Annotated in this window: 206 protein-coding genes, 5 tRNA genes and 1 riboswitch (1 of these 212 only partly in view); of the genes, 103 read left to right on the forward strand and 108 right to left on the reverse strand. The window is 71.2% G+C overall.

All coding sequences use genetic code 11. The features are described 5' to 3' along the window. Positions 1 to 618: 618 nt before the first annotated feature. Together ABZ860_RS14005 and mgrA are read left to right on the forward strand one after the other, a co-directional pair. On the forward strand, positions 619 to 2,664 hold the full coding sequence (locus ABZ860_RS14005; RefSeq protein WP_357220287.1) for a S9 family peptidase: 2,046 nt from the start codon (positions 619 to 621) through the stop codon (positions 2,662 to 2,664). Then, positions 2,661 to 3,686 carry an L-glyceraldehyde 3-phosphate reductase gene (gene mgrA, locus ABZ860_RS14010; RefSeq protein WP_357219706.1) on the forward strand — a complete coding sequence of 342 codons (1,026 nt, stop codon included), beginning with the start codon at positions 2,661 to 2,663 and terminating at the stop codon, positions 3,684 to 3,686. The genes ABZ860_RS14005 and mgrA overlap by 4 nt, the downstream gene beginning before the upstream one ends. Positions 3,687 to 3,789: 103 nt before the next feature. On the opposite strand, the gene ABZ860_RS14015 is transcribed toward mgrA, so the two are convergent. After that, entirely contained in the window at positions 3,790 to 6,120 is a 2,331-nt protein-coding gene (locus ABZ860_RS14015; protein WP_357219709.1) for a lysylphosphatidylglycerol synthase transmembrane domain-containing protein, read from the reverse strand. Positions 6,121 to 6,244: 124 nt separating this feature from the next. Between ABZ860_RS14015 and ABZ860_RS14020 the strand changes: the two genes are divergently transcribed. Then, positions 6,245 to 6,682, forward strand: coding sequence for an RpiB/LacA/LacB family sugar-phosphate isomerase (locus ABZ860_RS14020; RefSeq protein ID WP_357219712.1), 438 nt, complete (start codon positions 6,245 to 6,247; stop codon positions 6,680 to 6,682). A gap of 46 nt (positions 6,683 to 6,728) precedes the next feature. Further along, positions 6,729 to 8,780, forward strand: a complete 2,052-nt coding sequence (locus tag ABZ860_RS14025) for a molybdopterin oxidoreductase family protein (RefSeq protein WP_357219715.1) — start codon at positions 6,729 to 6,731, stop codon at positions 8,778 to 8,780. On the opposite strand, the gene ABZ860_RS14030 is transcribed toward ABZ860_RS14025, so the two are convergent. Continuing rightward, on the reverse strand, positions 8,748 to 9,197 hold the full coding sequence (locus ABZ860_RS14030) for a GNAT family N-acetyltransferase (RefSeq protein ID WP_357219718.1): 450 nt from the start codon (positions 9,195 to 9,197) through the stop codon (positions 8,748 to 8,750). The two genes, ABZ860_RS14025 and ABZ860_RS14030, sit on opposite strands and share 33 nt — an antisense overlap. Positions 9,198 to 9,283: 86 nt before the next feature. On the opposite strand from ABZ860_RS14030, the gene ABZ860_RS14035 reads away from it, so the two are divergent. Continuing rightward, entirely contained in the window at positions 9,284 to 9,733 is a 450-nt protein-coding gene (locus tag ABZ860_RS14035) for a hypothetical protein (protein ID WP_357219721.1), read from the forward strand. 2 nt (positions 9,734 to 9,735) lie between these two features. Here the strand turns inward: ABZ860_RS14035 and ABZ860_RS14040 are convergent, their stop codons facing one another. Both ABZ860_RS14040 and ABZ860_RS14045 read right to left on the reverse strand, forming a co-directional pair. Beyond that, positions 9,736 to 10,113 carry a VOC family protein gene (locus ABZ860_RS14040; protein ID WP_357219724.1) on the reverse strand — a complete coding sequence of 126 codons (378 nt, stop codon included), beginning with the start codon at positions 10,111 to 10,113 and terminating at the stop codon, positions 9,736 to 9,738. A gap of 41 nt (positions 10,114 to 10,154) precedes the next feature. After that, complete coding sequence (locus ABZ860_RS14045; protein ID WP_357219727.1) at positions 10,155 to 10,400, reverse strand: hypothetical protein; 246 nt, start codon at positions 10,398 to 10,400, stop codon at positions 10,155 to 10,157. Between the two features lie 5 nt (positions 10,401 to 10,405). Next, positions 10,406 to 10,478, reverse strand: a riboswitch (guanidine-III (ykkC-III) riboswitch). 146 nt (positions 10,479 to 10,624) lie between these two features. Between ABZ860_RS14045 and ABZ860_RS14050 the strand changes: the two genes are divergently transcribed. Further along, the gene (locus tag ABZ860_RS14050; protein WP_357219729.1) at positions 10,625 to 12,448 is read left to right on the forward strand and encodes an acyl-CoA dehydrogenase; all 1,824 of its coding nucleotides are present in this window, start codon (positions 10,625 to 10,627) and stop codon (positions 12,446 to 12,448) included. 132 nt (positions 12,449 to 12,580) lie between these two features. On the opposite strand, the gene ABZ860_RS14055 is transcribed toward ABZ860_RS14050, so the two are convergent. Both ABZ860_RS14055 and ABZ860_RS14060 read right to left on the reverse strand, forming a co-directional pair. Continuing rightward, positions 12,581 to 14,092: a sodium:solute symporter family protein gene (locus ABZ860_RS14055; RefSeq protein ID WP_357219732.1), complete on the reverse strand. Its 1,512-nt coding sequence runs from the start codon at positions 14,090 to 14,092 to the stop codon at positions 12,581 to 12,583. Positions 14,093 to 14,435: 343 nt separating this feature from the next. After that, entirely contained in the window at positions 14,436 to 15,602 is a 1,167-nt protein-coding gene (locus ABZ860_RS14060; protein ID WP_357219735.1) for an MFS transporter, read from the reverse strand. 133 nt (positions 15,603 to 15,735) lie between these two features. Between ABZ860_RS14060 and ABZ860_RS14065 the strand changes: the two genes are divergently transcribed. After that, a complete protein-coding gene (locus ABZ860_RS14065; RefSeq protein ID WP_357219738.1) occupies positions 15,736 to 16,194 on the forward strand; it encodes a MarR family transcriptional regulator in 459 nt (152 codons plus the stop codon). Between the two features lie 2 nt (positions 16,195 to 16,196). Here ABZ860_RS14065 and ABZ860_RS14070 read toward each other — a convergent pair whose 3' ends face one another. Both ABZ860_RS14070 and ABZ860_RS14075 read right to left on the reverse strand, forming a co-directional pair. After that, positions 16,197 to 16,490, reverse strand: a complete 294-nt coding sequence (locus ABZ860_RS14070; protein ID WP_357219741.1) for a Dabb family protein — start codon at positions 16,488 to 16,490, stop codon at positions 16,197 to 16,199. Between the two features lie 55 nt (positions 16,491 to 16,545). Continuing rightward, on the reverse strand, positions 16,546 to 17,280 hold the full coding sequence (locus ABZ860_RS14075; RefSeq protein WP_357219744.1) for a helix-turn-helix domain-containing protein: 735 nt from the start codon (positions 17,278 to 17,280) through the stop codon (positions 16,546 to 16,548). Positions 17,281 to 17,582: 302 nt separating this feature from the next. Between ABZ860_RS14075 and ABZ860_RS14080 the strand changes: the two genes are divergently transcribed. Both ABZ860_RS14080 and ABZ860_RS14085 read left to right on the forward strand, forming a co-directional pair. Beyond that, a complete protein-coding gene (locus ABZ860_RS14080; RefSeq protein ID WP_357219747.1) occupies positions 17,583 to 18,815 on the forward strand; it encodes a serine hydrolase domain-containing protein in 1,233 nt (410 codons plus the stop codon). A gap of 92 nt (positions 18,816 to 18,907) precedes the next feature. Then, a complete protein-coding gene (locus ABZ860_RS14085) occupies positions 18,908 to 19,342 on the forward strand; it encodes a hypothetical protein (protein ID WP_357219751.1) in 435 nt (144 codons plus the stop codon). 97 nt (positions 19,343 to 19,439) lie between these two features. On the opposite strand, the gene ABZ860_RS14090 is transcribed toward ABZ860_RS14085, so the two are convergent. The 7 genes from ABZ860_RS14090 to ABZ860_RS14120 form a co-directional block, all read right to left on the reverse strand. Continuing rightward, positions 19,440 to 20,429 carry a TIGR04500 family putative peptide maturation system protein gene (locus ABZ860_RS14090; RefSeq protein WP_357219754.1) on the reverse strand — a complete coding sequence of 330 codons (990 nt, stop codon included), beginning with the start codon at positions 20,427 to 20,429 and terminating at the stop codon, positions 19,440 to 19,442. Then, on the reverse strand, positions 20,426 to 21,352 hold the full coding sequence (locus ABZ860_RS14095; RefSeq protein WP_357219757.1) for an MvdC/MvdD family ATP grasp protein: 927 nt from the start codon (positions 21,350 to 21,352) through the stop codon (positions 20,426 to 20,428). Before ABZ860_RS14095 ends, ABZ860_RS14090 begins: the two co-directional genes overlap by 4 nt. Before the next feature lie 71 nt (positions 21,353 to 21,423). Then, a complete protein-coding gene (locus ABZ860_RS14100; RefSeq protein ID WP_357219761.1) occupies positions 21,424 to 22,851 on the reverse strand; it encodes a dihydrolipoamide acetyltransferase family protein in 1,428 nt (475 codons plus the stop codon). Between the two features lie 16 nt (positions 22,852 to 22,867). Continuing rightward, positions 22,868 to 23,842 carry an alpha-ketoacid dehydrogenase subunit beta gene (locus tag ABZ860_RS14105; protein ID WP_357219764.1) on the reverse strand — a complete coding sequence of 325 codons (975 nt, stop codon included), beginning with the start codon at positions 23,840 to 23,842 and terminating at the stop codon, positions 22,868 to 22,870. Continuing rightward, the gene (gene pdhA, locus ABZ860_RS14110; protein ID WP_357219766.1) at positions 23,839 to 24,930 is read right to left on the reverse strand and encodes a pyruvate dehydrogenase (acetyl-transferring) E1 component subunit alpha; all 1,092 of its coding nucleotides are present in this window, start codon (positions 24,928 to 24,930) and stop codon (positions 23,839 to 23,841) included. Before pdhA ends, ABZ860_RS14105 begins: the two co-directional genes overlap by 4 nt. Positions 24,931 to 25,139: 209 nt before the next feature. Then, entirely contained in the window at positions 25,140 to 26,753 is a 1,614-nt protein-coding gene (locus tag ABZ860_RS14115) for an amidohydrolase (protein WP_357219768.1), read from the reverse strand. A 19-nt stretch (positions 26,754 to 26,772) separates the two neighbouring features. Then, a complete protein-coding gene (locus tag ABZ860_RS14120) occupies positions 26,773 to 28,086 on the reverse strand; it encodes an MFS transporter (RefSeq protein WP_357219769.1) in 1,314 nt (437 codons plus the stop codon). A gap of 116 nt (positions 28,087 to 28,202) precedes the next feature. Between ABZ860_RS14120 and ABZ860_RS14125 the strand changes: the two genes are divergently transcribed. From ABZ860_RS14125 to purL, 5 genes are all read left to right on the forward strand, one after another. Beyond that, positions 28,203 to 29,840 carry a PucR family transcriptional regulator gene (locus ABZ860_RS14125; protein WP_357219771.1) on the forward strand — a complete coding sequence of 546 codons (1,638 nt, stop codon included), beginning with the start codon at positions 28,203 to 28,205 and terminating at the stop codon, positions 29,838 to 29,840. Positions 29,841 to 29,990: 150 nt separating this feature from the next. Continuing rightward, positions 29,991 to 30,236 carry a phosphoribosylformylglycinamidine synthase subunit PurS gene (gene purS, locus ABZ860_RS14130; protein ID WP_079315170.1) on the forward strand — a complete coding sequence of 82 codons (246 nt, stop codon included), beginning with the start codon at positions 29,991 to 29,993 and terminating at the stop codon, positions 30,234 to 30,236. Positions 30,237 to 30,410: 174 nt separating this feature from the next. Next, a complete protein-coding gene (locus ABZ860_RS14135) occupies positions 30,411 to 30,860 on the forward strand; it encodes an ATP-binding protein (protein WP_079315171.1) in 450 nt (149 codons plus the stop codon). 171 nt (positions 30,861 to 31,031) lie between these two features. Continuing rightward, the gene (gene purQ / locus ABZ860_RS14140) at positions 31,032 to 31,715 is read left to right on the forward strand and encodes a phosphoribosylformylglycinamidine synthase subunit PurQ (RefSeq protein WP_357219773.1); all 684 of its coding nucleotides are present in this window, start codon (positions 31,032 to 31,034) and stop codon (positions 31,713 to 31,715) included. Then, positions 31,712 to 33,967 carry a phosphoribosylformylglycinamidine synthase subunit PurL gene (gene purL / locus ABZ860_RS14145; RefSeq protein ID WP_357219775.1) on the forward strand — a complete coding sequence of 752 codons (2,256 nt, stop codon included), beginning with the start codon at positions 31,712 to 31,714 and terminating at the stop codon, positions 33,965 to 33,967. Before purQ ends, purL begins: the two co-directional genes overlap by 4 nt. A gap of 91 nt (positions 33,968 to 34,058) precedes the next feature. Here the strand turns inward: purL and ABZ860_RS14150 are convergent, their stop codons facing one another. After that, positions 34,059 to 34,976: an alpha/beta fold hydrolase gene (locus ABZ860_RS14150; protein ID WP_357219777.1), complete on the reverse strand. Its 918-nt coding sequence runs from the start codon at positions 34,974 to 34,976 to the stop codon at positions 34,059 to 34,061. Between the two features lie 147 nt (positions 34,977 to 35,123). Between ABZ860_RS14150 and ABZ860_RS14155 the strand changes: the two genes are divergently transcribed. Further along, positions 35,124 to 36,143, forward strand: a complete 1,020-nt coding sequence (locus ABZ860_RS14155; protein ID WP_357219779.1) for an aminotransferase class V-fold PLP-dependent enzyme — start codon at positions 35,124 to 35,126, stop codon at positions 36,141 to 36,143. 96 nt (positions 36,144 to 36,239) lie between these two features. Here ABZ860_RS14155 and ABZ860_RS14160 read toward each other — a convergent pair whose 3' ends face one another. Beyond that, positions 36,240 to 38,348: a M6 family metalloprotease domain-containing protein gene (locus ABZ860_RS14160; RefSeq protein WP_357219781.1), complete on the reverse strand. Its 2,109-nt coding sequence runs from the start codon at positions 38,346 to 38,348 to the stop codon at positions 36,240 to 36,242. Between the two features lie 108 nt (positions 38,349 to 38,456). Here ABZ860_RS14160 and ABZ860_RS14165 point away from each other — a divergent pair, with 108 nt between their 5' ends. Continuing rightward, entirely contained in the window at positions 38,457 to 39,626 is a 1,170-nt protein-coding gene (locus tag ABZ860_RS14165) for a helix-turn-helix domain-containing protein (RefSeq protein ID WP_357219783.1), read from the forward strand. Between the two features lie 57 nt (positions 39,627 to 39,683). Here ABZ860_RS14165 and ABZ860_RS14170 read toward each other — a convergent pair whose 3' ends face one another. From ABZ860_RS14170 to ABZ860_RS14180, 3 genes are all read right to left on the reverse strand, one after another. Continuing rightward, positions 39,684 to 40,340 carry a class I SAM-dependent methyltransferase gene (locus ABZ860_RS14170; protein WP_357219785.1) on the reverse strand — a complete coding sequence of 219 codons (657 nt, stop codon included), beginning with the start codon at positions 40,338 to 40,340 and terminating at the stop codon, positions 39,684 to 39,686. Positions 40,341 to 40,505: 165 nt separating this feature from the next. Beyond that, positions 40,506 to 41,237: a hypothetical protein gene (locus tag ABZ860_RS14175; protein WP_357219787.1), complete on the reverse strand. Its 732-nt coding sequence runs from the start codon at positions 41,235 to 41,237 to the stop codon at positions 40,506 to 40,508. A 238-nt stretch (positions 41,238 to 41,475) separates the two neighbouring features. Beyond that, positions 41,476 to 42,387 carry a hypothetical protein gene (locus ABZ860_RS14180; RefSeq protein ID WP_357219789.1) on the reverse strand — a complete coding sequence of 304 codons (912 nt, stop codon included), beginning with the start codon at positions 42,385 to 42,387 and terminating at the stop codon, positions 41,476 to 41,478. A 234-nt stretch (positions 42,388 to 42,621) separates the two neighbouring features. On the opposite strand from ABZ860_RS14180, the gene ABZ860_RS14185 reads away from it, so the two are divergent. After that, positions 42,622 to 44,073 carry an MFS transporter gene (locus tag ABZ860_RS14185; protein WP_357219791.1) on the forward strand — a complete coding sequence of 484 codons (1,452 nt, stop codon included), beginning with the start codon at positions 42,622 to 42,624 and terminating at the stop codon, positions 44,071 to 44,073. Here ABZ860_RS14185 and ABZ860_RS14190 read toward each other — a convergent pair. After that, positions 43,980 to 44,675 carry a TetR/AcrR family transcriptional regulator C-terminal domain-containing protein gene (locus ABZ860_RS14190; protein WP_357219793.1) on the reverse strand — a complete coding sequence of 232 codons (696 nt, stop codon included), beginning with the start codon at positions 44,673 to 44,675 and terminating at the stop codon, positions 43,980 to 43,982. The genes ABZ860_RS14185 and ABZ860_RS14190 overlap by 94 nt on opposite strands. Positions 44,676 to 44,784: 109 nt before the next feature. On the opposite strand from ABZ860_RS14190, the gene ABZ860_RS14195 reads away from it, so the two are divergent. Then, positions 44,785 to 46,209 (forward strand): MFS transporter, encoded by a 1,425-nt coding sequence (locus tag ABZ860_RS14195; RefSeq protein ID WP_357219795.1) that lies wholly within the window; start codon positions 44,785 to 44,787, stop codon positions 46,207 to 46,209. 14 nt (positions 46,210 to 46,223) lie between these two features. On the opposite strand, the gene ABZ860_RS14200 is transcribed toward ABZ860_RS14195, so the two are convergent. Then, positions 46,224 to 47,174: an AsnC family transcriptional regulator gene (locus ABZ860_RS14200; RefSeq protein ID WP_357219797.1), complete on the reverse strand. Its 951-nt coding sequence runs from the start codon at positions 47,172 to 47,174 to the stop codon at positions 46,224 to 46,226. 81 nt (positions 47,175 to 47,255) lie between these two features. On the opposite strand from ABZ860_RS14200, the gene ABZ860_RS14205 reads away from it, so the two are divergent. Continuing rightward, positions 47,256 to 48,119 carry an NAD(P)H-binding protein gene (locus ABZ860_RS14205; RefSeq protein ID WP_357219799.1) on the forward strand — a complete coding sequence of 288 codons (864 nt, stop codon included), beginning with the start codon at positions 47,256 to 47,258 and terminating at the stop codon, positions 48,117 to 48,119. Then, positions 48,116 to 49,186 carry an FAD-dependent monooxygenase gene (locus ABZ860_RS14210; RefSeq protein ID WP_357219801.1) on the forward strand — a complete coding sequence of 357 codons (1,071 nt, stop codon included), beginning with the start codon at positions 48,116 to 48,118 and terminating at the stop codon, positions 49,184 to 49,186. The genes ABZ860_RS14205 and ABZ860_RS14210 overlap by 4 nt, the downstream gene beginning before the upstream one ends. Positions 49,187 to 49,229: 43 nt before the next feature. Here ABZ860_RS14210 and ABZ860_RS14215 read toward each other — a convergent pair whose 3' ends face one another. Continuing rightward, a complete protein-coding gene (locus ABZ860_RS14215; RefSeq protein WP_357219802.1) occupies positions 49,230 to 50,216 on the reverse strand; it encodes a hypothetical protein in 987 nt (328 codons plus the stop codon). Continuing rightward, positions 50,213 to 50,761, reverse strand: coding sequence for a sigma-70 family RNA polymerase sigma factor (locus ABZ860_RS14220; protein ID WP_357219804.1), 549 nt, complete (start codon positions 50,759 to 50,761; stop codon positions 50,213 to 50,215). The genes ABZ860_RS14215 and ABZ860_RS14220 overlap by 4 nt, the downstream gene beginning before the upstream one ends. Positions 50,762 to 50,882: 121 nt before the next feature. Here ABZ860_RS14220 and ABZ860_RS14225 point away from each other — a divergent pair, with 121 nt between their 5' ends. Continuing rightward, positions 50,883 to 51,323, forward strand: a complete 441-nt coding sequence (locus ABZ860_RS14225) for a sterol carrier family protein (RefSeq protein ID WP_357219806.1) — start codon at positions 50,883 to 50,885, stop codon at positions 51,321 to 51,323. Positions 51,324 to 51,335: 12 nt separating this feature from the next. On the opposite strand, the gene ABZ860_RS14230 is transcribed toward ABZ860_RS14225, so the two are convergent. Then, a complete protein-coding gene (locus ABZ860_RS14230) occupies positions 51,336 to 51,740 on the reverse strand; it encodes a hypothetical protein (RefSeq protein WP_357219808.1) in 405 nt (134 codons plus the stop codon). 182 nt (positions 51,741 to 51,922) lie between these two features. Here ABZ860_RS14230 and purF point away from each other — a divergent pair, with 182 nt between their 5' ends. Both purF and purM read left to right on the forward strand, forming a co-directional pair. Then, the gene (gene purF, locus ABZ860_RS14235; RefSeq protein ID WP_357219810.1) at positions 51,923 to 53,359 is read left to right on the forward strand and encodes an amidophosphoribosyltransferase; all 1,437 of its coding nucleotides are present in this window, start codon (positions 51,923 to 51,925) and stop codon (positions 53,357 to 53,359) included. Then, positions 53,356 to 54,384, forward strand: coding sequence for a phosphoribosylformylglycinamidine cyclo-ligase (gene purM / locus ABZ860_RS14240; RefSeq protein WP_357219812.1), 1,029 nt, complete (start codon positions 53,356 to 53,358; stop codon positions 54,382 to 54,384). The genes purF and purM overlap by 4 nt, the downstream gene beginning before the upstream one ends. A 530-nt stretch (positions 54,385 to 54,914) precedes the next feature. Here purM and ABZ860_RS14245 read toward each other — a convergent pair. Together ABZ860_RS14245 and ABZ860_RS14250 are read right to left on the reverse strand one after the other, a co-directional pair. Then, positions 54,915 to 55,145: a DUF3073 domain-containing protein gene (locus ABZ860_RS14245; protein ID WP_079315184.1), complete on the reverse strand. Its 231-nt coding sequence runs from the start codon at positions 55,143 to 55,145 to the stop codon at positions 54,915 to 54,917. 151 nt (positions 55,146 to 55,296) lie between these two features. Beyond that, positions 55,297 to 56,415 (reverse strand): Glu/Leu/Phe/Val dehydrogenase dimerization domain-containing protein, encoded by a 1,119-nt coding sequence (locus ABZ860_RS14250; protein WP_357219813.1) that lies wholly within the window; start codon positions 56,413 to 56,415, stop codon positions 55,297 to 55,299. 134 nt (positions 56,416 to 56,549) lie between these two features. Here ABZ860_RS14250 and ABZ860_RS14255 point away from each other — a divergent pair, with 134 nt between their 5' ends. Next, entirely contained in the window at positions 56,550 to 57,416 is an 867-nt protein-coding gene (locus tag ABZ860_RS14255) for a hypothetical protein (protein ID WP_357219815.1), read from the forward strand. 399 nt (positions 57,417 to 57,815) lie between these two features. Next, a complete protein-coding gene (gene bldC / locus ABZ860_RS14260) occupies positions 57,816 to 58,019 on the forward strand; it encodes a developmental transcriptional regulator BldC (protein WP_013133571.1) in 204 nt (67 codons plus the stop codon). Between the two features lie 294 nt (positions 58,020 to 58,313). On the opposite strand, the gene ABZ860_RS14265 is transcribed toward bldC, so the two are convergent. Beyond that, entirely contained in the window at positions 58,314 to 59,006 is a 693-nt protein-coding gene (locus tag ABZ860_RS14265) for a TetR/AcrR family transcriptional regulator (RefSeq protein WP_357219817.1), read from the reverse strand. A gap of 222 nt (positions 59,007 to 59,228) precedes the next feature. Between ABZ860_RS14265 and ABZ860_RS14270 the strand changes: the two genes are divergently transcribed. The 4 genes from ABZ860_RS14270 to ABZ860_RS14285 all read left to right on the forward strand — a co-directional run bounded on the left by ABZ860_RS14270 (position 59,229) and on the right by ABZ860_RS14285 (position 63,390). Next, a complete protein-coding gene (locus ABZ860_RS14270; protein ID WP_357219818.1) occupies positions 59,229 to 60,332 on the forward strand; it encodes a LacI family DNA-binding transcriptional regulator in 1,104 nt (367 codons plus the stop codon). A 114-nt stretch (positions 60,333 to 60,446) separates the two neighbouring features. After that, complete coding sequence (locus ABZ860_RS14275) at positions 60,447 to 60,713, forward strand: hypothetical protein (protein ID WP_357219820.1); 267 nt, start codon at positions 60,447 to 60,449, stop codon at positions 60,711 to 60,713. Positions 60,714 to 60,779: 66 nt separating this feature from the next. Further along, a complete protein-coding gene (locus ABZ860_RS14280) occupies positions 60,780 to 61,664 on the forward strand; it encodes an N-acetylmuramoyl-L-alanine amidase (protein WP_357219822.1) in 885 nt (294 codons plus the stop codon). An 85-nt stretch (positions 61,665 to 61,749) separates the two neighbouring features. Continuing rightward, complete coding sequence (locus ABZ860_RS14285) at positions 61,750 to 63,390, forward strand: beta-N-acetylhexosaminidase (protein ID WP_357219824.1); 1,641 nt, start codon at positions 61,750 to 61,752, stop codon at positions 63,388 to 63,390. Positions 63,391 to 63,442: 52 nt separating this feature from the next. Here ABZ860_RS14285 and ABZ860_RS14290 read toward each other — a convergent pair whose 3' ends face one another. Both ABZ860_RS14290 and ABZ860_RS14295 read right to left on the reverse strand, forming a co-directional pair. Further along, positions 63,443 to 64,531: a DUF4037 domain-containing protein gene (locus tag ABZ860_RS14290; protein WP_357219826.1), complete on the reverse strand. Its 1,089-nt coding sequence runs from the start codon at positions 64,529 to 64,531 to the stop codon at positions 63,443 to 63,445. 66 nt (positions 64,532 to 64,597) lie between these two features. After that, on the reverse strand, positions 64,598 to 65,068 hold the full coding sequence (locus ABZ860_RS14295) for a hypothetical protein (RefSeq protein WP_357219828.1): 471 nt from the start codon (positions 65,066 to 65,068) through the stop codon (positions 64,598 to 64,600). 125 nt (positions 65,069 to 65,193) lie between these two features. Here ABZ860_RS14295 and ABZ860_RS14300 point away from each other — a divergent pair, with 125 nt between their 5' ends. Continuing rightward, a complete protein-coding gene (locus ABZ860_RS14300; RefSeq protein ID WP_357219830.1) occupies positions 65,194 to 66,054 on the forward strand; it encodes a hypothetical protein in 861 nt (286 codons plus the stop codon). Here the strand turns inward: ABZ860_RS14300 and ABZ860_RS14305 are convergent. The 8 genes from ABZ860_RS14305 to ABZ860_RS14340 all read right to left on the reverse strand — a co-directional run bounded on the left by ABZ860_RS14305 (position 66,020) and on the right by ABZ860_RS14340 (position 70,348). After that, positions 66,020 to 66,412 (reverse strand): hypothetical protein, encoded by a 393-nt coding sequence (locus tag ABZ860_RS14305; RefSeq protein ID WP_357219832.1) that lies wholly within the window; start codon positions 66,410 to 66,412, stop codon positions 66,020 to 66,022. The two genes, ABZ860_RS14300 and ABZ860_RS14305, sit on opposite strands and share 35 nt — an antisense overlap. Before the next feature lie 72 nt (positions 66,413 to 66,484). Next, the gene (locus ABZ860_RS14310; RefSeq protein ID WP_357219834.1) at positions 66,485 to 66,682 is read right to left on the reverse strand and encodes a cation transporter; all 198 of its coding nucleotides are present in this window, start codon (positions 66,680 to 66,682) and stop codon (positions 66,485 to 66,487) included. A 29-nt stretch (positions 66,683 to 66,711) separates the two neighbouring features. Continuing rightward, positions 66,712 to 67,764, reverse strand: coding sequence for a quinone-dependent dihydroorotate dehydrogenase (locus tag ABZ860_RS14315; RefSeq protein ID WP_357219836.1), 1,053 nt, complete (start codon positions 67,762 to 67,764; stop codon positions 66,712 to 66,714). A gap of 65 nt (positions 67,765 to 67,829) precedes the next feature. Continuing rightward, on the reverse strand, positions 67,830 to 68,195 hold the full coding sequence (locus tag ABZ860_RS14320; protein WP_357219838.1) for an STAS domain-containing protein: 366 nt from the start codon (positions 68,193 to 68,195) through the stop codon (positions 67,830 to 67,832). Further along, on the reverse strand, positions 68,167 to 68,895 hold the full coding sequence (locus ABZ860_RS14325) for a GAF and ANTAR domain-containing protein (RefSeq protein WP_357219840.1): 729 nt from the start codon (positions 68,893 to 68,895) through the stop codon (positions 68,167 to 68,169). The genes ABZ860_RS14320 and ABZ860_RS14325 overlap by 29 nt, the downstream gene beginning before the upstream one ends. 66 nt (positions 68,896 to 68,961) lie before the next feature. Further along, positions 68,962 to 69,435 (reverse strand): GAF domain-containing protein, encoded by a 474-nt coding sequence (locus ABZ860_RS14330; RefSeq protein ID WP_357219842.1) that lies wholly within the window; start codon positions 69,433 to 69,435, stop codon positions 68,962 to 68,964. A gap of 193 nt (positions 69,436 to 69,628) precedes the next feature. After that, positions 69,629 to 69,763: a hypothetical protein gene (locus tag ABZ860_RS14335; protein WP_357219844.1), complete on the reverse strand. Its 135-nt coding sequence runs from the start codon at positions 69,761 to 69,763 to the stop codon at positions 69,629 to 69,631. A 15-nt stretch (positions 69,764 to 69,778) separates the two neighbouring features. Continuing rightward, positions 69,779 to 70,348 carry a hypothetical protein gene (locus ABZ860_RS14340; protein WP_357219846.1) on the reverse strand — a complete coding sequence of 190 codons (570 nt, stop codon included), beginning with the start codon at positions 70,346 to 70,348 and terminating at the stop codon, positions 69,779 to 69,781. 382 nt (positions 70,349 to 70,730) lie between these two features. On the opposite strand from ABZ860_RS14340, the gene ABZ860_RS14345 reads away from it, so the two are divergent. Continuing rightward, positions 70,731 to 71,654 (forward strand): TIGR03620 family F420-dependent LLM class oxidoreductase, encoded by a 924-nt coding sequence (locus ABZ860_RS14345; protein WP_357219848.1) that lies wholly within the window; start codon positions 70,731 to 70,733, stop codon positions 71,652 to 71,654. Positions 71,655 to 71,658: 4 nt separating this feature from the next. Next, positions 71,659 to 71,889 carry a hypothetical protein gene (locus tag ABZ860_RS14350; protein WP_357219850.1) on the forward strand — a complete coding sequence of 77 codons (231 nt, stop codon included), beginning with the start codon at positions 71,659 to 71,661 and terminating at the stop codon, positions 71,887 to 71,889. A 22-nt stretch (positions 71,890 to 71,911) separates the two neighbouring features. On the opposite strand, the gene ABZ860_RS14355 is transcribed toward ABZ860_RS14350, so the two are convergent. Beyond that, positions 71,912 to 72,310 carry an SRPBCC family protein gene (locus ABZ860_RS14355; protein WP_357219852.1) on the reverse strand — a complete coding sequence of 133 codons (399 nt, stop codon included), beginning with the start codon at positions 72,308 to 72,310 and terminating at the stop codon, positions 71,912 to 71,914. Positions 72,311 to 72,377: 67 nt separating this feature from the next. Continuing rightward, positions 72,378 to 74,180, reverse strand: coding sequence for a hypothetical protein (locus ABZ860_RS14360; RefSeq protein WP_357219854.1), 1,803 nt, complete (start codon positions 74,178 to 74,180; stop codon positions 72,378 to 72,380). Between ABZ860_RS14360 and lpdA the strand changes: the two genes are divergently transcribed. From lpdA to ABZ860_RS14375, 3 genes are all read left to right on the forward strand, one after another. Then, a complete protein-coding gene (lpdA, locus tag ABZ860_RS14365; RefSeq protein WP_357219856.1) occupies positions 74,179 to 75,579 on the forward strand; it encodes a dihydrolipoyl dehydrogenase in 1,401 nt (466 codons plus the stop codon). The genes ABZ860_RS14360 and lpdA overlap by 2 nt on opposite strands. Positions 75,580 to 75,697: 118 nt before the next feature. After that, entirely contained in the window at positions 75,698 to 76,879 is a 1,182-nt protein-coding gene (locus ABZ860_RS14370) for an FAD-dependent monooxygenase (RefSeq protein ID WP_357219858.1), read from the forward strand. A 158-nt stretch (positions 76,880 to 77,037) separates the two neighbouring features. After that, positions 77,038 to 77,883, forward strand: coding sequence for an HD domain-containing protein (locus ABZ860_RS14375; RefSeq protein ID WP_357219860.1), 846 nt, complete (start codon positions 77,038 to 77,040; stop codon positions 77,881 to 77,883). An 881-nt stretch (positions 77,884 to 78,764) separates the two neighbouring features. Here the strand turns inward: ABZ860_RS14375 and ABZ860_RS14380 are convergent. After that, positions 78,765 to 80,207 carry a hypothetical protein gene (locus ABZ860_RS14380; RefSeq protein ID WP_357219862.1) on the reverse strand — a complete coding sequence of 481 codons (1,443 nt, stop codon included), beginning with the start codon at positions 80,205 to 80,207 and terminating at the stop codon, positions 78,765 to 78,767. A 463-nt stretch (positions 80,208 to 80,670) separates the two neighbouring features. On the opposite strand from ABZ860_RS14380, the gene ABZ860_RS14385 reads away from it, so the two are divergent. Then, entirely contained in the window at positions 80,671 to 82,752 is a 2,082-nt protein-coding gene (locus tag ABZ860_RS14385; protein WP_357219864.1) for a cellulose binding domain-containing protein, read from the forward strand. A gap of 300 nt (positions 82,753 to 83,052) precedes the next feature. Here the strand turns inward: ABZ860_RS14385 and ABZ860_RS14390 are convergent, their stop codons facing one another. Next, positions 83,053 to 86,664 carry a hydantoinase B/oxoprolinase family protein gene (locus tag ABZ860_RS14390; RefSeq protein ID WP_357219866.1) on the reverse strand — a complete coding sequence of 1,204 codons (3,612 nt, stop codon included), beginning with the start codon at positions 86,662 to 86,664 and terminating at the stop codon, positions 83,053 to 83,055. Positions 86,665 to 86,817: 153 nt separating this feature from the next. On the opposite strand from ABZ860_RS14390, the gene ABZ860_RS14395 reads away from it, so the two are divergent. Next, a complete protein-coding gene (locus ABZ860_RS14395) occupies positions 86,818 to 88,098 on the forward strand; it encodes an MFS transporter (protein WP_357219868.1) in 1,281 nt (426 codons plus the stop codon). Between the two features lie 57 nt (positions 88,099 to 88,155). Here the strand turns inward: ABZ860_RS14395 and ABZ860_RS14400 are convergent, their stop codons facing one another. After that, complete coding sequence (locus ABZ860_RS14400) at positions 88,156 to 88,320, reverse strand: hypothetical protein (RefSeq protein ID WP_183543708.1); 165 nt, start codon at positions 88,318 to 88,320, stop codon at positions 88,156 to 88,158. A gap of 2 nt (positions 88,321 to 88,322) precedes the next feature. Continuing rightward, on the reverse strand, positions 88,323 to 89,555 hold the full coding sequence (locus tag ABZ860_RS14405; RefSeq protein ID WP_357219870.1) for a glycosyltransferase family 2 protein: 1,233 nt from the start codon (positions 89,553 to 89,555) through the stop codon (positions 88,323 to 88,325). Between the two features lie 139 nt (positions 89,556 to 89,694). Here ABZ860_RS14405 and ABZ860_RS14410 point away from each other — a divergent pair, with 139 nt between their 5' ends. Continuing rightward, the gene (locus ABZ860_RS14410) at positions 89,695 to 90,342 is read left to right on the forward strand and encodes a class F sortase (protein WP_357219872.1); all 648 of its coding nucleotides are present in this window, start codon (positions 89,695 to 89,697) and stop codon (positions 90,340 to 90,342) included. Positions 90,343 to 90,438: 96 nt separating this feature from the next. Further along, positions 90,439 to 90,867 (forward strand): SRPBCC family protein, encoded by a 429-nt coding sequence (locus ABZ860_RS14415; RefSeq protein ID WP_357219874.1) that lies wholly within the window; start codon positions 90,439 to 90,441, stop codon positions 90,865 to 90,867. Between the two features lie 53 nt (positions 90,868 to 90,920). Here the strand turns inward: ABZ860_RS14415 and ABZ860_RS14420 are convergent, their stop codons facing one another. The 5 genes from ABZ860_RS14420 to ABZ860_RS14440 all read right to left on the reverse strand — a co-directional run bounded on the left by ABZ860_RS14420 (position 90,921) and on the right by ABZ860_RS14440 (position 99,772). Next, on the reverse strand, positions 90,921 to 92,747 hold the full coding sequence (locus ABZ860_RS14420) for an adenylyl cyclase (protein WP_357219876.1): 1,827 nt from the start codon (positions 92,745 to 92,747) through the stop codon (positions 90,921 to 90,923). A gap of 291 nt (positions 92,748 to 93,038) precedes the next feature. Continuing rightward, positions 93,039 to 93,980 carry a pseudouridine-5'-phosphate glycosidase gene (locus ABZ860_RS14425; RefSeq protein WP_357219878.1) on the reverse strand — a complete coding sequence of 314 codons (942 nt, stop codon included), beginning with the start codon at positions 93,978 to 93,980 and terminating at the stop codon, positions 93,039 to 93,041. A 9-nt stretch (positions 93,981 to 93,989) separates the two neighbouring features. Continuing rightward, positions 93,990 to 98,099 carry an amino acid adenylation domain-containing protein gene (locus tag ABZ860_RS14430; RefSeq protein ID WP_357219880.1) on the reverse strand — a complete coding sequence of 1,370 codons (4,110 nt, stop codon included), beginning with the start codon at positions 98,097 to 98,099 and terminating at the stop codon, positions 93,990 to 93,992. Positions 98,100 to 98,363: 264 nt separating this feature from the next. Next, complete coding sequence (gene upp, locus ABZ860_RS14435; protein ID WP_357219882.1) at positions 98,364 to 99,083, reverse strand: uracil phosphoribosyltransferase; 720 nt, start codon at positions 99,081 to 99,083, stop codon at positions 98,364 to 98,366. After that, positions 99,080 to 99,772 (reverse strand): phosphoribosylanthranilate isomerase, encoded by a 693-nt coding sequence (locus ABZ860_RS14440; RefSeq protein ID WP_357219884.1) that lies wholly within the window; start codon positions 99,770 to 99,772, stop codon positions 99,080 to 99,082. Before ABZ860_RS14440 ends, upp begins: the two co-directional genes overlap by 4 nt. Positions 99,773 to 100,495: 723 nt before the next feature. Here ABZ860_RS14440 and ABZ860_RS14445 point away from each other — a divergent pair. Next, positions 100,496 to 101,686 carry an MFS transporter gene (locus ABZ860_RS14445; RefSeq protein ID WP_357219886.1) on the forward strand — a complete coding sequence of 397 codons (1,191 nt, stop codon included), beginning with the start codon at positions 100,496 to 100,498 and terminating at the stop codon, positions 101,684 to 101,686. On the opposite strand, the gene ABZ860_RS14450 is transcribed toward ABZ860_RS14445, so the two are convergent. After that, positions 101,683 to 102,174, reverse strand: a complete 492-nt coding sequence (locus ABZ860_RS14450) for a MarR family transcriptional regulator (RefSeq protein ID WP_357219888.1) — start codon at positions 102,172 to 102,174, stop codon at positions 101,683 to 101,685. The two genes, ABZ860_RS14445 and ABZ860_RS14450, sit on opposite strands and share 4 nt — an antisense overlap. Before the next feature lie 51 nt (positions 102,175 to 102,225). Between ABZ860_RS14450 and ABZ860_RS14455 the strand changes: the two genes are divergently transcribed. From ABZ860_RS14455 to ABZ860_RS14465, 3 genes are all read left to right on the forward strand, one after another. Then, positions 102,226 to 102,858 (forward strand): NAD(P)H-binding protein, encoded by a 633-nt coding sequence (locus ABZ860_RS14455; RefSeq protein ID WP_357219890.1) that lies wholly within the window; start codon positions 102,226 to 102,228, stop codon positions 102,856 to 102,858. An 81-nt stretch (positions 102,859 to 102,939) separates the two neighbouring features. Further along, on the forward strand, positions 102,940 to 104,409 hold the full coding sequence (locus ABZ860_RS14460) for a tetratricopeptide repeat protein (RefSeq protein ID WP_357219892.1): 1,470 nt from the start codon (positions 102,940 to 102,942) through the stop codon (positions 104,407 to 104,409). Positions 104,410 to 104,480: 71 nt separating this feature from the next. Continuing rightward, a complete protein-coding gene (locus tag ABZ860_RS14465) occupies positions 104,481 to 105,107 on the forward strand; it encodes a methyltransferase domain-containing protein (protein ID WP_357219894.1) in 627 nt (208 codons plus the stop codon). A 26-nt stretch (positions 105,108 to 105,133) separates the two neighbouring features. On the opposite strand, the gene ABZ860_RS14470 is transcribed toward ABZ860_RS14465, so the two are convergent. Further along, positions 105,134 to 106,624, reverse strand: a complete 1,491-nt coding sequence (locus tag ABZ860_RS14470) for a hypothetical protein (RefSeq protein WP_357219896.1) — start codon at positions 106,622 to 106,624, stop codon at positions 105,134 to 105,136. 166 nt (positions 106,625 to 106,790) lie between these two features. Continuing rightward, positions 106,791 to 107,393, reverse strand: coding sequence for a helix-turn-helix domain-containing protein (locus tag ABZ860_RS14475; protein ID WP_357219898.1), 603 nt, complete (start codon positions 107,391 to 107,393; stop codon positions 106,791 to 106,793). Positions 107,394 to 107,502: 109 nt separating this feature from the next. On the opposite strand from ABZ860_RS14475, the gene ABZ860_RS14480 reads away from it, so the two are divergent. After that, a complete protein-coding gene (locus ABZ860_RS14480; protein ID WP_357219900.1) occupies positions 107,503 to 108,459 on the forward strand; it encodes an NADP-dependent oxidoreductase in 957 nt (318 codons plus the stop codon). Positions 108,460 to 108,520: 61 nt separating this feature from the next. On the opposite strand, the gene ABZ860_RS14485 is transcribed toward ABZ860_RS14480, so the two are convergent. Next, a complete protein-coding gene (locus tag ABZ860_RS14485; RefSeq protein WP_357219902.1) occupies positions 108,521 to 109,192 on the reverse strand; it encodes a hypothetical protein in 672 nt (223 codons plus the stop codon). A 174-nt stretch (positions 109,193 to 109,366) separates the two neighbouring features. On the opposite strand from ABZ860_RS14485, the gene ABZ860_RS14490 reads away from it, so the two are divergent. The 3 genes from ABZ860_RS14490 (at position 109,367) to ABZ860_RS14500 (ending at position 113,377) form a co-directional block, all read left to right on the forward strand. Further along, a complete protein-coding gene (locus tag ABZ860_RS14490) occupies positions 109,367 to 110,599 on the forward strand; it encodes a HupE/UreJ family protein (protein ID WP_357219904.1) in 1,233 nt (410 codons plus the stop codon). A gap of 116 nt (positions 110,600 to 110,715) precedes the next feature. Further along, entirely contained in the window at positions 110,716 to 112,245 is a 1,530-nt protein-coding gene (locus ABZ860_RS14495; protein WP_357219906.1) for a metallophosphoesterase family protein, read from the forward strand. A gap of 85 nt (positions 112,246 to 112,330) precedes the next feature. After that, entirely contained in the window at positions 112,331 to 113,377 is a 1,047-nt protein-coding gene (locus tag ABZ860_RS14500) for a DUF916 domain-containing protein (protein ID WP_357219908.1), read from the forward strand. 27 nt (positions 113,378 to 113,404) lie between these two features. On the opposite strand, the gene ABZ860_RS14505 is transcribed toward ABZ860_RS14500, so the two are convergent. After that, complete coding sequence (locus ABZ860_RS14505; protein WP_357219910.1) at positions 113,405 to 115,531, reverse strand: prolyl oligopeptidase family serine peptidase; 2,127 nt, start codon at positions 115,529 to 115,531, stop codon at positions 113,405 to 113,407. Positions 115,532 to 116,072: 541 nt separating this feature from the next. On the opposite strand from ABZ860_RS14505, the gene ABZ860_RS14510 reads away from it, so the two are divergent. Further along, a complete protein-coding gene (locus ABZ860_RS14510; RefSeq protein ID WP_357219912.1) occupies positions 116,073 to 116,981 on the forward strand; it encodes an RNA polymerase sigma-70 factor in 909 nt (302 codons plus the stop codon). 187 nt (positions 116,982 to 117,168) lie between these two features. Here ABZ860_RS14510 and ABZ860_RS14515 read toward each other — a convergent pair whose 3' ends face one another. The 3 genes from ABZ860_RS14515 to ABZ860_RS14525 all read right to left on the reverse strand — a co-directional run bounded on the left by ABZ860_RS14515 (position 117,169) and on the right by ABZ860_RS14525 (position 119,926). Then, positions 117,169 to 117,756, reverse strand: a complete 588-nt coding sequence (locus tag ABZ860_RS14515) for an EF-hand domain-containing protein (RefSeq protein WP_357219914.1) — start codon at positions 117,754 to 117,756, stop codon at positions 117,169 to 117,171. Between the two features lie 34 nt (positions 117,757 to 117,790). Continuing rightward, positions 117,791 to 118,921, reverse strand: a complete 1,131-nt coding sequence (locus ABZ860_RS14520) for a low temperature requirement protein A (RefSeq protein WP_357219916.1) — start codon at positions 118,919 to 118,921, stop codon at positions 117,791 to 117,793. A 180-nt stretch (positions 118,922 to 119,101) separates the two neighbouring features. Continuing rightward, a complete protein-coding gene (locus ABZ860_RS14525) occupies positions 119,102 to 119,926 on the reverse strand; it encodes a hypothetical protein (RefSeq protein ID WP_357219918.1) in 825 nt (274 codons plus the stop codon). Between the two features lie 407 nt (positions 119,927 to 120,333). Between ABZ860_RS14525 and ABZ860_RS14530 the strand changes: the two genes are divergently transcribed. Then, on the forward strand, positions 120,334 to 120,537 hold the full coding sequence (locus ABZ860_RS14530) for a cold-shock protein (protein WP_357219920.1): 204 nt from the start codon (positions 120,334 to 120,336) through the stop codon (positions 120,535 to 120,537). 153 nt (positions 120,538 to 120,690) lie between these two features. Here ABZ860_RS14530 and ABZ860_RS14535 read toward each other — a convergent pair whose 3' ends face one another. The 3 genes from ABZ860_RS14535 to soxR all read right to left on the reverse strand — a co-directional run bounded on the left by ABZ860_RS14535 (position 120,691) and on the right by soxR (position 124,288). Continuing rightward, positions 120,691 to 122,112: an MFS transporter gene (locus ABZ860_RS14535; RefSeq protein ID WP_357219921.1), complete on the reverse strand. Its 1,422-nt coding sequence runs from the start codon at positions 122,110 to 122,112 to the stop codon at positions 120,691 to 120,693. 194 nt (positions 122,113 to 122,306) lie between these two features. After that, complete coding sequence (locus tag ABZ860_RS14540) at positions 122,307 to 123,725, reverse strand: hypothetical protein (protein ID WP_357219922.1); 1,419 nt, start codon at positions 123,723 to 123,725, stop codon at positions 122,307 to 122,309. 80 nt (positions 123,726 to 123,805) lie between these two features. Continuing rightward, positions 123,806 to 124,288, reverse strand: coding sequence for a redox-sensitive transcriptional activator SoxR (gene soxR, locus ABZ860_RS14545; RefSeq protein WP_357219923.1), 483 nt, complete (start codon positions 124,286 to 124,288; stop codon positions 123,806 to 123,808). Between the two features lie 82 nt (positions 124,289 to 124,370). Here soxR and ABZ860_RS14550 point away from each other — a divergent pair, with 82 nt between their 5' ends. Further along, complete coding sequence (locus tag ABZ860_RS14550; protein WP_357219924.1) at positions 124,371 to 125,258, forward strand: NmrA/HSCARG family protein; 888 nt, start codon at positions 124,371 to 124,373, stop codon at positions 125,256 to 125,258. A gap of 27 nt (positions 125,259 to 125,285) precedes the next feature. On the opposite strand, the gene ABZ860_RS14555 is transcribed toward ABZ860_RS14550, so the two are convergent. The 3 genes from ABZ860_RS14555 to ABZ860_RS14565 form a co-directional block, all read right to left on the reverse strand. Further along, positions 125,286 to 125,636 carry a hypothetical protein gene (locus ABZ860_RS14555; RefSeq protein WP_357219925.1) on the reverse strand — a complete coding sequence of 117 codons (351 nt, stop codon included), beginning with the start codon at positions 125,634 to 125,636 and terminating at the stop codon, positions 125,286 to 125,288. 502 nt (positions 125,637 to 126,138) lie between these two features. Continuing rightward, entirely contained in the window at positions 126,139 to 128,085 is a 1,947-nt protein-coding gene (locus ABZ860_RS14560; RefSeq protein ID WP_357219927.1) for a hypothetical protein, read from the reverse strand. 525 nt (positions 128,086 to 128,610) lie between these two features. Beyond that, positions 128,611 to 129,561, reverse strand: a complete 951-nt coding sequence (locus ABZ860_RS14565) for a YafY family protein (protein WP_357219929.1) — start codon at positions 129,559 to 129,561, stop codon at positions 128,611 to 128,613. 557 nt (positions 129,562 to 130,118) lie between these two features. On the opposite strand from ABZ860_RS14565, the gene ABZ860_RS14570 reads away from it, so the two are divergent. After that, entirely contained in the window at positions 130,119 to 130,766 is a 648-nt protein-coding gene (locus ABZ860_RS14570; RefSeq protein ID WP_357219931.1) for a YdeI/OmpD-associated family protein, read from the forward strand. 309 nt (positions 130,767 to 131,075) lie between these two features. Here ABZ860_RS14570 and ABZ860_RS14575 read toward each other — a convergent pair. The 8 genes from ABZ860_RS14575 to ABZ860_RS14610 all read right to left on the reverse strand — a co-directional run bounded on the left by ABZ860_RS14575 (position 131,076) and on the right by ABZ860_RS14610 (position 138,110). Then, positions 131,076 to 131,149: transfer RNA gene (locus ABZ860_RS14575), tRNA-Phe, on the reverse strand. 169 nt (positions 131,150 to 131,318) lie between these two features. Next, positions 131,319 to 134,051, reverse strand: a complete 2,733-nt coding sequence (gene cphA, locus ABZ860_RS14580) for a cyanophycin synthetase (RefSeq protein ID WP_357219933.1) — start codon at positions 134,049 to 134,051, stop codon at positions 131,319 to 131,321. 44 nt (positions 134,052 to 134,095) lie between these two features. After that, positions 134,096 to 134,923, reverse strand: a complete 828-nt coding sequence (locus ABZ860_RS14585) for a cyanophycinase (RefSeq protein ID WP_357219935.1) — start codon at positions 134,921 to 134,923, stop codon at positions 134,096 to 134,098. Positions 134,924 to 135,430: 507 nt separating this feature from the next. Continuing rightward, positions 135,431 to 135,507: transfer RNA gene (locus ABZ860_RS14590), tRNA-Phe, on the reverse strand. Between the two features lie 20 nt (positions 135,508 to 135,527). Then, positions 135,528 to 135,602: transfer RNA gene (locus tag ABZ860_RS14595), tRNA-Asp, on the reverse strand. A gap of 110 nt (positions 135,603 to 135,712) precedes the next feature. Further along, positions 135,713 to 135,785, reverse strand: a tRNA-Glu gene (locus ABZ860_RS14600). After that, a complete protein-coding gene (locus ABZ860_RS14605) occupies positions 135,786 to 137,357 on the reverse strand; it encodes a metallophosphoesterase (RefSeq protein WP_357219937.1) in 1,572 nt (523 codons plus the stop codon). It lies immediately after the preceding tRNA gene. Positions 137,358 to 137,474: 117 nt separating this feature from the next. Continuing rightward, on the reverse strand, positions 137,475 to 138,110 hold the full coding sequence (locus ABZ860_RS14610) for a TetR/AcrR family transcriptional regulator C-terminal domain-containing protein (RefSeq protein ID WP_357219939.1): 636 nt from the start codon (positions 138,108 to 138,110) through the stop codon (positions 137,475 to 137,477). Between the two features lie 68 nt (positions 138,111 to 138,178). On the opposite strand from ABZ860_RS14610, the gene ABZ860_RS14615 reads away from it, so the two are divergent. The 4 genes from ABZ860_RS14615 (at position 138,179) to ABZ860_RS14630 (ending at position 141,796) form a co-directional block, all read left to right on the forward strand. Beyond that, complete coding sequence (locus ABZ860_RS14615) at positions 138,179 to 139,126, forward strand: ATP-binding cassette domain-containing protein (RefSeq protein WP_357219941.1); 948 nt, start codon at positions 138,179 to 138,181, stop codon at positions 139,124 to 139,126. Continuing rightward, entirely contained in the window at positions 139,123 to 139,953 is an 831-nt protein-coding gene (locus ABZ860_RS14620; protein WP_357219943.1) for an ABC transporter permease, read from the forward strand. Before ABZ860_RS14615 ends, ABZ860_RS14620 begins: the two co-directional genes overlap by 4 nt. Before the next feature lie 12 nt (positions 139,954 to 139,965). Continuing rightward, entirely contained in the window at positions 139,966 to 140,307 is a 342-nt protein-coding gene (locus ABZ860_RS14625) for a metallopeptidase family protein (RefSeq protein ID WP_142561009.1), read from the forward strand. Positions 140,308 to 140,503: 196 nt separating this feature from the next. Then, on the forward strand, positions 140,504 to 141,796 hold the full coding sequence (locus ABZ860_RS14630) for an MFS transporter (RefSeq protein WP_357219946.1): 1,293 nt from the start codon (positions 140,504 to 140,506) through the stop codon (positions 141,794 to 141,796). 1 nt (position 141,797) lies between these two features. Here the strand turns inward: ABZ860_RS14630 and ABZ860_RS14635 are convergent, their stop codons facing one another. Next, a complete protein-coding gene (locus ABZ860_RS14635; RefSeq protein WP_357219948.1) occupies positions 141,798 to 142,229 on the reverse strand; it encodes a PspC domain-containing protein in 432 nt (143 codons plus the stop codon). An 85-nt stretch (positions 142,230 to 142,314) separates the two neighbouring features. Here ABZ860_RS14635 and ABZ860_RS14640 point away from each other — a divergent pair, with 85 nt between their 5' ends. Then, positions 142,315 to 143,472 carry an acyl-CoA dehydrogenase family protein gene (locus ABZ860_RS14640; RefSeq protein ID WP_357219949.1) on the forward strand — a complete coding sequence of 386 codons (1,158 nt, stop codon included), beginning with the start codon at positions 142,315 to 142,317 and terminating at the stop codon, positions 143,470 to 143,472. A gap of 127 nt (positions 143,473 to 143,599) precedes the next feature. Further along, positions 143,600 to 143,671: transfer RNA gene (locus tag ABZ860_RS14645), tRNA-Lys, on the forward strand. Positions 143,672 to 144,043: 372 nt separating this feature from the next. Here the strand turns inward: ABZ860_RS14645 and ABZ860_RS14650 are convergent. The 3 genes from ABZ860_RS14650 to ABZ860_RS14660 form a co-directional block, all read right to left on the reverse strand. Then, positions 144,044 to 144,565 carry an AAA family ATPase gene (locus ABZ860_RS14650; RefSeq protein WP_357219950.1) on the reverse strand — a complete coding sequence of 174 codons (522 nt, stop codon included), beginning with the start codon at positions 144,563 to 144,565 and terminating at the stop codon, positions 144,044 to 144,046. A gap of 342 nt (positions 144,566 to 144,907) precedes the next feature. Further along, positions 144,908 to 146,146 carry an MFS transporter gene (locus ABZ860_RS14655; RefSeq protein ID WP_357219952.1) on the reverse strand — a complete coding sequence of 413 codons (1,239 nt, stop codon included), beginning with the start codon at positions 146,144 to 146,146 and terminating at the stop codon, positions 144,908 to 144,910. 1 nt (position 146,147) lies between these two features. Then, positions 146,148 to 146,732, reverse strand: coding sequence for a winged helix-turn-helix domain-containing protein (locus ABZ860_RS14660; protein WP_357219953.1), 585 nt, complete (start codon positions 146,730 to 146,732; stop codon positions 146,148 to 146,150). Positions 146,733 to 147,149: 417 nt separating this feature from the next. Between ABZ860_RS14660 and ABZ860_RS14665 the strand changes: the two genes are divergently transcribed. Both ABZ860_RS14665 and ABZ860_RS14670 read left to right on the forward strand, forming a co-directional pair. Beyond that, the gene (locus ABZ860_RS14665) at positions 147,150 to 147,764 is read left to right on the forward strand and encodes an HAD family phosphatase (RefSeq protein WP_357219954.1); all 615 of its coding nucleotides are present in this window, start codon (positions 147,150 to 147,152) and stop codon (positions 147,762 to 147,764) included. Between the two features lie 1,209 nt (positions 147,765 to 148,973). Further along, complete coding sequence (locus tag ABZ860_RS14670) at positions 148,974 to 149,375, forward strand: helix-turn-helix domain-containing protein (protein WP_357219955.1); 402 nt, start codon at positions 148,974 to 148,976, stop codon at positions 149,373 to 149,375. A gap of 283 nt (positions 149,376 to 149,658) precedes the next feature. Here the strand turns inward: ABZ860_RS14670 and ABZ860_RS14675 are convergent, their stop codons facing one another. Both ABZ860_RS14675 and ABZ860_RS14680 read right to left on the reverse strand, forming a co-directional pair. Continuing rightward, positions 149,659 to 149,865: a cold-shock protein gene (locus ABZ860_RS14675; protein ID WP_357219957.1), complete on the reverse strand. Its 207-nt coding sequence runs from the start codon at positions 149,863 to 149,865 to the stop codon at positions 149,659 to 149,661. A gap of 504 nt (positions 149,866 to 150,369) precedes the next feature. Next, entirely contained in the window at positions 150,370 to 151,083 is a 714-nt protein-coding gene (locus tag ABZ860_RS14680; protein WP_357219958.1) for a LysR family substrate-binding domain-containing protein, read from the reverse strand. 53 nt (positions 151,084 to 151,136) lie between these two features. Here ABZ860_RS14680 and ABZ860_RS14685 point away from each other — a divergent pair, with 53 nt between their 5' ends. Further along, a complete protein-coding gene (locus ABZ860_RS14685) occupies positions 151,137 to 151,502 on the forward strand; it encodes a DUF5997 family protein (RefSeq protein ID WP_357219959.1) in 366 nt (121 codons plus the stop codon). A 188-nt stretch (positions 151,503 to 151,690) separates the two neighbouring features. Here the strand turns inward: ABZ860_RS14685 and ABZ860_RS14690 are convergent, their stop codons facing one another. Further along, positions 151,691 to 152,125: a MerR family transcriptional regulator gene (locus ABZ860_RS14690; RefSeq protein WP_357219960.1), complete on the reverse strand. Its 435-nt coding sequence runs from the start codon at positions 152,123 to 152,125 to the stop codon at positions 151,691 to 151,693. Positions 152,126 to 152,180: 55 nt separating this feature from the next. On the opposite strand from ABZ860_RS14690, the gene ABZ860_RS14695 reads away from it, so the two are divergent. The 4 genes from ABZ860_RS14695 to sigJ all read left to right on the forward strand — a co-directional run bounded on the left by ABZ860_RS14695 (position 152,181) and on the right by sigJ (position 156,021). Next, positions 152,181 to 153,110: an SDR family NAD(P)-dependent oxidoreductase gene (locus ABZ860_RS14695; protein ID WP_357219961.1), complete on the forward strand. Its 930-nt coding sequence runs from the start codon at positions 152,181 to 152,183 to the stop codon at positions 153,108 to 153,110. 695 nt (positions 153,111 to 153,805) lie between these two features. Further along, positions 153,806 to 154,669 (forward strand): NAD(P)H-binding protein, encoded by an 864-nt coding sequence (locus ABZ860_RS14700; protein WP_357219963.1) that lies wholly within the window; start codon positions 153,806 to 153,808, stop codon positions 154,667 to 154,669. Between the two features lie 7 nt (positions 154,670 to 154,676). Then, entirely contained in the window at positions 154,677 to 155,063 is a 387-nt protein-coding gene (locus ABZ860_RS14705; protein ID WP_357219965.1) for a DoxX family protein, read from the forward strand. A 28-nt stretch (positions 155,064 to 155,091) separates the two neighbouring features. Further along, positions 155,092 to 156,021 (forward strand): RNA polymerase sigma factor SigJ, encoded by a 930-nt coding sequence (sigJ, locus tag ABZ860_RS14710; RefSeq protein WP_357219967.1) that lies wholly within the window; start codon positions 155,092 to 155,094, stop codon positions 156,019 to 156,021. A 106-nt stretch (positions 156,022 to 156,127) separates the two neighbouring features. Here the strand turns inward: sigJ and ABZ860_RS14715 are convergent, their stop codons facing one another. From ABZ860_RS14715 to ABZ860_RS14740, 6 genes are all read right to left on the reverse strand, one after another. After that, complete coding sequence (locus ABZ860_RS14715) at positions 156,128 to 159,178, reverse strand: LamG-like jellyroll fold domain-containing protein (protein WP_357219969.1); 3,051 nt, start codon at positions 159,176 to 159,178, stop codon at positions 156,128 to 156,130. Positions 159,179 to 159,347: 169 nt separating this feature from the next. Further along, positions 159,348 to 160,169, reverse strand: coding sequence for a carbohydrate ABC transporter permease (locus ABZ860_RS14720; protein ID WP_357219971.1), 822 nt, complete (start codon positions 160,167 to 160,169; stop codon positions 159,348 to 159,350). After that, positions 160,166 to 161,152 (reverse strand): sugar ABC transporter permease, encoded by a 987-nt coding sequence (locus ABZ860_RS14725; RefSeq protein WP_357219973.1) that lies wholly within the window; start codon positions 161,150 to 161,152, stop codon positions 160,166 to 160,168. The genes ABZ860_RS14720 and ABZ860_RS14725 overlap by 4 nt, the downstream gene beginning before the upstream one ends. A 64-nt stretch (positions 161,153 to 161,216) precedes the next feature. Then, positions 161,217 to 162,500 carry an extracellular solute-binding protein gene (locus ABZ860_RS14730; RefSeq protein WP_357219975.1) on the reverse strand — a complete coding sequence of 428 codons (1,284 nt, stop codon included), beginning with the start codon at positions 162,498 to 162,500 and terminating at the stop codon, positions 161,217 to 161,219. Between the two features lie 93 nt (positions 162,501 to 162,593). Continuing rightward, positions 162,594 to 164,336: a hypothetical protein gene (locus ABZ860_RS14735; protein ID WP_357219977.1), complete on the reverse strand. Its 1,743-nt coding sequence runs from the start codon at positions 164,334 to 164,336 to the stop codon at positions 162,594 to 162,596. A gap of 138 nt (positions 164,337 to 164,474) precedes the next feature. Then, positions 164,475 to 166,457, reverse strand: a complete 1,983-nt coding sequence (locus ABZ860_RS14740) for a beta-L-arabinofuranosidase domain-containing protein (RefSeq protein ID WP_357219979.1) — start codon at positions 166,455 to 166,457, stop codon at positions 164,475 to 164,477. Between the two features lie 290 nt (positions 166,458 to 166,747). Here ABZ860_RS14740 and ABZ860_RS14745 point away from each other — a divergent pair, with 290 nt between their 5' ends. Beyond that, positions 166,748 to 167,764 (forward strand): LacI family DNA-binding transcriptional regulator, encoded by a 1,017-nt coding sequence (locus ABZ860_RS14745; RefSeq protein ID WP_221891121.1) that lies wholly within the window; start codon positions 166,748 to 166,750, stop codon positions 167,762 to 167,764. A 67-nt stretch (positions 167,765 to 167,831) separates the two neighbouring features. Here ABZ860_RS14745 and ABZ860_RS14750 read toward each other — a convergent pair whose 3' ends face one another. Beyond that, on the reverse strand, positions 167,832 to 169,616 hold the full coding sequence (locus tag ABZ860_RS14750; protein WP_357219982.1) for an ABC transporter ATP-binding protein: 1,785 nt from the start codon (positions 169,614 to 169,616) through the stop codon (positions 167,832 to 167,834). Positions 169,617 to 169,844: 228 nt separating this feature from the next. Here ABZ860_RS14750 and ABZ860_RS14755 point away from each other — a divergent pair, with 228 nt between their 5' ends. The 3 genes from ABZ860_RS14755 (at position 169,845) to ABZ860_RS14765 (ending at position 172,400) form a co-directional block, all read left to right on the forward strand. Beyond that, on the forward strand, positions 169,845 to 170,723 hold the full coding sequence (locus ABZ860_RS14755; RefSeq protein WP_357219984.1) for a polysaccharide deacetylase: 879 nt from the start codon (positions 169,845 to 169,847) through the stop codon (positions 170,721 to 170,723). 166 nt (positions 170,724 to 170,889) lie between these two features. Continuing rightward, a complete protein-coding gene (locus ABZ860_RS14760; protein WP_357219986.1) occupies positions 170,890 to 171,744 on the forward strand; it encodes a hypothetical protein in 855 nt (284 codons plus the stop codon). 113 nt (positions 171,745 to 171,857) lie between these two features. Beyond that, positions 171,858 to 172,400, forward strand: a complete 543-nt coding sequence (locus tag ABZ860_RS14765; protein ID WP_357219988.1) for an ATP-binding protein — start codon at positions 171,858 to 171,860, stop codon at positions 172,398 to 172,400. A 17-nt stretch (positions 172,401 to 172,417) separates the two neighbouring features. Here ABZ860_RS14765 and ABZ860_RS14770 read toward each other — a convergent pair whose 3' ends face one another. Continuing rightward, positions 172,418 to 172,885 carry a MarR family transcriptional regulator gene (locus ABZ860_RS14770; RefSeq protein ID WP_357219991.1) on the reverse strand — a complete coding sequence of 156 codons (468 nt, stop codon included), beginning with the start codon at positions 172,883 to 172,885 and terminating at the stop codon, positions 172,418 to 172,420. Positions 172,886 to 172,965: 80 nt separating this feature from the next. On the opposite strand from ABZ860_RS14770, the gene ABZ860_RS14775 reads away from it, so the two are divergent. Next, positions 172,966 to 173,145, forward strand: a complete 180-nt coding sequence (locus tag ABZ860_RS14775) for a hypothetical protein (protein ID WP_357219993.1) — start codon at positions 172,966 to 172,968, stop codon at positions 173,143 to 173,145. Positions 173,146 to 173,256: 111 nt separating this feature from the next. On the opposite strand, the gene ABZ860_RS14780 is transcribed toward ABZ860_RS14775, so the two are convergent. Then, the gene (locus ABZ860_RS14780; protein WP_357219995.1) at positions 173,257 to 174,984 is read right to left on the reverse strand and encodes a cellulose binding domain-containing protein; all 1,728 of its coding nucleotides are present in this window, start codon (positions 174,982 to 174,984) and stop codon (positions 173,257 to 173,259) included. Positions 174,985 to 175,389: 405 nt separating this feature from the next. Beyond that, positions 175,390 to 175,551, reverse strand: a complete 162-nt coding sequence (locus ABZ860_RS14785) for a hypothetical protein (RefSeq protein ID WP_357219997.1) — start codon at positions 175,549 to 175,551, stop codon at positions 175,390 to 175,392. A gap of 465 nt (positions 175,552 to 176,016) precedes the next feature. Here ABZ860_RS14785 and ABZ860_RS14790 point away from each other — a divergent pair, with 465 nt between their 5' ends. Beyond that, the gene (locus ABZ860_RS14790; protein ID WP_357219999.1) at positions 176,017 to 177,837 is read left to right on the forward strand and encodes an RICIN domain-containing protein; all 1,821 of its coding nucleotides are present in this window, start codon (positions 176,017 to 176,019) and stop codon (positions 177,835 to 177,837) included. Positions 177,838 to 177,894: 57 nt separating this feature from the next. On the opposite strand, the gene ABZ860_RS14795 is transcribed toward ABZ860_RS14790, so the two are convergent. The 4 genes from ABZ860_RS14795 to ABZ860_RS14810 form a co-directional block, all read right to left on the reverse strand. Continuing rightward, a complete protein-coding gene (locus ABZ860_RS14795; RefSeq protein WP_357220001.1) occupies positions 177,895 to 178,782 on the reverse strand; it encodes a class I SAM-dependent methyltransferase in 888 nt (295 codons plus the stop codon). Between the two features lie 62 nt (positions 178,783 to 178,844). Next, on the reverse strand, positions 178,845 to 179,816 hold the full coding sequence (locus tag ABZ860_RS14800) for a DUF72 domain-containing protein (RefSeq protein WP_357220003.1): 972 nt from the start codon (positions 179,814 to 179,816) through the stop codon (positions 178,845 to 178,847). Between the two features lie 141 nt (positions 179,817 to 179,957). After that, complete coding sequence (locus tag ABZ860_RS14805) at positions 179,958 to 180,638, reverse strand: response regulator transcription factor (RefSeq protein ID WP_357220005.1); 681 nt, start codon at positions 180,636 to 180,638, stop codon at positions 179,958 to 179,960. Then, a complete protein-coding gene (locus tag ABZ860_RS14810; protein WP_357220007.1) occupies positions 180,635 to 182,668 on the reverse strand; it encodes a sensor histidine kinase in 2,034 nt (677 codons plus the stop codon). The genes ABZ860_RS14805 and ABZ860_RS14810 overlap by 4 nt, the downstream gene beginning before the upstream one ends. A gap of 197 nt (positions 182,669 to 182,865) precedes the next feature. Between ABZ860_RS14810 and ABZ860_RS14815 the strand changes: the two genes are divergently transcribed. From ABZ860_RS14815 to ABZ860_RS14845, 7 genes are all read left to right on the forward strand, one after another. Further along, positions 182,866 to 183,489 (forward strand): hypothetical protein, encoded by a 624-nt coding sequence (locus ABZ860_RS14815; RefSeq protein WP_357220009.1) that lies wholly within the window; start codon positions 182,866 to 182,868, stop codon positions 183,487 to 183,489. Positions 183,490 to 183,563: 74 nt separating this feature from the next. Beyond that, on the forward strand, positions 183,564 to 184,082 hold the full coding sequence (locus ABZ860_RS14820) for a hypothetical protein (RefSeq protein WP_357220011.1): 519 nt from the start codon (positions 183,564 to 183,566) through the stop codon (positions 184,080 to 184,082). Between the two features lie 193 nt (positions 184,083 to 184,275). Further along, positions 184,276 to 185,628 carry an MFS transporter gene (locus ABZ860_RS14825; RefSeq protein ID WP_357220013.1) on the forward strand — a complete coding sequence of 451 codons (1,353 nt, stop codon included), beginning with the start codon at positions 184,276 to 184,278 and terminating at the stop codon, positions 185,626 to 185,628. Next, positions 185,625 to 186,968: a carotenoid oxygenase family protein gene (locus ABZ860_RS14830; RefSeq protein WP_357220015.1), complete on the forward strand. Its 1,344-nt coding sequence runs from the start codon at positions 185,625 to 185,627 to the stop codon at positions 186,966 to 186,968. Before ABZ860_RS14825 ends, ABZ860_RS14830 begins: the two co-directional genes overlap by 4 nt. Before the next feature lie 34 nt (positions 186,969 to 187,002). After that, entirely contained in the window at positions 187,003 to 187,431 is a 429-nt protein-coding gene (locus ABZ860_RS14835; RefSeq protein WP_357220017.1) for an SRPBCC family protein, read from the forward strand. A gap of 65 nt (positions 187,432 to 187,496) precedes the next feature. Continuing rightward, positions 187,497 to 188,177, forward strand: a complete 681-nt coding sequence (locus ABZ860_RS14840) for a TetR/AcrR family transcriptional regulator (protein WP_357220019.1) — start codon at positions 187,497 to 187,499, stop codon at positions 188,175 to 188,177. Between the two features lie 16 nt (positions 188,178 to 188,193). Further along, positions 188,194 to 189,090, forward strand: coding sequence for an aldo/keto reductase (locus tag ABZ860_RS14845; protein ID WP_357220020.1), 897 nt, complete (start codon positions 188,194 to 188,196; stop codon positions 189,088 to 189,090). Between the two features lie 130 nt (positions 189,091 to 189,220). On the opposite strand, the gene ABZ860_RS14850 is transcribed toward ABZ860_RS14845, so the two are convergent. The 3 genes from ABZ860_RS14850 to ABZ860_RS14860 form a co-directional block, all read right to left on the reverse strand. Further along, a complete protein-coding gene (locus tag ABZ860_RS14850; protein ID WP_357220022.1) occupies positions 189,221 to 189,385 on the reverse strand; it encodes a hypothetical protein in 165 nt (54 codons plus the stop codon). Between the two features lie 111 nt (positions 189,386 to 189,496). Next, on the reverse strand, positions 189,497 to 190,096 hold the full coding sequence (locus tag ABZ860_RS14855) for a hypothetical protein (protein WP_357220023.1): 600 nt from the start codon (positions 190,094 to 190,096) through the stop codon (positions 189,497 to 189,499). Between the two features lie 108 nt (positions 190,097 to 190,204). After that, a complete protein-coding gene (locus tag ABZ860_RS14860) occupies positions 190,205 to 191,338 on the reverse strand; it encodes an acyltransferase family protein (protein WP_357220025.1) in 1,134 nt (377 codons plus the stop codon). A gap of 83 nt (positions 191,339 to 191,421) precedes the next feature. Here ABZ860_RS14860 and ABZ860_RS14865 point away from each other — a divergent pair, with 83 nt between their 5' ends. Further along, a complete protein-coding gene (locus tag ABZ860_RS14865; protein ID WP_357220027.1) occupies positions 191,422 to 192,090 on the forward strand; it encodes a class I SAM-dependent methyltransferase in 669 nt (222 codons plus the stop codon). On the opposite strand, the gene ABZ860_RS14870 is transcribed toward ABZ860_RS14865, so the two are convergent. Next, positions 192,075 to 192,998 carry a DUF72 domain-containing protein gene (locus tag ABZ860_RS14870; protein ID WP_357220028.1) on the reverse strand — a complete coding sequence of 308 codons (924 nt, stop codon included), beginning with the start codon at positions 192,996 to 192,998 and terminating at the stop codon, positions 192,075 to 192,077. The two genes, ABZ860_RS14865 and ABZ860_RS14870, sit on opposite strands and share 16 nt — an antisense overlap. A gap of 160 nt (positions 192,999 to 193,158) precedes the next feature. Here ABZ860_RS14870 and ABZ860_RS14875 point away from each other — a divergent pair, with 160 nt between their 5' ends. The 5 genes from ABZ860_RS14875 to ABZ860_RS14895 are packed head-to-tail and all read left to right on the forward strand — an operon-like array spanning position 193,159 to position 196,844. Further along, positions 193,159 to 193,332, forward strand: coding sequence for a hypothetical protein (locus tag ABZ860_RS14875; RefSeq protein ID WP_357220030.1), 174 nt, complete (start codon positions 193,159 to 193,161; stop codon positions 193,330 to 193,332). A gap of 10 nt (positions 193,333 to 193,342) precedes the next feature. Continuing rightward, the gene (locus tag ABZ860_RS14880) at positions 193,343 to 193,780 is read left to right on the forward strand and encodes a S26 family signal peptidase (RefSeq protein ID WP_357220032.1); all 438 of its coding nucleotides are present in this window, start codon (positions 193,343 to 193,345) and stop codon (positions 193,778 to 193,780) included. Between the two features lie 15 nt (positions 193,781 to 193,795). Beyond that, positions 193,796 to 194,326, forward strand: coding sequence for a MauE/DoxX family redox-associated membrane protein (locus ABZ860_RS14885; RefSeq protein WP_357220034.1), 531 nt, complete (start codon positions 193,796 to 193,798; stop codon positions 194,324 to 194,326). An 18-nt stretch (positions 194,327 to 194,344) separates the two neighbouring features. Next, positions 194,345 to 194,890: a hypothetical protein gene (locus tag ABZ860_RS14890; RefSeq protein WP_357220035.1), complete on the forward strand. Its 546-nt coding sequence runs from the start codon at positions 194,345 to 194,347 to the stop codon at positions 194,888 to 194,890. 52 nt (positions 194,891 to 194,942) lie between these two features. Further along, the gene (locus ABZ860_RS14895; protein WP_357220037.1) at positions 194,943 to 196,844 is read left to right on the forward strand and encodes an ABC transporter ATP-binding protein; all 1,902 of its coding nucleotides are present in this window, start codon (positions 194,943 to 194,945) and stop codon (positions 196,842 to 196,844) included. Positions 196,845 to 196,860: 16 nt separating this feature from the next. On the opposite strand, the gene ABZ860_RS14900 is transcribed toward ABZ860_RS14895, so the two are convergent. After that, positions 196,861 to 197,673 (reverse strand): AfsR/SARP family transcriptional regulator, encoded by an 813-nt coding sequence (locus ABZ860_RS14900; RefSeq protein WP_357220039.1) that lies wholly within the window; start codon positions 197,671 to 197,673, stop codon positions 196,861 to 196,863. A 457-nt stretch (positions 197,674 to 198,130) separates the two neighbouring features. Here ABZ860_RS14900 and ABZ860_RS14905 point away from each other — a divergent pair, with 457 nt between their 5' ends. Next, complete coding sequence (locus ABZ860_RS14905) at positions 198,131 to 198,922, forward strand: hypothetical protein (protein ID WP_357220041.1); 792 nt, start codon at positions 198,131 to 198,133, stop codon at positions 198,920 to 198,922. After that, positions 198,909 to 200,099 (forward strand): XRE family transcriptional regulator, encoded by a 1,191-nt coding sequence (locus ABZ860_RS14910; RefSeq protein ID WP_357220043.1) that lies wholly within the window; start codon positions 198,909 to 198,911, stop codon positions 200,097 to 200,099. The genes ABZ860_RS14905 and ABZ860_RS14910 overlap by 14 nt, the downstream gene beginning before the upstream one ends. A gap of 50 nt (positions 200,100 to 200,149) precedes the next feature. Here ABZ860_RS14910 and ABZ860_RS14915 read toward each other — a convergent pair whose 3' ends face one another. From ABZ860_RS14915 to ABZ860_RS14925, 3 genes are all read right to left on the reverse strand, one after another. Further along, positions 200,150 to 201,499: a glycoside hydrolase family 36 protein gene (locus ABZ860_RS14915; RefSeq protein ID WP_357220045.1), complete on the reverse strand. Its 1,350-nt coding sequence runs from the start codon at positions 201,497 to 201,499 to the stop codon at positions 200,150 to 200,152. Between the two features lie 84 nt (positions 201,500 to 201,583). Then, on the reverse strand, positions 201,584 to 201,952 hold the full coding sequence (locus ABZ860_RS14920) for a group 1 truncated hemoglobin (protein WP_357220047.1): 369 nt from the start codon (positions 201,950 to 201,952) through the stop codon (positions 201,584 to 201,586). A 262-nt stretch (positions 201,953 to 202,214) separates the two neighbouring features. Then, the gene (locus ABZ860_RS14925; protein ID WP_357220049.1) at positions 202,215 to 203,270 is read right to left on the reverse strand and encodes an endo-1,4-beta-xylanase; all 1,056 of its coding nucleotides are present in this window, start codon (positions 203,268 to 203,270) and stop codon (positions 202,215 to 202,217) included. Positions 203,271 to 203,779: 509 nt separating this feature from the next. Between ABZ860_RS14925 and ABZ860_RS14930 the strand changes: the two genes are divergently transcribed. Then, positions 203,780 to 204,385: a DUF1963 domain-containing protein gene (locus ABZ860_RS14930; protein ID WP_357220052.1), complete on the forward strand. Its 606-nt coding sequence runs from the start codon at positions 203,780 to 203,782 to the stop codon at positions 204,383 to 204,385. 54 nt (positions 204,386 to 204,439) lie between these two features. Here ABZ860_RS14930 and ABZ860_RS14935 read toward each other — a convergent pair whose 3' ends face one another. Then, positions 204,440 to 205,354 carry a GerMN domain-containing protein gene (locus ABZ860_RS14935; protein ID WP_357220054.1) on the reverse strand — a complete coding sequence of 305 codons (915 nt, stop codon included), beginning with the start codon at positions 205,352 to 205,354 and terminating at the stop codon, positions 204,440 to 204,442. A gap of 478 nt (positions 205,355 to 205,832) precedes the next feature. On the opposite strand from ABZ860_RS14935, the gene ABZ860_RS14940 reads away from it, so the two are divergent. Further along, positions 205,833 to 210,089 (forward strand): discoidin domain-containing protein, encoded by a 4,257-nt coding sequence (locus ABZ860_RS14940; RefSeq protein WP_357220289.1) that lies wholly within the window; start codon positions 205,833 to 205,835, stop codon positions 210,087 to 210,089. Positions 210,090 to 210,143: 54 nt separating this feature from the next. On the opposite strand, the gene ABZ860_RS14945 is transcribed toward ABZ860_RS14940, so the two are convergent. Further along, on the reverse strand, positions 210,144 to 211,271 hold the full coding sequence (locus ABZ860_RS14945) for a cellulose binding domain-containing protein (RefSeq protein WP_357220056.1): 1,128 nt from the start codon (positions 211,269 to 211,271) through the stop codon (positions 210,144 to 210,146). A 191-nt stretch (positions 211,272 to 211,462) separates the two neighbouring features. On the opposite strand from ABZ860_RS14945, the gene ABZ860_RS14950 reads away from it, so the two are divergent. Both ABZ860_RS14950 and ABZ860_RS14955 read left to right on the forward strand, forming a co-directional pair. Next, a complete protein-coding gene (locus ABZ860_RS14950; RefSeq protein WP_357220058.1) occupies positions 211,463 to 211,813 on the forward strand; it encodes a DUF488 family protein in 351 nt (116 codons plus the stop codon). A gap of 83 nt (positions 211,814 to 211,896) precedes the next feature. Then, a complete protein-coding gene (locus ABZ860_RS14955; RefSeq protein WP_357220060.1) occupies positions 211,897 to 212,697 on the forward strand; it encodes a hypothetical protein in 801 nt (266 codons plus the stop codon). Positions 212,698 to 212,760: 63 nt separating this feature from the next. Here the strand turns inward: ABZ860_RS14955 and ABZ860_RS14960 are convergent, their stop codons facing one another. The 6 genes from ABZ860_RS14960 to ABZ860_RS14985 are packed head-to-tail and all read right to left on the reverse strand — an operon-like array spanning position 212,761 to position 215,394. Next, positions 212,761 to 213,336 (reverse strand): alkaline shock response membrane anchor protein AmaP, encoded by a 576-nt coding sequence (locus ABZ860_RS14960; protein ID WP_357220062.1) that lies wholly within the window; start codon positions 213,334 to 213,336, stop codon positions 212,761 to 212,763. Positions 213,337 to 213,353: 17 nt separating this feature from the next. Further along, positions 213,354 to 213,962 carry a DUF6286 domain-containing protein gene (locus ABZ860_RS14965; protein ID WP_357220064.1) on the reverse strand — a complete coding sequence of 203 codons (609 nt, stop codon included), beginning with the start codon at positions 213,960 to 213,962 and terminating at the stop codon, positions 213,354 to 213,356. 22 nt (positions 213,963 to 213,984) lie between these two features. Continuing rightward, a complete protein-coding gene (locus tag ABZ860_RS14970) occupies positions 213,985 to 214,311 on the reverse strand; it encodes an Asp23/Gls24 family envelope stress response protein (protein ID WP_357220066.1) in 327 nt (108 codons plus the stop codon). Next, positions 214,308 to 214,493: a hypothetical protein gene (locus ABZ860_RS14975; RefSeq protein ID WP_357220068.1), complete on the reverse strand. Its 186-nt coding sequence runs from the start codon at positions 214,491 to 214,493 to the stop codon at positions 214,308 to 214,310. The genes ABZ860_RS14970 and ABZ860_RS14975 overlap by 4 nt, the downstream gene beginning before the upstream one ends. Before the next feature lie 2 nt (positions 214,494 to 214,495). Then, a complete protein-coding gene (locus tag ABZ860_RS14980) occupies positions 214,496 to 214,921 on the reverse strand; it encodes a hypothetical protein (RefSeq protein ID WP_357220070.1) in 426 nt (141 codons plus the stop codon). Next, on the reverse strand, positions 214,918 to 215,394 hold the full coding sequence (locus ABZ860_RS14985; RefSeq protein ID WP_357220072.1) for an Asp23/Gls24 family envelope stress response protein: 477 nt from the start codon (positions 215,392 to 215,394) through the stop codon (positions 214,918 to 214,920). The genes ABZ860_RS14980 and ABZ860_RS14985 overlap by 4 nt, the downstream gene beginning before the upstream one ends. A 335-nt stretch (positions 215,395 to 215,729) precedes the next feature. Between ABZ860_RS14985 and ABZ860_RS14990 the strand changes: the two genes are divergently transcribed. From ABZ860_RS14990 to ABZ860_RS15055, 14 genes are all read left to right on the forward strand, one after another. After that, complete coding sequence (locus tag ABZ860_RS14990) at positions 215,730 to 216,287, forward strand: hypothetical protein (protein ID WP_357220074.1); 558 nt, start codon at positions 215,730 to 215,732, stop codon at positions 216,285 to 216,287. A 5-nt stretch (positions 216,288 to 216,292) separates the two neighbouring features. Continuing rightward, the gene (locus tag ABZ860_RS14995) at positions 216,293 to 217,723 is read left to right on the forward strand and encodes an SRPBCC family protein (protein WP_357220075.1); all 1,431 of its coding nucleotides are present in this window, start codon (positions 216,293 to 216,295) and stop codon (positions 217,721 to 217,723) included. 78 nt (positions 217,724 to 217,801) lie between these two features. Then, positions 217,802 to 218,215 (forward strand): gas vesicle protein GvpJ, encoded by a 414-nt coding sequence (gvpJ, locus tag ABZ860_RS15000; RefSeq protein ID WP_357220077.1) that lies wholly within the window; start codon positions 217,802 to 217,804, stop codon positions 218,213 to 218,215. Position 218,216: 1 nt separating this feature from the next. Continuing rightward, complete coding sequence (locus ABZ860_RS15005) at positions 218,217 to 219,008, forward strand: GvpL/GvpF family gas vesicle protein (protein ID WP_357220079.1); 792 nt, start codon at positions 218,217 to 218,219, stop codon at positions 219,006 to 219,008. A gap of 19 nt (positions 219,009 to 219,027) precedes the next feature. Next, positions 219,028 to 219,261, forward strand: a complete 234-nt coding sequence (locus ABZ860_RS15010) for a gas vesicle protein GvpG (RefSeq protein ID WP_357220080.1) — start codon at positions 219,028 to 219,030, stop codon at positions 219,259 to 219,261. 7 nt (positions 219,262 to 219,268) lie between these two features. After that, positions 219,269 to 219,703, forward strand: coding sequence for a gas vesicle protein GvpO (gvpO, locus tag ABZ860_RS15015; RefSeq protein ID WP_357220082.1), 435 nt, complete (start codon positions 219,269 to 219,271; stop codon positions 219,701 to 219,703). A gap of 56 nt (positions 219,704 to 219,759) precedes the next feature. Then, complete coding sequence (gene gvpJ / locus ABZ860_RS15020; RefSeq protein ID WP_357220291.1) at positions 219,760 to 220,167, forward strand: gas vesicle protein GvpJ; 408 nt, start codon at positions 219,760 to 219,762, stop codon at positions 220,165 to 220,167. Next, positions 220,160 to 220,987 carry a GvpL/GvpF family gas vesicle protein gene (locus ABZ860_RS15025; protein WP_357220084.1) on the forward strand — a complete coding sequence of 276 codons (828 nt, stop codon included), beginning with the start codon at positions 220,160 to 220,162 and terminating at the stop codon, positions 220,985 to 220,987. Before gvpJ (ABZ860_RS15020) ends, ABZ860_RS15025 begins: the two co-directional genes overlap by 8 nt. Continuing rightward, complete coding sequence (locus tag ABZ860_RS15030) at positions 220,984 to 221,301, forward strand: gas vesicle protein (protein WP_357220086.1); 318 nt, start codon at positions 220,984 to 220,986, stop codon at positions 221,299 to 221,301. Before ABZ860_RS15025 ends, ABZ860_RS15030 begins: the two co-directional genes overlap by 4 nt. After that, positions 221,288 to 221,701 (forward strand): gas vesicle protein K, encoded by a 414-nt coding sequence (locus ABZ860_RS15035; protein ID WP_357220088.1) that lies wholly within the window; start codon positions 221,288 to 221,290, stop codon positions 221,699 to 221,701. Before ABZ860_RS15030 ends, ABZ860_RS15035 begins: the two co-directional genes overlap by 14 nt. 67 nt (positions 221,702 to 221,768) lie before the next feature. Beyond that, the gene (locus ABZ860_RS15040; protein ID WP_357220090.1) at positions 221,769 to 222,005 is read left to right on the forward strand and encodes a hypothetical protein; all 237 of its coding nucleotides are present in this window, start codon (positions 221,769 to 221,771) and stop codon (positions 222,003 to 222,005) included. A gap of 37 nt (positions 222,006 to 222,042) precedes the next feature. Further along, positions 222,043 to 222,780: a class I SAM-dependent methyltransferase gene (locus tag ABZ860_RS15045; RefSeq protein WP_357220092.1), complete on the forward strand. Its 738-nt coding sequence runs from the start codon at positions 222,043 to 222,045 to the stop codon at positions 222,778 to 222,780. Next, the gene (locus ABZ860_RS15050) at positions 222,780 to 223,787 is read left to right on the forward strand and encodes an iron-containing redox enzyme family protein (RefSeq protein ID WP_357220094.1); all 1,008 of its coding nucleotides are present in this window, start codon (positions 222,780 to 222,782) and stop codon (positions 223,785 to 223,787) included. Before ABZ860_RS15045 ends, ABZ860_RS15050 begins: the two co-directional genes overlap by 1 nt. Beyond that, positions 223,784 to 224,613 carry the 5' portion of a glycosyltransferase family 2 protein gene (locus ABZ860_RS15055; RefSeq protein WP_357220096.1) on the forward strand. It continues 208 nt past the right edge of the window, so only the first 830 of its 1,038 coding nucleotides appear in the window; it begins with the start codon at positions 223,784 to 223,786; its stop codon lies off the right edge, out of view. Before ABZ860_RS15050 ends, ABZ860_RS15055 begins: the two co-directional genes overlap by 4 nt.

A 224,613-nucleotide genomic window follows, 5' to 3' on the forward strand; every position in this document is an offset into this window, starting at 1 on the left:
CACCGGTAGACGGGGTCATGCATGATTCATGCACTGGCTTTTAGCACACTGTTGAGTTCTCAAGAAACGGACGCGACCACCATCACCCGAAACCCTCCGAGAAGGTCCCACGCTCCGGGGCGTTTCACCGTTTGTTTTTCTTTTGTCTTGCTGGTCTTAATTCTTCCCGACCGGCTCTTTCGTGTCAAATCCGCCCCACCGGGACTACTTGACCCGAAACCCGCCGACCGACAGGAATTCGACCACCCCGTTTCCGGGGCAACCCCTCTAACTTACCCGAACCCCCAGCCCGGCGCAAAACCACCAACCCAGAAGATCAATAAGCACGAGGAGCCACCGACAACCAGCCCGCACACACAACACAACCACCGAAGTGATCGAAGAGGAGTGCGCCGAACCGCGCCGACACCACAAGATTACCAGGGTCCGGCACCGCCATGACCCGGCTCGTGACAAACGCCTGGAGTCCCGGATGTATTCCGCCCGCCTCGCCCCAGAGGCGTCGGACCGCGACGCGCCGGCCGTGGGCCCCTTGTCCCCGGTCAGAGGTTGTCCACAGGCGGCGGCGAGGCGGCTTGGCGAGACCATGCCGTACATAGACTTTGGCGGGTGAGCGACATGCCGCCTGTAGCGAAGAAGGTTTCCCTGGAGCGCACGCACCACGGTGACACCGTGGTCGACGAGTATGCGTGGCTGCTCAAGAAGGACGACCCCGACACCATCGCGTATCTGGAGGCGGAGAACGCCTACACCCAGGAGATGACCGGCCACCTGCAGGACCTCCAGGAGCACATCTTCAAGGAGATCAAGGGCAGGACGCTGGAGACGGACCTGTCGGTGCCCACCCGCAAGGGCGCCTGGTGGTACTACTCCCGGACCGAAGAGGGCAAGCAGTACGGCATCCAGTGCCGCGTGGCCGCCGACGGCGACAGCCCGCCGCAACTGGAGCCGGGCACGTCGCTTCCGGGCGAGCAGGTGATCCTTGACGGCAACGAGCTCGCCGGGGACAGCCCCTTCTTCTCCATGGGCACGAGTGCGGTCAGCCCCGACGGCACGAAGCTCGCCTACTCGACCGACTTCTCCGGAGACGAGCGTTTCACTCTCCGGTTCAAGGACCTGGAGACGGGCGAACTGCTCCCGGACGAGATTCCGGGAGTCTTCTACGGCGGCGCCTGGTCGGCCGACGGCTCCACGTTCTTCTACACGACCGTGGACGAGGCGTGGCGTCCGTACCGGATTCACCGGCACACGCTCGGCTCGGCCGATGACGTCGTGGTCCACCAGGAGGACGACGAGCGCTTCTGGGTGGGCATCGGCCTGACTCGCAGCCAGCGCTACCTGGTGCTGACCTCGGGCAGCAAGATCACCAGTGAGGTGCGGGTCCTCGACGCGGACAGCCCCGAGGGCGAGTTCGCGGTGGTGCGGCCCCGGCAGACCGGCGTGGAGTACGCGCTGGAGCACGCGGGCGACCGCTTCCTCGTCCTGCACAACGACGGCGCCGTGAACTTCGAGCTCGCCACCGCTCCGATCGACGATCCGGGGAGCTGGACTCCGCTGATCGAGCACAGGGACGACACGCGGCTGCTCGATGTGGACGCGTTCAAGGACTTCGTCAGCGTGCACTTCCGCCGTGACGGCCTCACCGGAGTCCGGATCCTGCCGGGCGACGGCGGCGAGCCCTACGAGATCTCCTTCCCTGAGCCGCTGTACGACGTGGCGCCGACCGGCAACGCGGAGTTCGAGACCAGCCGGCTGCGTCTCAGCTACACGTCCATGGTCACCCCGCCGTCGGTGTACGACTACGACCTGCGCTCGCGCGAGCTGATCCTGCTCAAGCAGAGGGCGGTGCTCGGCGGCTACGACCCGGCCGACTACGAGCAGTTCCGCGAGTGGGCCACCGCCCCGGACGGCACCAGGATCCCGATCTCGATCGTGGTCCGGAAGGACACGAGCCGGCCCGCGCCCACCCTGCTCTACGGCTACGGCAGCTACGAGTCGTCCATCGATCCCTACTTCTCCGTGGCCCGGCTCTCGCTGCTGGACCGAGGGCTCGTGTTCGCGATCGCCCATGTGCGCGGGGGCGGCGAGATGGGCCGCCGGTGGTACGAGGACGGCAAGCTGACCAGGAAGAAGAACAGCTTTACCGACTTCGTGGCGTCCGCCCGGCATCTGAAGGCCGAGGGATGGTCCGACAAGATCATCGCCAGGGGCGGCTCGGCCGGTGGTCTGCTCGTGGGCGCGGTCGCCAACCTGGCGCCGGAGGAGTTCGCGGGGGTCGTCGCCGAGGTCCCGTTCGTGGACGCGCTGAACACGATCCTCGACCCGTCGCTGCCGCTCACGGTGACCGAGTGGGACGAGTGGGGCGACCCGCTGCACGACCCCGAGGTCTACGCGTACATGAAGTCCTACTCGCCCTACGAGAACGTCGACGGCCGGCCATACCCGCCGATCCTGGCGACCACCAGCCTCAACGACACGCGGGTGCTCTACCACGAGCCGGCCAAGTGGATCGCCCGGCTCCGCGCGACCGCGCAGGGCGGCCCGTTCCTGTTGAAGACCGAGATGGGCGCCGGACACGGCGGCCGCAGCGGCCGTTACGACGCCTGGCGTGAGGAGGCGTTCGCGCTCTCCTGGATCCTCGACCGAGTTGGAGTGACCGAGTGAGCTATGTGGCTGCCGAGGGCCGGTATGGGCCCATGCCGTACAACCGGACCGGACGGAGCGGGCTGAGGCTGCCCGCGGTGTCGCTCGGGTTGTGGCACAACTTCGGCGACGACAAGCCGATCGAGACCCAGCGGGCCATCCTCCGCCGGGCCTTCGACCGCGGAGTCACCCACTTCGACCTCGCGAACAACTACGGTCCGCCGTACGGCTCCGCTGAGATCAACTTTGGGCACCTCTACCAGCAGGACTTCGCCAGGTACCGCGACGAGCTGGTGATCTCCACCAAGGCGGGGTACGACATGTGGCCCGGCCCGTACGGCAACTGGGGATCGCGCAAGTATCTGCTCGCGAGCCTCGACCAGTCGCTGAAGCGGATGGGCCTCGACTACGTGGACATCTTCTACAGCCACCGTTTCGATCCGGAGACGCCCCTGGAGGAGACCATGGGGGCGCTCGCCCACGCGGTCCGCTCGGGCAAGGCGCTCTACGCGGGCATTTCGTCCTACTCCCCGGAGCGGACCCGGCAGGCCGCGGCGATCCTGCGGGAGATGGGCACGCCGTTGCTCATCCACCAGCCCTCCTACTCGATGCTCAACCGGTGGATCGAGAACGGGCTGCTCGACGTGCTGGAGGAGGAGGGAGCCGGCTGCATCGCGTTCTCTCCGCTGGCACAGGGCATGCTGACCGACCGCTATCTGAAGGGCATCCCGAAGGACTCGCGGGCGGCCCAGGGCAAGTCGCTCGATCCGTCGCTGCTGACCGAGGAGAGCCTGCGCCATGTCCGGCGGCTCAACGAGATCGCCGGACAGCGCGGGCAGTCGCTGGCACAGATGGCCCTGGCCTGGGCGCTTCGCGACCCGCGGGTGACGTCGGTGCTGATCGGCGCGAGCAGCGTCGAGCAACTCGACGACAGCCTCGACGCGATCAACCGGCTCGACTTCACGCAGGACGAGCTGGACGCGATCGACAAGGACGCGGTCGAGTGCGGGATCAATCTCTGGGCCGCGTCCAGCGCGGAATGAGCGTCCACAAGCCGCGGTGCGCCGGGCGGCAGGCCGGCACCGCGGCTTGTGACCCCACGTTCGTGATCCCTGGTGCCCAGGCACCGCGCCGGCCGCCGGCGGTTCACAGAGCGTTCTGACGCTGGAGGTAGGCGAAGGAGGCCCAGCCGGGTAGGACGGGGAGCCAGAACGTCATCAGCCGGAACAGCAGCACGGCCGAGGTGGCGATGGGGCCGGGCACGCCGGCGACCTGCAGGCCGAGCGACAGGGCGTACTCCACCGCGCCCAGCCCGCCGGGCGTCGGCGCGGCCGAGCCGATGGCGTTGCCGGCCAGGAACACCACGGCGACCGCCGTGAAGCTGGCCTTGCCGCCGAACGCCTGGACGCACGCCTCAAGGCAGATCACGAAGCTGAGGGTGAGCAGCAGGGTCCCGCCCACCGCCTCGAAGATCTTCTTGGGCGACTGCACCACGTCGAGCAGCCGGGGAATCACGCCCGAGAACATCGCCCGCAGGCGGGTGGTCAGCATGCGGCGCAACGGCCGTACGGCGAGCACGATCAGGATGAGCACGGCGATGGCGAGCAGCACGACGAGCAGGCCCCGTGACGGGGTGAGGGACGGTGCGGCCTGCGTTCCGGTGAGGTAGCCGAACAGCAGCAGCAGCATGATGTGCATGGCCAGGCCGATGAGCTGCGAAGCGCCGACGCTGGTCACCGCCGCGGCCGGCGGGACGCCTCGTTTCTGCAGGTAGCGGGTGTTGAGCGCGACGCCGCCGACCGCGGCGGGCGCGACCAGCTTCACGAACGACGCGGCGAGCTGGGCCAGGACCGTGCGGCCGAGCGGCAGCGGCTCGGGCACGAACCCGCGCAGCATGATCGCCGCCGCGACGTAGCTGAGGGCGCCGGCGACCAGTGCGACGCCGCTCCACGCCCAGTTCGCCGTGGTGATCACGCTGATCAGGTTGACCCGGCTCAGCTGGGAGAGCAGGAGGTAGGCGCCGAGCGTGCTGACGATGATCGTCACCAGCGTCCGGGGGCGGAACCGCTCGAGCCGCACCTCCTCGACCTCGACCTGCGGCTTGAGCGCGGTGATCTGCTCACGGATGGCGGGCAGGAGCTTCCTGTCCCGGCGGGCCGCCGTCCGGGTGTCACGGCTCAGTGCGATCCGCTGGAGCAGCGGCATCGCCCCGGCCAGCGTGTTGTCGCCCAGCACCTTCGCCGCAGACCCGACGGAGCGTTCGGCTCCCACCCGGGTGCCGAGGTAGGCGAGGAGCTGGGCGATGTCGAGCCGCAGCAGCAGGTCGCCCGCCGCGATCTCGCCGCTGCGGGCGTCCACGAGGTAGACGTTCCGGTGGGCGTCGACGTGGATGCTCTCGCCGGTGAGGTGGCGGTGCGCCAGGCGGTGCGCGTGCAGCAGCCGGACCTGCTCCCACATCCGCGTCAGCAGCTCGTCGTCGATGTCCTCGTCCTGCAGATCGCTCACGGGCCGGGTGTCCACGTGCTCGTAGGCGAGCAGCGCGGCCTCGGTGCCGACCTCGCTCGTGCCGAGCAGGCGCGGCAGCCGCACCCCGGCGGCCTGCGCGGCGTACGCCATCAGCGCCTCGCGCTCCAGCTCCGCGCGCAGTGAGCGGATGGCCCTGCGGCGGGTCTCGTTGTTGAGCAGGAAGCGCCGCCACAGCCGGTAGAGCACTCCCGCCACCTGCCGGTCGCGGTCGAGCACGGTCACGTCGATCCGCCGGTCGTCGGCGAGGCCGACCAGGTAACGGCGGCTGCCCGAGCTGTCGTCCTCCACCCGCCTGGCGCTGACCGGCGTGAAGCCGAGCTTGCGCAGCGCGGCCAGCACGGCGCTGCCGGGCGGTCTGGTGTTCGCGCTGCCGATGCCGTAGAGCGTGCCGAACCCGACGGCGAGGCCGACGACGTACGTCATGATCACGCCGAGGGCGGTGACCTTGGTGGCGGTGAAGAGCGCGAACACGTCCAGGGCGAGCGCGACCCACATGAGCGCCCGCCAGTGGGGACGCCGGCTCATCCGCACCGCCGTGGCGTACGCGATGGCGGGGGTGAGCACGGTGTTGAGCGGCTCGACGTCCCTGCCGCCGGTGAGCAGCTGCACCAGATCGGCCGGGCCCGCCTTGACCAGCCACTCGTCCAGCGCGTACGACACGAGCAGGGCGAGGATCGCGGCGATCAGCCCCTGGGTGACCCGCATGCCGTCGCGGTGGAAGACCCGCTCGACGGCGAACGCGACCGGGACGATCAGCACGGCGACGCCGCCCAGCAGCCCGGCGGCGGCCGACAGCACCTCGGGGGCGCGGCCGGTGCCCGCCTGGACGTCGGTCTCCAGGCCGTTCAGCGTGCGCTGCAGGGCCAGGGCCATCAGCACGACGGCGGCGAGGGCCAGCAGCGTGAGCAGGAACCGCAGTGCGTCGGAAGGACGGCGGATGCGCTGCGGCAACAGAGGCTCGACGACGAGGACAGCTCCTTGGCCAGGAGTGTCCAGCGTTATGTCCTGCTCCTTTATGCCTCTCACCACCAGCGATTCTGTGCGATCTTCGCACTCGGTGTCCACAATTGACGGCATGCGTATATCCCTGGCCTCGGACAGCCTCGACGGGATCGCGTCGGTGCTCGTCGCCGAGGTGGAACGGCGCGGCCATTCAGTCACACTCTATGGAGCGCTGGCCCCGGGTGACCGGGCCGATTGGGCCTGGTGCTGTTCCGCCGCGGCGAGGGACGTCGCGGAGGGCCGCGCGGACCAGGCCCTGGTCTGTTGCTGGACCGGCACCGGCGCGTCCATAGCGGCAAACAAGGTAGCGGGCGTGCGGGCGGCGCTGTGCACCGACGCCGCCACCGCCGCGGGCGCCCGCACGTGGAACGACGCCAACGTGCTCGCGCTGAGTCTCCGCCTCACCTCCCGGCAGGTTCTGACGGAGATTCTGGACGCCTGGTTCTCCGGGGCGCCCAGCACCGATCCCGAGGACGCCGCGAACATCGCGCACGTCGGCGAAATCCGGTAGAGACCGCCGGGGGAACAGCGGGGTGCGGCACGCTAACGTCGATGGCATGAGCACGTCGCTACCCGTCCTCGGCGCCTGTCCGCTCGACTGTCCCGACACCTGTTCCTGGGTCGTCACCGTGCGCGACGGCGAGGCCGTCGGGCTGCGCGGCAACCGCGACCACCCCTACACGCGCGGGGCCCTGTGCGTGAAGGTCAACCGCTACCTGGAGCAGGTGCGGTCGGCCGACCGCATCCTTTACCCGTTGAAGAGGGTGGGGCCGAAGGGCTCCGGCCGGTTCGAGCGGATCAGCCTGGACCAGGCGCTGTCGGAGATCGCCGCCAAGCTGACGTCGATCGTCGAGGAGCACGGCGGCGAGGCGATCTGGCCCTACCAGGGCACCGGGACGCTCGGCTACGTCCAGGGCGAGTCGGGCCAGGCCGGGCGGCGGTTCTGGAACGCCCTCGGCGCGTCGCGGCACGACCTCAACATCTGCGCGCGGGCCGGCAACGACGGGCTGCGGTACGTCAACGGGACACCCGGCGGCATGGACCCCGAAACATTCGCCCTGTCGCGGCTCATCCTGCTGTGGGGCACCAACACGCTGACCAGCGGCCACCACCTGTGGAAGTTCGTCCAGGACGCCCGCGCCGCCGGGGCCTACGTCGTGGCGATCGACCCCATCCGCACGCGTACGGCCGACCAGGCGGACGAGCACCTGCCGATCCGGCCGGGCACCGACGCCGCGCTCGCTCTCGGCCTGCTGCACGTCGTGCTGGAGGAGGGCGCGGAGGACCGCGCGTACATCGAGGAGCACACGACCGGCTGGGACGAGTTCGAGGCCGAGATCCGCAGGCATCCCCCGGCGCTGGTCGCGGAGATCACCGGACTGCCCGAGGACCGCATCCGCGCCCTCGGCGTACGGCTCGCGCACACCCGGCCGACCGGGATCCGGGCCACGATGGGCATCCAGCGACACGCCGGCGGCGGGGCCGCGATGCGGGTGATCGCCTGCATTCCGGGCGTCACCGGCGACTGGCGCCACCCCGGCGGCGGCGTGGCCTACTCCACCTCGGGATACGCCCCCACGGGCCCCGATCCGCGCGACGACCTGCTCCCCCACCCCGTGCGTACGCTCACGATGACCCGGCTGGCCGACGGGCTGGACGAGTCGGTCAAGTGCCTCTGGGTCTACGCGGCCAACCCGGTCGGCTCCACCTCCGACCAGAACCGGATCAGGGCGGCGCTGGCGCGCGAGGACCTGTTCACGGTGGTCATGGAGCAGTTCCCGACCGACACGGTCGACTACGCCGACTACGTGCTGCCCGCGACCATGCAGATCGAGCACCTGGACGTGCACCACGGCTACGGGCACATGTACATGGTGTGGAACGAGCCCGCGGTCGAGCCGCCGGGCGAGTGCCTGTCCACGACCGAGACCTTCCGGCGGCTCGCCCGGCTGATGGGCCTGACCGAGCCGTCCCTGTACGACAGCGACCTCGAACTGGCCGAGCAGACGCTCGCCCAGGCGGGGATCTCCGTGGAGGAGTGCCGCAAGCAGGGGTGGGCCCGGCTTCCGGTGGCCGACCCGTTCGTGCCGTTCACGGAGGGCTTCCCGACCCCGAGCGGGCGGCTGGAGTTCGCCTCGGAGAAGGCCGAGGCGGCCGGGCTGCCGCGCGTGGCGGGCTACGTGCCCTCGTTCACCGCCCGTACGGCTCCCGCCGACCGGCCGCACCCGCTCGTCATGATCACCCCGGCCGCGCACACGTTCCTGAACACGCAGTTCGCCAACAATCCGGAGCTGCGCAAGCGGTCCAAGGGCCCGCGGGTGCTGGTGAATCCCGCCGACGCCGCGGCGCGTGGGCTCGTGGACGGGCAGGCCGCCCGGGTCTTCAACGGCAACGGCGAGTTCCGGGCGTACGTGGAGGTCAGCGACCGGGTGGCGCAGGGGGTGGTGGCGGCGCCGAAGGGCCACTGGCCGAAGCTGTCGGCCGGCGCCAACCCCAACGCGCTGGTGGACGAGCGGGACGCCGACATGGGCCGGGGCCCGGTCTACCACGACAACTTCGTCGACGTGGCCCCGCTGTCAGGCGAGGAGGAGCTTGAACCCCTCGTGTGAGGCGGCGAAGCCGAGCGAGCCGTAGAAGCGGTGGGCCTCGGTGCGGGCCTTGTCGGAGGTGAGCTGCACCAGCGCGCAGCCGCGCTCCCGGGCCCGCTCGATCGCCCACCGCATCATCTCGCGGCCGATTCCGCGGTTGCGGTGCGGCACGGCGACCCTGACCGCCTCGATCAGCGCGCGCTCGCCGCCCCGCCGCGACAGCCCGGGGATGTAGGTGATCTGCATGGTCCCGACCACCTCGTCGCCCGACTCCACGACGATCAACTCGTTGCGCGGGTCGGCGTCCACCGCCTCGAAGGCGGCGTAGTAGTCCGGCTCCCCGGAAGACGGGCGGGAGGCGGTGATCGGGTCCTCGTTGATCATGGCCACGATGACGGGGACGTCCTCGCGCCGGGCCGTACGGAAGTGCAGATCCATGCCGGGGAGCCTAACCGGGTGGCGTCAGGGGCGGCTCAGGGACTTCCCCGATGCCGACGAAACGCCCGGAAAGGCACGCTGTAGTCATGAACGAACTGACCCGCATGGACGAGATGTCCTTGGCCGGCGCGGCCCTGCGCGGCGCGCCCTGGCGGGCCGCGGCGACGTCCGGTGGGGCGGTCGCGGCCACGAGCTTCCTCCTGGGCGTCATCCTGCCCGGCCCGGCCGACCTGACCTGGGCCCTGTGCGCGGGAATCACCGTGTTCGCCCTCGTCGCGGCGATCGGCGCGATCTCCAAGCCGGACGTCGGCGACCGGGTGACACGGCAGGCCCGTCTGTGGGCGCTGCGCCACCCCTGGCGCTTCTCGCTCTACCCCGGCCTCGGCGCGGCGGCCCTCATGTACCCGGTGCAGCTCGTGATCGACCGCGAGGGCCTCTTCGGCTCGGCCTGGGACGCGCTGTGCGGCGGCGTGCTCGTGCTGCTGATCACCGCCGTCCTCACGTTCTCGATGCGCGGCCGGGCCAAGAGCGTCTGATCTCAGGCCTCTCGCTCCGCCGCGCTCCGGCAGACGCAGAACTCGTTGCCCTCGGGGTCGAGGAGAGTGACCCATCCGGCGCCGTCCGGCGTCCGGTGGTCCTCGTACGGCTTGGCCCCGAGCGCGAGCAGCCGCTCCACCTCCTGGTCGCGGGTCCCGTCCCCGGCGGGCCTCATGTCGAGGTGCAGGCGGTTCTTGACCGTCTTGCCCTCCGGCACCCGGATGAAAAGCAGGTGCGGAGGGCCGTCCGGACGGTCCAGCATGACCTCGTCGTCCTCCGGTTCGGAGTCGACGAGCGGCCAGCCCAGGGCCTCGCTCCACCACTGGGCCAGCTCGTACGGCCGGGCGCAGTCGATCGTCATCGTGTGGATCTCAATCACGCGCCCAGCCAATCGCGACACCGGTAAAGGTGTCAAGCAGGTTACGTCGCCGTGCGCCGCGGCCGCAGGGACCGGACGAGGCCGGCCGCGGACACCAGAGCCCAGACCCCCTCCAGCAGCAGGAATCCCCAGTCGTCGTCCGCGTACGCGAGCCACGCGAGCACCGCGGAGCCGACGAGGTTGAGCACGAGGTAGATCTTCGAGCGGTTGTCGAGGACGTTCATCTGGGAGAGCAGGAACGCGCCGAGAATCAGGACGGCGCCGGCGATCTGCAGAACTTGGTCCATGTCCTTCCGCCCACCGTCTTCGCTGGGCCGGGTACGGCGGGCACCTCGTCCGGGAAGACCGCGGATCACGGCCTTCTCACAACAAGAACATATCGGTTGTGCGTCACCATTCCGTGCGATCTGTGGCACAGACCATGGATATCGCCGGTTACCCGCGGGTAGCATTCGTTTAGAGTTACCGACCAGTACGTTACCCCCGGGTTCGGTTCTAGGAGCGCACACAGATGGGTCACTACAAGAGCAACCTCCGCGACCTGGAGTTCAACCTCTTCGAGGTGTTCGGGCGCAGGGAGATCCTCGGCACGGGCCCGTTCGCCGAGGTGGACGAGGACACCGCGCGAAGCGTGCTGGACGAGGTCAACCGGCTCGCCACCGGTCCCATCGCCGACTCGTTCGAGGACGCCGACCGCCACCCGCCCGTCTTCGACCCCGCCACCCACAGCGTGACCATGCCGGAGAGCTTCAAGCGCTCCTACCAGGCCTGGGTGGACGCCGAGTGGTGGCGCCTGGAGCTGCAGCCGGAGCTCGGCGGCACGACCGCGCCGCGCAGCCTGGTGTGGGCCATGGCCGAGATGGTGCTCGGCGCCAACCCCGCCGTGTGGATGTTCGCCTGCGGCCCGGCCTTCGCCCGCCTGCTGTTCGACCTCGGCACTCCCGAGCAGAAGCGGTTCGCCGAGCTGGCCGTCGAGCGGCGCTGGGGCGCGACCATGGTGCTGACCGAGCCCGACGCCGGCTCCGACGTGGGCGCGGGCCGCACGAAGGCGATCCGGCAGCCCGACGGCACCTGGCACATCGAGGGCGTCAAGCGCTTCATCACCAGCGCGGAGCACGACATGGCCGAGAACATCTTCCACCTCGTGCTGGCCCGGCCCGAGGGCGCCAGGCCCGGCACCAAGGGCCTGTCGATGTTCCTCGTGCCGAAGTACCTGGTCGACCTGGAGACCGGCGAGCTGGGCGAGCGCAACGGCGTGTACGTGACTAACGTCGAGAAGAAGATGGGCCTGAAGGTCTCCACGACCTGCGAGCTCACGCTCGGCGAGAAGCACCCCGCCATCGGTTACCTGGTCGGCGACGTGCACGACGGCATCCGGCAGATGTTCATGGTGATCGAGCACGCCCGCATGATGGTGGGCGCCAAGGCCATCGCCACGCTGTCCACCGGCTACCTCAACGCGCTGGACTTCGCGAAGAACCGCGTCCAGGGCGCCGACCTCACCCGCTCGGGCGACAAGACCGCCCCGCGCGTCGCGATCACCCACCATCCCGACGTACGCCGCGAGCTCATGCTGCAGAAGTCGTACGCCGAGGCGATGCGGGCGCTGGTCATCTACACGGCGACGATCCAGGACCAGATCCAGATCGCGGAGTTCGAGGGCCGCCGCGACGAGGCCGCCGAGGCGCTCAACGACCTGCTGCTCCCGCTCGTCAAGGGCGTCGGCTCCGAGCGGTCGTACGAGCTGCTGGCCCGCTCGCTGCAGACGCTCGGCGGCTCGGGCTTCCTGCAGGACTACCCGATCGAGCAGTACATCCGCGACTCGAAGATCGACTCGCTGTACGAGGGCACGACCGCGATCCAGGGCCAGGACCTGTTCTTCCGCAAGGTCCTGAAGAATCAGGGCGCGGCGCTGGGATCGCTGCTCGGCGAGGTCAAGGCGTTCGCCGCCTCCGAGGCGGGCAACGGACGGCTGAAGGTCGAGCGCGGCCTGCTCGACGAGGCGGCCGACGAGGTCAAGGCCATGGCCGACACGATGGCCGGCTGGGCGATCGCCTCCATGGAGACGCCGCAGGAGGTCTACAAGGTCGGCCTCAACACCACCCGGTTCCTCATGGCGCTGGGCGACCTGGTGCTGGGCTGGCTGCTGCTGCGTCAGGCCGAGATCGCGCTGAACGCCCTGTCCGCCTCGGAGGAGGACAAGGCGTTCTACACGGGCAAGGTCGCGGCGGCCTCGTTCTTCGCGCAGACTGTGCTGCCCCGCCTGGCGGCCGAGCGCCGCGTGCTCGCCGCCACCGGCCAGGACCTCATGGACCTGCCGGAAGAGTCCTTCTGATCTGGTTCCGACTCGGTACGGCCGCCGCCCACGCGCTGGTGCGGCGGCCGTGTCACGTTCCGGGGCCGCACCGCTCCCCGGGCCGGTCAGGTGAACGCGGGAAGCGGTGCGGCGGTCAGGGGGCACGCGCACTCAGGCGGACGCGGGAAGCGGCCGGGCCGCGCCGTCCTCGTCGGTGTTGACGGTCTGGAGCAGTTCCTCGCGCTCGGGGGTGTTCTCCGGGCGGATGAAGCCGATGATCGTGAAGAGCACCAGCGAGGTGGCCACCGGCGCGGCCGTCGCCACGGCGGTCGAGACGTCGCTCATGCCGTAGTTGGTGAGCCAGAAGACGAACAAACCGGCCGCCCACGAGACCAGCGCGGCCGTCGGGCCTGACCTGCGGAACAGCGGCAGCATGCCGAGCAGCAGCGGGATCGAGATCGGGCCCATGAGCCCGGCCACCCACTTGATGACGACCGTGATGATGTCCTTCAGCACCGGGCTGTTGACCTGGGTGGCCACCGCCATGGACAGCGCGATGAACGCCACCGTGGTGACCCGGGCCGCGACCAGGGCGGCCCTGGTGTCCCACGCCCGCGCCGCGCGGGACAGCACCGGGATCACGTCACGGGTGAAGACCGAGGCGATCGCGTTGGCGTCGGAGGAGGCCATCGCCATCGTGTGCGAGAAGAAGCCGGCGATCACTAGGCCGAGCAGTCCGTGCGGGATGAGCTGGGTGGTCAGCAGCGCGTACGAGTCGCTCGCGTCCGGCTTGGTCGCGTGGACCAGCAGCGGCGCGGCCCACATCGGGAAGAACAGCAGCAGCGGCCAGACCGCCCACAGCACCGCCGACAGCCGCGCGCCGCGGGCCGCCTGCGCCGCGGTCGGCGCGGCCATGTAGCGCTGGGCCTGGTTCCACATGCCGCCGTTGTACTCGAACGTCTTGATGAACAGGAACGCGAGCAGGAACGTCACGGTGAACGGGCCGTTCAGCGGCTGCGCGTGCTCGGGCGGCAGCCGATCCCACATGTCGCCCACCGCGCCGATCCCGCCGAGCTTGGCGAGGACGGCGAACAGCATCACGACGCCGGCGAGGAGCTGGATGACGAACTGCCCGAAGTCGGTGAGCGCGTCGGCCCACAGGCCGCCGACCGTGCAGTAGACGGCGGTGACGACGCCGGTGATCAGGATGCCCTGGTTGAGCGACAGGCCGGTGAACGTCGACAGCAGCGTGGCGATCGCGGCCCACTTCGCGCCGACGTCCACGATCTTCAGCAGGCCGCCCGACCAGGCGAGCGCCTGCTGGGTCGGCACGTTGTACCGCTTGGCGAGGAACTCCAGCGGCGAGCTGACCCTGAGCTTCGACCGGATCCGGTTCAGCCTCGGGGCGAACAGCACCGAGCCGATCGCGATGCCGATCGCGATCGGGAAGGCCCAGGTGACGTACGAGGTGGCGCCGTAGAGGTAGGCGATGCCGGCGTACCCGGTGAACATGACGGCGCTGTAGCCGGACATGTGGTGCGATATGCCGGCCAGCCACCAGGGCATCTTGCCCCCGGCGGTGAAGAAGTCACTGATGTTGCCGATGCGCCGGTGCGAGTAGACGCCTATCGCCACCATGACGACGAAATAGGCGCCCAGAACGTACCAGTCCAATGGGTTCACGCGCGTCGTACCTCCGGGTGAACGGCGGCACCCGGACCGACAACCGCCTGGCCTCGTTACGATGCGCCCGCCCCCCGCCCGCCGTCAATGGCGGCTGCGCAGGTCACGGGCGTACGGGAGAGCGGATCGAGCCCGTGACGCAGGTCACAGCATGTTCATGTTTCTGAACCGGCTTCGCGTATCTGAATCGTTATCAGGAACGGCCTTGATCTCGCACACGGTGGGGGGTGAAAGTGTGCGGCGAAGTGAGATTCCAGCACGCGGCACACGACGGACCCGTCACCGCCTGGCACCGGTGATCGTCCGGCACGGCACGCAGAGGCTCGGAGCGGGAGAGGGAAGGTCAGACGGTCGCGACCACCGCGGCGGAGCGGCGCTCGAGGGCGCTGGACAGGACGGCGAGCACGAGCGCGGAGGCGGTGAGCAGGGCGCCCACCCAGTTGGGCGCGGTGTAGCCCAGGCCCGCCGCGATGACGAGGCCGCCGAGCCAGGAGCTCAGGGCGTTGCCGAGGTTGAAGGCGCCGATGTTGACCGCCGAGGCCAGCGTCGGCGCGCCGTGGGCCAGGTCGAGCACGCGCTTCTGCAGCGGCGGCACGGTGGCGAAGCCGAGCGCCCCGATCAGGGCGACGGTCACCGCGGCGAGGATCTTGTTGTGCGCGGTCAGCGTGAAGGCGGCGAGGACGACCGCGAGGGCGCCCAGCGAGACGTACAGCATCGGCATCAGCGCACGGTCGGCGAACCGCCCGCCGACGAGGTTGCCGGCGACCATGCCGAGGCCGAAGAGGACCAGCAGCCAGGTGACCGCCCCTTCGGGGTAGCCCGCGACCTGGACCATCATCGGCGCGATGTAGGTGATGGCCGCGAAGACGCCGCCGAACCCGAGCACGGTCATGCCCATCGCCAGCAACACTTGGACGTCGCGGAGTGCGGCCACTTCGTGACGCAGGCGTACGCCCTCCGGCCGCGGCATCTCGGGCACGAGCACGGCGATGCCGATCAGGCCGACGGCGCCGAGCCCGGCGACGATGGCGAAGGTGATGCGCCAGCCGGCGACCTGGCCGACCAGCGTGCCCAGGGGGACGCCGACGACGTTGGCCACGGTCAGGCCGGTGAACATCAGCGCGATCGCCCCGGCCCTCCGGTGCGGGGCGACCAGTTCGGCCGCGACCACGGAACCGATGCCGAAGAACGCGCCGTGCGCCAGCGAGGCGATCACCCGGCCGGCCAGCATCGCCCCGAAGCCCGGCGCGAGGGCCGAGAGCAGGTTGCCGGCGATGAACAGCCCCATCAGCAGCATCAGCACGCGCTTGCGGGACATGGTCGTCCCCAGCACGGTCATCGGCGGGGCTCCGACGACCACGCCCAGGGCGTAGCCCGTGACGAGCAGGCCGACGGTCGGGATGGAGACGCCGAGGTCGGAGGCCACCTGCGGGAGCAACCCCGTGATCACGAACTCGGTGGTCCCGATCCCGAAGGCCCCGATGGCGAGGGCTACGAGTGCGAGAGGCATGAACGTCCCCCAACGATTGCATGAGCGGTTAGCACGCGCACACAATAGTTGCATGCGCGCGATACTTGCAAGCGCGGGCTATTGCAGAGGTGGAGTATCCTCGTCTTGTCACACGCGTACGGAGGGAGAGCCGATGACGGCCGCCGATCCCGCCCTCACCGCACTCGCACAGGGCTGGTGCGCGCTCTCCCTGTTGCACGAGAAGATCGAGGCGCACATCGAACGCGCCCTGCAGAGCAAGCACGGCCTGAGCGTGCGGGAGTACTCCCTGCTGGAGATGCTCAGCCGGCAGCACGACGGCCCCGGCGGCCATCTGCAGATGAAGCAGGTCGCCGACGCCGTGGTGCTCAGCCAGAGCGCGACGACGCGCCTGGTGACCCGGCTCGAGGAGCGGGGACTGCTCACCCGCTACCTGTGCCCCACCGACCGCCGCGGGATCTACACCGACGTCAGCCCCGCGGGCCTGGCGCTGCTCGCCGAGGCCCGGCCCACGAACGACGCCGCCCTGCGGGAAGCACTCGACCAGGCGGCCCGCAATCCCAGGCTCGCCCCTCTGGTCGAAGCGGTCGAATCACTGCATGCGCAGGGGTGAACCTAGAGGACGTACTGCACGGCCGCGCGGGCGGCGAGGATCGGCGTGATGCACTCGTCGATCACCGCCCGGTGGGCCGGGTGGTCGCGATAGACGACGTAGTCCTCGGGGGAGTCGAAGTCGGCGACCACGCCGAAGGAGAAGTTGCCCTGGTTGACGCCCGCGTCCGCGCCGATCTGGTAGGAGCGCAACTCGGGGATGACGTCCGGCAGCCCGCCCAGCCGCCTGGCCACCTCGGCCCGCTGCTCCTCGGTGGCGTCCTCGGTCCACTTCAGCAGCACGACGTGGCGGAACATGCACTCCCCCTGGGATGAGACGCACGCGGCCGGGCGGCCGCGCTCTGCACGGCGCTCATCCTCTCATCATCGTTGACGGAGGCGCAGACGCGGCCCGGCTCTGCCACTGCTCCACGACCTGCCGGAAGGCCTCGCTCACGAGGGACAGGAGTTCGGCGGAGGACTCGAAGCGGGCGCCCGCCGGGGTCGCGGCCCCGAGAATCTCGGCTCCGCGCCGCGATGCGGCCACCAGGGCCTCGTTCATCCGCAGGGACGCGAGCATGGACCGGAGCCAGATCTCGTCGTCGATGACGTAGCGTTCGCGCCGCGCGCCGGGGACCCGTTCTCGCCTGAGCATTCCCTGCTGTTCGAGGAAGGCCACGGCGTGCGAGATCGAGGCGGGGCTGACGTGAAGCCGCTGGACCAGGTCGGCGGCGGTGAGAGCGCCGGAGTCGGTGACGTACAGGCAGGCCAGCACCCTGGCCTCCATCCGGGGCAGCCCCTGCCCGACGAGCAGGGCGATGAAGGACTCCGTGAAGTCCCGCACCGCTTGGGGGTCACGCCCATGGCCGCCGTCCGGGATCGGCGGCGCCGGAGGCTGCGCCTGCCTGTGCCGGCGCGCACGGTGCCGGGTGGCCTCGTGCGCCCGGTCCGCCCCGTAATCGTCGGGTCCGCCGTTGCGCATGACCTCCCGCATGACGGTCGAGGCGGGCCGTCCCAGGCGCCGGCCGATCTCCGCGTATCCGAGCCCCTCGGCCAGCCCTGCCGCGATCTGCCGACGGTCCTCGTCGGTGAGTCTGCCTCCGGGCATCGGTGCTCGTCTCCTGTCTGCCGGCATGCGCGGTGCTCGGCGCTCGCGTGCTGCACAGTATGCATTCACTCGGATCTCATTGCAATGGACGCCTGATCGCCCATTGCGTTCAGCGTCATTCTCATTGCAAAGCACACCTTTTTATCCCGGCGGAACAGGGGTGATGCGCTTGCAATGTATGTTGACCGATCAATGAACGCAATGTAGTGTCGCAGACGTTCAGCGATTCCCGAACACAACGGGTGCCGGCGGCACCCGTAGCGGGAGTCGCCGTGACGGCAGATTGATCAATAAGGAGATCGATGATGGGAAACGGCGACAGCGGCTTCTCCGCGACCGGGCTGCGCAGGTTGCGCGAGGTGCTGACGCGGTATGTCGAGTCGGGGAGGATCCCCGGGCTCGTCGCCCTGGTCGGCCGCGGCGGTCAGACACACGTCGAGGCGATCGGGACGATGCGGCATGACGGCGGCGCGCCGATGCGCCGGGACACGATCTTCCGGATGGCCTCGACGTCCAAGCCGGTCTCGGTCGCGGCGGCGATGGTCCTGCTGGACGAGTGCAGGCTGCGGCTGGACGACCAGGTGGAGCCGTGGCTGCCGGAGCTGGCCGGCCGCCGGGTGCTGAAGCGGATCGACGGCCCGTTGGACGACACCGTGCCGGCGCGGCGGCCGATCACCGTGCGGGACGTGCTGACCTCCACCTTCGGGCTCGGCATGGACATGACGTCGCTGGGCACGCCGATCATGAACGCGGTCTTCGAGCAGGGGCTCACGCCCAATCTGCCGACGCCGATGCCCGAGCCGGATGAGTGGATGCGCCGCCTCGGCACGCTTCCGCTGATGTACCAGCCCGGAGAGCGCTGGCAGTACCACATCAGCAGCGATCTACTCGGCGTGCTGGTGGCCAGGGTCACGGGCCGGTCGTTCGAGGAGTTCCTGCGCGAGCGCATCTTCGAACCGCTGGGGATGACCGACACCGGTTTCCACGTGTCCCCCGACAAGATCGACCGGCTGCCGACCCTCTACGCCCCCGACCCGCAGACCGGCGAGTTCCTCGTGTGGGACGAGGCCAAGGGAGGACGGTGGAGCGAGCCTCCGGCGTTCCAGGGCGGCGGCGGCGGGCTGACCTCCACCGCCGACGACTACCACGCCTACTTCCGGATGCTGCTCAACGGCGGAGTGCACAAGGAACGGCGGATCCTGTCCAGGCCCGCCGTCGAGCTGATGACCACCAACCGCCTCACGCCCGAGCAGAACGCCGCCCGCAACGCCATGGCGGTCGACAACGTCCACATCTCGCACGGCCAAGGCCAGCACGGCGGCTGGGGCTTCGGGATGGCGGTGCGCACCTACCGCGGCGACTACGCCTCCGTCGGCCAGTTCGGCTGGGACGGCGGAAGCGGCGCCGCGGCCTACGCCGACCCGGCCAAGCAGCTCACCGGACTCCTGCTCACCCAGGTCGGGGCGTCCACCCCCACCTCGATGCAGCTCATCCACGACTTCTGGACCACGCTCTACCAGGCGATCGACGACTGACCCCGAGCCCGTGTCCCGGCAGACCCGCCCCCAGCCCCTGGCGCACCAGGCATCGAGCACGGGGCACCGGCGGGCCCCTTTCCACCACCCGCATGACAGACGTAAAGGACCACACGACCATGTCCATCACCCTCACCGAGCAGGACAAGATCACCCTGCGGACCGCCGCCTACGGCGCCGTCTCGCTGCTGGCCGCCGCCGGCGCCACCGGCTCGCCCCACAAGGTCGCCACCGAGGGCTCCGTCGCCCTGGCCTCCGCGACCGGCCTCGTCGGGCACGTGCTCGCCGAGAAGTCGACGGGCATGAACCTCAACGGCAAGTCCGTGGCGGAACTCGCCGACCACGTGCTGCCGGCCCTGACGGCGTCCATGAGCCTGCTCAGGAAGCAGGCTCCGGCAGAGGCCGACAACTTCCGCGGCACCGTCCTCGTCGCCGTCGAAGCAGCCGCCCGGGCGCAGAAGGGCGAGCCCGGCCCTGCCATGGCCGACATGGCCCGCAAGATCACCGAAGCCCTCGACGCCGCGTGACGGGACGTCCCGGGGTCCTCTCCGGACTCCGGGGACGCCGCGACGACCAGCCCGCCCATGCCCGCCGTCTGGTCGTCGCCCCGCGTTCCGCAGGTCCTCACAACCAGTGCCACTCGATGGAGGCTCGCCTGCGCCGGCCGGCGAGCCACTCGCCGAAGGCGGTCGCGCCCGCCGCGGCCAGCGTCTCCGGGTCGTCCCGTCCCACCCGGCGCTCCAGCACGATCCCGGTCAGAAAGCCGTCGCCGTACGCCACCGGGCCGACCAGCGTGTCGTGCGCGGCGTGGCGCAGGGGCGCGGGCAGGTCCCTGGCCCACCGCTCGCCGACGGTCACCACGGCCTCCCCGCAGCCCACCAGGCCGCCCACGCCGCGCAGCAACTCCCCGTTCACCGGCTGCGAGCCGGTCACCCACAGCGCGCGTACGCGGTCGAAGTCGCAGCGGTGGGCCGCGAGGTGGCCCGGCGCGAGCTCGGCCTCCTTGCGCCGCCGGAAACGCCGCCGCCGCGCGATCCCGGCGATGAACGCCTCGAACTGCTCGCCGGACAGCGACATCTCCGCCAGCCAGGCCAGCGTGGAGGCGCGGTCACGCAGTCCGTGGCCGGCGCGGAACTCCTCGGCGGCGGCCCGGATGTCGGCGTCGTCGAGGGGCTCGCCGTCCTCCAGCGTCTCGTTCATCAGCAGGCACTGCTCGACGATCTCGTCGTGGACGTCGCGGTCGCCGCACGGCCGCCTGGGCAGCAGCATGAGCGCCTCGGCGACGCGCAGGCGCACGCGGTCGACCGTGACCAGATATCCGGCGGCCCAGTGGGCCGAGTGCTCGGCAGGCCAGGGGACGCCGTCGTCGGGCGCGGCGGACAGGGCCACGGTGCCGCCCTCCGGATGTTCGACGAGCAGGTCGTAGTCGACCAGCGGACTGTCCGGACGCAGGCCGACGACGAGCTGGGCCCGCGCCTCCGGGTGGGCGGCCGCCCACGCCGCGGCCAGGCTCCTGGCCTCGGGCACGGCCGTGCGGCGGCGGCGCAGGCCGCGCAGCAGTTCGACGGCTTCGGCGAGGACCGCGGCGAACGCCGTCACCGATACGGCGGTCATGCCGCCAGCCAGGCGGCGATGGCGTCGCTGACCGGCAGCCCGGTGCTCTCCTCCACGGGCGCCCACGCGCCGTTCGGATCGATCTCCAGGAAGACGTGCTCGCCTTCCCCGGTCAGCGCCAGGTGCACGACCGCGTAGCTCAGCCCGAGCGAGGCGGCCAGGGCCGCGCACCGGCGCTCGACCTCCTCCGGCAGGCGGTGCACGGCGAAGTCGCCCGGGCCGTCGCCCGGCCGCTCGCCCACCCGTACGGCGAACACGCGGTCGCCCACGACGACCGCCCGCAAATCCACGGCCCGAGGCAGGCAGGGCTGCAGGATGACCGGCTCGTGCTGCAACCGGTGGCGGGAGGCGAGGTGCCGGCGGCGGACCAGCGTGCTGTGCACCCGGTGGTCCTGCCCGTCGATCCGCAGGTCCTCGGGATCGAGCAGGTTCACCAGCAGCCTGCCTCCGGCGCGCTCGTACGCCGGGACCAGCTCCGCCGGATCGTTCGTGTAGACGGTCTCCGGCACCGCGAAGCCCAGCTCGGCGGCCAGGGCCGTGTGGACGAGACGGTTGCGCGTCCGCCCGGTGACGGGGTGCGGGCACGGCAGCCAGCGGGCCCGCACGATTTCCCACACGCCGTCCAGGTGGAAACGGGACTGCCACTCGACGTGCGCCCGGTGGGTCGGGTCCGACACGTTCGCCGCGGCCACCGACCGGTTGGGGCGCAGGTTCCACACGGCGGTGACCGTGGCGAGATCGACCACCTGGGCGCCGGTGTCCAGCGTCAGCCGGCGCGAACCGCCGGCGAAGACCGCGGTCACCCGTGACCTGGCGGGGAACTCACCGCTGTCCCACCAGGTCACGGGGACGCCCAGGCGCTCGATCTTCGGGAGGACACGGCGCACGGTGGTGTCCTGCCGGTCGCTCAGTATGAGGATCACAAGCGAACGCTAGGAATTCGAGCTTGAGCCTCACTGGTTCGGATCTTGCATCCGACTTGAGCGGTCCCCGCTCAGCTCCAGGCGAGCATGCGGAGCGGGTCCTCCAGCATGGCGCCGACGTCGCGCAGGACGTACGAGCCGAGCTCGCCGTCGACCACGCGGTGGTCGAACGACAGCGCCAGCGTGGTGACCTTGCGGACCGCGAGCTGCCCGTCGACCACCCAGGGCATGTCCCTGATCTGGCCCACGGCGAGGATCGCCACCTCCCCGGGATTGAGGATCGGTGTGCCGGCGTCGACGCCGAAGACGCCCACGTTGGTGATCGTGATCGTGCCGCCGCTCAGCTCGGCGGGCTGGCACTTCCCGGCCCGCGCGCGCTCGGTGAGCTCGCCGAGCGCCCGGGCGAGCTCGGGCAGCGACATCGCGTCGGCGTCCTTGACGTTGGGCACGATCAGCCCGCGATCGGTGGCGGCGGCGATGCCGAGGTTCACGTAGTGCTTGACCACGATCTCCTCGCCGGTCCACGTGGCGTTGACCATCGGGTGCCGTTTCACCGCGGTGATCAGGGCCTTCGCCACGAGAAGCAGCGGGGAGACCTTGACCTCGGCGAACTCGGGCAGCGTGCGCAGCCGCCGTACCGCCTCCATCGTCTCGGTCACGTCGACCTGCAGCCACTCGGTCACGTGCGGGGCCGAGAACGCGCTGGCCACCATCGCCTGGGCGGTCGCCTTCCTGACCCCCTTGACCGGGATGCGCTCCTCCCGCGGCCCGGCCTCCCGTCGTGCGGCGGCCGGAACGGGGGCGGGCGCCGCCACCGCGGCCTCCACGTCCGCCCGGGTGATCGAACCCTGGGGGCCGGTGCCCGTGAGGGTCGTCAGGTCGACGCCGAGGTCCTTGGCGAGCTTGCGGACCGGCGGCTTGGCCAGGACGCGCGCCCGTGCGGGCGCCGAGGAGCCGTTGCCCTGTGTCCCGGCGACACCGGGTGCGATACCGGCTGCCGCACCGATGCCCGGTGCCGCACCGGCCGGAGCGGTCGCGACCGGGGCGGGAGCGGGCGGAACCGGCGCAACCGGCGGAGCGGACGCGGCGGACGGAGCGGACACGGCCGGCTTGCGGGGGCGGCGGCGGGTGGCGCTCGCCTTGACGCCGTACCCGACCAGCACCGGCTGGCGCTCCTCCTTCGCCGGAGCGCCGTTTCGCACATCCGGCACCATGTCGTCCGCCAGCGCCTCCCGGCGCGCGCCGACGCCGTCACCGCCCTCGCCGTCCTCGACCGAGATGATCGGGGCGCCGACGTCCACGGTCTGGCCCTCGGTGACCATCAGGGCGGAGACGGTGCCCTCGTAGGGGCACGGCAGCTCGACGACGGCCTTGGCCGTCTCGATCTCCACGATCGTCTGGTTGATCTTCACCGAGTCGCCCGGGGCGACGTGCCACTTGACGATCTCGGCCTCGGTCAGCCCCTCGCCCACGTCGGGGAGTCTGAACTCACGGAGCATGAGAAGTCCCTCCCCCTCAGTACGCGAACGATCGGTCCACGGCGTCGAGCACGCGGTCCAGGTCGGGCAGGTAGTGGTCCTCCAGCCGTGACGGCGGGTAGGGCGTGGAGAACCCGCCGACCCGCAGCACGGGCGCCTCCAGGCTGTAGAAGCAGCGCTCGGTGATGCGCGCCGCCAGCTCGGCGCCGAAGCCGGTGAACACGGGCGCCTCGTGGGCGACGACGCACCGCCCGGTCCGCGCCACGGACTCGGTCAGGACGTCCACGTCGAGGGGGTTGAGCGAGCGCAGGTCGATGACCTCGACGTCGCGCCCGTCCTCCTCCGCCGCCGCGGCGGCCTCCAGGCAGGTCTTCACCATCGGCCCGTACGCGACCAGCGTGATGTCGCGGCCCTGCCGTACGGTGCGGGCGCGGTCGAGCGGCAGGCCGGGGGCGGCGAGATCGACGTCTGCCTTGTCCCAGTAACGGCGCTTGGGCTCGAAGAAGATGATCGGGTCGTCGCAGCGGACGGCGTCCTGGATCATCGTGTACGCGTCCGCAGGGTTCGAGCAGGCGACCACCCGCAGACCCGCGGTGTGGGTGAAGTACGCCTCGGGCGACTCCGAGTGGTGCTCGACCGCCCCGATGCCCCCGCCGCACGGGATGCGCACGACGACCGGCAGCTTGAGCGTGCCGAGCGACCGCAGCGGCATCTTGGCGAGCTGGGTGATGATCTGGTCGGCGGCCGGGAACACGAACCCGTCGAACTGGATCTCGCAGATCGGCCGGTAGCCGCGCAGGGCCAGGCCGATCGCCGTCCCGATGATGCCCGACTCGGCGAGCGGCGTGTCGATCACGCGGTCCTCGCCGAAGTCCTTCTGCAGGCCGTCGGTGACGCGGAAGACGCCGCCGAGCTTGCCGACGTCCTCTCCCATCACGAGCACCTTGGGGTCGTCCTCCATCGAGCGGCGGAGGCCTTCGTTCAACGCCTTGGCGAGAGTCAGTGTGGTCATCGTTCGAACCCCGCCAGGTAGGTCAGGTACTGCTCGCGTTCCTCGTCGAGGAGTGCGTGGGCGCCGGCGTACACGTGATCAAAGATAGCCCGGGGTGGCGGGTCGGGCAGCGCCAGGCACCGGCTTCGCACGTCCTTGCCGAGCGCGTCGGCCTCGGCGTCGATCTTCTCGAAGAACTCCTGGTCGGCGAGCTGGTTCTTGAACAGGTACGCCTTGACCCGTTCGATGGGGTCCTTCAGCTTCCACGCCTCCAGCTCGTCGGCGAGGCGGTAGCGGGTGGGGTCGTCGGAGGTGGTGTGCGCGCCCATCCGGTAGGTGAACGCCTCGATCAGCGTCGGCCCCTGCCCTTCGCGCGCGTTCTGCAGCGCGCGGCGGGTCACGGCGAGGCAGGCGAACACGTCGTTGCCGTCCACGCGGATCCCGGGGAAGCCGAAGCCGGACGCCCTCTTGTAGAGCGGGATCTTCGACTGCTTCTCCAGCGGCTCGGAGATGGCCCACTGGTTGTTCTGGCAGAAGAACACGACGGGGGCGTTGAACACCGAGGCCCAGATGAAGGACTCGTTCACATCGCCCTGGGAGGTGGCGCCGTCGCCGAAGTAGACGATCGTGGCCGCCTCGGCGCCGTCGCGCTGGATGCCCATGGCGTAGCCGACCGCGTGCAGGGCCTGGGAGCCGATGACGATCGTGTAGAGGTGGAAGTTGTGCTCGGCCGGGTCCCACCCGCCGTTGCTCACGCCGCGGAAGAGGCCGAGCAGCTTGACCGGGTCGACGTCGCGGCACCAGGCCACGCCGTGCTCCCGGTAGGTGGGGAAGGCCATGTCGTCGTCGGTGAGCGCCCGGCCCGAGCCGATCTGGGCCGCCTCCTGCCCCAGCAGGGACGCCCAGATGCCGAGCTCGCCCTGCCGCTGGAGCGCGACGGCCTCCAGGTCGACGCGGCGGACGAGGACCAGGTCACGGTAGAGGGAGCGGACCTCCTCCGCGGTCAGCTCGATGTCGTAGTCGGGATGCTCGATCCGCTCCCCTTCCGGGCTGAGCAGTTGGACGAGCTCCGGGGGTGCGTCTACACCACGAGGGGCGTCGGCTGTCACGTGCCACTCCTGTGCGTCTCGGGCCCCCGCGGGTGGGGTCACCCCCGCAGGAAGGCCGGGTAGTCGGGCGTACGGCCGCTGGGGTGGGCGACCGGGCGCATATGTGGACATCGTGGCAGAAGTCACACCCCTTAGCGCAAGACCCCGCCCGCCCGTCCACACTTCTCCAGATTCCCGGACTGTGAGACGCCACACCCCGGCGCCGCGCCTCAGGATCGGTGGACCACTCGCCCGCCCAGCATCGTCAGCCACGCGTCCACCCTCGCCAGCTCGTCCACGGCGAGGCGGTCGAGGTCGTGGTCGAGGACGACCACGTCGGCCAGCTTGCCCGGTGTCAGCGAGCCGATACGGTCCTCCATCCGCAGCGCGTACGCCGCGTCGGCGGTGTGGGCGCGCAGCGCCTCGTCCAGGGTGACGGCCTGGTCGGCGCCGATGGGGTCGCCCTCCCGGGTGCGCCGCCGTACGGCGTTGGCCACGGTCTCCATCGGCCGCAGCGAGGAGACGAACGAGTCGCTGGACAGCACCGGGCGGAGCCCGGCGTCGATCTCCTCGCGCATCGGCTGGAGCCGGTGGGCACGGCGCTCCCCCAGCCGCCGTACGAAGTCCCTGCCGCTGTCGTGCAGGAAGTTCGGCTGGTTGACCGGGATCACGCCGAGCGCGGCGAAATCGCGCACCTGGCCGGGCGTCGGGTGGCCGCAGTGCTCGATGCGCGGCCGGGCGTCGTCCCCCGACACGGCCACCGCCGCCTTGATCGCGTCGAGCGTGTAGGCCATCGCGAGATCGCCCTGGGTGTGGACGCCGACCTGCCAGCCGGCCTCGGCCGCCCGGCGGACCAGGTCGGTGAGCCGCTCGGGCCGGTGATAGGTGGAGCCGGTGAACCGGCCGCCCTCGCCGTACGGCTCGCTGAACAGGGCGGTGCCGCCGAGCAGCGTGCCGTCGCAGTAGAACTTCATCGCGCCCAGGCGCAGCATGTCGTCGCCGAAGGGACCGGCCAGGCCGAGCGCGGCCAGGTCGTCCAGCATGTGCGACAGGGGCATGCAGACCGTGCGGACCGGCAGCGTGCCCGCGGCGTGCGCGGCCCGGTATACCGACAGCTCCCTGCGGGACACCTGGGGGTCGCACACCGTCGTGAGCCCCGCCGCCAGGTACCTCTCACCGGCGGCGGCGAGCCAGGACAGCAGCTGCTCCGCCGGGAGATCGGTGTGGAAGTTGGGGCCGTGGCAGCCGATGTCCACCGCGGTCGGCAGCAGCAGCTGCATCGCGGAGTCCAGCACCATGCCGGTGAGCCGGCCGCCCTCGTCGCGCAGGAAGGCGCCGCCGACCGGGTCGGGCACGTCCGCGGTGATGCCCCGCCACGCCAGCGCGGCGGAGTTGACCACGGCGTGGTGGCCGGAGACGTGGTAGACGATCACCGGGTGCTCGGTGGTCGCCTCGTCCAGGTCGCGCCGTGAGGGCCGCCCTCCGGGGAACTTCGCATCGTCCATGCCGAACGCCCTGATCCACTGCCCCGGCGGCGTGCGCTCCGCCTCCGCGGCGATCACCGACACCAGGTCGGCGGCGCTCCCCACGGCCGGATAGCGGGCGTCGACGGACACCAGGGACTCGGCCGTGGACAGCAGGTGGTTGTGCGGGTCGACGAACCCCGGCAGCACCGTGCGGCCGCCGGCGTCGATCACCTCGGCGCCCGGCCCGGCCACGGCCGACACGTCCGCCTCCCTGCCGACGGCGAGGACGCGGCCGTCGCGTACGGCCAGGGCCTCCCCTCTGGGCGCACCGGGGTCCATGGTGCGGACCTTGGCGTTGGCGATGACGATCGCGGACAAGACTCCTCCAACTACGGGATCACTGGGAGACGGGGACGCCGGAGACGACGGGGGTGTCGCGGTGGCGCGGCGCGACGGCCAGGCAGACCACGCTGAGCAGGCACATCCCGATCAGCAGCCCGATGGCGGGCGCGGGCCCCCCGCCGCCGGCCTTGACGAGGGCGGTCGCCGCCAGCGGCGAGAGCCCGCCGAAGATCGCCCCGGCCACCTGGTAGGCCAGCGACATGCCCGTGTAGCGGACGTTCGGGGGGAACATCTCCGCGAGCAGCGTGGCCATCGGCCCGTACGTCGCGGACATGGCCAGCCGCATGAGGCCCAGCATCAGGAAGATGAGAACCGTGTCGCGGGTCCCCATGACGGTGAACTGCGGCACGGCCAGCAGGGCCACGACGACCAGCCCCACGATCACCACGCGGCGCCCGCCGACCCTGTCTCCCAGCCACGAGATGGCGAGCGTGGCGACGAGTTCGACGAACGCGGCGAAGCTGAGCCCGTTGAGCACCACCTGCTCGTCGACGCCGACGTCGGCGCCGGTCGCGTACGCGAGCAGGAACGTCGTCGCGATGTAGTAGCCGCCGATGGCCACCGGGAGCGCCCCGATGCCGAGCAGCACGGGCCGCCACGACGTCCGCAGCACGGCCCTGATCGGCAGCTCCGCCGCGGCCGCGGGCGCGCTCTCGCGCCGCTGCCTGACCTGCTCGAAGACCGGCGACTCCTCGACCCGCAGCCGGATGAACATGCCGACGAGCACCAGGACCGCGGAGACGAGGAACGGCACCCGCCAGGCCCACTCGCGCAGGGCGTCGTCGCCGAGCGAGGTCATCAGGCTGAACGCCCCGGTCGCGAGCAGGGCGCCCGCGGAGTTGCCGAGCTGGGCGAACGAGCCGTAGAAGGTCTTCTTCCCCTCCGGGGCGTGCTCGACCGCCATCAGGGCGGCCCCGCCCCACTCGCCGCCCACGGCGAGACCCTGGACGAACCGCAGCAGCACCAGCAACGCGGGCGCCGCCGCTCCGACGGAGGCGTAGGTGGGCAGCAGTCCGACGGCGAAGGTGGCCACCCCCATCATCAGCAGCGTGACGACCAGAGCCGACTTGCGGCCCAGCCGGTCGCCGAAGTGGCCGAACACCACGCCGCCCAGGGGACGCGCGAAGAACCCGACGGCGTACGTCGCGAACGCCGCCATGACGCCGACCAGCGGATCGGTGGACGCCGGGAAGAAGACGTCCCCGAAGACGAGGGCGGCGGCGGTCGCGTAGACGTAGAAGTCGTACCACTCGATCGTGGTGCCGATGAAGGCCGCGAACGCGGCCCGGCGGGGAGTTCGTCGGTCCATGAGGTCCTCCGGTGGGTTGGGGGTTGGAGAGACCGTAAGACCAGGTCAGACGCGAGCACCGTGGGCGATGTGCACTATCGTCTGGGCTTTCTCGGGCGAAGTGCACAGGAGAGGTCATGACGCTCACCGTCGCCGACGTGCTGGCCATGCCGATGCTGGAGATCACCCTGCTCGCGGGCCGCGACGGGCTGGGCAACCACGTCAGATGGGCCCACGTGACCGAGCTGGCCGATCCCGTGCCCTGGCTGCGGGGCGGCGAGCTGGTCATGACGGTCGGGCTCGGGCTGCCCGCGTCCCCGCGCGGCCGCGCCGAGTACGTCGAGCGGCTGAGCCGCGCGGGCTGCGCCGCCCTGGCCTTCGCGCTGGACGAGCACCTGACCGAGATGCCTCCCGAGATCGTCGAGGCCGCGGCCCGGCTCGGGCTGCCCCTGCTGGAGGTCACCGGCAGCACTCCGTTCATCGCCGTGGCGGAGGCCGTGGCCCGCTGGCACGCCGACGAGCGGGTCCGCGGCGAGCGGCGGGCGGCGGCGGCGCAGGAGGCGATGGCCCGCGCCGCGCTGCGGCACGGCTCGCTCGGCATCCTCCGCGCGCTCGCCGAGCACACCGACTGCGAGACCCTCCTGCTCGATGCCCGGGGACGGCCCCGGGTGTCCCATCCCGAGGGAGCCCGGCCGTGGCACGCGGAGGCGGCGGAGGCGGTCGGCCGGCTCACCGGGCCCCGGAGCTCCATGGTGATCGACAAGGGGGACCGGATCCTCCAGGTGCAGAGCCTCGGCTTCACCGGGCCGCCCCGCGGCTGGCTCGCCCTGCGCGGCACGTCGACCGAGTGGCACACCAGGATCCTGGCCAACCAGGCGGCGAGCCTGCTGGCGATCGAACTGGTGGGGCTGCACCGGGCCCGCGCCCGCGCGCACGCCCAGCGGGCCGCCGTGCTGAGCGCCGTCCTCGACGGCGCCGACTTCCACAGTGCCGCCTTCCACAGCGCCGACTTCCGCGGTGCCGCCCTCGGCCGTGCCGCCGCCGATCGTGCCGCGGCCGGCGGCGGCGCGGCGGCACCGCTGTTCACGGCCGGCCGGCTCGCCGAGATCTGCCCCATGCCACCCCCGCCGTACGAGGTGATCGTGGCCGTGGCCCGCGTGGAGGGCGAGGCCCCGGCGCTGGCCGACCCCGCGCTGGACGCGCTGAGCGACGTGATGGGAGACCCGGCCGCCGAGGAGACGGTGTTCGTCTGCCCGCGCGCCGGCGGGCTGCTCCTGGTGGTGCCGCAGACCGATCCCCGGCTCGGTCCCGCCCTCGTCGAGCGGCTGGGCGCGCTCACCGGCCTGGACATCTCCGCGGGAGCGTGCGGCGCGCGGGACATCGGCGAGATCGCGCCGGCCGTGCGGCACGCGACGGCCCTCGCGGGCGGCCCGGGATACACGCACGTCGACGACCTCGAGCCGTGGGCCCTGCTGCGCGACGCCCTGGACCCCGAGGGCGTGGCCCGCTTCGCCGACGTGGTGCTCAGGCCGCTGCGGGAGCACGATCTGCGGCACGGCGGCGCCCTCGTGTCCTCCGTCCGGACCTTCCTCGACTGCGGCGCGAGCGTCGAGGCCGCGGCGAGGCGTCTCGGCGTGCACAGGAACACCATGCGGGCCCGCCTGCAGACGGCCGAGCGCGTCTGCGGGCGCGACCTCGGCAAGGCACGCGACCGTCTGGAGTTGTGGCTCGCCCTGTCCCTGGACGAGTTCGTCCCGCCGGGGCGCGGCAACTGAGCCGGGCGCCCGCGGTGGGCGCGGCCCGGCGCGGCACCCCGGCCCGTCGGGGACGAGCCGGGGAGGCGGCACTAGGCTTGACCCAAACGGACCCCCGAACGGGCGGACCTCCCCGAATCGGCGGGCCCTCATTCGAATTGGAGGAACATCGTGGCGCGCGTCATCGTCGACGTCATGCTCAAGCCGGAGATCCTCGACCCGCAGGGCCAGGCGATCGCCCGGGCGCTGCCGCGACTCGGCTTCTCCGGCGTCTCCGGGGTGCGGCAGGGTAAGCGGTTCGAGCTGGAGCTGGACGGTCCGGCCGACGAGGCCGCGCTTTCGGATGTCCGAAAGATGGCCGAAACCCTGCTGGCGAACACGGTCATCGAGGACTTCTCTATCCGCGTCGAGGAGTGAAGTGGCGCATTTCACACCACCGTTTCCGCCGCTTGTCCACCCCTAATCAGGCATCGGTCCGTCTCGAACCCACCGATACAGTGCGTCCTGAATAACGGGGACGTGATTTTGCGGTTAGCCCTGATTCATCGGGGAAGCCTACCTTGGTGACCTTCGACACCGGGGAGGGGTCCGGTGGATATTGAGTTTTCACTGGCGATGCCACGGGACGCGATCGGCATTCCGATGGTCCGCCGAGTGGTGGGAGACGCGCTGCGGTCGCTCGGGGTGACCGAGGAGTGCGTGTCCGACATACTCCTGGCCACGTCCGAGGCGTGCGCCAACGCGGTGCGGCACGGTGGTCCCGCCAACCGTTACGAGGTCATGGCCACCATCGGCAACGGCCGCTGCGAGTTGCGCGTCGCCGACGAAGGCGAGGGGCTGCACATGATCCCCCGTCAGTATCCGCCGGCGGAGACCGAGAACGGCCGGGGCATTCTGATCATGCGCGCCGTCGTCGACGATCTCTCTTTCGACATCACGCCCGGGCGCGGCACGACCGTGCGCCTGTCCAAGGAACTCGACTGGGACGAGGACGCCATCGCCCACCACCTCACGCTCGACCGTCATCTCGCCGGGGTCTGAGACCCCGGCTCCCCACCGCGCCGGGGCTCGGAGAACCCCGGCGTGACGGGTGATCGGAAGTGGGCCTCCACAGGGGGCCCGATTTGGCGGCTCCGATACCCTGAGGTGTACCGCCACAGACCGCCGTCCGGCCAGATGACGGTGGCGTGCGCCTTGGAGGGAAAAACTGTCATGAGCGCTGCCCGGGTGGGCGTCGTCACCTTCCCCGGAACACTCGACGACCAGGACGCCGCGCGAGCCGTACGGCTGGCCGGAGCGGAGGCGGTGCCCCTGTGGCACGCCGATCACGACCTCAAGGGAGTCGACGCCGTCTTCCTGCCCGGCGGGTTCTCCTACGGCGACTATCTTCGCTGCGGGGCGATCTCCCGGTTCTCCCCCCTCATGACCGAGCTGATTCCGGCCGCCCAGGCCGGGCTGCCCGTGCTCGGCACCTGCAACGGCTTCCAGATCCTCTGCGAGGCGCACCTGCTGCCGGGCGCGCTGACCCGCAACGAAGGGCTCCACTACATCTGCCGCGACCAGCGCATCCGCGTGGAGAGCACGCGTACGGCGTGGACGGCGGACTTCGCGGACGGCCAGGAGATCGTGCTGCCGATCAAGCACGGCGAGGGCCGTTACGTGGCCGACGCGGACACGCTGGCGGCGCTGGAGGGCGAGGGCCGGGTGGTCTTCCGCTACGCCGGGAGCAACCCGAACGGCTCGCTCAACGACATCGCCGGGATCACCAACGAGGCCGGGAACATCGTCGGCCTCATGCCCCACCCCGAGCACGCGGTCGAGGACCTGACCGGCGCACCGAGCGTGGACGGCCGCGGCTTCTTCACCTCCATTCTGAAGAGACTGGTGAACGCATGACCCTGGACTCCGTCACGCGGGCGCAGGAGACGCCGGACGAGCGCCAGCCGTACGCCGAGCTGGGCATGAAGGACGACGAGTACCAGCGCGTACGCGACATCCTCGGGCGCCGGCCGACGAGCTCCGAGCTGGCGATCTACTCGGTCATGTGGAGCGAGCACTGCTCCTACAAGTCGTCGAAGGTGCACCTGCGGCAGTTCGGGACCAAGGCGCCCAAGTCGGAGGCCCTGCTCGTCGGCATGGGCGAGAACGCCGGCGTGGTCGACATCGGCGACGGCTGGGCCGCCACCTTCAAGATCGAGTCGCACAACCACCCGTCGTACGTCGAGCCGCACCAGGGCGCCGCGACCGGCGTCGGCGGCATCGTGCGCGACATCATGTCGATGGGCGCCCGGCCGGTCGCGGTCATGGACTCGCTGCGCTTCGGCGGGGCCGACCAGCCGGACACGCGCCGCGTGCTGCCCGGTGTCGTCGAGGGCATCAGCCACTACGGCAACTGCCTCGGCCTGCCCAACATTGGCGGAGAGGTCGTCTTCGACCCCTGCTACATCGGTAACCCGCTGGTCAACGCCCTGTGCGTCGGCCTGCTGCGCAAGGACCAGATCAAGCTGGCCACCGCGCCCGGCCCCGGCAACAAGGTCGTGCTGTTCGGCGCCAGGACCGGCGCGGACGGCATCGGCGGCGCGTCGGTGCTGGCGTCGGCCACCTTCGAGGACGAGTCGCAGGCCAAGCGGCCCGCCGTGCAGGTCGGCGACCCGTTCATGGAGAAGCTGCTGATCGAGTGCTGCCTGGAGCTCTACCAGGCGGACGTGGTCGTCGGCATCCAGGACCTCGGCGCGGCCGGGGTGTCCTGCGCGACGACCGAGCTGGCCGCCAAGGGCACCGGCGGCATGGAGGTGAACCTCAACCTCGTCCCGCTGCGCGATCCCTCGCTGCGGCCCGAGGAGATCCTTATGAGCGAGTCGCAGGAGCGCATGATGGCGGTCGTCACGCCCGACGACATCCCGGCCTTCATGGCGATCTGCGACAAGTGGGACGTGCCGGCCACCGTGATCGGCGAGGTCACCGACACCGGCAGGCTCGTCATGACGTGGGACGGCGAGGTCATCGTCGACATCCCGCCCGGCACGGCCGCCGACGAGGGCCCGGTATACGAGCGCCCCCTCCACGAGCCCGCCGGGCAGGCGGCGCTCAACGCGGACGGCCCGGAGCGCCTGCCGAGGCCCGAGGACCTGCGGGAGACCCTGCTCACCCTGCTCGGCTCGCCCAACGTCGGGTCCAAGGAGTGGGTGACCTCCCAGTACGACCGGTACGTCCGGGGCAACACGGTCCTGGCCCAGCCCGCCGACTCCGGCATGCTGCGCATCTCCGAGGTCATGCCGGGCGCGCAGGAGACCACGCGGGGCATCGCGCTCGCCACCGACGGCAACGGCCGCTACGCGAAGCTCGATCCGTACACGGGGGCCCAGCTCGCGCTGTCGGAGGCGTACCGCAACGTGGCGGTGACCGGCGCGAAGCCGCTCGCCGTCACCAACTGCCTCAACTTCGGTTCGCCGGAGGACCCCGAGGTCATGTGGCAGTTCTCCGAGGCCGTCCGCGGCCTCGCCGACGCCTGCCGGACCCTGGGTGTGCCGGTGACCGGCGGCAACGTGTCGTTCTACAACCAGACGGGCTCGACGGCGATCAACCCGACGCCGGTGGTCGGCGTGCTCGGGGTGATCGACGACGTGGCGCAGCGCGTCAGGTCCGGCTTCACGGCCCCCGGCCTGCGGGTCCTCCTGCTGGGCGAGACCCGCGAGGAGTTCGGCGGCTCGGAGTGGGCGCACGTCGTCCACGGCCACCTGGGCGGCCTGCCCCCGCAGGCGGATCTGGAGGCCGAGCGCCGCCTGGCTGCGGTGCTGACCGAGGCGGCGGCCCGCGGGCTGCTGGAGGGCTCCCACGACCTGTCCGACGGCGGTCTCGCCGTCGCCCTGGCGGAGTCGTGCCTGGCTCAGGGCGTCGGCTGCACGGTGACCCTGCCGGGCGAGGACGCCTTCGTCGAGTTGTTCAGCGAGTCGGCCGCGCGGGCGCTGGTGTGCGTGCGGCCCGAGGCGTTCGACGCCTTCGCCGACCTGTGCGTCCGCCACGAGGTCCCCTGCTCCGGGCTCGGCCTCACCGGCGGTTCCGCGCTCGCGGTCGAGGGCGTCCTCGACGTCCCGGTCGAGGAGCTTCGCGAGGTCCACGCGTCCGCGCTCCCGCGCTTCTTCGGCTGATTCCGATCGAGGGAAGGCCCTTCCGGACCGATCGTCCGGAAGGGCCTTCCCCTGTGGCCGACGCCTACTTCCGCGGCGTCCGCCGCTCCGCTCACGCGCCGAGCAGGAATCCCGCGGCGGCGCGGTAGAGCGCGTGACGGCCGGACTCCAGATGCATGAGGTGACCTCCCTCACTGATCTTGACGTCCTGCCGCAGCGGCGACGACGTCATCGCGGCGAACAGGCCACGGGCGTCCTCGTCCGTGCACATCGAGTCCCACTCACCCCGGACGATGCAGGTCGGCGCCTCGATCAGACCCGGCTCGTAGGGCAGATCCCCCGACCACGCGGCGAGGATGTCGGCCTGTGGCCCACCGGGGGTACGCACACTCGGCGTGCTGCCCCCGCCGGAGACCGGGTCGGTCGCCAGCCATTCCGACGCCCACTGGTCGAACTGCGGGGTCAGCACGGGCGGGTGCCCGTCCGGGACGTCCCTGACGAAGCGGGAGTGCTGCTCGGCGACGGTCAGAGGAAACCAGCCACCCAGAGTGGCCGGATCCGGCAGGCCGGTCAGATCACGGCGCGCGAGCGGCGCGAACAGGACCAGCCGGTCAACCAGTCCGGGAAAGCGCCCGGCCACGAGGCCGGCGACCATGGTTCCCCATGAATGCGCCAGCAACGACACCCGCCCACCGCCGCGTACGGCCACAACGTGCCGCACCACGCGTTCGAGCTGGCGGGCCGACTCGTGTGCCCTGCCCAGCGGCGGGACCCGGGCCGGGGCGCCGTCCTGGCCCGGATACCGCTCCGAGCGGCCGAAACCGGCGAAGTCGAACGCCCAGACATCCAGGCCCGCTTCGGCGAGATCCGCCCCCCAGGACCGGCCGTCCAGCGGATAGCTCACCGACAACGCGGACGGGAACGTGGCACCGTGAACGTAGAGCACGGCCGGCAGGGACTGCGGCTCGCGGCCACGGTGCGGGTGCTGACGGCTGACGAACAGGTCCGGCTCGCCAGGGGTCGAGAGCATCGAGCTTTCGACGTCACGAGCAGGATACGCAGAGGTCGTCTCGGTCATAAGGCAACACTGCCGCGGAAACACTTCGGTCTGTGCCGAACCGTGATGTCGTAGACGGCGCGGCGCGCCTTGCACGGGACGCGACCTAGGCTTACCAGGATGAATCTTGACGAGGCGGTAGGTCTGTGGGATCCGGAGCCGGGATGGCTGAACACCGCGAGTTACGGCATACCGCCCGCGCCGGCGTTCGAGGCGCTGCAGGGCGCGCTGGATGAGTGGCGTCGCGGGGCCAACGGCTGGGACAAGTGGGACCGGTCCACCGATCGCGCACGCGCCGCCTTCGCGCGTCTGGTCGGCGTCGCGGCCGAGGACGTGGCCGTGGGCGCCTCCGCCTCGCAGGTGCTGGCTCCGGTCGCGGCCTCGCTGCCGCCCGGTTCGCGCGTCGTCGTCCCCGACATCGAGCAGACGTCGAACCTGTTCCCCTGGCTCGCGCACGATCTCGACGTGCGCACGGTGCCGCCCGCGGCCCTGCCCGGAGCGATCGACGAGCGCACGGACGCGGTCGCCTTCAGCCTGGTCCAGTCCGCGACGGGCGAGGTCGCGGCCGCAAACGAGGTCGTCGCGGCGGCGCGGACGCACGGCGCACTCGTCGTCGCCGACGCCACCCAGGCCGTCGGCTGGACACCGGTCGACGCGACGCCCTTCGACGTCCTCGCCGTCTCGGCGTACAAGTGGCTGATGTGCCCGCGCGGCACCGCCTTCTGCTACATGAGCCCGGCCGTGCGCGACCGCATCCGCCCGATCGCCGCCAACTGGTACGCCGGTGACGGCGACGCCTCGTACGGACCGCCCCTGCGGCTGGCGAAGGACGCCCGGCGATTCGACATCGCCGCCCCCTGGTTCTCCTATGTCGCGGCCGCCCCCACGCTGGAGCTGCTCCTGGAGATCGGCATCGGTCCGATCCACGACCACGACCTACGGCTCGCCAACCGGTTCCGGACCGGCCTCGGCATGCCGCCCGGCGACAGCGCCATCGTCAGCGTCACCCGCCCGGGCGCGGCCGAGCGGCTCGCGGCGGCCGGCATCCGCGCATCCGTCCGCAAGGGCGCGGCACGCCTCGCCTTCCACCTCTACACGACGGAAGCCGACGTGGACACCGCCGTCGCGGCACTGATCTGAGGTCTCCACCTCCCCGGAACCGTCCCTCACCCCCGACCGATGCGCGGCGACGCCCAACCCCCCGGCGCAATGGCCGGGAGGGCGGGCGCGGTCACCTCAGAGACCGATGACGTGGCACTTGGCCGACGCGGTCTTGGTGGGGTCGCTCTCCGAGGTGGCGGTGAGCGTGACGGTGGCCAGGCGGCTGCCGCCGTCGGCACGCTGGGCGTGGACGGCGACGTCGTCGTGCTCGCCGAAGCCGACCGCGGTGAGGGCGTTCGGCGTGATCACCGACCAGCCCTTCCCGTCGACCTTCGCCTCCAAGCGGTAGACGTCGCTGCCGAGGTACTTGCTGACGTCCTCGGGGTGCTGTCCCTGCGCGGACGCCGCCTTGCCGGTGTTGAACAGCGGGAACCGGCAGGTCGACACGCCCTTCTGGGCCGCGGGGACCCCGGCGCCCGGAAGCAGCTTCACGCCTCGCTGCTGCGGGCCCGACCCGTCCAGCGAGCGGACGGCGACCGTGTACGACAGCGTGCCGTCGCGGCCGCGGTGCGGGTCGATGACGTAGAACTGCAGGCGGTTGGCCTGGTCCACGTACTCGTACTGGCTGCCGGAGTCGGTGCCGGCGTGGAAGAGGGCGTCGGCGAGCTGCCGGTAGTCGCCGATCGTGATCGGGACCTTGGTGCCGTCGGGCAGCACGTAGTCGGTCATGCCGATGTCCTGCGGGTTGGCGTCGATCACCCACTCGAACGGCGCCCTGTCCTGGTCCTTGGTCTTGGCCAGCAGCACACCGGAGTCGGGGGTGAACGAGTCGGTCCCCATGCGGTCCACGACCTCGACCGTGTAGTTGTCGTAGCCGCCGCCGTCGCACAGCGGGTCGGTCGCGGTGTTGCACGAGCCCGTGGACTTGTCACCGGTGCCGAAGGCGATGTTCACGCCCGTCAGATCGTCCTTGCCCGGCTGGACGGCGCGGGCCGTGACGTCGGCGACGACGAGTCCCGACTGGGCGAGCGCGTCACGCGACAGGCGCAGGACGTTCTGCTCGTCCACCATGTTCAGCTTGATCTTGTTGCGCAGCATGTGCTGGGCGCCCATGGACGCGCCCGCCGTGGGCGGGATCAGCCAGCGGCTGTGCGGCCCGCCCGGCCCGTTGAAGCTGCCGCGGCTGAGCATCTCCCAGATGCCGGTGTACGCCCGGCGCATCGGCGTGCCGTACGGGTTGTTGTAGTTGTCCGCGATGCCCATGATGTGGCTGAACTCGTGGGCGAACGTCCCCATGCCGGAGCTCTCGGTCTGGACCGAGTCGATGCCGAAGCGCGCGTTCGGCCAGAACGTCGAGCCCGCGGCCCACGACGTCCAGTCCACGTAGCGCGTCTTGGACCAGTTGGGCAGGTTCGGGTCCGGCGGGCCGAAGTCGTCGGTGACGTCCTCCTTGGTGGGGAACTTCATCATGCCGAACTCCTGCCAGGTCGACGACTCGTCCTGGCCGGCGCTCAGGTAGAAGACGAAGTCGAACTGGCTCGCCACCTCCTGGCCGACGGCGTTCAGCCAGGCGGTGTTGCCGTCCGTACGCAGGTTCCTGTTGCAGTTGTCCCCCGCCGGGCAGGCGTCCCGCTGATACTCCATGCCGTACTCGTACGACTTGCCCGGCATCGTGTAGGGGCCGAACGCGGTGAGGTCGACGCCGTACCGGCCGCCGGAGTCCTCCATCCAGTACTCGTGCAGGGTGTGGCCCTTGTTGAGCTGGTTGGGGGTGTTGAGGAAGTCCTGGTAGAACTTGGCGACCTGGTCACGGGGGACGTCGTGGGCCTCGGCGCTGGGGTTGCCGAACACGGTCGAGTTCTGCGGCTGGGTGACCACGAACGGCTGGTTGGGGTAGTCGACCAGCACCAGCGCGCCCTTGAAGGTGCGCGCCGAGCCCTTCACGGCGGGGTTGGCCCAGTCGGTGCCGGGGATCTTCTTGTAGTCCGCCCACGTCATGTGGTCGGGATTCTTCCAGTTCTGCGGGTCGATCGGCGCGACGACCCGGGACGGGCGGCCGCGCAGGGCCTGCGCCTCGTCCGGCTGGTCGCGCTGCCAGGGCTGGGTCTGGGGCCAGTGGTCACGCCGCCAGGGGAGATCGGGGTCTCCGCCGGGGGCCGCGGAGGCGGGGGCCGCCGTCAGCGCGAGCGGGACGAGCGCAATCGCCGCCACTATGCCCGGGAACAGCGTTTTTGAGAGTTTCACGAATTATGACGCTATAGAGACTATTGACGCAGATCATCGGTCACTTGTAGGGAAGACCAGCGGGCCCTTCTCCTACAAATGTCGAAGCGTCCAGGTGGAGGCCGAGTGGTGGATCTGCAGCGAATCGTGGACGACCTCGCCCTTCGCCTCGAAAGACCTCTGCTGCTCGAGGACGGCCGCCAGCGCGTCGTCGCCTACAGCGAGCAGGACGGGCCGATGGACGACGTCCGCCGCCACTCGATCCTGCGCCGCCACACCACCCCCGACGTGCGCGACTTCCTGCGCTCCGCGGGCATCCACGAGGCGACCAGGCCGCTGCGCACGCCCGGCGCCCCGGAGCTGGGGCTGCTGCCGCGGGTCTGCGTCCCCGTACGGCACGACGGCCTGCCGCTGGGCTTCCTCTGGTTCATCGACGCGGCCCCGACCATGACCGAGCCGGAGATCGCGGTCGCGGCGGAGGCCGCGCCCACCCTGGCCCTGACCCTGTTCCACGAGAGCCTGGCCTCCGAGCTGGCCTCGCGCCGCGAGCTGGAGGCCGTCACCGGACTGCTGCTCCGCGAGCCCGACGCCGACAGGACCCTGATCGAGGCGGGCGCGTTCCCTCACGGCGTGCCCGTGACCGTGGCGGTCGCCAGGCCCGTCCGCGGCGGGGCCGACGAGACCCTGCCGCTGACGCTGGAGCGCGGGCTGCTGGCCCTGCGGCGGCGTCTGGCCAGGCATCATCCCCTGCATCTGGTGCGCTACGACCACGCCGTACTGCTCACCGCGGGCACCCGCGTCTTCCCCGAGGAGATGCACGCGGCCCTCGGGACGCCGGTCCTGGTCGGGATCGGCTCCCCACGCCCCTCGCTCTCCCTCGCGGCCGAGTCGTACGAGGAGGCGTTGCACGCCGCCGACGTCGCCGCGAAGGTGCCGGAGTTCGGGCGCTCGGCGGAGTGGGGCCGCCTCGGCGTCTACCGCATGCTGTCCGGGGTGCCGCACGGCAACCTCCATCCGGGGCTGGCGCGACTGCTGGACGAGGCCCAGCACCGGCCGCTGCTGGAGACCCTGGAGATCTACCTCGATCTCGCCGGCAACGCCCAGGCCGTCTCCCGCCGGCTGCGCCTGCACCGTACGTCGCTCTACTACCGCCTCCGCCGGGTCGAGGAACTGGCGGAGACCGACCTCAGGGACGGCGAGGAGCGGCTGAGCCTGCATCTCAGCCTCAAACTCGCCCGCCTCTCGGGCCGCTACCGCCCCTCCCCCCTCCCCGTCGAGACCGAAAGCCCCGGCCAGTGACGGCTCATGGGAGATCCTCGCCACTGCGTGCCCTGACGTTGCCCTCTGAGCGTTCGCTCAGACGTTCGCGGGTTTGCGGGCGATGAGGTAGGCCTGGGGGGTTCGCTCGAACTCGCGGCGTTCGGTCTTCAGCTGCGCGACCACCGGCAGTCCCGCCTCGGCCAGCATCGTCGCCGCGCGGTCCGGCGACAGGCGGTGAAAGTCGAGCGCGACCTGCCGGCCGAACACCTCCGCCGCGTGGAAGGGCTCGTCGCCGACCTGGAAGGCGAGCAGCAGATGCCCGCCCGGCGCCAGCACCCGGTGGAACTCGGCCAGCGCCGCCGGCTGCCGCTCCGGCGGGGTGTGGATGATCGAATACCAGGCGACGACGCCGCCGAGGGCCTCGTCGGCGATGTCCAGGGCCGCTATCGCCCCCTCCTCGAACCGCAGGCCCGGGTGGTCACGCCGGGCCAGCGCGATCATCGCCGGCGAAAGATCGACGCCGAAGACCTCGAGGCCGAGCGCGTGCAGGTGCGCCGTGATCCGGCCGGGCCCGCAGCCGACGTCGGCCACCGGCCCGGGGACGCCGGACGCCCGCACGATCTCGGCGTAGACGGCGAGCATCGCGCGCTCGAACGGCTCGTCGTCCAGTCGGTGCCGGAGGCGGTCGGCGTAGTCCGCTGCGACGGCGTCGTACGCCGCCCGGGCGATCTGCAGATAGGAGGGCTCGGTCATGATCGAACACCTTAGAGAACCGGCGGCGGCCCGGAACCCGACGAAGGCCCTTCCGGTAACCCCTCCGGAAGGGCCTTCGCAGTGCCGCACGCCAACGCCTCGTCGCGTACGGCAAGCATGATCGGCGCGTCGACGGAGCCCCCACGGACTCCGGCGGCACGCCCCTTACGAGATCTTGGTGCAGATGGCGTAGACGAGGCCGTTCCCCTCGCCGTCGCTCGCCAGCTCGACCCTCCAGCCGTTGCCGCTCATGTAGCTGCCCGTGACGGTCCTACTCGAACTGATCTTGTAGCCGCCGCCGGTGACCGTCTCTCCCGTCGCGCAGGAGACGGACGCGCTGCTCCCCGAGATGAACTGACTCGCCATGCGCGAGGTCAGCGTGGGGGCGCCGCCGGAGCCACCCTGGTCCTTGAGCCACTTGAGGAAGTCGGCCTCGTCCTTGGCACTGCAGGCGCCCTTGTTCCAGATCTCGCAGGCGCTCTTGCCGTCCTGGCCAGGGGCGCCGTCCTTCCCGTCCCGACCCGGAGCGCCGTCCTTACCGTCCTGGCCGGGGTCGCCCTTCTCGCCCTTTTCGCCCTGGGCACCCTGCGGGCCGGCAGGGCCGGCAGGACCCTGTGGACCGGCAGGACCCTGCGCACCGGCGGGACCCTGCGCACCGGCGGGACCGACGGGGCCGGCAGGGCCCTGCGGGCCCGTCGCGCCCACCGGGCCCTGCGGTCCGGCCTGGTTCCACGACACCTCGGCCTCGGACGGCCTGCACGTCGCGGTGGCCTCGACCAGACGCACGTCACCCGTGGTCTTGTGCGCACAGGCGTAGAGCACGACGTCACTCGCCGACGAGGCGGTGGCCGCGCCACCCAGGACAAGGACCGATCCGACAAGAGCACCAGCCGTCATCAGACCGATAGTGCGTCCGCCCGGCAACTTGATAGCCACGGAACTTCCCTTTCTGAGGCACACGAACTGCGTGGACACAGAGGTTGTACGCATAAAACACGCATCACGAAATATGCCGGTTGTCATCCGGAAGATCACGTATGCGCATCTTCGCTACCGGTGAGTCCGAGTGGTCAAGAAATGGGCCGGACGCGAGCATGGCGGAGCCCCCACGGACCCCACCACCTCGCCAGCCACGTCACATGCAGAGCACGTAGACCGTGCCGCTGGCGTTCTTGCCGGAGACCTGCCAGCCGAGCGGCTTGCTGTTCAGGAAGTACGGGCTGCTGACCCAGAACTGCCCGCTGCTGCTGCCGGAGGCGTTGTAGCCGCCGCCCGTGGCGATCCCCTTCTCGCACATGACGATCTTGGTGCCGCCGCCGCCGCTGAAGTTGAAGCTGTCGGACTTGTAGGTGGCGCCGCCCGCGCCGCCGGAGCCGGAGCCGCCCGAGTCACCCGGGTCGCCCTTGTCGCCCTTCTCACCCTTGAGCGAGGCGAGGAACTGCGCGACCGTCTTGCCGCCGTTGCCCGGCTGCGCCTTCCAGATCTCGTAGGCGCTCTTTCCGTCCTCACCGTCCTTGCCGTCTCTGCCGTTCCTGCCGTCGGCACCCTTGGGGCCCTGCGGACCGGCGGGGCCGCGCTCGCCGTCCTTGCCGTCCTTGCCCGGCCTGCCGTCCTCGCCCGGAAGGCCGCGAGGACCGGTGTCACCCTTGCCGCCGTCCTTGCCGTCCTTGCCGTCCTTGCCGTCGGCGCCCTTGAGTCCCTGCGGACCGGTGTCGCCCTTCGGGCCCTGCGGACCGGCGGGACCCCGCAGACCCTGCGGGCCACGCGGACCCTGGGCGCCGGTGTCGCCCTTCGGGCCGGTGCCGCCGATGCCCACCGGACCCTGCGGACCGGTCCTGTTCCACGACACCTTCGTCTCGGTCGCCTTGCACGCCGTCGCGGCGTTGACCAGGCGCATATACCGCGTGCTCTTGTTCACACACGCATACAAGGCGGCGTCACCCGCCGACGAAGCGGTCGCGGCGCCACCCAGAACCAGCACCGATCCAGCCAGAGCACCAGCCGTCATCAGGCCGATGGTGCGCCCGCCCGGCAACTTGATAGCCACGGGACTTTCCTTTCTCAGGCACGCGAAGTGCGCGGAAAAACAGAGGTTACGCACGTGATTCACGCGTCGGCCGATACGTGGGTTGTCATGCGGGACATCACGTATGCGCATCTCCGCTATCCGTAAGCGCGAGCCGTCAAGAACGTTCCAATGGGCTCTCGGCCTTTCGGCCCGGCGCCCGGTGAGAGGGCCCCAGGACAATCCAGACGTACGGTGCACGACAGAATCGACGGCATGGCCGAAACCCCCCTGGAGCCCGGCTCTCCCGAGCATGCGAAGGCCCTCCGGTACGCCTGGAGGGTCTGCTCCGTCACCGGGCTCGGCCTCGTCCTCATCGGGCTCAGCTCCAGCACGCTGAATGTCGCCCTTCCCGCGGTCGTGCGGCACTTCTCGGCCGGGCCGCTGGCGTCGAGCTGGATCCTGCTCGCGCATCTGCTGGTCAGCACCGCGACGCTGGTGTTCTTCGGCCGCGTCGCGGACCTGCTCGGCAGGCGGGAGGTCTACCTCGTCGGGTTCGCCATGTTCACGGGCGCGTCGCTGCTCGCCGGGATCGCGCCGGACGTCGGCGTGCTCATCGCCCTGCGGGCGCTCCAGGGGCTCGGCGCGGCCATGATCCTGGCCAACGGCACGGTGATCGTCACCGCCGCCTTCCCTCCCGACCGGCTCAGCCAGGGGATGGGCGTCTACATGGCCACGCTCTCGGTGGCCCAGCTCGCAGGGCCGACCCTCGGCGGCCTCATCGCGGACACGCTCGGCTGGCGGTGGATCTTCTGGATCAACGTCCCGGCGGGGGTGGTCGCGCTCGCCTGGGGCGCGGCCGTGCTGCGGAAGGTCCCCACCGGCCCCCGGCAGTCCGTGGACGCGCTGGGCAACCTGATCGTGTTCGCCGCGCTGTCGGCCGTTCTGATCGCCATCAGCCAGGGCGAGCCGTTGCCCGGCGTGGCCGCCGCCGCGCTCGTCCCCGCGCTGTTCGCGGTGGAGCGCAGGGCGCGCAACCCGGTGCTGAGCCTCACGCTGTTCGGCGGGCGCATGCTGCTGTGCGCCAATCTGGCGTCGTTCGCCAACGCGCTGGCGCGCTCGTCGCTGATCCTGCTCGCGGGGCTCTACTTCCAGGCCGCGCGCGGGTCCGACGCGCTGGCCGCCGGCGTGGGCGTGCTGCCGGTTCCCGTGGGCATGACCATCGCCTCTCCCCTGGCGGGCGCGCTGGGCCGCAGGGTGAGCCCGTACGCGCTGTCGGTGGGCGGGTGCGTCCTCACGGCGTCGGGGCTGCTCGTCCTCACGGTCTCGGCCGGTCCGGCCACGCCCTACTGGGTGATCGGGATCGGGCTCTTCGTGTGTGGGTGCGGCAGCGGCGCCTTCCTGACCGGCAACACGACCCAGGTCATGAGCGCGCTGCCCGAGGAGAGCCGCGGAGTGGTGAACGGCTTCCGCCTGATGGTCATGAACGTCGGCGTCGTGCTCAGCGTGGCGACGACGCTGAGCGTGCTGACCGCCTCGGTGGCGCCGGCGCTGCGCGACCAGGTCTACGCGGGGACGCTGTCCCAGGTGTCCCCGATCGCGCTGCGGCAGCTCATGACGGGGTTCCGCACCACCTATCTCGTGCTGTTCTGCGTCGCGCTGTTCGGCGTCTTCTTCGCGGCCATGGCCTCGACGCCGGACATCAGGAGATCGAGCCCGAAGGCGTAGTACGCCTCCACGTCGGGCTCCTCCTCCGTGGTCTTGGCGTATTCGACGATCCGGGGAAACTCGTCGGCGGGGAACTGTTCCAGGCGCAGCCGCCTCTGCCGGCGCCACTCGGCCGCCTCCGCGGCGCTGAACGCGCCGGGGCAGCCCGGCTCGTTGTCGACCAGTGCCATCGCGCCGTGCAGCAGGTAGGTGGAGACGGCGAAGCCCTCGCCCAGCGTGAACCCCGCCTGGGACAGCAGGTCGAGCGCGGTGTCGGTCGCCCGGGCGAAGTTGGGGAGCTCCTGCTTCTCGACCATCCCGAGCAGCCCCGGCATGTAGCGGTGCCGCCGCATCACCCCGACCAGCGCCTCGACCATCGCCCGCAGCCGCAGGTTCCACGGCGCGTGCGCGTCGAACTCAGGGGTGACCTCGGTGAGCAGGTGGTCGGCCAGGCAGACGAGCAACTGGTCCTTGTTCTTGACGTGCCAGTAGAGCGCCATCGGGGTGACCCCGAGCTCCTGGGCGAGCCGTCGCACGGTGACCGACTCAAGGCTCTCGGCGTCGGCCAGCTCGACGGCCTTCTCGACCAGACTCCGGCGGCTCAGCCGCTCCGCGTTCGCCATGGCCCGCAGCCTCCCTACCTCCTCGGCACTTGACAACTATACGCCGTACAAGGTCTCCTATGCACCGTACATGTACGCCGTACATGTACCTCGTACAAGAGGAGGACACATGTCCGGACGGTGGTGGGCGCTCGTCGCGGTGGCGCTCGCGACATTCATGACCTATTTGGACAACAACGTGGTCAACGTGGCGCTGCCGACGATCCAGCGGGACCTGGCGCTGACGATCTCCGGTCTGGAGTGGATCGTGAGCGCGTACATCCTGGTGTTCGCGGGCCTGCTGCTCGCCGGCGGACGCCTCGCGGACGTCTTCGGCCCGCGCACGGCCTTCTTCGGCGGCCTGGCGGTCTTCACGCTCGCGTCGGTGGCGGCGGGTCTCGCCGGGAGCCAGGAGACGCTGATCGCGGCGCGTGCGGTGCAGGGGCTCGGCGCGGCGCTGGTGACACCGTCGGCGCTGGCCCTGCTGCCGCGGATCTTCCCCGATCCGCGCGAGCGGGCGACGGCCGTCGGCATCTGGAGCGCGGTCGGCGCCCTGGCCCTCGCGATCGGCCCGCTCGCGGGCGGGTTCCTCAGCGAGAACGCCGACTGGGGCTGGATCTTCCTGATCAACCTGCCGATCGGCGTGGTCGCGGCCGTGATCGGCCTGCGTTCGATCAGGGTCGAGCGGGCCGCCTCCGTGCGGGTGTCCCTCGACCTGCCGGGTCTGGCCACCTCCGCCGTGGCGCTGTTCGCCCTCACCTACGCGCTCATCGAGGGCGAGTCGCGTGGGTGGACCTCGGCGCCGATCCTCGGAGCGTTCGCGGTCTTCGCGGTGGCCGCCGTCGCGTTCCTGGTCGTCGAGTCCCGTACGGCGCAGCCGATGATCGACCTCACGCTGTTCCGCGAGCGGGTCTTCAGCGGCGGCCTGCTGTCGATGGGCCTGTGGTCGTTCGGCGTCTTCGGCATCTACTTCTTCACCGCGCTCTACCTCCAGAGCGCGCTCGGGTTCTCCCCGACGGCGGCGGGCGCGGGCTTCGTGCCCATGGCGCTGCTCATGGCGGTGATCGCGAGCGTCTCACCCCGGATCGCCGAGCGTTTCGGCAGCGCGGGCACGGTCGCCGTCGGCCTCGGCCTGATGGCGGTGGCCGTCGGCGGGCTGTCGAGCGCGGGCGAGGGCTCCCACTACGGCGACCTCCTCCCCTGGTTCCTGCTGTACGGCGCGGGCGCCGGCCTGCTCGTCCCGCTGACCAACGTGGTGCTGAACGCGATGCCCGCAGCGAGGGCCGGCGTGGCCTCGGGCGTGCTCAACGTCTCCCGCGAGGTCTTCGGCCTGCTCGGCATCACGATCCTGGGCGCGATCCTCAGCGCCAGGCAGAGCGCGGTCGGCGGCGCTCCGCTGCACGCCTTCCTGGAGGCGTACCGGTTCACGCTGGTGATCGCGGCCGCGATCGTGCTGGTCGGCGTTCCGGTCAGCCTCTACTCCCTGCGCCGCACCCGGGCCGCCGTCGCCTCCGCCGAACCCGGCGAAGTCGTCGTGGCCGAGCCGGTCGCCTGACCCCCGGGGTTCGTTCAGGGCAGCAGGGTCCCCACCCGCTTGACGGTGCGGATGACCGGCGCGGTCTCCACCTCGCGCACTCCGTCCAGCGTCGCCACCCGCTCCGTCAGGTAGCGGTAGAGGGCCCCGGTGTCCCGGCAGGTGACCCCTGCCATGAGGTTGGTCGGGCCGGTGGTGGCGGCCACCACGTCGGCCTCGGCGTGCCCGGCCATGGCCGCGCCGACCGCGGTCAGCGCCCGAGGCTCGACCTTCATCCACAACCACGCCTCCGCGTGGTAGCCGAGCGCCCGGGCGGGGATCTCGACGTCGAAGCGCAGCGCGCCGGCGGCGCGCAGCTGCTCCAGCCGGCGGCGGGCCGTGGTCTGCGAGCACCCGGCCGCCGCCGCCAGCTCGCCGAAGCTCGCCCGGCCGTCCCGGGCGAGCACCCGCAGCAGGGCGCGGTCCTCGCCGCCGAGGGCGATCTCGTGCTCGTCCGGGTGATCCGGGCGCAGGCGTGCGGCCTGCTCGTCCGAGAGGACGGCTGCCCGGCTGCGCCATCCGGCGAACATGTGCAGCGTGGCGTGTGCCGACATGGACACGACGCGCGGGGTCCTGGGGAGCTTCTTCAGCAGCAGGTCGTCTCCATCCCCGCCGGCCTGGACCCCGCAGGCGATCTCGGTGCCGCCGGACAGCAGGCGCACCCAGACGGTGTCCTCGCGCCGGGCCAGCGCCTCGGCCACCGGCCCGGCGGCGTCCGGCGTGCACACCAGGCGAACCGCCCAGGAGGTCTGCCCGAACCGAGTGCCGTCGAGCATGCCGACCACCCGCAGGAACCCCTGAGATCGCAGCCCGCGATAGCGGCGCGCGATGGTGTGCTCGGAGGCGCCGACGACCTCGGCGATCCGGCGGAAGGAAGCCCGGCCGTCGATCTGGAGCGCGTGCACGAGAGCACGATCGACGCCGTCCAGCACGATACTTTTCGCCATATTTCATCGTCTCATGCGGCTTTCCGCCGCGCCGATGCCTCCGGCCCGCCCGTCCCGCCGGTCGGCGGCGATCGTGGGCGCATGAGCACTTACCTGGTTTTCGGCGGCACGGGAAACGTCGGCCGGCGAGTCGTGGAGCGGCTCGCCCGGGCGGGCGCCGCCGTACGGGCGACCAGCCGCCGCCCGCGGGCCGCCGGCCTCCCCACCGGCGTCGAGGTCGTCACTCCGGACCTCGACGCGCCCGGCGCTCTGGACGGCGTCGAGGCGGCGTTCCTGATGTGGCCGTTCCACTCGGCCGAACCCGCCCGGCCTCTCGTCGACGCGGTGAAGCGCCAGGCGCGCAGGGTCGTCTTCATGACGGGCGGCGGCGCACGCCCCGGGGTGGCGCCCGAGCTGCAGCCCACCGCGGTCGCCCGCTGGCACGCCGCCGTGGAACACCTGATCGAGCAGTCCGGCATGGAGTGGACGATCCTCAGCCCCAGCACCTTCATGGCCAACACCCTGTGGTGGCGCGAACAGATCAAGGCCGGCGACGTCGTGCGAGGCGCCTACGGATCAGTCAAGACGGTGCCGATCCACGAGGACGACATCGCGGCGGTGGCCGTACACGCACTCACGGAGGACGGGCACGCCGGGCGCCGGTACGCGCTCACCGGGCCCGAAGTCCTCAGCCAGGAAGAGCAGGTGCGGATCATCGGCGAGGCGATCGGGCGGCCGCTGCGCTGGCACGAGCTGACGCGGGAGGAGGAACGCGCCCGGCTGCTGGCCGATCCCGGCTTCCCGGACGGCTTCGTCGACGAGCTGCTCGACGGATACGCCACGCTGAGCGCCGCCCCGTCCCCCGCCGTCACCACTGCCGTGCCCGACATCACCGGTGCACCGGCCACGCCGCTGTCGGCGTGGGCCGCCGAGCACGCGGCAGGCTTCGGCGGTGAGCCGCGATGAAAGTGATCGTCATCGGCGCCGGTCTCGGCGGCCTGGCCCTGGCCAACGGACTGCGCGGGACCGGCGTCGACGTGGCCGTCTACGAGCGCGACGCCTCGCCCGTGACCCGTGGGCAGGGATACCGTCTTCATCTCGGCGACGTGGGCATCGACGCGCTGGCGTCCGTGCTCGCGCCGGAACGCTCGGCCGCGTTCCTGGCCGCCGCCCACACGCCCACGCCGCGGTTCGTCCGTCTCGACCCGGCCCTGCGGGTGCTGGAAGAGCGCGATTTCGGCGGCAGGCACCTGTCGGTCGACCGGCAGGAGTTGCGTGACGCACTGCTCGCCGACGTGAAGGGGCTGGTCACCTATGGCAGGCGCCTCACCGCCTTCCAGGCGGAGGGCGAGCAGGTGATCGCGCGCTTCGACGACGGCACCACCGCCACCGGCGAGGTGCTGGTGGGCGCCGACGGCGCCGGCTCCGCCGTCCGCCGGCAGTATCTGCCGCATGCCCGCGTCGTCGGCACCGGCCTCACCCAGCTCTACGGCAAGATCCCACGAGAGCCGGCCGAGGACCTGGACCACGTGTTCAGCGCGGTCACCGGGCCCTGCCACCGTGTGGTGGGCATCGCCCACACCCGCGACTACGCCACCCTCTCCTTCAGCGCCCGCACGAAGGACCTGCCGCCCGAGCCGCACCTGCTCAGATCCCTCGTCATGGAGATGACGTCCGGCTGGCACCCCCGCATCCGGCGGATGCTCGCCGACTGGCGGGAGATCTTCCCGCTGGCGCTGCGCACCAGCGTGCCGATCGCCCCCTGGGACACCACGCGCGTCACGCTGCTCGGCGACGCGGCCCACACGATGAGCCCGGCGGGGGGAGCCGGGGCCAACCTCGCCCTCCGGGATGCCGCGAGCCTCGCCGCCGCTCTCGCCGGTGGCCGTCCCCTGATCCCGGAACTGCGTTCGTACGAGCGCGAGATGCTCCGCTCCGGCTTCGCCGCGGTCCGCGCCTGCGCCGCCGACGGCGCTCGGATCCTCGGCCAGGACCCGCTCCCGGCCGGTGACGAGGCCGAGCCGGTCGCCTGAGTCCCCGTACGGCTCCGCACCCCCGCGGAGCCGTACGGAGGTCCTATTCCTTGATCACGTTGTCGCGCGAACCGCTGTCGTAGACCGGGTTCCAGTCGAGGTGCTCCTCGGTGACGAGGAGGCGGATCAGTTTCGGCTTCCGGGTGGACTCCTCCGCCTCCCAGACGGTCCAGTCCTTCCCGACGGGGATGTCCTGTCTGCGTGGATCGATGCCGAACCCACCCACGTTCCGGGGGTTGGGCTCGATGATCGCAAAGGTGACCTTCAGGCCGCGCTTCTCGATCTCCGGCACGACCTCGCCCACCGTCTTCCCGTCCACCCGGTATCCGGCGAGCGAGCGGCCCTTCATCGTCGCCAGGCGGTAAGCGAGGATCTCCGGCACACTCGTCCTCTTGGGGGTGTCGTCGGGCACGAGCACGCACGGCTTCACCGGATCCTCCATGAGGATGGTGCTCGTGCTGCTTCCCCCGCCGGGCAGGGCCGTGATGGTCCAGACGAAGGTCTGACCTGGCTTGAACAGCCTGGTGTCGATCCGCATCTGCCAGCCTTCCTTGGCCCCCGGAAGATTCGTGGGCGGGTCGTAGATGCCCTGGGGGATGTCCTTCACATAGGCGGCGCGCGGCTCCCGGCACTTCTTCCCGGCGGGCACGTGGTCGACGACGGCGGGGACGCCCAGGTCACGCAGTTGCTTCGTCAGCCCCGCGATGTCGCGGAAGTCGCGGACCTTGACCCACACGACTCCGTCGGCGTCCTTGGTCACGGCGTAGGAAGGCGTGGTGAGGGCTCCTTCGACGAGCAGGCTCGGGCCGACGACGATGCCTGCGGCGGCCACTGCGGCGGCCGCCAGGCCCAGAGCCAGCCGCTTCGGGCCACGCCGCCTGGAGCGGGCCCGCACGGCGTCCGCGCCGCCCCGAGGCTCGGCCGTGACGGCGGCCAGCAACGCCCGCGCCCCCGCGCCGGACGGGTGGCCGCCGGGCGTACCGGGCTCGAGCCGGGCCAGCGGCCGGATCACCTCTTCGATGTCCTTCACAGCGACCTCCCCGCCGGTGCCAGCCGGCACTGTGACGTGAGATGGACGCCCGCCTCGGCGAGCGCGCGGGCAAAGCGCCTTCGGGCGCGGTAGAGCCGGATGCGTACGGCGTTGCGTGACAGGCCGAGCGCCGTGGCGATCTCCTCGCGGCCCAGCCCCTCCCAGGCGACCAGCGACAACAGCTCTCGGTCGTCGTCGGACAGGCGCCGGAACGCCTCGCCGATCGCGGACAGCTCGACCTCGCTCTCTGGGGAGTCCGCGTACAGGTCGGCCAGCTCGGCGTCCAACTCGGTGATACGCGCCCGGCGGCGGACCTCTCCCCGCCGGTGGTTGGCCACCACGTTGCGGGCCACGCCGTACAGCCACAGGACGGCCTCGTCTCCCTCGGGTAAGTCGTCCAGGCGGCGCCAGGCGACGGTGTAGACCTCGGCCACCACATCGGCCGCGTCCTGCGGCGAGTCGCACCGGCGCGCGGCGTACGCCGTGAGCCGGCCGTACGTCTCCCGGTAGACGGCCTCGAACCGGGCCGACGGTTCGTCATCCACGGGCGGTCCCCATGATCGTTCCTCTGATCGGGTGCTGCTACGGACACCCCTCTCATGTACGGAGACCGCCCATCATTTCCCGCGCGATCGAGAGGGGGCCGGAATCCGGGACAATGGGCCGGTGCCGGCACGCAGACTCGACCCAGGGAAGATCAGAGAGGCGCTCGACGCCCAGCTCGCCGATCTCGGACGGCCGCCGTTCGACGGTCCCGAGAGCATGGCGGGCAACGCGTGTGTGCTGGCCGTGCTCGACGCCTACGAGGCCGGGCTCACGCCGCTGAGGGCCGCCGCCCGCGCCGCCGTACGGCACCTGCTGGAGGAGCTGGCCGCGCGGGCGCCGGGACGGTCGGTGGAGGTGCGGGTCCCCCCGCACGCCGCGGTCCAGTGCGTTGAGGGGCCCCGGCACACGCGGGGCACCCCGCCCAACGTCATCGAGACCGACCCCCGCACGTGGCTCGAAATGGCGACCGGCCGGCTGTCGTGGGCCGATGCCACCGCTGCCGGGAAGATCGCGGCCAGCGGCGCCAGGGCCGACCTGTCCGCGCTGCTCCCCCTCTGGTGACCCCCGCCCGGGTCACTGGAGCCCGGCGAGCTTGTTCTGCACGCAGCGCTGCGCGTCCTCCTGCGTGGGGTAGAGCCGGCGGTCGAAGCACTCGCCGACATGTCTGGTCGTGAACCAGTTGTAGAGCGCCACGCTGATGATCAGGGCGAGCAGCAGGGTCAGCGCGCTCAGCACCACCCCTCCGATCGCCCTGCCCCGGTTGGAGTTCCTGGCTATCGCCACGATGCCGAGGACGAGCCCGACGACCGCCACGAGCGTGCCGACGCCGCAGAGCAGCAGCAGGACGATCGAGCAGATTCCGAGCACCAAAGCGGCCGTCCCGAGCCCGCCCCCCGGCTGGGGGCCCCAGGGGCCGCCGGGAGGTCCGCCGGGTGCCGGGGGCGGCGGCAGCGGCCCCCCGTACGGCGGTGTCGTCACGATCATCCCTCCCGTACCGATTTCTGGGCCAAATCCGATTCTTTGGGCCTGCCCGAAAGCTCAGGCTGCCCCGAATTCCGCGTGTGAGCAGGGGCGACACGGCAAAGGGAGGGTGATGCTTCCGGCGCCTCACGGGCATGCCCAGGTTTGAGCAGGGCCAACGCCCAAATAGACTCAAGTACGTGTTGAAGGGCGACGGCCGGCTGGGCCATGACCTCGACCCCCAGGACCGCGCTCCGAAGGACGCCTGTGGCGTCTTCGGCGTATGGGCGCCCGGGGAGGACGTCTCCAAACTCACCTACTACGGCCTCTACGCACTGCAGCACCGCGGGCAGGAGTCCGCGGGCATCGCGGTCAGCGAGGGCAGCCGCATCCTCGTCTACAAGGACATGGGCCTGGTGGCCCAGGTCTTCGACGAGTCGATCCTCGGCACCCTGCGGGGGCACCTGTCCATCGGGCACTGCCGTTACTCCACCACGGGATCGAGCGTCTGGGAGAACGCGCAGCCGACGCTGAACTCCAGCGACGGCAAGGGGCTGGCGCTCGCCCACAACGGCAACCTGATCAACACCGCCTACCTCGCCGAACGGCTCGCGCCGGGCTCCACCCGGGCGACGACCGACACCGAGGTGCTCACCGCTCTCCTGGCGCAGGACTCCACGCGTCCGGTCGAGGACGTGGCGGCCGAGCTGCTCCCAGAGGTCAAGGGCGCCTACTCGCTCGTCTGGATGAACGAGACGACGCTGTTCGCCGCCCGCGACCCGCAGGGCATCCGCCCGCTCGTGCTGGGCCGGCTGGAGCGCGGCTGGGTGGTCGCGTCCGAAACCGCCGCCCTCGACATCGTCGGCGCGTCGTTCATCCGGGAGATCGAGCCCGGCGAGCTGCTGACCATCGACGAGCGCGGGGTCCGCTCGCGCCGCTTCGCGCCGGCCGAGCCCAAGGGCTGCCTGTTCGAGTACGTCTACCTCGCCCGCCCCGACACCACGATCGCCGGGCGCGGCGTGCAGTCCACCCGAGTCGAGGTCGGCCGCGTGCTGGCCCGCGAGCACCCGGTGGACGCCGACCTCGTGATCCCCACGCCCGAGTCCGGCACCCCCGCCGCCATCGGTTACGCCGAGCAGAGCGGCATCCCGTACGGCCAGGGCCTGGTGAAGAACTCCTACGTCGGCCGGACCTTCATCCAGCCGTCGCAGACCATCCGCCAGCTCGGCATCCGCCTCAAGCTCAACCCGCTGCGCGAGGTCATCGAGGGCAAGCGCCTGGTGGTCGTGGACGACTCGATCGTCCGCGGCAACACCCAGCGGGCCATCGTGAAGATGCTGCGCGAGGCCGGGGCCACCGAGGTCCACGTGCGGATCTCCTCCCCTCCGGTCGCCTGGCCGTGCTTCTACGGCATCGACTTCGCCACCCGCGCCGAGCTGATCGCCGGGTCGCTGTCGGTCGAGGAGATCCGCTCCTCGCTCGGCGCCGACTCCCTCGGGTACATCTCCCTGGAGGGGCTCACCCGGGCGACGACGCTGCCGGCCGAACGGCTCTGCCGCGCGTGCTTCACCGGTGAGTACCCCATTCCGATCGAGGACGACAGGGTGGGCAAGTTCGTGCTGGAGGCCCAGCGATGACCAGCTACGCCGCTGCCGGCGTCGACATCGAGGCCGGCGATCGCGCGGTCGAGCTGATGAAGTCGCGGGTGGCCCGCTCCCGGCGCCCCGAGGTCGTGGACGACGCCAGCGGCTTCGCCGGGCTGTTCGACGCCTCGGCGTTCCTGCGCTACCGCAGGCCGCTGCTGGCCACGTCCACCGACGGCGTGGGCACCAAGGTCATGCTGGCCCAGCAGCTCGGCAAGCACGACACGATCGGCATCGACCTGGTCGGCATGGTCGTGGACGACCTCGTGGTCTGCGGGGCCGAGCCGCTGTTCATGACCGACTACATCGCGTGCGGCAAGGTCGTGCCCGAGCGGATCGCCGACATCGTGGGCGGCGTGGCCGAGGGGTGCCGGCTCGCGGGCTGCGCGCTGGTCGGCGGGGAGACCGCCGAACACCCCGGGGCGATGGGCCCCGACGAGTACGACCTCGCGGGCGCCGGCACCGGCGTCGTCGAGGCGGACGAGATGCTCGGCCCCGACCGGGTCGTGCCGGGGGACGTGGTGCTCGGGCTTGCCTCCAGCGGCGTCCACTCCAACGGCTACTCGCTGGTCAGGCACGTGATCAAGACCGCCGGGCTGCGCCTGGAGCAGGAGCTGCCCGAGCTGGGACGCACGCTCGGCGAGGAACTGCTGGAGCCCACCCGCATCTATTCGCTCGACTGCCTGGCGCTCATCCGGGAGACCGAGGTGCACGCCTTGGCCCACATCACCGGCGGCGGGCTGGCGGCCAACCTGGCCAGGTCGCTGCCCGGCACGGTGGACGCCCTGCTCGACCGGAACTCCTGGACCCCGCCCGCGATCTTCGAGGTGCTGGCCGGGCGCGGCGGCGTGCCCCAGGAGGAGATGGACAAGACGTTCAACCTCGGCGTGGGCATGTGCGCGATCGTCCCGGCGGCGGAGGCCGACAAGGCACTCGCTCTGCTGACCGGTCGCGGTCTGCCCGCCTGGGTGCTGGGCGAGGTCGTCGAGGGCGAGGGACGAGCCCGTTTCCGTCAGTGAGGTCCGGGCGGCCCGGCCCGAGCCGGGGCTGATCGAACGGCGGCCGGCCGGGGAAGCACGAGCAACGGCTGATCAAGCGGCGGTCCGCCGTCGTAGCAGCGGCAGCCGGGCGGTCGCGTCATGGTGGTCCGCCCGTCCCTGCGGCCGACGGGTGTGCGCACCCATGTGTGATCCGTCACATTCGGGAGACGCGGCGACGGCGGACCCTCCCGGGTTCGCCTCCGCGAGCACCCGGGCACCACGCCGTGACGGCGGCCACGACGGTGCCGGCCTGATCGGCTCGACGATGAGAAAACAGGCCGAGACGAGGAAACAGGCCGAGTTGAGGAAGCACGCCGATGACGCCGACCGACTGTGATCGTGTCCGGCCACACATGCGGCCGGCCGCAAACGTGCACGGTCGGCCGACTCCCGCTTCGCACCCGTCTCCGTGCCGGAGGCAAGGGCCCACGGGAGAGCGGCTCGCGGACATTGAGAGAACCCGGCGGGAACGTCCCCGCCGGGTCACTCACCTGGCGATCAGAACCGGGTCAACGCCGCCCACGGCGATCGTCGTCGCCGTCGTCGTCGTCGACGGCCGCGTAATCGGCGTAGCGATCAGCCAACTCGTCGTAAGGGTCATGCTCGTCACTGTGGCCGGAATCGTCGGCGTCCACGACTCCGAGCTCCGCGCGCAGGCGCTCAAGATCCGTACCGCCGCTGTTGTACTTCAGCTGACGGGCGACCTTGACCTGCTTGGCCTTGGCTCGGCCGCGCCCCATTGGCTCGACCCCCTCATGCGGGGCCGTGCCCGACCCCTCGTCACTAACGCACCGCGCACCGACGCCACCTGACTTCAGGCGTCAGTCTCTCGTTCGCCTATTACCGTACCTGGTTTGTGCGCCGCTCGGTACGTCGTACGAGCGGCGGCGGTCAGCGCCGGAGCCAAATACCCCTTAGCCGACCGATTTCTGACATTCTCCGCTCTGCCAGCCTATCCGCTGCGACGGCGGGAGGGACGCCTTCCTCCTCGGCCGAGCGGAAGATCTTCAAGGTCGTGTCGAAGATCTTCGCCGCCCGGGCGCGGGCCCGGTCCATGTCGAAGCCCTCGATCTCGTCGGCCACCTGGATGACCCCGCCGGAGTTCACGACGTAGTCCGGGGCGTACAGGATGCCCCGCTCGGCGAGCTGCTTCTCGACGCCGGGGTGGGCGAGCTGGTTGTTGGCCCCACCGCAGACGATCTTCGCCTTGAGCCGGGGGACGGTCTCGTCGTCCAGCGCGCCGCCGAGGGCGCAGGGCGCGTACACGTCGATGTCGGAGGCCGCGAGCGTGGCGGCGTCGGGCACGATCTCGACGGCGGGGTGGCGCTGCCGCACCCGTTCGACGGCCTGCTCGTCGACGTCGCAGATCACGACCTCGGCCCCATCCTCGATCAGGTGGTCGACGAGGCGGTGCCCGACCTTGCCGACGCCCTCGACCCCGACCCGCCTGCCGCTCAGGGAGGAGGCGCCGTACACGTGGTCGGCGGCGGCCCGCATGCCCTGGAACACGCCGAACGCGGTGAGGATGGAGGAGTCTCCCGCGCCGCCGTGCGCCTGGGTGCGGCCGGTGACATAGGAGCACTCGCGCGCCACGACGTCCATGTCCTCGCTGTAGGTGCCCACGTCGCAGGCCGTGTAGTAGCGCCCGCCGAGCGACTGGACGAACCTGCCGTAGGCCCGCAGCAGGGCCTCGCTCTTGTCGATCGAGGGGTCGCCGATGATGACGGCCTTGGCGCCGCCGTGGTCGAGGCCGGCCAGCGCGTTCTTGTACGCCATGGCCCGGGAGAGGTTGAGCACGTCGGCGAGTGCGGCCTGCTCGCTCTGGTAGGGATAGAACCGGGTGCCGCCGAGCCCCGGTCCGAGGGCGGTGCTGTAGATCGCGATGATGGCGTACAGGCCGCTGCGCTCGTCTGAGCAGAAGACGACCTGTTCGTGTCGCACCGGCTGGGCGGGGTTCGTGTCGCCGCCGGAGCTGGAATCCTTGTGGGACAGCCCGAAAACGTCGGTCACGGTGGTGACTCCTGATCGTGTACGCCGCCTCGTTGCGGCGATCGGCCTTCAGCTTATCCGACGCACCCGTGAAACGATCATGAAAAGCCGGAACGGTGCTGCACAGGTGTCCCGCGACGTGGCACGATTCTGGTGTGCTCCCCTACGCCGCCTATCTCCGTGTGTACGAGCCGCTGACCGCTTTCGCCCCGCAGGATCAGGCTCGGTGGGCCCGGTATGCCGAGTCGCGCGACCGGCCGCGCCGGGCGGGCGCGCTCGAGGTCGAACACGGCGAGGCGGTCCGCCGCCTGCTGCCGGTCCCTCCGCTGCCGGCCCCCGAGCGGGAGAGCCCCAACGCGTACCTGCGCCGGGTGGAGGAGACGCTGTACGTCTGCCCCTGGCAGAGCAGGCTGCGGTCGTGGCTCGCGTTCGCGTCGTTCCGCGGAAGCGTCCCGGTCAAGCTCGCCTCCCGGTTCGTGCCGCAGGCCATCGCCGAGCAGACCGCCGACGACTTCGACAGGTTCAAGCGCGGGGAGCAATCGCTGCGCACGCACATCCGCACGACCGCCTGGCACGTCCCGATCGCGTGGTTCGTGCCGTTCGACTCCGCCGAGCGCTGGCTCGTGCTGGGCTCGGAGCAGGCGGCCGAGCCGGCCGCGCAGACGACGGCCGCGCCGCCCAGGAACATGCTGTACGTCACCTCGATGGCGCAGGCCCGGCGCCGGGTGGCCCGGGCGCTGGTGGTGATCCGCAGGCACGTCGGGCAGGTGGCGGCCCTCACCGAGGTCGAAGAGGTGGGCCGCTGGCTGGAGGAGTTCCACCCCCACTCGCTGGTGGAGCTCGACTACGGCGGCCTCGTCCACCTGATGGACGACCGCACCCTCCAGGGCGACCAGTCCGTCGCCGAGGTGGCGACCGCCCTCGCGGGTTTGGACAACGGTCAGGAAGAACTTGCCTTCGCGATGTATCAGCGGGTGATTCTCCGCTGGAGGTCGATCCGCGCCCTCGAATCGGCAAACTGATGGTCATGAACATGCCCTGACGTGCCGATTCTGGTCATGGCATAGTCGATCTCACATCTACGAACTGAGTAGTTTGCCGTTTTCACTGCGATACCACGAAACGTGTCGCTAGAATCACCGAGCGTGACATCAACCCGTGGTCGAGACGTTGTGCCCAGAGGGCTCGCCAATCGCGCTACGTGGCTGTATGGTCACATCGGGTGATGCCGTAAATGGTCCCAGAAACCGCACGTTTTTGGATCATTGAAGGACATCCGTGACAGTGCCGCGACCGACAAGACTTGCCCGAACGCCGCCGCTCTGGCCGACGCGACGGGCAGGGATTGACGGAAGGGGCACTTGCGCCAGACAAGTCGCAGGATCGCTGCCGGCGGTCCACACGGAGGAGAGGCCGCACAAATGTCAGCTCGTACACCCGAGGCCGAGCCACTGCTCACCCCGGCTGAGGTCGCCACGATGTTCCGCGTCGACCCCAAGACCGTCACCCGGTGGGCGAAGGCGGGCAAGTTGACGTCCATCCGCACCCTCGGCGGTCACCGGCGGTACCGGGAGACCGAGGTCCGGGCACTGCTCGCGGGGATTCCGCAGCAGCGGTCCGAGTAGGACGTGGCCGTCACGCCACGGGGGGAACGACGGCGCGCTCGCGTCGGGGATGTGAGCGCGTCCACCACACTCCCGTGACCACTACGGGTCATGGGAGGGGATCTGGGGTCGGCGCCGCCCGCCCGGCGCCTCCCCGCGTGAACGCCCATGATTTCCCCGCAGGAACACCCACGGTTCCCCCTGTGAACGCCCGGTCCGTTCCGCCCCCGGCGGTTCTCCCGTCTTCCCACGCCGTCTCCCCACGCGTACGCCCGGCCTTCGCGCCCCGGAACGTCGCACGAACGCGGTGAGGGGTCAGGGAACGGCCTCACGGTTCGCAGATGCCGGGTGCACGGACAGCAGGGTCTCCAGCAGCACCCGCATCCCGGGATCGTGCCCGCTCGCCGCCCGCAGGAGCGCGACCATCTGGTCCACCAGGAGGCGCTCCAGCTCGGCCCGCTCCATGTCGCGGTGCTCCAGCCAGTCGAGGCCGGCCGTCTCCACGGAGGCGACCCACGACCTCAGCGTGACGCGCAACGCCGGACCGGGCGCCTCGACACCCATCTGATGAACGATCATGCGCAGCATGCGCTGCCGCACCCCGTCGACGATCTCGCCGATCTCCCCGGCGCGGTTGGCCGGGCCTCCCCTGAGCAACGCGGCGAATCCGGCCGCGTGCTCCTCGACGAAGTCGAAGTAACGCGTCAGGCCCGAACCGAGCTGCTCCAGCGGCCCGCCCTCGCCCTGCGGCTGTAACCGCGCCTGCAGTTCGGCCGCCGCGCTGCGCAGGGCCGCCACGTAGAGCTCCTGCTTGCCGCCGAAGTAGTGATAGACGAGCGCCCTGGACGCGCCCGCGGAAGCCGCCACGTCGTCGATCGAGACGTCCTCGGCGTCGTGCCTGCTGAACAGCTCGAGCGCGGCGGCGATGAGCTCTTCACGCCGCCGGTCCACGCTGAGCCTGCGGCGCGCCGGCCGTGCCCCGTCTTCCGCTTGGCGTGTGGCACTCACACCCCGCACCCTAGCGAATCGGCCCTCTGAGAGGGGGACCGGCAGAATCAAGGGTTCCCCCTCAAACCCCCTCCCGGCTCCGGCGTCCTACCCGTGGTGCGGCTAACCTTCCCAACGCCCGATTAGAGGAAGGTTCCTGTCTAACCGCGATCAACCCGTACCCTCTGGGCAACTCGATCGTTTGGTGTGTCAGGTGCACGTCCACGCATCGTGGGGAGAACCATGTCAGGACCGTCCATGCAGACCACTGCCCGGAAAGACGTCGGGGTCGCGATCCCCGCCGGCGGACTGTCCGATGGGTTCAGCCCGCGGCCACGCCCGACGATCCGCAACGTGGCCGAGCGGGCAGGAGTCTCCAAGTCGCTGGTGTCGCTCGTGCTGCGGGGCTCCCCGCACGTGAGCGAGCACCGCAGGGAGGCGGTCCTCCAGGCCGCCCGGGAGCTCGGCTACCGCCCGAACGCGGTCGCGCGCAGCCTGGTCGAGGGGCGCACCCACCTGGTGGGCGCGCTCGTGGCCGACCTGCACAACCCCTTCTACGCGGAGTTCCTCGACGGCCTGCAGGAGAGCCTGCACGGCGACGGGCTGCGGCTGCTGATCGGCAGCGGCCGCTGGGACCCGGCGTTCGAGGACGAGGCCGTCGAGGCGTTCCTCGAGCTGCGGGTGGACGGCCTGGTCCTGCTCGGGGTCGCGCCGTCCAGCGACACGCTGGCCGAGGCCTCGGCCTACACGCCGACCGTGGTGGTCGGCGAGCGCGACGTCGAACTCGAGGGCGTGGACATCGTCGTCGACGACGACCAGCTCGGCGCCCGCTTCGCCGTGGACCACCTCGTGGAGCTGGGCCACCGGCGCATCGCCCACATCGAGGGCGCGCCGTCGTCCGCCGCCCGCTGCCGCTGCGAGGGCTACCTGGTCGCCATGCGCCGCCACGCGCTGGCGCCGTACATCATGGTCGAGCACGGCGACTTCAGCGAGGAGGGCGGCCGGCGCGCGGCGCTTGCGCTGCTCAAGCGCGACCCCCGGCCGACGGCGATCTTCGCGGCGAACGACATCGTGGCCATGGGCGTGCTGACCGCGGCGAGCGAGCTGGGGCTGCGGGTGCCCGAGGACCTGTCGGTCGTCGGATACGACAACACCCATCTCGCGGCCGTCACCCACATCTCGCTGACGAGCGTGGACCAGCCCCGGCGGGCCATGGGCCGCTCGGCGGCGGCGCTGCTGAGCGACCGCATCACCGAGCCGGGCAAGACCGCCCGGCTGCGGCAGGTGAGCCCGCAGCTCGTCGTACGGCGGAGCACCGGGCCCGCTCCAAGTGGTGCCCAAAGCTAGGTCAATCACCGACGTGTCCCCTCGCGGCCGGTGTTGACTTCAGCCGTGGCGCCGGCCCCCGGCGGGTCGCGGAAGGGCTGCCCGCGGGCCGGCGACCGGAAATCGGGGGGATTCATGCGTGATCCTGAGTTGGTCTCCTGCGCTCAGCGGGCCGCCGGCGAACTGGAGCGGGCCTGGGCGCACTGGAGGGAGAGCCGGGGGCTGGGCAGCGAGGACGTCGCCGAGTCGGTGGCGAGCTACGTCGCCCACTCGATCGACCACCCCTGGGGACGGCCCCGCGTGGTGCTGGGCCTCGACGCCGAGGACGCCCGTGAGCTGGCCGCTCTCCTGCATCGGCAGGAGGTCCCCGAGCCGGCGTGGGCGGGCAGGTTCCCGGCATAACGGTCTGATCACGACTCCGTTCCGGTTAGGTTGGGGAGACCACACCTCCGGGAAGGGACTTCGACCGTGATCAGACGACCACTCGCCGCCGCAGCCCTGGCCCTGTGCGGGGTCGGAGCCGCCGCCTGCGGCGGCGCTGAGGTCTCCGACACGGGGGCCTCGGCCCCCACCCCCTCGGTCAAGCACGGACGGCCGGCCACGACCCAGGACCAGGCGGCGGGCACGGCCTCCGCCGAGACGGCCGCCCCGGCCACGCGTACGGCCGCCTCCGAGGCCGAGGCCCTGCCGCTGACCGGGAAGGTCGTGGTGATCGACCCGGGTCACAACGGCGGCAACTTCCGCCACACCAAGGAGATCAACCAGCTGGTCGACATCGCCAACCAGAAGAAGGCCTGCGACACGACCGGCACGTCGACGAACGACGGCTACACCGAGGCGGCCTTCACCTGGGACCTGTCCAACAGGCTGGCGAAGCTCCTGAAGGCCAAGGGCGCAACGGTCAAGCTCACCCGGACGAGCAGCACCGAGTGGGGTCCCTGCATAAATCAGCGGGCCGCCATCGGCAACAAGGCCCACGCGGACGCGGCGATCTCCATCCACGGCGACGGCGCGGCGGGGAACCTCCGCGGGTTCCACGTCATCATGCCGAAGAAGATCGGCGGGCCAGTCGATCCGGTCGTGAAGGACTCGGCGCGGCTCGGTCTGAACGTGCGGGACGCCTTCCGCAGCGGCACCGGCCTGCCGTACTCGACCTATATCGGCAAGCAGGCGCTCAACTACCGCAGCGATCTCGGCGGGCTCAACCTGTCGACGGTGCCGAAGATCTTCATCGAGTGCGGCAACATGCGCAACGCCAGGGACGCCGCCAGATTCAAGGACCCGGCGTTCCGGGCCAGGATGGCTCGGTCGCTGGAGAAGGGCCTGGAGAACTACCTCACCTCCGCCCGCTGACCCGCCTGCGGGGGCCCTCGGCGGCTTTCAGAGGGCTGTGGACGGGGTGGCGGGACCGTCGGCGGGGTTTGGCATCATCGGCGGCATGACGCATCTCCTTCCCCTGCCGAGGCTCGTCGAGACGGGCTCGGGGCCGGCCGAGATCGCTCCCGGCTCCGCCGTGTCGGGTCCGGCCCCGTTCACCGACGCCGTACGGCTCGCGCTCCCCGTGCTCGACCTCAGGCCCGGCGACGCCGCCACGGCGGCCGTGCGGGTGGAGGAGGACCCCCGGCTCGGGCCGGAGGCGTACGCGCTGACGGTCGCGGGCGACGGCGTGCGCATCGCGGCGGGAGACCGCGCGGGCGCCTTCTACGCCGGGCAGACGCTGCGGCAGCTCCTGCCGGCCGAGGCGTTCCGGTCGGCCGTCGTGCCCGGGACGTCCTGGACGATCCCCCGCGGGCGCGTGGAGGACGCGCCGGGGTTCTCCTGGCGCGGCGCCCACCTCGACGTGGCCCGCAGCTTCCTGCCGAAGCGGGAGGTGCTGCGGATGATCGACCTGATGGCGCTGCACAAGCTCAACCGGCTGCACCTCCACCTGGCCGACGACCAGGGCTGGCGGGTCGAGAGCAGGGCGTTCCCGCTGCTGCACGAGGTGGGCTCGCACCGGCCGCGGACGATCACCAGCCACAGGGGCGAAGAGCTCGCCTTCGACGGCGTCCCCCACGGCGGCCACTACACGCTCGCCGACCTGACGGAGATCTCGGCATACGCGCGGGCGCGGGCGGTCACCGTCGTGCCGGAGATCGACGTGCCGGGGCACGCCTCCGCCGTGCTGGCCGCCTATCCCGCGCTGGCGTCCCGGCCGCAGGAGCGCTACGAGGTGCTGGACCGGTGGGGCATCTCGTCGGCGATCCTGTCCCCGCTTCCGGCGACCGTCGACTTTTTGACCACCGTGTTCGCCGAGATCGCCGACGCCCTGGGTGAGGTGCCCTACTTCCACATCGGCGGCGACGAGTGCGTGCTCGACGACTGGGCGGCGTCGGCCGAGATCTCGGCGTACCAGGCGTCGCTGGGCCTGGAGAGCACGGGCGACCTGCACGCGTGGTTCCTGCGGCGGCTCGCCGACGCACTGGCCGAGCGCGGCAGCCGCACGGTGGTGTGGGACGAGGCCTTCGTCAGCGGCAGGCTGAGGCCGGACACGATCGTGATGCCCTGGCGCGGCGAGCACGTCGCCCGCCGGGCCGCGGCGGCGGGGCACGACGTGGTGGCGACGCCGGTCTTCCCGATGTACTTCGACTACGCCGAGGCGGCCTCGCCCGAGGAGCCGGCCGGACTGGGAGACGCGATCACCGTGGCCGACGTGGCGGCCTTCGCGCCCGCGCCGTCCGCGTGGCCGGAGGAGGAGCGTGCCCGGGTCCTCGGCGTCCAGTTCCAGCTGTGGAGCGAGCGCATCCCGGACGGCCGGACGCTCGACTACCGCGCCTGGCCCCGGGGCTGCGCGGCGGCCGAGGTCGCGTGGACCGGCGGCCCGGCCGGGCCCGAGGACTTCTTCCGCCGCGTCGAGGCCCACCTGGCGCGGCTGGACGCGTTCGGCGTGGAGTATCGGCCGCTGTCCGGCCCCCGGCCCTGGCAGCGGGGCGGCACCGGATGGCGTCGCCACCGGCCGGGCGCCGTCGCCGTGCACGACGTGATGCGCCACCTCCACGAGCTCAGCCTGTCGGCCGACTCCACCCGGCCCAGTCTCTGACGCCGCGCCGTGTCGGCGGCGTCTCTGACGCCGCCCCGCGTGGCCGGCGTCTCTACCGGCGCGCCGCGTCGGCGACGCGCCGCACACGGGGCCGGTCGCCCAGCACGTCGGTGCTGTCGACGTACTGGTCCACCGCACCGATGAGAGGCAACCGCCGCACCCGGGGATCGGCGATGGTCTCCAGCAGCGCCTCGGTGAAGCGCTCGGCGCGCAGCACCCGGTAGGGCCGGCTGTGGTACGGCCGGGTGCGCGGATCGACGGGCGCGGTGAGGCCGAGGTCGTTGTGCAGGGCCGCGAGGGCCTCGTAGGCCGTGGCGAGGTGGCGCTCGCGCTCCCGCCAGTCGCCGGCCGACACGGCCGCCCTGAGCACGGGCGCCAGAGCCGGGCCGCACGGCAGGTCGGCGAAGGCGCTGCCCAGCCACTTCCCGTACGGCGGGTAGCGGCGGTGCATGAGCAGGGCGAGCCGGATGAGGTCCCGCACCAGGCGGGCGCAGGTGACGGCGGAGCCCAGTTCGTCGCCGGCCTCGCCGGCGCGGCCCACGAACGCCTCCTCCTGACATATGCGCCGCCACTGACAGGCCAGGACGTAGCGCCAGACGTCGCCGGGATACCAGGCGAGGCGCCGGCGGACCGGCAGGAGCAGGCCAAGGCCGTCGTGGAAGACATCACCCGCCGTGATCTCCGCGAGCGTCTGGGTGGGCGTCGCCAGCCAGTCGGACAGCCCGACGCCCGCGATCGGATCGAACCCGAGATGCCCGGTGAGCCATTCGGTCAGATCGGCCACCACCACTCCGTGCCGGAGCGGCCCGTCCGCCGGCTGCATGTGCCGGGTGCCGTCGACCCCGGTCGGACCGAAGTTCGTGGGATGGCCGAGGAAGTTCGGCGGCAGGCTCCCGGCGAGTGCGGCGTCCACGGCCTCACCGTGGGCGGCGGCGTCCTCGCGGTTCAGGAACAGCTGCAGCCGCGGGCCCCAGTCGTGGTCGGTCGACCGCTCCGTGTCGTACCCGAGCACCTCCGAGCCCGGACCGAGGAGGGCCGCCGTGTGCGTGAGGCCGCCGAAGCGCCGCGCCAGCAGCGGTGCCACCGCCTCCAGGTAGAACCGCCGCGACAGCTCCAGTCCGCGCACATGCCCGTCTCCCATGACCGACATCCTCCGCAGGCTCCCTCGCGCGAAGCAACCGGCTTTCCGGTTGCGGCGGGCGGGATGTCACGCTCCGTCGAGGACCTCGGCGACGATGGCGGCCGCCATCTTCTCCGCGTCCAGGCCCTGGTAGGTGTCGATCACCTCGCGGATCCTCGCGGTGAGACGCAGGTCGGCCTCAGCGGCGTCGCCGATGTGGCGCCCGGCCACCGCGACGGCGGCGGCGAGCTCGTAGGCCTCGGCCGGCCCGAGACCCTGCGGATCGACCTCGACGAGGACGCGAGCGCCGTTCTTCGGCGAGACGCGGACCTTCCACCGTCCGGACGGGCCGGAGACCGACAGCGTGTCCTTCCGCAGGGCCGGCGGGAACAGGACGACGGCCACCCGGCCCGCCGCGGCGAGGACCCGCTCGGCGAGCCTGCGTACGTCCTTCTTGGCGACGACGACCCTCCCGGAGCGGTTGATGATGCTCACGGAATCACCGCTGTCGGCCACGGCGATCCGCTCGCCGTCGGCCTGGTCGTAGATGGCGCTCATGGGGGTCGCTCGCTTAGCTTTGTCGGGGCGGGCTGCGAGACTCCGCCCATGCATGATCTCGTACTTTCGGAGCGCATGATCGTGATTCGCCTCTCCCCGGGCGATGACCTCGGCGGGCGGGCGGCGTGAGCACGTCCGAGCGGTTCAGCCTGCGGCCGAGCGCGGAAGAGTGGCGGCACGCCTGGGTCGCCCGCGGCGAGCTGCGCGACCAGCGGTTCGAGCTGCCGCCCGGAGTGCGGAGCGTCATCTTCGACCGGGCACGGCTGGTCGACGTGGACTTCTCCGGAACGCGCTTCGCCGACTTCAGCTCTCACGCCGGCGAGTTCGAGGGATGCGATTTTTCCGGCGCGGCCTTCGAGCATCTGTCGATGGGCGCGACCGCCGCCGAAGGAACGTGGGACCGCGTCAACTGGCCGCAGTCGGTCTTCCGCGACTGCGTGTTCCGGCGTACGCGCTTCGCGCCGCTCACCTTCTTCGGCAACGTGCGGTTCGAGAGGTGCGTGTTCGACGGGGCGCGGCTGAGGCAGCAGACGTTCACGACCGGGGCCGAGTTCGTCGGCTGCGTCTTCTCCGGGCCGCTCCGCGAGATCAACTTCTGGGGGCGCCCCACCGATGAGCAGGCCGCGCTCGGCAGGGAGCGCAACGCGTTCACCGGCAACGACTTCACCGCCGCCGAGCTGGACCACGTCGCCTTCAGGCACATCGACCTGCGCGCGCAGCGCTGGCCCGGCCCGCCCGGCTACGCGCTCCTCGACCGCGTGACCGCGCGGGTGCGGGAGGTGTTGCCGCTGCTGGAGGCCTGGCCGGACGAGAAGCATCGGGAGGAGGCCCGCTTCAGCCTGGAGCTCCTCGCCCGTAAGGCCGTGGAGCGCAACGACGACCACGCGGTGGTGAGCGCGCTGGACATGGGCCGGCTGCCGCCCGCTCTCCGCGAGGAGCTGTTCGCGACGCTCAGGGGCACATCCAGCAGTACATCCCCTGGTTGAGCCGTACGGCCGTGCGGGCCAGGTCGCGCAGGGCCGTGACGCGCTCGACCTCGAACTCGTCGAGGAGTTCCTCCTCGGCGTACTCGCGCAGCCGCGCGTCGTCCACGGCGGCGAGCGCCTCGACGGTCTCGGACGCCATGCGTTCCAGGGCCGGCCCCTCGTCGTCCCCCGCGACCGTCTCGGTGTCGCCGAACTCGCTGAGGTCGCGTCCGCTGAGCTCGGCGGCCAGCGTGTCGAGCTCGTCGAGCCATCCCTTGCAGTCCACGTACGGCAGGCCGGCCGCCCCCGGCCCGCCGGACCGGGCGCGCCGGGCGGACCGGTCGGAATCGGCGGTGAAGTAGTCGACCAGGACACCCATGGCCGATCACCCTAGCCGCAGCAGCGGGCGGGAGCGGACGGCCTCGACGTGACCGATGGGCACGGCCGGCGTTCACACCAGGGTGTAGCCGGCCTCCTCGACGGCCTTGCGCACGGCGTCGTCGGCGACGTCGCCGGAGACGTCGAGACGGCCGCTGTCCAGGTCGACCTCGACGCCGGTGACGCCGGGGATCTCGCCGACCTCCTCCTTGACCGAGCTGACGCAGTGGCCGCAGGTCATGCCCTGCACGGTGTAGGTCCTGACGCTCATGGCGCTCTCCATTTCCGGGAGAAGGGGATTCATGCGGTGCGGCCGACGATCTCGCGGATCGAGCCGTAGCCGTGCCGCCGCAGCCTGCGGGCGAGCTGACGGTTGATCCGCGACGGCCACAGGGGGCCCTCGTAGATCAGGCCGGTGTATCCCTGCACGAGGGTGGCGCCGGCCAGCAGCCGCTCCCAGACGTCGTCGACGTCCTCGACGCCGCCGACGGAGACGAGCGTCAGCCGGTCGCCGGCCTTCTGGCGCAGGCGGCGCAGCACCTCCAGCGAGCGGGCCTTGAGCGGCTGTCCGGACAGGCCGCCCGCCTCGGTGCTCGCGACGCCGTCGCGGCTGATCGTGGTGTTGGTCGCGATGACGCCCGCGAGCCCGAGCTCGGCGGCGAGCTCGGCCACGGCGTCCACGTCCTCGTCCGCCAGGTCCGGCGCGATCTTCACGAGCAGCGGGGTGCGCCCGGCCGCCTCCTTCACCGCCGACAGCAGCGGGCGCAGGCGGTCCACCGCCTGCAGGTCGCGCAGGCCCGGGGTGTTGGGAGAGCTCACGTTGACCACGAGGTAGTCGGCGAGCGGCGCGAGCCTGCGGGCGCTGTCCACGTAGTCGCCCACGGCCTCCGACTCGGGCACGACCTTCGTCTTGCCGATGTTGACGCCGACCACGGCCGGGATGTGGCGCACCCTGCGCAGCCGCTTGGCGGCGGCCGCCGCTCCGGCGTTGTTGAAGCCCATCCGGTTGATGATCGCCCGGTTCTCGGGCAGGCGGAACAGCCGCGGCCGGGGGTTGCCCGGCTGGGCGTGCGCGGTGATCGTGCCGACCTCGACGTAGCCGAAGCCGAGCGCCGACAGCGGCTCGGCGCACCCGGCGTCCTTGTCGAACCCGGCGGCGAGCCCGAACGGCGAGGCGAAGTGGACGCCGAACGCCTGGACGCGCAGCGACTCCGCCCTCGGCGCGAGCAGCCGGTGCAGCAGCCGCACGAGGGGCGGGAACATCCCGAGCAGGCGGAGCAGCCTGATCGTGAGGTGGTGGACGGCCTCCGCGTCGAGGCGGCTCAGGACCTGCGTGAACACGAGTCGATACATCACGGCAAGACTATCGCCCGGTCACGGCCCCCCTCGGCCCCCGGGGCCCGCGGCCGTACGTCCGGTCAGTTGGGCCGGGGACGGGCCTCGGCCGTGGGCTGGGGCAGCGGCACGTGCGACGTCGTACGGATGGACAGCGCGGAGTCGAAGCCCAGCAGCCGCAGCAGCCGCAGCACCGGCGGGGCGGGGCGGACGAAGGTCACGCCGCCGCCCCACTCCCGCACGCGTGCGTCGGCCCACAGGAGGCTCCGCGCGCCGGCGCAGTCGAGGAAGCCGACCCCGGCCAGGTCGACCTCGACGTGCCCGGGCCGGTAGGTCCCCAGCACCTGCCGCAGGCAGGCGTGGAGCTCCGGCACCTGCGACACGTCGAGGTCGCCGTTCACGGCCATCCGGATGCCGGCCTCAGACGACGTGGTCTGGATTCGCAACATTCCTCTGGCCCTGCTCGCCCAGCAGCTCCGCCGCGAGCTCGGACACCTTCCGTCTGCTGTCCCTGGCCTGCTTGCGCAGCCCGGTGAACGCCTGTGAGGCCGTCAGATCGTGCTTGCCCATGAGATAGCCGATGGCACGCTCGATCACGACGCGGTAGTCCAGGGCGTACTGGAGCTGGTCGGCGAGCACCGCCTTCTCGTCCGCCTCCATCGACGCCACGAGGACCTGCTCGATCACGTGGGCGTACGCGTGGAGGGCCTGGGTGTCGCTCTCCTGCCACTCGTGCGGCGCGTCCTGGTAGACGTTCAGCGTGCCCACGGGCACGCCGCCGAGCCGGATCGGCACTCCCGCCACCCCGCGCACCTCGGGGTGCAGCAGTTCACGCAGGGCCGGCCACCGCCGGTCGGCCCGCACGTCTACCGTCGTCACCGCGGTGTCGCCCACGTACGCCGCCACGCACGGGCCCTGGGCCGTCACCGCCTGAGCGCGCTCGAGGCTGCGGCCACGCTCGTCTGTGGCGAAGAGGTAGCGAAGTGTGCGGTCCTCCTCGGCGAACATCAGTCCGGCACCGGAGTATCCGAAAAGCCGGTCGACCACCTGGACGATGCGCTCAAGGTGGTGCACGATCCCGGTCGCCGCCCTGTCCTTCTGCAGACGTCGCAGGCTGGCGACAAGAGCCTCAGGATCGATATGGGTCATTCCGTATCCTCTCGTGAACCTCACCTCGCACCGCCGTGGCCTGGGGGAGAGGCGCCGATTCGGCCATCACAACTGCCCGGAGGGGGCTCGATCAGTCCTGATCTCTGCCAGGACCTGAAGAACGATGACCATCAGCTCGCCGAGGCGTGATCCCGCCTCCGCCTCCGTGCGGTCCCAGACGCGCCCGTCGCGGGCGTAGAAGTCCAGGACGCCGATGAGTTCGCGATCCTCGATGAGCGGTACGGAGAGGACGGCCCGGACCGGCGGGGCGTGGACGGCCACATGCGGGAACCCCATGGGCCTCGCGGCGTGCAGATCGTGGATCGCGACGAGGCCGCCGCTGGCGGCGCTCTCGATGGCCGGACCGTCGCCCACGGACTCCTGGGCGGACTCCAGCAGTACGCCGTCGTCGTCGGTCGCCCCGATCGCGCGGAGGCGGTCCTGGCCGTCGAGCAGCATCAACGCGGCGCCGTCGACCCCGAAGAGGCCGGCCATGCCGGTGAGGACGTTCTCGAGAACAGCAGACGCGTCCGATGCCATCGCGAGCCCACTTTCAGATGATCAAGCGGCCGCGGACACAGGGCGGAGTGCCCCTAAGCCTAGTGGGATCCGAGCAGTGGTAGCCAGGTGATCCCCAGGGTTGCCGAAAGGGTTGGCCGATCGGGCCGGAGAGGACAGAAGAAATCCGCCCTCCCGTGGGAAGGCGGATCGGGAAACGGACCGGAAAAGCGGCTTATTCGTCCCAGAACGCGTCGGCCTCGTGCCGGTCGCGGCTGTACAGCCGTGGGCTGGGGTCGCTCCTGGCGCCGCCGTCGCCGGACGAGCGCGAGCAGTTGCCGGCTCTGCTCGCCCGGCTGCCGCACAGCATGGTCGCGCTCCGTGGCTAACGCTTGGCCTTCTTGCCCTCGGGGGTCACGGCGTACCACTCGCCGCCGAAGTCCTTCAGGCCCTGGCCGAGCACGTCGCCGGCCTTCTGGTCCTTCGCGTAGTAGTAGAGCGGGTGCTTGTTGTAGGTGACCTGCGTGGTGCCGTCCTCCCGGTGGAGCGTCCCGAGCAGGTTCCCGTGTACCCCCGTGCCGGCCTGCGGCGCGCCGGCGGTGAGCACGGGCGGCCACGCGGCGGCGCATGCCTGGGTGCAGGCGGAGGCGCCGCCCTTGTCCTTGGTGAACAGGTACACCGTGCGGCCGTCCACGCCGACCAGCACGCTGCCGAGCGAGGTGGGCGCCGCGTCGATGCGCGCGGGCCCCGTGGGGGACGCCTGGACGGGAGAGGTCGGCGACGCCGAGTATCCGGTGGCGGACGGCGTCGTCCCCGAGGGATGCTCGGAGGGCTCGGGCGTCTGCGACTCGTTGAGCTGGTCGTTGGCGACGCGGCTGGCGTCGTCGCCGGCACCGCCGCATCCGGCGGCCAGCAGGCTCATCGCGACCGCGCCGGCATACAGCAGTTTCCTCATGTTCGGCCTCCTGGGAAGTGAGCGAGTCGGCTCCCAGGAGACACGCGGCGACGGCGGGCCCGCCGCCCGGACGCGAAGATCCGGGACAGCCCTTTGCCCTTTCGTGGGTTCCGCCTCACGGACCTCTCCCCGCCCTCGGGGTGAATCAGCGACCGATGCGGATGAACCGCTGGATTCGGGGAAATCGGAGTAAGCCGCCTGGGCGCGGCGGTGCGCCCCGACACGCGAACCCATCACGGGGAGGTGCCGAGGTCACCGGCGCGTGCGATGCGATGCTGAGGCTGCGACGCCCGCCGGCGCAGCCGTCCGGCCCCGCAGGGGCGACGTCCCTGGCGAACCGCCCCCTTCGCCCGATCTCGCGTGACAGACAAGGAGCGTCCGGATGGCCGAGCGCACGCAACCGCCCACCGTGGAACCGTCCCAGCTGAGGCGTCGCCTCGGCCGTACGGGAGTGTGGCTGTCGTCTCTGGCGGCGACCCCGGCGGCAGGGGCCAGGAAGGCCGCGGCCGAGATCGAGGAGCTCGGATACCCGTCGCTGTGGATCGGTGAGACCCCGGCCGGACGGGAGGCGTTCACGCACGCCGCGCTGTTGCTGTCGGCCACCGGGCGGCTGCACGTGGCCACGGGCATCGCCAACATCTACGGCCGCGACCCCGTCGCCGCCGCCAACGGCGCCGCGACCCTCGCGGAGGCGTGGGACCAGCGCTTCGTTCTCGGGCTCGGCGTGAGTCACAAGCCGCTGGTCACCCCTCGCGGCCACGACTACTCCGCGCCGCTCGAGTACATGCGGGACTATCTCGACGGGATGGACCGGGCGTCGATCGAGCTGCCGCAGGCGGAGACGCCGCCCCGGATGCTCGCGGCGCTCCGGCGCCGGATGCTCGAGCTCGCGGCGCGGCGCACCCAGGGCGCCCACACCTATTTCGTGCCACCCGAGCACACCGCGAAGGCCCGCGAGATCCTCGGACCGGACCCGGTCCTCGCCCCTGAGCAGGCCGTGGTGGTCGAGACGGACGCGGACCGCGCACGGGAGATCGCCCGCGAGTACGCCGCCGTGTATCTCTCCCTGCCGAACTACACCAACAACCTGCGCGAACTGGGCTTCTCCGACGACGACCTCGCGGGCGGGGGCAGCGACCGGCTCATCGACGCGATCGTGGTGTGGGGCGAGCCGGAGACGATCGCCGAGCGGGTACGCGCCCACTACGACGCGGGGGCCGACCACGTGTGCGTTCAGCCACTGGCCGACTCGGTCGGCGCGCAGATCGAGCACCTGCGGCTGCTGGCCCCCGCCCTCCTGGGGTGACGCCGTGACCGCGGCGGCTTCCGGGCGGGGGCGCGGTGAGCAGGGCGCGCAGCCGGGACAGGCCGGGCAGGACCCGCTGACCCCGCCGGACCAGACGGGCCTGGAGGCGTGGATACGGCAGGTTCTCGGCCTGGCCGGGGCCCGGGCCTCCGCCTTCACCCCGCCCCTGCCGCCCACCCCGCCCGCCGGCCCGGAGAACGCGGGCGGACCTGACCCCGGCGGGAACGCGGAGTAGCCCGAGCAGGTGGGCCAGGAGGTCAGGCCGCCTGACGCACCTGCTCGGCCAGCCGTTCGAGGCTGTCGTCCAGTGCCTGCTCCACCGCCTCGGCGGGGGGCGCGTGCCGCTCGTCGAAGAAGGACAGGTGGACCGTCACGTCACTGCTGTCGTCGTCGATGCCGGCGACCTGCAGCCATCCGGCGTACCGATCCACGTCGCGGGTGCCCCACTCCATCCGCAACTGGTCCTGCTCGGCCCGCAGCAGCGCGCGTTCGTCCTGTCCTGTCTCGTCCTCGTGGACGGTGACCGCGGGCGGCTCCTCCGCGTGTACGTGCAGCTCACGGGGCATCCAGAGATCGAGTTTGCCGACGTCGCACGCCTGGCGGAACACCTCGTCGGCCGGCGCGGGCATCCTGCGGGACCGCTCGAACTCGGTCATGGTCGTCACTCCTCCCTCTGTCGGCGTAGGGAGCCCCTACCCGCCGCGGTCCGGTCCATCCTCGGCCTCACCAGGCGAGGCCGTGCAGCGGCCGGTCGCCCTGCCAGACCCTGCGGACGGGCAGGTCGAGCGTGGGCGTCTCCCCCGCGTAGCGGGGCGACGGCGAACTCGACTCGCCCCGCAGGTCGACCCGGAACAACTCGTACGGCGGAGCGTCGCCACAGGCGGGCCGCGGCGGGTCGCCCATGATCTCCCCGGCCTTGTTGTCCACGCCGACGAGCAGGTAGCGCCCGGAGGCGTCCGGCGTCCACGCCGCGATGTCCCCGCAGCCGGAGCCGAAGACTGATCCGACCGGCCGCTTCCCCGGCGGGTCGAGCAGCAGGATCTCCTGGTTCCAGTTGCGCGCCGCCCCCACCTCGGACAGGAGCATCCGGGTGCCGCCAGGAAGCGTCCGCGCCGTGCCGTCGCCGAACGCGTCGCCGTCCAGGACGTGCAGGGTCTCTGCGGCGAGCAGGTCGCCGCCCGGGCGGCCTACGTCGAGCATGACCACCCGGGGATGACGGGCCTTCCGCGAGACCGCGTGGAAGACCAGCCGGTCCGGGTCGCGCCAGTGCAGCCCCAGGGGGCCGTCGCCACCGACTCCCTGGCCGCCCGGGGCCGACCACTCCCGGTTCTCGCCGAGCAGGCCGACCACCGTGACCCCGACGTTCACCGTGTTCCCCGGCGCCGCGACGAGGCGGGCGTAGGCCCGGCGCCCCTGCGGGGAGACCGCGAGGTCGCTGATCACGCCTTCGAACTCCCCGCCCACCTGGTCGCCGACCTCGGCTCCGCCGTCGCCGTCCATGACGACCTCGTAGACGCGCGACCTGCGACCGCCGAAGGCGCCGTCTCCCGTGGTGCTGACCGAGGCGAGGTACCGTCCCGGTGCGCCGTCCGGCGCGACGGCGCCGTACTGGTAGAACTCCGGGTCCGGCGCGGAGACCACGGCGGACTCGCGCCCGGTGGTCAGGTCGAGCACCACCAGCGTGTTGTGGGCGGGAACGAGCGCGTATCGAGGGGTTCCGTCGGCGGCGCGCACCTCCGCCTCCGTCGCCGGCCGGTCCGCCCACCGTACGGCGAGGACGACCGCGGTGACCGCCACGAGAGCGGCCGCGCCCAGCGCGATCGGCCGCGACGACAGACGCGACAGGCGGCGGGACGGACGACGGCGCGGTCGCGGGCCCGGCGTCCGGATCCCGATCGCGGCGCCGATCAGCACGGGCACGGCGGGCGCGAAGATCCAGGCCACCTCCGTCCAGTCGAGGCTGTTCAGCACGGCCGGGTCCACCGAGCAGTCGGCGTGGTCCGGCATCGGGTCGAGCAGGAGCTCGGCCTGCCGCAGCGCGTACTGCGCGGCGACAAGGGTGACGGCGGCGAAGGCCGTCCACAGGTGGACACGGGGGCGGCCCGCGCCCCGGACGGCGATGAGCCGGATGCCCAGGCCGAGCGTGAGCGGCAGCAGATAGAGCAGGGCGCCGTCGGCCAGCGCCAGCCGCTCCGACCACACCTTCCGCCATTCGGGCAGGGGACCGCCGCCCATCCACGAGCAGCCGATCGTCTCGACGTCCAGCGACAGCCACAACGAGGGGACGAACATGAGCAGCAGCATCCAGGCGACGTCCCAGGCGGTCAGCGCGAGCGCCAGCCACCACCAGAACAGCGCGTACGACTGCCGCTGAGGCAGGACACCGGGGACGGGCGGCACGGGCCACTCCATGATCGGGCTGACGGACGGCCCGAAGATCTTCCCGAGCCGGCCCCACGACGTCAACGCGGTGGCGGGCACCCCCTCCCCGGGCGGAGACACGCGGCGGCGTAGGGTCCGGAGCATGACCGATCATTACGATGTCGTGGTCCTCGGCGCCGGGCCCGGCGGCTACACCGCCGCGGTCCGTTCGGCCCAGCTCGGGCTCAGCACAGCGGTCGTGGAGGAGCGCTACTGGGGCGGGGTCTGCCTCAACGTCGGCTGCATCCCCTCCAAGGCGCTGCTGCGCAACGCCGAACTCGCCCACATCCTGACGAACGAGACCAAGACGTTCGGCATCCAGGCGGACGGCCCGATCACGCTCGACTACGGCGCGGCCTTCCGCCGCAGCCGCCAGGTCGCGGACGGGCGTGTCAAGGGCGTCCACTACCTGATGAAGAAGAACGGCATCACGGAGTACGACGGCCGGGGCACCTTCACCGGCCCGGACACCCTGGAGGTGCGCGGCGCGGACGGCTCGGTGCGCACCGTGACGTTCGACCACTGCATCATCGCGGCCGGGGCGACGACCCGCCTGTTGCCGGGGACGTCCCTGTCCGAGCGCGTGGTGACGTACGAGGAGCAGATCCTCAGCGAGGCGCTGCCGGAGAGCGTGATCATCGCAGGCGCCGGGGCGATCGGCGTCGAGTTCGCGTACGTGCTGCACAACTACGGCGTGAGGGTCACGATCGTCGAGTTCCTCGACCGGATGGTGCCGCTGGAGGACCAGGAGGTGTCGGCGGAGCTGGCGCGGCGCTACCGGCGGCTCGGCATCGAGGTGCTGACCTCCACCCGGGTCGAGTCGATCGACGACAGCGGCGACAAGGTGCGGGTCACGGTCTCCAGGAACGGCGAGACCTCCGTGCTGGAGGCCGACAAGGTGCTGCAGGCCATCGGCTTCCAGCCGCGCGTCGAGGGATACGGCCTTGAGCACACCGGCGTACGGCTGACCGAGCGGGGCGCGATCGCCGTGGACGGCCGCTGCCGCACGAACGTGCCGCACATCTTCGCCATCGGCGACGTCACCGCGAAGCTCATGCTGGCGCACGCGGCCGAGTCGATGGGCATCATCGCCGCCGAGACCATCGCGGGCGCGGAGACGATGGAGCTCGACTACGTGATGATCCCCCGGGCGACCTACTGCCAGCCGCAGATCGCCAGCTTCGGCTACACCGAGGCCCAGGCGCGTGAGCAGGGCTTCGATGTGAAGGTGGTCAAGTTCCCGTTCACGGCCAACGGCAAGGCGCACGGCCTGGGCGACCCGACCGGGTTCGTCAAGGTCCTCAGCGACGCGAAGTACGGCGAGATCCTCGGCGCCCACCTCATCGGGCCCGAGGTGACCGAGCTGCTGCCCGAGCTGACCCTGGCCCAGCAGTGGGACCTCACGGTGCACGAGGTGGCGCGCAACGTGCACGCCCACCCGACCCTGGGCGAGGCGGTGAAGGAGGCGATCCACGGCCTGGCCGGTCACATGATCAACATGTGAGGCGCCGGTCAGGGCTCCGCAAGGTCCGGTCAGCCGCCGGTGGGCGGGCCGTCAGCGCCGGGGCCGACGCTCTTCCCGTGGCCGCGACACCGCGCGGCCACGGATCAGAGGAGCGCGCATGACGACCCCATCGGTTCTGATCTCCGGCGCGAGCATCGCCGGACCCGCCGTCGCCTACTGGCTGCGCCGGCACGGCTTCGCCCCCACGGTGGTCGAGCGGGCCCCCGCCCTGCGCGAGGGCGGCCAGGCGGTCGACTTCCGGGGGGCGGTCCACATGAACGTGCTGCGGCGGATGGGCGTCCTCGACGAGATCCGCCGCCTGCGCACCGATCCCGGCCCGCTGCGAGTGGTCGACTGGCGCGGCGAGCAGGTCGTCGCGCTGCCCGCCGAGTTCACCGGCGGCGAGGTGGAGATCCTGCGCGGCGACCTCGCCCGCGTGCTGTACGACCTGACCCGGGACGACGTGGAGTACGTCCTCGGCGACTCCATCGCGTCCATGACCGAGACCCCGGACGGCGTGGAGGTGACCTTCGAGCGGGGAGCGCCCCGGACGTTCGATCTCGTGATCGGCGCGGACGGCCTGCACTCGAACGTCCGGCGGCTGGCCTTCGGCCCCGAGTCGCGGTTCGTGCGGCCGTCCGGCCACCACGTCGCGATCTTCAGCGCGCCCGACCACCTGGGGCTCGGCCACGACACGCTGCTCTACAACGAGCCCGGCCGCGGAGTGGCGGCCGCGGGCGCCAGGGACGGCGCGACCGCCGGGGTGATGTGCGTCTTCCGGGCTCCGGGGCTGGAGTTCGACCACCGCGACGTGGCGCACCAGAAGAAGATCGTCATCGACGAGTACGCGGGAGCGGGCTGGGAGGTCCCCCGGCTGATCGAGGCCGTGCCGAGCGCGTCCGACTTCTACTTCGACTCGATCAGCCTCGTCAACATGGACCACTACACGAGCGGGCGGATCGCGCTGCTCGGCGACGCCGGCTACGGCGCCACCTGCGGGGGCATGGGGGCCGGCATGGCCGTCGTGGCCGCGTACGTGCTGGCGGGCGAGCTGGCGGCCGCTCGCGGCGACCACCGCGCCGCGTTCCCCGAGTACGAGCGACTGATCAGGGGGTTCGCCAAGGCGTGCCAGCGGGTCGCCGGCAACGCGGGCTCCTTCCTCGCCCCGGCGACGCGGGGCGCGATCCGGCGGCGCAACATGGCCTACCGGGTGCTCACCGCCGGGCCGCTGATGCGCGTGCTCGACAAGATGAGCACCAAGGCGGCCACCTCGATAACGCTCAAGGACTATGCGGCCTGAAATGCGGAAATGCCGATTACCGAACAGGCATTCGGCTTCCGCGGCAATTCACCGGGAAACACTTCCCACGGCGTCGATGAATGGTCGGCTACGCTGGGAATCAGGCCGTGCGCGAAACGCCGTGGCCGCGTACGGGCGAACAATGCGAGGGCGGCCCGATGGCGAGGGACGACGCGGAAAACACCGGCTCCCCGGTCGGCGCGAACACTCTGATGGCCTTCATGCGCGAACTGGTCTTCCCGCCGTGCGTGATCGAACGGTCCTCGGTGGTGCCGCAGGACGTCACCCGGCAGGAGAACGACGCGGAGCACTCCTTCGCCCTGGGCCTGGTCGCGGTCTGCCTCGCCCCGCTGATCGACCCGGCCCTGGACCCGGGCCGGATCGCCAGGTATGCGCTGGTCCACGACCTGCCCGAGGTCCACGCCGGGGACGTGTCGGTCTACGCCGACCCGGCGGAACGGGAGAAGAAGGCCGTACGCGAGGAGGAGGCGCGGGAGATCATCACCCGCGACTTCGGCGGGACGTTCCCCTGGCTCGTCGAGGACCTGTACGGCTACAAGGCGCAGCACGACCCGGAGAGCAGGTTCGTTTACGCCCTGGACAAGCTGCTCCCCCACGTCAACGTGCTGCTGGCCGACCACCACCCGCTGCGGCCGACCTGGGCGGCGTACAAGCGCACCGAGATCACGGCCAGGCGGAAGATACGCATGAGCTGCCCGGCACTGCTGCCGTTGTTCGACGAGCTGTGCCGGGAGTTCGCACGGCGCCCGCACCTGTTCTCCGGTGGGATGTCACCTGCCGTGGGAGATGACGATGTTCGCGACGGCGAGCAGGGCCGCTCCGCAGACGGCGCACAGCACCCTCAGGGACAGCAGGGAGTCCGGCCCCAGCATGGCGGGCAGGGCGACGAGGACGGCCCCGGCCGCGGCGGCCGACACCCGCGTGAGGAGGCGCGACCGCGAGCGGCGCACGACCACGGGAAACCCGGCGCTCGTCGTCAGTGAGTCGCCCACCGGCGTCGGGCCCGCCCGGGTGTCGACCGCCAGCGTGATCCCGACCCGCGCGAGCGCGTCGAAGCCCAGCACCTCGGGCCGAAGCCAGAACTCCACGGTGTCGTATCGCGACGCCACGTCGTAGGAGTCGTCGGATGCGATCTTCAGGAAGGTGCCGTCGGTCGCGCAGACGAGCCGCTTCGCGGTCGGCGTGTAGCCCTCGGAGTAGAAGCTGACCCGCATCTTCACCGAGTCGCCGTCGCTCAGGTGCAGCCGGCCCTCGGCGTCGAGCGCGCCCGTCCTGTCCCTGCCCAGCAGCGGTTCCTCGGTGCGGACGAAGTAGGAGGACCTGTAGGTGGGATGCCGGGCGAGCCGACGGGCCACCCCGAGCCACAGGACGGGGTCGTCGCCCTGCTGCTCGTGCAGGTGGAGGTCGGGGAAGCGGGTGGTGGCCGGATACCAGCGCCCGCCGTTGGCCTCCGCGAGCCTGTCCACGAACCAGCCGCCCTTGGCCCTGATATCCGCCTCGGCCAGGGGGAACTCCTCCAGGTTCGCGTAGTCGTCCACCCTGAGCCGGAACACGGCCATGTCGGCCACGCAGGCGGTCGCCACCACCGTCGCGAAGCGCACGGGCACGACGAACGGCTCCGCGTCGGGCGACTCCCGGTCCGCCAGGAAGGCCACGAGGCACCGCCGGCCGACGGCGGAGCCGTTCGCGATCGCCTGTTGCAGGGCGCCCGCCACGTAGTCGGTCTCGTACCGGAACTGGATGATCGCTCCTCTGGGCAGGGCCAGCGCCCTCAGGACGTCCTCCGCGTACCGCCGCCTGCTGTCGGACGACAGCAGCAGCACCGAGGGCCGGACCCCGCTCGTGTGCCCGGTCATGTCCGCGATCATGGCCGGCCCTCTTCCAGGTCGCGCAGGCGGTCGTCGAGCGCGAGGAAGCGCGGCCACACCCGGTCTCTCGGCAGTTCGTCGAGGCGCAGGCCGGCCACGGTCTCGTACCGCAGTCCCCGGTCCGCCAGCGCCCGGTGCTCCCCCAGGACGATCGGCTCGCGTACGCCGTCCGACTGATCGGCGGTCAGGTCGATGACGAACCGCCGGGGGTCGTGGACCGGGCCGATCTCGACCCAGCAGTGGTGACTCACGTCCTCGGCGTCGTCGCGGCCGACCCGCAGCCGCCCGTAGCAGTAGACGGGTTCGAGCAGCAGGTCGGTGCGGAGCCTGCGGGCGAGCCAGACGGAGGTGACGCCGCACTGGCCCCGGGGGTCGCCCGCGGCGACCGGCGCCTCCTGATAGCGCGGATGGACCGTGCGGTCCGACCAGCAGGACTCCAGCATCCGGCGGTAGCCGAGCAGGCGGTCCGTCCACTCCGGCGAGGTGAAGTCCGCCTTGAGAGGTCTCACGTGGTCGCCGCCCGAGTGGGTCCGGCGCGACACCCCGATCAGGCTCCCGATGTCGCCGGCGCTCCGCTTCGCGGCCGGGGTGGCGCCGAGGACCATCAGCACGTTGTCCGGGGTGTCCAGGAGCTGCGGCACCGAATCACCGGACATCCGGCGGGTCTGGAAAAGGCCTTTGCCGTCATAGCGATACGCCACGGGCGACAGCGCGATGGGCTTGAATCCCGACGCGAGGAACGAGGTTCCGTCGAAACCGAGCATGGGGTTGTATGCCGTGATGACATAATCCCCGGCGTTTTCCGCCCTGATCTCCCGGACCGCGCGGGCGATCGTCAGGCTCATGAGGTTCGCCGGAATTCCCGCCAGCCCGTGCATTCTTGTCAGGACCATTATCCGGTCCGGATCCACCTCCAGCCCGTGCCCGGTGAGCGCGTCCAGGACGTACTGGCGGTCGCACCGCGAGAAGGCGACGTACGTGATCGGCATCGTCGCGCCCGGCAGGAAGAGCCCGAACTGGAGGACGGTGTCGGCCCTCTCGCTGTGCAGGTAGTGCAGTCTCGACTGGACCAGATGGCCGACGCTCGGCCTGACCTCGGCGAAGCGCAGGCAGGTGCGGTAGCCGTCGCCGAACGACAGGCTCAGGTCCCGGTGCGCCTTGTTCACGTTGAGGAGGACGGAGGCATGCGCCTGGTAGGCGGCGTCCTCCGCGGACTGGCGCACCTGGGCCGCCCGGACGACGGCCTGCAGCCGTATCTCCTCGTACACCTTGTCCGGAGACCAACCGGTGATGGCCGGCCTGCTCAACCGGGGCAGGTGCAGTCTTACCTGGATCTCCAGGGTCCGGACATCGACTCCGACCGTCTCGGCGTCCGCGCGGATGCGCGTCCCCATCGCGCCGACGAAGGTCTCGACATCAGGATCACGAAGCCCGTCCACTCGCGCGCCCTCGCTTCGCGCTTTCTCCCTTCGCGGCGTACGCGTGGTCTTGGGCACTTCTTCTCCCGCAATCGCGAGAATCTGTCAGTGACGCCGTCAAGGATAGAACTCGGACCGCGCCCTGTCAGGGCGCTCGCGGAGTTGGTATCGCCTTTTATCGGACCCGGCGCAATTGCGGCCGCTTTTTCATAGGCGCCGCGAAGGCAGCCGTGAAGGCGGCGGATAGAGGGCCGGGGGCCCCCGCTCGTCCGGCGGGCCCGCCGTCTCGTCCACGGCCCCGGCCTACGCCGTCCCGCCCGAGCCGTTGCCTGGGGCACTATGGCTGACCGCCGATGAAAGAACCACGGGTGCGGCGAGCGCGCTGACCAGGGGTGACGCCCGGCGCACTTGACCAGGAGATCACCGCGGATGATCGTCGGGGCCTTGCTCCACGAACCGGTCCCCCTCGACACCGGAGTGATTGATGCGCAGAGCTCTGGCCGTTCCGCTCGCCGTTTTCCTGACCGCCTCCCTGCTCGCGGCGGCGGACCCCGCCCAGAGTCCGCCGCCCGCCCCACCGGGACAGGCCGGCGCCGTCGAGGTCACGGTGAACGCGAACGCCGGGCTCGGCACCCTCCACGAGGCGGCGTACGGCGCCAACGCCGCCATCTGGGACTCCCACATGAACGACGCAGAGGTGACGCGGCTCTACAAGCGGGCGCACATCGCCGCGGTGCGGTACCCCGGCGGGTCGTACGGCGACCTCTACCACTGGGAGACCCACACGGCGCCGGGCGGGACCGTGGCCCCGGGCACGGAGTTCGACCGGTTCATGGGCACGGTCAGGGCGGCAGGCGCGCAGGCCGTGGTGATCGCCAACTACGGCACCGGCAGCCCGGAGGAGGCCGCCGGATGGGTCCGCTACGCCAACGTGACCAAGAAGTACGGCGTGAAGTTCTGGGAGATCGGCAACGAGCTCTACGGCAACGGCCACTACGGGGCCACCTGGGAGGCCGACGAGCACCCCGACAAGAGCCCCGCGGCGTACGCCCGCACCACGCTCGAGTTCGTCCGCGCGATGAAGGCCGTCGATCCCACGATCAAGGTCGGGGCGGTGCTCACCATCCCGGGGAGCTGGCCGGACGGCGTGGTGGCCGCCGGCGACTCGGGCACCTGGAACCACACGGTCATCCCGGCCGTGGCGTCCGAGGTCGACTTCTTCACCGTCCACTGGTATCCGGGCACGAGCATCCCGGACACGAGCGGCGACGTCCCCGGGATGCTGGCCTCTCCGCCCCGGCTCGCCGAGATGCTGGCGCAGGTGCGGGCCGATGTCGCCGCCCTGGGCGGGCGCGACGTGCCGCTCGCGCTGACCGAGGTCGCCTCCAACATCGGGCGGAACGTGCACGCGGCCGGGCTGTTCGCCGCCGACACCTACCTGACCGCCCTGGAGAACGGCGTCTTCACGGTGGACTGGTTCGACACGCACAACGCGCTGGAGAAGGTCGGCACGCTGGACGGCGAGACCGACTACCAGGACATCGGCTTCCTGTCGCTCGGCCAGTGCGCCGACGGCGTCTGCGAGCCCCCGCTCAACACACCGTTCCCCTCCTATCACGGCATCGAGATCCTCGGCACGGCGGCCCGGCCCGGGGACGACCTGGTCAGGGCGGCCTCGGACCAGCCGAAGGTGGCCGTGCACGCCGTACGGCAGGCCGGCGGCGACCTGGCCGTCGTGATGATCAACAAGGATCCGGCCACCGCCTATCCCGTGCGGCTCCGCTACGCGGGGTTCACCCCCTCAGGCCGAAGCCCGGTGACGTACGCCTTCACCAGAGGGGCCGGCGCGCTCGTCCGCGCGGAGCAGGGCGACGCGTACACCAGGACGCTTCCGCCGTACTCGATCACGACGATGACCGTGCGCGCGGCGAAGGGCCCGAAGCCCGCGCCGGCCCCGGGCACGCCGACGGCGCGCGGCGCGACGGACGGGGTCGTGGGCGGTGTCACCGTGAGCTGGCCGCCGGCCGGTCACGGCGTGGGCAGGTACGAGGTGTACCGCCAGACGGGCGCGGACACCGTCCTGCTGGGCACGACCCGGGGCACCTCGTTGACGCTGCGCGACCTGGAGCCCGGCACCTCCTACACGGTCAACGTGCTCGCCAGGGACCGGGCCGGGCGGCTGTCGCGGCCGTCGGCGCCGGTGACCTTCACCGCCCCCACGCCGCCGGACAGCACCTGCGCGGTCCGCTACCGGGTGACGCAGGGCTGGGGGCGCGGCTTCGTCGCCCAGGTGACCGTCACCAACCGGGGCGCGGCCGACCTCACGGACTGGGCGCTGACGTTCCGGTTCCCGGTCGCCGGGGAGCGGGTCTCCAGCGGGTCGGGCGGCACGTGGACGTCCGAAGGACAGGACGTGCGGGTCGTCCCCGGCGGGCAGGCAGGAGAGCAGAACAGGACGATCCCGGCGGGCGGTTCCGTCACCGTCGGGTTCGTCGGCGCGAACGAGGGGGCCTATCCCTCTCCCACCGTGTTCCGCTTGAACGGCACGGTCTGCTCGACGCTGTGACCGGCGCTTTCTTGGGGTGATCAGGGAACCGTCTTGCACCCGGCCTTGAGGGCCGGGTGACAGACTCCTGAGCAAGCGCCTGCCGTGTCAGGCGCGAACCCCGCGGCTCATCGCCAGAAAAAAGCCGCCCGGTGTGGTAACGGCGAAACCGCTGGAAGCCCGCCCTCCTCGCCGCGAAGGCCGAGGAGGGCGGAGCCCCCGTTGCGGGAGTGCGGCCGTTGCGGGAGCGCGGCCGTTGCGGGAGTGCGGCCGTTGCGGGAGCGCGGCCGTTGCGGGAGTGCGGCCGTTGCGGGAGCGCGGTCACGAGGGGCCGCCGTCCGGGGGCCCGTATCCCCCGCCGCCGGGTGTCTCGATCTCCAGCACGTCGCCCGGCTCCACCGTGATCGAGTCGCATCCCGCCAGGTGGACGACGCCTCCGTCCGCGCGCCGCACCCGGTTGACGCCCAGCGCGCCCGGGGCGCCGCCGGCCATGCCGTACGGCGGCACGCGGCGGTGGCCGGACAGCACGCTGACCGTCATCGGCGCGCGGAACCGGATGCGGCGCACGGCCCCGTCCCCGCCGCGCCACCGTCCGGCGCCGCCGCTGCCGCGCCGGACGGCGAACTCCTCCAGCAGCACGGGGAACCGCCATTCCAGCACCTCGGGGTCGGTCAAACGGGAGTTCGTCATGTGGGTCTGCACCGCCGCCGCCCCGTCGAACCCGTCTCCCGCCCCGGACCCCGAGGCGACGGTCTCGTAGTACTGGCGCCGTTCGTCGCCGAAGCTGACGTTGTTCATCGTCCCCGACCCCTCGGCCTGGACGCCCAGCGCGGCGTAGATCGCGCCGGTGATCGCCTGCGAGGTCTCGACGTTGCCCGCGACCACGGCCGCGGGGTACGCCGGGGCCAGCATCGACCCCTCCGGCACGACGATCCGCAGGGGCCGCAGGCAGCCGTCGTTGAGCGGGATCTCGTCGGCCACCAAAGTGCGGAAGACGTACAGCACGGCGGCGGTGACCACCGCGGACGGCGCGTTAAGGTTGGTGTCGAGCTGGGGCGAGGTGCCGGTGAAGTCGATCGTGGCGGTGCGGCGGGCGCGGTCCACCGAGACGCGCACCGCGATCACGGCGCCGCAGTCCATCTCGTAGCGGCAGCGGCCCTCGCTGAGGGCGTCGATCACCGCGCGGACCGCGCTCTCGGCGTTGTCCTGCACGTGCCGCATGTAGGCCCGCACGACGTCGAGGCCGAAGTGGCCGATCATGGCGCCGACCTCCTCGACGCCCTTGGCGTTCGCGGCGATCTGCGCGCGCAGGTCGGCCAGGTTGGTCATGGGGTCCCTGGACGGGTACGGCCCCTCGGTGAGCAGCCGCCACGTCTCCTTCTCCCGCAGGCCGTCGCGGTCGGCCAGCAGCCGGCAGTCGAACAGGACGCCCTCCTCCCGCACGCTCCGGCTGCTCGCGGGCATGGAGCCGGGCGTCAGCCCACCGATCTCCGCGTGGTGACCGCGGGAGGCCACGAAGAACAGGATCTCCCGGCCCGCCTCGTCGAAGACGGGGGTGACGACCGTGATGTCCGGCAAGTGGGTGCCGCCGTGATAGGGGTCGTTGATCGCGTACACGTCGCCTGGCCGCATCCCGCCGCCCCGCCGGCGCACCACCTCCTTGACGCTCGCGCCCATCGACCCGAGGTGCACGGGGATGTGCGGCGCGTTGGCGATAAGGTCGCCGGCGGAGTCGAACAACGCGCAGGAGAAGTCGAGCCGCTCCCGGATGTTCACCGACTGCGCGGTGGCCCCAAGCCGGGCGCCCATCTGCTCGGCGACGGACATGAAGAGGTTGTTGAAGACCTCCAGCATGACGGGGTCGGCCTCGGTGCCCACGCCGGCGGCCCGGGGGAGCGCCCGCTCCCGCTGCAGGAGCAGGTGCCCGTGCGGCGTCACCCCGGCCCGCCAGCCGTCGTCGACGACCGTGGTCGCGTCGGCCTCGGCCACGATCGCCGGGCCGCTGAGCGTGTCGCCGGGGCGCAGCCGTTCCCGCCGGAAGAGCGGCACCTCGCGCCACGCGCCGCCGGTGTACATCCGCACGGTGATCGCCGTCCGCGCCTCGGCGGCGGGTCCGGAGGCGAGGTCCGAAAGGGCGGGCTGCTCGGTCAGGCCCACCGCTTCGACGGAGACCGCCTCCGCCACCAGCGGCCGGTCCATGAGGAAGGAGTAGGTCCGCAGGTGGGCGGCCTCGAACGCGGTCACCATCGCGTCCAGGCCGGCCAGGTCCACCTGCAGCGACGTGTCGGTGCCGTCGTAGCGCAGCCGCACCCGCCTGCTCACCCTGATCCGCTCGTCCGGCACCCCCTCGTCCAGCAGTTCGCGGCGGGCCGCCGCCTCCAGGGCGCCAGCGAGGCCGGTGAGACGCCCCGTCGTGGCCGGCTCCAGCCGGGCCTCGACCGACTGCTCCCGCATCACGGTCGTGTCCGCCAGCCCGATGCCCAGGGCGGACAGCACGCCCGCCATCGGCGGCACCAGCACGGTGCGGATGCCGAGCGCGTCGGCCACCGCGCAGGCGTGCTGCCCTCCGGCGCCGCCGAACGTGGTGAGGGCGTACTCGGTGACGTCGCGGCCCTTCCGCACGGAGATCTGCTTGATCGCGTTGGCGATGTTCTCGACCGCGACCCGCAGGTAGCCCTCGGCCACCTGCTCGGGGCCGCGCTCGTCCCCGGTCCGCCCGCGGATGTCCGCGGCCGTCTCGGCGAACCGCCGCCGCACCTCGTCCGCGTCCAGCGGCAGGTCGCCGTGCGGGCCGAAGACCTCGGGGAAGTGGCCGGGCTGGATGCGGCCGAGCATCACGTTGGCGTCGGTGAGGCACAGCGGGCCGCCGTTGCGGTAGCAGGCCGGGCCGGGGTCGGCCCCGGCGGAGTCCGGGCCGACCCGATAGCGTCCGCCGTCGAAACGCAGGACGGACCCGCCGCCCGCCGCCACCGTGTGGACGGCGATCATCGGTGCGGACAGCCGTACGCCGGCCACCTGGGTCTGGACCACCCGCTCGTACGCGCCCGCGTAGTGGGACACGTCGGTCGAGGTGCCGCCCATGTCGAAGCCGATCACCTTGTCGAACCCGGCCAGCCGGGACATGCGCGCCATGCCGACGATGCCGCCGGCCGGGCCGGACAGGATCGCGTCCTTGCCGCGGAAGTGCCCGGCCTCCGCCAGCCCGCCGTTCGACTGCATGAACATCAGCCGTACGCCGGGAAGTCGCCGGGCCACCGCCTCGACGTACCGGCGCAGGACGGGCGAGAGGTAGGCGTCGGCCACGGTGGTGTCGCCACGCGGCACCAGCTTCATCAGCGGGCTGACCTCGCTGGAGCACGACACCTGCGCGAAGCCCGTGCGCCTGGCCAGGCTCCCGATCGCCCGTTCGTGCGCCGGGTGCAGGTGGCTGTGCAGGCAGACCACCGCGACCGCCCGGACGCCCTCCTCGCGCAGCCGCCGCAACCGCGGCGCGAGCCCTTCGAGGTCGGGCGGCCGCAGCACCGTGCCGTCGGCGGTGATCCGCTCGTCCACCTCGGCCACGCGCTCGTACAGCATCTCCGGCAGCACGATCCTGCGGTCGAAGATGCGCGGGCGGTTCTGGTAGCCGATGCGCAGCGCGTCGCCGAACCCCTTGGTGATCACCAGTGCGGTCCGCTCGCCCCGGCGTTCGAGCAGGGCGTTGGTGGCGACCGTGGTGCCCATCCGCACCGACTCGATGCGCTCGACCGGGATCGGCTCGCCCGCGGGGACGTCCAGAAGGGCGCGGATGCCCGCCACCGCCGCGTCGGGGTAACGCGCCGGATTCTCCGACAGGAGCTTGCGCGTCACCAGCCGCCCGTCCGGGCATCGGGCGACCACGTCGGTGAACGTCCCGCCACGGTCCACCCAGAACTGCCACCGGTCTCCAGGCATGGGACCCCCCTCCGCACGCCCGTACATCCCTTGTATCAGGGCCGCACGTCGCGGCTTAAATAGGGAGACATCCCACCTCATGCCGGACATATCATCGAGTGCCGTTTTCCGGATCACACCGGACCTGGCGTGAGGGGAAGGTGGTTCCGGCAGATGTCCGAGCGGAGCGTGCAGCGCAGTGGGGGCATCGGCGCCCTCGTCACCGGCAACCTGCTCGGCGGCGTCGCGGTCGCCTCCGGCATCGCGGTCGGCGGGCTGCTCCTGGAGCGGCTGGGCGGCACGTCCGTCGCGGGGCTCGGCCAGGCCGCGAGCGTGCTCGGCGCGGCGGTCGCCGCGGTGCCGCTGGCCGGCGTCGCGGCCCGGCACGGGCGGCGCCGTTCGCTCACCTTCGGATACGCGATCGCCGCGCTCGGCGGTGTGCTGATCGTCACGGCCGCCGTCGTCGCACAGCTCGTCGTGCTGCTGGCCGGGCTGGCCATGTTCGGCGTCGGGCAGGCGGTGAACCTGCAGTCCCGGTACGCCGCCGCGGACGGCGCGGCTCCCGGCGCCCGGGCCAGGGCGATGTCGATCGTCATCTGGGCGACCACGATCGGGTCCGTGGCCGGCCCCAACCTCAGCGAGGTGGCCGACCGGTTCGGCCGGTGGCTCGGGCTGCCCGGCCTCGCCGGTCCCTACGTGTTCTCGGTCGTGTCCTTCGCCCTGGCGGGCGCGGTGGTGGCGGTGTTCCTCAGGACCGCCGCACGGCCGTCCGCGCCTTCCGCCGGCGAGGCGGACACGAGCACCCGGGCGGTGGGCGCGGTGGCGGCGCTGCGCTGGGCGGCGGCCGACCCGGCGGCGCGATTCGCGGTCGTGCTCATCGCGGTGGCGCACGCGATGATGGTGATGGTCATGGTGATGACGCCGCTGCACATGCAGCACCACGGCATGTCGCTGCAGCTGGTGGGCGTGGTGATCAGCCTGCACGTGCTCGGCATGTACGCCTTCAGCCCGGTCTTCGGCTGGCTGGCCGACCGGATCGGCGCGGTCCCCACGGCGTGCGCCGGGATGCTGATGCTCGGGGCGGCCGTCGTGCTCGGTTTCGTGGCCGCGTCCGCCGCGGAGGGCAGCACCCTCACCGCGCTCGCGCTGACCGTGCTCGGCATCGGCTGGTCGGCGTCGATGATCTCCGCGTCGGCGCTGCTCGCCGGCACCGCCGCGGACCACGTCCGGGTGCCGCTGCAGGGCGCCACCGACGCCGGGATGAACTACGCGGGCGCCGCGGCGGCCGCGCTGGCCGGGCCGATCCTCGCCGCCGGCGGTTTCCGCGCGGTCAACATCGCGGCGGCGGTCATCCTCGTGCCCGCGGTCGCGACGGCGACCGCCGCCCTGCGCCGGGGCCGGACGGCCGCGAAGGAGGGGGACGACGAGCGGCGCGCGGAGGCCGCCCGGCCCTGATCCGGCGCGGGGGAGGCCCCCTCGTCACGACGGCGAGAGAGGCCTCCCCCCGGGGGGTCAGGACTCCCGCTTCGGGATGATCCGCTTGACCGCCACCGCCGCCGAGACCAGCGTGAACAGGCCCAGGGCGATCCAGAGCGCGTTCCAGCCCATGAACGGGGCGGTCAGCGCCGCACCGCCGAAGCCCGCCGCGACGCCCCCGATGGGTGGGTTGTTGTACATGTTCACCATTTCCTTTCCCGACGCCATGCGGCGTCCCAGAATGCTTTCGCCTGCGTGATCTGCAGGAAGACATCGAAGATCATTTCGACGATCAGCAGGGCGGCGACGGCCATCTGCACGCCGCCCCTGCTCCGTACGGTCACGATCCGCTCGACCATGAAGACGCCCGTGACCGCCACCCAGAGCGGATGGAACTCGAGCGTGCCGGTGACCGCGATCGACCAGGCCGTGGCGCCCAGGTACGCGAAGATCACAACGATCCCGACCAGCGACAGGAGCTGACGGCCCCAGTAGGGCAACGTGACCCGCGTCCAGCCGTAGTCGGTGAGGTTCTCCAGCGCCCCCCGCTTCCACCGCAGGCGCTGCTTGAACAGGTCCTTCCAGGTCTCCATGACCTCGGTGGTGAGCGTGCACTCCGCGGGACACAGGATGCGGAACCTCAGGTGCAGCAGCGCCAGGGTGAGCTCGTTGTCCTCGGTCAGGACGCGCACGTCGTACACCTGGTCGCGGCCGGGGAGACGGCCGCTGCGGCGGGCCCTGACGACCTCCTTGAGCGCGAGCGCGCGAAACAGCGTCGCCGTCCCGGTGAGCACCAGCGCCTTTCCGCTCAGCCGCCGCACGTCCCTGGCGTAGCGCGCGTACTCGTTGCGCTGGAACATGCCCACCAGCCCGCCGCCCGGCTTGCCGGTGAAGGTGCCTCCCACCGCGGCCAGTTCGCCGGTGGCCAGCCGGAGGACGGCGTGGTGGATGAAACCGGGATCGAGCGCCGAGTCCGCGTCCATGACCAGTACGGCGTGCCGGGATCCCAGCCGAGGCAGCAGGACTTCGAGCACCTGGTTGAGCGCGCCCGCCTTCTTGTGGCGGTTGCCGACCGTTCTGATCACCTCGGCGCCGTGCGCGCGTGCGATGTCCGCGGTCCTGTCGGTGCAGTTGTCCGCGATCACGATGACGCGGTTGGGCCTGCGCCGCTGGCCGTGCAGCGACGTCATCGTCTCGGCGATCTGGTCCTCTTCGTCGTGCGCCGGGACCAGCACGGTGACGTGCATGCGCGAGGGGTCGACCTCCGGGAGATCCCGCTTGCCGTCGGCGCCCTTCGCGGCCCGGTGCCGGCCCGTGCGGGCCTCCGCCGGGTCTCCCGGATGGACCGGTGTGACGGCGTGAACGCGGTGTCCGGCGTCATGCGCGTGGCCGCGTCCGGGCTGCGGCAGCCTGGGCAGAGTTTCCGACTGAACCACTTAGAACCGTCCAGCTCCCAGCAAACTGTCGCATTGTGGTTACTACTTCCAAGAGGTTACACGCGTGATAGGAGTGACTGGTTGACATCAAAGCGGCATAAGATGCGCCAGAAGATTTTCGGACAGGAATGGTGATGAAATGGTCAGGGCCGCTGTCGCCGCCCTTCTGGGCCTGTCCGCCGTCGCCGTCGCTGTCACCGTCGCCGCCGGGCGCTCCGGCGCCCCTCACGCGGCGCCGCCCGCGCCTCCCGCCGGCGCCTCCACCCCGAGGCCGCATCCGAAGACCACCGCGCGCGCCCTGTCGTCGTCACCGCCGGTCATGCTGGAGATCCCGAGGATCGGGGTGCGGACCACGCTGATGACGCTGGGCAAGAACCCGGACGGGACGCTGGAGGTCCCGCCTCTCGACAGGGTCGACGAGGCCGGGTGGTACCGCCTCGGTCCGTCGCCCGGCTCACCCGGTCCCGCCGTCATCGCCGGTCACGTCGACTCGAAGCAGGGGCCAGGCGTCTTCTTCCGGCTCGGGGACCTGCGGCCGGGCGACACGGTGAAGGTCTCCAGGAAGGACCGCACCCAGGCGATCTTCGAGGTGGACTCCCTGGAGAGCGTGCCGAAGGACCGCTTCCCCACCCGCAAGGTCTACGGGATGGTGACGTTCCCCGGCCTGCGCCTCATCACCTGTGGCGGAGCCTTCGACACCGCCAGGGGCCACTACCGTGACAATGTCATCGTCTACGCCCACCTCGTCGCCGGCCGCCGCCCGCACGCCGGGGCTTCCCCCCGTTGATCGACCGCGGGGACGGCTGCGTCATCATGAGGGTGTCCGCGGCTCTCGCATGAGCCGGCGGGCCAACACGGCCGGAGACGAAGAGGGAGTGCGGGCATGCGGTTCGAGACCGGCGTCGACGTGGACGCCGCCGCGGAGCGGGTCTGGCGGGTCATGACGGACGTCGCCAGGTGGCCGGAGTTCACCCCCACCATGACCACGGTCGAGCATCTCGGCGACGGCCCGCTGGGCCTCGGCGGCCGGTTCAGGATCAAGCAGCCGGGGCTTCCCCCGATGGTCTGGGAGGTGACCGAGTTCACCGACGGCAGGTCCTTCGCCTGGCGGGCGGCCGGCGGGGGCGTGACCACGATCGGGACGCACGTGCTCACCCCCCGGGAGGGCGGGGTGTCGGTCGTGCTCGGGATCGACCAGTCGGGACCGCTGGCGCCGCTGATGGGTCTGCTGCTGGGCGGCCGGACCCGCAGGTACGTACGCACGGAGGCGGAGAGCCTCAAACGGCGCTGCGAGTCCGGCGACGCCGTGTGAGCGGTTCTGCCGGCGGTGGGCCGGAGTCCGGGGACCCCGGCCCACGCGGGTGACTACCGGGCCGGGTAGTCCGCGATGTACTGCGGCGCGCCGACCTTGGTCGTGTCGGCCGCGTCGCCGACGCCGTTGACGACGTGGTCGATCGTCCCGGCGCTGAGGTTGACCGTCATGATGTGGTGCAGCCGCACGCCCGGGGTCTGCGGCACCTCGAAGCCGTTCTCGGTGTGGATCTGCGGGTTGTTCTGGTTGAAGACGTAGACGCCCGCGCCGTAGAGGTCGTGCCTCTTCACGCGGTCGCCGACCTTGTAGCCGGCGTAGCCCTCCACGGAGCCGTTCATCCAGTCGGCCTGCGTCGGCGGGTCGTACGGCAGCTCGTTCTGGTAGAGGATCGTCGTGCCGTCCTCACCGTTCCAGACCGTGTTGTAGCGCTGGAAGTGCTCGACGAACAGACCGGTCGCCGTCACGTGGTCGCCGTTGACGACGACGCCGTAGCGGCCGATGTTGGTGTTCCAGCGCTGCGTGTCGGTGAGGCCCTCGACGCCGTGGTCGGCGCGCCACACCCAGGTGTGGTCGATGAGCACGTTGTCGCTGTCGACCTCGAGAGCGGTCTCGGTCTTGCCGACGTGCGGCCCGCCGACCCGGAAGTACACGTCGGACAGCGTCGTCGGGTTGTCCGCCGAGGACCGGTGGCCGCCGTGCCGGCCGCCCACCCGCAGCAGGACGGGGGACTGCTGGAGGCCGGCGTCGACGGTGACTCCGGCGACGATCACGCCGGGGACGTCGGCGACGTCGAGCGGGATCGCGCCGCGTACGGCGGTGAGGGTGGCGTGCCCGAGGCCGAGGACCACCGTGTCGGGGCGCTTGACCTCGATGCTCCGCGCGATGTCGTACACGCCGGGCGTGAGCAGCAGGTTCTTGCCGCGCGCGAGCTGGCTGTTGATGAGCTGCACCGAGTCGGACGGCTTCGCGACGTAGAAGTCCGACAGCGGCACCGTGCGGCCCGGCGTCATGCCGTCCGCCCACGAGACGCCGCGCGTGTTCTTCCTGGCGGCGGGCACGCGGACGTTGAGCCCGCCCTGCGCGTCGGTGTACAGGTAGGGCTTCTCGCGGCTGACGGGGGTGTTCTCCACCGTGGTGTAGGGCGGGTTCGGGAAGCCGGACTCGTCCGGCGCACCGACGACGCCGGAGAAGACCTGGTTCCACACGCCGTTGGACCACCCGGCGATCTCGGTGTTGCGGGTCAGCCACTGCTGCTGGGAACCGTTGGTGACGGACGGCAGCCGGGAGTCGGCGATGAAGCCGCCACTGGCGTACTGCGGGCCGGCGGTGCAGTAGTCCATCAGCGACAGGGTGCCGCCACTGACGTTGAGGCGGCGCATGGAGACGGCCTGGGAGACGGCCCAGAAGTTCGCCGTCTGGCGGCAGCCGTCCTGGCCCGCCGCGTTGATGTTGATCGACAGGTTCGACAGCGTGCGCCAGAAGTTGACGAGCGCGAGGCAGTTGCCGGTGCCGTTGTTCTCCAGGCAGCGGTTGTAGACCTCGACCTTGCCGTTGATGACGACGTCGGCAGGCGAGGCGCCGAGACCGGCGATCTCGGTGTAGTAGCCGACCTTGATCTGGAGCGGGTGCTCGGCGGTGCCGTACGTGCCGGGCTTGAAGAGGTAGGCGTGGCGCTCGGTGCCCATCTCGTTGCCGACCTGCGCCGCGTGCGCCGCGTCCAGGGTCGCCTGGATCTGGTCGACCGGCATGCTCGGGTCGAAGACGGTGACGCCGGGCCCGAGGTCGGGGGCTCCACCGTGGTCGCCGTGGTTTCCGGAGGCCGGACCCGGTGCGGCGGTGGCGGCCGTCGTTCCCGCCGTCACGACGGCGGTCGTCAGCACGAGACCGAACGTTAACGCCCGGCCGATCAACCGGCGGCCGGAGTGCCGCCTCACAGGACTCCCAGTTCCAGAACTCTGGGTCGTCATACGGTTCGTCCTTTCCGCTGCGTACGCAGCCGAGAGAGCGCTCTCTCGCGGGCCCGCCTTGTATCAAGCCCTGAAAAAATGTGTGCGATGTTTGTACCGCGCGAACCGGCCCCGGCGCTATCCCTTGACTTTTCCGCGGACGCCTTCCCCCGAACGCCGAACCGCCCCGGAGCGGGCGGGCTCCGGGGCGGTCCAGCGCTCGGTTCAGGCGGTCTCTTCGCGATACCGCGCGTGCGCCGCGGCCAGGCGGCCGCCGACCTCGGCCGTGCTGACGAGCACGGACATGTTCGCCCTCGACGACCGGCCCTCCGTGGCCGCGTCCACGGCGCGCATCAGATACTTCGTGATCGCGTTGCCGCGCACGCCGTCCCGCTCGGCGGCGGCCATCGCGCCGGCGATGGCGGCGTCCACCTCCGACGCGTCGATCGCGTCCTCCTCCCGCACCGGCGTGGTGATCAGGAACGAGCTGTTGTTGCCCAGCGCCCAGTGGTTCTCCACCGCCCGCGCGATCACCCGCTCGTCGTCCAGCCGCTGCGGGCTGCGGATGCCGCTGGAGACGCAGTAGAACGCGGGGAAGTCGTCCGACCGGTACGACACCACCGGCACGCAGTGGGTCTCCAGATACTCCATCGTCAGGTTCAGGTCGAGGATGCTCTTGGCCCCGGCGCAGACGACGGCCACCTTCGACCGGGTGAACTGGATCAGGTCGGAGGAGACGTCCATCGTCTTCTCCGCGCCCCGGTGCACGCCGCCGATGCCGGCCGACGAGAAGAACGGGATGCCGGCCAGCTCGGCCGCCACCACCGAGCTGGCCACGGTCAGCGCGCCGAGCCCGCCCTGGGCCAGGATCACCGGCAGGTCCCGGCTGCTGACCTTGGGGATGCCGGACGTCGAGGCGAACCGCTCGACGTCCTCGTCGGTCATGCCGACCTTGATCCGCCCGCCCTCGACGCAGATCGTGGCCGGGACCGCGCCGCCCGCCCGGACCGCGTCCTCGACCTTCCGCGCGGTCGCGGCGTTGTCCGGATAGGCCAGCCCATGGGTGATGACGTTCGACTCCAGCGCCACCACCGGCCGCCTCTCGGCGAGTGCGTCCGCGACCTCCTCGCTGAACACCAGCGGGACGCGCCCATGCTCCCGGGTCATCGTCGCCCCTCAGTTCGCGGCCGGGCCGTAGTTCGGCAGCTTGTTCAGCTTGTGCTTCTGGTTGAGGATCTCCGGGATGTAGACCTTCTCGTCCCACAGCTCCTTCGCGACGGGCTCCAGGATGATCGACACCGAGCCCTCCTCGCAGCCGAAGGCGCTCGTCATCGCCTTGGTCACCGCCGCGACCAGGTCGGAGTGCTGCTGCTCGGTGAGGGGCACCGGGAAGTGCTTGATGCTGACGTGCGGCATGATGATCTCCTTACGGTGGGTCCCGAGACGATCCCTGATGGCTGCGACCAGCTCGTCGATCTCCGGATCCTTGAGCAGGCCGTAGTGATCGGCTTCCAGGTCGACGACGACCGGGGCCGTGGCCGAATAGCCGCTGCTGTTCTCCAGGAACGAGTAGTCGTCGCCCCTGGCCTTGAAGATGGTGATCGGCGCCTCGATCCGCCGCCGGGCGAGCTCGCGGAAGGTGTAGCTGAACTCGAAGGTCTCGCCCACCACCCGCATGATCCGGCGTACGAGGTCGATGTCCAGGTCGGGGAAGTTGCGGTGGATGAAGGCGGCGAAGCTCTCCTCGTCCACGGCCTCGGCCAGGCACCGCTCCAGCAGCGGCCCGGTGATCGTGCCGGCGAAGACCGAGAAGAGGATCGTCACGTACGCCCTGTTGCCGAAGCCGGCCTCGCGCTCGTGCTCGGACGTGCCCGCCGTGTGGACCTTCGGCGAGCCCGGCGCGATCAGGAACAGGTGCTCCACCCGCTCACCGGCCTGCTCCAGCTGGTAGGCGGCCTCGAACGCGACCCGCGCGCCGAACGAGTATCCCCACAGCGTGTAGGGACCGGACGGCTGCAGCCGGCGGATCGCCTTGACGTCCTCGGCCGCCATCTCGCCGATGGTCGCGTACGGCACCTCCTCGGGGTTGATCCCGTACGCCTGGACCCCGTAGAAGGGCTGGGTGGCGCCCATCCTGGCGGCCAGCGTGCGCAGGTTCATCGTGTAGCCGCCGAGGCCGGGCCAGCAGTAGATGGGCTGGTCTGCGCCCTCCCGCTGCAGCGGCACGAGCCGGGAGCACGCCTCGGACCCGGTCCCGTCGACCCGCCGGGCGAGCTTCTCGATCGTCGGGCACTCGAACAGCACCTGGAGCGGAAGCGAGCCGCAGAACTCCCGGTTGATCTTGTTGATCAGCCCGACGGCGATGAGCGAGTTGCCGCCGGAGGCGAAGAAGTCGTCCTCCACCGAGACGGTCTCCCGCTTCATCGCCTTCTTCCACAGCTCGGCGATCCTGCGCTCGGTCATGGTCCGCGGCGCGACGTACGGCCGGTCGGCGTTGTCCACGTCCGTGGCGTCGGACTCGGCCAGCGCCCTGACGTCGATCTTCCCGTTCGCCGTGAACGGGAGCTGGTCCAGCACGACGACCTTGTTCGGGATCATGTAGTCCGGCAGGAAATTGATCAGATCGTCTCTGATCATCTCCGCCGGGCCCTTCATGTGGACCGAGTCCTCCTTCATCCCCTCGCTCAACCGCTGCTCGTCGCTCACGCGGCCGCCGATGAAGAAGTAGGACGGGCCGGTGGGCCGGCCGTTGGCGCGCAGGATGCCGTCGATGCGGCGCGCCGAGGGCAGGTCGTCGCCGGACTTCGAGCTGTATCCGGACGACATGAACCCGATGTTCACGTCGTTCATCGACAGGTGCTGCAGCGTCCGTCCCAGGTCGATGTAGCGCAGCCACTCCTCGTCGTTCCTGCTGATCACCGAGATGCCGAGGCTCGACCGGTCGTAGACCTGCTGGTTGATCGCGATGACCTGCTTCTTGAGGATGAGCTCGTCGGAGATCAGCCGCAGCCGCCCGTTCTCGTAGGCGTACTGGCCCGCCCGCAGGTCGGCGATCTTCCCGGGGTGCGCCTGCACGTAGAGGTCGATCTCGTCCGGGCGCGGCCCCGCCCACGGGACCAGCTCGAACGTGCCGAGGTAGTAGTCCTCGGCGGCGCAGTCCAGGTGGTCCTTCGTGGCCGGCGCGTACTCCAGGGCCCTGATGTCCAGGCCGTACTCCGGCAGCACCTCCTCGAACAGGCCGACCATGTGGCCGGTCTCGATCTCCAGGACCTCGCGGATGTTGTTCTTGTAGACCGGTTCTATCGCCCGCTTCTTGCCGACGAAGTGCAGCCTCACCCGGGGCTCCGCTCCCCCGGCGGCCGGCCCGACCAGTACGAGCCGGTGGTGCACGGGGTGGTGGTAGTAGAAGCCCGGCCGCAGGCCGCCGATCCCGTTGATCTCCAGGTAGAGCTGCGTCGCGTACAACGCCCCGGGCGAGGCGTACGCGTACTTCGGCAGCAGGCGTTCCTCGCTGTGGTGCTGGCCGAAGTAGCGCAGGATCTCGCCGAGCTCCTCCAGGCCGAGGGTGCCGAGGCCGCGGGAGTGGGTGCCCTCGGCCTTCCTCGCCAGCAGCTTCAGGATGTCGCCCCGGCCGATCTCCCCACCCTCGTAGAACCGGTAGGTCTTGCGGGCGAAGGCCAGCCCGCGCTGCCGCGCGGTCGCCTGTCTGCCGGGCAAGTCGATCACCGGCCTGCCCTCGATCTCCGCGGCGTCCCGGAGACCGGGGTTGGACAGCTGCGCCCTGACCTGGAGCCTGCTCGCCTTGGACTGGTGGTGGGCGCCGTGGTTGCCCTGGTCCATCAGCGCCGCTTCCTTGGGATTCAGCTCCACGCAGGCGATGAGGTTCTGGAAGCCGGTGCGCGGGTCGCTCTTGACGATGACCGCGGCGTGCTTGACCCACTCGTGGGTCTCGATGGCCAGCTTGATCTCGTCCAGCTCGACCCGGAATCCCCGCAGCTTGACCTGGTTGTCCGCGCGGCCGACGAACTGGACGGTGCCGTCGGCGTTCCAGTACGCGAGATCGCCGGTCTTGAAGAGCCTGCCCTCGCCGAGCGGGTTGTCCACGAACCGCTCGGCGGTCAGCTCGGGCTTGTGGAGGTAGCCGCGGGCGACCTGGACGCCTCCGATGAACAGCTCGCCGATCTCGCCGACGGCCACGGGCGCCCCGGCGAGATCGAGGATGTGGTAGTCGGTGTGGTCGACCGGCGCCCCGATCGAGATCGCGTTCGGGCCCTCGTCGACGGTCGCCGGGTCCACCGTGTACGCCGACGAGTTGATCGTGCACTCGGTGGGGCCGTACAGGTTGATCAGCGCGCACCCGCGCATGGTGTCGAGGAAGCTCGTCGCCAGCGTCTTGGACAGGACCTCGCCGCCGGTGAAGACCTGCGTGAGCGAGGTGCAGCTCTGCAGGTCCTCGGTGTCCAGCAGCGCCGTCAGCAGCGTCGGGACGCACTGCAGCGTGGTCACGTCGTGCGTCCTGATGACGTCGATCAGCCGCTCGGCGTCCCGGTAGACCCCGGGCGGGCCCACGACGACCATGGAGCCGCAGACCGGCGCGAGGATCTCCCACTGCGCCGCGTCGAAGCTCATCGGCGTCTTCTGCACGATGACCTTGTCCCGGTCGATCCCGTAGCCGGCGTGCAGCCACCGCATCTGGCTGACGATGCTGCGGTGCTCGATCATCACGCCCTTCGGCTTGCCGGTGCTGCCGGAGGTGTAGATGACGTACGCGAGATTGCCCGGACGCAGGCCCGGGTGGCGAGCGGGGTGCCGGTCGAGGTGCCGGTCGCCGCCGGGGGAACCCGCGGACCCTTCCGCGTCCTTCAGGGTGACGATCCGCGTGCCGGCGGGCGCCAGGTCGGTCAGCCTGTCCACGAGCTCGTCCTGCGTGACGACGACCCGCACGCCGGCGTCCTCGATCATGTAGCGGAGGCGCTCTTCGGGGTATTCGGGGGACAGCGGCAGGTAGGCGCCGCCGGCCCGCAGGATCCCCCACACGCCGACCATCAGGTCGATCGACGGCTCGACGAAGAGCCCCACACATTCGTCGAGGTCCACGCCGAGCTCCCGCAGGTGCCCGCCGAGGGCCGCGCCGCCCTCCGCGAGCTCGCGGAAGGTCAGCCGCCGCTCTCCGCAGACGACCGCCGTGGCACCCGGGCGCATCCTGGCCTGGGCGTCGAGCAGATCGGGAAGACAGGTGTCCTCGGGTGATTCCCGCCTCGCTTGATCCACTGGAGTGGTGATCATTTCCTCCCCCTGCGATGGGCGGACAAGGGTTACTGGGAAGCCGCGGCCCTCGGCGCCGTCACCCGTCTCCCGCGCTCCCCCGCGGGGTGACCGGCCTGGGCTGCGCCGCAAGCCGGTCGGGCCTTCCGCCGAGCCGTCGGGAGGTGAAGCCTGTGGAGGCCACGCGAAACCCTGGGTGGGTTCGTCCCGGGGGCTGCCGCCGGTGAAGCAGCACGATCTGACCGGCGGCGGTTGAGGTCCCCTCCCCTGGGGGAGGGGAGGAGGTCAGCGTGTGATGTCCGTGCCGAAGTACCGGTCGCCGAAGTCGCCGATACCGGGGATCATGTAGGCGTTCTCGTTCAGCCGTTCCTCGATGGCCGAGGTCACGATCCGCAGGTTCGGGTGGCGCGCGTGGACCGCGGCGATGCCCTCCGGCGCCGACAGCAGGGCGACGAAGACGATGTCGTCCTCGGCGACCCCGTGGTCGAGCAGCACCTCGATGGCGGCCAGCGCGGTCCCGCCGGTGGCCAGCATCGGGTCCAGCAGCAGCACGCTCCGCCGGTCGATGTCCGCGGGCAGCGCGGAGTAGTACAGCTTCGGCAGCTTCGTCACCTTGTCCCGCTGGATGAGGATCTTGCCGATCCGCACTCCCGGCGACATCGCCCGCAGCTCGTGCTCCATGCTCTCGCCGGCGCGCAGGACCGACACCCCGCAGATCCGCGAGGCCAGCCGCAGGCCGCGGTAGGTGCGCCCCACCGGGGTCAGCACGTCGAACGGCTCGTACGGCAGGAGGTCCAGGGCCGTCTCGATGAGCTGGCGGATGATCCGTCCCGACGTGGTGACGAAGCGCTCCGGGTCGGCGTTCCGGTCACGGATGATCGTGTGCAGCGCCCGCAGCTGCCTGGTCTGGGGCAGCAAGTGCACGTTTCCGTTCGTGGCGCCGTCCACCGTGTCGTTCACGGTGTCGTTCACGGTGCCGGCCTCCTGCGTCGCCATGATGGTCATGCCTTCTCACCCGCCTCCAGCTGGGCGAAGGCCCTGCGGGCCTCCTGGACGAACTTGCGCACCTTCAGCCGGTCCTTGCGCCGGGTCACCGGGTCCTCCAGGCCGGTGTGCGCGTCGACGGCGGCCGGGCGGACCTCGGCGATCGCGGCGGCGACGTTGTCCGGGTTCAGCCCGCCGGCGAGCATCAGCGGCTTGGGCGAGATCCGGACCAGTTCCGCGCTGATCGACCAGTCGTGCAGCAGACCGGTGGCGCCCTTGGCACCGGTGGCCGGGTTGAAGGTGTCGGTGATGAACATGTCGACCCACTCGGCCGCCTCGTCCACGATCGTGGCCAGCTCGTCGAGGTTGTCCTGCTTGACCACGAGGCTCTTGAGCACGTACAGGTCGGGGGCGATGCGCCGCAGCTTCCGCAGCTCCTCGCCCGTCACGTCGCCGTGCAGCTGGATCGCGGTGACGCCCAGCTCCTCGCAGAAGGTCTTGATCTCCTCGGCGTCGGTCAGATAGGTGATCACGACGCCCCTGTGCTCCGGCTGGATCTCCTTGACGATCGCCGCGGCGTCCTCCTCCGACAGGTCCTCGTTCTTGGCCGGCAGCCGCAAGGCGAAACCGAGCCAGTCCGCGCCCTCCTCGCGGATCAGGTCCGCCTCGGCCTGGTCGATGACACCGGCTACCTGAATCAGTCCCTGCATGTTGACCCGCCTTTCGAACCGGCCTGAGCGGCCTCGGTCGGAAACGAATTGCAAACGGCCACGAACGATGGCTTTGAACAGCCCGCGACAGTGCGGCCTTTCGGAGATTGAATTCGCAGCGGTGCGATTACTCCGGGCCTTCGAGGCCTATTCAGAATTCGCGTCGGCGGGCTTTTCCCACAACCCCTAGCAGCCCCACAGCGTGTCAGGACGATCCGGGGCACCTTTGGACTTTTCGGGTGCCCCCGGGCCGGACTCGCACGAGATTGCCGGCAACCCCTTACAACCCCTATCAGGCAACGGCCTGCCCCGAGTCGCGCGCGGCTCTCGTTGACCCGGCCGGAATCGCGGAACTAGCCTCCGTTTCGGAGTGCCCCGACGAGCACGCGCGAGAAACGGCGGTGGTGAGAATGCACCACGAGCGATCGCTTTCCCCGGATTATTCGCCGGCGCGGTTCCCGGCCTCCGGGCGCCGCGATCGCCGGATCTCGCGCCCGTCCACGCCGCCCGGGCGCCGCCACCGGCCCGCGCGCCCCGGACCCGGCCGGGCCTCCCGTCTGGCCAATCGCTTAGCGCTAAGGTAATGTCTCTTAGTGCTAAGCGAATCCGCTCACCACTGATCCACGGCCGCCGGGGCCGATCGGCACGACAGCTCGACCCAACCGACGCACGACGTTCGCTCTCGCCTGCCCGGACCGGGCCCACGCGCACTGGAGGAACCAGATGACAGTCATCGAGTCCGTCTCCGCCGGGACCGGCACACCGGATCGCGTACCCATCAAGAACTGGCTCGCGGTGATCGCCGTCGCGCTGGGGACCTTCCTGGTGGTGACCGTCGAGAACCTGCCCATGGGCCTGCTCACGGCCATCGGCGGCGGCCTGCACGTCTCCGACGGCGAAGTCGGCCTGATGGTGACCGTGTCCGGCCTGGTCGCCGCCGTCACCGCGCCGCTGCTCCCGGTGGCGATCCGCGGGCTGGACCGGCGGGTGGTCCTGCTCGGCCTGATCCTGCTGGCGCTGGTGGCCAACGTCGTGTCCGCGGTGACCCCCTCGTACGCCGTGCTGATGGTGGCCCGGCTGTTCGTGGGCGTCAGCATCGGCGGATTCTGGGCGCTCGCCGGGGGTCTCGGCGTCCGGCTGGTCCCCGAGACGCACGTCGCCAAGGCCACCTCGTTGATCTTCTTCGGCGCCATGGCCGCCAACGTCCTCGGCGTCCCCGCGGGCACGCTCGTCGGCGAGCTCACCGGCTGGCGCGTCGCGTTCGGCGTGGTCGCGGCGGTCGCGCTCCTGCTGGTGATCGCGCTGGCCGTGTTGCTGCCGAAGATGCCGGCGTCCGAGCCCGTCCGGCTGCGCACGCTGGGCGAGCAGCTGCGCACCCCCGCCGTCCGGGTCGGTGTCGTCGCCACCTTCCTGCTGGTGTCCGGGCACTACGGCGCCTTCACGTTCGTCAGCCCGATCCTGCAGGACGTCTCCGGGGTCGGCGCGGCGTTCGTCGGCCCGCTGCTGCTGGCGTACGGCGTGGCCGGGATGGCCGGCAACCTCATCGCCGGATCGTGGGCGGGCCGCAACGTCCGCGGCACGATCGTCGCGGTCAGCGTCGCGCTCGCGGTCATCCTGGCGGCGTTCCCGTTCCTCGGCGGCAACGCGGTCACCGGGTCGATCCTGCTGATCGCGTGGGGTTTCGCGTTCGGCGGCCTGCCGGTGAGCGTGCAGACCTGGATCATCAAGGCGGCGCCGCAGGGCATCGAGGCCGCCACCGGGCTCAACACCTGCATGTTCAACCTGGCGATCGCGCTGGGAGCGCTGTTCGCCAGCCTCATCGTCGGAGCGGTCAGCGTGACCGGCGTGCTGTGGGTCGCGGCGGGCCTCGTGGTCCTGACCTCGCTGGTGGTCTCCGGCGCCAGGCGGGTCTAGCAGGCCCGCTCGTCGCCCAGTGACATCAGCAGTTGCCTGAGGATCTCGGCCAGGTTCTCCCGCTGGACGGGGGTGAGCCCGGCGAGCAGGCGCCGTTCGGTGTCCACGTGGTCGGGCAGCGCCCGGTCGATCAGCTCTCGGCCGGCGTCGGTCAGATCGACGTGGACACCACGGCCGTCGATGTCGCTGGGCGTCCGCGTCACCAGGCCCCGCGCCTCCAGCCGATCGAGGCGCTGGGTGACCGCCCCCGAGGTGACCATGGCGGAGCGCATCAGCTCGGCCGGGGCCTGCCGGCCGCCGCGGCGGAGGGTGGCCAGGACGTCGAACGACGAGGGGTCCAGGTCGTGCTCGGCGAACGTGCGGCGCAGCTCGTTGTTGACGAGCTGCGTCAGCCTCGACAGCCGGCCGAAGACCGCCATCGGGGACACGTCCAGGTCAGGACGGGCCTCGGCCCACTGCTGCAGGACGTGGTCCACATGATCCGGCACACCGCAAGGGTACCGCCCGCGGCACCCACGAGATCGAGAGGAAGCAGAGGCATGCGCATCACCGTGTTCGGGGCGACCGGGAACGTGGGCAGACGCGTCGTGGCCGAGGCCGTGTCGCGCGGACACGAGGTGACCGGCGTGGCCCGCAATCCGGTAAGGCTCGCCGAACTGCCCGGCGAGGCGCGTTTCCGAGTCGGCGACGCGACCGACATCAACGACGTCGTCACGCTGACCGCCGGGCAGGACCTGGTGATCACCGCGACCTGCCCGGCGCCCGGCGACGAGAGCCGGCTGGTCACGGCCGCCACCACGCTGCTCGCGGCGTGCGCCAAGACCGGCGTACGCCTGCTGCTGGTGGGCGGCGCGGGCAGCCTGACCGTCGAGGGCGGCGGCCGCCTGATGGACCGGGCGGGCTATCCGTCCTTCCTGCAGCCGATCGCGGCGGCGTGCGTCGAGCAGCTGGCGGCCTGCCGGGCCAACACCACCGTCGACTGGGCCTACCTGAGCCCGGCCGACCTGCTCGTCCCCGGTGTGCGGACCGGCCGCTACCGGCTGGGCGCCGACGAGCTGGTGGTCGACGCCGACGGCGAGTCCCGGATCTCGCTGGAGGACCTCGCGGTGGCGCTGCTGGACGAAGCCGAACGGCCGCGCCACCACCGGACCCGTTTCACCGTCGCCTACTGACGACGCTCCCGGAGACCACCGGGCAGGCCGCGGCGCCCGGCCCTTCCCCCCTTTGTCGGACCTGGTCCCTATACTCCCCCCATGTCAAGATCGCCGTCCTCACTCGACATCGCGTACGGCCTTCTGGAGGAGGGCCGGCTGATCGACGCGGAGCAGCTCCTGGCGAAGGAGCTGCGGAAGGCCGAGCGCAGGCACGGCCGCGGGAGCCCGCAGTGGGCGTCGGCCCAGTGCGATCTCGGCAACCTCCTGTTCAGCTCGGGTCAGGTCGACCGGGCGGTGGACTGCTATCGCGCCGCCTGCTCCAGTCCGCCCGCAGGCGACCGGGAGGCGTACAAGGACCACCTCACCTACCGGCTCAACCTCGGCACCGTGCTGACGACGGCCGGGCGGCTCGACGAGGCCGAGGACGAGTTGCGCCGCAATCTCCAGGAGCGGCACGACTTCTACGGCCGTGAGCATCCCGGCTACGCGTACGCGCTGGAGCCGCTGGCCGACGTCCTGCTCAGGCGTGGTGACATCGGCCAGGCCCGCCGGCTCGCCGAAGAGGCGGTCGGCACGTTCTGGCGGCACGGCCACGAGCGGGTCGCCACCGCGCTCGCGCTTCGGGCGGAGATCGTCGTGGCCGGAGCCGACGGCGAACCCGCCTTCTCGGGGCTGGAGCAGCTGCCGGACGGCGTCGTCGAGCAGATCGCGCTCACCGTGATGAGCCGGGCCGGTGGAGCCACGCCGACCGGCAGGGCGGTGCTCACCAGCCTGATCGCCGCCCTGGAGGACCGGTTGGGCCCGGATCACCAGGCGACGCTCAACGCCCTGTCCCAGCTGGCGAACACCAGCCACGACATCGGCGACGAAGCGGGGCGGGTGCGGGCGATCGAGAAGGTGCTCGCGTCCTACGACCGGCAGGGCCGGGCCGAGGACGCGCTCATGGCGACGCTCGGCCTCGCCATGGCGCACGATGACGCCGGCGACACGGCCGGGGCGCTGCGGACGTTCGAGGAGGCGTGGACTCGGGCGGATCGCATCGGTCGCCACGAGCTGCGCGCCCAGGTGCTGCGCAACTGGGGGCTCGCCCTGTCGGCCGCGGGCCGTACGGCCGATGCGGAGCGACGCCTGCGCGAAGCCGTGGCCGAGGCCGATCGCGGGCACGACCACGAGATGCTCGGCCGCTCGCGGATCGCGCTCGGCCTGTTCCTGCAGCACGAGGAGCGGCTGGCCGAGGCACGACAGGTGGTGGAGGCGGGGCTGTCGACGCTGGACGTCGCGCACCCCGACGCGATCACGGGGCGCAGCCACCTCGGCGCCATCGTCCAGGGCCGCGCCTGCGGCTGCGGAGACGTCCAGGGCACGATCGCCGAGGCGTTCCGCGAGTTCGTCGTCGCCAGGTTGCCGGGAGACCTCCTGGAGGACCTCGACGTGACCGTGGAGCACGGCGAATTCGCGATCCAGGTGCGCCTGCGGCGCAAACCGCGTGCGGCCGAGATAGAGCACATGAACCGGCTGATCGAGAGCGCGAACGCCGAGTTCCGCAGCCGGTTGACCTCCGGTAGGTAGGTCGCGGACGCGCACGCGACGGCGTCCGATTCGCCGCTGTCCGCGGGGTTTCCGTTGGGTAGTGTCGGTTCATGCGGGCTATCACGGATGCCGACGTGCGCCGGGTGTTCGACCGGATAGCGGATCGGTACGACGGCCAGATGCTGGCCTGGGAGCGCCGCCTCTTCCCGGGCAGCCGGGAGTGGGCCGTCGGCCAGGCGCGCGGTCACGTCGTGGAGATCGCGGTCGGAACCGGGCTCAATCTCCCGCTGTACGACGCCGGCACCACGGTCGTCGGAATCGAGCTGTCCGAGCCCATGCTGGAGCTGGCGCGCCGGCGGGTGGCGGGGGCGGGGCTCGGTGAGCGGGTGGAGCTGCGGCAGGGCGACGTGCAGCACCTGGACCTGCCCGACGGCGTCGCCGACACGGTGCTGTCCACGTTCACGATGTGCACCATCCCGGATCCGCTGGCCGCGGCGCGCGAGGCCCACCGCGTGCTCAAGCCGGGCGGACGGTTCGTGCTCGCCGAGCACGGGCCGTCGAGCAATCCGGTCATCCGGGCCGGGATGCGGCTGCTGGAACCGCTGTCGGTGCGGTTCCAGGCCGACTACCTCACCCGCGATCCCCGGCCCTACCTCGAGCAGGCCGGTTTCGAGATCGAGTCGGTGGTGCGGACGACCCGAGGGGTCAGCTTCCGGGTGCTGGCCGTACGGCCCTGACCCGATCGAGACCGTCGTGGCCGTCGTCAGCCCGCGCCCGGATCCTGCCGCGGCGGATGGAGCGCGTCAGTCGCGGTCCCCGTGCCGTCCTTCCGCGCGGGCCGGTGGACGGTGAGATCGCCATAGGGGCGCAGGAGCGTGGCCACGTCGCCGGGTTTGTCACGCAGGGTGGCGTCGAGGAAGGCCATGGTGGCCGCCGTGGTGACGGACAGGCCCCCGGTGCGGCCCAGGGAGCCGACAACGGACGGCACCGGCGGCAGGTAGAGCGGCGCGTCGGCGAAGGTGAGGTGCGCCGCGCCGGGGACCGTGATCCGGTAGCTCTCCGACGTGCTCAGCGTGAGGATCCGGGTGAGACGAGGGATGTACGACGGGTTGTCGGCCGGGTCGACGGGATGGGTGAGCGCGAGCACCGGCTGATGGTAGGGCCGGGGCGCGGGGTCGTACGGGTAGCCGTCCAGGTCGATCACCGCCGCGAACCGGGGGTCCTGGCGGGCGGCCCGCAGGGCGGCGCCTCCGCCGATGGAGTGCCCGGTCGCCGCCGCCCGCGCGGTGTCGAGCCGTCCGGTCAGCGGGCCGCGGATCTCGCCCCTGTCGAGGCGGCCGAGCTGGGTGAGGACGAAGCTGAGATCGGCGGCCCTGACCGCCGTCCAGCCGGTCGCGAGCCGTCTGTCCTCCTCGTCGTCGCCGGTGGCCACGACCCGCGTGCGGATCGTCCGTCCATCGTCGAGCACGACGGCGGCGGAGTCGTACGGGTGGTCGAGGGCCGCGACGACGTAGCCGCGGCCGGCCAGTTCTTCCGCCCACGCGGTGTTCTGGGTGCGCACGCCTCCCAGCCCGGGAGAAAACAGCACGATCGGGAACCGCCCGGCCGCCGCGGGCGCGTCGTACACGGCGCCGGTGCGGGCACGGACCGCGTCGTCGAGCAGGAAGGCGGGCACGCCGAGGTAGCCGGTCAGGCCGTCGGCGACCGTACGCGCCTCCCGCTCTGTGCGGCCGAGGTACCGGGCACGAGGACCGGCCGTGCCCTCGGGTGCGGGGTACCACAACTGGACCACGACCGTGCGGTGGTCGCCGGGCTCATCGGTGGCGGGCTCCGGGCGAGAGACGTCGGTCCACTGCATCACGACGGTTCCCACCGCGTACGGACCGGACCGCCGGGGGAACACGGGCACGGGCACCGCCCAGGCGGCGGTCGCGCTCGCGCAAACCAGGCCGAGGCAGACCGCGACTCCCGGCAGGGTGAGCCACCGTCTCACCCGCCGCGCCGGGCGTCCGGCGAGCACTGGCGCGGCGAACGCGAGCGCGACCAGGACGCCGGCGAGCGCGGGCGCCATCTGCCAGCGCAACCCGCGCAGAGTCAGCACGATCCCGGACAGGGCGACGACCGCCGCCGCGGCGAGCGCGACCGCCCGCCGGGCTCGGGGCGGGCACCACCGCGACGACAGCAGGCCGACGACGCCCAGCAGGAGCAGGATCTCCAGGGGTGACATGCCGATCCCCGCGATGGTCTCGATCACGCGACCAATCGTTGAGCAGGCAGGCCGCTCGCGCGTCCCCCTGAAGTCCCCGCTTTCGTGCGACCGCAGTCGCATCGTCGTGCCGACGGTGATCCCGGAGTCTGATCGTCGAAGGCTCGGAAGCGGCCCGGCGTTTCGCGACCCGGCGAACCTCAGTGGACACCCACTAGGTCGTGCCTGACAAATCATGGCCCTGCTGCGCGTGGCCCAGGCGGGCGGCGGGCCGGAGGCCGTCCATCAGGAGGTCCAGCAGGCGACCGGCCTTGGCTTCATGCTCGCGCCGGGGGGCCACGGTGAAGACGCCGATGAGGGAGGCGGCGATGTCTTCGGCGGTGACGTCGGAGCGGAGGTCGCCCGCCGCGCGACCGGCGTCGAGAATCGTGGTGATGGCGGCCAGTAGCTCGCTCCGGGTTCGTGCATGGGCGATCTCGCCCGACTCGATCATGGCGAGCAGCGTGTCGAGCATGCCGTTCTTGGTCGCGATCCAGTCCCCGAACAAGTCCATCCAGCGCCGCATCGCCGCGGCCGGGGGCAGCCGGCCCAGCAGCTCGCGGGCGCCGCTCGTCAGCCGCACGACCTGGTCCCGGTAGACCGCATCGACCAGCGACTCGCGGGTCGGGAAGTGCCGGTAGAGCGTGGCGATGCCGACTCCGGCCTCGCGGGCGATCGCACGCATCGACGGCTCGCCGTCCGCCGACGCGAACACGCGAGTCGCCACCGCGAGCAACTGGTCGCGGTTACGGGTTGCGTCCGCCCGTGGCGTACGCATCTCCGCCTCAGCCAAAACGGATCACGCTCCGGTTGTGTTAGGGTCATCCATTGAAACGGAGCATAGTCCGTTTCAGGTGTTCCCTCGGTCCCCAAGGAGACAGGCGTACATGCAGGAACAGAGCGATCAACCGCCGGCGGGCAGGAGCAGGGCGGTCCGGCTCGATTCATTCGGCGGCCCCGACGTCCTGGACGTCCGTGCGGTTCCCGCTCCGCAGGCCGGCCCGGGGCAGATCCGCGTGCGGGTCACCGCGGCCGGTCTGAACCCGATGGACTGGATCATGACCGCCGACGCGGACACCGCCGCCCGGTTCGGCTTGAGCCTCCCGGCCGGGTTCGGAACCGACTACGCGGGACTGGTCGACCAGGTCGGTGACGGGGTGGCCGGCTTCGCACTCGGCGACCGGGTGTTCGGGGGCGCCCTGTCCCGCGCGGTCGCCGACTTCGTGGTGATCGATCCGGCCGGGGGGATCGCGGCGAACGAGGCCCATCACACTCCCGACGGCGTCGACGACCGCACCGCCGCCACCCTCACGATCGCCGGGCGCACGGCATCCGCCGCCCTCGCCGTGGTCGACCCCGGCCCGGACGACACAGTGCTGATCGGCGGCGCGGCGGGCGGGGTCGGGGTGTTCGCTGTCCAGCTGGCCCGGATCACAGGAGCGCGCGTGATCGGGACGGGATCGGCGGCATCATCCGATTTCCTGCGCGATCTCGGAGCCGAGCCGGTCGCCTACGGCGACGGCCTGCCCGACCGGGTCCGAGCCCTCGCTCCCGGCGGTGTCACCGCCGCCATCGACCTGCACGGGACGGAGACAGTGCAGGCCGCAAGGGAACTCGGCGTCCCGGACGGCCGCATCTGCACCATCGCCGCGCACGTCGACGGCGTGCCGACGGCCAACGGCGCGAACGCCGCCCCCGGCGCCCTGGAAGAGATCGCCCGCCTGGTCGCGGCGGGCCGACTCCGGGTGCCCATCGCGGCGAGTTTCCCGGTCGAACAGATCCGCCGCGCGGCCGAGCTTCAAGCCGGCCGGCACGTGCACGGCAAGGTCGTCATCGACCTCTAGATCAAGGCCGTCGCGTCGATGAACGCGATGTCGTCGTCACCGACCTCCCGGGGCAGTACACCTAGTCCAGCCAGAGCACGATGCCGGTCATGCCGTTGAGCACGGCCGCGGCACCCGCACGGACGGCACGCCCGGCGCGCTCGGGGGTGAAGCTGGCGGGGTCGTACGTCGAGGACATGCCGAGACCCTCGCCGCGGAACGACGCACCCGCCCAGTCGGCGGCGGTGACGTTCTCCGTGGGCTCGGCCAGCTCCGCGCCGACCACGAGGAACTGCTGGTCGAGGTGGTTGGGGGTAACCAGGGCCAGAGGGTCGACGAGGTCGTGGCCTGCGCCGACGACGAGGTCGGGCTTCATGTCGATCGCCCTGCTGATGGCCGGAACGAGCTCGTCCGGCCGCGTGGCCGTGAGCGTCCTGAGGCTGACGCGCTCCTCCTCGGCCCACGCCGTCACCGCGCTCACCAGCGTCCTGGTCTGGCGGTCCTGTCCCGCTGTGAGCAGCACCACGCGGTAGCCCTCCGGCGGGCGGACCCCGTTCCAGGAGCCGGGCCTGGGCGTGATCGTCGCCTCCGGGGCGGGTGACGCGGCCGGGAAGAACCCCGGGCCGGGGGTGCCGACGGCGGTGGGCTTCGCGTGCGGCCGGGACCAGTCGTCGCCGGAGCCGCATCCACCGGCCAGCAGGGCGGTCGCGACTGCCGCGGCCAGTGTGCAGGCAGGCAGAAGCCGAGAGCGCATGGGGATCGTCCTTCGGGGCGGCAGGAAGTGCGCCTATTTCCTACCTCATGATCTGCGGTCTCCGGGGCCGGAGCCGTCTCCGCCGGGCTTGGTTCCTCGACGGTTCGCGCGCGAGATACCGCTCGTTCATCTCAATCGAGCAGATTTCGTACGCCAAAGCCGAAAAGGAGCAATATGTCCCCCGCCGCTCGGCGTCGTGTCTGTGCTGTCCTCGCCGCCGCAGCCGTGGCCGTCCTGTCCAGCGTCCTCCCCGCTTCGCTCGGCGCTCTCCCCGCTCTCGCCCACGGGTTCACCTCGACGGTCTACGCCGACCTCGTCTCGCCCCAGGCCGGGCACGTCCGCACCGAGCTCCAGCTGGAATACGACCTGCTCGTCGTCTCCGCCGCCGACTACGAGAAGGACGACCCGCTTTTCCGAGCGGGCACCGCGGCGTTCGAGGCAGGTGACGCGGGGCGGCAGGCCGCCGCGCTCGACGCCCACGCCGGCACGGTCGTCGCGTACGTCACCGAGCGCTTCGGCATCACCGCCGGGGGAAAGACCTGCACCCCGGTCAGGGACGGCGGTTTCACGATCGGGCGACGCGAGGGCGTCCCCTACGCGCGACTGGTCCTCGACTACCGGTGCCCGGAGCCCGCGGAAGCGCACGAGGTGCGCGGTGGACTGTTCCCCGGCTCCGAGGGGTACGTGCGCGACAGCAAGACGATCGTCACCTATGACCTCGACCTGAAGTCGGGCAGCACGGCCCTCGACGCTCAGCATCGGTCGTTCTCCACGCACCAGTCCTGGTTCGAGCGGTTCTGGGAGTTCTTCCGGCTCGGAGCCGAGCACCTGCTCGGCGGGCTCGACCACATCCTGTTCCTGCTGGCGCTCATCGCGGGGTCACGCCGCCTGCGCGAGATCGTGCTGGCGGCGACGACCTTCACGCTGGCCCACTCGGTGACCTTCGTCCTCGCCGCCCTCGGCCTCGTACGAGCGCCCGCGGCGTTCGTCGAGCCCGTCATCGCCCTGTCGATCGCGGTCGTGGCGGGCTGGCACCTGTGGCGGATCTGGCGGCGCCGATCGCACGCCACGGATCTGGAGACGGCCGGCCACGGCCGCCTCGGCCTAGACCGCGCGGGCTGGACGCGGCTCGCGGTGGTCTTCTGCTTCGGCCTCGTGCACGGTCTCGGCTTCGCCGCGGCGCTGGGCATCGATCAGGCCTGGTCGTGGACGCTTCTGTGGTCGCTGCTCGTCTTCAACGTGGGCATCGAGGTCGTCCAGCTGACGATCATCGTCGCCGTCTTCCCGCTGCTCGCCGTGCTGCGTCACCACCGGCCGATGGCGGGGCTGTGGACGACCGGGGCGATCGCGGCGGGTGTGTCCGCGATGGGCCTGGTGTGGTTCGTGCAGCGCGTTCTCGGGGTCTGAGATCACATCACAACTTCCGGCAAGCGCAACGGCCCGCCTGCCCCACGTTCATCTCCGCGACATCGAACCCCGAAATCGTGCAAACCGCTCCAATACCCCCAAATGGATGGAAAGCAATGAAGCTCGACAAGGGGACTCAGGGCCCCGGGCTCGTCCTGCGCCGGGTGGCCATGAGCGCCACCGCGGCGGCCCTCAGCGCCACCGCCGTGTTCGGCGGCGGCCTGGCGACCGCGGCCCACGCCGACAGCGCGACGCTCACCGGCATCGTCCTCGGTGTGGGCGCCGACGAGACGCAGCGCGTGGTGTCGTGGTACTCCTCGGCCGGCACCGCGCAGGTGGTCCAGGTCGCGCCGACGTCCAAGGTCGTCGACGGCCGGTTCCCCGCGAACGCCGTCACCTTCCCGGCCACGGTCACCGCGAACGTCGTCAACGGCGGCTACAACGCGCACGCCACGATCGACAGCCTGAAGCAGAACACCGCGTACTCCTACCGGGTCGGCACCGAGGGCAACTGGTCCCCGGCCTACTCCTTCACGACCCAGGACTTCAACGGCAACAACCTCGACTTCCTGTTCTTCGGCGACCCGCAGATCGGCTCGTCCGGCGATGTGGCCAAGGACGGCGCCGGGTGGGAGGACACCCTGAACGTCGCCCTCGCCGCCAACCCCAAGGCCGAGCTGCTGGTCTCCGGCGGCGACCAGGTCGAGTCGGCCAACACCGAGACGCAGTGGAACGCGTTCCTCGCGTCCGACAAGCTGCGCCAGTATCCCTGGGCCGCCACCATCGGCAATCACGACGTCGGCGGCAAGGCGTACGAGCAGCACTTCTGGACGCCGAACACCGACCGCTCCGCGCCGTACTACAACGGCAGCGCGACGACCCGGTCGGGCGGCGACTACTGGTTCAGGTACAAGAACATCCTGTTCATCGACATCAACAGCAACGCGTACTCCAACGGCTCCGACGCCGCGCACATCGACTACATCACCGATGTCGTCAACAAGCACGGCGCCGGCGCCAAGCACACGGTGCTCGTCTACCACCACGCGATCTACTCGCCGGCCAGCCACGCGAACGACGGCGACAACAAGGTGCGCCGCCAGGACTTCCCGACGGCCTTCTCGAAGCTCGGCGTCGACCTGGTCCTGCAGGGTCACGACCACAGCTACTCCCGCAGCTACGTGATCAAGAACGGGCAGAAGGCGAACAAGGACGAGCAGCCCGGGGCCACCGAGGTGGCCAAGGGCCCGGGCGGCGTCATCTACGTGACGGCGAACTCGGCGTCGGGCTCGAAGTACTACGACCTCACCGCTCCGGACACCACCAAGGACCCGAACTACGGTCCCGACCCGCTGAACCCCAAGAACCACTGGGCCAACTCGGTCGAGAACCAGGAGCACGTCCGTACGTACGTGCGGGTCCAGGTGCGCGGGAACAAGCTCGTCGTCGAGAACATCCGCAGCGGCACCTGCGCCGCCCCCAACGCCGCGGTGGAGCTGGGCCAGGAGTCCTGGTGCGGCCCGGACAACGGCGCGAGCGCCGCTCAGCCGGTCGGCTCCGCCGTCGACAAGGTCGTGATCCACACGAACGAAGGCAAGGCCGGCGAGGACGAGCCGGCCGCGGCCGAGTCCGGCTGGCTCCAGTAGACGACCGAAGGTGCCGTGGGGTGGGCGACCGCCCCGCGGCACGTCGTCCGTCCCGCCGCCCCCAGACCACCCGAGGACCATGCAGATGCATCCGCCGAGATCGTGTACGACAACCGCAGCAGGCTCCCTCGCCCGGGCCGTCGTCGTGGCGCTGCTCGCCGCGTTCGGCCTTCTCGGCGCGAGGACGGGCCCCGCCGCCGCGGCGGACGGCGAGGTCTCCTGGACGGTCGCGACGGCCTCCAACGACTTCGGGTCCGACCGGCGGAACTACGCCTACACACTGGACCCGGGCGGGCGGCTCGAGGACGGTCTCGTGATCGCGAACCGCGGCACGACGCCGCTCCACCTGAACGTGTACGCCGCGGACGCGTTCACCACCGAGCAGGGCGGGCTCGACCTGTTCGGCAAGGACGCGAAGCCGGCCGGGGTGGGGGCGTGGGTCCGCCCGGACCGGCCCGACGTGACGGTCGGGCCCGGCGAGTCGGCCGAGGTGCCGTTCACGGTCGCGCTTCCGGACGACGTCGCGCCCGGCGAGTACATGGGCGGCGTCGTCACCTCGCCGGCCCAGCCGGGCGCGGCGGACGGGCGGCGTCTCGGCATCCGGATCCGCCTGCGCGTGGGCGGAGCGCTCACGCCGAGCCTGTCGGTGGAGGACCTGAAGGTGCGCTATTCCGGCACTCCCAATCCGATCGGGACGGGCGAGGCCACCGTCACGTACACGATCCGCAACAACGGCAACAGCGTTCTCGCCGCTCGGCAGGCGGTGTCCCTGTCGGGCCCCTTCGGGCACTGGGACGCCCGCGCGGAGCACGTCGGCGACTCGCCCCGGCTGCTGCCGGGCGACACCTGGAAGGTCTCCGTACCGGTACACGGAGTGACTCCCGCGCTGAGGCTGACGGGAACGGTCACCCTCGTCCCGCTGCTCACCGACGCGGCGGGCTCGGTCGCCCCACTGGCCGCCGTCGAGAGCACCACGCACACGTGGACACTGCCCTGGGCGCCGCTGCTTGTCCTCGTCGTCCTCGGCGGGCTCGCCGTCGCGGCTCTGACCTCCCGGCGCCGCCGGCGGGCCACGCGCCACGCCGGGGAGCCCCACCACGCGCTCCCCGACCGGGAGACCGCCGGCCGGTAGCCGTTCGAGTCACGGTCAGGGCCCTGCTCAGAGCGGTTCGGCGGCGGGCTCGCGGACGGACGGGGCCGCCCTTCCCGGTGACAGGCCGGTGTGTTCGGCGGCGAAGGCCAGGATGTCGGCGGTCAGGGCGCGTTCCTTGCTCGCCGGCGAGGCGGCGTGGGCGGTGTCGGGTTCCCGTCGCATGAGGATCGGGCGGTCGCCGTCGGTGGCGTGCTGCAGGGCCGCGCACATCTTGGTGACGTGGGCCTCCCCGGTCTGCAGATCGGTCACCGCGCCGGTGAAGAGGAAGGCCGGGTAGGCGGTCCCGGGCATGACGTTGTGGTAGGGGGAGTACGCCAGGAGCCACTGGAGTTGCCCGGGCTCGGAGGCGCTGCCGAACTCGTCGGTCCAGGTGCATCCCAGGCCGAATCGCTCGTAGCGCACCATGTCACACAGCGGGCCTTCGGCGACGACCGCGGCGTACAGGTCCGGTCGCCGCACGGCGGCGGCGGTGACCAGCAGACCGCCGGCTGACTGGCCGTATATCGCCAGTTGGTCGCGGGTGGTTGCGCCGGTGCCGATGAGCCAGGCCGCGGCGTCGTTGAAGTCGCTGATCGCACGGTGTTTGTGTGGTCCGCGGCCGGCGTCGTGCCAGCGTTGGCCCTCCTCGCCGCCTCCGCGTACGCAGGCGACCGCGTACGTGCCGCCTGCGCCGACCCATGCGGCCGCCAGGGGGAAGAACCACGGGCGCATCGGCATGCCGAAGCTGCCGTAGCCGTACAGGAGGGTGGGACGCGGCCCCTGGTGTTCCTCGCTCGGGGTGAACAGGAACAGCGTGATCTCGGTGCCGTCACCGGCGCGGCAGCGCACGGCGCGGCTGCGGATCCGCGGAGCAGGCCCCGCGGTCGCGGCGCCGGCTTCCCGTTCCGTCGTCCCGCGTGCGGCGTCGTAGCGATGGATGGTCGGAGGCGTGGTGGCGTCGCAGTAGCTGAACCACGCCTGGTGCCCGTGGGGGACGCTCGTACGCAGGGAGGACACGACGCCCGCGCCGGGGAGGGGCAGCTCGGCGAGCAGCCGGCCGTCGGCCAGGTCGTGCAGCGTCAGGGCGGAGGTGCCGTGGCGGGCGCGTGCCACCAGCAGGAGGGGCCGCGCAAGCGCCGGGCCGTCCAGGACCACGCACTCGTCCAGGGGCGCCTCAGGATCTTCGCCCACCAGCGTGCGCCACGCGGCCGGGCCGGCATCCCGCCGGTCCGCCACGCAGACGCGGCCGCACGGAGCCTGATAGTCGGTGACGAGCAGCAGGGCGCCGTCCGCGAGGAAGCGGGGAAGGACGCGGGCGCCGGTGGCCTCCCCGTCCACGACCTTGACGAAGCGCGGGGCTTGCGGATCGACGAGTTCTGCCACGTACACGTCGTTCCGCGCGGCGGGCCCGGCCATCGCGGTGACGGCCAGGTGACGGCCGTCCGCGCTGAGCGTGAGCCCGTAATAGTGGTCGGGGGCGTCCTCGCCGCCGAACACCACCGTGTCGGCCTGCCAGGGCGAACCGATCCGGTGCAACCGCACCCGCCGGTGCAGCCGCATGTCGTCCGGAGCCAGTTCCTCGCCGGGAACGCGGCTGACGTAGTAGAACGCGTCCCCTCCCGGCAGCCAGGCGAGCGAGGTGTTGCGGGCGCGCGGCAACGGCCCGTCCACGACCTCGCCGGTATGCACGTCCAGCACGATGACGTCGCTGCCGGGCTGCTCGGCGACCTCCAGCTGGACGGCCACCCGTCCGCCCTCGCGCGACGGCCACCAGGCGTACAGCCCGGTGCGGCCGGACGGATCGATGTCCACCGGATCGACCAGCACCCGCCTGACGCCCTCGGCGTCGACGACGAGCAGGCGCCGCTGCTCGTCCCCACGAAGTTGCTCGGCGAGGAACATGAGCGAGCCCCGCACCATCGGAGGCTCCGACACGCCGAAGGAGGACACCTCGTCCACCAGAGACGCCCAGGATTCCTTGTCACGCCATTGCTCGCGGTGCGCGCGGAAGAGGCGATCCTGGGCCGCGGCCCAGTCCCGCACGCGCCCGTCATCGCCGTCTTCCAGCCACCGATACGGATCGGACACCGGGAATCCGAACAGATCCTCCACCACATCGCTGCGCCACGCGGCAGGGTAGGACAATCGCGCCATGAAATTCCCCGCCTCCAATAGGCCCCCGAACGGGTCGAGGCACTGCGGCCTGCAGCGCCGCAGTACCTCGATTCACTCGGCTACGACTCGCCGCGGAGAATGTCCGCCTGCCAGCCGCGTACGCCGCCGATGCGGGCAGCGGGAGTGGAATCGCGATACGGCAGGTATCCAGTCATGTCAGCCTCCTGGATCCGTTCGACTCGCCCGGTATGGGCAATTACGACGGCAACCGTCCCCGCGCCCGGGATCGATAAACACCGGCCTCCACCTCGAGCCCTCGACTGCCGTGTGGCACAGCGCCGTCAATCACTTTCCCGTTAAATTCCCCGAAAGAAACGACGGCGTACGGAAACGCCCGTGGAGATCGATCTCATACGACGGAAATTCGGAGCCTTTCCGAGTAGATCCCGGGGCCGGCGGCACATGGATGCGACCGGATCGACGCCACCGGCGCCGCGAACCGCGATCCCCCGCCGACGCCCCCGAACGGGCAGGTGAAAAGCTGTACAGGTCCATCCGTCGGCGGAACGGGGCCATCACCATGGGGGATACCGGTTCGGGGAGCCGTCCCAGCGGGACGGAAGATCTCGACCAGGCGGCGGCCACCTTCCAGAGCGTGCGGCCACGCCTGTTCGGAATCGCGTACCGGATCCTCGGCAGTTCCACCGAAGCGGAAGACCTGTTGCAGGACGTCTGGCTGCGCTGGCAGGCCTACGACCGCGACACCGTGGCCGATCCGGGGGCGTTCCTGGCGACGGTGACCACGCGCCTCGCCATCAACGCCCTGCAGTCCGCCCGGGTCCGCCGCGAGACGTACGTCGGCCCGTGGCTGCCCGAACCCGTCGACACCGGTAACGACCCGCACCTCGGCGCCGAACGGGGCGAAGCCCTCGGCTTCGCGGTCCTGCTCCTGCTGGAGAAGCTCTCGCCCACCGAACGCGCGGCCTACGTGCTGAGAGAGGCGTTCGACTATCCCTATCGGCAGATCGCCGAGATCATCGAGACGAGTGAGGTCGCGGTGCGTCAACTCGTCAGCAGGGCACGCAAGCGCATCGTCTCCGAGCGCCGGGCACCGGTGACCCGGGCAGAACAGCGCAGGCTGCTCACCGCCTTCGTCGCCGCCGCCCGCTCCGGCGACCTCGCCACGCTGGAAGAGCTCCTCGCCGCGGACGTGACCAGTTACTCCGACGGCGGCGGCGCCGTCCGGGCCTCGCGCATCCCCGTGGTCGGCGCGTTCCGGGTCGCGAAGTACATCAGAGCGTTCGCGGACCGGTTCTGGGCCGGGGTCGAGGTGGAATGGGCCGACGTGAACGGGCAGGCGGCCGCTCTGCTGCGCCACGACGGCGAGCTGTTCACGGTCCTCACCGTCAACGCCTCCGACGAGGGCATCGACCAGGTGCTGTGGCTGATGAACCCCGCCAAGATCGCCGGACTGTCCGCCGCGCGCTGACCCGTCGCCTCACGCGCCGGGTGGCGACCGTCCCTCAGGCGGGGGAACTCGACCCCGGCCGGCCGCTCGGAGACGGCCCACAGCCGGGCCGCGTCGCGCTCGACCCGGACCGATCTGCAGAGGGGCGACTCCGTGGGCCCACCGGTGAACCGGTGGCAGAGCGCCCAAGGCGTCGGGCTGACCCTGGCTACTCCATCACTGCGCCGAAGACGTAGGTCCCGGGAGCGTTCGGGTCGTCGCCCGCCCAGAACTCCGTCCAGTGGGTGCGGAACTCGTCGCGGGTGAGGTGGCCGTCGCCGTCCAGGTCCAGGCGAGGGAAGATCTCGTCGGTCGCCGTGGGCGTCCCGTTCCACGTCGCGATGAGCGCGCCGTACTCCGAGCGGGAGATCAGGCCGTCCCCGTCGAGGTCGACGGCCTCGAACATCGCGTCGGCGGTGGCGGAGACCGCGTCCGCCCGGCCGCCGAGGCCGTCCACGACGAGGAGCACCTCGTCGAGAGTGACGGTGTCGCCGCCGTCACGGCCGGAGGCCGCCCGGAGCACCGGCCACCAGCCGGTCATGACGGAGGCGAGCCGCTCCGGATCGGCGGATCCCGCGACGGCCGTCCAGCGGCGGGCGAGCGCCTGGAAATCGGCCTCGGTCAGCCGGCCGTCTCCGTCCACATCCATCGCACGGAAAACTCCGCCGACCTTTCTCCGCTGGAACTCACTGGCCACATCCGCCTCCGTTCTCCGCAGGAGACTCCATGGTGCCGAGCGGTCACCATTGGTGACCATATACAGTAGGTGACTAATCCGTTACAGATATGGGTCATCCGCGCCGGGCTGCGACGTACTCCGACGCATCCACGGCGACGACCACCACGACCAGCAGGCAGAGCGCGCCCAGGGCGGGAACGAGACGGGCGACGGGCAGCAGCGCCGGCATGAGCGCGGCCCCGGCCAGCCGGATCCGGGGCAGGGAACGCGAGATGCGCCATCCCGTGTAGGCGAGGGTGGCGACGAAGAGCGCGCAGCCCCCGAACAGCAGGACGCCCGGGGTGCCGCCCAGATGGCGGCCCGGCCAGTGCACGGTCTCCCCCACGCCGTACGCCACGCAGACGATGCCGGCGATGAGACCGAAGTGCGCGTACGTGAGGACCTGCCGCACGGTGTCCGCGGGCACCCGCGAGACCTCGACCGCGTGGTGCACGGCGTCGGCGGCGAACTCGAAGTACATCCACCACAATCCGCTGACCAGCACGAACGCGACGGCCACGGCCACGCCCACACCGGTGTCCAGCTCGCCGTGGGCCACGGCGGGCGCGCCGAGCGCGACGACCGACTCGCCGAGCGCGATGATCAGGAACAGGCCGAAACGTTCGGACAGGTGCGCCGGGTGGAACCGGACGACCCGGCCCACCCACCTGCGGGTCAGCGCCGGCGCGGCGACGTCGACCACGGCCGCCGCCGTCCACAGCGCGACCTGCCAGCCGCCGCCCAGCGCCGCGCCGGCCAGCCGCAGCGGCGCGGCCACGAACACGGCGACGCTGAACGGGTTGGCGAACCACCCGCGGGTGCGGGCCACCAGGACCAGCAACAGCGTCCGGACCGCGAGATAGGAGACGGCGAACAGCATCGCCCGCTCGCCGTACGCGCCGGGGATGGCCAGCGTCATGAGCAGGCTGCCGAGCCCGGCCGCCAGGATCCCGAGCCGGTCGACCGCGTTGTCGACGTCGCGGGTGTTCGTGTGGACCGACGTGCTCACCCACACCCAGTAGACCGGGACGAAGACCACCAGCGCCCGGCCCAGACCGGCCAGGGAGTGGTCCGCGTGCAGCGAGGCGGACAACTGCGTGACGGCGAAGACGAAGACGAGGTCGAAGAACAGCTCCGCCCAGGTGACCCGCTTGCCCGCCGGGGTGCGCGCCGCCTGATCGGCCGCCGGGACGTCCGCGGTCACGAGCCGGAGTCCGGCCGAGGCAAGCGGACATATCTCATGATCGGCAAATATAGCCGCCTTCGGCCCGCCGTTCGCGGTCTCCGCCGCCCCTCTCGTCGGCCTTCGCGGCCTCGTCGTCGCGGCTCCGGCCCACCGGCACACGCTCCCCGTACGGCAGGCGCCGCAAGCGCGGAAGGCCGTCTAGCCCTTCCGATCCGGCGCCGGGGAGGCCGGCGACTGTTCGTGGGGCAGCAGATATCGCCAGGAGAGCACGTAGGTCGTCCCCGAGCCGGTCCTGAAGAGCGACCGGCCGTACTTCTGCTCGGCGGGAACGGCCTTGGTGATCGCACTCACCGCCGCCCCCTCGACGTCCTTCTGCCACACCGGGTCCACCACGCCGGAAGGCTCCGGAAGGCCCTCGGGCCAGGGCGACGGCTTGCCCTCCGCCGACTCGGCCCCTTCTGCGATCACCCGGACGCGGCCGGCGACATAGTCGGTGCCCTCCGCGGCGGCCCGGGTCGCCAGGCCCTCCATCAGCTTCTTCGCGTCCACCAGTCGCCTCGGGTAGAAGTCCGCGAGCTGTTCCAGGGCCGGGACCCGGACCTCCAGCATCTTTCCGTCCTTCCCCCGTACGCCGAGGACGGTGTCGGGCACATCCGTCACCGACGGTGCACCCGGTTTCGGCTCCGCGGTCGGCGGCTGCCCGCCCAGGTACTTCTCCATCCGCGCGACCACCTCGCCCGCCTCGGCATCGCTGAGCGTCATCTGCGTGCTCGCGTCGACGATCACCAGGCCGTCGTCGTACAGCACCACCCTCGGCGGACGCAGCACGTTCATGGTCGCGGTCACGAACCCGCCTTCCGCGCCCCACAACGCGACCGGCTGGGCGGGCCCGTCGGCGGCCGCGGCCGCCGACGTGTCCGGTTCCACTCCTCCACACGCCGCGGTCAGCGCCGTCACCGCCATCAGCAGGATCATTCGCAGTCTCATGCCCCAGACCACGTAGGCGCCCTCGCCCTGGTTCATCCGACCATCACCTGGAACCCCCCGCCGGCCCGGATCCGCGCGTTCCCGCCCGACGACAGCGGACGATTCCGACGACCCGGCGTTGCCGGCGCTTCCCTGACGGGACGCTCACGGGCCCTCGGCAAGCCCCAACCCTCCCATGAGGAAGCGGGCTCCCGGCCGGTCGGCAGGCATGGGTCTTCACAAGGCGCGTGCGGGGTTTCACCAGACAGTGGCGCGGGGACGGCGTGCGGCGTGTAGTGTCGGAAGAGAGGTTGTGTCGAAGTCCCAGTATGCGTTAAGCGCCTGCGGAGTTATGACAGCGGGCGTCACCGTGCGGAGCCGAGGCTTTCCCAAGGCGGTCGGTCGCAGCAGCCCGAGGATCACATCCGTGGCTCTCGAGATCGTCTCATCAAGGAGAAAGCATCATGGCTCAGGGAACCGTCAAGTGGTTCAACGCCGAAAAGGGCTTCGGCTTCATCGCCCCCGACGACGGCACTCCGGACGTCTTCGTCCACTACTCGGCCATCGACGCCGGCGGCTACCGTTCGCTGGACGAGAACCAGCGGGTCGAGTTCACCGCGACCCAGGGCGCCAAGGGCCCGCAGGCCGAGCAGGTCCGGCCGCTGTAAGCAACGCTTCGCACCGCCGCTGCCGGGCACACGGAGACGTGGCCCGTCATCCGACGGCATCCGGCCCCGGGCTCCTCACGGAGTCCGGGGCCTCGTCATGCGGACGCACCTACCGGGTGGGTGCAGGGCGGACTTCGCGCACTCGGCCCCGGGTCAGCGGGCGGTGCGGGGCAGCGCCTGGACGAGCGCGACGACGGCGGCGGCCAGAGCGACCAGGAGAGCCAGGCCGAGAGCGAAGGCGTGCGGGTAGTGAGCCGGAGCCGGAGCGCCCAGGGCGCCGTAGAAGACCACCCCGACCAGGGCCACACCGATCGCGCCGCCCGCCTGCTGGGCCGTGCTCAGGACGCCCGAGGCCGCGGCGGCGTGCCGGGGATCGGTCCCCGCCAGGACGATCGCGGGCAGCGGGGCCATGATCAAACCCATTCCCGCGCCGGCGACGAGCAGTCCCGGGATGATCCACGCGACGGGACGCCCGGTGCCCAGGGCCGAGGCCGTCTCCGCCAGAGCCGCATACCCCAGTGCGACGACCAGGGCTCCCAGGGTGACGACCTGGCGGCCGAGCCGGGCCGCGACCCGTCCGGACAGGATCGAGGAGACGAAGTAGCCGAGGCCCAGGGGAAGGAAGATCAGGCCGGAGCCGAGAGCGTCCAGGCCGCGGCCCTCCTGGAGGTAGAGCGCCAGGACCAGGAAGAACGAGCCCGTTGTCATCGAATAGATCAGGCTGACGACCACACCGGCGGAGAACGAGCGGGGCCGCAACAGCGCCGGGTCGATCAGGGGCGCCGCCGTCCGGCGCTGGTGCAGGGCGAAGGCGGCCAGCAGGGCGACGGCCGCGGCCAGGCAGAGCCACGTCCATGCCGGCCAGCCCTGCTGCTGACCCTGTACGAGCGGGTACACGATGGCCACCAGGCCCAGGCAGGCCAGCGCGGCGCCGGTGAAATCCAAACGGGCCGCAGTGGCCCGTGATTCGGGGATCAGCCGCCGGGTCAGCAGCAGAGTGACCGCGCCCACCGGGACATTGATCAGGAAGATGCTGCGCCAGCCGAGGCCGGCGATGTCGGCCCTGATGAGCGCGCCACCGATGAGCTGCCCGAACACGCCGCCGAAGCCGAGGGCCATGCCGTAGGCGTTGAATGCCTTGGTGCGGTGCTCGCCGGTGTAGAGGGTGTTGATGAGGGCGAGGACCTGCGGCATCAGCAGAGCCGCCCCGGCGCCCTGGGCGACCCGGGCGCCGATGAGGACCTCGGCGGTCGAGGCCTCGCCGCAGGCGGCCGAGGCCAGGGTGAAGACGGCCAGGCCGATCGAGAAGAGCCGCCGGCGCCCGTACAGGTCACCCAGCCGTCCGCCGAGGACGAGCCCGGAGGCCAGGGCGATGCCGAATCCGGCGACGATGAACTGGATCGCCGACGGGCTCGCGTTCAGCTCGCGCTGTGTCGCGGGGATCGCGACGTTGACGATGAAGAAGTCGAGGGTGGTGATGAAGACACCGGTGAGGAGCACCAGCAGGCTTCCCCAGCCGGCGCTGCTGCCGGTCGCCGCAACCGGTGTCGACCGCGGTGACGTTATGGTCGTCAATGTTCTCCTCCTGCTCGCGCCGTTCCACGCTCAGCTTCGCGGCGGGTGCGGCATCACGGCGATTACGCGGGAGGTCATGAAGCCTGTGCGGATGCGCGAGCGGGGCCGCCGAGGCATGCGGCAGCCGACAGGCGGCGGCCGGCCGGCAGCGCGGCCCGTGGATGGCGCGCGCCGCGGCCGGGCTGAGGCGCGGCTCAGTCGAGCAGGTGCGAGCCGATCGGGGAGGAGTGCCGGCCGACGACGAGGCGGCCGGGCCGGTAGCGGACGAAGGCGGCCCCGCCGAGGTTCAGCGACAGGGCGGAGCGCTGCAGGGCGTCAGGTTCGGCGACGTCGCCCCAGCGGCCGGTCGTCACCCGCCTGTCGATCGCCCGCACGCCCGCGACGATCTCCGCGGTGGTGAAGGCGCAGTGGCCCTGGCGCGCGACGTACGCCTGCCGGAGCAGCCGGTCGTCGCCGGCCGCCCGCACCCGTTCGGCGAACGCCGCCTCCTGCTGCACCGGGACGAGCTGATCGGCGATGGTGTGCAGGTTGAGCAGCGGCACCGCGAGGCTCTGACCGGCGGTGGAGGACGCCTCCAGCCTGCGCCGCGCCCCCGGGTCGGCGTGCAGACGGGCGCCGCGGGTCAGGGTGGCCAGGTCGGCGCGCAGGTCGAGGCCGGCCTTGCGATACAGCGCCCGCACCTGGCCGGCGTGCTCGGAGTCGCGCAGCAGCGCCGCGTAGTCGAGCCCGGCGTTCCAGGACGTGTTGCCCCCGGCGGACTGCTCGATGGACCAGCGGCCGTTCTCGATGAACCCGAGCACCCCTTGGGAGAGCCAGGCGAACTGCTGGGCCTCCTGCCCCTCGGGATCGCCGGCCGCCGGGGGGTTCTGACCGGGCGCCCAGTCGCTCTGGTTGAGGTAGGCGGCGGCGAGCGCGATCCTGGCCCGTCCTTGCGGGGTGGCCTGCGCGGCGATCACGGCGTCGGTCAGCCGCTGCGCCGTCGCGGCGGCGTCCGCGGCGTCGGCGAACCCGGTGAGCCGCACGTCCTGGCCGGGCATCAGCAGCGAGGCGATCGTGTACTCGGCGTCGTACTGGTAGTCGTCCAGGTCGACGCCCCCCGCGACGAGGCCGCACAGCCCGAGGGCCCCGTCGACGCGGCCGGCTCCGTCGCGGGCGATCTGGGCGTTGACCAGGCCGCCCATGGACAGCCCGACCGACAGGGTGCGGGACGGCCGTCCGACCGTACGGCTGAAGGCGTCGAGGGTGGCGAACTGGTCGCGTTCGGCGCTGTTCAGCGCCCACCACGAGCCCTGCGGGTCGAACGAGGAGCCGGCGAGCGCGTACCCCTCCGAGAGAAGGGCCGTACGGGCCTCGTCGGAGGGGGCATTCTGCGCGACGGTCGGACCATAGCCGTGGCTGAACAGCAGGAGCGTGCCGTTCCAGTCGGCGGGCACGTCGGCGATCCAGGTGGCGCCGTCGGCGAGGGTGCCGGACAGATGTGAGGGGATGGTGGCCGCAGCGGCGGTGCCGGTCCGAGTGTCCGTCGCGGCCCCGGCGGTTCCGGTCAGGGTGGCCGTGACGAGGGCGAGAGAGCCGGCGACGGCGGCGGGAATGCGAAGCAGGCGTCGAGGCACGAAAGCGCTCCGTTCCCGGGAGAGGAGGGTGACCTGTGAACGCGGATCACCCCGAAGCTATGGCAAAATTTTGACCATCGTCAAGACCGTGCCGAATGTCTGTCGGCCTCTCTCTGTGGCAGGCGGCGTGCGCCCGGACCCTCGCGGCCCAGCACGTCGCGCGGATTGGTCAGATGGCAGGACCGCAGCGACAGGCAGCCGCATCCGATGCACTCGGTGAGGTCGTCGCGCAGTGCCTGCAGGTGCGCGATGCGTGCGTCGAGCTCGGTTCGCCAGCTCGCGGACAGGCGAGCCCAGTCGTCCGGGGTCGGGGTGCGCTCACTCGGCAGTTGATCCAGGGCCTCCCGGATCGCCGCGAGCGAGATGCCGACGTGTTGGGATGCCCGGATGAAGGCGACCCGGCGCAGCGTGTCGCGGCTGTATCGCCGCTGGTTGCTCGATGTCCGGGTGCTGCGGATGAGGCCCTGGCGTTCGTAGAAGTGCAGCGCGGAGATCGCGACGCCGCTGCGATGGGCGACCTGTCCGACGGTGAGTTCATGGAACGTGGTGCGGGCCCGGGGCATGGGCCGACCCTAGCACTTGACCTCAACAAAGGTTGAGGTCAAAGGATGGGCGCGTCCGCGAATCGCGATGAAGGAGCCTTTCATGGCCACTGTTCTCGTCATCGGCGCCACCGGGAAGCAGGGCGGTGCCGTCGCCGAACTGCTGCTCGACCACGGCCACGACGTCACCGCCTACGTCCGGTCGCCCGAGGCGCCGTCCGCGCGGGCCTTGTCCGCCGCCGGAGCCCGGCTCATCCCCGGCGACCTGGCCGACCCGGAGGCCCTCGCCCGCGCCGCCCGGGGCGTCGATGCGATTTTCGGCCTCTCGGTGCCCTTCGGATCCGGCGGGAAGGACGAGGAGGTGGCCCAGGGCCGCTTGCTTGTCGACGTCGCGATGCGCGCCGGCGCGCACCTGGTCTACTCCTCGGTCCGGGGCGCCGACCGGCTCGCGGCGACCGACATCGACCATGCCGACAGCAAGCAGCTTGTCGAGGCGTATCTGCGAGAGCAGGAGATCCGGGCGACCGTCCTGGGGCCCGTGTACTTCATGGAGAACGTCCTCAACGTCGGCTTCAGCCGCCTTGGCGACGGCGTCCTGGCCAACCCGCTGTCCGCCGCCAAGCCGCTGGACCAAGTGACCGTCCGAGACATCGCCGGCCTCGCCGTACACGCCATCGAGCACCCGGACCGGTTCGCCGGCGAGCGGATCGACGTCGTTTCCGACCGGGTGACCGGCGAGGAGGCGGCCCGGATCCTCAGCGACGTCCTCGGCCGCGAGATCTCCTACTACCGACTGCCGTTGGACCAGGTCCGCCAGTGGGCCGGCGACGAGATCGCCGACATGTTCCAGCGGTTCGAGGAGAACACCGACTTCCTCGACGTCGACGGGCTACACGCGGCGTACCCGGACGTGGCCTGGCACAGCTATGCCGATTGGGCCCGGACAGTCGACTGGGACGCCGTCCTGCCAAGCCGGACGATGGCGGGATAACCCGCGATCGGCCCGTGCCTGCTTTCGTCACGCATCGAGGGCGAGGGCCGCATCGGGCAGACCGAGGTGCTCGCGGAGTGCGACGCGGCCGACCGGAGTGAGCGTGATGATCCGGCTCGGGCCGGCCGCGGACGGCCAGCCGGCGGCGACCATGTGGCCGTAGAGCGCCGTGCCGAGGGGCTCCAGCCAAATGAAGGCGCTGTCCGGTCCAGTCCAGGCACGTACGGATGTGCGGATGCCAGCCGGGAGACGGCGTGTCCTTGGCGATTCGGTCTTGACCAGCCACGCGATGCCCCAGCTGGTGAGCCTGGGGCCACCCTCCCAGGTCAGCAACCCGCTCGCCGTCATTCCGCCGGCGATCGCGCGGTTCCTCATCATCGAGACGCACGGGGTGCGGGTGCACGCCGCTTAGTGACATTGGTGCAGTCCACCTGTTGCTGTACCGCACTGCTGTACGACACTTGCCGTGAATTGCCCGAGCGTCTCGATTACGACTCGTCATGCACTCCGTCGGCTGAAGCACAACAACAACGTGGTCCGCGTCGAGGTGAACAGGCCGAGCGACTGCAACGCCCAGCGCACCATGCGACCGTCGTCAAGCGGGCGGCGGCTGCACTGACCTTGCCAACCGGAGCCTTGCACCGCAAGCCTTGCTGGTCGACCCGCGGACCTTCGGTGCGCGCCCGGCCGCACTGGCGCCGCCTCTGGATCGGAATCCGCAGGCGCTGACCGATCCGGCCACAGGGGACGGCTGGTTCAGCGAATACCTGCTGCAACTGGATGGAAAGTTCCGGTTCGCTCTGTTCAACGCATTCTTAGCCGTACGGATGCTTTCGGCGGTGACGAGAGTGTGCGGTCTCCCGCACACTCTCGCCACGAGCTAGTCGATGGCGCCGTTCACCGTGACGGTGTGGCCGGCCTCGGCGGCCTGGTACGAGGTCATTCCCGCCCAGCGGACGGTGTAGATGTAGTCTCCGCCCGCCTGGGGAGTGTCGGCGAAGGTGAAGTGCCCGTCGGACGTCAGCCGTACGCCCGGCTGCCGGGTCGTGACAGTGCCGTCACGGTTGGAGACGGTGCGCTCTACCGTGATCACAGTGCCCGACGGATCCAGGCCGGGCCCGGACAACGTGCCGCTGAACTCCAGAGGCCGGTCGACCCTCGACTTTTCGGGACCGGTGAGGGTGAGCACTGTCGGGGCCTTGGCCACCGGCACATAGCGCGACGCATAGCACAGTTCGTAGGCGGCGTTGCCTGACCAGGCCACATAGTACGTGTACCCTCCGGCGGCCGGCGGCGTGTCGGTGAGAGTGTAGGTGCCGTCCGCGGAGGTCACCGCGGAGAGGGTCAGCAGGGTGCCGTTCGGAGCGTGGCGGGTCACCGTGAGGCGCTGCTCGCCCGGGGCCGCCCCGTTCGCCAGGGTCAGCCGACCCGTCAGGGTCAGCGGTTCGAAGGCGGTCGCCGTGCCCGTACTGTCCAGCGTGATCGACGACTTGACCTTGGCTGCGGTGACGTATGTGTAGGCCCTGCTCCACCGGTGCTCCGCGGTGCCGTCCCAGAGCGCCTCGTACCTGAACCTGCCGGCGGCCGGTAGGGCATCGGTGAGAGTGAAGGTGCCGTCGGCGGCGGTCGTCACCTCGGCGACAGGCTCGCGGGGCCCATTTCCTTCCAGCTCTTCCAGCCGGCGGCTCACCACCACCCGCTGCTCACCGGGCGCCGATCCGTCGGCCAGGGCGAGGCGGCCCGTCAGCGTGAGCGGTGCGAGGGCATCCACCGCGTACGGGGCGGTCAGCGTGAGCGTGGACGCCGAGAGGCCGACACCGGGCACCCGCCATAGGTTGAGACGGTCGGAGGGGTCCTTCACTACTGCGAAGACATCTCCGCCGAGTGTGGTGAGGGCACCGGGGAGCACCTCGACGTCAGAGTCCACGTAGGCGAAGGTCTTCTCGCCTGTCGCGGCGTCGAACAGGTCAACGCTGCTTTCCGATGTCCATGTGCCCACGACCGACGTGCCGTCCGGGGTGACCGCCACTGCTTGCGGATAGCCGGGGAACTGCTCCTCCGCGCCGTAACTGCGGACGAGGGCCAAGCTGGTCGTGTCCCAGGCGTCGAACCTGTGAGGGAAGCCGAAGGCCGACAGCGCCGTCGACCCGTCCGGCGTGAGGGTGAGGTCCTGTGCGTTGCTGAGATCGTACGCGGGCTGGCCGATCTTGCCGCGGAGGGTGACCTCGACGCCGGACGTGTCGTAGACGTCGATCTCGTTGTTGGTGCTGGCTACCAACGTCGGCCCCGCGGCGGCGACCACGGGAGCCCCGGGAAGCCGCGACGCTATCAAAGCGGGCTCCGGTTGTGCCGCCGACGTGTCAACGCTGAGGACGCCGCCCTCCTGCGAGCCGCATCCGTAGCCGACGTACAGGCGGCCGCCGGACCAGGACAGGTGCCCCGGGCACGGGTACGCCGCCAGGTCGAACCGCCGGTTGATGGAGAAGGAACCGGTGTCGATCTCGGCGACTTCGTTGGAGTTTTTCAGCGCCGCGTACAGGCGGGTGCCGTCGGGTGTCACGGCGAGGCCTCTGGCGCCTGCCAGGCCGGTGATGGTGCCGGTGATCACACCACGGGCGTCCACGGCGACGATCCGATCTTCGGCCGAGGCGTAGACCCTGTCGTTGCCCGCGACCACGTCGGGACCGTTCATGATTGGAGAGTCGACACCGAGGTCGATCAAGGAGTCGGCCGCCATGGCGGCGGGGGCCTGGGCCACGAGTACGGCGGCCACGGTGGCAGCGGTGGCAGCGGTGACAAGCAATCGCTGGACTAGTCGTAAGGACACGATCTCTCCGATCGTTCATCAAGACCATAAAAGAAGATCGAATATATCGGCCACCTCCGACACCGAGATGGAGGGAGAGCGATCTCCCCGGCGGACTTCCCGTCCGCCACTCGTCGGCGAAGCTACAGGCCGTCACGCTTCCCGTATCGAAGAGCGAACTCCGCCTCCACCCACTGCGCGGGATCCTCGATGCCGAACCTCTCGATCACTCGCACAAGCCGTTCGCCGATATGTCGCACGAAGGGCACTTGGGCAGGAGCGGGAACGATATCGACACGGCTGTGCCGGATCTCGGGGCCATCGGCTCCCTGAGTGAACAGGGCCGCGGTGACTGCGCGATTGCGGCGACAGCTTGCCACCGAGGTCACTGACCTCGACCCGCAGCGCTCGATGTCTACCAAGCGCCGTCAGTGGCGCGACTATCAGAAAGCTTGGTTCATAGGTTCAGAGGTTCTACTGCCGGCTCCCATGAGCTGCAACACGCGTTCGTCCAGTAGCCGTGTCGGCGATCGGCGGGTGTTTGTGTTACTCGTTGTCCTTCAGGAGCTGTTGTGTGCGGGTGAGGAATGCCTGGCGGACCTCTTCTGGGTGGAGTATCCGGAGTGGTCGGCCGAGGCTGAGCAGGTAGCGGGCCAGGCCGTCGGCGTCCGGCCCGCCGATGTCGATGATCGTGGCGTCATCGCCGTCCGGGTGATGGACGCCGACGGTTGGTGGCACCAGCCTGCGGGCCTCATCGGCCGGTACGGCCAGGCGGATGGTCACCCGCACCGGGTGGGGCCTCAGCGCGATGCCCGTGCTGACCATCTGTGCCGGATCTGGCGGGTTGGGCAGGGCAGTGGCCTGCCCGGTGGCTGTGGCATCGATGATGCGATCGGTACGGAAGGTGCGCCAGTCCTCCCGCCTCAGGTCGTAGGCGAGGAGGTACCAGCGGCGGCCTGTGTAGATGAGCCGGTAGGGGTCCACTCGTCGGGTGGACGTCGTTCCGGCCCTGTCGCGGTAGGTCAACTGCGTGCGTTCGCCTCGCCGGCACGCGGTGGCCAGGTCGAGCAGCAGCGCGGGGGAGATCTGGCTGTCGTCGGGTCGTGCGGTGTGGGTGAAGGCGGCGTCCAGCTCGCCGAGCCGGCCTGCGATCCTGGCCGGCAGCACCTGGCGTAGTTTCAGCAGCGCCGACAGGGCCGCCTGGTCGCTGCCGGAGACTCCGCTGAAGGCGGCGGTGCGCAGCCCGACAGCGACCGCGAGGGCCTCCTCCTCGTCAAGGATCAGTGGCGGGATGCTGGTTCCGGGCCCGAGGTGGTAGCCGCCCCATGGGCCCATCTCCGATTCGATGCCGTAGCCGAGTTCACGTAGCCGGGCGATGTCCCGGCGAACCGTCCGTTCCGTGATCTCCAGCTGGGCGGAAAGATCAGCGCACGTCCAGGACTGCCGCGTCGACAGCAGAGACAGCAGCCGCAGCAGCCGCGCGGAGGTGTTGACCACGGCTAAAAGTCTGCTCGATAACCAGGACCGTTTCTGACCGGGTCACACCGTAACGTCGCCGGCATGACCGAGAACTTCTCGGCCGAAAAGTCCATGACGACGACGATGATCTCCGCCGAGGTGCGTTAGACGGCGGGCCCGGATGGGCGCACGCAACCGACGAGGGGGCAGGACCCATGGAAGCACGCATGAAGAGCGTAGCGAATCCCGATGTGATCACAGCGATCCAGCATCTCCAGAAGGCGATTCACGCCGGTGGCGTCGACCCGCTCGTGCTCGAGCTGATCCATCTACGGGCCAGCCAGATCAACGGCTGCAGACCCACTTCGACGAGAACCAGATGTCTGCGATCATCCTGAACATCGCCATCACCAACTTCTTCAACCGGATCAACCACACGATCCGGGAGCAGGCCGGCAAGACCTGGTGAAGGCGGCGGGCGTCATCCGTCCAGGGGCCGCGGTGGCGACGTGGCGAAGGACGTGATCGGCCGGCTCCACCGCTGACCGATCCAGCGCCACTTCCCGGCAGGCCCCCGTCCTGGGCTCCCACTTCGGGTGACCGCCGACAACCATACCTTTGATGATCATCAGGGGCACATGACGATGAGCGACGAACTACTGGAACTGACCGTTACCGATGCCCGAGCCTGGCGGGAGTGGCTCAGCAGGCACCACGACAGCTCGGCAGGGGTGTGGCTGGTCCTCGCCAAGCAGAACACGACCCGGCCCACCAGCCTGACCTATGACCAGGCCCTCGACGAAGCGCTGTGCCACGGCTGGATCGATGGTCAGCTACGACGGCGGGATGAGACCACCTTCTGCCGGCGCTTCACCCCTCGCGGAAGGCAAAGTCCCTGGTCAGCGCGGAACGTTTCCATCGTCACCCGTCTGATCAGCGAGGGCCGGATGCACCCGGCCGGAATGGCCGAGGTAGAACGCGCCAAGGCCGACGGCCGCTGGGACGCGGCCTACGCGGGACAAGCCGGCATCGAGGTACCAGCCGACCTGGCCGCCGCATTGGCCGCGAAACCCCAGGCACAGGCGATGTTCGACATCCTCACCTCCCAAAACCGCTACGCCATTCTCTATCGGATCACGAACGCCAAACGCGCCGAGACCCGAGCCCGCCGTATCACCCAGTTCGTTGACATGCTCGCCCGCGGCGAGACGATCCACCCGCAAAAGCGCGCCCTCGGCAGTTGATTGCCGGCCCACTCCTCTCCCCGCCTCGCTCCTCCAAGCACGCTTGTTCGGTCCGGTTGGCAAGGTGCGGCGTGGTGATGGTGCCCTGCTGGGCGTAGTTGATCAGCGTGGCCCCGTGGATACCGGTCGTGTCGCCGTGGCGCCCCGCAAGATCCCTTCGGATCGTTCCGCGAAATCCAGCCGGCCTCAAGCATGCGCTGACGCATTGAGCCTGACCGGGAGGACCTGAGCGTCCGCCGCCGCTGACGTCGAAGAACACGAAAAACGCCCCGGAGCGTGATCGCTCGGGGCGTTTGGGCTGTTCAATGGTGGTGGTCAGGGGCAGGGTCGAACTGCCGACCTTCCGCTTTTCACGCAGACCGACCGCCCTGCTCCGCTCGGCCGACACGAGGCCAGAAGGCTGTGGACGGCTGCCGCGGTGTGCTCGTGGTGGCCGACGTTGTCGTCACTGTTGTCGTCAGCCCCCTGTCCTGTAGTCGGCGGCACAGGCTCGAAGCGTTCCGAGAACCCTCGACAGCTCACCCCTTCGTCTTCATCCCCCGGAGGGGGCTTTCAGTCATCCCTGATTGCGGCGTCTCGATGGAAGGAGCAGGCGGGACCGGCGTCGGCGGGTGCGGGCGGGACTGCGCCGGCGGGCCAGGGGCGGGCGTTCAGGGCATCGAGGGCCTGGCGGGCCATGGCCAGCTTCTCGTAGACGAACAGGACCGGGTTGCCGGCGGCCATCGTGACCGCGATGCGCAGGGCGGCCTGCGGTCCTTCGGCGGTGGCGAGGCCGATGCCGGGCCGGGCCCGGCGCATGGCCGCCATGATCAGGCCGGTCATCTCACCGGGGCGGCGGCCGCGCTTGTCGGCGTCCTCGTAGACGACGACCCGGCCGAACCACGCGGCGACGGCCTCGGCCGAGCGGGCCACCAGATCGTCGCGGCGGTCGCCGGGCAGCGTGATCGCGGCCACGGGCTCGCCGCCCCAGACGTCGCTGATCATGCGGCCGGTCGCGTCGAGCGCGGCGGCGTTGTGGCCGTAGTCCAATATCACCGGGCCGCCGCCGGCCAGGTAGATGTTGCCGCGCCCCGGGTTCGACTCGCCCGGCGTGAACGTACCCAGCGCGCGCCGGATGTCCTTGGCGCTGACCCCGAGCCCGCGGCAGGCCGCCACCGCGGCCAGCGCGTTCGCGATCACGTGCGGGGCGAGCCCGCCGAACGCGCCGGGCAGCTCGGCCACGCTGAGCAGCGCCCGGTCCCGGTCCGCATCGAACTCGACCAGCTCGCCGTTGCGAAGCTCGTACGCCAGGCCGCCCGCCTGCCGGTGCCGTTCGATGACCGGGTTGCCGTTCACCAGGCTGAAATACCTGATCACGGACGCGTGCCTGCGCACCCGCGGCCGGTCGGCGAGCGCGGCGACCAATGGGTCGTCGGCGTTCAGCACCACGGTCCCGCCCTCGCGAACCTCCTCGGCGACCAGCGCCTTCACCTCGACCAGCTCGTCGAGATCCTCCACTCCGTCCGCGCCCAGGTGGTCGGCGGTGATGTTGGTGACCACGGCCACGTCGGCCTGGTCGTAGCCGAGCCCACCGCGGATGATCCCGCCGCGCGCCGTCTCCAGCACCGCGGCCTCGATGCTGGTGTCGTCGAGCACCATGTCCGCGGACCGCGGGCCCGAGGCGTCGGCGTCGTAGACCAGCCGGCCGCCGGAGTAGACCCCGTCCGTGGTGGACATCCCCACCCGCATCCCGGCCTTGCTCAGGATGTGGCCGATCATGCGGACCGTCGTGGTCTTCCCGTTGGTCCCGGTGACCGCGACGACCGGGACCCGAGATGGGGCGCCGGGCGGGTACAGGCTGTCGATCACCGCGCCGGCCACGTCCCGCGGCGCCCCCTCGGCCGGGGACAGGTGCATCCGCAGCCCCGGGCACGCGTTGACCTCGATCACGGCCCCGGGCTCGGCCCCCCCGTGACCGGCCCCGCCGCACCGCATCGGTGCCGCGATGTCGGCCAGCCGCACGTCGATGCCGCAGACGTCCAGGCCGACCACGGCCGCGACCCGGCGGCACATGTCGGCCACGTCCTCGTGCACCAGGTCGGTCACGTCGCGGCTGGTTCCGCCGGTGGACAGGTTCGCGTTCCGGCGCAGGGTCACGAGCTGGCCGCGGGCCGGGACCGACGCCGGGCCCAGGCCCTGGGCCTCCAGGTGCGCGAGCGCGCACTCGTCCAGTTTGATCTTGGTCAGCTCTCGGGAGTGGCCCTCGCCCCGGCGCGGGTCGGCATTCACCATGTCGACGAGTTGGGTGATGTCGGAGGCACCATCGCCGGTCACCGAGGCCGGCCGCAGCTCGGCCGCGGCCACCACCTGGCCGTCGACCACCAGCACCCGGTAGTCGGTGCCGGGCACGAACTTCTCCACGATCGCGCCCTCGCCGTCGGCCGCCGCCTGAGCGTATGCGGCGGCCGCGGCCGCGGCGGTGGTCACGCCGACGGTCACGTTGGCACCGTGGTTGCCGTGGAGCGGTTTGATCACGACCGGCCCGCCGAGCCGGCCCAGCGCCCCGGCGGCGTCGGCCGCGCTCCAGGCCACCACCCCATCGGGCACCGGGATGCCCGCGTCGGTCAGCAGCTGCTTGGCCAGCATCTTGTCGGCCGCGATGTCCACACCGATCACCGACGTCTGCTCGGTCAGCGCGGCGCACACCAGCCGGCGATAGCGCCCGTAGCCGAGCCGCAGCATGCTCAGCCGGCCGACCCGGCGGACCGGTATCCCCCGGCGGCGGGCCGCGCTCGCGAGCGCGGCCGTGCTCACGCCGAGGCGCTCCCGCTCCACGATCCGAGCGATCCTGGCCAGTTCGCGCGGCAGGTCGGGGATGCGTTCAAGGAGAATGTGCTTGACCGTGGTGGTGGCCAGTTCCAGCAGCTCGGCCGGCACCGAGGACTGCGCGGGCTCGTCCTGCGGGCACTCGGTCATCACGTCGTAGCGGCCGTCGGCGCCGGCCCACATGGTCCGGCCCAGGTACACGTCGCGGCCCACCAGGCTGGACAGCTCCAGCGTCACGTGCTCGGTGACGTGGCCGAAGTAGGTGCCCCGGGCCATCGCCTCCAGGAACCCGCCCGGCCGCCCGGCCGCGCAGTGGTGCTCGGCCAGCCCGGGCAGGGCCGCGGTCAGCCGCCCGGCGAAGCCCGGGTATTCGGTGGTGCTCCGGCCGGTCAGTTCCTCGAGCTCGAGCCGCGCGACGGTGACCGGCCGGGTGCTGAATGAGTTGGGTCCGCTCAGGTGACGCAGGTCGTCGAGACGCACGTGACACTCCCCAAGGGTTGGGCGGATGGGCGGGCTAGCGGTGATCAGTACCGGTCGTGGGCGGGCCCGATGGTGGCCTCGCGGGTCGCGATGTCGAAGACGCACCCGGCGGGCAGCAGGTGCAGCCGGACGCCGAACAGGGTGATCGGGTCTTCGTCCCCGGCGGCGTGGATGACCGTGGCGTTCCGCCCGTCAGCCACCGTGGCCACGCCGGCGCCGAGCACCTCGAAGCGGGTGCCTTCGACCAGGATCCCGGTGTTCTCGCCGATGCCGACGCCCAGGTACTCCAGGTCGAGCGCAATGGCGCTGAGCAGCCGGGGGAGCCGGCCGCGCTCGCTGAAGTGCATGTCGATGATGAGCGCCTTCGGGAGGAGGCCGAGCCCCGGGCCGGTGCGGACCGTGGCGGCGGACACGCCGGGGCCCTCGCCGCCGAGGATCATCGTGCGGCCCATGGCGGTGGCGCCGGCGCTGGTCCCGGCGATGACCACGCCACCTGTGCGCAGCCGGTCGCGCAGGATCTCGTTGGCCCGTGAGCCGACCAGGGCGCGCAGCCGCGACTGGTCGCCGCCGGAGAAGAACACGCCCGTGGCGTCGTCGAGGAGCTTGGCCGCGTTGTCGCCGTCGGCGACGGAGCGCCCGCGCAGCCGCAGTTCCCTGGTGTGGTCCACGCCGAGCTTGCGGAACACCCGCTCGTAGTCGGCGTGCACCTCCTCGGGCGCCCCGGTGGCCGTAGTGACCAGCACGATCCGAGCCGCCTCGCCGCCGGACAGCTCCACAAACCGCTCGAGCAGGCCGGAACCGCGGCACTCGGCGCCCCCGATGACAAGCAGGCGACCCGGATCAGCAGGCTTATCCCCCTCGTCCGCGTCCATGCTCCCCTCCTCGACCAGTTGTTACCCTTAGGCACCGAATATCATCCGAGAGTAACTTCATCCCGTATGGGCCGGTTTGGGAGCCCGGGTGCTCGCGTGACTCGGAGCGCAGAGCGCCACGGACGTGCCGGCCGTGCCCCAGGCCCGGAGCGAGATCGTCGGACACAGCTGAAGACGCCATAAGGTCTGCTGAAGAGAGGTCAGCAGCTGAGATCGCAGAAGTGATGGGCTGGCGGGACCACCCGACTGTCTACGTCAGCAACTATGGCCGCCTCGGGTCTACCACGGCTCCCGGCTGTGTGGACTCATCGGCGACTCGACCGAAGAACTGACTTTGGGTGCCGCCAGCAAGCGCGGGCTGAGGCCATGAGATCGGTGCGGATACAGAGCAAAGCTGCCAAGCGATGCCAGTAGGAGCCGCACGCCCTAGCCAGGAGACGTTGTCGTCAAAGCCAAACAAGAACGCCCCGGAGCGTGATCGCTCGGGGCGTTTGGGCTGTCCAATGGTGGTGGTCAGGGGCAGGGTCGAACTGCCGACCTTCCGCTTTTCAGGCGGACGCTCGTACCAACTGAGCTACCTGACCTCGGCGGCTGCCGCCGTACGCGGTCCTGACGGGACTTGAACCCGCGACCTCCACCTTGACAGGGTGGCGAGCACTCCAAACTGCTCTACAGGACCTTTATGTCCGGGTGGGCTTTCGCTTCCCCGTGTTGTTCGGCTCGCCTAGCTTACCAGCTTCCGGGAGGTCTTCGACCTTCCGTCTTCCGGTGCGCTCGACGCGCTCCACGTGCCCCCAACGGGATTCGAACCCGTGCCGCCGCCTTGAAAGGGCGGTGTCCTAGGCCGCTAGACGATGGGGGCTCAAGGCTTCCGCCCTGTTCCGTGACGCCTTCCGTCGGAGACCTCTGAAGCATAGGGGACGTTTGCCCCTGATGCCAAAGCGGCCGGCGACGGCGAGCCGCTGCCGGTTGCCGTCGGCGACGGCGCCTGCGGCGACTCGGGAGAAATTGTACGACCAGGGTCCGGCTCGATATGACGCTCACACTGGATCCACTGCTCGCCGAGACCGCCGACGGTGATGTCGTCCCAGGCCTCCAGGCGGTGGCTGCTCTTGCCGAAGTAGAGCACCGAGGCGGTCAGCGGGGTCGGCTCGTCGTGTTCCAGGCCGCGCAGCCCGGCGCCTCCGGTGGACCCCTGGATCATCAGCCGGGTGCCCGAGGGCAGCAGCTCGGTGGACCGCGCGTGGACGTGCCCGCTCAGCACGAGCGGCACATACCCGGACAGGCCCCGGCCCACGGTGGGGTCGTGGACGGCCACGACGTCGGCGGTGATCTTGTCAGGCGCCGAGGTGGAGGCGGACCTGGGCCGCTCGCGCGGCGTCAGCTTGGCCGCGTTGGCCCGGCCGAGGTCGAGCAGGCTCTTGCTCTCGTCGCCCGCCGCCTGCACGGACTTGTCGGGGGTGAACCTCGGGTCGCCGATGCCGTAGATGCTCAGCCCCTTGACCGTGGCGGCGGTGCCGTCCAGCACGATCGCGTTCTTCTGCTTCTCGACCGCCCGCTGGGTCGTCATGGAGTCGTGGTTGCCGCGCACGTAGACGTACGGCACATCGAGCGAGCCGATCTCCTTGACGAACTCGTTCTCCGCCTTGGTCCCGTGGTCGCTGATGTCGCCGGTGTCGATGATGAGGTCGACCTTGAACTGGTCCTTGAGCGACTTGATCACGTTCCAGGCCAGCGGGTTGATGTGCAGGTCGGAGACGTGCAGCACGCGGACGGTGTCCGGATCCGGATCGAAGATCGGCAGGTTCGACCCCGCCTCGTACAGCTGGGAGACGTTGGTCACCAGCTTGGCGAGCTGACCGCGGTATTCGGAGAACTTGGTCACGATCGACTGGGCGCTGCCGACCAGGGACGGCACGCCTGTGAGCAGCCCGGTGTACCGGGGCTCGGCGATCGAGCGGGGGTTGAACGTCAGCGCGGAGACGCCGCCGAGGACGACGACCATCGCCAGCGAGCCGGCCGCGGTCCAGGCCGCCCGCGACAGCCGCCGGAAGGCGACCAGGCCGGTGAGGAACCCGGCGGCGACGGCGAACAGCACCGCGCGCACGATGAGGCTCCGCAACCCGGAGATCACGTCGGACTCGATGGTCGTCGGCAGCCGGTCGGCCCACCGGGGATTCTTGAGGATCTCCTCCGCGACCTCCGGGTGGACCGCCTCGATCGTCAGGTCGAGCCGCAGCGGGCCGTTGTGGCTGTCGAAGCTGAGTGTCCCGAGGGGCCGTACGTCGATGACGGTCTCCCCCCTCCAGGACGGGGCCAGGGACATCCCGATGTCGGCGGGCCCAACCGGTGTGTCCACCTTGGCGCCGAACGCCATCCCGAGCCATCCGCCGATCACGGCCGCCAGCGCGACCGCGAGCACACGGGCGGACACACGGGCGAGCCGACTGCCGACCGTCCTACGGGCGAACGCCCTCAACCGCGAGTTCTCCATCCCTTCCTGACTACCCGAAGATGCGACCTTGTTGGTTACCAGAACACGGTGTTCCGGTTACCGGCCGTCCGACTGAGCCTCCAGACATGCCCTCATTCCTGACAAAATCAGCGCAATACCGTGCTCGAAGGACGCGTCCGTCTGCGGGCCGCCGGTCTCGGCCATGACCGCGCGCACGTTCGGGTACGGCGCGAGGCTCTCCAGCGCCTCCTCGAACAGAGCCGGGTCGTTGGTTCCCCTCTCCTGGTCGGACTGCTCCTCCAGCACGAACCCGCCGAGGAAGCTCGCGAGCGTGCCGAGACCCCACATGGCGTCCGTGGGCGAGAAGCCGACCCGCCGCAGCGATTCCAGGATGGTCTCGACGGTCTGCAGCGTGGCCGTGCCGGGGTGGGTGCCGGCGGCGAGACGGGCGGTGTCGCGGTGCGACTTGAACGCGCGGCGCTGGCCCCTGCACCACTCCGCCAGCCACTCCTCCCACGACTCCCCCTCGGCGAGCGGCCGCAGCGGCTCCTGCACGGAGATCGCCTCGGCCATTTCGTCCAGAAGTTCCTGCTTGTTCCTGAAGTGCCAATAGAGGGCGGGGGCCTGCACGCCCAGCTCGGTCGCGAGCCTGCGCAGGGTCAGCTTCTCCAGACCCACCTCGTCGAGGAGCCGGATGGCGGTCCTGACGATCGTGTCGCGTTCGAGTGCCACGGTTGACAGCTTAACGGCGTTCAATGCATCCTTAACATCGTTAAATTTAACCGCGTTAAGGAGATGCCGTGATCCATGCGGAAGGAGTGCGCAAGCGGTTCGGCACCACCGAGGCGCTGCGGGGCGTCGACCTCGACGTGCCACGCGGCTCGGTGTGCGGCCTGCTCGGGCCCAACGGCGCCGGCAAGACGACGATGGTGCGCGTCCTGACGACGCTGCTGCGCCCCGACGGCGGCTCGGTCCGGGTGGCCGGCTGGGACGTGGTCAGGGACTCCGAACGGCTCCGCTACCGCATCGGCCTCGCGGGCCAGCACGCGGCGCTGGACGAGCTGCTGACCGGGCGCCGCAACCTGGAGCTGTTCGGCCGGCTCTACCACCTGCCCCGCCGTACGGCCCGCCGCAGGGCCGAGGAGCTGCTGGAGCGGTTCGGCCTGTCCCAGGCGGCGAACCGTCCGGTGCGGACGTATTCGGGCGGCATGCGCCGCAGGCTCGACCTGGCCGCCAGCCTGATCGTCTCCCCGCCGGTGCTGTTCATGGACGAGCCGACCACCGGCCTCGACCCTCGCAGCCGCCTCGCGCTGTGGGACGTGCTGCGCCGGCTCGTCGCCGAGGGGACGACCCTGCTGCTCACCACGCAGTACCTCGACGAGGCCGACCACCTGGCCGACCGGATCGCCGTCATGGACGCCGGGCGGGTGGTCGCGGCCGGGTCGCCGTCCTCGCTCAAGGCGAAGGTGGGCGGCGACCGGGTGAGCGTCGTCTTCCGCGAGGCCGCGGACCTGACTCCCGGCGTCGAGGCGGTGCGCGGCGTGCTTTCCGGCGACCCCGAGATCGACGCCGCCGAACGGCGGCTCGTCGTGCCCGTCCCAGACGGCGCCGCCTCCCTGGTCAGGGTCGCCGCGGCCCTCGACGCCGCCGGGGTCGGCGTGGAGGACCTGGGGCTGCGCAGGCCGACGCTGGACGAGGTGTTCCTGGCGCTCACCGACGCGCCGGCCGGAGAGAAGGAGGCCGCATGATCACTGTGGAACCCCCCGCGACGAGGGCGGAACGGCTGCGCTGGGCCCTGAGCGACACGTTCGTCATCGCGGGGCGCAGCTACTCCCAACTGCGCGCCCAGCCCGGCCAGATCGCCGCCGAGCTGGTCGCCCCGGTCATCATGACCATCCTGTTCGGGTACGTCTTCGGCAGCGCGATCAGCCTGCCCGGCGGGGGCGACTACCGGAACTACCTGATGCCCGGCATCTTCATGCAGGTCATGGCGCTGTCCGCGGTCGCCGCCGCCACGTCGGTCGCCGAGGACATGGCCCGCGGCATCATCGACCGCTTCCGCGCCCAGCCCATCGCGCGCGCCGCCGTACTGGCCGGGCACAGCCTCGCGGACATGTCCAAGGACTGGCTGTCGCTCGCGACGATGAGCGTCTGCGGCCTATTGATCGCGGGATGGCGTCCGCGCGGCACTCCCCTGGAGACGCTCGCCGGCTTCGCACTGCTCGCGCTGTTCGGGTACGCGATGATCTGGTTGGGCACGTACATCGGGCTGTTCGTGAAGAACGGCGCGCAGGCGGACGCCGCGACGTTCGGCTGGCTGTTCCCGATGACGTTCCTGGCCAACGCGTTCGTGCCGCTGGAGGGGCTGCCCGGATGGCTGCGGGCGATCGCGGACTGGAACCCGATGAGCGCGGTCGTCTCGGCCGCCCGGGAGCTGTTCGGCAACCCCGGCTCGGCCGCCGCCTCCTGGCCTCTCCGGCACCCGGTGACCGCGTCGCTGTGCTGGTCGCTGCTGATCATCGCGGTGTTCGCACCGCTCGCCGTTCGGCGCTATCGCACGGCCGCCTCGCGATGACACGATGAGACGGTGATCGACGTCCCGCTGAAGAGGTTCGAGGAGCTCGTGGCCGAGGCGCTCGACACGATCCCCCCGGATCTGGCCAAGGTCATGGACAACGTCGTGGTCGTGGTGGTGGACGACCCGCCCGAGCCCGGCCTGCTCGGGCTCTACACGGGCATCCCGCTGACCGAGCGGGGCGACTGGTATTCGGGGGTCCTCCCGGACCGCATCGAGATCTACCGGAACCCGACGCTGCAGATCTGTGAGACCGAGGACGACGTGGTCGAGGAGGTCCGCGTCACGGTCGTCCACGAGATCGCCCATCACTTCGGCATCGACGACGAGCGGCTGCACGAGCTCGGCTGGTGACTTCCCCTTCTCCGGGAGTCTCCCCTCTTCAGGGCGGCGATCGGCGTTCGCGTCCTGCGAAACGGGAACGTCAGCGGGTTGCAAAAGTCGCATCCGGCGGGCACTGTAAGTGACATGTTGACCACGGGCTGTCAGATCCAGTCGTCGCGGCGGAGATCGGCGGACACGGCCGGCGGAGCGACCTCTGCGGAGTGAGATGGCGGCCACCAAACCCGGCAGGCTGTCCGGCCGGCACCGCCGTCCTCCCGAGGTGCGGACCACCTACCGGGAGGTCGTCGCGGTCCCCGAGTTCCGGGCCCTGTGGCTCGGACAGGGCATGTCGCTGCTCGGCGACCAGCTCGCGCAGGTGGCGCTCGCGGTGCTGGTCTACAGCCGGACCGCTTCGCCGCTGGCCACGGCCGCCGTCTACGCGCTGACCTACCTGCCGCCCATTCTCGGCGGGCCCCTGCTCGCCGGGCTCGCCGACCGATACCCGCGCAGGCGGGTCATGCTCTGGTGCGACGTGCTGCGCGCCGCGATGCTCGCCGCGATGGCCCTGCCCGCCACGCCGTTCCCGGTGCTGTGCGCGCTGGTCTTCTGCGTCGTGCTGCTCGGTGCGCCGTTCTCCGCCGCCCGCGCGGCGCTGCTGCCCGAGGTCCTGGAGGGCGACCGGTACGTCGTGGGATCGGCCCTGCAGAACGTGACCAATCAGGCCGTGCAGATGCTCGGGTTCGCCGCCGGGGGCGCGGCGATCGCGGTGCTCGGGCCCTATCGGGCGCTGGCGCTGGACTGTGCGACGTTCCTCGGATCGGCCCTGGTGATCGTCGCAGGGGTGCGGCACCGCCCGGCGCCGCTGCGGGAGGACGGCGAGCGGCCGTCCATGTGGCGGATGACGCTGTCCGGCGCGCGCCTGGTGTTCGGCGAACGGCGGCTGCGCACGCTCGTGCTGTTCGCCTGGCTGTGCGGGTTCTACGTGATTCCCGAGGGCATCGCGGTGCCGTACGCCGCGGCGCTCTCCGACGGGAGGCTGCCCGTCCCGGTGATCACGGGTCTGCTGATGGCGGCGATGCCGACCGGCACAGTCATCAGCGCGTTCTTCTTCGGGCGGTTCGTCACGCCCGCGGGACGGCTGCGGGGCATGGGCTGGCTGGCCATGCTGACCTGCGCGCCGCTCGTGCTGTGCGTGATCCGGCCGCCGCTGGAGGGCGTGCTCGCCCTGTGGGCGCTGTCCGGCGTCGGCGGGGCCTACCAGCTCGCGGCCAACGCGGCCTTCGTCCAGTGCGTCCCGGCGTCGGGACGGGCCGCGGCGTTCGGGCTGGTGCAGTCGGGCCTGCTGGCCGCCCAGGGCGTCGGCATCCTCGTCGGAGGCGCCGCCGCCCAGCGGCTCGGCCCAGAGGCCGTCGTGACGCTGGCGGGCGTGGCCGGGCTGTGCACCGCGGCCGTGCTCGCCATGCTCTGGACCGAGTCGCGCAGGGAGATCATCGCCAAGGTCCGGGCCGCCGCTACCTGAGTCAGGCCTGCGGACCCTGGTTCTGGGAGTCACCGGCGGAGGACCGGCCGTACGGGTGCTGCTCGTAGCCGGGCGCCTGCGGGGCCTGCGGGGGGTAGGGGGTGCCGGAGGGGCGGCCGCTTTGGTGCCAGCCCTGCTGGACGTTGTCCCACTTGGCCTTGGCGTCCTGCCAGACGCGGCCGTCCTTGTTCTTGTCGATGAGGTCCTGGACGATGGAGGTGTTCTTGCCCTCCTCGGGGAGGAGGAGCCAGGCGACGGCGTAGACGCCGACGCCGAGGCCGCCGAAGAAGGTCGCGACGGCGAGCCCGAGGCGCAGGATGTTGGCGTCGATGCCGGTGTACTCGGAGACGCCCGAGCACACCCCGGCGACGATCCTGCCGTTCCGAGTGCGGTGGAGCTGCTTGACCGAACCGTTGGTGTTCATCTCGTTCATACCTCCACAGTGCCTCTCAGGGGGGTGGGCGCACATCGGGATTCCCCCTGGCCCTACCCCGAGGAGGCCCGGATACCCTGACGCCATGGACGACCTCCTCGAACTCGACGACCAGCTCGACCCCGAGCACCGCATGATCAGGGATTCCGTAAGGGAACTCGTCTCCGGCAAGGTCCTCCCCCACGTCGCCGAGTGGTTCGAGCAGGGCACGTTCCCCGCGCGCGAACTCGCCCCGGCCCTGGGCTCGCTCGGCCTCCTCGGCATGCACCTGGAGGGGTACGGCTGCGCCGGGCTCGACGCCGTCTCGTACGGCGTGGCCTGCCGGGAGCTCGAGGCCGGCGACTCGGGGCTGCGGTCGTTCGTGTCCGTGCAGGGGTCGCTGGCGATGTTCCCGATCTGGAAGTACGGCTCGGACGAGCAGAAGGAGGAGTGGCTGCCCCGGCTGGCGTCAGGGGAGGCCATCGGCTGCTTCGGCCTGACCGAGCCCGACCAGGGGTCCGACCCCGCCGGCATGCGCACCACCGCCAAGCAGGACCCGTCCGGCGACTGGATCCTGAACGGCACCAAGATGTGGATCACCAACGGCTCGATCGCCGACGTGGCCGTGGTCTGGGCGCGTACCGACGAGGGCATCCGCGGTTTCGTCGTCCCCACCTCGACCCCCGGCTTCTCGTCCGCCGAGATCCACCGCAAGCTGTCGTTGCGGGCCTCGATCACGGCCTCCCTGTACTTCGACGACGTACGGCTGCCCGCCTCCGCGGTCCTGCCGGGCGTCGTGGGGCTGAAGGGCCCGCTGTCGTGCCTCACCGAGGCGAGGTACGGCATCCTGTGGGGCGTGGTCGGAGCGGGCCGGGCCTGCCTGGAGGCGGCCGTCGACTACGCCACCACGCGGGTGCAGTTCGGCAAGCCGATCGGCGCCTTCCAGCTCACGCAGGAGAAGCTGGCCTGGATGGCGGTCGCGCTCGGCCAGGCCGGGCTGACCGCCCTTCACCTCGGCCGGCTCAAGGACGCCGGGAAGCTGAAGCCCACCCAGGTCAGCTTCGGCAAGCTGGCCAACGTCCGGGCCGCGCTCGACATCGCCCGCGAGGCGCGTACGGTGCTCGGAGCCAACGGCGTCACGCTGGAGTATCCGGTCATCAGGCACATGACCAACCTGGAGTCCGTGCTCACGTACGAGGGCACCCAGGAAGTGCACCTGCTGACTCTGGGCAAGGCGCTCACGGGCCTCGACGCGTTCCGCTGACGCCGCTGTTCACCACGATCGGGGACAATCGCGTCGCCGAAGACGCGGTACTCTCTGTACCCTGCATCTTGGGGAGTGTTCCGCGGATCACAGCGCGACAAGGGCGGGATCCGGGGAGCACGACCAAGGGGTGCTAGCTCAATGGCAGAGCTGCGGACTTTTAATCCGTCGGTTCAGGGTTCGAGTCCCTGGCGCCCCACCGGCGAAAACAGCTCGGACATGGTGATCGTCAGGGGCTGCTGACGGCTACGGTTGACGGCAACGTCCTACGCGAGTCCCCCGAGCGCCTTTTCTTGTTCCAGGCATCCGGCCGCCAGGCGCTCCGCGGCCTGCTCGTCTCTGTGCTCCTTGAGGACCTTCACCATGTTCTCCGGGAGCCGGAACGTACGGCGAGAGCTTGTGTCTTCAGCGGCACGAGCTCGATCCCCTCGCCCTTCTGCCGCTGGAGTGCCTGCCGGACGCCGCGCCCCATCCCGCTGCCGCTACGCGGTGGGACGACGGCGTACGAGGCGATCGCCGGTGCTGCGACCGGAGACGTTCACGGGGGTGCACAGTTCTCGCGGGGTGAACCTCAACTTCTGACGGCCTCTGCGATCTCCAGTGCGACCTGGGCGGGTGTCAGGTGCGTGGTGTCGACGACCTCGGCCTCGCCGTGTAGCCACGTGCGGGCCGCCTCGGCGTAGGGCTCAAGGTATTTGAGACGGAAGGGGGAGGGGCCGAGAACGGTGTCCCCCTCGATGCGCCTGCGGAGGGTGTCTTGGTCAGCGTGGAGGACGAAGTGCCGTACCGGGATGGCATGTTGGGTGAGGCCCGCGCTGATCTCGCGCCAGTACTGCTCGACCAGGACAGTCATGGGCATCACCAGAGTGCCGCCGGTGTAGTCGAGTACGAGGCGGGCGGTCTCGACTACGAGTGGCCGCCACGGTGGCCAGTGCTGGAAGTTGTCCGTCGCCGGCAACCCCGGCGTGATGTCCATGAGTGTCTCGCCCACCTTCTCGGCGTCGAACACCCGTGAATCCGGGATCAGTCGCTGCACGAGGGCGGCGGTCGTCGTCTTTCCTGCGCCGTGGGTGCCGTTGAGCCATACGATCACGTGGCCCGATGCTAGTGCTGTGCGGGTTGTGGAAACGGACGCCGAGAAACAGGTCCCTGGCCGTGGCGGACGGCATGGCCCACCCCCGGTGAACGTTTCTGGGCACTAGCGAACTCGCCCAGCAGGACCGAATGCCACCGGCGACGAGCTCGCCAAACCGCCAGCCACCTGCGTAGGAATGCTCGGGCGGTTCCGACTGCACCACCTTGTGATTTTGATGAATACCGCCGCAGGTGGAATACGCAGGTGCAGGCACAAAATCGCGCCTGCACAGATGAACGGCACGCGGCGTAGTGCATTGCCGACGATCTCGCCAACTGATCGATGACGGTGGATCAACCTTCACTGTCGCAGGCTGTCGGAGCGCAGCCTGCGGGCCGGGCGCAGCGCGAGGTAGGCCACCGCGCCGGAGGCCAGGTACAGCACGGACTGCACGTTGAGGACGAGCACCACATTGAGCACGTCGCCGAGCAGGCCGGCGGCTGCCATGCCCAGTCCCTGCGACGCGTTGTAGACCACGTAGAACGTGCCGAAGGCCCGGCCCAGATCACTATCGGGGACGCTCTGCTGGATCTGCGCGAACGCGCCGCTGTTGTACGCGATGCCGGGCACGCCGACCAGGATGAACAGCACGATGTACACCTCGGCCTGACGCGAGAGCGCCGGACCGTTCCAGATGGTCAGGCTGAGCAGGCCGAACGAGGCGGCGCCCAGGCTCATTAGCAGCCAGGGGCTCAGGCGTGCGCCGAGCAGGCCGACGATGAGGCCGCCCGCCACGCCGCCGATCGCCTGGACACCGCGGAGCACGCCGGTGAGCGTGCCGTCGGCGTGCAGCGCGCGGCTGACGAACACGACGAAGAGCACCGCGAATAGGCCCTGGGCGACACCGCCCAGGGCCACGCTCTGGAACGTCACCCGGACGCTGCGATTGCGCATCATCGTCAAGAGGCCGGATCGCCAGTTCGCGAGGAACGACGTGGCGCCGCCGTCCGGGGCCGGTTCCGCGGCGTCGTGGTGTGCCGTCCGGCGGGCGGCTGCGATCAGGGCGGCGGCCGTCACGAAAGCCACGGCGGCGCCGATCGCCAGGTACCGAGTTCCTTCCCGGGTTATGGCGAAGCCGCCAAGCGAGCTGCCGATCAAGCGCCCCAGGCTGGTGTTGAGTGCGACCATGCTGTTGGCGCGCACCAAGTGCGCGGCCTCGACCAGCCGCGGCAGGGTCGCGTTGCGGGCCGAGTCGAATGTCTGGGTCAGCACCGCCTGGGCGCCGGCGACCAGGCAGATGATCCACAGGCGGTGGCCGGGTTCGCCCACCAGCGGCGTCACCACCGCCGATTGCAGCAGCGCGACGCCGCTCATCAGCCGGAACCGGTCGAAGCGGTCGGCGAGCGTCCCGGCGAACGATCCCATGGTGATGCCGCACATCAGCTCGACGAGGAACACGGCGGAGGTCACCAACGCCGAGCCGGTGACGCCGAAGACATAGATCGGCAACCCGGTGATCAGCAGCCAGCTCGCCACGCTCGATGCGAGCCCGGCGATCCAGACGAGGACGAATCCGCGCCGGCGCAGCAGCATCGGCATGTCAGATGAATTCCGGTGTGGGATAGGCCTGCAGGCTCAGACTGACCGGCCGGGCGTCACCCGGCGCCCCCTCGCGCAGCGGGCGCAGGTACGGCCGGATGACGGCGTCCAGCGTCAGGGTGAGGTGCCGCAGTTCCTCGGGGGTCAGCGAGAGCGTGTAGTTGTGAAAGGTCGCGCTCCCCTGCCACTGGCCGGGCAGCTTGTGCTGCTGTTGCCGGTAATGCCGCAGCGAGCGGAACACCTCGTCCAGTTCCAACGAGGTCAACGCGTCATTGACCTGCCGGCCCTGCTCGTCCCCGGGCTCCGGCAGAAACTCCAGCCCTGTGGCGACGGCGCGCCAGGGCCGGTCGCGCCGGTTGGTGCCCTGCGCGGGCGCGCGCTCGATCAGCCCGTGGCGAGCGAGCTGGTGCAGGTGGTAGCTGCAGTTGGAGCCGGTGTCGTCGAGCGCCTCGGCGCATTGCGCCGCCGTTCGCGGGCCGGCCGCCAGCAGGTAGCGCAGCAGGCGCAGCCGCAATGGATGGGCAAGCGCGCGCAACGTGGTGGGGTCTTGCACACGAACGCGCCGTTCCGGCTTTGTCGGTTCCACGGACACTCCTCAACGAAAGACTTCTTTCGTTGATACGCCCTCACAACGTGTTTTCGCAAGGGTTCTTGCGATTCGAGGTGACGCATGTCGACAGAGCTCCCACTCGGCCCGCAGCACCACGTCGCCGCCCGCCACCGAGCAGGCGATCGTCAGCCGTCCTGCTGTGCGTGTTCATCACCGCGGAGTGGATCGGGCCTGCTCCGGTCTTCTGGGTCTACACAGCGGAGACATATCCGCGATCGGTGCGAGGGACCGTGAGCCTGGCCACCGCGGTGCACTGGGACCGCGCACGCGGCCATCACCGCCGTCTCCGCCGCCGTCCTGTGCGGAGCGAGGCCTGAGCCGTGGCCGTTCACCGACGAGGTGCGAACGCTGCGAGGATGAGAGCCGATCGCTCTCGTCGGAAGGCGGAAGACAGTGTTGCCTGAACTCCATCCGGGAAACGCCGGCGCCCTGCTCTTCGACTGGGACGGAACGCTGGTAGACACCCAGCGGGCGAACTATCTCGCGATGGCCGGAGCACTCGCGGAGGAGGGCGTGCGGCTGGACCAGGAGTGGTTCGACGCGCGCACCGGCCTGTCCTCCGCCGAGATGATCCGTCTGCTGGCACGCGAGGGCGGCCTTCGGCTCCGGCGGTCCGTGGAGGAGATCGTGGCGGACCGCGACGAACGGTTCCTGCGGACGGCGCACGAGATCCGCGTCCATCCGGAGATCGAGGCCGTGGTCTCCTCATTCCACGGCAGACTGCCCATGGCGGTAGCCTCCGGCGGCGCCCGGAAAGTGATCGAGACGACGCTCCGCCACCTGCCGATCCGCCACCGGTTCGGCACCCTGGTCACCCGCGACGACGTCGAACGGGGCAAGCCCGCGCCGGACATCTTCCTGCACGCGGCGAAGCTGCTGGGCGTCCCTCCACAACGCTGCACCGTGTACGAGGACAGCGACGAAGGCATCGCCGCTGCCCACGCGGCGGACATGGCGGTCATCGACGTCCGGCCGCTCACCCGCCGGCCGGGCGGCTCGAGCGCCTGAGCCCGCCCTTCGGAACACCCCGTTCGTCGCCGCTGGGCATACGCCGAGAGCGACGGCCCCCTCGGACCTGCCGCCGCCCACCGAGCGGTGCAGGTTGACGCTGCTGGCGGGCGCGGGCAGCTGGTAGCCGGGCGCCAGGAGCCGCGCGGGCAGCGCTGCCCGTTGCAACAGCCGCCGCAGGTTGGATAAACCGGTGTAGATCTGGCTGCGGACGGCGAGGGCGGGGCATCGGACCAGAGCCGTTGAAGGCAGAAATTCGCGCCTGTGCGGATGAACGGCACGCGACATACCGCATTGCCGGCGATCTCATCAACTGATCAGTAACGGTCGATGAGCCATCACTGTCGCAGGCTTTCGGAGCGCGGTCTGCGAGCCGGGCGCAGCGCGAGGTAGGCCACCGCGCCGGAGGCCACGCCTCGGAGGCGCGGGCGCCGCAGACGTAGGCGGTCTCGAACAGCACCCGATCGCGCTGCCGGTCCAGCGGCACGTCCTTCCGGGGCCGCCGGGTGCAGATCGTGGCCAGCACCTTGCCGATGTCGGCCGCTGCGGCGGGGCGGGGCAGCGTCTTGGGCACCTTGACGGTGTCGATCCGGTCCATTGGGTTGGCCGTCAGAAGGTCGTGGCGGACCGCCCATCGGCAGGAGGCGAGGAGGCGGGACGAGGTCCGGCTTCGACGGCGTTCCCGCTCGTCAACGGCGCCGCCGAAAGCCTGCCGTGTCTGACAGCGAAAATCTGTACTCGCGACAGTAGACAATTGTGGTCGCTGGGGCTACTGTTTCTCCCATCGTAAGGAACGGTTCGGCCGGGCAACGAAAGTACTAGCACCACGATGAACTGCCCGGAACAAGTGAAGCTGGAAGTTGATGGCAGAAGGTCGGACGTGACGGGCCAGCGCAGTGGTTAGGGCCCTGATCGTGGACGCGCTGCCGCAGGTGAAGCCGGGCAATGGTCCGGACAAGAGATGAAGGGAGTGTTTGACGCCATCGGGATCGCCCGTTGCCGGCTGAGTCTCGCCGCTCGGGTACCGCAGCTCCACAGATAGGAAGGTGGTCTACGGTCACGCATCCGCGATCCCCGCATCACCGCCGCTCAGTACGGCGGATGCGGAAAACAGTGAGCCGGCCAGATGGCCGGTAGATGGTGTTGAACTCTTCGGGGCCCCGGCGCGACAGGTGCCGGGGCCCCCTGGCGCGTGATGGAAAGGAATGTATGGATCAACCTCACTCGGCTGCCGAGGGTGACACGCTCGCTCACGGCAGGAATGGGGACGCGGCCGGGTCCAGGGCTGGATACAGGGCCGAAGACCGGTTCGAGGATCGGTTCGACGATGAGGACTACCCCGCCTACAGCATGGGCGCGGCCGCGGAGATGCTCGGTGTCAGCCCCGCGTTCCTGCGGGCTCTGGGCGCTGCGAAACTGATCGAGCCGAAACGCTCGAGTGGCGGCCACCGCCGCTACTCCCGCTACCAGCTACGGCTGGCCGCGCGCGCCCGGGAACTCGTCGATCAGGGCACTCCTGTTGAAGCCGCCTGCCGGATCACCATCTTGGAAGACCAGCTCGCCGAGGCGCTGCGCATCAACAACGCGCGCGACCGCCCGGCCGGACACTAGCACCGACGGTGAGAAGACCCGGCAGCGTGAAGCTGACCGGGTCTTGGCGTGCAGCTTGGCGACGTGATCTCGCTTTTTCTCGCCGGCCTCGCATCTCCTGGGACTAATGCCTCCTACCAGGCGTGATGACGCTTGACACGCTGTCGATCAATGGCATCGAGGAGCTGTGCGCTGTGGTTGACATCCCGTGCCGCCGATTCTCGTGCGGCAGCGATGCAGCAGCCGGAAACGAATCAGGGCTCGCACCCGTGAAGGTGCGAGCCCTGATACGTGGCGCTACTTGTCAGGCGGGAACGATGTTCTCGGCCTGAGGGCCCTTCTGGCCCTGGGTGACATCGAAAGCCACCTTCTGGCCCTCACGCAGCTCGCGGTAGCCGCCCTGAGAGATGATGTTCGAGTAGTGTGCGAAGACGTCGGCGCCGCGGCCGTCCTGCTCGATGAAGCCGAAGCCCTTTTCCGCGTTGAACCACTTCACGGTGCCAGAAGCCATGTCGATCTCCTCTTGATAGGCGTAGCCGAAATCCGCACTGTTACGAATTCCGCGTTGCCGCGATAGGCCCACACCCGGAGAAGACCGGCAAACAAAAAAATGCACCCGAGGCTACATACCGTCAGGTGCACACAAGTTCATTATGGGTACCACAACTGCAACTACTTCCAACCTAGCACACGTGAGGCGTGATACGGCATGCCCCGCCGCTATCCGCCTGGATGGGTCGCATCCCGTGCGGCGCCGCACTCCCGCCCCCGTGTCTCAGGCAGCTTCCCCACGGCCGTCACCCGCGCTCGCCGCGCGTCCGCCTGCGCCGAGGCCGCCCAGGCGCTCGATGACGGGGTGCGCTACCTGCCGATCCGGCCTCGGCCATCCACTCGGCTCTCGCCCCGGACTGGAGGAGCGTGCCGCACTCGTGTCAGGCTCCGAGCCGTCCGATCTTGCCCGTACCGCCACAACAGGTCGGTCCGCAGGTAAAGAACCACGTGGCCGGTAGCTGGTTCAGCGGGAACGGCGGCCCTTCCTGCCCCGGCCGGTTTGCGCGCCCCGGCGAGTCGACGCGCCCGGAGCGGGACTCCGCGGCTGCTTCCGCGCCTTTTCCTGGGCAGGCGCGGGGGTACGGCCCCGCGAGCTGTTCACCGTACGCCCACGGACGATGCCGATGAAGTCCTCCACCAGATCAGTCGTCGCCTCCGCGGGCCAGGCCAGCGCGATCTGCGACTGCGGCGTCTCCACAACCGGCCGGTAGGTCAGATCCTTCCGGTGATACAGGCGCGCCAGCGACTGCGGGACCAGCAGCAGCCCTGCCCCCGCCGCCACTAACCGGATCGCCTCCGCCGTCGTGTCCGGACGCGTGAAAGCCGGCAGCCCCGGCAGGGCCGTCCACTCAAGGGTGTCGTCCATCGGATGGAACACCTCGTCGTCGGCGAGATCGGCGACGGTCACCTCGTCGGCGGCGGCCACCATGTGATCCTTCGGCACCACGACCACGGTGGTCTCGACATAGAGAGGGATCACGCTGAGCCCTTCACGGTCCACGGGCAACCGCACGAACCCGGCGTCGGCGCCGCCGTCGTGCAGGAACCGCACCACGTCGGCGGCGGCGACGGATACCAGGGTGAGTGGCACATCGGGCACCCGCTCGGCCCAGACGTCGACCCATTTGGCGGGCGTCACCCCAGGCACGTAAGCCAGCCGGAACTCCCTGTCGGACATCTCCTCAGAGTACCGATGTCAGGGGAAGCGGCTTCGCGCCATACCCTTGACACATGACCAAGCTCAAGACCACTCAGACGATGAAGCCCGCGACCGCGGCCAAGAAGCTGGGTGTGCTCCTCTCGGCCACTCCCGCCGAGTTCCAGGAGGGAGTCGTCTCCAGGGATGAGCTGAACGCGCTGCAGGCCAATCCGCCGGCGTGGCTGGCCGATCTGCGGCGCAACGGGCCGCACCCCAGGCAGGTCGTCGCCGTGAAGCTGGGCGTCTCCAACTCGGGCCTGGCCAGGGGCGGCATCACCGGGCCGCTCACCACAGCCGAGATCGACGCCATCAAGGCGGAGAACCCCGAGTGGCTGCAGCGCGAGCGGGCGGTTCAGGCCGAGGTGCGCAAGGAAGCGCAGCGCCTCAAGCAGCGCTAGTCAGCCGATGGGAGCGGCGATCTGACCCGATTCGGTCCGCCGCTGAGTCTTTCCACCGCGGCCCGGCGCATGGGCCGCTCTAGCGCGTACGCGGCGACGAGGATCGTGGCTTCCTGGCGCGCGGCGCGTTCGACGCTCCTATGGGCTCCGCCGAAGCCCGCGATCGACTCGGCTACCACTGGCCGGGGTCAGGGAGCCGGGGTGACAGTGCCCGGCCTCGGCTGCTGTTGCCAGGGCTCGCCGGTGCCATCGGCGGCGAGGTGTCGTTCGTAGGCGGCCACTTTGCCGTTGATCAGGTCGAGACAGTCCTGCAGCTGAGCGAGTTGCGCGGCGATGTGGCGCCCGTGCTCGCGCAGCAGCTCAAGCCGTTCCGCTTCGTTGCCGGTGCCCTCGCGGACAAGCCGGGCCAGCCTGCTGATCGTCGCCAGCGGCATGCCGGAGGCGCGGAACTTCACGCAGTTGCCCAGCCACTCGACGTCCCACGTGCTGTACACCCGCCGGCCGGTCTCGTCGCGCCGCACCTCGCCGGCGAACAGCCCCGCACGCTCGTACAGCCGCAGCGCGTGCACGCTCAACCCGGTGCGCCTGGCCACCTCGCCGATATGCAGAACCTCAGCCGTCATCGGCTGATCCTAGCCGGTTGACCTAGACCTCGGTCTAGCACCTAGCGTCGGCGGCATGACCAGCGACACGACCAGCGACACAGGGCCGAGCGCATTCCGCACGGGCGTTGCGGCCGGCAAGGTCCTCGACGGGATCGACCTCACCGGCAAAACCGCGGTTGTCACCGGCGGCTATTCCGGCCTGGGTCTCGCGGCCACCCGCGCGCTCGCCGACGCCGGCGCGCGAGTCGTCGTCCCGGCTCGTCGCCCCGAGTCGGCGCACCAGGCACTCGCCGGAACCCGAGGGGCCGAGATCGACCGGCTCGACCTCGCCGACCTGAGCTCTGTACGAGCGTTCGCCGAGCGGTTCCTGCGCCGGCAGGCCACCCTCGACATCCTGATCGCCAACGCCGGGATCATGGCCTGCCCCGAAACCAGGGTGGGTCCCGGCTGGGAGGCGCAGTTCGCCACCAACCACCTCGGTCACTACGCGCTGACACAGCTGTTGTGGCCCGCCCTCACGGCCGCCGGTGCGGCCCGCGTCGTCTCGGTCTCCTCCGGATACAACGTGGACTGGCGCATCCGGTGGGACGACCTTCAGTTCACCCGCGGCTACGACAAGTGGGCCGCTTACGCCCAGTCCAAGCTCGCGAACATCCTGTTCGCCCGCCACCTGGATCGGCTGGCCGGTCCGTACGGGGTCCGCGCCTTCTCGGTCAACCCCGGCTGGATCCTCACTTCGCTGCAGCGACACCTCACGGTCGGCGAGATGGTCTCCGCCGGCTGGATCGACGCTGACGGCAACGCGGTGCCCGGTCTGTTCTCGACACCCGAGCAGGGCGCGGCGACACTGGTCTGGGCCGCCACGTCGCCCGAGCTCGACGGGCGCGGTGGCGACTACTGCGCCGGGTGCCGGATCACCGACGACGGCCCGGCAGACGATGTCGAAGCAGCCCGTCTCTGGGCGCTCTCGGCCGACCTGACGGGCCTCGACCTCGTCCACTGAGCCCCGGGGCAGGGCTGACCTCAGGCGCACAGGGGACGGTCGTCGCCGGCCCCGCCGCCGGCGGACGAACCCGCCGCCGAAGCCGGCCCCACGGCTCTTATCGGGGGAGCCAAAACCTGTCGCCCCTTTTTGAGTGATCGGCCTACTCTGGCCGTATGGCCCAAGGAAAGACCTCCTTCGTCTGCTTGCCGTGCCGTGCCTCGTACAAGCAGCCCTATCCAGGCCTGGGCCTTGACGATCGCCTCTGCCCGCGCTGCGCCCAGCCGCTCATCCATGTGGGCTCCGCCTTCGCGGCGCCGCGCCGTAGGGACAGGGCGGGCTGGCGGACGCTCTCGGTGCTGCTGCACGCGGGTGTCCGCTTCCACAAGAGTTGTTGTGGAGGCCCTGGTTACCGCCCACGCTCGCTCAGCGAGGTACGCGCACGGATGACGTACGCCCGGAGAACCGGAGAACCCTTCTCCGAGGCTCTGGTGCGCCGCGACCTGCCCTAAGCCTGTTCTCCGCACATCGGACTGCCACTCCTTCAGCAGGCGTTGAAGACCGAAGCTGAAGCGCGTGTTCAGGCCGGGCACGTGGTAGATCCGCGCGCGACGTCACACTTCGCTCCCCGCCGGTCCTCTTAGGAGGCGTGACCGTTTCCGCACGCGTACAGCGGGCGGGGCGGCGTGATCCACGGCGACAAGGAGCACTTGGGCATGACCATTCTCGTCACCGGAGCGACCGGCGCCGTCGGGCGCCTCGTCGTCCGGCAACTCCTCGCCGAAGGCGCCCGGGTGCGCGCCGTGAGCCGCTCTCCGCGCGACGCGGCCCTGCCGTACGGCGCGGAGGTCGTCCAGGGCGACCCGGCCCGGCCCGGCACCATGGCCGACCACTTCAAGGGCGTCGAGGCGGTCTTCCTGCACTCGCGCACCTTCGGCGACTCGGCCGACCGGCTCCTCGCCCTGGCCGCCGAACGGGGCGTGAGCAGGGTGGTGGCCCTGTCGGCGATGAACATCGACGACCCGTTCGACCTGCAGCCGTCCCGATGGCGTGGGGACCGGAACAGGGAGGCCGAGGAAGCGGCCGTCGCCAGCGGCCTGGCCTGGACCAGCCTGCGCGCCGGCGCCTTCGCCGGCAACACCCTGCAGGCGTGGGGCGCCCAGATTCGCGCTGGAGACGTCGTGCGCTACGTGCACGCGGGCTTCCGGGAGTCCGTGCTCGACGAGCGGGATCTGGCCGAGGTCGCGGCCCGCGCACTGCTCACCGACGAACTGGCGGGCCGCCGGCTGGAGCTCACCGGGCCGGAGTCGCTGTCGCACGAGCAGATGGTGGCCGTGATCGCCGCCGCGCTCGGCAGGCCCCTGCGCTTCGAGGAGGTCCCGTCGCGGGCCGTCGCCGCGCACCTGATCGGCGTGGGCCTGCCCGAGCCGTTCGTGCGCGCCTTGATGGCCCGGTACGACCACTACGCCGGCCGTGACCAGCATCCCCCGACGGGTGAGCTCGGCAAGGTCCTCGGCCGTCCCGCACGGACGTACGCCGACTGGGTGGCCGACCACGTCGCCGCCTTCCCGAACGGCTGAGCCTTCGATGCCGGCCGCCTACGTCGTCACCGCTCTGGTGACCATCGCCTTCAACACCTTCTCCGGATTCGCGGCCATGACCCGGCTCGCGCCGATCATGCGCACCCTCGGCCCCGCGCTCGCCCGAGCCGGTGTGCCGGAGTCGTGGCTGGTCTGGCCGATCGGCGCACTGAAGGCCCTGGGCGCGCTGGGACTCGCGCTCGGGCTGCTCGGCGTGCCCCTCGTCGGCACGGCCGCCGCCGCGGGCCTCGTCCTCTACTTCGTCTGCGCCCTGTACACCCATCTGCGCGTCGGCGACTTCTCGCCCCAGTTCTCCCTGGCGATCGTGTTCCTCGGCCTGGCGGTCGCCACGCTGGCGCTCGACCCCGCCCTCGTGCTGCACGCGACGCGCTGATTCAGTATCCGTACCGGCAAGGAGTCGCATGATGCGTGAAACCCCCGCGGCCGACGCTTCCGAGGTGTTCGCCGACCACCGCGAGTTGTTGTTCTCCATCGTCTACACCATGCTCGGCACGGTCGGCGACGCCGAGGACGTGCTTCAGGAGACGTGGCTGGCGTGGGCCGCACGGGATGTGGCCGCCATCGGCAACCATCGTGCCTACCTGGTGCGTGTCGCGGTCAACCAGGCCCTCGCCCACCAGACCGCGTTACGCAGACGCAAGGAGACCTACCTGGGCCCGTGGCTGCCGGAACCGCTGGTCACCGGTCCCGACGCCGCCGAGCCCGCCGTACGCGCGGAGTCGGTGTCGATCGCGCTGCTGGTGGTCCTGGAGACGCTCACCCCGCTGGAGCGGGCCGTGTTCGTCCTGCACGAGGTGTTCGCCTACCAGCACACCGAGATCGCCGCCATGCTGGACCGCAGCCCGACCGCGATCCGGCAGATCGCCCATCGCGCGCGCGAGCACGTGCAGGCGCGGCGTCCGCGCGCCCGGGTCGACCGGCGTACGCACCGGGAGGTGACCGAGCGCTTCGTGGAGGCGGCGTTCGGCGGTGACCTGCCCGCGCTGATGGAGATGCTCGCGCCCGACGTCGTCCTGTGGCCCGACGGCGGAGGCAAGTCGGCGGCGGGCGGGCCGCGGCCGATCCGTGGCCGCGACAAGGTCGCCCGCGTGGTCGTGGCCAACGCGCGCGGCGGCGCGGACGTCCGCTACCGACAGGTCAACGGCGACCCCTCCGTGGTCGTCTTCGCGGAAGGGTCGCCCCTCGCGGTGATGGTGCTCGACCTCGACGCGGACGGGGAGCAGGTGCGCGACATCTACGTGGTCAGCAACCCCGACAAGCTCGGATCCGTCTCCGGCCACACCGCCGAGCGAGGTCCCGAAAGCTCCGGAACTCGTGACACGACGAGGTGACCGGCCTCGCCGTGGTGGGCGGTCGTGGAAGATCTCCGGTTGTCCGACGGGCCGGGCGCCCGCACCTGCTTCAACCAGGACGCCCGGCCCGCGACGTCGGCGGGTGTTATCCGACGCGCTTCCAGGGACCGTTCGGGTCGCCCGGCTTCTGGTCGCGGGTCCACCACTTCGCCTGGTAGACGACGCCCTGGTATTCCGCCCGGTCGCCGGCGACGAAGATCCGTGACGCGGTCCACACGGCGGTGCCGTCCGCCGTGGTCACGATCTCCTGCCAGGGGCCGTACGGATCGCCGGGGGTCTGGTTCTTGGTCCACCACGAGGCGCGCCAGACGGACCCGTGGTAGGACGCCTGGTCACCGGTGTCGTAGACCGTGGTGGCGGCCCAGGCCGGAGGGTTGCCGATGACGATGGAGACGGTCTGCTCGGTGGTCAGCCCGTTCGTGCCGACCGCGTCGATCTTGAGCTGGTAGGTGCCGTTCGGATAGGCGGTGGTGTCGACGACGAGGTTGGGATGGAGCCCGTCGTTGTGGCTGCCGGGCGCCTTGGTGTTGTCGGTCAGCCAGACGCCGCCGCGGTTGAGTTCGATGTAGGTGTAGGACACGTCGGACGCCGTGCCGCCGAGGTCGACGGTGAAGGTCGGGGTGCCGGAGACGGTCGCGCCGTCGGCCACCGAGACGCCCTTGATCGTCAGGTAGGGCGCGAGGGTCCAGAAATGGTCGGGGACGGCGGCGTCGCCCGTCGCGGGCGCCGGGCTGGCGACGATGGTCGCGTTGCGTCCGTTGCCCGACGAGTCCGCGACGGCCGTTCCTCCGCTCTCGTCGAACGTGTAGCGCAGGACGTCGCCCGCGCCGGCCTGCCCGGTCGCGAGGGCGGACACCTCGGACGCGGTCAGCGCGCGGCTGTAGACGTTGAAATCGTCCACCGCGGCGGCCAGGTACGGGTCTCCCGAGTACTGGGAGCGGCCGATCCAGTTCTGGGTGGTGGTGCCGAGGCTGGAGGGGTGCAGGGTCAGGTTGGTGTTGGTGCCCGCGACCTGGTCGTTGACGTAGAGGGTGCCGGTGGTGCCGGACACGGTCACCGTCACCAGCGACCAGGTGTTGAGCGGAAGGGTCGTGGTGGAGCTGATCTGCTGCTCCCCGCCGGCGCCGCCGGTCGTGATGGCGAAGCGGAGCCCGGTGTTCTTGTTGAGCGTCAGGAACATGTAGTTCGACGCGCCGGTGCCGAAGTCGAACACGCGCGACCACGTCGCGTTCTTGGCCGGGTTGACCCACGTCGAGACCGTGAAGTCGCCCGTGACGCCGCTCACCGCGCCGCGCGGCACGTTGACGTACTGGTTGGCTCCGGACAGCGAGACTGCCTTCCCGAGCTTGCCGGCCACCCGGGTGCCGCCGATGCCGGAGGAGGTGACGGTGGTGTCGCTCCACTGCACGACCTGGGCGCCCGGGTCCTTGCTCATGCCGTCGACGGCGAGCACGAGACCGGTGTCGTAGTTCACGAGCTGGTTGTGGCCCTTCCCGTCGGGAACGACCTGCCAGAGCTGGGTGTTGCCGCCGGTGTCGGTCTCCACGACGGCGGACGCGCCGTTGCCGGACGAGGCGTCCTTCACCCCGAGCACCAGGCCACCGGCCGCGTTGACCACCTTGTACAGGCCGGAGCCGGTGGAGACCAGCTTCCACCTCTGCGTGGCGCCGCCCGCGACGGCGGCCTGGTTCACCAGGGTCCCGGCCGACGTCCCCGCATCGTGGGTGTCGAGCGCGAGCCCGCTGTTGAGGTTGGTGATCCGATAGGTGCTCTCCAGGTCGGTCGCCGTACCGGCGCCGCTGATTACCAGGTGGTAGGCGTCGGCGGAGCTCATCGCCACCGGGACGGTGATGGAGCCGTCGGTCACCTGGTAGACGGTGTCGGAGATCGTGATCGGGCCGGCGACGGGGTTGGTGCGCCCGTACGACGGGGTGTACTCGAGCTTGGCGTGGACGGTGGCGCCCAGGTCGAGCGTGTCCAGCCCGTCGACCTTCACCGCGGTGGCGCCGCTGCCGCCGCCGAAGACCACGCTGACCTGCTTCTTGTCGGTGGGCACCGCGGCGGCGCCGTCGAGGCCGGTCGTCGCGTTGGGCGGGGTGGTCACGACCATGTCCCCGCTCATGTCGGCGTACCACTTGTAGAGCCAGTAGGCGCCGTTCGGGCTCCCGCCGGTGCCGGTCAGCAGGTCGCCGAGCGCGCCGTAGCCGTTCCAGAACGCGAGCTCCGCGTCGTGGATGCCGTAGCGCTCGAACTTGGCGATGTACCCCACCAGGGAGCCCGGGATGCCGACCTCGGAGGGCGCCGCGTACTCCTCGATCGAGATCGGGCGGGGGCTGATGCCGAGGTCCTTCATGATGGCGGTGACCTTGGCGAGGTCACCCACGATCTTGCCCGAGTTGATCAGTTCGTGCCAGGAGATGATGTCGGGGACCGTGTCGGTCTCGACCGCGTTCCGCAGGAACTTCTCCATGTCGGTGATGTTGTCGGAGAAGCTCGGGCCCTGGATCGGCGTTGTCGGGTCGAGCGACCGCACCTGGCGGAAGGTCTTGGTCCAGAAGTCCTCGTAGGTGCCGTTGGACGCGAGCCAGGTGTTGTCCGACTCGTTCCACAGCTCCCACGCCGCCATGTTCGTCGCCCCGGACGCCTGGACGGCCTTGACCTGCTGCTCCACCACGCCGGGCCAGGTGTCCCAGCTGAACTTGTACGGCCAGCCCGCGTAGTAGTCCGACAGGCGGTTCACGACCTTCGCGCCCGCCCTGGCCGCCTTGCCGGCGACCACCAGCACATCGCCCTTCGCCTGCTGCTTGCCGCCCACGGCCATCTGGACGAATGTGTTCGGCTTGATGGCCTCGACCAGGGCGTCGGAGGGCGTCGCGTCGTCGGCGAGGCCGTACAGGGACCCCGTCGCGACATGCGTGACCGGGCGGAAGGGCTGGTCGGCCTTGACCACGAGCGTGGACGCGGGGACCGGTGCCGTGGCCGCGGACGCGGGCGTGGCGAAGGAAAGGGCGGCTCCCGCGGCCATGCTCGTGAGCGCGGCCGTCAGGGCCGCCACGCGGCGGGACGCGCCCCGTAACCGGTTCGTGCCGGGGCGCGGGGCCGACGCCCAGCCCGGGGGTGATGCTGTTCGAGACATGCGTGCTGCTCCTTAGTGTTGCGTGAACCGCGTTGCGTAAATGAGGGGGACGTTTCGGCGTGCGTCGTCTCGAAGGGCTCCCGGCGGATGCCGCCGATGCGCGAATGTTAGCGCTAACATTTGCGCGTAGCCGTCGATGACGGGGTTCTGGAGGATGTGGGGAGGGTTCTCAGTCCTTGACGGCGCCCGCGGTGACTCCCGCGGCGACGTAGCGCTGGGCGATGACGAGCAGCACGGTGGCCGGGATGGAGGCGACGACCGCGGTGGCCATGATGGCGTTCCACTGCTGGTTGTTGTTGCCGATGTAGTGGTAGATGCCCAGCGTGATCGGCTGGTGGCCGCCGCCCTGGTCAAGAGTGCTGGCGAAGACGAAGTCCGACCACGCCCACAGGAACGCGAACAGCGACACCGTGATGACCGAGTTGCGGCTGACCGGCAGCACGACCGACCAGAACGTGCGCAGCGCGCCCGCGCCGTCCACCCTGGCCGCCTGCATCAGCTCCTCGGGAATGCCGGACATGAACGCGGTGAAGATCAGCACCGCGAACGGCACGGCCAGCGTGGAGTCGGCCACGATCAGCCCCGGCACGGTGTTCAGCACCCCGGTGCTCAGGTAGATCGCGTAGAACCCCATCGCCATGATCACGCCGGGGATCATCTGCGCGATCAGCAGCACGAAGCTCAGCACGCCGCCGCCGCGCGGGCGCAGCTTGGCCAGCGAGTACGCCGCGGGCGCCGCGATCATCAGCGTCAGTGCCACGGTGCCCAGCCCCACTACGAGGCTGGTGGCGAGGTAGGGCCCCTGCTGCTCCAGCACCGCGCGGTAGCCCTCCAGCGTCCCGTGCACCGGGAACCAGTACGGCGGCGACTTGCGCATGTCCTGGTCGCGGGTGAGCGAAACGTTGATCATCCAGTAGACGGGGAACAGCATGAGCACGGTGAACACCACGCCCAGGCCGGTCCGCCACCAGGTGCGCCGGGTCGCCGTCATGCCGCCCCCTGCCTTCGCTGCGTACGGATGTAGACGAGCCCGAAGACCAGCGCGATCACGATCAGCAGGTTGCCGACCGCCGCGCCGGGCCCGAAGGAGGGCAGGAGGTTGCCGAAGCCCAGCCGGTAGGACCAGGTGGCCAGCGTCGTGGACGCGTCGCTCGGCCCGCCCTTCGTCATGATCCAGATGATGTCGAACACCTTGAGCGTGTAGACCAGCCCGAGCAGCAGCGTGATCGCCGAGACCGGCCGCAGCAGCGGGAACGTCACCTTCCAGAACCGCTGCCAGCCGCTCGCCCCGTCCAGGGCCGCCGCCTCGTGGATGTGGGAGGGGATCGCCTGCAGGCCGCTGTACAGCACCACCAGGTTGAACGGGATCCCGATCCAGATGTTGGCGATGGTCACCGACCACAGCGACCAGTCCGGGGACGTCAGCCAGTTGACCGGGCCGATCCCCACCACCCCGAGCACCGCGTTGACCACGCCCGACTCGCTGTTGAGCATCCACGACCACGTCGAGGACGACACGATCAGCGGCAGCAGCCACGGCACCAGGAACAGCGCCCGCAGCGTCGCCGACAGCCGGAAGTTGCGGCTGAAGAACACCGCCAGTGCGAGCCCGATGGTGAACTGGAAGGCCAGCGACACCACGGTGAACACCACCGTGTGCCACAGCGCCGGCCCGAACGTGGCGTCGGCGAACACCTTGGCGTAGTTGGCGAACCCCGTGAACGGCGCGTCCCCCTGCACGAACGACCGCACCGTGTAGTTCCGCAGGCTGAGGTCGATGTTCCGATACAGCGGATAGACGTAGAACGCGAGCAGGTAGGCCACCACCGGCGCGAGGAACGCCCACGCCGCCCACTGTCCCGCCCTGCCCCGCCGTACGAGTCCGTGACGGGCGCTCCCGGCCCCCGGCGCCGGGGCCCCCTCCCGCCGGCCGCCCCCGGCGGGCGGGGCCGGCGTCTGTGTTGCGTGTTTCATGCTTTCCTTCGTCTGGACGACCAGAGGCGGACCCGGAGGCCGGCGCCCCCGGGTCCGCGCGACGCTACTGGACGGCGCTCGCCGCCGTCGCCTGAGCCGCGGTCAGCGCCTCCTGCGGAGGCTGCGACCCGCTCAGCGCGGCCTGCATGGCCTTCCACATGGGCTCGGAGATCTTCGGGTACTTCGTGCCGAGGTTGTCGCTGGTGCGGCCCTTGGCCGCCTTGACCGCCTCCACCCACACCTTGAGCTCGGCGTTCTGCTCGACCTGCTTGGCCTGCACCTCCTCGGTCGGCGCGATGTACGACAGTGTCGTGGTGGTGGTCAGGGAGTTGCCGGTGCTCGCCAGGCACGTCACCAGCTTCTGCGACGTGACGTAACGGGCGGCGTCCTTCTGCACGGGGATGGTGACGAACTCGCCGCCGGTCGGGGCGGGCGCGGTGCCGCCGTCCTTGGCGGGGATCGGGATGATGCCGTAGTCGAAGCCGGTCTTCTTGGCGTTGGCGAGCTGCCAGGTGCCGTTCTCGCCGAAGGCGAAGTCCCCGGTCGCGAACTCCTGCCAGCTCGTGGTCTGGGTGTTGTTGATGACCGAGGTGGGGGCGTAGCCCTTCTTCACCCAGTCGGTCCACAGCGACAGCGCCGCCACGCCCTGCGGGGAGTCGAGCTTGGTGAGGTTCGCGCCGGAGCCCCAGAACCAGGGCAGGAACTGGAAGCTGCCCTCCTCGGTGCCGATGGCGGAGAAGGTGATGCCCTTCTTGCCCGCCGCCTTCACCTTCTCCAGCGCGGCGGTCAGCGAGGCCCAGTCCTTCACCGCGGCCGCGTCGACCCCGGCCTTCTTCAGCACCTCCTTGTTGTAGTAGAGCGCGAGCGTGTTCGCCCCGATCGGGATGCCGTACGTCTTGCCGCCGAGCTGGCCGGCGGCCAGCAGGTTCGGCGAGACCGACGCGGTGTCGATCTTCGTCTCGTCGGTCGAGGTCAGCACCCCCGCCTCCGCCAGCGTCGAGACGACCGGGTTGTCCACGATCAGGACGTCCGGCGAGTTGCCCTGCTGCGCCGCGAGCAGCGCCTTGTTGGTCAGGTCGGTGGTGTCGTAGCCGGTCCGCTTGACGGTCACCCCGGCCTGCGTGCCGCACTGCGTGAGCAGCTTCACCCAGTCGGAGGAGTCGTCGAACTGCGGGTAGGGGTCCCAGATCGTGTAGGTCCCTCCCCCGGCGGCCTGGCTCGCGCCCGCCGAGGCGCTGCCACCGCCGTCACCGCCGGACGAGCCGGAGCACGCGGTGAGACCGCCCGCGACGGCGAGGGCCGCCAGGCCCAGGCCGACGGCGCGCCGGCCCCTGTCGAGGCTTTCCATATCGTTCTTCCTTTCGACGGCCGGCGTCCGGCCGATGTCATCTCGTTCACCGGCGCGGGTCCGCACGGTCAGGGTGCGAACCCGCGCGGGGGCTCAGGTGAGCTGGATGTAGTCCAGCTCGGCATAGCCGGTCCCGCCGCCGAAGGAGGGGGACCCCTTGGCCAGGCGGATCACGTTGTAGCCCGCCCGCAGGTTCACCGTGGTGCTGACCGTGGCGCCGAACTGGCCCCAGGCGGCGGTGGGCGGATAGCTGACCGTCGTCCAGGCGCCGCCGTTGTACGCCAGCCCCTGCGTGGCGGTCGCCCCGGTGGCGTTGGCGTAGCCGATGGTCATCGTGTACGCCCGGGCCGTGGGCACGTTCACCACGAAGTCGACGTAGCTGTCCGTGGTGTGATCGCCGTTGTTGTTGTCGATGCGCCCGACGTAACCGCCCTCGGACGCGCTGGAGCTGGTCAGCCGCTGGGCGCGGAAGACGGACGCGTTCTCCGCCTCGTAGCGCTGCTGGTAGGACGGCACGCCGCTGACCGGCTGGATCACCAGGTTGTAGGCGCTCGTCGCCGACATGTTCGGCACCGGCACGCTGATCTGCCCGTTGCTCACGGCGTACGTGCTCGTGGAGATGGTCGTGGGCGCGGTCACGGCGGTGAACCGGCCGTTCGCGGGGGTCGACTGCAGCGTCACCTGGACCGAGGAGCCCAGCGCGCCGATGCCGGTGACGCGGACCGTGTTGGTGCCCGACTCGTTGCCGAAGACCACGTTGACGATCTTGCGGGTGGAGTCGTAGGAGGCGAAGCCGTCCAGCCCGGTCTGCGTGGCCGGGGTGGTGGTCACCATGCGGCCGGCCATGTCGCCGTACCACTTGTACAGCCACCAGGTGCCGGTGGGCTGGGAGTTGTTGACGACGAGCCCGTTCATGGTGCCGTATTCGTACCAGAACGCCCGGTGTGCCATCTCGACGCCGGCGCGTTCGAACTTGGCCACGTAGCTGGCGATCCGGCCGGGGACGTCCACCTCACTGGTGGCCGCGTACTCGTTTATGGCGATGCGGCGGGGGCTGATGCCGAGCGAGGACTCCAGGGAGCGGTAGTCGGCGACGTGCGCGGCGATGGCGCTGGGGTCGCCGCCCAACTCGTGCCAGCAGATGACGTCGGGCAGCGTGCCCGCGGCCTTGGCGCTGCTCAGGAACGACGACAGCCAGGACCGGTTGTAGTAGGAGATGCTCGGGCCGACGATCGGCGTCGTGGTGTCCAGCGCCCGCACGGCCCGGTAGGTGCGCGTCCAGCCGTCGTTGAACGGCCCGGCCGCGGAGGTGTTCCACGTCCCGTCGGGCTCGTTCCACAGCTCCCAGCCGATGACGTTGGTCACCGAGGTCGCGTTGCGACGGGCCCCGACCATCGTGTTCACCTTGGCCAGCCAGTCGTTCCAGCTCACCCACTGATAGGGGAAGTTGGGGTAGATGTCCGGCATCCGGATGAACTCCCCGGCCCCGACGCGGGTGGCCTGCGGAGCCACGAGCAGGGAGTCGCCCCCGGGCGGCTGGCCGTTGGGCCGCTGCCCCACGCCGGGAGCGGGCTGCGTCAGCGAGTTGAGCTTCAGCGGCAGCAGCGCGGAGTCGGCCGGCCTGCTGTTTTCCGCCAGGCCGTACAGGCCTCCGGCGGCGACGTGGGTGACGGGCCGGAAGGGCTGGGCGACGTTCACCGTCAGGGTGGCGCCGGCCGCCTCGGCGGGGGCCGACGGGGTGATCCCGCCCAGTGCCGCGGCCAGTGCCGCGACGGCGGTCGCGGCGGCGGTCGCGGCGGGACCGGTCCGCAGCGGCGCGCTTCGGGGTCTGTGCATGTACTTACCTCGCTCTTTCTGTGCTCAGGCGGGGGGTGGAGAGGAGGTGAAGGCGGGAACCGCCCGCCCCGAATCCGGCGGCGCGCGCCACGGGCGGTCCCCTCTGTCGCCGCGGGCCCTACGCTGCGGCCCGCGAGGTCATTCCGTGGCAGCGACCGGGATCCAGACCCGCATCGGGCCCTCGCTCCGGTTGCCCCACAGGAAGTACGGCACCGCCGTGAGCGTGAGCGGCGTGCCCGGCCGCTCCCGCCTGATCCCGGTGGCGTACAGCGAGTCGCCGGAGTGGTTGACCAGCCCGCTCGCGCTGATCACGACCGGGATGTCCGGCAGGTCCTCCCGGTGACCCGATGTGATCGGAGCGGAAGGGTCCAGCCGCACGTCCTCCAGGACCGTGCCGGGCGGCAGATCGGCCTGCTCCAGGCAGTACACGAGCGGGCCGCGCGCCAGGGCGACGCAGCCGCGCACCGCGTCCACGCGCGGATGGGCGCTCACCTGCCGGACCGGCATGTCCAGGTCGAGGACGACCGTCGTGCCCGGTGCCCAGACCCGGGTGAGCCGGATGTAGCCGTCCCGCGCGGGGGCCATCACCGGACCGCCGTCGATCCGGACCGTGTACGCGTCGCACCAGGCCGGCACGCGCAGCGCGAGCGTCCAGGGGGCCCCGGCCTCGGAGGTCACGGTCAGCTCGATCCGGCCCTGCCAGGGGTATTCGGTGCGCATGTCCACCCGTGCGGCGGCGCCCGCGACCTCGGCGTTCACGCTGCCCGAGGCGTACAGGTGGATCTGCAGGCCGTCGTCGTGGGCGGTGGCCAGATAGCCGTGCAGCGAGGCCATCAGCCGGGCGATGTTGGGCGGGCAGCAGGCGCACGAATACCAGGACAGCCGGCGCGCCGCCGCCTCTTCGCCCGAGCTCGCGTGCCCGGTGCGCAGCTGCAGCGGGTTGGAGTAGAAGAAGTGCCTGCCGTCGGACGACACGGCGACGGCGACCGCGTTGTAGAGCGCCCGCTCCATCTCGTCGGCGTAGCGGGCCCGGCCGGTGGCCAGCAGCAGCCGCCAGTTCACGTGGACGCTCGCGATCGCGGCGCAGGTCTCGGCGTAGGCCCGGTCGGGCGGCAGCTCGTACGGGTCGCCGTACGCCTCCTCGCGGTGGCGCGAGCCGTGCGCCCCGGTCACGTAGGTGCGCCGGTGGACGGCGTCCTCCCACAGTCGCTCGGCCGCGTCCAGCAGCACGTGGTCGCCCGTCTCCACGCCCACGTCGACCATCCCGGCCAGCAGGTAGAGCTGGCGTACGGCGTGGCCGGTGACCTCGCGTGCCTCCCGTACGGGCACGTGGTCCTGGTAGTAGGCGGGCCCGAAGCGCCCGTGCCCGAGCAGCCCCCGTCCGCGCAGGTCGAGGAACCGGCGCGCCAGGTCCAGATAGGGCCGGTGGCCGGTCAGCCGGTAGAGCTCGGCGAGCGCGGTCTCGATCTCCGGGTGCCCGCAGACCTCCTCGACGCCGTCCGGGCCGAACCGCTCCACCAGCAGGTCCGCGAACCGCCGGGCCAGGGCCACCAGCGCGGGGCTCACGCCGGTGCGGGCCGCGGCCACCGCCGCCTGGAACAGATGGCCCGCGCAGTAGAGCTCGTGGCTCCAGTCCGGCTTGCGCCACCGCTCGTCCGGCGCGACGACGGTGAAGTAGGAGTTGAGGTAGCCGTCCGCCTGCTGGGCGCGGGCGAGCAACGCGACCGTGTCCTCCACGAACGACCGCAGCGCCTCGTCGCCGGGCGTGGTGCCCAGCTCCCAGGCCGCGGCCTCCAGCGTCTTGTGGACGTCGGAGTCGGCGAACCACATGCCGGCGAACGCCGCGTCCGACTCGCCCGCGGCGGCTCGGAGGTTGCCGATGTTCCCGGCGTGGTGCAGGTTGTCCACGCAGTGCGGCAGCGTGTCCTCGGCGTTGCGCCGCTGCCACCGCCCCAGCAGGCCTCCCGTGTCGAGACGGGCCTGGTCCGGGCTCAGCGGCCACAGCGCGGCGACCGCCCCGGGCCCCGGGGCCACCGGCCCCCCCGAACCACGGAGCGCGACCGGCCCCGCCGAACCGCGGAGGTCGACCGGGGAGGTGTCTGACAACTTCTGCTCAGTCATGCCTCATCTTTCGTGGAGCAGTGGACGTCCTGCACGCCGCCGAGGAAACTCCTGCTCACGGCGAGGGACGCGAGAAGTCCGCCGGGGCGGACCACTCTGGGGACCGCGACGCGAGAAGCCGGAGGGCAAGTCGCATGCAGTAGGAAACAAGGAAAACGGTTGCCGTCACGGTATCCAACCGTCTTTCAGACCGTCAATAGCCTGTTTCCGCGTTGTTACAGGGTCTTCGGAGGCGCGCGTACGGCCTATAGAGTGGGACGTAGGCAACCCCTTAGGAAAGTGGAGGAAACGTGGGAAAGCTGGAGCGTCATGCCACGATCGCCGACGTCGCGGCGCTGGCCGGGGTGTCGGTGGGCACGGCCTCCAAGGCGCTCAACGGACGCGGCTCGCTGCGGGAGGAGACCCGCATGCGCGTCCGGGAGGCGGCCCGGCAGCTCAGCTTCGAGGCGAACGCGGGCGCCCGGAGCCTGCACTCGGGCCGCACCTACACGGTCGGCATGATCACCACCGACACGATCGGGCGGTTCAGCATCCCCGTGCTGATGGGCGCGGAGGACGCGCTGGGCGCCGGGGAGATGTCGGTCTTCCTCTGCGACGGGCGCGACGATCCCATCCGCGAGCAGTACTACGTCAAGACCCTCCTCAGCCGCCGGGTCGACGGCATGATCGTGACCGGCCGGCGCACCGAGGCACGGGCGCCCATCGGCGCCAACCTGCCCGTGCCCGTCGTCTACGCCTTCATCAGCTCGGCCGACCCCGGCGACTGCTCGGTGGTCCCGGACGAGGCGGGCGGCGCCCGCAAGGCGGTCGAGCACCTCCTGGCCGTCGGGCGCACCCGGATCGCGCACATCACGGGACCCGAGCACCACAACTCCGCCCGGGTGCGTGCGGCCGCCGCCACGGAGCGGCTCGCCGAGGACGGGCTGTCCCTGGTCGCTCCGCCGCTGTTCGGCGGATGGAGTGAGGTGTGGGGCCGTCAGGCCGTCGGCATCCTCCTGGCCGGCCGCGCCGAGTTCGACGCCGTCTTCTGCGGCAGCGACCAGATCGCCCGGGGCGTCTGCGACGCGCTGCGGGCCGCCGGCCGCCGGGTCCCCCAGGACGTCGCCCTCATCGGCTTCGACAACTGGGACGTCATGACCGAAGCCTGCCAGCCGCCGCTGACCAGCATCGATCTGAACCTCGAAGGGCTCGGCCGGTCGGCGGCGGAGATGCTCCTGGCCGCCATCAACGGCTCCCCCTCCCCCGGCCGCCACGCCCACCCCTGCCGGCTCGTGGTCCGGGAGTCCACCACCGTGCCGCTCCCGTGACCGGTGCGGCCGCTCCGCCGTACGGCGCGCGCCGCGTGACCCCGGGACGCCCGCTTCGCCGCGCGGGTCAGCGGTGGAGGGCGTCCGGGGTGCTCTCCTCCACGAGGAAGCCTCCGGACTGGTGGTGCCAGAGCCGGGCGTAGGGGCCTTCGGCCTGGAGCAGCTCGCTGTGGGTGCCCTGCTCCACGATGTGTCCCCGGTTGAGCACGACGAGCCGATCCATGCGGACGACCGTGCTCAGGCGGTGCGCGACCACGAGCGCCGTACGGTCCTGCATCAACTGCCACAGGGCTTCCTGGACGAGGATCTCGCTCTCGGAGTCGAGGGCACTGGTCGCCTCGTCCAGCAGCAGGATGGGGGCGTCGCGCAGGATGGCGCGCGCGAGCGCGATGCGCTGCCGCTGGCCGCCGGAGAGCTTGACGCCGCGCTCGCCGACCAGGGTGTCGAACCCGTCCGGCAGCGCCTCGACGAACTCCGTGACGTGCGCCGCCCGCGCGGCCCTGAGGATCTCGGCGTCGGTGGCGCCCGGACGGGCGAACGCGAGGTTGTCCCGCACGGACCGGTGGAACATGGCGGGTTCCTGAGGGACGTAGGCGATGAGGCTGCGCAGGTCGGCCTGGCGCAGCCGGGCGATGTCCTGGCCGCCGATCAGGATCCTGCCGCCGTCCACGTCCATGAGCCGCAGCAACAGGCGGGTGAGCGTGCTCTTGCCGCCGCCGGACTGGCCGACCAGCCCGATCTTGGCGCCGCTGGGGATGTCCAGGTCCAGGCCGTCGAACAGGGGCCGGCCGCCGGCGTACCCGAACGTCACCCGCTCGAAGCGGACGCTCGCGTCGGCCGGGCGCAGGGGCTGCGGATCGGCCGGATCCACCACGGTCGGCGGCGCGAGGAGCAGCTCGGTGAACTGGGCCGCCTCGGTGAGCACGCTCTCGATGCGCCGGTAGATCTGGTTGAACTCGAACATGATGTTGATCGTGTTCGAGTAGTAGGTGAACGTCACCACGATGGCCTCCACGCCGAGGCCGCCGCGGAGCGCCACGGCGAGGAGCAGGCCCACGGCGCTGGTGAGCACCGACAGCGGGGCGACGACGGTGTCCACCCGGAGGTTGCCGTAATCCCAGGAGCGCAGGGACAGCCTGCGCTGCTCGGCGATCCTCGCCCGATATTCGGCGGCCTCGCGGTCCTCGGCGGCGAACGCGCGGACCGTCTCCATGTTGGTCAGCACGTCGGCGACGTGGCCCGACACCAGCACCCTGGCGGCCTCGCGCTCGTCGACCAGGGCCTGGCGGCGGCGGATGAGCGGGGCGACGAGGAGGCCGGTGACGATGATGAGGCCCACGAGGACGAGGACCAGCAGCGGGTGATACCGCCACAGCACCACCGAGGCGAAGGCCAGGGGCATCACCTTGGCCATGATCGAGAACGTCAGCGTGTCGGCGAACTCCTCGAACCGTGAGGAGAAGCCGATCACCCGTTTGGTCAGCGAGCCGGCGAAGTTGTCATGGAAGAACGCGGTGTCCTTGGCCAGCAACTCGTCCATGCCCACCACACCGAGCCGCTCGATGCCCCGGGCGTCGGTGCGGTTCAGGAAGTGCAGCCCCACCCGCCACAGCGCCTCGCCCGTCAGCAGCAACGCGCCGAAGCCGAGCACGTACGGCAGCAGCGCGCCGACGGTGCCGTCCCCGCCGCCTGCCAGGTGCCCCACGAGCCCGGCCACCGCCAGAGGCGCCAGGTAGAACAGGCAGATGTTCCCCAGCGCCGGCAACGTCAGCGCCGGCACCGCGACCCGCCACTGGCGCTTCAGCTCGCCGCAGTAGTAGCGCAGCACCAGCAGGACCGCCGATCTGCGCACGGATGGGCCGTTATCAGCCTCCCCGATCGCCCCGAGCGCAGCCATCAGCCCTCCCCGAACGCCGAACCCGCCGTGGCCATGCTCTCGCAGCGCGTGAGGGGAGAGCGAACGATTTTCCCCTCACCCCTGCTGGAGTGGATTCAGGAGGCGGTGGCCGCGGGAACGGTCGTAGGGCTGTCCACGCGGGTGGCCGAGGGGCCGGTCGTGCCCACGAGAAGAGGTTGCGCTGTGGCCAAGGAAATCTTCGTAGCGTTCGGGATCGACGTCGACGCGGTCGGCGGCTGGCTCGGCTCCTACGGCGGTGAGGACTCCCCGGACGACATCTCGCGCGGTCTGTTCGCCGGCGAGGTGGGCGTGCCGCGGCTCAACGCCCTGATGGAGAAGTACGACCTGCCCGCGACCTGGTTCTGGCCGGGTCACTCCATCGAGACCTTTCCCGAGCAGTTCGACCAGGTCGTGGCCGCCGGACACGAGATCGGCATGCACGGCTACAGCCACGAGAACCCGATCGCGATGAGCCGCGAGCAGGAGTCGGCCGTTCTCGACTACTGCATCGACCTCATCGGGACGCGCACCGGCCGGCGCCCCACGGGGTACGTCGCGCCGTGGTGGGAGTTCTCGCCGGTCACCAACGAGCTGCTGCTCGAACGCGGCGTCAAGTACGACCACTCGCTCATGCACCGCGACTTCGAGCCGTACTACGTGCGCGTGGGCGACACCTGGTCGAAGGTCGACTACGACAAGGACGCCCGCGAGTGGATGAAGCCGCTCGTGCGCGGGCAGGAGACCGACCTCGTCGAGATCCCGGGGAACTGGTACCTCGACGACCTGCCGCCGATGATGTTCATCAAGACCAGCCCGAACAGCCACGGCTTCGTCAACCCGCGCGACATCGAGGAGATGTGGCGCGACCAGTTCGACTGGGTCTACCGCGAGTCGGAGTACGCCGTCTTCACCATGACGATCCACCCGGACGTCTCGGGCCGCCCGCAGGTCCTGCTCATGCTGGAGCGCCTCATCGAGCACATCGACAGGCACGAGGGCGTGCGGTGGTCCACGTTCGACGCCATCGCGGACGACTTCACGGCCCGCCGCCCCCGGGCGTGACCGCCCCGGTCCGCAGCCCGGGCGCCGCTTCTGACCGAGGCGGCTGACATGAAGCGGTGATGCCCATACGTGATCTACGAGAAGACAACCGCCGCTCCCGCTCGGACGTGTATCACACGCGTTTCTTACGCGTCAGTCGCCCCTTATGCCTCAGAGAGGGAAGTCCGTGGCTATCAAGTTGCCGGGCGGGCGGAGCATCGGCCTCGTGACGGCCGGTGCCCTGGTCGGGTCGTTCCTGGTCCTCGGCGGTGCGGCCACCGCTTCGTCGGCGGGTGACGCCGCCTTGTATGCGTGTGTGAACAAGAGCACGCGGTATATGCGCCTGGTCAACGCCGCGACGGCGTGCAAGGCGACCGAGACGAAGGTGTCGTGGAACAGGACCGGTCCGCAGGGTCCGGTGGGCATCGGCGGCACCGGCCCGAAGGGCGACACCGGCGCCCAGGGTACGCGTGGCCCGCAGGGCCTGCGGGGTCCCGCCGGTCCGCAGGGCCCGAAGGGCGACACCGGTCCGCAGGGCCTCAAGGGCGCCGACGGCAAGGACGGCAAGGACGGCGGCAAGGGCGACACCGGTCCTCGCGGCCTTCCGGGCGAGGACGGCAGGCCGGGCAAGGACGGCAAGGACGGCGAGCGCGGCCCCGCCGGTCCGCAGGGCCCCAAGGGAGACAAGGGCGAGCGCGGCCTCACGGGTCCGCAGGGCCCGAAGGGTGAGAAGGGCGAGACGGGCGCGCGCGGTCCCGCGGGTCCGGCCGGACCGGCGGGTCCCGCAGGCTCCGGAGGCGGCTCCGCCAACGTCGTCACCAAGGCGGACGCCCTCTTCCTGCCGCCCAACGGCGGCAGCGACGACATCATGTGCCCGGACACCATGGTCGCCACGGGCGGCGGCTTCATCGCCGGCAGCGGCTCGAACGCGCCCTACATCACCACGAACGCGCCGTACGTCGTCAACGGCAAGTCGGTCGGCTGGAGGCTCTACGGCAAGGGCGTCAGCGGCACCATCTACGTGATCTGCATCGGGAGCTAGCGGCACCGGGCGGCTGTGCGGTGCACACGTGCACGGCGCCGCGCAGCCACCCGCCCGAGCTTGTACGGCGGCGGGCGAGAGCCACGCCGAGCCCGGCGGCGTACGGTCGGGACATGGCCGGTATCCCCGACGACCGTGGACCAGGGCGTCCCACCCCTCCGCGACGGGACGAGACGGAGCGGCACGTCGTGATGATGTGCGGCATCGCGGGTTCGGGCAAGACGACCTACGCGCAGGAGCTGGAGCGGCGCGGCTACGTCCGGCTGTCCGTCGACGAGGCCGTCTGGGCACTGATCGGCCGCGACGGCGGCCGTCTCGATCCGGAGGAGTACGCCGCCCATCAGGCCCACGCCGAGGAGGCCTTGCGGCACGAACTCGTGCGCCTGATGCTGGCGGGCCGGCGGGTGGTCCTGGACTACAGCTTCTGGCAGCGCGCGACACGCGACCGGTACAAGTCTCTGATCGAGAGCCACGGGTATCGGTGGGAGCTCGTCTACCTGAGGGCGAACCCGGAGACCCTGCGTCGGCGGCTCGCGGCGCGTAACGCCCTGAGCGGGCCCAACCGCGTCACGGTGTCCGAGGAGCTTCTGCGGTCGTACCTGGCGGGATTCGAGGAGCCCGTGGGTGAAGGAGAGCGGGTCATACCGCAGGAATGAGCCCCGGGGTGCGGGTTCTATCGCTGTCCGGTGAGGTGGGCGCCGTTGGCCGCGGCGATCACCCGGGTCAGCGCCTGGTGCAGACCCTGCAGTTCGGTCAGCTCCATCCCCAGCCGCTCGACGATCGCCACGGGGACCTGCTCGGCCTGCCGGCGCAGTGCGCGTCCCTCTTCGGTGAGCACGATGGCCAGGGAACGCGCGTCGTCGCTGGCGCGGCGGCGCTCGACGAGACCGGCGGTCTCCAGGCGCTTGAGCAACGGCGACAGCGTGGCCGGCTCCAGCTGCAGCAGCCGGCTGAGGTCCTTGACCGACAGCGGCGCGTGCTGCCACAGGGCCAGCATCACCAGATATTGCGGGTGGGTCAGGCCCATCGGTTCGAGCAGGGGCCGGTAGAGGCCGATGACCGACCGTGAGGCGACCGCCAGAGCGAAGCAGACCTGGTTCTCCAGGGCCAGCGGGTCGGCGATGTCGCCAATGTCACTCATGTGCACCTCCGCCGCCATGCTACTCGATTAGTACACTAACTATTAGTGCACTAAGCAGCGCCGAGAACACAGGAAGTGTCATGGCCCGTAGGAAGAGCCTCGAAGAGCGCATCGCCGACCGCGTCGCCAAGCGCCCGCCGATGAAGGAGAGCAAGCACTTCGAGCACGGCCCCGCCAAGTGGATCTTCGCCAGCGTCCTGGTGTTCGCGGTGCTCGTCCACTTCGTGATCGTCGGCATCGTCATGCTCTTCGGTCACTGACCGAGGACCCTGGCAGGGATCATGAGCCCCATGGACGCGGCGGTGATGCGCGGCGCGGACATGCCGAGGGCCCGCGGCATGGCCGCCGCGGACCCCGATCACGAGAGTGGATCACGGGCTGGTGCAGGTGGCCGCAGGGGTGGCCGAGGACCCTCCGGCGACGAAGCCGAAGGTCGTGCTCCCGTTGGCCGGGACCGAGCCGTTCCACGACTCGTTGCGCACCGTCACGTTCGAGCCGGAGCCCGACCGTACGCCTCCCCATATCTGGGTGATGGTCTGCGAGCCGGGCCAGGTCCAGTTCACGGTCCAGCCGTTGACGGCGGAGTTCCCCGCGCGCACCGTGACCTCACCCTGCCAGCCGCCGGACCAGGCGTTGACCACCCGGAACGTCGCCGAGCATGCCCCGGACACCCCGCCGGACGGCGAGGGGCTCGGGCTCACGGGCGGGCTGGGGCTGGTGTCCGGGCTCCCGCTGGGTGAGGGGCTCGGGCTCACCGGCGGGCTCGGCGAGGGGCTCGGGCGGGGAGACGGGCTGGAGTCGGTCAAGATCGGGGTCGTCCAGTCTCTCCACTGCGACAGGTTGCCGGACTTCCTGGACGAGATCCGGAACACGGCGGGGGCGCTGCCCGTCTTCAGCAGGAACTTCTGGATGTTCTGCTGCAGCGGCGTGCGCCATTCGGACCGGGTGGCGCAGTGGGTGCCGTCCTGCACGTCGGACCAGTAGCTGATGTTGTCTCCCGCGCCGAGCGCCTTGTAGATCTCGGCTCCGGCCAGCGCGGCCACGCTGCCCGACTGGGCGCCCAGCCAGTCGACGTGCGGGTTCTCCATGACGAACAGCCCGCGCGGCGCGATCATGCCCACCATCTCGTGGGTGTCCACCGGCAGCTGGCTCGGGTTGCCGGTGAAGGAGCCGAACGCGTCTCCCAGCCACGGCTGCTCGGAGTAGGCGCTGCTCAACGGCTGCGCGCCGGACTCCTGGGCGATGCCGCGGAAGACGGGAACGCCGGCACTGCCCGACTCGATCGGCATGGTCAAGGCGATGCGCTGGTCGAACACTCCGGCCGTGAAGGCGCCCTTGCCGAACCGCGAGCACCCCGTGACGCCGGTCGCGTCCGCTTTCAGGATGCCGCCACCCGACTGCTCGATGACGTCGATGATGCGGCTCACGCCCCAGGCCCAGGCGGCGAGCAGCCCGGTGCTGCTCGAAGAGCCGTAGATGCTGTAGTAGGCACCCTGCTTGTTGTTGCGGGCCGTGCCCTCCTTGCCGACCGTGTAGGGGTCGTAGCTGATGACGGCGACACCGCTCGCCTTGATGGTGGCCGTGTCGGCGCCGAATCCTCCGTAGACGATGACGGCCGGGAACGGCCCGGTGCCACTCGGCAGGTCGACGCTCGCCGAGAAGCTCGCGCTCCTGCCGCTGTCCGACACGTTGACCGTGATGCCGGTTCTCGAGACCGTCCCGGTGACGCCGGCCGGCTTGCCGTGCTTGTCGCCGTAGACGTACCGTTCGGCCAGCTTTTTGATCTCTTCGCGGCGGCATCGCCACTCCGATCTGGAGGTGATGCGCTGCCCGTTGATCTTCTTGAAGGGATCGGGGAGCCGGGAGCTGGCCGTCAGAGTTCCGAGGTCGGACACCGCGCAGTCGGCGCCCTCGTCCTCGACGCCGGCGGCGGCCGGCTGCACCGCCGCGGTGCCGGCGAGTGCGCCGGCACCGGCGTTCGCACCGGGGATCTCGAACACCGCGAGACCCAGCGAGAGCGCCGCGACGGCGCCGACGACGAGCGCGCGACGAACGCCCGGGGTACGGCTCCCGCCGCCTGAGGTGACGTCGCCGGTCATCGAGCGCCCCCGCGGGACGGCCGGGCGGCATCGGTGGAGAGTGCGGGTCCGGCCTGCACCGGGCTCGCCGCTGTCGCCGCCGAGACCTTGAGACCTTTCAACACAGTGCGTCCTTCCTCCTGAGGGTCCCGGACCTGTCACAGCCGGGACGAAACCGCACACCGAAATGGGAGGTGAATGTTTTCGAAGCATCACTGAAACGTTGCGAGCGCCGCAAGGCCCAAATCGGAGGGGGTGTCACGCGCGTCCAGGAGGAGAACGACGGCGCTGTTCGGGGCAGGGTTACCGTGATTGCCACACAGATTTTTCCGAAACTCCTACGAAACTTTCAGCAGCGCTCGCGCCTCAGCCGGCGACCGTCCGACGCCGGGACTCAACGCGTGGGGCGTCGACGCGGGGACGCTCTCACACTTCGCCCGCCTCCCCCTCGCCCGCGTCCCCCGAAGCGGAAGCGGACGGCCCGGTCCGCCGCCACTCCCGCATCAGGCCGCGCACGAGGTGCTGGAAGAGCAGCGCGCCGAAGGCGAAGAACCCGGCGCGCACCACGACGGGCCCGTCATCGAACAACCCGCGGATCATCGCGCCTAAGCCGGCGAGAAGTCCCAATCCCGTTCCCACGAAAGCGAGAGCCCGCCCGGCGGCTGTGTTCACGGCCCGAGTCTCCCAGGTTCCCCGGAGGCCGATGCCGGCCACCCTGAACCGAATCGTCCGAAAACACAATCAGGGAGCCGCCGATCCGCCGGTGCAGGCGAACGCCGGCACCTCTCATCCGAAAGTTCCCTGGTAGTTCGCGAGATCGACACCTCTCGTCTTCCCTCGCCCCTGGACGCGTTTTCCGCCCTCGCGATTCATCCCCGCGCTCTCGCCGAATCCCGGAAATGGCGCAACCGAAACGCCAATTGATGAATTGACTGCGCCTGTCAATCTTTTGAGACATATCTTACAAAGATCGAAAAGTCCGCCTGCCTGATGTGATCATTCCGATGAATCGCCCCTGCGAGGGCGTATCCGTACCGATGGGAGTTCATCGGAATGCAGCTCAGGCGAACCCTCTCCCTGGCGGCCATGTGGGCGCTCGCGACCGCCCTGATCGTCTTACCTACGCAGGCGTCGGCCGCCGCGCCGCCGGACGACGGCCCCTCCCGCGTCGCGTCCGACGTGTTCCCCGGTGCCAAGATCGGCCATCGGGCCGGCCCGGCCCCGCTCGCGTCCGCCTCGGCGGCCCAGGCGCAGGCGTCCCCTCAGCTGGTGGCCTGCGACGGCGACGGCACCAGCGGCAAGCGGGTGGAGGCGCTGTACGTACGCGAGCCGTCGATGCCCGACCGCTACGCGCAGCTGCTGCCCATGATCCGGGCCTGGCTGGCCGACGCGGACGACCAGTTCAACGACGCCGCCGCGACCTCCAGCCGCAGCCGGCACATCCGCTACGCGACCACGCCGGTGTCCGGCGGATGCGCCCCCGTCGTGCGCAACCTCGTGGTCCCGGCCGGATCGCTGACGGACTTCAATTCGGGCGTCAACGCCGTGAAGGCGCTCGGCTACACCAGCACCGACCGGCACTACCTCATGCTCACCGAGGCCACCGTGATCTGCGGCATGGGCGAGATCAAGGGTGACGACCTGACGACCGGATCCGCCAACCTCAACAACGGCCTGGCCTACGCCCGGGTGGACGCCATCCCCGGCTGTTTCGGCGCCAACGCCATCGCCCACGAACTCGGGCACACCTTCGGGGCCGTACAGCTGAGCGCCGCGCACTCCGACGGCAGCTGGCACTGCCTGGACCAGTGGGACCTCATGTGCTACGGCGGCACCCCGTCGTGGAACTGCCTCCAGTGGAACGACTACCGCCTGCCCGACTGCAACCGCGACGACTACTACAACGCCGCCCCGGCCGCCGGCAGCTACCTGGCCACGCACTGGAACACCGCCGACAGCGCCTACCTCATCGCCGGGAGCACGGCCGACAGCGACCCCCATCCCAAGGTCGGCAACACCTACGTCGTCACCAACGTGGCCACGGGCGGGGCGCTCGAGCCCATCGGCGCGTCCACCGGGACACTGACCGAGCTGAGCCAGCGCGCCCGCGTCGACACTCCCAGCCAGAAGTGGCTGATGGGCTACACGACGGGGCTGCAGTTCATCAACGTCGGCAGCCGCCTGTGCGCCGACAGCTCCTACAGCGGCACCACCCCCGGCACGACGCTGCTGCAGTACATCTGCAACGGCCAGGACGGCATGCGCTTCGCCTACCTGCCGGTCGGCACCAACACGTACGCCATCTTCGACTGGCTGTCGGGCCTGGCGCTGACCGCGACCGGCTCCTACCCCTCGCCCGTCACCCAGCAGACCTACACCGGCGCCACCAACCAGCAGTGGGTGTTCAACCAGGTCACCGGCGTCTCCCCGGTCAACAACAGCGTCTACTACCTGCAGGGCCTGCGCAGCCGCGACAACGCCGAGCCGGCCGGCGGCTCGACCGCCTCGGGCACGCTGGTCACGCACAACCCGCCGTCGGGGGCGACCAGCCAGCAGTGGCGGCTGCAGGCCACCGGGTCGTACTGGAACCTGGTGAACGTCAACAGCGCCAAGTGCCTGGACCTGGTCTCGGCCGGCACCGCGAACGGCGTGCAGATCAGGCAGGCGACCTGCGGCACCGCGACCAGCCAGCAATGGACGTTGCGGCGGGTCGCCGACGGCACGTTCTACCTGGTCAACCGCTTCAGCGGGAAGGTGCTGGACAGTCCGCCGGGCGGCGGCACCACCCTGGAGCAGCAGACGATCACCGGCAACACCGACGGCAACCTCGGCATCGTCGCCGGTGACCAGATCTGGTATCTGAACCCCGCCTGACGTCCCTCGCGGGCCGCCGGGGACGTTCCGGGCGGCCCGCATCGGGCCTCGTCACCGTCATGCGGAAAGCTGGAAATGCCAGACGACCATCGTCGGCACGTCGCCGTCGGCGGCCTCCGCCGCCTCGGGCACCAGGTCGGTGAGGCACCAGGGCCACAGATCCCACATGCGTACCGCCTCCGCGGTGGACGGCGCCCACGTCGGCCGCGCACGCTCCGCCTTGGGTTCCTCGCAGCGCCGCACCTGCAGTCCGGCCGACAGCGCGGCGCGCAGGTAGTCGCCTATCGAGTGCTGGTAGGTGGAGATCCGTCCCGGCGTGCCGTCCGCTCGCCGTACGGGCGGGACGAAGCCTCGTCTGACCCCTTCGGGGTGCATATCGGAAATGAGCAGGTGCCCGCCCGGACGCAGGACTCTGGCGAACTCGGTCATCACCGGCCCCAGTGCGGGCACATGGGTCAGCGCCAGGGAACACACCACGAGGTCGACGGCGTCGTCGGGCACCGGCAGGTCACGCAGATCCCCGAGCAGGAACCGGCCGAGCGGCGCCCGGGCACGGGCGCGCGCCAGCATGTCGGGCGAGCCGTCCACGCCCAGCACCCGATGACCCCGTTCGGCCAGCAACCCCGCCATCCGCCCGGTTCCGCAGGCGGCGTCCAGAGCGACGCCCACGGGCAGCGTGTCGACGATCCCGCCGATGACGGGCTCGTCGAGGTCGAACAGGCCGTTGGGGCCGTCATAGGAGCCGGACCAGATGCGGTATCCCTCCGCCGTGTCGACGCGCGCGACCTCCACGGCCGCCTCCGCCAGCGCCTCGTCGCCGAGCAGCCTGCGGATCTCGGCGATGCGCGAATCCACGAAGTCGCGGTCGAACCGGCCGGTGAAGGACCGCAGCAAGGCGGCGCCCTCGATACCGAGCAGGTACGCCAGAGGGTGCTCGTAGATCACCGGACAGACACTAACGACACGCGTTTCTGCGACGCCATCGAAATAGGCGCCGCCCTCCGCTGTCACGGCCGCGGCAGCGGCCGTGAGGCGGTCACGTCAGATGGCGATTCGTCAGGAGGCGGGCTTCCACCCGCGGGCCTGACGACGTCGGCGCCCCGCTCTTCGAGCAGGTCGGCCAGGCGTGCGGCGTTGCGCTGGGAGTTGTCGGCGCAGCAGTTGTTGGTCAGCACGTGCGTGGTCGCCGTACGGCCGGCCAGGTCGGCGATCCGGCCGGCCCAGTGCCGGAGCTCGTCCTCCGAGTAGAGGTAGCCGAACCGCTCCTCGATGACGCGGCTCGTCCACTTCTCCGAGTGACCGTGCAGGCGGACGACGGCGAGGTCGGAGGTGGCCGCGAGCACCGGCGGGACCGACGAGGGATGCCCCTGCGGCATGTCCACTCCGACGTACGGCACGTCGTTGGCGGTCAGGAAGTCGAGGGTGTCTCCCCGGGTGGCCTCGTCCATCCAGGCGGCGTTGCGGAACTCGACGCACACGCGCATCGGCAGGCAGCGATCGCGGCATTCGAGGATGTAGCGGCGGTTCGCGCCGCCCGGCGGGAACCACTGCGGGAACTGGAACAGCACCGCGCCGAGTTTCCCCGACTCGTGCAGCGGCTCCAGCGCGCCGAGGAACCGGCGCCACACCTCCTCGACGACCTCCGGAGGGAGGTCGCGCCGGTAGAGCGTCCGTCCGGGCTCCCCCAGCACGGCCCGCAGGTCCCTGTAGAGCGCGGCCGGCCGGGTCGGATGCCCGGTGAGCAGGGAGAACGCCTTCACGTTGAAGGTGAAGTCCTTCGGCGTACGGTCACGCCACAGCTCGGCCGTACGCCGGGCCGGGGGGTTGTAGTAGGTGGCGTCCACCTCCACTAACGGGAACCGGCTCGCGTAGTGGCCGAGCCTGGCCTCGGGTGTGGTCGCCTCGGGCGGATACCAGCCCGAGGCGAGCAGCGACTTGTCCGTCCAGGAGGCCGTACCGACCAAGATCTTGCCCAACACAGTCGCACGGTGCCCGTCGCGGTCGCACGGCGCCCGTCGCAGTCACGGGGGGACCGGCTGCTCCGGCAGGCGGGGGGTTCCGCGCTTCCTCCCTTCGCGTTCCATGATCCCCAGTGCCCGGAGCGACGGACGTGATGCGGATCAGCGGCCGAAACCGGCCTCACGGGCTCGTACGATCGCCTGCGACCGGTCGGCGACCTGCAACTTCGCGAAGACATTGGACACGTTGTTGCGCACCGTCTTGGGCGACAGCGACAGGCGCTCGGCGATGCGGGTGTTGGACAGACCGGCCGCGATGAGATCGAGGATCTCCCGTTCCCGCGCGGTGAGCTGCGGGAACGGCTCCTGCTCCCGCGGCCGGACGGCGGCGATCCTGCTGAAGTAACGGGTCACCCGCCCGGCCAGCGCGGGCCCGAAGATGACCTCGCCGCCGGCGACGGCCGCGACGGCGCGCAGGATCTCCGTCTGGTCGGCGCCCTTGAGCAGGTAGCCACGGGCTCCGGCCAGCATGGCGGCGAAGACGCTCTCGTCGTCCTCGTGCATGGTCAGCACGAGCACGTGGGTCTCCGGGCAGGTCTCCACGATGCGCCGGGTGGCCTGGACGCCGTCGAGCCGGGGCATCTGCAGGTCCATGACGACGACGCGCGGGCGGAGCGTCATCGCCTGGGCCACGGCCTCCTCGCCGTCGGCCGCGGTGCCGACCACCTCGACCTCGCCCGTGGAGGCGAGCATCATCCGCAGGCCGTCGCGGTAGACGGGGTGGTCGTCGGCGAGCAGCACCGTGGGCATCTCGGAGCCGCCGGGGAACGGGCCGGCGCTCATCGCGTCGCCTGCGCGGGCAGAACGGCGTGGACGCGGGTCCCGCCGCCGTCGCGGGAGGCGACGGAGCAGCTCCCGCCGAGCTCTTCGGCCCGCTCCCGCATGCCGACCAGGCCCACGCCGACCAGGGCTCCCGGCCGCACCCCTCTCCCGTCGTCGAGCACCTCGACCTCCAGTTCGCCTCCGGTCGCCGTCAGGCGGACCTCGCAGATGCCGGCGTCCGCGTGCCTCGCGACGTTGACCAGAGCCTCGCAGACGATCCGGTAGGCCGCCACCTCGGTCGCGGCCGGCAGCGCGGCCAGGTCGCCCACGGCGTCCACGCGTACGGCGAGCCCGCCCTCCCGGAACCGCGTGGCCTCCTGCCGCAGCGCTCCCGCCAGGCCGAACTGGTCCAGGGCAGGCGGACGCAGGTTGTGGACGAGCCGGCGTACGTCGCCGAGCACGGACGACAGGTCGGCCCGCACCTCGTGCAGCGCCTCGCGGGCGGCGCCGAGGTCCCGGGTCACCAGGTTGCCCGCGGCTTCGACCTTCAGCGCGGCGGCGGCGAGCGTGGGCCCCAGCCCGTCGTGGAGGTCCCTGCGCAGCCTTCGGCGCTCCTCCTCGATGCCCGTCACCAGGCGTTCCCTGCTGTGCTGGAGCTCCTCGGCCAGGGCCGTGGCCCGTACGGCCGCCGCGGCCTGCCGTACGACGTCGGCGAGCAGCCGCTGGTCGGCGTCGGCGAGCGGCGCGCCCGCGCGCGGGACGAGGACGAGGCGGCCGATGGGGTCCGCGCGGTAGGCGAAGGGAAGGACGAGGACGTCGTCGCGCCGGGCGCCGTGCTCGACCACGAGCGTGCGGCCGTCGGCGCGGTCGAGTTCCACCCGCACGTACGGCGAGCGCAGCGCCGCCGACACCGCCTTGGCCACGGTGAGCAGCAGTTCCTCCGGGCTCACCGACTCCTCCAGCCGCCGGGCCAGGGCCGAGACCACGTCGTACGGCTCCGCCCGCCCGCTGAGGACGCGGCCCACCCAGCGGCGGACCCGCTCGCGCAGCGGCGCGTAGACGACGGCGACCGCGGCGGCGGCGAGCACGGCCGCGACCGGCTCGTCGATGAGCGCGCCCAGCCCCACGAAGACGGGCACGTCGATCGCGACGACGGCGACCGCCAGGCCGCCGTAGAGGAGGGTCCAGCCGAGCACGGGGTCGATGTCGTACAGCCGGTATCGGCCGACGGCCACCAGGACGGCGGCGGCGATCGCGACCAGGGAGACGACGAACGTGAGGTCCTGCGGCACCCCCTGAACCACGGCGGGCACGAAGATCAGAACTCCGTTGAGCAGGGCCGCGAGCAGCATCCAGCGCAACTGCGCGCGCCGTACGCCCGACGAGCCCCGGAAGCGCCGCACGAATGCGGTGAGCGACACCAGAAGGCTCAGCACGAGCGCCGCCGGGGTGAGGGCCATCGCGACCCGCCAGAAGGCGTCCGGCAGGGGCGGCATCGGCAGGTCGAGCCCGGGGCCCCGCCACGGCTCCCCCGGCGCCTGCACCCGCCACGGAACGGTGAGGAAGACGAGCACGGCGAGGCCGGTGGCGCCGAGCGACAGCGACGCGGCCCATCGCCAGCGCGGCGACGGCAGCCTGCCGTCGGGGAAGAACAGCAGCACGAGCAGCGGCACCAGGTTGAGCAGCGGCCCGAGCCTCGCTCCCGCGTACACGGCGACGCCGGTCAGCGGCAGCGCGCCGCCGTACCGGGTGAGGGACAGCACGGCGTAGCCGCCGGCGAGGCCGTTGAGGCAGGACACCACGCCGCCCCCGATCAGCAGCCAGGTCATCGGGTGGGCGGGCAGGCGGGCGGCCAGCACCCCGCCGGCGACGGCGAGGGCCACGCCCGGAACAGTGGACGACCACATGGCCCAGTCGAGCGGCTCGGGCCGGACCACCGGCCCGGTCGCGATCTCGATCCAGGTGGCGGACGCGGCGGCGACGACGGAAAGGGCCGCGAGCACGGTCGCGGCAGCCCCGAGACGGCGATACGCGGCAGAAGGGCCGGGCACGCGGTCCAGCGTGCCACAGGGCCGCCCTTCCCTGCATGGGACCGGTGTCCCGTTTCCGCCCGGGACGCGGGCCCCTGACCGGTGCGGGCCCGGTGGTGGCCTCGCTCTCTGTCGGCCCGGGACGCGGCCCGGAGACCGTGGTCACGGCACGGCCGGAAGGGTCGCGCGACGAAGGCTCCCGCCAGGAGGGGACGATCATGTCCGTTCACATCACGCCCAGCAACGTCAATCCGCGGGAACCGGCCCCGGCGGCGGCCTCGGCTCCGGCCGCGCCGCCCTGGACCCGGATGGCCGGAGTGCTGCTGGCCGCCGGAGCGGCGGCCTGGGCGACCGGCACGGTCGTCGTCGGCGACGACATCCAGAAGGGCATCCAGACGCTCGACACCCTGACCGGGATGCTGTTCGTCGCCGGGGTGTTCGGGTTCGTCGCGCTCGTGCTGGCCACCCGGGGCACCGGCGCCAGGTGGGGCCGGATCATCCCGGCGGGCCTGCTCGTGTCGCTTCCCGGCGCGTTCCTGCTGAACACGCTCTCGTTCGGCTACGCCACCCACGACGACTTCCCGCTGTGGCTGATGATCCTCGACGCCTGCTGGCCGCTCAGCATGCTCGGCATGCTGGTCCTCGGCATCGCCGTGGCGGTCACCGGCCGCTACCGCGGCGCCCTGCGCTGGCTGCCGCTGCTCGCCGGGCTGTGGTTCCCGGTCACGATGGCGGCGCAGATCTTCGGCGGGTCCACCGCCTCGGTGTGGGTGAGCGCCGCCTGGCTGCTGGCCACCCACGCCCACATCGGCGTCCGGCTCGCGCTGCGCCCCGCCGTCTGACCGGACGCCGCGGTCAAGCGGGCGGACGGCGGCACCGCGCGAACCTTTCCGCAGGACCCGGACTCCAACAGGACATGAAGCTCGCCCTCTCGCTCCGCGTCGTCCTCCCCGCCGTCGCGGCCGCCGCGGTGCTCTCCGCGGCGGCGCTCCCGGCCGGCGCCGCCGCCATGCCGAAGTTCGCCAAGCCCAAGCCCTACGGCACGTCGTTCCAGAGCGACCGCCACCATGACTTCACCAAGCACATCTCGCCGCGGCACGACGGCGTCCTGCGGGGCTGGGTCACGCATTACCGGTCCGGGGTGGCGGAATACCAGCCGATCAGGTGGGTCAAGGACAACCACATCGAGGGGTACTTCGAGGGTCCGCCCGAGGGTGACGTCACGGCCTACGCCTCTCCCGTCGCGAAGAATGTGGTGTTCTACAGCGCCACCGGGTGCAAGGGCACCACGGTGACCGTGAAGGACGGCGGCCTCGGATCGAAGCGATGCTCCCGGGGTGAGTTGATCAGCCGGATGAAGTCCGTTCGTCATCCGGCGCTCATCACCGTCTATCGCGGCACGATCGTCACGGTCCAGGAGATCTACACCCCCTGAGTACCTGAAAGACCGCCGGTCACCCGGCACCCCTCCGCGCAGGGCCGGACTTCCATTCCCGGAAGTCCGGCCCTTTTCGCGTCCGGGCCATCCATGCACGCGCCTTCGCACAGGCGGACGACCCCGGCTTGACGCCACTTGGGTTAGCAGAACATACTTTGGTTATTACTTCTAACCAACGGAACGGGGTGTCATGCTCGTGTCGGTCCGCGTCCGCGGCGCCTCGCTCGCGCTGCTGGCGTCGTCGCAGTTCCTGGTGGTGCTGAACACCTCGATCGTCAACGTGGCGCTGCCCGCCATCGGCGACGACCTGAGCCTGTCGGCCGCCGGGTTGTCGTGGGTGGTCAACGCGTACCTGATCGCCTTCGGGGCGCTGCTGCCCGCGGGCGGCAGGATCGCCGACCTGTACGGCGGGCGGCGCGCCCTCGCCGCGGGGCTTGCCCTGTTCACGGCGGGCTCGGCCGGAGCCGCGCTCTCCCCTGCCGCCGGGGCGCTGATCGCGGCGCGCGCCGTCCAGGGCGCCGGGGCCGCGGTGCTCTCCCCGGCCGCGCTGGCCATCGTGCTCGCGTTGTTTCCCGCCGGCGCCGCACGCGGCCGGGCGCTCGGCGTGTGGGGTTCGGTCTCGGCGGCGGGCGGCGCGGCCGGCGTCCTGCTGGGCGGGCTGCTGACCGACGCGCTCGGCTGGTGGTCGGTCTTCGCCGTCGGCGTGCCCGTCGCGGCGTTCGTCCTGACGGCCGTGCCACGCCTGGTCCCGGGTGACGGGCCCCCGCGCGGCGGCGGGCTCGACCTGCCGGGAACGCTGTCGGTGACGCTGGGCCTGCTCGGCATCGCGTACGGCCTGGGCGGCGGCGGATGGGAGGCGATCGCCGCGGGCGTGGCCCTGCTCGGCGTGTTCGCCCTGTGGGAGCGGCGGGTGGAACAGGGGGCCCACAAGCAGGGCGCCGGCACGCAGGGCGCCGCCGTGCCGCTGATCCCGCCGAGCCTGCTGCGCACGGCCGACGTGGGCATCGGCAACGCGCTCATGCTGCTGCTCGGGATGGTCTGGGTCGGCACGTTCTTCTTCCTGCCGCTCTACCAGCAGCGGGTGCTCGGCTACTCGCCCTTGGAGGCGGGGCTCACCCAGCTTCCCCTCGCGGTGGCGCTGGTCCTGGCGCCGCTCGCGGCGGGCCGGCTGCGCCGCACGCTCGTCCCCGGCCTGCTGACGCTGGCCGCCGGGCTGACCTGGCTGGCCAGGGCGCCGGAGGACGGGACCTTCCTCGTCGACCTGCTGGGGCCGACGGTCCTGGTGGGCGCGGGACTGGGGCTGGCGTTCGTGCCGCTGACCGCGCTCGGCGTCGCCGGGGTGCCCGGCGCGCGGGCGGGCGTCGCGAGCGGACTCATCACCACGACACGGCAGGTCGGCGGCGCGCTCGGCCTCGCCGTCCTCACCTCGGTCGCGGGCCTCGCCCCGGCCGGTGTCACCGGCTATCGCCACGCCTTCCTGACGGCGGCGGCCATCTCCCTCATCGCGGCGACCGCCGCTCTCCTGAAAGGACGCATCCGATGAACAAGCCCTACCTGACCGGGCACTTCACCCCGCACGTGGACGAGGTGACCGCCCGCGACCTGGTGGTGGAGGGCACGCTGCCCGCCGAGCTGACCGGCCGGCTGGTGCGCAACAGCCACAACCCCCTCCCCGGCGTCACGCCCACGCACTGGTGGAAGGGCAGCGGCATGGTCCACGGCATCCGGCTGCGGGACGGCCGGGCCGAGTGGTACCGCAACCGCTGGGTGCGCACGCCCGCCCTCGACGGCGCGCCGTACATGACCGAGAAGGGGCCCGACCTGACCGCCAGCACCGCGGGGACCCACGTGATCGAGCACGCCGGCAGGCTGCTGGCGCTGTGCGAGGCCAACCACCCCTTCGAGCTGACCCCCGAGCTGGAGACCGTCGGGGCGTACGACTTCGGCGGGAAGCTCACGACGATGATGACCGCCCACCCGAAGAGCGACCCGGTCACCGGTGAGCTGCACTTCTTCGGCTCCTCGCCGTTCCCGCCCCACCTCGTCTACCACGTGGCCTCGGAGACCGGCGAGATCGAGTTCAGCGAGGAGGTGCCGGGGGCGACCGCCTCACTGAAGCACGACTTCGCGATCACCGAGCACTTCGTCGTGTTCGTCGAGGGTTCCGTGACCTTCGACCACACCGAGACCTCCGGCATCCCGTACTCCTGGAGCGACGACCAGGTCACCCGCATCGGCGTGATGCCGCGCGGCCGGGGCGGCGCGGCGAGGATCCGGTGGTTCGGCATCGAGCCCGGCAGCCTGCTGCACGTCGCCAACGCGTACGAGGACGCCGAGGGCCGGATCGTCCTCGAAGGACCGGCCATGGACCGCGACGGGTTCCGGCGCTCGTGGAAGTGGTGGGCGGGGCTGCCCGGGCACGGCGTCGTGCCGGGCTCGCGCTCCTTCAACCGCCGCTGGGTCGTGGACCCGCGCGCGGGCACGGTCGCCGAGGACGTGATCGACGATCTGGTCATCGAGTTCCCCACGATCAACGACGACCTGCTCGGCCGCGAGCACCGCTACCAGTACTCGATCTCCTTCCCCGACGACCGGGGTGTGGGCGGCTACGGCGTGGTCAAGTACGACCGGGTCTCCGGAGGCAGGCAGGTGCTTCCGGTCGGCGACGGGCGGCTGCCGAGCGAGGCCGTCTTCGTGCCCGCCGCGGGCGCGGTCAACGAGGACGACGGCTACCTGCTGACGGTCGTGAGCGACCTGCACGCCGACGCCTCCCGGCTGCTGGTCCTGGACGCCTCCGACCTGAACCGGCCCCCGGTCGCGACCGTGCACCTGCCCCGCCGGGTCGTGGCCGGCATCCACGGTTCGTGGATCTCCGACAACTGACAGTGACACCCGACAACCGCTGAGAGGAACAACGATGGACATCGACAGGAACGCCCCCGTCGTCGTCGAGCTGGAGACCACCGTGCACGCCCCGATCGAGGAGATCTGGCGGCTGCACACCGACATCGACGCCTGGCCGAGCTGGAACCCCGACATCTCCTCCACGCGCCTGCGCGGCGAGCTCGCCGCCGGCGCCACCTTCGACTGGCAGACGCACGGGCTGGTCGTCGCCTCGACGGTCGCCGAGCTCGTCCCCGGCCGCCGCGTCGTCTGGGGCGGCCCGGCCCACGGCATCGACGGCGTGCACGTCTGGACCTTCGAGGAGATCGACGGAGGCGTGCTCGTACGGACCCGGGAGTCGTGGGCGGGCCCGCCCGTCGAGGCCGACCCCGAGGGCATGCGGGCGGCGCTGGAGGGCTCGCTCCTGGCCTGGCTCGCCGCCCTGAAGCAGACGGCCGAATGATCCTTGGGCCGGGCAGGCGCGATGAGCCGCAGACGCCGATGAGAGGCATTCACCATAATGAGAGGATGTCAACGCCGCGACAGCGCTACCGGGACCAGGTCCGTTCGGAGATCAAGCAGATCGCCCTCGTCCAGATCGGCGAGGGCGGGGCGACGGCGCTGAGCCTGAACGCGGTGGCGAAGCAGCTCGGCGTCACGGGCCCCGCGCTGTACAAGTACTTCCGCAGCCGCGACGACCTGCTGACCGAGCTGATCCTCGAGGGCTTCGACGAGGTCGCCGCGGCCGTACGGGCCGCCGCCGGCCAGGGCGCGCCGCGAGAGCGGCTGCACGCGCTGGCCCGGGCCTTCCACGGATGGGCGGTGGCCAACCCGCACCTGTTCCAGTTGCTGGCCGGCACGCCCTCGCCCGGCTATCAGGCTCCCCCGGAGAGCGTGATGCGGGCCCGGAACGTGCTCGGGCCCTTCCTTCCGGTGTTCGCCGGAGGACGCTGCCGCCCGGGGGCCGAACCGCTGCGGGAGCAGATGCGGCGGTGGGTGGAGGAGACCCCGGCGGTCGCCGAGTGGGTGCGCGCGTTCGCCCCGGACGGAGATCCGGCGACCGCCCTGGCCGGGACGGTCATGGCCTGGGCCCAGCTCCAGGGCGTGGTGAGCCTGGAGGTCCAGGGGCAGTTCGCCGGCATGGGACACAGCGGAGCCACCCTGCTCGACGCCGTCATCGACGCTCTCGCCGACAGCATGGGCCTGTAACGGGCATCCTGGAACGATGAGTACAGAAGCGATCAGCGCCGCGGCCGCGGGGACCTGGAAGCTCGGCGACCTCACGGTCAACCGGATGGGGTTCGGGGCGATGCGCGTGACGGGCAGCGCCGCCTTCGATCTCGGCACGCCGAGCGACCGCGAACGGTCGATCGCGGTGCTGCGGCGCGCCGTCGACCTCGGCGTGAACCACATCGACACGGCGGCGTTCTACTTCTCGCGACTACGCTCGGCCAACGAGCTGATCAACCGGGCGCTCGCGCCGTATCCGGACGACCTGGTCATCGCGACCAAGGTGGGCCCCGGGCGGGACCCGTCCGGCGAGTGGCTGCCGTTCGCCCGGCCCGACCAGCTGCGCGGCCAGGTCGAGGAGAACCTGCGCCAGCTCGGCCGTGACCACCTCGACCTGGTCTACCTGCGCCAGCCGGGGCTCGACTCGATCGCCGAGCACTTCGGAGCGCTCGCCGAGCTGCGCGAGGCCGGTCTCATCCGGCACCTCGGGATCTCCAACATCCGGCCCGAGCATCTCGCGCAGGCGCAGGAGATCGCGCCGGTGGTGAGCGTGCAGAACCGGTACGGCGTCGGCGCCGTGCGCAGCCAGGGACTGCTGCGCACCTGCGGCGAGCGGGGAATCGCCTTCGTGCCGTTCTTCGCGATCGCGGGCGAGGGCGGCGCGCTGGGGGCGAGCGACACGGACCAGGAGGAGGTGCGCGCCGTGGCCCGGGCGCACGGAGCGACCCCCGCGCAGGTGCGGCTGGCCTGGACGCTCCAGCAGGGGCCGCACGTGCTGGCCATCCCGGGCACCGGCAACCCCGATCACCTGACCGAGAACGTCGCCGCCGCCGCGCTGCGTCTCACGGACGAGGAGATCGCCCGCCTGGACGCGCTCTCCGACGCCGGCTGACCGGGGGACGAGGCCGGCGGCGCAGCCCGGCGCCGCGGATCGACCGCTCGCGGTGAGCGTGGACCGGGGCCGCCCCCCTATGCAGACCGCCGGCTTCCCAGGGGAGCCGGCGGCCCTGGTCGTGCGGCGATCACTGGTCGCTCTTGGCCTCTGCCTTGGCCGACAGCGTGTCCTCGCTCTTGCCTACCTTGGCCAGCGCCTCACGAAGCTGCTCGGCGGTCATCTTGGAGCTGCCCTCCATGCCCGCGTCATGGCCCTGACGGCGCAGGTCGTGGAGTTCCTGGTCCTCGCCCATGACCCGTCCCCTCCTGCGTACCGGTATCAGAGCCGCTGGTCCCCCGCGGACGCGCCGCCCACACGGCCGCCGGTCGAAGTTGGCGTGATTTTTCCGGGCCGGGCGAGAAGGTCAGCCGTTGCCTCTCAGAACGCCACGAACGGCGTCCGGAGAGTCGGTCGAAAGGTAAATCCTCCGCACCGCCCTTTTCCCGGCCCCCGCGAGGTCGATGTCTACGGGGGGATCGAGGTCGACGCGGACGTTGACCGTGCTCGTCACCGAGCACACCATGGCGTCGGGGTCCCCCGCGACGGCACGAGGCCCACGCCCCTTGATCGTCTGCAGGACCGGGGACACGGAACGGACCGAATCCCGCGGGACCGCGAGCTCGCCCAGGAATCCCGTACGCAGGATCAGCTCCGAGGACGAGACGAGATGCGGATGGCGGGCCGTCGCCGCCGCTCCCAGGGCGGCGAGCACCAGCAGCGTCTCGAACAACGCGTGCACCGCTTTGAATCCGGGCGGAATCATGCCGGAGACGAGGAAGGCCGTGACGATTTCCACCACGGCCAGGACGATGACGACCAGCCGCAACTCCGACGAGTGCGGCAGTGGCACCACGCCGGGTGCGCCGGAAACCGGGCGCCGCGTTATCCAGCCCGCGAGCGATTCCAGCAGAATTCCCGCGATGCGCGTTCCCGACGGTCTCCGCTTCACATAACCCTCGGACACACCCGGCACAGTCGAATTCCTTCCGGCGACGCGGACAATTCACTGATAAGGGTACGATTTCATTTCCGGAATAGCCTCAAGCAGGGTTTTTGTGAGTTCCCGAAATCGTCACGCGTCGACGGCGGGCCGGCGGAGGCGGGCGTTCAGGCGGCGGCCGAGGCGCTGTCCCGGGGCCTCCACGAGCCGGTACGTCACATGGCCGAGCACCAGCAGGGCGAGGAAGAACACCGGGAGGTTCGGGACGACCCGCAGCAGGAGCGGGTGCAGCAGATACAGGGAGAAGCTGATCACCCCGAGGTGGGCGAGCCACCGGGGGAACGGCCGGTGCCGCAGCCGGAACGCGAGCGCGAAGAAGCCCGCCGCCAGCAGGACCGCCGAGGCCCAGGCGGGCTCGTCGGCCACCAGGACGCCGCAGACGAGGACCGTCAGCAGGGCGGCGACGGCCCAGACCGGCCGGAGCGTGCCCTGCTCGGCGCGCCAGACGGCGGTTCCCGCGAACATCACGGCCGCGATGACCAGGCCCTGCCCCGCCCCGATCCGGCTGCCGAGGATCACCAGCGCCAAACCGAGCAGGCCGCCGATGACCGCGGCCGCCGTCCTGAGGCGCCCGTTCGCGGTCACGGTCACGACGACGACCAGGACCACCGCGACACCCATGAGCGCGGCGACCAGGTCCGCGCCGCCGTTGATCGTCGCGCCCGGCATGAGCAGCCCGAGCGGCACGGCCGCCACCGCCAGGACCACGGCGATCGGCGCCGACCTGTGGGCCTGCCGTACGGCGAACAGCCCCGCCGTCATCAGGTAGAACGCCATCTCGTAGGAGAGCGTCCACATCACGTTGATCACCGAGGGCACGCCAAGGAGCTCCTGCAGCATCGTGAGGTTGGCCAGCGCGACGAGCGGCGGCGGCCGGCGGTCGAGGCCCGGCGACGTCGCGAACACCCCGGCGTACGCGAGGAGCAGCGCGAGGGCGAGCGCGGCGAGCAGCAGCGGGAGGAGCCGGAAGACCCGGCCGGTCCAGAAGGCCCGCAGGTCGCCGCGCCGCTCCAGCGAGGCCGGGATGATGTATCCGCTGACCAGGAAGAACACGAAGACGCCCCAGGTGCCGACGTCGACCCTGCGGTCCACCTCCCCCCACACGGCCGGGACGAAGGTCCAGGCCGAGTGGTGCAGCGCCACGGCCGGAGCGGCGATCCCGCGTAAGGCGTCCAGCCATGCCAGCCGCGTGCGCTTTGATGCCATTCAGGTGACTTTAGGCGAAATACGGCGTCGGCAGCACCGCGCCTGGTGAGCCGCGCACTCCGCAGGAATGCTAGGAAACGGGGATGGACCATCGTGATCTCCGGCTCCTGGACGACGACGCTCTGGAGCGGTCCTCGGTCGTGGCCAACAGCGACATGAACCGCGAACGCCGCCTGCCGGCCTACCGGCGCGAACTCGGCGTCGACGTCCTCGCCCTCCTGCGCGGCGCCGATCGGGTCGTCCGCTGGCTCGACCTGTGCTGCGGCACGGCGAACGCGCTGTTCGAGGCGGCACACGAACTGGGAGAGCGGGCGGAGATCGTCGGCGTGGACCTGGTCGGCTACTTCGCCGGGCCGCCCCGGCCGCCGCGGCTGCGGCTGGTCACGGCGTCGGTGACCTCGTGGGCGCCCGGCACGGCCTTCGACCTGATCACCTGCGTCCACGGGCTGCACTACGTCGGCGACAAGCTGGGCGTGATCGCCCGGGCCGCCTCCTGGCTGACCGACGACGGCCTGTTCGCCGCCAGTTTCGACGCGGGGAGCGTACGGCGTGCGGACGGGACGCCCGCGGGACGGCGGCTGACGGCGGCGCTTCGGGCGAGCGGCCTCGTCTACGACGCGCGCAACAGGCGGGTGAGCTGCCGCGGCCGCAGGGAGATCGACCTGCCCTGGCCCTATCTCGGCGCCGACGACCGCGCGGGCCCGAACTACACCGGCCAGGCCGCTGTGGACTCCTACTATGCGTTCGGCTGAGGCCCGTCGCCGGGCCGGGGGCGCACGTCGCAGTCCGGCAGGCCCGCGAGCACGCCGGCGAGCTGGCGGGCGTTGGTCTGCGCGTAGTCGCGGTAGCAGTTGTTCATCAGCACGTGGGTCGTGGACGCCTGGCCGCCGAGTTCGCGCAGCCTCGGCGCCCACCGCTTCAGCTCCTCCAGGGAGTAGCGGTAGCCGAAGCGCTCGTGGATGTCGTGGCTGGTCCACTTGTCGCTGTGCCCGTGGAACCGCACGACCTCCAGGTCGGACGTGGCCGCGACGACCGGCGGGACCGAGTCGGGATAGCCCTGCGGCATGTCCACGCACACGTACGGGATGGCGTACGAGCGGAGGAAGTCGAGCGTCTCGGCCTGGTTCTCCTCGCTCATCCACGTGTGGTTGCGGAACTCGACGGAGATCCGCAGCGGCTCGCAGCGCCGCTTGCACTCCAGGATGTAGTGCTTGTTCGCCCTGCCGATCGGGAACCACCGGGGGAACTGGAAGAGCACGGCCCCGAGCTTGCCCGCCTCGCGCAGCGGCATGAGGGCGCCGAGGAACCGCTCCCAGACCTGGTCCACGACCTTCGGGTCGAGGTCGCGGGCGTACAGGTTCTTGCCGCCGCCGCTCGGGCGCAGGTCCTTCGGCAGCGCGGCAGGCCGGGTCGGATGCCGCGTGAGCAGCGAGAACGCCTTGACGTCGAAGACGAACTCCGCGGGCGTGCGCTCGGCCCACAGCCGCACGGTGGCCTCGGCGGGCGGCGCGTAGTAGGTCGAGTCGACCTCCACCAGCGGGAACCGGCTCGCGTAGTGGCGCAGCCGCTCCTCGGGCGTCGTGACGCCGGGCGGATACCACCCCGACTCCAGCAGCGTCTTGTCGGTCCACGACGCCGTGCCGACCAGGATCTCCCCCATACCTCACGATAGGCGCCGGGTCTCGTCCGCCGACCGTGCGCCCTGGAGCGAACACGCGGAGTCGATGTACGTAGCACGTATTCGCCAGGTATCGATATTGTTCGGCCCCTTTCTATGGTTTCGGTGACCCTGAACGGTTCTCCATTGAGAGGCGGTTCGAATGTTCACCAAAATGGCCGACCGGTTGATTTCCCGGCTGGTGCCGAAGCACTCGGCGCAGGCCGCGTGCCCCTGCTGGCTGGAGGGCACCACCTGTCTCGTCCGCAAGTGCTGCAGCTGGGGCGCCTCGTGCGGCACCGGCTACACCTGCGGCGACTGGCACCTGAACTGCTAGCCCGGACGGCATGACGATGCTCGCGTGGTCGGCCGGACTCGCCGTCGTCGCCGGACTCGCCCTGCTCCTGCTGCGGCGCCGTCTGGCCGTCGTCGTGGTGTCCGGCGTCAGCATGGAGCCGGCCTTCCACGCGAGCGACCGGCTCCTCGTCCGCCGGGCCGGACTGTCCCGGCTCGCTGTCGGAGACATCGTCGTGTTCGCCCGGCCCCGCCGGTACGACGGCGAAGAACTCCTGCCGGTGGAGGACAGGTGGATGGTCAAGCGGGTGGCGGCGCTGCCCGGAGACCCGGTGCCCGACGCGGTCCTCCCCGCGGTCGCGGAGCAGCGGGTGGCCGAGGGCCGGTTGGTCGTCCTGGGGGACAACCCGGCGGCCAGCTACGACTCGCGCCAGTTCGGGTTCCTCCCGGCGGACCTCCTCCTCGGGGTCGTGCTGCGGCGGATGAGCTGACCGGAAGGAGCAACCGTGGACTACCTCATCGTCGGCTGCCGCACCCTGCTGGCGCTGCTGTTCCTGGCGTCGGCCACGGGAAAGCTGCGCGGCGCCGACGCGTACCGGGACTTCGTGGCGGCCACCGGCAGACTCGCCCCGCGGTTCCTCCCCACCCGCCGGGCCGCGGTCGCGGTGGTCGCCACGGAGATCGCCATCGTGGCGCTGGTCGCCGTGCCCGCGACGGCCGCGGCCGGGTTCCTGCTGGCCGCCGGCCTTCTCACCGCGTTCACACTCGCGATCCTGGCCGCGCTCCGGCGCGACGAACGGGCGCCGTGCGCCTGCTTCGGCCGCTCCCGCCGTCGTCTGGGACGCGGCCACGTGGTGCGCAACCTCCTCCTGCTTGTCGTCGCGGGACTCGGTTTCGCGGGATCGGCGATCCCGGTGTTCCCGGCCGGACCGGCCGAGACGGCGGGCGTCCTGACGGCCGTCACGGCCGGCGCGGTGGGCGCCCTCCTCGTGTCCTTCACCGACGACTTCATCGACCTGTTCAGCCCTGCCGCTTGAGCTCAGAAAGGCCGCCCGATGCCGTATCTCGTCGCACTCGTCGTCCTCGTGGGCGTGTTCTGCCTGGTCAACCTCATCCTGATCGTCGGCGTGATCCGGCGGCTGCGCGAGCACGACGAAGCCCTGGCCGCCAGAAGCGAACAGGAGCAGAACCGGCGGGCCATCCTCTCCGAGGGCGAGGTGGCGGAGCCGTTCGAGACCGTCTCCACCGACGGCGGTCTCGTCTCGCGCGACCGATTCGAGCAGCCCACCCTGGTCGGCTTCTTCTCTCCCGGCTGCACGGCCTGCCACGAGGCGCTGCCGGGCTTCCTCGCTATGGCCGAGCGCTTCCCCGGCGGCCCCGAGCAGGTGCTCGCCGTCATCGTGGACGAGAACGGCGAGTCGGGCGCGCAGCGCGCCTCGCTCGAACCGGTCGCCCGCGTGGTGGTCGAGAAGCTGGGCGGGCCGGTCACCTCCGCACTCCACGTCGGGGCCGTGCCCGCGTTCGGCCTCGTCGGGCCGGGCGGCACGGTGATGTCCAGCGGCCTGCGCCTGGACCAGGTCCTCACGGCCGCCTCCGCCTGACCCGCTGCGCCCGGCCCCCCTGCCCAGTCCCGTCAGTCACGGAGCAGCGCCGATGTCGGAGACGCCCCCGCAGAACGGCCCCGCGAGCTCACCCGAGCCCCCCAGGGCCACCCCCGCCGCCCTGGCCGCGGCGCTCGCCCTGGCCTGGCGGGCGGGCCCCTGGCACACCCTCGCGTACGGGCTGCTGGTGCTGGTGGAAGCGGCCCTGCCGGTCGCCACGGCCTGGCTGACCAAGTCCGCTCTCGACCTGCTCGTGAGCCGGGCGGACGGCGGCGCCTTCTGGGCCGTCGGGGCCGGGCTCGCCGCCACCGGCCTGGCGTCCACCGTGCTGCCGCACGCCTCCACCTACCTGCGCCAGGAGTCGGCCCGCCGTACGGGACGGCTCGCGCAGGACCGGCTGTTCGCGGCCGTCGAGCGGTTCGCCGGCCTCGGCCGATTCGAGGATCCGGTGTTCCACGACCGCCTGAGCCTGGCGTACCAGTCGGGCGGCGTGGCTCCGAACGCGGTCGTCGGGGGCACCCTCGCCACCGCCCGTGGGCTGATCACCGTGCTGGGCTTCCTCGGCTCGCTGCTGGTGGTCAACGCCGTGCTGGCGACGGCGGTCCTGGCCGCCGCGGTGCCCGCGTTCCTCGCCGAGCTCCGGCTGTCGCGGCAACGGGCCACCATGCTGTGGCGGATCGGGCCGGTCGAGCGGCGGGAACTGTTCTACCGTCAGCTGCTGACCAGCGTGCGGGCCGCCAAGGAGATGCGCCTGTTCGGTGCGGGGAGCTACTTCCGCACGCGGATGATCGCGGAACGCGCCGCCGCGGACGCCGAGCGGCGACGGCAGGACCGCCGCGAACTCGGCACGGAGGGCGGGCTGGGACTGCTGTCGGCGGCGATCGCCGCGGGCGGCTTGATCTGGGCGCTGTTCGCCGCCGCCGCAGGTCGCATCACCGCGGGCGACGTCGCGCTGCTCACCGCGTCGGTCGTCGGCGTCCAGGCCGCCGTCGCGGCACTGGTCGGCGAGGTGACGACGGCCCACCAGCAGGTGCTGACGTTCGGCCACTATCTGGCCGTGGTCCGGGCCGAGCCCGACCTGCCCGTACGCGAGCGGGCCGTCACGCCGGGAGGCCTGCGGCACGGCATCGAGTTCCGCGACGTCTGGTTCCGCTACTCCCCCGGCCATCCGTGGACGCTGCGCGGGGTGAGCTTCACCATCCCCGCGGGCACGGCGGTCGGCCTGGTGGGCCGCAACGGCGCGGGCAAGAGCACGATCGTCAAGCTGCTGTGCCGGTTCTACGACCCCGTACGGGGCTCGATCCTGTGGGACGGCGTGGACCTGCGCGACCTGGACCCCGCCGAGCTGCGGCGGCGTATGGGCGCGGTGTTCCAGGACTACATGGAGTACGACCTGACGGCGGCGGAGAACATCGCGATCGGAGACCTGGGCGACGGCGAGATGCGCCTCGACGACGACCGGATCGAGGCGGCCGCTCGCCGCGCGGGCGTGCACGAGACCGTCGCCGCGCTGCCGGGCGGCTACCGGACCATGCTCACGCGCATGTTCTTCGGCCCGCCCGGCGAGGGGGCGGACGCCGAGAGCGGGGTCGTGCTGTCCGGCGGCCAGTGGCAGCGGCTGGCGCTCGCCCGCGCGTTGCTGCGCGACCGGCAGGACCTGCTCGTCCTGGACGAGCCGAGCTCCGGCCTGGACGCCGAGGCGGAGCACGAGATCCACACGAGGCTCCGGGCGCACCGCGCCGGCCGTACGAGCCTGCTGATCTCGCACCGGCTCGGCGCGATCCGGGAGGCGGACCTGCTCGTCGTGCTGGACGAGGGGCGCGTGGCCGAGCGCGGCACGCACGAGGAGCTCATGCGGCTCGGCGGTCTCTACCACCGGCTGTTCCTGCTGCAGGCGCAGGGTTACCAGGAGCAGACCGCGCAGTCCCTTCCGAGCGCGTGGGCCGGGCCGTGAGAGCCGGTCGCGGCGGTCAGCGGCGGCTCGGACGCCGGGGGCGGGGGCAGGCCGTCCTCCTGTGCCGCCACCCGATGACGGGCCCGGCCAGCCGGGGATCGCGGTTGAGCATGAGATGGTGCAGTTCGGCGAGCTCGGGCCCCGGTTCGATGCCGAGGTGCCGGTTCAGCGCCTCCCGCGCCTCGCCGTAGACGGTCAGCGCCCCCGCCACGTCCCCCGTACGGTAGAGGGCGACCATGAGGTGGCCCCAGAGCCGCTCACGGGTGGGACGCAGCGCCAGGGTCTCCCGCAGCCCGCCGATGACCTCGCCGTATCGCCCGAGGGCCAGCCTCGCCCGCGCCGCCTCCTCCACCGCCAGGAACCGCTGTTCCTCCAGGGCGTCGAACTGCGCGGCGACCCCCACCGTGTGGGGAACGTCCTCGGCCGCGCCGCCCCGCCACAGCCCGAGCGCGGCGGTGAAGTGACGCAGCCCCTCCGCGTGGTCGCTCCTCGCCATCGCCTCCCGTCCGTGGCGCAGCGACTCGCGGAACTCCAGCACGTCGAGCTCTCCGGGGCAGACCGTGAGCGAGTAGCCCGGCGGGCGAGCCCGCAGGCGGTGGTCGTCCAGCCGCCTACGCAGCAGGTTGACGTAGCTGCGGACGTTGGGGAGCGCGGACTTCGGCGGCCGGTCCTCCCACAGCGCGACGAAGAGGCGCTCGATGGAGACGGGTCTGTTCGGTTGGAGCAGCAGGCAGGCGAGCAGGAGACGCTGCTTGGCCGCCCCCAGGTGGACGGGTTCTCCGTCCTGCCACATCTGAACCGGACCGAGAATGCCGAACCTGAGGCGCATCCACCCCTCCCCGACTTCGCTCCCCGACCCCGGTGGGAGCGCTCCCGGGGGAAGCTATGCGCCTGTCGATCACGTGTCAACGACGCACTGAATTCGTTTACAGCGGATGTCGGGAACCGGGCGTCGATCGTCCGTCAGACCGGCGCGACGCCCGCGGTCCGCCTTCACACGGCCCGCTGACATGCGGCCGAGCACACCTGTCACCGCATGCGCACGTTCCGTGCGCCACGGCCGCTATCAGTTGCGCGTGTCCACCGAATGAAAGCTTCACCCGCCACGCTCGGGTTCTCCGGATGCGGAAGAGGCGGAGGGCGACCCCGCACCGCGTCGCTCCTCCCGGTCAGGACCCGATGCGGCAGGAGTGACCGGTGAAGCGGAGGCGGGTCTATGATGTCGGAAAATAAAGTGCCTCCGGTGCCCCGGCGGCCGTTTCAGAGCATGCACACCGGAGGTGGCGATGCTGTCGACCTGGGCTCTGGAGACGTTCGGCCCGCGCGCCGAGCAGATCCGCCAGGGGGTGACCGAGGCGCTGGCGCTCGCGCTGGAGAACGCCCAGGACGCCCAGAAGACGGCGCGCACCGAGCTCCTCCATCCGTTCGGCTTCACGCTCATGTCCCGCAAGTTCGAGGCCCTGGCCAGCACGTTCGCGGACATGCCCGACGTCGAGACCGTCAAGCCGCCGGGCTCCCAGCACGAGCTCGTCGTGCTCGGCGGCAACCTGCTGTTCCCCTTCCGCTACGCCAAGGACCGCTCGGTCAGCGTGGTCAACGCCAGGATCGGCGACGGCAGGCCGTCCGGGCTGGTGCAGGCGCTGTTCACCCGGTTCGGCCCGCGGCCCTGGGCCGAGCAGCTCACACTCGGCGGCGTCGAGGCCGCCCTGCCGGAGCCCGCGACTCCGGCCGCCCGCGCGCTCACCCGGCTGCCCGAGGGCACCCGCCTCGTGCTCATCGCGTACGCGTGCAACGCCAAGGCCGGTCTGCTCGACGTGTGGTGGGGCGAGGCCGAGCTGCTCGACCGCACCGGCAGCCTGCGCTGGCACCACTGCGAGCCGATCCCGCTCGCCGGACAGGCGCCCGCGGCCGAGCTGCCCGGGCTGGTGGCCTCCGCCGGCGAGGCGTCCGCGTTCGCCCGGGGCGCGATGCCTGCTCCGACGCTGAATCCGCGCCCGCCGTACGAGCGCGCGACCGCCCTGCCTCCGATGAGCGAGGCGCCGTACGCACCGGACGCCGCCGCCGATGAAGGACGATGACCGGCTGCGCCTGGTCGAGGAGACCGTCCCCCCCGAATCCGGCGGCACGGCACCCAGCCCGCAGGCCGTGGCGGACGCCTTCGACGGAACCCGCCTCACCCAGGCGCGGCGCCTGGCGGCGCTGACGAAGAAGGAGGTGGCCGAGCGCATCGGCGTGTCCCCCGCCGCGGTCGGCCAATACGAGGCCGGGGTCACCCGGCCGCGTCCCGACCTGGTCCCGCTCCTCGCCGAGGTGCTCGCGGTGCCCGCGGCCTTCTTCCTACCGGGCCGCCCGCACGGCAAGCTGGACGGCTCGATGGCGCACTTCCGCAGCCTGCGCTCCACCCGGGCCTACCAGCGCGCCAAGGCCGTGGCCTTCGTCGAGCAGGTCTGGGAGCTGACGTACGCGTTGGAGAAGCGGGTGCGGCTCCCCTTCGTGGACCTGCCCGGTTTCGCCGGGGGCGAGGTGCACTCAGGCAGCGCCCTGCCCCGCGACCCCATGGGCGCGGCCCGCGCGCTGCGGGCCCACTGGGGCCTCGGCACCGGGCCGATCAGCCACCTGGTGCGGCACATGGAGTCCCGGGGGATCGTCGTCGTCTTCCCCCAGGCCGACGAGGACGCGGTCACGGTGGACGCCTTCTCCACCTCCAGCCTGCCGCGGCCCATCGTCGTCCTGACGCCCAACCGCTTCGACGACGTCTACCGGCACCGTTTCACCGCCGCCCACGAGCTGGGGCACCTGGTGTTGCACGGGGACGCGGCGGCCGGGGACAGCCAGCAGGAGCGCGAGGCCGACTCCTTCGCCGCGGAGTTCCTCACGCCGCGCGACAGCATCCTGCCCGGCCTGCCCGCCCGCGCCGACCTGCGGCGGCTGGCGGAGCTGCGCCGCGTCTGGGGCGTGTCGGTCGACTCCCTGCTGTATCGGTGCCGGGAGGTCGGCCTGCTGTCCGACTCCGCGGCCGGGCGCGCCTACCAGCGGCTCGCCGCGCTGCGCGGGCAGCCGGGCTTCGCCACCGAGCCGGTGTCGGGCTACCCCGGCGAGCAGCCGGTCCTGCTCGCCCAGGCCTTCGAGGTGGCGGCGGCCGAGACCGCGCTGACCGTGCCCGCGCTGGCCCGGGAGCTCGCCTGGCCCGTGGCACGCGTACGCGAGCTGATCGGCCTGCCCGCCCACCGCCCCCGGCTGAGACTCGTCCCCTGAGGCCACGCGCGCACAGCCCGTGGCGGCGCGGGTCAGACGAGCGGGGTGGGTCAGACGAGCGGGGTGGGGTCGGCGGGAGTGAGCAGGCGGCGGGTGGTCTCCAGCCCCCACTCGTCCAGGCCGCGCAGCCGGTCGCTCGAGGCCCGCAGGCCGCCGTACCGCTCGACCGTGCGCGCCCAGTCCTCCCGCCGTTCGACCTCGGGCCGGAGCATGAGGCAGTCGGGGTCGTTGATCCAAAACCTGCCGTGCTGCCACGCCCTGGCCACGGTGTTCCTGGTGGCGTTGGCCTGGCTGGGCTCGGACGGGTGCCCGCTCGGGTTCTGCCAGTACGCCGCGATGTCCGGGCCCACCCGCATCGCGTCCACCATGCCGACCGAGGGCAGGATCGGCGCACCGCACCCCAGCAGGTACGCCTCGGGACCGATCGCCTCGCGGATGAGCCGCAGGCCGTGGCGGTAGGCCTCCACGCCGGTCACGTCCTCGTGGCGGCGACCCTCCAGCGCCCCCGCGTACACGAAGTCGATTTTGAAGTAGTCAATGCCCCAGCCGCGCATGGTCCGCAGCGTGCCCGCCAGGTATTCGGCCGCGCCGGGGTGGGTGAGGTCGAGCGCGGCGCAGGAGTCGCCGAGGACGTCCCCCGCGAAGACCGGGTCGCCGCAGGCGGGATCGCGCACCAGCCACTCCGGGTGCGCGGCGAAGAGCGCGCTCGTGCGGGCCACGACCATGGGGGCGATCCAGATCCCGGCCCGCCGTCCGTGCTCACGGATGCGCCGGATCAGCCCGGGCAGGTCGTCGAACCGGCCGGAGGACGTCAGCCAGTCGCCCGGCGCGGCCTGGTAACCGTCGTCGATCTGCACGACGTCCACGGGGACCGCCAGGTCGTCCATGGCCGCGAGGTTCTCCGCGACGTCCTCCTGGGTGACCTCCGAGAAGTACTGGTACCACGAGCACCAGACCGTGGGCGACGGGCGCGCGAGCACGCCGGCCCGCTCGGCGAAGGCGTCGCCCCAGCGGGCCAGCGCCGCCTCCAGCCCGCCCTCATGCTCCATGTGGCGCACGGAGGCGTCCGACGCGATCACGACCTGGCCGCCGCGCGGCCGCGCCTCGACGACGGGCACGCGGGAGGCGGCCGTCGCGGCGCTCGCGGCGCCGAAGACGTGGACGGGGCCGCCGTCCCCGGGATCGACGGCCAGCAGCCCCTCGCCCCGGAACACGCCCTCGTCCGGGGCGGAGCCGTAGTGGCAGTCGATGACCAGCGAGTTCGGCAGGGTCACCCGATAGGGCGTCTCCGTCAGGGGGAGGGCGGCGGTGACGCTCCAGGACTGCCAGCCCTCCGCGTAGACCCGTGCCCTCGCCGGGTCCACGCCCAGGGCGGCGACGTCCTCGAATCGCGATTCCATCACCGGCCAGTTCATCCATGAACCGGTTAAGGGTCAAGGGCCGTCTCACCCGGTGGACGGATCGGGCACGCCGACGGCGGTTCGTCAGGCCGCGACGGCGCTCTGCACGACCTGCTCCTTCAGCGGTGCGAGCGCTCCGGCGATGGAACCGATCGTCTCGGCGTCGACACCGCACGACTCCAGCGCCCCGGCCAGGTGGACGACCACCTGGTCGAACTCCTCCGCCGTGACGCCGAGCCCGGCGTGCGCTTCGTCCATCGACTTGCCCCGGTATTCCTGCGGGCCGCCGAGCGCCGCGGCGACGAAGCTGCGCTGGTGCGCCTTGAGCCCGGCCATGTCGACGTCCGCGAAGTAGCCCCGCAGCATCGGGTCGGCGACGACCCGGGCGTAGAACTCGTCGACCACGGCCGCGACCGCGTCCGAACCGCCGATCCGATCGAAGATGGACGCCATAGCGCTTTCCTCCCGCGTGTGCGTGACCTCGTCGCCACGACGATCGCCACGAGTCGTTGCGGGCCGATTACCGGGCGGGAATACATACGTAGCCGGGCGCTCACCCCGTCGACACGACCGAAAGAGCTCTTTCTTGAACTCATTCACCTGCGATGACGAGTGCCCGCCTGCCGTCATGGGGCTTCCATCGACCTCTCAGGCCTCTCGTGAACGTGAGACGGTGCCCGGCCCCCGATGGGCACGGGCACCGTCGCGGGGAGGGTCAGTGCCTTCCGGCGCCGCGCAGGGCGTCGCGGATCGCGTAGTAGGCCGGCTTGGGCTGGAGGCTCTCGTCGTACGGCAGGGCCGCGCCCTCACCCTGGAAGACGGCGGGGATCCAGGAGTACTTGTCGGTGTAGTCCCAGATCGTGATGCCGACGCAGCGGCGGACGGCGAGGCACGCCTTGGTCACCCTGGCGTACCAGTCGGCCTGGGTCGCGAGCTTGGCCTCGTCGGCCGGCACGTACATGCGGATGTCCAGCTCGGTGATGGCCACGTCCAGGCCGAGGTCGGCGAAGCGCTGCAGGTTCTGCTGGAGCGTGTCCGGATAGCCGTACTGCAGCGCGAGGTGCCCCTGGAAACCGACGCCGTCGATCGGCACGCCCTGGGCCTTGAGCTGCTTCACGAGGTTGTAGTACGCGTCGCTCTTCGGCCCGATCGCCTCGAGGTTGTAGTCGTTCAGGTAGAGCTTGGCGTGCGGGTCGGCCTGGCGCGCCCAGCGCAGCGCGTCGGCGATGTAGCCGGGGCCGAGCGTCCGGTAGAAGATCGTGTCGCGGTAGGTGCCGTCCTCGTTGAACGCCTCGTTGACGACGTCCCAGGAGTAGACCTTGCCCCGGTAGTGGCGGGCCTCCGTGAGGATGTGGTTCCTGAGGATCGCCCGGAGCTGGTCGGCGGTGAAGGTGCCGTTGTTCAGCCAGTCGGGGAGCTGGTTGTGCCAGACCAAGGTGTGCGCCCGGAAGGACATGTGGTGCTTGCGGGCGAAGTCGAGCACCTGGTCACCCTGGGTGAAGTCGAACACCCCCTGCTGCGGCTCGGTGGCGTACCACTTGAGCGCGTTTCCCGCCGTGGTGGAGTTGAACTCGCTGCCGAGGATCTTGAGGTACGCCGCGTCGGAGAACTCGGGGTTGTCGGTGGCCGAGCCGAAATAGCGGTGCGTGGCGGCGGCCAGCTCACCCAGGGTCTTGTCGTGGCGCCCGTCGGGGTGGGCGGAGGCGGGGGCCGCCGCGAGCGCGGTGGCGAGCCCGGCCGCGGCGAGGGCCGCGGCGAATCGGTGCAGCATGAGGAAGGTCCTCCGGTCGGGGGTACGTGGTCGGACGTCCAGATGCACAAGCCGGGAATGCCCGAAAGTCGAAACTTTTCGAAACAATCCCCTAACTTTCTGTTGACGTACCCTACGAACTGACCTGTCTCGGGTCAATACCGCATGACAAATGCGAGAGTTACCAGCGGGAACGCCAGCAGAGAGCCACAAACTAGTCCGAAACTTTCACTGAGAAGGGCCGTAAAGGGCGCGCGTGACGGGTCTGTCGTACCCGGGAAGCATGATGGGCGGCATGAAGGACTGGGTGATCTACTTCGCGGAGTTCGCGCGCGAGGAGTTGCCGGAGGACAGCGCGGAGCGACTGATCGGGCTGTTACGGCCGGCCATCCGGCTGTCCGCCGCAGAGGACGGGGAGAGCGTGGCCGGGCGGCTCGGGGGTCTTCCGAAGCTGCCGGACGGCATGGCATGGCCATCCCTCCCCGACGGGGGCCGGCCGATGTCGTTCGTCGCCGAGCTCGACTGCGGGGGTGCTGGCGCGCTACGAGGTGGACGTCGCCCTGCCCGGCGCCGGCACGCTGCTGTTCTTCGCCACGACCGACGCGAGGCAGCACCAAGTGATCTACGTGCCGCGCGGAACCGCGGTCGCCGAGCGGCCCGCGCCGGACGACCGCGTCGAGGTGTACGCCGAGTTGCCGCTCGCCGCGGCCACCGAGCCGACCTGGCCGCCGCGGAACCACCCCGCCCTCGTGGATGTCTTCGGGAGCCTCGAGGAGGCCGAGGACCTGGTGTGGCACCACGTGCTGGACGAGGACACCGGTGAGGTCTTCGAGCAGCGGCTCCAGCTGTTCGAAGACGGGGGAAGGGACGGGCCGCCGCATCAGGTGGGCGGATACTCCGACGGGCTCCACAGCCCGATCGAGGCCGTGGCGGCGCATGCCGCCGGCACCGGCTGGTACGGCGATCCGGCCTTCCAGGAGGAGGCGCGCCAGTGGGTCACGCTGCTGCAGGTGGCAGAGGACACCAGGGCCGGGATGACCTGGGGCGACGGCGCGTGGCTCATCTGGGGCATCCGCAAGGACCATCTGGCGGCGCGCGACTTCTCCAAGGTCCACCTCGACGTCCAGGGGCACTGACCCCGGCGGTCGCGGACGAAGGAGGAGGGCCGGGGCGCCCCGGCCCTCCCGCCGTCACGGTTCCAGGCTCTCCGGAACGGAGTCGGAGTGCCCCTTCGGGCGTTCGGTGCGGCCGTGGGCGTCGTAGATCTTCACCCACCGGATACCGGGAAGCCGCTTGAGCGTGGGCGTGATCTCGTCGGCGACCGTGAACGCCGACCCGCCGCTGCCCAGGGAACCGGTGAGCCGCACGTGGGCGACCCCGTCACGGACGACGACGGACCGGACTCCGGTGGCGCCCGAGGCGACGAAGCGCAGCCCCTTGGCGTACTCCGCCTGCGTCGGCCCGGCGAACAGCCGCTGGAGCGCGCCGCGCGCGATGGACGGCGGCGTCACCGGCCGCGACACCGCCGTCAAGTACGGCCGCCGCCCCGCCGCGTACGCCCGGGAGTCGAGGAAGTACGTCCGCACCGGCACCGTCCGGTAGGGCGTCTTGACGTCCACGACCACCCGGCTCGGATGGGTGAGGGTGTAGACGCGGTAGGACGCCTTCCGGGCCAGGCCGATGCCGAACGTGAGCTCCGCCTCGAAGTCGCCCGCGTTGACGACCTGGATCACGCCGGGCAGCGCGAAGGTCTCGCGGGCGGGCCCGTAGGTGGGGCGCCCGCTCCCGTCGTGGCCGGTCGCGCCGCCGAAGCGCAGCCCGAGGATCGCGTCGCCGGCCACCGGGACCGTGCGGCCCGAGCCGTCGGCGATCAGCCGGGACACATAGCCGGCGTCGCGCCGCGCCGGGAGCGGTCCGCGGAACTCGAAGACGACCCGGTCGAGTCCGGGCTGGTGCGAGGCGCGCACGTCGACCAGGGTCGCCACGCGCGGGGCCGCGTGCACGGCCGCGTTCGACGGGGCGGGTGTCGCGGCGGCCGGGGCCGCCGACAGGCTCACCAGCGGCACGGCCAACGCCGCGAGCAAGCGTCTGGGGGGCAGAAACATGAGGGCTCCTCTGCCGGGTTCCTTTCGCGAGTTGGGGGACCCGCGGGCGGGCGCAGGACCGCGATCCGGACCGGCGCCCACTTGAAGTATCCCCAGGTAGGGCCCGGTCGGGGACGGGACAGACCTGTCACCTTCCGTCCGGCTTTTCCGACCCATTGACGACACAGTGGCCCCTATGTAACATCTGGGCAACCTAATGTAAGGAATTTGCAGCTCTAAATCGAGACTTTGCGGATCTCCGCAAGTTCCGGCAGGAAGCACTGCGTCCGTGCGCCCCGCCACCGTCACCTTTCGCAGGAAAGGACATGAGGTGATGTCGGCCACGGCAGTGGGCAACCGGTCGCCGCCGCGACCCCGTCCGGCCCCGATCTCCGAAATCCCCCCACGACCGCGGATCGGATGACCCGCCGGTCGGTTCCTGCCGGACAGAGGAACGCAAATGTCGAAAACACGTGTCCCGTTATTGCGCTTGATCGCTGTGGTGGCCGCGGCCTGCCTGCTCGCCGTGGCCGCGCCCCTCTCCCCCGCCTCCGCCGCCGGCGGCCCCAACCTCGCCGCCGGCCGCACCGTGACCGCGAGCAGCAGCAACAGCCCGTACGTCGCGGGCAACCTCACCGACGGCAACCAGGGCACCTACTGGGAGAGCTCGAACAACGCCTTCCCGCAGTGGGCACAGGTCGACCTCGGCGGCGCGACGAGCGTCGACCAGGTCGTGCTCAAGCTGCCGGCGACGTGGGAGGCCCGCACCCAGACGCTGTCGGTGCAGGGCAGCACCGACGGGTCCTCCTTCAGCACGATCGCGAGCTCGGCCGGCCGCTCCTTCGCCCCCGGATCGGGCAACGTGGTGACGATCGGCTTCACCGCGACCACCACCCGGTATGTCCGGATCAACGTCACCGCCAACACGGGCTGGCCCGCGGCGCAGCTGTCCGAGATCGAGGTGTACGGCGCCGCCACCGCCTCCGGCAACCTCGCGCTCGGCAAGACCATGAAGGAGAGCGCGCACGCCGACGTGTACGGCGCGGGCAACGCCAACGACGGCAACCAGGCCACCTACTGGGAGAGCGCCAACAACGCCTTCCCCCAATGGCTCCAGGTGGACCTCGGCGCCTCGACCGCGGTGAACAAGGTGGTGCTGAAGCTCCCGCCTGCCTGGGAGGCCCGCACCGAGACGCTCGCCGTGCAGGGCGGCACCGACGGCACGAACTTCTCCACCCTCGCCGCCTCCGCGGGCCGCGCCTTCGACCCCGCGAGCGGCAACACGGTCACGATCGGCTTCTCCACCGCCAACGTCCGGTACGTCCGGATCAACGTCACCGCCAACACCGCATGGCCGGCCGGGCAGATCTCCGAGTTCGAGGTGTACGGCCCGGCGCCCACCGGTGACACCCAGGCCCCGACCGCGCCGTCGAACCTCGCCTACACCGAGCCAGGCGCGGGCCAGATCAGGCTCACCTGGTCGGCCTCGACGGACAACGTCGGCGTCACCGGCTACGACGTCTACGCCAACGGGGTGCTGCGCACCAGCGTCGCGGGGAACGTCCTGACCTACACCGACACCCAGCCGGCCGACGCCACCGTGTCCTACTCCGTGCGGGCCAGGGACGCGGCCGGCAACGAGTCGGCCGACAGCAACACGGTGACCCGCAAGGGCTCGACCGGCGACACCCAGGCCCCGACCGCGCCCTCGAACCTCGCCTACACCGAGACCACGCCGGGGCAGGTCAAGCTCACCTGGACCGCCTCCGTCGACAACGTCGGCGTCACCGGCTACGACGTCTACGCGAACAACGTGCTGCGCGGCAGCGTCGCCGGGAACACCACGACCTACACCGACACCCAGCCCACCAGCGCCACCGTGTCCTACTACGTGCGGGCCAGGGACGCGGCCGGCAACGAGTCGATCAACAGCAACACCGTGACCCGCAACGGCACGGGCGGCGGCTCGAACATGGCCGTCGGCAAGCCGATCACCGCCTCCTCCTCCACGTTCACATACGTCGCCGCGAACGCCAACGACAACGACGTGACCACCTACTGGGAGGGCGCGGGCGGCTCCTACCCGCAGACGCTGACCGTCCAGCTCGGGGCCAACGCGGTCGTGAGCTCGGTCGTCCTCAAACTCAACCCCGACGCCGCCTGGTCCACCCGTACGCAGACGATCCAGGTGCTGGGCCGCGAGCAGAGCGCGTCCGGGTTCACCAACCTGGCCGGCGCGGCCACCTACACCTTCAACCCCGCGAGCGGCAACACGGTGACGATCCCGGTCTCCGGCACGGTCGCCGACGTGCAGCTCAAGTTCACCGCCAACTCCGGCGCCCCGGCCGGACAGGTCGCCGAGTTCCAGGTGATCGGCTCCCCTGCGCCCAACCCCGACCTGACCGTGACCTCCCTGTCCGCCTCCCCCGCGTCCCCGGTCGAGACCGACGCCGTCACGCTGTCGGCGACGGTGCGCAACGCGGGCAGCCTCGGCTCCGGCGCCACCACCGTGAACTTCTACCTGGGCGGGACCAAGGTCGGCACCGCCTCGGTCGGCGCGCTCGCGGCCGGCGCCTCGGCCACCGTGACGGCGAACATCGGCCAGCGTGACGCGGGCAGCTACCCGCTGAGCGCCAAGGTCGACGAGTCGAACACGGTGATCGAGCAGAACGAGACCAACAACGCCTTCACCGCCTCCTCCCCGCTGGTCGTGAAGCCGGTGGACAGCTCCGACCTGGTGGCCTCCCCGGTGAGCTGGTCGCCCGGCAACCCGGCGGGCGGCAGCACGGTGACGTTCACCGTGGCGATCAAGAACCAGGGCACGGTCGCGTCGGCGAGCGGCGCCCACGGGATCACGCTCACGATCGCCAACGACTCCGGGACCGTGGTCAAGACGCTGACCGGCTCCTACAGCGGCGCGATCGCGGCCGGGTCCACCACGAGCCCGGTCTCCCTGGGCACGTGGACGGCCGCCAACGGCAGATACACGGTGAAGACCGTGCTCGCCGCCGACGCGAACGAGCTGCCGGTCAAGCAGGCCAACAACACCTCCACGCTGCCGTTCTTCGTCGGCCGCGGCGCGAACATGCCCTACGACATGTACGAGGCCGAGGACGGCGTGACCGGCGGCGGGGCGACGGTCGTCGGCCCGAACCGGACCATCGGCGACCTGGCCGGCGAGGCGTCCGGCCGCAAGGCCGTGCGGCTCACCACCACCGGCAGCTACGTGGAGTGGACGGCCAGGGCCGACACGAACACCCTGGTCACCCGCTTCTCCATCCCCGACGCGGCGGGCGGCGGCGGCACCGACGCCACGCTGAACGTCTACGTCAACGGCACCTTCCTCAAGGCGATCAACCTGACCTCGAAGTACGCGTGGCTGTACGGCCCGGAGGCGGGCCCGGGCAACTCGCCGGGCGCGGGCGCCCCGCGGCACATCTACGACGAGGCCGGCGTCCTGCTCGGGACGACCGTCCCCAAGGGCAGCAAGATCCGGCTGCAGAAGGACGCCGCCAACACCTCCACGTACGCGATCGACTTCGTCAACCTGGAGCAGGCGTCGGCGATCCCCAACCCCGACCCCGCGACGTACGCCGTCCCGGCCGGGTTCACCCACCAGGACGTGCAGAACGCGCTCGACAAGGTGCGGATGGACACCACGGGCAAGCTCGTGGGCGTCTACCTGCCGGCCGGCGACTACCAGACGTCGGGCAAGTTCCAGGTGTACGGCAAGGCGGTCAAGGTGGTCGGCGCCGGGCCGTGGTTCACCCGCTTCTCCGCGCCCTCCAACCAGGAGAACACCGACGTCGGCTTCCGGGCGGAGGCGTCGGCCAACGGCTCGACGTTCTCCGGGTTCGCCTACTTCGGCAACTACACCAGCCGCATCGACGGGCCGGGCAAGGTGTTCGACTGGCAGAACGTCGCGAACATGACGATCGACAACATCTGGGTCGAGCACCAGGTCTGCATGTACTGGGGCGCCAACACCGACAACATCACGATCAGGAACTCGCGGATCCGTGACACGTTCGCCGACGGCGTCAACATGACCAACGGCAGCACGGACAACCTCGTCTCGAACAACGAGGCGAGGACGACCGGCGACGACAGCTTCGCGCTGTTCTCGGCCATCGACGCGGGAGGCGCCGACGAGAAGAACAACGTCTACGAGAACCTGACCGCGATCCTGCCGTGGCGCGCGGCCGGCATCGCGGTGTACGGCGGGTACGCGAACACGTTCAGGAACATCTACATCGCGGACACGCTGACCTACTCCGGCATCACGATCAGCTCGCTCGACTTCGGCTACCCGATGAACGGCTTCGGCGCGAGCCCGCCCACGGTGTTCGACAACATCTCGATCGTCCGCGCGGGCGGCCACTTCTGGGGTCAGCAGACCTTCCCGGCGATCTGGCTGTTCTCCGCCTCGAAGGTCTTCCAGGGCATCCGGGTCAGCAACGTGGACATCGTCGATCCGACGTACTCGGGGATCATGTTCCAGACCCAGTACATCGGCGGTCAGCCGGTCAACCCCATCAAGGACACCGTCTTCACCAACATCTCGATCTCCGGCGCGCACAAGAGCGGTGACGCGTTCGACGCGAAGTCGGGCTTCGGCCTCTGGGCGAACGAGCTGCCGGAGCCCGACCAGGGGCCGGCGGTCGGGTCGGTGACCTTCAACAACCTGAAGCTCAGCGACAACTACCAGGACGTCAAGAACACGACGTCCACCTTCACGATCAACATCAACCCCTGACGATGTGACGGCGCCGCCGGAGGGACCTCCCTCCGGCGGCGCCTTCTCACGTGTTCAGGACGAGCAGGGGGTGCCGTTCAGCGTGAAACCGGTGGGGTTGCCGTTCGAGCCGCTCCAGGTGCCCTGGAAGCCGAACGAGACGTTGCCGCCGGCCGGGATCGACCCGTTGTAGGACAGGTTCCTCGCGCTCACGGACGACCCGCTCTGGGTGACGTCGGCACCCCAGTAGCCGGTGATCTTCTGGCCGTTCGGGAACGTGAAGCCGACGTTCCAGCCGTTGACCGAGCTGGAGGAGGTGTTGGTGACGGTCACGTTGCCGGTGAAGCCGCCCTGCCACTCGTTCTTGCTGTAGCTCACCCGGCACGCGCCGCCGCCGTTGCCCTGGGTCGGGCTGGCGGTGGGCGTCGGCGAGGGGCTCTGGACCACGCCGCCGATGCTGTAGGAGAAGTTGTTCACCGCGAGGCCGGTGCCGCCGATCCAGGGCTCGAATCCCGCCTGGACACTGGTGAGGTACCACGACCGCTGGGCGTAGCCGCGGTTCACCGCGTCGTCGTAGAACGAGCGGACGGCGAAGCTGATCGAGTTCGTCGGCGAGGTGCGGACGTAGGAGATGACGTTCCAGCCGATGTTGCCCTCCCAGACGTCCCAGGTGCCGCCGGCGATGTTCGCCGTGCCCACCCGGGAGCCCACGGGCTGCACCGAGCCGGTGTGGTTGAGCCACACCATGATCTCGGCGCCGGTGTTCTGGCCGTCCTTGCGCGGCGTCGGGTCGAACCAGATGTCGTACGCCGCGTCGTAGACGCCCGAGCCGGGGTAGCTCATGCTGACGCTGGTCTGCACCGTGTTGAACTGGCTGTTGCTCGCCTGGAGGGGCAGGCCGCTGCCGCTGGAGCAGTTGGCGTAGTGGCAGCCGGCGTAGATGGCCGGGTACGCCGCCGGGGTGCCGCCCGTGTTGTTGTGCCCCGCCTGCGTCACCGTGAAGCCGGTGTTCGTGACGTTGATGCACTGCGGGGCGCTGCTCCCCCACACGTTGTTCATGACGACGTACTTGCCGCCCTGGATCGTGGTCGATCCGTACTTCTCGCAGATCGTCGTGTCCGCGTGCGCCGCCTGACCGACGACGAGCGACGCGGCGATCGAGCCGAGCATGGCGAGGCCCGCCGTGATCATTCGCATCTTCATGTCCCGGACGATAGACATCGGGGCAAGGCGGGCGACATGGGTCGATTTGATCGACAACTTGGACGAAACCCCGACCAGCGACAACGCCCTTACGGAAAGTGAAACTTTCAGTCACACGCGCTGTCCGGCTGCCGGACACCGGCGTGCGCCGCCGCCCGCCGGGGAGTATGGCGCAGGAGGAGGTGGGAGCGATGTCCGTCACGGTCCGCCGCGTGTACGAGGACCCCGCGCCCGGGGACGGCACACGGGTGCTGGTCGACCGGGTGTGGCCGCGCGGCCTCACCAAGGAGGCCGCTCACCTGGACGAATGGGTCAAGGACGTGGCGCCGTCCGGCGCCCTGCGCTCCTGGTACGGCCACGTCCCCGAGAGGTTCGGCGAGTTCCGCAGCCGCTACCTCGCCGAGCTGGACGATCCCGAGCGGCAGGCCGCCCTCGACCGGCTGCGCCGGCTCATGGAGAGCGGCCCGCTGACCCTGCTCACCGCGACCAGGGACGTCGAGCACAGCCAGGCCGCCGTCCTCGCCGAGGTCCTGTCGGGCTGACCCGCCCATTGCAGTGATCCGCAAGTTGACTCCCATCCGGGGCGGAGACCATGAGCGCCTTCCGATCACAGAAGGGGTGTCATGTGAGACGTCCAGCGTTTCTCCGCAGACTGGGAACGGCCGGTGTGCTGCTGGCGGGGCTGCTGCTCGCCGTACCCGTGCAGCAGGCGACCGCGGCGCGCAGCGCCGCCGCGACGGCGAACACGGAGGTGATCGCCTCGGATATGCAGGTCACCCCGTCCTCCTACACCGGCCCGTGCACCGAGACGCCGTACGGCCTGCCCCACGAGGTCTCCGCGAAGATCACCGTCTCCAGGCCGATGACCGTGAAGTATGTCTGGATCAACCAGCAGGAGCAGCCGTGGCCGGGCCCCGAACCCGTCTCGGTGACGTTCGACGCCCCGGGCACCAAGACGGTCGTCAACGGCTTCTACCGGGCTACGAGTCTCAGCGGCTACATGCGCCTCAGGGTCGTCGAGCCCGCCGGCGTCGCCGAGACCCAGAACGCGTCGTTCAACACGGTCTGCCTGATCGCCAAGCCGACGCTGTCCGACATCGGCAAGCAGCGCATGGACGAGGGGTGCAGACCCGGCCAGCCCGCGGAGTTCCAGCTCACCGCGAAGCTCGGTGTGGCCGACGGCCCCTCCACCATCGGCTACCGCTGGTGGCGCAGGAGCACCCAGACCCGCAACCAGTGGGTGTCCTTCGCCGACGGGAGCGCCACGTTCGGCTCGACAGGGGCGCAGCAGCAGACCATCACCGCCCGATACAGAACGAACGTGTCCGAGAACGGCTACTTCAAGGTGGAGATCCTGTCGCCCTACCAGGGCTCCAGCCAGGTCGCCTTCGGCGTCACCTGTAGCACCAAGAACGACGACCTGTGACGACCACGGAGGGCGGCACTCCGGGTGTGCCGCCCTCCGCCTTCCGCGCTCGGTGTTCCGGTTTCAGTGGACCGCGCGGGTGCGGCGGCCGCCGGTGAGGTTGAGCCGGACCATCGCCGGGAGGCGGCGCAGGCCGAGCGTGGTGCGCAGGTCGGGGACGGCCTCCTCGTGCAGGCGGGTGACCAGCGCCCCGAGATCGGCCGGTTCCACGGCGGAGACGCCGAGGTCGAGGTGCGGGTCGTCGGACGGGCCGCGCAGCACGGCGTGCGCCCGGCGCACCTGCGGGTAAGCGCTGACCTGCTCGGCCAGGGCCTCGCTCGCGGGATGCGCGTCGACCTCGGTGACCCCGGACGTGCCCGACTCCAGGCGCAGCCGCCGCGGCCGGTCGACGCGCAGCAGCGCCAGCAGCCAGGCCAGCCCGATGAGCCCGATCACGAATCCGGCGGCGGCCACGACCGGCCAGAACCACGGTGTGGTCGCCGCGAAGCTCCTGGCCCCGGCGTCCACCACCGGCCCCCGCACCGCGGCGTCGCCGAAGGCGCCCAGCGCCCGCGCGAGCGCGAGGCCGCCCGCGGCCAGCGGAACCAGGCCGACCAGCGCAAGGCCGATCCGGTTGCCCATGCCCGATCTCGTCTTCACGGTCCTGCCTCCTTCACCTAGGACGGGCCGTGGACGCGCAGGTGCAGCGAGACGCGGTGGGCGGGGGCGAGCCGGGCCAGTTCGTCCTCGACGGCCGCCCGCACGCGCTCCCCGAGCGCCGCCGTGTCGCGCAGGTCCGTCCGGACCGACACGTCCGCGTGCCAGCCGCGCATCCGCGCTCCGGCCGCGCGCACGCCGTCCACGCCGTTCGCCTTGGCCCGCAGCGCCCGCGCCAGCGCGCGGCGCGGCAGGCCGACCACCAGGTCGGGGTCCCCGGTGCGCAGCGCGATCATGCGTCCCCGGCCGGGGACGGCCGCGATCAGTATCAGCACCAGGCCGATCAGGGCCAGCGCGGAGGCCACCGCGAGAACCCGGCCGTCGTCCCAGGGCGTGGTGCTCGCCCAGCGGGCCCACTGTTCGTACGGCACGAGCCTGACGGGGAGCCCCAGCAGCGCGGAGACCACGTGGACGGCGGTGAGGCCCCCGATCGCCAGCAGCGCCAGCGCGGCGACCGCGGCCGGCAACCCGCGGCTGGGCCGGAAGGCCCGGGCGGCTCCTCCGGCCCCGAACCCCCGCATCGGGACGAAGTGCGGCACCTTCTCAGACGGCCCTCGGCCTTCGGTCATCGCCATCCCTCCGCTCGGGCCTTCACGCGAGCGTGCGCCCGGGCCCGCGCCCGGACCTTTGCTCCGGCACCAGCTCCACGACCTCGATGTCCACGTTCTCCACGGCGACGCCGGTCAGCTCGCGCAGCCGGCGCCGGACGTGCTCGCGGATCTTCGCGGCCAGCCGCGGCACCGGCGCCGGATAGCGCACGGCCAGATCGCAGTGGACCGCCGCGACCGCTCCGCACACCGACGCCGACACGTGGGGCCGGCCGGTCACGTGCTCGTCCTCGCTCGCCAGTTTCTCGGCGATCCTCGTGAAGGCGCGGTCCGAGATCGTCGTCGTGCCGTGCGCCGTGGGCACGCTCATTGCCGTCTCGGGTGCATCTGCGGCAGGTGTACGCCGCCTTCGAGCACCAGGCCGACGAGGAACCCGACGACGCCGAGGACCAGGACGATGATGAACGCGGTGAGGCCGCCGAAGGCCCCGACCACCCCAAGCACCGTGCCGAACAGCAGCCCCGCGAGGCCCCAGAGCGGATAGCCTTCCATGATCATTCCTTTCTTCCGCCGCCGTCTGTGACCACGTCGGCGATCGTCACGTCCACCCTGCGGCCGCCCGCCAGGCCGCCGATCGCGTCGCGGACCAGGTCGGCGATCTCCGGCAGCGGCCTGCCGTACCGGGCGACGATGTCGACCTCGATCGCGTCGTCCCGTACGGCGACGCCGGGCACCAGACCACCGGGCAGGTGCGTCGCGACGACACCGAACGGTCCCCGGGACAGGTCGGCGACGTCGGGACACGACAGCACACGGTCCGCGATCCGGCGGGCCGAGACCTCGTGTGCCTCGTCTTCCCGCCCCGCTCCGGCGTCCCGCTCCGGCGGCGAGCCGCCCGGGGAACCGGACCCGGCTCCCTCGGGCGCCGCGACCCGCCGGCCGCCGCGTTCCGCCCCCGCGCTCTCCGGGACGGCGCTCATTGGACCCGCGGCTCCCCGTCCGAGGGCCCCTGCGGCTCCTGCTGCCTCGGCAGGTGGACGTCGTCGACCGCGATGTTGACCTCGGTGACCTCCAGCCCGCACATGCGCTCCACCGCGCGGATCACATGGCTCCGCACCGCCTGCGCGAGGTCGGGGATCGCGACGCCGTACTCGACGATGAGGTGGATGTCCACGGCGGCCTGCCGCTCGCCGACCTCCACCGACATGCCCCGGGTGACACCGTCCTCCCCGCCGAGGGCGCCCCTGATCGCGCCGAACGCGCGGGCCGTGCCGGTGCCGAAGTCGTGGACTCCGTCGATCTCGCGGGCCGCCATGCCGGCGATCTTGGCGACCACCTCGTCGGCGATCGTGGTGCGGCCCCGCTCCGTCACCAGTGCGGAGCCGCCCTGCGCCGCGAGGGACCGCCCGGGCACCGGCTCGACGGTCGCGGTCGACGTTCTGGTCTCAGTCATGTGACTCCCCCGCTTCGCGCGCGCGGTAGGTACCGCTTACCGCCGGTACACGCCCGTGATACCCGGTTTGCACACAGTAATCATCCCTGGTAGGGCGAGTTTGGGTCATCGGAACGCCTCCAACACGCCAAGACCGGCGAGCTCGGCCGGGGCCGCAGCGGACAGCCCTAACACCGGGATCAAGTCCGGCCAAAACTGCCCGGTATGTACCCGATCGAGTTTTCGTGTGCCTGTCTAGGGCATTCATACCGTTCAGTCGGATCGCAGTGCCGTACGGGCGAGACGGGCGGATGCCGGAACGGCGCTTCGGGGGGCGGCCAGTAGGAGGCGCGATCATGAAAGACGGACTGAAGGTGGCCCTGGCAGTCATCGCGGGCTACTACCTCGGCCGGCATCACAAGCTGCGCCTGGCGCTGGTGCTCGCGCTGGCCATCCTCGCCGCCCGCCTCAAGGGAGAGGGCGCCGCGGGAGCCCTCCTCGAACAGGTCCCCAAGATCCTCGGCGGTGCCGCCCCCGACCTCGGAAAGATCACCGAGCGCGTCCGCGGCGACCTGCTGGACATCGGCAAGGCGGCGGCCATGCGCGCCACCAGCCGCCAGATCGACAACCTGAGCGACAAGCTGCACGAACGCGCCGAGGCGCTCCGGCAGCCCAAGGGCCGGGGCCGGGCCGCGGAGGAGGAGGAAGAGGAAGGAGAGAAGGGACGTCCGGAGGAGGGCCGCCGCCGGGTGCCCCGCCGCCGCCCGGAGCGCGAGCCTGAGCCCGAAGAGGCCTACGAGGAGGAAGAGGAGTACGAGGAGGAGCCGTACGAGGAGGAGGCGGAAGAGCCCGAACCCGAGGAGCGGCGCCGTCCCCGGATCCGTCCCACCCGCCCCGTGCTGCGGAGGAGGTGAGACCGATGACCGAACAGACGCGGGAACGCACCCAGGGCACACGGGCGCCGGACGAAGAGGCGCTGCCCACGCAGCGGCTCGGGCAGGAGTTCCAGAATCTCGCCACTGCCGTGGCCGAGCGCGCGTTGTCCCGGGTCGCCGAGAGGATCGACGGCCTGGCCGGCCGGCTCACCGACTACGTGGAGCACGGCGGCTCCGGGCTGTTCAGCGCGCTCACCGGCAAGGAGGGCGGCGGACGTGAGGCGCTCGGCGGGCTGCTCGGCGGCCTCACCCGCGGCCAGGACGCCCGGAGCCTGCTCAAGTCTGCGGCCGACCGGCTCGGCGCGACGGGTGGAGGCGGCCTGCTCGGCGCTCTCACCAGCGCGCTCACCGAGGACGGCGGAGGCGGCCACCCCGTACGCGCGGCCCTTATGGCGTACGGCAAGGAGAAGATCAAGGGCCTGTTCGGCAGGGGCGGAGGTGGCGGCGGCAAGGGCCGCAAGGGCAAGAAGCTCAAGGTCACCAACATCGTTGAGACCCTCGACATCGGCGCGCCGATCCGCCTGGTCTACAACCAGTGGACGCAGTTCGAGGACTTCCCGAGCTTCATGAAGAAGGTCGAGACGGTCGAGCAGAAGTCCGACGAGAAGCTCGGCTGGAAGGCGCAGGTCTTCTGGTCCCACCGCACGTGGGAGTCGACCATCATCGAGCAGGTCCCCGACAGCAGGATCATCTGGCGGTCGCAGGGCCCGAAGGGCTTCCCCGACGGCTCGGTGACCTTCCACGAGATCACTCCCGAGCTGACCCGCGTCCTGCTCGTCGTCGAGTACCACCCGCAGGGTCTCTTCGAGCGTGTCGGCAACCTCTGGCGGGCCCAGGGCCGCCGGGTCCGGCTCGAGTTCAAGCACTTCAGACGGCACGTCATGACCAACGCCCTCCTGCGTCCGGACGAGATCGAGGGCTGGCGGGGCGAGATCCGCGACAGCGAGGTCGTCAAGGACCACGAGACGGCGCTGCGCGAGGAGCGCGAACGCGAGGGCCGCGAGCGGGGCGAGGAGGCCCCGGAAGAAGAAGGCGCGGAGGAGCGCGAGGAAGCCGAGGAGCCCGAGGAGCCGGAGGAGTACGAGGAGGAGCCGTACGAGGAGGAGGAGGAAGAGGAAGAAGAGGAGCCCGAGCGGGCGCGCAGGCCCGCCTACGCGGGCGCTCAGGCGGGCGGACGTGCCGGGTCGCCGGTCACCCGAAGGCGTGGGGACGAGCCCGGGGAGCGCGGCGCGCGGGCACCGGCAGGGAGGCGCGGGGCGGAGGCCGAGCGCGGCGAGGGCGAGCAGCCCCGGAGGAGCGAGCAGGGCCGCCGGAGCGAGGAGTCCGAGGAGACGGGCGAGGCCCGCGCAGGGGCGAGGGAGGAGCAACCGGCGCGCCGCCGTCCCCTGGTCCGGCGCCGCCGTCCCCCCGAGTAGAACAGCCCTCCGCACGCCGAGACGGCGGGGCGGGGCGAGTGACGGCAGACACGACAAGAAAGCAGGGAGGAGAAGCGCATGACGGTAGCCGTTCCACCGGCGGGTGGCGGCGGGTTGCCGGGCCGGTCGTCGGGATCGGGCCTGGCCGACGTCATTGACACGATCCTGGACAAGGGCCTCGTGATCGACGCCTACGTACGGGTCTCACTGGTCGGCATCGAGATTCTGACCATCGACGTGCGTGTCGTCGTCGCGAGCGTCGACACCTATCTCCGATTCGCCGAGGCGGTGAACCGGCTGGACCTGGCGTCCCAGCAGCAGGGGCTGCCGGACCTCCTGTCGAGTGCGCCCCAGAAGATCGCGCACGGCAAGTCCAAGGGCGTGGCCCAGGGCGTGCTGGAGGCGGCCGGAGAGAAGCTGCAGGACCTCATGGCGAGCTATGCGGAGGAACCCGCGCCGCGTGCCCGCCGGCGTCGACGGGAGGAGGACTGAGATGACGGGCTCCACCAGGCAGTCCGGGGCGGGCGACCGGGCCGAGGCTCCCCCGCGCAACACCGCGTGCTACGTCTACGGCATCCTCCCGGAGGACGTGGAGATCAGCGAGGACGCCGTCGGGGTGGGCGAACCTCCAGGCCGGGTCACGATCGTCAGGCACGGTGAGATCGCGGCCCTGGTGAGCGACGTCGACGTGGACCGCCCTCTCGGCCGCGCACAGGACCTGGTGGCCCACGAGCAGTTGCTCGACGAGGCCGCGGCCGAGGTGCCCGTGCTCCCCCTGCGGTTCGGCGCCGTGATGACCACGCCGGAAGCGGTCGTGGAGGAGCTGCTGGCCCCGCACCACGACTCGTTCGCGGCCGCACTGAAGCAGATCGAAGGCCGCGCCCAGTTCGTCCTCAAGGCGCGGTACGCCGAGCAGCCGGTGCTTGTCGAGGTGCTGACGGAGAACGCCGAGGCCAGGCAGCTGCGCGACCGGATCAGGCAGTTGCCGGAAGAGGTGACGCGGAGCGAACGGATCCGCCTCGGCGAGCTGATCACACAGATCATCGCGGCGAAACGCGAGGCCGACACCCGGGCGGTCGTCGAGCGCTTCGAGCCCGTCACCGCCGGCGCGGTGGTCCGGGACCCCAGCCACGAGCGAGACGCCGCGCACGTCGCGTTCCTCGTGGAGAACGACCGCCAGGCCGACTTCGAACGCGCCGTCGGGGAGCTGCGCTCCGAGTGGGGAGACCGGGTCGAGGTCCGGCTGCTCGGGCCGATGGCGCCGTACGACTTCGTCACCACCTGACTCATGAGGGGAGGCCGCCGTGGGACTGATCAGCATGCTGTTCACCTGGCCGCTCGCCCCGGTCCACGGAGTCATCCGGCTGGGTGAGCTGATCCAGCAGCAGGTCGAGCATGAGCTGAGGGATCCCGCGGCGGTCCGGCGGCGGCTGGAGGCCGTCGAGGAGGCCAGACGCGCGGGCCGGATCTCCGAGGAGGAGGAGGCCGAGGCCGTGGAGGAGATCCTCAGGCTCATGAGCGGACCGCGGAGGGGGTGATCGTCCCATGCCTCCCCGGCGGAGAGCCCGTTATGACGAGGACGCCGCGCCGTACGGGCGGCGGTCCTCCTCGGGCGTGCCCGTCGAGGAGGACGGGCCGTACGACGAGTCCGAGGGCGAAGACGAGGACGAGCGCAGGGGTGATCGTGCCGGCGAGCCGCGCCGGCGCCGGGCCGTGCTGAACGCGGTGTCCGCCGGACGGCTCGGCCTGCGCTACATCGCGGATCTGACCTCCAAGGACACGGAGGGGGTCACGTCGGTGGAACCCGTAGAGAACGGCTGGCTGGTGGACGTCGAGGTCGTCGAGGACCGCCGGATCCCGTCCACCAGCGACATGCTGTCGATCTACGAATGCCAGGTGGACGACGAGGGGAACCTCATGTCCTACCGGCGCACCCGGACCTACCGGCGCGGCGCGGGCGCCTACGGCGGTGGGCCATGACCGATCCCCGCTCGCGTCCCGTCCTGCGCGAGTCGTCGTACGCGCCGCCGGCCGTGATGGGCCGGGAGTCGACCAACCTGGGCGACATCCTGGAACGCGTGCTCGACCGGGGCATCGTGATCGCCGGCGACATCCGGGTGAATCTGCTGGAGATCGAGCTGCTGACCATCAAGCTGCGGCTGGTCATCGCCTCGGTCGACACCGCGCGGGAGATCGGCATCGACTGGTGGGAGCGTGACCCGTGGCTCAGCGGCAGGGACCGCGAACTGGTCGAGGAGAACCGCCGGCTCCGCGAGCGCCTCAGCGCGGTCGAGGAGCGCCTGCTCGCCTGGGAGGAGCGTACGGAACTCGAACCGGGCGAGCCCGCGCAGGAGCGACCGGGTGAGCGGCGGGGCGACCGCCAGGCCGAGGCTCGCGCCCGGCGGCTCGGCCGCCCCGGCGGAACGGAGCCCGGCCGTGAGTGAGAACCACCCCGCCGTGGGCTCAGGCCAGGGGGTCTACCTGTACGCGGTGACGTCCGGCGGGGAGAGCGGGGAGCCCCCTTCCGACCTGCGCGGCGTCATGGACGCCGTGGTGCGGCCCGTGCCCCGCGGCGGGCTCGTGGCCCACGTCAGCGACGTGCCCCTCGACAGGTTCGGGGAGGAGCCGCTGCGCCGCTCGCTGGAGGACCTCGACTGGGTGGAGGGAGTCGCCCGCGCCCACCACCGGGTCGTCGAGGCGCTGGCGGCGGCCGGGCCGACCGCCCCCGTGCGTCTCGTGACCGTCTACACCGGCGAGGAGCAGGTCCGCGACCTCCTCGACCGGCGGCACGACGACTTCGCGGAGATCCTGTCGCATGTCGCGGGACGGCGGGAGTGGGGCGTCAAGGCATACCTGCGCAGGGACACGCCACCCCCCTCCCCGGCGCCGGCGGCCGCCGCTCCGGCCGGTGCCGACAGCCCCGGCATGGCGTACCTGCGCCGGAAGAAGGAGAGCCTGCGCGGCAGGGAGGACCTGTGGCGCGCGGCGGCCGAGCGGGCCGAGCTCCTGCACGCCGAGCTGGGACAGGTCGCCGTGGCGAGCCGCCGCCACCGCCCGCAGGACCCCCAGTTGTCCGGGCGGAGCGAGTCGATGGTGCTCAACGGCGCCTACCTGGTGGATCCGGCCCGCGAGGAGGAGTTCGCCGCGGTGCTCGGCGGCTACCGCGACCGGTTCCTGGACGTGGAGCTCACCGGCCCGTGGGCGCCCTACTCCTTCACCTCGATCGACCTCGGAGCGGCCGGCCGGGCGGGGGGCGTGCGATGACACCCGGCGGCAGCCCGGCATACCTGCCGGAGCGGCCGCGGGGCGCCGCCCTCGCCGCCGAGGGCCGCCTGCCGCCCGAGCGGGTGGCGCTCGTCGACCTGCTCGACCGGCTGCTCGCGGGCGGCGTGGTGATAACCGGCGACATCGTGCTGTCGATCGCCGACATCGACCTCGTCCGCATCTCGCTGCGGGCGCTGCTCGGCTCCGTACGCGGCACCGAGCCGTTCGACCCGCTCGGCGAGCCGTACGGCGGGCGGGGCACGGGCGATCCCGGCTGCGGCAGGAGGGAAGAGGTTGAGGATGACCGGTGGTGAGGCCGGGCCGTGGAACACCGCGGCGGGGCCGTGGCGGATGGGCGTGGAGACCGAGGCGGGCGGCCCAAATCAGTGGGAGCAGCGCCAGTGGGAGCGCGGCGCCGAGGCCGGGAGGGGCAGCCCCTGGCGGCTGAACACCGACCCGGACGCGGTGCGGCGCGACCTGAGCCGCCTCGTGCTGACGCTCGTCGAGCTGGTGCGCCAGCTCGTGGAACGGCAGGCCATCCGGCGGATGGATCAGGGCGACCTGTCCGACGAGCAGGTCGAGACGCTCGGCCTGACGCTGATGCGCCTGGAGGAGGCGATGACCGAGTTGTGCGAGCGGTTCGACGTCTCGCCGTCCGACCTCAACCTCGACCTGGGGCCCCTCGGCACGCTGCTGCCCACCGACGGGCCGTGAGCGCGGGTGTGTACGGCCAGGTCCCGGGGGTAGTCGGAGGGGGTCGAAGGGGCCGGGAGGTGCCGCCATGAGTGTCGTCGGCCGGGACGAGGTCCGTGCGCTGCTGGAGTCGCCGTCGCCCGACGCGACGCTGGTGCTGGTGAGCGGGCGGTGCGAGGTCGTGCCGGAGTCGCGGGCCGAGGGCCTGGTGATCGCCAGCCGGCGCGACGTGGAGAGCCTGGTGGGAGACGACCCGGTGGACGACCGGCGGCTCGGCGAGCTCGCCGACCGGCTCGACACGGTCGCCCGCGACCTGGGGGCGTGACGGACCGACCGCGGCCCCGCGGCGCTGGGGGGAGCGTATGGGGGGATTCGATGCGTCCGCCTACGGGCGGGCGATCGCGGACATCTACGACGAGATGGTGGAGCACCTGCCCACCGGTCCGGCGGTCGAGCGCGTCTTCCGGCTGGCCGAGGGAGGGCCGGTCCTGGAGTTCGGGATCGGCACCGGCAGGCTGGCGCTGCCTCTCGCCGCCCGCGGCGTGGCCGTGGCGGGCGTCGACGGGTCGCCCGACATGGTGGCGGTCCTTCGCGACAAGCCCGGCGGTGACCGCATCCCGGTGACGGTGGGCGACTTCTCGCAGGTGCGGGTCGAGGGGCGGTTCGCGCTCGTCCTGCTGGCCTTCAACACCGTCTTCGCGCTGCCCTCCCAGGACGCCCAGGTGCGGTGCTTCCGCAACGCGGCGGCCCATCTGCGGCCCGGGGGGCGCTTCGTGATCGAGGCGTGGGTGCCGGACCCGGCGGCCTTCCGCGACCGGACGTCGCTGCGCCTGCTGTCGCTCGGCGAGGACGAGGTCGTCGTCGAGGCCGCCCGGCTGAGCCCGGCCGAGCAGTTCATGCACACCACGAAACTGCGGATGACCGCGGGCGGACTGCGGCTGCTGCCGGCCGACCACCGCTACGCCTGGCCGTGCGAGCTGGACCTCATGGCCCGCCTCGCGGGGATGGAGCGGGAGCACCGCTGGGCCGACTGGTCCGGCACTCCGTTCACCGACGACAGCCGCGCCCACGTGTCCGTCTACCGCCTGCTGGAGAGCTGATGCAGTTGCCCGCGCCCAGAGGCCCGCTCACCGACCGGCTCTTCACGGAGCTGGCCCGGCCGCCTCACGTTTTCGGCCCGCCGCCCGCCGCCGGGTATGGCGACGACGAGGACGCCCAGCTCGCGCTGTTCGTCTGTTACGAGCTGCACTACCAGGGCTTCGACGGCGTCGACGACCGCTGGGAGTGGAACCCGTCGCTGCTGGCGCTGCGGGAGCGCCTGGAGACGTGGTTCGAGGCGTGGCTGGCCCGGCGCGTGCCCCGCCCGCCCGCTCCGCCGCCGCGGGAGGTGCCCCGGGCCCTGGCGGCGCTGGTGGCGGCCGACGACGGCCCCTCCCTGTCGGCGTACCTGCGCGGGAGAGGCGACGCCGCGCAGTTCCGCGAGTTCGTGGTCCACCGGTCGATCTACCAGCTCAAGGAGGCCGACCCCCACACATGGGGCATCCCGCGCCTGCTCGGGCGGCCGAAGGCGGCGCTGGTGGAGATCCAGTCCGACGAGTACGGCGGGGGCAGGCCGGAACGCATGCACGCCGAGCTGTTCCGCGCGACCATGCGGGGGCTCGGCCTCGACGACTCCTACGGCGCCTACCTGGGCGGCGTTCCCGGCGTGACGCTCGCGATCAGCAACGTCATGTCGCTGTTCGGGCTGCACCGCCACCACCGGGGCGCGCTCCTCGGGCACCTCGCGGCGTTCGAGATGACCTCGTCGCTGCCCAACCGCCGCTACAGCCAGGGCCTGCGGCGGCTGGGCGGCGACGCCGGCGCGCGCCGCTACTACGACGAGCACGTGCAGGCCGACGCCGTGCACGAGCAGATCGCCGCGCACGACATGTGCGGCGCGTTCGCCGTGGAACACCCCGGCCTGACCGGCGACATCCTGTACGGCGCCGCCTGCGCGCTGGCCCTCGACCGGCTCTTCGCGGAGCATCTGCTGGGCCGCTGGCAGGAGGGGCGCACCTCGCTGTGGAAGGCGGAGCGGCGGGCCGACGCCGAGGTGACGGTGCGATGACCACGCTCGGCCGCCGCCCGCCCGGGTCAGGCCCCGTCACAGGATCAGGCCTCGTCGCAGGATCAGGGACAGGCGCGGCGGACATCGACTACGTGCTGCCGCTGCGCTGGCACGACGACGACGGACTGACGGAGCTGACCGGCTACCTGCGCGGCCTGTCCCGGCACGCCCGGATCGTGGTGGTCGACGGCTCGCCGTCGCCGCTGTTCGAACGGCACGTGCGCCTGTGGTGCGGCATCGCCGAGCACGTGCGGCCCGACGGCGATCTGACGGTGGCGAACGGCAAGGTGGCGGGCGTGCTCACCGGCATGCGCCGCGCCCGGAGCGAGCACGTCGTCATCGCCGACGACGACGTGCGCTACGACACGGACGCGCTCGCCCGGGTCAACGCTCTGCTCGACCACGCCGACCTCGTCCGCCCGCAGAACCACTTCCAGCCGCTGCCCTGGCACGCCCGCTGGGACAGCGCCCGCACCCTGCTCAACCGCGGCCTCGGAGCGGACTATCCGGGGACCTTCGGCCTACGCCGCTCGACGTTCGAGAAGATGGGCGGCTACGACGGCGACGTGCTGTTCGAGAACCTGGAGCTCATCCGCACGGTCCGCGCCCACGGCGGCCGGGAGGTCCGCCCGCTCGACCTGTACGTGCGGCGCCTGCCGCCCGGCACCCGGCGGTTCTGGTCACAGCGGGTCCGGCAGGCGTACGACGACCTGGCGCAGCCCGCGCGGATGGCGGTCTTCCTCGCCGTCCTCCCCTGCGTGGGCGCGGCTGTGTGGCGACGCCGGCCGGAGCTGATCGCGGCGGGCGCGGTGGCGGCGGTCGGCCT

This window comes from Microbispora sp. NPDC046973, assembly GCF_040644495.1.
Taxonomy (GTDB): domain Bacteria; phylum Actinomycetota; class Actinomycetes; order Streptosporangiales; family Streptosporangiaceae; genus Microbispora.

Coding starts and splice junctions, on each gene's coding strand:
- ABZ860_RS14035 (WP_357219721.1), top strand. CDS start 9,284: ATGAACGAACTGACCCGCATGGACGAGATGTCCTTGGCCGGCGCGGCC.
- ABZ860_RS14295 (WP_357219828.1), bottom strand. CDS start 65,068: ATGAGCGCCATCTACGACCAGGCCGACGGCGAGCGGATCGCCGTGGCC.
- sigJ (WP_357219967.1), top strand. CDS start 155,092: ATGATGCGTGAAACCCCCGCGGCCGACGCTTCCGAGGTGTTCGCCGAC.
- ABZ860_RS14275 (WP_357219820.1), top strand. CDS start 60,447: ATGCGTGATCCTGAGTTGGTCTCCTGCGCTCAGCGGGCCGCCGGCGAA.
- ABZ860_RS14835 (WP_357220017.1), top strand. CDS start 187,003: ATGGACATCGACAGGAACGCCCCCGTCGTCGTCGAGCTGGAGACCACC.
- purL (WP_357219775.1), top strand. CDS start 31,712: ATGACCCTGGACTCCGTCACGCGGGCGCAGGAGACGCCGGACGAGCGC.
- ABZ860_RS14510 (WP_357219912.1), top strand. CDS start 116,073: ATGGGGGATACCGGTTCGGGGAGCCGTCCCAGCGGGACGGAAGATCTC.
- ABZ860_RS14530 (WP_357219920.1), top strand. CDS start 120,334: ATGGCTCAGGGAACCGTCAAGTGGTTCAACGCCGAAAAGGGCTTCGGC.
- ABZ860_RS14655 (WP_357219952.1), bottom strand. CDS start 146,146: ATGCCGATGCTGCTGCGCCGGCGCGGATTCGTCCTCGTCTGGATCGCC.
- ABZ860_RS14245 (WP_079315184.1), bottom strand. CDS start 55,145: ATGGGGCGCGGCCGAGCCAAGGCCAAGCAGGTCAAGGTCGCCCGTCAG.
- ABZ860_RS14675 (WP_357219957.1), bottom strand. CDS start 149,865: ATGGCTTCTGGCACCGTGAAGTGGTTCAACGCGGAAAAGGGCTTCGGC.
- purQ (WP_357219773.1), top strand. CDS start 31,032: ATGAGCGCTGCCCGGGTGGGCGTCGTCACCTTCCCCGGAACACTCGAC.
- ABZ860_RS14080 (WP_357219747.1), top strand. CDS start 17,583: ATGATGGGAAACGGCGACAGCGGCTTCTCCGCGACCGGGCTGCGCAGG.
- ABZ860_RS14085 (WP_357219751.1), top strand. CDS start 18,908: ATGACAGACGTAAAGGACCACACGACCATGTCCATCACCCTCACCGAG.
- ABZ860_RS14740 (WP_357219979.1), bottom strand. CDS start 166,457: ATGACTGAGCAGAAGTTGTCAGACACCTCCCCGGTCGACCTCCGCGGT.
- ABZ860_RS14700 (WP_357219963.1), top strand. CDS start 153,806: ATGACCATTCTCGTCACCGGAGCGACCGGCGCCGTCGGGCGCCTCGTC.
- ABZ860_RS14210 (WP_357219801.1), top strand. CDS start 48,116: ATGAAAGTGATCGTCATCGGCGCCGGTCTCGGCGGCCTGGCCCTGGCC.
- ABZ860_RS14585 (WP_357219935.1), bottom strand. CDS start 134,923: ATGGACGCGGACGAGGGGGATAAGCCTGCTGATCCGGGTCGCCTGCTT.
- ABZ860_RS14980 (WP_357220070.1), bottom strand. CDS start 214,921: ATGAGCGCCGTCCCGGAGAGCGCGGGGGCGGAACGCGGCGGCCGGCGG.
- ABZ860_RS14320 (WP_357219838.1), bottom strand. CDS start 68,195: ATGTTGCGAATCCAGACCACGTCGTCTGAGGCCGGCATCCGGATGGCC.
- ABZ860_RS14060 (WP_357219735.1), bottom strand. CDS start 15,602: ATGCCTCTCGCACTCGTAGCCCTCGCCATCGGGGCCTTCGGGATCGGG.
- ABZ860_RS14990 (WP_357220074.1), top strand. CDS start 215,730: ATGAAAGACGGACTGAAGGTGGCCCTGGCAGTCATCGCGGGCTACTAC.
- ABZ860_RS14310 (WP_357219834.1), bottom strand. CDS start 66,682: ATGAGCGTCAGGACCTACACCGTGCAGGGCATGACCTGCGGCCACTGC.
- ABZ860_RS14945 (WP_357220056.1), bottom strand. CDS start 211,271: ATGAAGATGCGAATGATCACGGCGGGCCTCGCCATGCTCGGCTCGATC.
- ABZ860_RS14500 (WP_357219908.1), top strand. CDS start 112,331: ATGCATCCGCCGAGATCGTGTACGACAACCGCAGCAGGCTCCCTCGCC.
- ABZ860_RS14385 (WP_357219864.1), top strand. CDS start 80,671: ATGCGCAGAGCTCTGGCCGTTCCGCTCGCCGTTTTCCTGACCGCCTCC.
- ABZ860_RS14715 (WP_357219969.1), bottom strand. CDS start 159,178: ATGTCTCGAACAGCATCACCCCCGGGCTGGGCGTCGGCCCCGCGCCCC.
- ABZ860_RS14185 (WP_357219791.1), top strand. CDS start 42,622: ATGGCCGAAACCCCCCTGGAGCCCGGCTCTCCCGAGCATGCGAAGGCC.
- ABZ860_RS14155 (WP_357219779.1), top strand. CDS start 35,124: ATGAATCTTGACGAGGCGGTAGGTCTGTGGGATCCGGAGCCGGGATGG.
- ABZ860_RS15030 (WP_357220086.1), top strand. CDS start 220,984: ATGACACCCGGCGGCAGCCCGGCATACCTGCCGGAGCGGCCGCGGGGC.
- ABZ860_RS14335 (WP_357219844.1), bottom strand. CDS start 69,763: ATGCTGTGCGGCAGCCGGGCGAGCAGAGCCGGCAACTGCTCGCGCTCG.
- ABZ860_RS14820 (WP_357220011.1), top strand. CDS start 183,564: ATGAAGCTCGCCCTCTCGCTCCGCGTCGTCCTCCCCGCCGTCGCGGCC.
- ABZ860_RS15045 (WP_357220092.1), top strand. CDS start 222,043: ATGGGGGGATTCGATGCGTCCGCCTACGGGCGGGCGATCGCGGACATC.
- ABZ860_RS14485 (WP_357219902.1), bottom strand. CDS start 109,192: ATGCGCTCTCGGCTTCTGCCTGCCTGCACACTGGCCGCGGCAGTCGCG.
- ABZ860_RS14075 (WP_357219744.1), bottom strand. CDS start 17,280: ATGCCCGGAGGCAGACTCACCGACGAGGACCGTCGGCAGATCGCGGCA.
- ABZ860_RS14630 (WP_357219946.1), top strand. CDS start 140,504: ATGGCGGCCACCAAACCCGGCAGGCTGTCCGGCCGGCACCGCCGTCCT.
- ABZ860_RS14045 (WP_357219727.1), bottom strand. CDS start 10,400: ATGGACCAAGTTCTGCAGATCGCCGGCGCCGTCCTGATTCTCGGCGCG.
- gvpO (WP_357220082.1), top strand. CDS start 219,269: ATGCCTCCCCGGCGGAGAGCCCGTTATGACGAGGACGCCGCGCCGTAC.
- ABZ860_RS14105 (WP_357219764.1), bottom strand. CDS start 23,842: ATGACCACACTGACTCTCGCCAAGGCGTTGAACGAAGGCCTCCGCCGC.
- ABZ860_RS14910 (WP_357220043.1), top strand. CDS start 198,909: ATGAAGGACGATGACCGGCTGCGCCTGGTCGAGGAGACCGTCCCCCCC.
- ABZ860_RS14065 (WP_357219738.1), top strand. CDS start 15,736: ATGACGGCCGCCGATCCCGCCCTCACCGCACTCGCACAGGGCTGGTGC.
- ABZ860_RS14900 (WP_357220039.1), bottom strand. CDS start 197,673: ATGCGCCTCAGGTTCGGCATTCTCGGTCCGGTTCAGATGTGGCAGGAC.
- ABZ860_RS14460 (WP_357219892.1), top strand. CDS start 102,940: ATGTCAAGATCGCCGTCCTCACTCGACATCGCGTACGGCCTTCTGGAG.
- ABZ860_RS14840 (WP_357220019.1), top strand. CDS start 187,497: ATGTCAACGCCGCGACAGCGCTACCGGGACCAGGTCCGTTCGGAGATC.
- ABZ860_RS14845 (WP_357220020.1), top strand. CDS start 188,194: ATGAGTACAGAAGCGATCAGCGCCGCGGCCGCGGGGACCTGGAAGCTC.
- ABZ860_RS14315 (WP_357219836.1), bottom strand. CDS start 67,764: ATGTATCGACTCGTGTTCACGCAGGTCCTGAGCCGCCTCGACGCGGAG.
- ABZ860_RS14495 (WP_357219906.1), top strand. CDS start 110,716: ATGAAGCTCGACAAGGGGACTCAGGGCCCCGGGCTCGTCCTGCGCCGG.
- ABZ860_RS14305 (WP_357219832.1), bottom strand. CDS start 66,412: ATGGGTGTCCTGGTCGACTACTTCACCGCCGATTCCGACCGGTCCGCC.
- ABZ860_RS14790 (WP_357219999.1), top strand. CDS start 176,017: ATGCAGCTCAGGCGAACCCTCTCCCTGGCGGCCATGTGGGCGCTCGCG.
- ABZ860_RS14490 (WP_357219904.1), top strand. CDS start 109,367: ATGTCCCCCGCCGCTCGGCGTCGTGTCTGTGCTGTCCTCGCCGCCGCA.
- ABZ860_RS14620 (WP_357219943.1), top strand. CDS start 139,123: ATGATCACTGTGGAACCCCCCGCGACGAGGGCGGAACGGCTGCGCTGG.
- upp (WP_357219882.1), bottom strand. CDS start 99,083: ATGACCATCATGGCGACGCAGGAGGCCGGCACCGTGAACGACACCGTG.
- ABZ860_RS14050 (WP_357219729.1), top strand. CDS start 10,625: ATGGGTCACTACAAGAGCAACCTCCGCGACCTGGAGTTCAACCTCTTC.
- ABZ860_RS14695 (WP_357219961.1), top strand. CDS start 152,181: ATGACCAGCGACACGACCAGCGACACAGGGCCGAGCGCATTCCGCACG.
- ABZ860_RS15005 (WP_357220079.1), top strand. CDS start 218,217: ATGACGGGCTCCACCAGGCAGTCCGGGGCGGGCGACCGGGCCGAGGCT.
- ABZ860_RS14680 (WP_357219958.1), bottom strand. CDS start 151,083: ATGTCCGACAGGGAGTTCCGGCTGGCTTACGTGCCTGGGGTGACGCCC.
- ABZ860_RS14970 (WP_357220066.1), bottom strand. CDS start 214,311: ATGAGCGTGCCCACGGCGCACGGCACGACGACGATCTCGGACCGCGCC.
- ABZ860_RS14880 (WP_357220032.1), top strand. CDS start 193,343: ATGACGATGCTCGCGTGGTCGGCCGGACTCGCCGTCGTCGCCGGACTC.
- ABZ860_RS14705 (WP_357219965.1), top strand. CDS start 154,677: ATGCCGGCCGCCTACGTCGTCACCGCTCTGGTGACCATCGCCTTCAAC.
- ABZ860_RS14865 (WP_357220027.1), top strand. CDS start 191,422: ATGGACCATCGTGATCTCCGGCTCCTGGACGACGACGCTCTGGAGCGG.
- gvpJ (WP_357220291.1), top strand. CDS start 219,760: ATGGGCCGGGAGTCGACCAACCTGGGCGACATCCTGGAACGCGTGCTC.
- ABZ860_RS14125 (WP_357219771.1), top strand. CDS start 28,203: ATGACGCTCACCGTCGCCGACGTGCTGGCCATGCCGATGCTGGAGATC.
- ABZ860_RS14170 (WP_357219785.1), bottom strand. CDS start 40,340: ATGACCGAGCCCTCCTATCTGCAGATCGCCCGGGCGGCGTACGACGCC.
- ABZ860_RS14515 (WP_357219914.1), bottom strand. CDS start 117,756: ATGGTCACCAATGGTGACCGCTCGGCACCATGGAGTCTCCTGCGGAGA.
- ABZ860_RS14090 (WP_357219754.1), bottom strand. CDS start 20,429: ATGACCGCCGTATCGGTGACGGCGTTCGCCGCGGTCCTCGCCGAAGCC.
- ABZ860_RS14670 (WP_357219955.1), top strand. CDS start 148,974: ATGGATCAACCTCACTCGGCTGCCGAGGGTGACACGCTCGCTCACGGC.
- ABZ860_RS15035 (WP_357220088.1), top strand. CDS start 221,288: ATGACCGGTGGTGAGGCCGGGCCGTGGAACACCGCGGCGGGGCCGTGG.
- ABZ860_RS14410 (WP_357219872.1), top strand. CDS start 89,695: ATGGTCAGGGCCGCTGTCGCCGCCCTTCTGGGCCTGTCCGCCGTCGCC.
- ABZ860_RS14330 (WP_357219842.1), bottom strand. CDS start 69,435: ATGGCATCGGACGCGTCTGCTGTTCTCGAGAACGTCCTCACCGGCATG.
- ABZ860_RS14020 (WP_357219712.1), top strand. CDS start 6,245: ATGCGTATATCCCTGGCCTCGGACAGCCTCGACGGGATCGCGTCGGTG.
- ABZ860_RS14200 (WP_357219797.1), bottom strand. CDS start 47,174: ATGGCGAAAAGTATCGTGCTGGACGGCGTCGATCGTGCTCTCGTGCAC.
- ABZ860_RS14775 (WP_357219993.1), top strand. CDS start 172,966: ATGGCCCGTAGGAAGAGCCTCGAAGAGCGCATCGCCGACCGCGTCGCC.
- ABZ860_RS15050 (WP_357220094.1), top strand. CDS start 222,780: ATGCAGTTGCCCGCGCCCAGAGGCCCGCTCACCGACCGGCTCTTCACG.
- ABZ860_RS14475 (WP_357219898.1), bottom strand. CDS start 107,393: ATGCGTACGCCACGGGCGGACGCAACCCGTAACCGCGACCAGTTGCTC.
- ABZ860_RS14005 (WP_357220287.1), top strand. CDS start 619: ATGCCGCCTGTAGCGAAGAAGGTTTCCCTGGAGCGCACGCACCACGGT.
- ABZ860_RS14685 (WP_357219959.1), top strand. CDS start 151,137: ATGACCAAGCTCAAGACCACTCAGACGATGAAGCCCGCGACCGCGGCC.
- ABZ860_RS14735 (WP_357219977.1), bottom strand. CDS start 164,336: ATGCACAGACCCCGAAGCGCGCCGCTGCGGACCGGTCCCGCCGCGACC.
- ABZ860_RS14030 (WP_357219718.1), bottom strand. CDS start 9,197: ATGGATCTGCACTTCCGTACGGCCCGGCGCGAGGACGTCCCCGTCATC.
- ABZ860_RS14175 (WP_357219787.1), bottom strand. CDS start 41,237: ATGACGGCTGGTGCTCTTGTCGGATCGGTCCTTGTCCTGGGTGGCGCG.
- ABZ860_RS14950 (WP_357220058.1), top strand. CDS start 211,463: ATGTCCGTCACGGTCCGCCGCGTGTACGAGGACCCCGCGCCCGGGGAC.
- ABZ860_RS14805 (WP_357220005.1), bottom strand. CDS start 180,638: ATGAGCGCCGGCCCGTTCCCCGGCGGCTCCGAGATGCCCACGGTGCTG.
- ABZ860_RS14400 (WP_183543708.1), bottom strand. CDS start 88,320: ATGTACAACAACCCACCCATCGGGGGCGTCGCGGCGGGCTTCGGCGGT.
- ABZ860_RS14815 (WP_357220009.1), top strand. CDS start 182,866: ATGTCCGTTCACATCACGCCCAGCAACGTCAATCCGCGGGAACCGGCC.
- ABZ860_RS14985 (WP_357220072.1), bottom strand. CDS start 215,394: ATGACTGAGACCAGAACGTCGACCGCGACCGTCGAGCCGGTGCCCGGG.
- ABZ860_RS14525 (WP_357219918.1), bottom strand. CDS start 119,926: ATGAACCAGGGCGAGGGCGCCTACGTGGTCTGGGGCATGAGACTGCGA.
- ABZ860_RS14290 (WP_357219826.1), bottom strand. CDS start 64,531: ATGGGAGACGGGCATGTGCGCGGACTGGAGCTGTCGCGGCGGTTCTAC.
- ABZ860_RS14370 (WP_357219858.1), top strand. CDS start 75,698: ATGACGACCCCATCGGTTCTGATCTCCGGCGCGAGCATCGCCGGACCC.
- ABZ860_RS14455 (WP_357219890.1), top strand. CDS start 102,226: ATGCGCATCACCGTGTTCGGGGCGACCGGGAACGTGGGCAGACGCGTC.
- ABZ860_RS14870 (WP_357220028.1), bottom strand. CDS start 192,998: ATGGGGGAGATCCTGGTCGGCACGGCGTCGTGGACCGACAAGACGCTG.
- ABZ860_RS14830 (WP_357220015.1), top strand. CDS start 185,625: ATGAACAAGCCCTACCTGACCGGGCACTTCACCCCGCACGTGGACGAG.
- gvpJ (WP_357220077.1), top strand. CDS start 217,802: ATGACGGTAGCCGTTCCACCGGCGGGTGGCGGCGGGTTGCCGGGCCGG.
- ABZ860_RS14895 (WP_357220037.1), top strand. CDS start 194,943: ATGTCGGAGACGCCCCCGCAGAACGGCCCCGCGAGCTCACCCGAGCCC.
- ABZ860_RS14965 (WP_357220064.1), bottom strand. CDS start 213,962: ATGACCGAAGGCCGAGGGCCGTCTGAGAAGGTGCCGCACTTCGTCCCG.
- purM (WP_357219812.1), top strand. CDS start 53,356: ATGACCAGCTACGCCGCTGCCGGCGTCGACATCGAGGCCGGCGATCGC.
- ABZ860_RS14850 (WP_357220022.1), bottom strand. CDS start 189,385: ATGGGCGAGGACCAGGAACTCCACGACCTGCGCCGTCAGGGCCATGAC.
- ABZ860_RS14070 (WP_357219741.1), bottom strand. CDS start 16,490: ATGTTCCGCCACGTCGTGCTGCTGAAGTGGACCGAGGACGCCACCGAG.
- ABZ860_RS14780 (WP_357219995.1), bottom strand. CDS start 174,984: ATGACCGGCGACGTCACCTCAGGCGGCGGGAGCCGTACCCCGGGCGTT.
- ABZ860_RS14150 (WP_357219777.1), bottom strand. CDS start 34,976: ATGCTCTCGACCCCTGGCGAGCCGGACCTGTTCGTCAGCCGTCAGCAC.
- ABZ860_RS14190 (WP_357219793.1), bottom strand. CDS start 44,675: ATGGCGAACGCGGAGCGGCTGAGCCGCCGGAGTCTGGTCGAGAAGGCC.
- ABZ860_RS14925 (WP_357220049.1), bottom strand. CDS start 203,270: ATGCTGCACCGATTCGCCGCGGCCCTCGCCGCGGCCGGGCTCGCCACC.
- ABZ860_RS14915 (WP_357220045.1), bottom strand. CDS start 201,499: ATGGAATCGCGATTCGAGGACGTCGCCGCCCTGGGCGTGGACCCGGCG.
- ABZ860_RS14890 (WP_357220035.1), top strand. CDS start 194,345: ATGCCGTATCTCGTCGCACTCGTCGTCCTCGTGGGCGTGTTCTGCCTG.
- ABZ860_RS14425 (WP_357219878.1), bottom strand. CDS start 93,980: ATGACCCGGGAGCATGGGCGCGTCCCGCTGGTGTTCAGCGAGGAGGTC.
- ABZ860_RS14635 (WP_357219948.1), bottom strand. CDS start 142,229: ATGAACGAGATGAACACCAACGGTTCGGTCAAGCAGCTCCACCGCACT.
- ABZ860_RS14905 (WP_357220041.1), top strand. CDS start 198,131: ATGCTGTCGACCTGGGCTCTGGAGACGTTCGGCCCGCGCGCCGAGCAG.
- ABZ860_RS14375 (WP_357219860.1), top strand. CDS start 77,038: ATGGCGAGGGACGACGCGGAAAACACCGGCTCCCCGGTCGGCGCGAAC.
- ABZ860_RS14935 (WP_357220054.1), bottom strand. CDS start 205,354: ATGTTTCTGCCCCCCAGACGCTTGCTCGCGGCGTTGGCCGTGCCGCTG.
- ABZ860_RS14550 (WP_357219924.1), top strand. CDS start 124,371: ATGGCCACTGTTCTCGTCATCGGCGCCACCGGGAAGCAGGGCGGTGCC.
- ABZ860_RS14875 (WP_357220030.1), top strand. CDS start 193,159: ATGTTCACCAAAATGGCCGACCGGTTGATTTCCCGGCTGGTGCCGAAG.
- ABZ860_RS14555 (WP_357219925.1), bottom strand. CDS start 125,636: ATGATGAGGAACCGCGCGATCGCCGGCGGAATGACGGCGAGCGGGTTG.
- ABZ860_RS14480 (WP_357219900.1), top strand. CDS start 107,503: ATGCAGGAACAGAGCGATCAACCGCCGGCGGGCAGGAGCAGGGCGGTC.
- ABZ860_RS14770 (WP_357219991.1), bottom strand. CDS start 172,885: ATGAGTGACATTGGCGACATCGCCGACCCGCTGGCCCTGGAGAACCAG.
- ABZ860_RS14345 (WP_357219848.1), top strand. CDS start 70,731: ATGGCCGAGCGCACGCAACCGCCCACCGTGGAACCGTCCCAGCTGAGG.
- ABZ860_RS14730 (WP_357219975.1), bottom strand. CDS start 162,500: ATGGAAAGCCTCGACAGGGGCCGGCGCGCCGTCGGCCTGGGCCTGGCG.
- ABZ860_RS14270 (WP_357219818.1), top strand. CDS start 59,229: ATGTCAGGACCGTCCATGCAGACCACTGCCCGGAAAGACGTCGGGGTC.
- ABZ860_RS14415 (WP_357219874.1), top strand. CDS start 90,439: ATGCGGTTCGAGACCGGCGTCGACGTGGACGCCGCCGCGGAGCGGGTC.
- ABZ860_RS14860 (WP_357220025.1), bottom strand. CDS start 191,338: ATGGCATCAAAGCGCACGCGGCTGGCATGGCTGGACGCCTTACGCGGG.
- ABZ860_RS14120 (WP_357219769.1), bottom strand. CDS start 28,086: ATGGACCGACGAACTCCCCGCCGGGCCGCGTTCGCGGCCTTCATCGGC.
- ABZ860_RS14995 (WP_357220075.1), top strand. CDS start 216,293: ATGACCGAACAGACGCGGGAACGCACCCAGGGCACACGGGCGCCGGAC.
- ABZ860_RS14360 (WP_357219854.1), bottom strand. CDS start 74,180: ATGCTCCGGACCCTACGCCGCCGCGTGTCTCCGCCCGGGGAGGGGGTG.
- ABZ860_RS14390 (WP_357219866.1), bottom strand. CDS start 86,664: ATGCCTGGAGACCGGTGGCAGTTCTGGGTGGACCGTGGCGGGACGTTC.
- ABZ860_RS14100 (WP_357219761.1), bottom strand. CDS start 22,851: ATGCTCCGTGAGTTCAGACTCCCCGACGTGGGCGAGGGGCTGACCGAG.
- ABZ860_RS14195 (WP_357219795.1), top strand. CDS start 44,785: ATGTCCGGACGGTGGTGGGCGCTCGTCGCGGTGGCGCTCGCGACATTC.
- ABZ860_RS14725 (WP_357219973.1), bottom strand. CDS start 161,152: ATGAAACACGCAACACAGACGCCGGCCCCGCCCGCCGGGGGCGGCCGG.
- ABZ860_RS14355 (WP_357219852.1), bottom strand. CDS start 72,310: ATGACCGAGTTCGAGCGGTCCCGCAGGATGCCCGCGCCGGCCGACGAG.
- ABZ860_RS14690 (WP_357219960.1), bottom strand. CDS start 152,125: ATGACGGCTGAGGTTCTGCATATCGGCGAGGTGGCCAGGCGCACCGGG.
- bldC (WP_013133571.1), top strand. CDS start 57,816: ATGTCAGCTCGTACACCCGAGGCCGAGCCACTGCTCACCCCGGCTGAG.
- soxR (WP_357219923.1), bottom strand. CDS start 124,288: ATGCCCCGGGCCCGCACCACGTTCCATGAACTCACCGTCGGACAGGTC.
- ABZ860_RS14765 (WP_357219988.1), top strand. CDS start 171,858: ATGGCCGGTATCCCCGACGACCGTGGACCAGGGCGTCCCACCCCTCCG.
- ABZ860_RS14440 (WP_357219884.1), bottom strand. CDS start 99,772: ATGCAGGGACTGATTCAGGTAGCCGGTGTCATCGACCAGGCCGAGGCG.
- ABZ860_RS14285 (WP_357219824.1), top strand. CDS start 61,750: ATGACGCATCTCCTTCCCCTGCCGAGGCTCGTCGAGACGGGCTCGGGG.
- ABZ860_RS15040 (WP_357220090.1), top strand. CDS start 221,769: ATGAGTGTCGTCGGCCGGGACGAGGTCCGTGCGCTGCTGGAGTCGCCG.
- ABZ860_RS14720 (WP_357219971.1), bottom strand. CDS start 160,169: ATGACGGCGACCCGGCGCACCTGGTGGCGGACCGGCCTGGGCGTGGTG.
- ABZ860_RS14205 (WP_357219799.1), top strand. CDS start 47,256: ATGAGCACTTACCTGGTTTTCGGCGGCACGGGAAACGTCGGCCGGCGA.
- ABZ860_RS14025 (WP_357219715.1), top strand. CDS start 6,729: ATGAGCACGTCGCTACCCGTCCTCGGCGCCTGTCCGCTCGACTGTCCC.
- ABZ860_RS14445 (WP_357219886.1), top strand. CDS start 100,496: ATGACAGTCATCGAGTCCGTCTCCGCCGGGACCGGCACACCGGATCGC.
- ABZ860_RS14325 (WP_357219840.1), bottom strand. CDS start 68,895: ATGACCCATATCGATCCTGAGGCTCTTGTCGCCAGCCTGCGACGTCTG.
- ABZ860_RS14825 (WP_357220013.1), top strand. CDS start 184,276: ATGCTCGTGTCGGTCCGCGTCCGCGGCGCCTCGCTCGCGCTGCTGGCG.
- ABZ860_RS14920 (WP_357220047.1), bottom strand. CDS start 201,952: ATGGCGTCCATCTTCGATCGGATCGGCGGTTCGGACGCGGTCGCGGCC.
- ABZ860_RS14640 (WP_357219949.1), top strand. CDS start 142,315: ATGGACGACCTCCTCGAACTCGACGACCAGCTCGACCCCGAGCACCGC.
- ABZ860_RS14465 (WP_357219894.1), top strand. CDS start 104,481: ATGCGGGCTATCACGGATGCCGACGTGCGCCGGGTGTTCGACCGGATA.
- ABZ860_RS14395 (WP_357219868.1), top strand. CDS start 86,818: ATGTCCGAGCGGAGCGTGCAGCGCAGTGGGGGCATCGGCGCCCTCGTC.
- ABZ860_RS14975 (WP_357220068.1), bottom strand. CDS start 214,493: ATGGAAGGCTATCCGCTCTGGGGCCTCGCGGGGCTGCTGTTCGGCACG.
- ABZ860_RS14340 (WP_357219846.1), bottom strand. CDS start 70,348: ATGAGGAAACTGCTGTATGCCGGCGCGGTCGCGATGAGCCTGCTGGCC.
- lpdA (WP_357219856.1), top strand. CDS start 74,179: ATGACCGATCATTACGATGTCGTGGTCCTCGGCGCCGGGCCCGGCGGC.
- ABZ860_RS14430 (WP_357219880.1), bottom strand. CDS start 98,099: ATGATCACCACTCCAGTGGATCAAGCGAGGCGGGAATCACCCGAGGAC.
- ABZ860_RS14505 (WP_357219910.1), bottom strand. CDS start 115,531: ATGGCGCGATTGTCCTACCCTGCCGCGTGGCGCAGCGATGTGGTGGAG.